Annotated in this window: 191 protein-coding genes and 1 tRNA gene (1 of these 192 only partly in view); 108 read left to right on the top strand and 84 right to left on the bottom strand. The window is 40.3% G+C overall.

The window, feature by feature from the left end:
- From carB to HZB59_07760, 6 genes are all read right to left on the bottom strand, one after another.
- On the bottom strand, nucleotides 1-696 hold the 5' portion of the coding sequence (gene carB / locus HZB59_07735) for a carbamoyl-phosphate synthase (glutamine-hydrolyzing) large subunit (GenBank protein MBI5021308.1). Its footprint begins 2499 nt before the window's first position; only the first 696 of its 3195 coding nucleotides appear in the window; the start codon lies at nucleotides 694-696; the stop codon falls past the left edge of the window.
- Nucleotides 693-1796 carry a glutamine-hydrolyzing carbamoyl-phosphate synthase small subunit gene (gene carA, locus HZB59_07740; protein MBI5021309.1) on the bottom strand — a complete coding sequence of 368 codons (1104 nt, stop codon included), beginning with the start codon at nucleotides 1794-1796 and terminating at the stop codon, nucleotides 693-695. The genes carB and carA overlap by 4 nt, the downstream gene beginning before the upstream one ends.
- Nucleotides 1790-2290, bottom strand: a complete 501-nt coding sequence (locus HZB59_07745) for a nitroreductase family protein (protein ID MBI5021310.1) — start codon at nucleotides 2288-2290, stop codon at nucleotides 1790-1792. Before HZB59_07745 ends, carA begins: the two co-directional genes overlap by 7 nt.
- 91 nt (nucleotides 2291-2381) lie before the next feature.
- Nucleotides 2382-2984: a class I SAM-dependent methyltransferase gene (locus HZB59_07750; protein MBI5021311.1), complete on the bottom strand. Its 603-nt coding sequence runs from the start codon at nucleotides 2982-2984 to the stop codon at nucleotides 2382-2384.
- A gap of 19 nt (nucleotides 2985-3003) precedes the next feature.
- Entirely contained in the window at nucleotides 3004-3594 is a 591-nt protein-coding gene (locus HZB59_07755; protein MBI5021312.1) for a polyisoprenoid-binding protein, read from the bottom strand.
- Nucleotides 3595-3687: 93 nt separating this feature from the next.
- Complete coding sequence (locus tag HZB59_07760) at nucleotides 3688-4176, bottom strand: MarR family transcriptional regulator (GenBank protein ID MBI5021313.1); 489 nt, start codon at nucleotides 4174-4176, stop codon at nucleotides 3688-3690.
- A 149-nt stretch (nucleotides 4177-4325) separates the two neighbouring features.
- Here HZB59_07760 and HZB59_07765 point away from each other — a divergent pair, with 149 nt between their 5' ends.
- The 4 genes from HZB59_07765 to HZB59_07780 are packed head-to-tail and all read left to right on the top strand — an operon-like array spanning nucleotide 4326 to nucleotide 6979.
- Nucleotides 4326-4901 carry a hypothetical protein gene (locus tag HZB59_07765; GenBank protein MBI5021314.1) on the top strand — a complete coding sequence of 192 codons (576 nt, stop codon included), beginning with the start codon at nucleotides 4326-4328 and terminating at the stop codon, nucleotides 4899-4901.
- A gap of 55 nt (nucleotides 4902-4956) precedes the next feature.
- Nucleotides 4957-5649: a DNA alkylation repair protein gene (locus tag HZB59_07770; protein MBI5021315.1), complete on the top strand. Its 693-nt coding sequence runs from the start codon at nucleotides 4957-4959 to the stop codon at nucleotides 5647-5649.
- Complete coding sequence (locus HZB59_07775) at nucleotides 5633-6409, top strand: class I SAM-dependent methyltransferase (protein MBI5021316.1); 777 nt, start codon at nucleotides 5633-5635, stop codon at nucleotides 6407-6409. The genes HZB59_07770 and HZB59_07775 overlap by 17 nt, the downstream gene beginning before the upstream one ends.
- Before the next feature lie 12 nt (nucleotides 6410-6421).
- Entirely contained in the window at nucleotides 6422-6979 is a 558-nt protein-coding gene (locus HZB59_07780) for a class I SAM-dependent methyltransferase (GenBank protein ID MBI5021317.1), read from the top strand.
- A 310-nt stretch (nucleotides 6980-7289) separates the two neighbouring features.
- On the opposite strand, the gene HZB59_07785 is transcribed toward HZB59_07780, so the two are convergent.
- From HZB59_07785 to HZB59_07800, 4 genes are all read right to left on the bottom strand, one after another.
- Nucleotides 7290-9665 carry a proprotein convertase P-domain-containing protein gene (locus HZB59_07785; GenBank protein MBI5021318.1) on the bottom strand — a complete coding sequence of 792 codons (2376 nt, stop codon included), beginning with the start codon at nucleotides 9663-9665 and terminating at the stop codon, nucleotides 7290-7292.
- An 11-nt stretch (nucleotides 9666-9676) separates the two neighbouring features.
- Entirely contained in the window at nucleotides 9677-10882 is a 1206-nt protein-coding gene (locus tag HZB59_07790) for a T9SS type A sorting domain-containing protein (protein MBI5021319.1), read from the bottom strand.
- Between the two features lie 11 nt (nucleotides 10883-10893).
- A complete protein-coding gene (locus HZB59_07795; protein MBI5021320.1) occupies nucleotides 10894-11613 on the bottom strand; it encodes a hypothetical protein in 720 nt (239 codons plus the stop codon).
- A gap of 382 nt (nucleotides 11614-11995) precedes the next feature.
- A complete protein-coding gene (locus HZB59_07800; GenBank protein ID MBI5021321.1) occupies nucleotides 11996-12514 on the bottom strand; it encodes a periplasmic heavy metal sensor in 519 nt (172 codons plus the stop codon).
- Between the two features lie 255 nt (nucleotides 12515-12769).
- On the opposite strand from HZB59_07800, the gene typA reads away from it, so the two are divergent.
- Both typA and HZB59_07810 read left to right on the top strand, forming a co-directional pair.
- A complete protein-coding gene (typA, locus tag HZB59_07805) occupies nucleotides 12770-14632 on the top strand; it encodes a translational GTPase TypA (protein ID MBI5021322.1) in 1863 nt (620 codons plus the stop codon).
- A 91-nt stretch (nucleotides 14633-14723) separates the two neighbouring features.
- Entirely contained in the window at nucleotides 14724-15914 is a 1191-nt protein-coding gene (locus HZB59_07810; protein MBI5021323.1) for a pyridoxal phosphate-dependent aminotransferase, read from the top strand.
- 23 nt (nucleotides 15915-15937) lie between these two features.
- Here the strand turns inward: HZB59_07810 and HZB59_07815 are convergent, their stop codons facing one another.
- Nucleotides 15938-18784 (bottom strand): PD-(D/E)XK nuclease family protein, encoded by a 2847-nt coding sequence (locus HZB59_07815; protein MBI5021324.1) that lies wholly within the window; start codon nucleotides 18782-18784, stop codon nucleotides 15938-15940.
- The gene (locus tag HZB59_07820; GenBank protein ID MBI5021325.1) at nucleotides 18781-21831 is read right to left on the bottom strand and encodes a UvrD-helicase domain-containing protein; all 3051 of its coding nucleotides are present in this window, start codon (nucleotides 21829-21831) and stop codon (nucleotides 18781-18783) included. The genes HZB59_07815 and HZB59_07820 overlap by 4 nt, the downstream gene beginning before the upstream one ends.
- 428 nt (nucleotides 21832-22259) lie before the next feature.
- On the opposite strand from HZB59_07820, the gene HZB59_07825 reads away from it, so the two are divergent.
- The 8 genes from HZB59_07825 (at nucleotide 22260) to HZB59_07860 (ending at nucleotide 31236) form a co-directional block, all read left to right on the top strand.
- On the top strand, nucleotides 22260-22451 hold the full coding sequence (locus HZB59_07825; GenBank protein MBI5021326.1) for a hypothetical protein: 192 nt from the start codon (nucleotides 22260-22262) through the stop codon (nucleotides 22449-22451).
- A 139-nt stretch (nucleotides 22452-22590) separates the two neighbouring features.
- Complete coding sequence (locus HZB59_07830; protein MBI5021327.1) at nucleotides 22591-23148, top strand: YdeI/OmpD-associated family protein; 558 nt, start codon at nucleotides 22591-22593, stop codon at nucleotides 23146-23148.
- Between the two features lie 489 nt (nucleotides 23149-23637).
- Nucleotides 23638-24609, top strand: coding sequence for a bifunctional helix-turn-helix transcriptional regulator/GNAT family N-acetyltransferase (locus tag HZB59_07835; protein MBI5021328.1), 972 nt, complete (start codon nucleotides 23638-23640; stop codon nucleotides 24607-24609).
- A gap of 40 nt (nucleotides 24610-24649) precedes the next feature.
- Nucleotides 24650-26005: a hypothetical protein gene (locus HZB59_07840; GenBank protein MBI5021329.1), complete on the top strand. Its 1356-nt coding sequence runs from the start codon at nucleotides 24650-24652 to the stop codon at nucleotides 26003-26005.
- A gap of 47 nt (nucleotides 26006-26052) precedes the next feature.
- Nucleotides 26053-28218 carry a hypothetical protein gene (locus tag HZB59_07845; protein MBI5021330.1) on the top strand — a complete coding sequence of 722 codons (2166 nt, stop codon included), beginning with the start codon at nucleotides 26053-26055 and terminating at the stop codon, nucleotides 28216-28218.
- Between the two features lie 807 nt (nucleotides 28219-29025).
- Nucleotides 29026-30015, top strand: a complete 990-nt coding sequence (locus tag HZB59_07850; GenBank protein ID MBI5021331.1) for a tetratricopeptide repeat protein — start codon at nucleotides 29026-29028, stop codon at nucleotides 30013-30015.
- A 54-nt stretch (nucleotides 30016-30069) separates the two neighbouring features.
- On the top strand, nucleotides 30070-30948 hold the full coding sequence (locus HZB59_07855) for a CPBP family intramembrane metalloprotease (protein MBI5021332.1): 879 nt from the start codon (nucleotides 30070-30072) through the stop codon (nucleotides 30946-30948).
- Nucleotides 30949-31071: 123 nt separating this feature from the next.
- On the top strand, nucleotides 31072-31236 hold the full coding sequence (locus HZB59_07860) for a PD40 domain-containing protein (protein MBI5021333.1): 165 nt from the start codon (nucleotides 31072-31074) through the stop codon (nucleotides 31234-31236).
- A 155-nt stretch (nucleotides 31237-31391) separates the two neighbouring features.
- On the opposite strand, the gene HZB59_07865 is transcribed toward HZB59_07860, so the two are convergent.
- From HZB59_07865 to rpmH, 9 genes are all read right to left on the bottom strand, one after another.
- The gene (locus tag HZB59_07865; protein MBI5021334.1) at nucleotides 31392-32102 is read right to left on the bottom strand and encodes a DUF2461 domain-containing protein; all 711 of its coding nucleotides are present in this window, start codon (nucleotides 32100-32102) and stop codon (nucleotides 31392-31394) included.
- A 2-nt stretch (nucleotides 32103-32104) separates the two neighbouring features.
- Entirely contained in the window at nucleotides 32105-33046 is a 942-nt protein-coding gene (gene murQ, locus HZB59_07870; protein MBI5021335.1) for an N-acetylmuramic acid 6-phosphate etherase, read from the bottom strand.
- An 8-nt stretch (nucleotides 33047-33054) separates the two neighbouring features.
- Nucleotides 33055-33735, bottom strand: coding sequence for a 16S rRNA (guanine(527)-N(7))-methyltransferase RsmG (gene rsmG, locus HZB59_07875; GenBank protein ID MBI5021336.1), 681 nt, complete (start codon nucleotides 33733-33735; stop codon nucleotides 33055-33057).
- 117 nt (nucleotides 33736-33852) lie between these two features.
- Complete coding sequence (gene mnmG / locus HZB59_07880; GenBank protein ID MBI5021337.1) at nucleotides 33853-35766, bottom strand: tRNA uridine-5-carboxymethylaminomethyl(34) synthesis enzyme MnmG; 1914 nt, start codon at nucleotides 35764-35766, stop codon at nucleotides 33853-33855.
- A 30-nt stretch (nucleotides 35767-35796) separates the two neighbouring features.
- Nucleotides 35797-37176, bottom strand: coding sequence for a tRNA uridine-5-carboxymethylaminomethyl(34) synthesis GTPase MnmE (gene mnmE, locus HZB59_07885; GenBank protein ID MBI5021338.1), 1380 nt, complete (start codon nucleotides 37174-37176; stop codon nucleotides 35797-35799).
- A 132-nt stretch (nucleotides 37177-37308) separates the two neighbouring features.
- A complete protein-coding gene (gene yidC, locus HZB59_07890) occupies nucleotides 37309-39111 on the bottom strand; it encodes a membrane protein insertase YidC (GenBank protein MBI5021339.1) in 1803 nt (600 codons plus the stop codon).
- 123 nt (nucleotides 39112-39234) lie between these two features.
- Complete coding sequence (gene yidD / locus HZB59_07895) at nucleotides 39235-39438, bottom strand: membrane protein insertion efficiency factor YidD (GenBank protein ID MBI5021340.1); 204 nt, start codon at nucleotides 39436-39438, stop codon at nucleotides 39235-39237.
- A gap of 4 nt (nucleotides 39439-39442) precedes the next feature.
- Entirely contained in the window at nucleotides 39443-39838 is a 396-nt protein-coding gene (gene rnpA, locus HZB59_07900; GenBank protein ID MBI5021341.1) for a ribonuclease P protein component, read from the bottom strand.
- A 14-nt stretch (nucleotides 39839-39852) separates the two neighbouring features.
- Complete coding sequence (gene rpmH / locus HZB59_07905) at nucleotides 39853-39999, bottom strand: 50S ribosomal protein L34 (GenBank protein ID MBI5021342.1); 147 nt, start codon at nucleotides 39997-39999, stop codon at nucleotides 39853-39855.
- Nucleotides 40000-40384: 385 nt separating this feature from the next.
- Between rpmH and dnaA the strand changes: the two genes are divergently transcribed.
- The 6 genes from dnaA (at nucleotide 40385) to gyrA (ending at nucleotide 49344) form a co-directional block, all read left to right on the top strand.
- A complete protein-coding gene (gene dnaA / locus HZB59_07910; GenBank protein ID MBI5021343.1) occupies nucleotides 40385-41800 on the top strand; it encodes a chromosomal replication initiator protein DnaA in 1416 nt (471 codons plus the stop codon).
- A gap of 342 nt (nucleotides 41801-42142) precedes the next feature.
- On the top strand, nucleotides 42143-43258 hold the full coding sequence (dnaN, locus tag HZB59_07915; GenBank protein MBI5021344.1) for a DNA polymerase III subunit beta: 1116 nt from the start codon (nucleotides 42143-42145) through the stop codon (nucleotides 43256-43258).
- A gap of 13 nt (nucleotides 43259-43271) precedes the next feature.
- On the top strand, nucleotides 43272-44417 hold the full coding sequence (gene recF / locus HZB59_07920; protein ID MBI5021345.1) for a DNA replication/repair protein RecF: 1146 nt from the start codon (nucleotides 43272-43274) through the stop codon (nucleotides 44415-44417).
- Nucleotides 44418-44423: 6 nt separating this feature from the next.
- On the top strand, nucleotides 44424-44702 hold the full coding sequence (locus HZB59_07925; GenBank protein ID MBI5021346.1) for a DUF721 domain-containing protein: 279 nt from the start codon (nucleotides 44424-44426) through the stop codon (nucleotides 44700-44702).
- A gap of 9 nt (nucleotides 44703-44711) precedes the next feature.
- Nucleotides 44712-46787: a DNA topoisomerase (ATP-hydrolyzing) subunit B gene (gyrB, locus tag HZB59_07930; GenBank protein MBI5021347.1), complete on the top strand. Its 2076-nt coding sequence runs from the start codon at nucleotides 44712-44714 to the stop codon at nucleotides 46785-46787.
- Nucleotides 46788-46824: 37 nt separating this feature from the next.
- Complete coding sequence (gene gyrA / locus HZB59_07935) at nucleotides 46825-49344, top strand: DNA gyrase subunit A (GenBank protein MBI5021348.1); 2520 nt, start codon at nucleotides 46825-46827, stop codon at nucleotides 49342-49344.
- Between the two features lie 264 nt (nucleotides 49345-49608).
- On the opposite strand, the gene HZB59_07940 is transcribed toward gyrA, so the two are convergent.
- Nucleotides 49609-50973 (bottom strand): hypothetical protein, encoded by a 1365-nt coding sequence (locus HZB59_07940; protein ID MBI5021349.1) that lies wholly within the window; start codon nucleotides 50971-50973, stop codon nucleotides 49609-49611.
- 312 nt (nucleotides 50974-51285) lie between these two features.
- Here HZB59_07940 and HZB59_07945 point away from each other — a divergent pair, with 312 nt between their 5' ends.
- The 5 genes from HZB59_07945 to HZB59_07965 are packed head-to-tail and all read left to right on the top strand — an operon-like array spanning nucleotide 51286 to nucleotide 56054.
- Nucleotides 51286-52122, top strand: coding sequence for an ABC transporter substrate-binding protein (locus HZB59_07945; GenBank protein MBI5021350.1), 837 nt, complete (start codon nucleotides 51286-51288; stop codon nucleotides 52120-52122).
- A 21-nt stretch (nucleotides 52123-52143) separates the two neighbouring features.
- Entirely contained in the window at nucleotides 52144-52935 is a 792-nt protein-coding gene (locus tag HZB59_07950; protein MBI5021351.1) for an SDR family NAD(P)-dependent oxidoreductase, read from the top strand.
- A 16-nt stretch (nucleotides 52936-52951) separates the two neighbouring features.
- Entirely contained in the window at nucleotides 52952-54856 is a 1905-nt protein-coding gene (locus HZB59_07955) for a hypothetical protein (GenBank protein ID MBI5021352.1), read from the top strand.
- On the top strand, nucleotides 54843-55280 hold the full coding sequence (locus tag HZB59_07960) for an ATP-binding protein (protein ID MBI5021353.1): 438 nt from the start codon (nucleotides 54843-54845) through the stop codon (nucleotides 55278-55280). The genes HZB59_07955 and HZB59_07960 overlap by 14 nt, the downstream gene beginning before the upstream one ends.
- Before the next feature lie 45 nt (nucleotides 55281-55325).
- Nucleotides 55326-56054 (top strand): outer membrane beta-barrel protein, encoded by a 729-nt coding sequence (locus tag HZB59_07965; protein ID MBI5021354.1) that lies wholly within the window; start codon nucleotides 55326-55328, stop codon nucleotides 56052-56054.
- Between the two features lie 103 nt (nucleotides 56055-56157).
- Here HZB59_07965 and HZB59_07970 read toward each other — a convergent pair whose 3' ends face one another.
- The 3 genes from HZB59_07970 to HZB59_07980 form a co-directional block, all read right to left on the bottom strand.
- On the bottom strand, nucleotides 56158-56703 hold the full coding sequence (locus HZB59_07970) for a bifunctional nuclease family protein (protein ID MBI5021355.1): 546 nt from the start codon (nucleotides 56701-56703) through the stop codon (nucleotides 56158-56160).
- 14 nt (nucleotides 56704-56717) lie between these two features.
- On the bottom strand, nucleotides 56718-57692 hold the full coding sequence (locus HZB59_07975) for an electron transfer flavoprotein subunit alpha/FixB family protein (protein ID MBI5021356.1): 975 nt from the start codon (nucleotides 57690-57692) through the stop codon (nucleotides 56718-56720).
- A gap of 68 nt (nucleotides 57693-57760) precedes the next feature.
- Nucleotides 57761-58507 (bottom strand): electron transfer flavoprotein subunit beta/FixA family protein, encoded by a 747-nt coding sequence (locus HZB59_07980; protein ID MBI5021357.1) that lies wholly within the window; start codon nucleotides 58505-58507, stop codon nucleotides 57761-57763.
- 178 nt (nucleotides 58508-58685) lie between these two features.
- Here HZB59_07980 and fbp point away from each other — a divergent pair, with 178 nt between their 5' ends.
- Nucleotides 58686-59696 (top strand): class 1 fructose-bisphosphatase, encoded by a 1011-nt coding sequence (fbp, locus tag HZB59_07985; GenBank protein ID MBI5021358.1) that lies wholly within the window; start codon nucleotides 58686-58688, stop codon nucleotides 59694-59696.
- 84 nt (nucleotides 59697-59780) lie between these two features.
- Here the strand turns inward: fbp and HZB59_07990 are convergent, their stop codons facing one another.
- Nucleotides 59781-61238: a DUF4139 domain-containing protein gene (locus HZB59_07990; GenBank protein ID MBI5021359.1), complete on the bottom strand. Its 1458-nt coding sequence runs from the start codon at nucleotides 61236-61238 to the stop codon at nucleotides 59781-59783.
- A gap of 492 nt (nucleotides 61239-61730) precedes the next feature.
- Between HZB59_07990 and HZB59_07995 the strand changes: the two genes are divergently transcribed.
- The gene (locus HZB59_07995) at nucleotides 61731-63008 is read left to right on the top strand and encodes a T9SS type A sorting domain-containing protein (GenBank protein ID MBI5021360.1); all 1278 of its coding nucleotides are present in this window, start codon (nucleotides 61731-61733) and stop codon (nucleotides 63006-63008) included.
- Between the two features lie 74 nt (nucleotides 63009-63082).
- Here the strand turns inward: HZB59_07995 and HZB59_08000 are convergent, their stop codons facing one another.
- The 7 genes from HZB59_08000 to HZB59_08030 form a co-directional block, all read right to left on the bottom strand.
- Nucleotides 63083-64861: an ABC transporter ATP-binding protein gene (locus tag HZB59_08000; GenBank protein MBI5021361.1), complete on the bottom strand. Its 1779-nt coding sequence runs from the start codon at nucleotides 64859-64861 to the stop codon at nucleotides 63083-63085.
- Between the two features lie 38 nt (nucleotides 64862-64899).
- A complete protein-coding gene (locus tag HZB59_08005; protein ID MBI5021362.1) occupies nucleotides 64900-65256 on the bottom strand; it encodes a four helix bundle protein in 357 nt (118 codons plus the stop codon).
- Between the two features lie 46 nt (nucleotides 65257-65302).
- The gene (locus tag HZB59_08010; protein MBI5021363.1) at nucleotides 65303-67096 is read right to left on the bottom strand and encodes an ABC transporter ATP-binding protein; all 1794 of its coding nucleotides are present in this window, start codon (nucleotides 67094-67096) and stop codon (nucleotides 65303-65305) included.
- A 140-nt stretch (nucleotides 67097-67236) separates the two neighbouring features.
- Nucleotides 67237-68187, bottom strand: a complete 951-nt coding sequence (locus tag HZB59_08015) for a threonine/serine dehydratase (protein MBI5021364.1) — start codon at nucleotides 68185-68187, stop codon at nucleotides 67237-67239.
- Between the two features lie 50 nt (nucleotides 68188-68237).
- A complete protein-coding gene (locus HZB59_08020) occupies nucleotides 68238-68588 on the bottom strand; it encodes a VOC family protein (protein ID MBI5021365.1) in 351 nt (116 codons plus the stop codon).
- Between the two features lie 10 nt (nucleotides 68589-68598).
- Entirely contained in the window at nucleotides 68599-69072 is a 474-nt protein-coding gene (bfr, locus tag HZB59_08025) for a bacterioferritin (protein ID MBI5021366.1), read from the bottom strand.
- Nucleotides 69073-69090: 18 nt separating this feature from the next.
- Entirely contained in the window at nucleotides 69091-70131 is a 1041-nt protein-coding gene (locus HZB59_08030; protein MBI5021367.1) for a zinc-binding dehydrogenase, read from the bottom strand.
- A gap of 213 nt (nucleotides 70132-70344) precedes the next feature.
- Between HZB59_08030 and HZB59_08035 the strand changes: the two genes are divergently transcribed.
- Both HZB59_08035 and HZB59_08040 read left to right on the top strand, forming a co-directional pair.
- Nucleotides 70345-71616: an MFS transporter gene (locus HZB59_08035; GenBank protein ID MBI5021368.1), complete on the top strand. Its 1272-nt coding sequence runs from the start codon at nucleotides 70345-70347 to the stop codon at nucleotides 71614-71616.
- Between the two features lie 42 nt (nucleotides 71617-71658).
- Entirely contained in the window at nucleotides 71659-73521 is a 1863-nt protein-coding gene (locus tag HZB59_08040) for an Nramp family divalent metal transporter (protein MBI5021369.1), read from the top strand.
- Between the two features lie 30 nt (nucleotides 73522-73551).
- On the opposite strand, the gene HZB59_08045 is transcribed toward HZB59_08040, so the two are convergent.
- From HZB59_08045 to mutT, 5 genes are all read right to left on the bottom strand, one after another.
- Complete coding sequence (locus HZB59_08045; protein MBI5021370.1) at nucleotides 73552-75111, bottom strand: N-acetylmuramoyl-L-alanine amidase; 1560 nt, start codon at nucleotides 75109-75111, stop codon at nucleotides 73552-73554.
- Nucleotides 75112-75118: 7 nt separating this feature from the next.
- Entirely contained in the window at nucleotides 75119-75616 is a 498-nt protein-coding gene (locus tag HZB59_08050; GenBank protein MBI5021371.1) for a YajQ family cyclic di-GMP-binding protein, read from the bottom strand.
- Nucleotides 75617-75831: 215 nt separating this feature from the next.
- The gene (locus tag HZB59_08055; GenBank protein MBI5021372.1) at nucleotides 75832-76974 is read right to left on the bottom strand and encodes a saccharopine dehydrogenase NADP-binding domain-containing protein; all 1143 of its coding nucleotides are present in this window, start codon (nucleotides 76972-76974) and stop codon (nucleotides 75832-75834) included.
- A 65-nt stretch (nucleotides 76975-77039) separates the two neighbouring features.
- Nucleotides 77040-77678 (bottom strand): N-glycosylase/DNA lyase, encoded by a 639-nt coding sequence (locus HZB59_08060; protein ID MBI5021373.1) that lies wholly within the window; start codon nucleotides 77676-77678, stop codon nucleotides 77040-77042.
- Nucleotides 77675-78073 carry an 8-oxo-dGTP diphosphatase MutT gene (gene mutT / locus HZB59_08065; protein ID MBI5021374.1) on the bottom strand — a complete coding sequence of 133 codons (399 nt, stop codon included), beginning with the start codon at nucleotides 78071-78073 and terminating at the stop codon, nucleotides 77675-77677. The genes HZB59_08060 and mutT overlap by 4 nt, the downstream gene beginning before the upstream one ends.
- 121 nt (nucleotides 78074-78194) lie before the next feature.
- On the opposite strand from mutT, the gene HZB59_08070 reads away from it, so the two are divergent.
- Together HZB59_08070 and HZB59_08075 are read left to right on the top strand one after the other, a co-directional pair.
- The gene (locus tag HZB59_08070; protein MBI5021375.1) at nucleotides 78195-78563 is read left to right on the top strand and encodes a GIY-YIG nuclease family protein; all 369 of its coding nucleotides are present in this window, start codon (nucleotides 78195-78197) and stop codon (nucleotides 78561-78563) included.
- A gap of 147 nt (nucleotides 78564-78710) precedes the next feature.
- On the top strand, nucleotides 78711-79568 hold the full coding sequence (locus tag HZB59_08075; GenBank protein ID MBI5021376.1) for an FAD-dependent thymidylate synthase: 858 nt from the start codon (nucleotides 78711-78713) through the stop codon (nucleotides 79566-79568).
- Between the two features lie 75 nt (nucleotides 79569-79643).
- Here the strand turns inward: HZB59_08075 and arfB are convergent, their stop codons facing one another.
- Nucleotides 79644-80072 (bottom strand): aminoacyl-tRNA hydrolase, encoded by a 429-nt coding sequence (gene arfB / locus HZB59_08080; protein MBI5021377.1) that lies wholly within the window; start codon nucleotides 80070-80072, stop codon nucleotides 79644-79646.
- A 226-nt stretch (nucleotides 80073-80298) separates the two neighbouring features.
- Between arfB and mfd the strand changes: the two genes are divergently transcribed.
- Together mfd and HZB59_08090 are read left to right on the top strand one after the other, a co-directional pair.
- Entirely contained in the window at nucleotides 80299-83760 is a 3462-nt protein-coding gene (mfd, locus tag HZB59_08085) for a transcription-repair coupling factor (GenBank protein ID MBI5021378.1), read from the top strand.
- A 69-nt stretch (nucleotides 83761-83829) separates the two neighbouring features.
- Nucleotides 83830-84375, top strand: a complete 546-nt coding sequence (locus tag HZB59_08090) for a thioredoxin family protein (protein MBI5021379.1) — start codon at nucleotides 83830-83832, stop codon at nucleotides 84373-84375.
- A gap of 8 nt (nucleotides 84376-84383) precedes the next feature.
- Here the strand turns inward: HZB59_08090 and HZB59_08095 are convergent, their stop codons facing one another.
- From HZB59_08095 to HZB59_08130, 8 genes are all read right to left on the bottom strand, one after another.
- On the bottom strand, nucleotides 84384-84758 hold the full coding sequence (locus HZB59_08095) for a M23 family metallopeptidase (protein MBI5021380.1): 375 nt from the start codon (nucleotides 84756-84758) through the stop codon (nucleotides 84384-84386).
- 313 nt (nucleotides 84759-85071) lie between these two features.
- Complete coding sequence (locus HZB59_08100) at nucleotides 85072-85497, bottom strand: VOC family protein (protein MBI5021381.1); 426 nt, start codon at nucleotides 85495-85497, stop codon at nucleotides 85072-85074.
- A gap of 108 nt (nucleotides 85498-85605) precedes the next feature.
- On the bottom strand, nucleotides 85606-85839 hold the full coding sequence (locus HZB59_08105; protein ID MBI5021382.1) for a hypothetical protein: 234 nt from the start codon (nucleotides 85837-85839) through the stop codon (nucleotides 85606-85608).
- 254 nt (nucleotides 85840-86093) lie between these two features.
- Nucleotides 86094-86828, bottom strand: coding sequence for an NAD-dependent deacylase (locus tag HZB59_08110; protein MBI5021383.1), 735 nt, complete (start codon nucleotides 86826-86828; stop codon nucleotides 86094-86096).
- A gap of 82 nt (nucleotides 86829-86910) precedes the next feature.
- Nucleotides 86911-89328 carry a penicillin acylase family protein gene (locus HZB59_08115; GenBank protein MBI5021384.1) on the bottom strand — a complete coding sequence of 806 codons (2418 nt, stop codon included), beginning with the start codon at nucleotides 89326-89328 and terminating at the stop codon, nucleotides 86911-86913.
- A 99-nt stretch (nucleotides 89329-89427) separates the two neighbouring features.
- Nucleotides 89428-90732 carry an outer membrane protein transport protein gene (locus HZB59_08120; protein MBI5021385.1) on the bottom strand — a complete coding sequence of 435 codons (1305 nt, stop codon included), beginning with the start codon at nucleotides 90730-90732 and terminating at the stop codon, nucleotides 89428-89430.
- Between the two features lie 57 nt (nucleotides 90733-90789).
- Nucleotides 90790-91749, bottom strand: a complete 960-nt coding sequence (locus HZB59_08125) for a hypothetical protein (protein MBI5021386.1) — start codon at nucleotides 91747-91749, stop codon at nucleotides 90790-90792.
- A 309-nt stretch (nucleotides 91750-92058) separates the two neighbouring features.
- Nucleotides 92059-92817 (bottom strand): YjbH domain-containing protein, encoded by a 759-nt coding sequence (locus tag HZB59_08130; GenBank protein MBI5021387.1) that lies wholly within the window; start codon nucleotides 92815-92817, stop codon nucleotides 92059-92061.
- A 104-nt stretch (nucleotides 92818-92921) separates the two neighbouring features.
- Here HZB59_08130 and HZB59_08135 point away from each other — a divergent pair, with 104 nt between their 5' ends.
- Nucleotides 92922-93233: a zf-TFIIB domain-containing protein gene (locus HZB59_08135; protein ID MBI5021388.1), complete on the top strand. Its 312-nt coding sequence runs from the start codon at nucleotides 92922-92924 to the stop codon at nucleotides 93231-93233.
- A 28-nt stretch (nucleotides 93234-93261) separates the two neighbouring features.
- Here HZB59_08135 and HZB59_08140 read toward each other — a convergent pair whose 3' ends face one another.
- The 6 genes from HZB59_08140 to HZB59_08165 are packed head-to-tail and all read right to left on the bottom strand — an operon-like array spanning nucleotide 93262 to nucleotide 98354.
- Complete coding sequence (locus HZB59_08140; GenBank protein ID MBI5021389.1) at nucleotides 93262-93768, bottom strand: hydrogenase maturation protease; 507 nt, start codon at nucleotides 93766-93768, stop codon at nucleotides 93262-93264.
- A gap of 42 nt (nucleotides 93769-93810) precedes the next feature.
- On the bottom strand, nucleotides 93811-95109 hold the full coding sequence (locus tag HZB59_08145) for a Ni/Fe hydrogenase subunit alpha (protein ID MBI5021390.1): 1299 nt from the start codon (nucleotides 95107-95109) through the stop codon (nucleotides 93811-93813).
- On the bottom strand, nucleotides 95102-95878 hold the full coding sequence (locus tag HZB59_08150; protein ID MBI5021391.1) for an oxidoreductase: 777 nt from the start codon (nucleotides 95876-95878) through the stop codon (nucleotides 95102-95104). Before HZB59_08150 ends, HZB59_08145 begins: the two co-directional genes overlap by 8 nt.
- Before the next feature lies 1 nt (nucleotide 95879).
- The gene (locus HZB59_08155; protein MBI5021392.1) at nucleotides 95880-96740 is read right to left on the bottom strand and encodes an FAD/NAD(P)-binding protein; all 861 of its coding nucleotides are present in this window, start codon (nucleotides 96738-96740) and stop codon (nucleotides 95880-95882) included.
- Nucleotides 96724-97185, bottom strand: a complete 462-nt coding sequence (locus tag HZB59_08160; GenBank protein ID MBI5021393.1) for a cyclic nucleotide-binding domain-containing protein — start codon at nucleotides 97183-97185, stop codon at nucleotides 96724-96726. Before HZB59_08160 ends, HZB59_08155 begins: the two co-directional genes overlap by 17 nt.
- Nucleotides 97185-98354 carry a 4Fe-4S dicluster domain-containing protein gene (locus HZB59_08165; GenBank protein ID MBI5021394.1) on the bottom strand — a complete coding sequence of 390 codons (1170 nt, stop codon included), beginning with the start codon at nucleotides 98352-98354 and terminating at the stop codon, nucleotides 97185-97187. The genes HZB59_08160 and HZB59_08165 overlap by 1 nt, the downstream gene beginning before the upstream one ends.
- A 459-nt stretch (nucleotides 98355-98813) precedes the next feature.
- On the opposite strand from HZB59_08165, the gene hemN reads away from it, so the two are divergent.
- The 15 genes from hemN (at nucleotide 98814) to ccsA (ending at nucleotide 117605) form a co-directional block, all read left to right on the top strand.
- The gene (gene hemN / locus HZB59_08170; GenBank protein MBI5021395.1) at nucleotides 98814-100214 is read left to right on the top strand and encodes an oxygen-independent coproporphyrinogen III oxidase; all 1401 of its coding nucleotides are present in this window, start codon (nucleotides 98814-98816) and stop codon (nucleotides 100212-100214) included.
- Nucleotides 100215-100220: 6 nt separating this feature from the next.
- Nucleotides 100221-101579: a sigma-54-dependent Fis family transcriptional regulator gene (locus tag HZB59_08175; protein ID MBI5021396.1), complete on the top strand. Its 1359-nt coding sequence runs from the start codon at nucleotides 100221-100223 to the stop codon at nucleotides 101577-101579.
- Nucleotides 101580-101740: 161 nt separating this feature from the next.
- Nucleotides 101741-102250 carry a universal stress protein gene (locus HZB59_08180; GenBank protein MBI5021397.1) on the top strand — a complete coding sequence of 170 codons (510 nt, stop codon included), beginning with the start codon at nucleotides 101741-101743 and terminating at the stop codon, nucleotides 102248-102250.
- 88 nt (nucleotides 102251-102338) lie between these two features.
- Nucleotides 102339-102860: a cytochrome c family protein gene (locus HZB59_08185; protein MBI5021398.1), complete on the top strand. Its 522-nt coding sequence runs from the start codon at nucleotides 102339-102341 to the stop codon at nucleotides 102858-102860.
- Nucleotides 102861-102918: 58 nt separating this feature from the next.
- Nucleotides 102919-105141 carry a cytochrome b/b6 domain-containing protein gene (locus tag HZB59_08190; protein ID MBI5021399.1) on the top strand — a complete coding sequence of 741 codons (2223 nt, stop codon included), beginning with the start codon at nucleotides 102919-102921 and terminating at the stop codon, nucleotides 105139-105141.
- A gap of 5 nt (nucleotides 105142-105146) precedes the next feature.
- Complete coding sequence (locus tag HZB59_08195) at nucleotides 105147-107162, top strand: hypothetical protein (protein MBI5021400.1); 2016 nt, start codon at nucleotides 105147-105149, stop codon at nucleotides 107160-107162.
- Complete coding sequence (locus tag HZB59_08200) at nucleotides 107086-107994, top strand: cytochrome b/b6 domain-containing protein (GenBank protein MBI5021401.1); 909 nt, start codon at nucleotides 107086-107088, stop codon at nucleotides 107992-107994. The genes HZB59_08195 and HZB59_08200 overlap by 77 nt, the downstream gene beginning before the upstream one ends.
- Nucleotides 107995-108101: 107 nt before the next feature.
- A complete protein-coding gene (locus HZB59_08205; GenBank protein ID MBI5021402.1) occupies nucleotides 108102-109595 on the top strand; it encodes a NapC/NirT family cytochrome c in 1494 nt (497 codons plus the stop codon).
- Between the two features lie 25 nt (nucleotides 109596-109620).
- The gene (locus HZB59_08210; GenBank protein MBI5021403.1) at nucleotides 109621-110361 is read left to right on the top strand and encodes a hypothetical protein; all 741 of its coding nucleotides are present in this window, start codon (nucleotides 109621-109623) and stop codon (nucleotides 110359-110361) included.
- Between the two features lies 1 nt (nucleotide 110362).
- Nucleotides 110363-111103, top strand: a complete 741-nt coding sequence (locus HZB59_08215; protein ID MBI5021404.1) for a 4Fe-4S dicluster domain-containing protein — start codon at nucleotides 110363-110365, stop codon at nucleotides 111101-111103.
- A complete protein-coding gene (gene nrfD, locus HZB59_08220) occupies nucleotides 111100-112317 on the top strand; it encodes a polysulfide reductase NrfD (protein MBI5021405.1) in 1218 nt (405 codons plus the stop codon). Before HZB59_08215 ends, nrfD begins: the two co-directional genes overlap by 4 nt.
- Nucleotides 112318-112329: 12 nt before the next feature.
- Nucleotides 112330-112785 carry a Rieske (2Fe-2S) protein gene (locus tag HZB59_08225; protein MBI5021406.1) on the top strand — a complete coding sequence of 152 codons (456 nt, stop codon included), beginning with the start codon at nucleotides 112330-112332 and terminating at the stop codon, nucleotides 112783-112785.
- Nucleotides 112782-113861 (top strand): cytochrome b N-terminal domain-containing protein, encoded by a 1080-nt coding sequence (locus tag HZB59_08230; GenBank protein ID MBI5021407.1) that lies wholly within the window; start codon nucleotides 112782-112784, stop codon nucleotides 113859-113861. Before HZB59_08225 ends, HZB59_08230 begins: the two co-directional genes overlap by 4 nt.
- Nucleotides 113858-115333 (top strand): ammonia-forming cytochrome c nitrite reductase subunit c552, encoded by a 1476-nt coding sequence (locus tag HZB59_08235; GenBank protein ID MBI5021408.1) that lies wholly within the window; start codon nucleotides 113858-113860, stop codon nucleotides 115331-115333. Before HZB59_08230 ends, HZB59_08235 begins: the two co-directional genes overlap by 4 nt.
- 19 nt (nucleotides 115334-115352) lie before the next feature.
- Nucleotides 115353-117605, top strand: a complete 2253-nt coding sequence (ccsA, locus tag HZB59_08240; GenBank protein MBI5021409.1) for a cytochrome c biogenesis protein CcsA — start codon at nucleotides 115353-115355, stop codon at nucleotides 117603-117605.
- Between the two features lie 55 nt (nucleotides 117606-117660).
- Here ccsA and HZB59_08245 read toward each other — a convergent pair whose 3' ends face one another.
- Genes HZB59_08245 through HZB59_08255 form a run of 3 tightly spaced genes read right to left on the bottom strand, consistent with a single transcriptional unit; the run spans nucleotide 117661 to nucleotide 119719 of the window.
- Nucleotides 117661-118233, bottom strand: coding sequence for an RNA methyltransferase (locus tag HZB59_08245; GenBank protein MBI5021410.1), 573 nt, complete (start codon nucleotides 118231-118233; stop codon nucleotides 117661-117663).
- Nucleotides 118230-119114 carry an EamA family transporter gene (locus HZB59_08250; protein ID MBI5021411.1) on the bottom strand — a complete coding sequence of 295 codons (885 nt, stop codon included), beginning with the start codon at nucleotides 119112-119114 and terminating at the stop codon, nucleotides 118230-118232. The genes HZB59_08245 and HZB59_08250 overlap by 4 nt, the downstream gene beginning before the upstream one ends.
- Entirely contained in the window at nucleotides 119111-119719 is a 609-nt protein-coding gene (locus tag HZB59_08255) for a hypothetical protein (GenBank protein ID MBI5021412.1), read from the bottom strand. Before HZB59_08255 ends, HZB59_08250 begins: the two co-directional genes overlap by 4 nt.
- Before the next feature lie 80 nt (nucleotides 119720-119799).
- Between HZB59_08255 and HZB59_08260 the strand changes: the two genes are divergently transcribed.
- The 4 genes from HZB59_08260 (at nucleotide 119800) to HZB59_08275 (ending at nucleotide 123324) form a co-directional block, all read left to right on the top strand.
- Complete coding sequence (locus HZB59_08260) at nucleotides 119800-120555, top strand: YIP1 family protein (GenBank protein ID MBI5021413.1); 756 nt, start codon at nucleotides 119800-119802, stop codon at nucleotides 120553-120555.
- Between the two features lie 64 nt (nucleotides 120556-120619).
- Nucleotides 120620-121681 carry a N(4)-(beta-N-acetylglucosaminyl)-L-asparaginase gene (locus tag HZB59_08265; protein MBI5021414.1) on the top strand — a complete coding sequence of 354 codons (1062 nt, stop codon included), beginning with the start codon at nucleotides 120620-120622 and terminating at the stop codon, nucleotides 121679-121681.
- Between the two features lie 364 nt (nucleotides 121682-122045).
- Entirely contained in the window at nucleotides 122046-122624 is a 579-nt protein-coding gene (locus HZB59_08270) for a sigma-70 family RNA polymerase sigma factor (protein ID MBI5021415.1), read from the top strand.
- A gap of 133 nt (nucleotides 122625-122757) precedes the next feature.
- Complete coding sequence (locus tag HZB59_08275; GenBank protein ID MBI5021416.1) at nucleotides 122758-123324, top strand: TlpA family protein disulfide reductase; 567 nt, start codon at nucleotides 122758-122760, stop codon at nucleotides 123322-123324.
- 80 nt (nucleotides 123325-123404) lie between these two features.
- On the opposite strand, the gene HZB59_08280 is transcribed toward HZB59_08275, so the two are convergent.
- The 7 genes from HZB59_08280 to HZB59_08310 all read right to left on the bottom strand — a co-directional run bounded on the left by HZB59_08280 (nucleotide 123405) and on the right by HZB59_08310 (nucleotide 132742).
- Nucleotides 123405-123587: a hypothetical protein gene (locus tag HZB59_08280; protein ID MBI5021417.1), complete on the bottom strand. Its 183-nt coding sequence runs from the start codon at nucleotides 123585-123587 to the stop codon at nucleotides 123405-123407.
- Nucleotides 123588-123702: 115 nt separating this feature from the next.
- Nucleotides 123703-124488: a hypothetical protein gene (locus HZB59_08285; GenBank protein ID MBI5021418.1), complete on the bottom strand. Its 786-nt coding sequence runs from the start codon at nucleotides 124486-124488 to the stop codon at nucleotides 123703-123705.
- A gap of 118 nt (nucleotides 124489-124606) precedes the next feature.
- Complete coding sequence (locus HZB59_08290; protein ID MBI5021419.1) at nucleotides 124607-124984, bottom strand: hypothetical protein; 378 nt, start codon at nucleotides 124982-124984, stop codon at nucleotides 124607-124609.
- 366 nt (nucleotides 124985-125350) lie between these two features.
- Nucleotides 125351-127591: a hypothetical protein gene (locus HZB59_08295; protein ID MBI5021420.1), complete on the bottom strand. Its 2241-nt coding sequence runs from the start codon at nucleotides 127589-127591 to the stop codon at nucleotides 125351-125353.
- Nucleotides 127588-127842 (bottom strand): hypothetical protein, encoded by a 255-nt coding sequence (locus HZB59_08300; GenBank protein ID MBI5021421.1) that lies wholly within the window; start codon nucleotides 127840-127842, stop codon nucleotides 127588-127590. The genes HZB59_08295 and HZB59_08300 overlap by 4 nt, the downstream gene beginning before the upstream one ends.
- A 1324-nt stretch (nucleotides 127843-129166) precedes the next feature.
- Complete coding sequence (locus tag HZB59_08305; GenBank protein ID MBI5021422.1) at nucleotides 129167-130300, bottom strand: T9SS type A sorting domain-containing protein; 1134 nt, start codon at nucleotides 130298-130300, stop codon at nucleotides 129167-129169.
- A gap of 12 nt (nucleotides 130301-130312) precedes the next feature.
- A complete protein-coding gene (locus HZB59_08310) occupies nucleotides 130313-132742 on the bottom strand; it encodes an AAA family ATPase (GenBank protein ID MBI5021423.1) in 2430 nt (809 codons plus the stop codon).
- Nucleotides 132743-133055: 313 nt separating this feature from the next.
- On the opposite strand from HZB59_08310, the gene HZB59_08315 reads away from it, so the two are divergent.
- Nucleotides 133056-137330, top strand: coding sequence for a T9SS type A sorting domain-containing protein (locus HZB59_08315; protein MBI5021424.1), 4275 nt, complete (start codon nucleotides 133056-133058; stop codon nucleotides 137328-137330).
- A 320-nt stretch (nucleotides 137331-137650) separates the two neighbouring features.
- On the top strand, nucleotides 137651-139036 hold the full coding sequence (locus tag HZB59_08320) for a hypothetical protein (protein ID MBI5021425.1): 1386 nt from the start codon (nucleotides 137651-137653) through the stop codon (nucleotides 139034-139036).
- Between the two features lie 98 nt (nucleotides 139037-139134).
- On the opposite strand, the gene HZB59_08325 is transcribed toward HZB59_08320, so the two are convergent.
- Nucleotides 139135-139821, bottom strand: coding sequence for a tetratricopeptide repeat protein (locus HZB59_08325; protein ID MBI5021426.1), 687 nt, complete (start codon nucleotides 139819-139821; stop codon nucleotides 139135-139137).
- Between the two features lie 145 nt (nucleotides 139822-139966).
- Between HZB59_08325 and HZB59_08330 the strand changes: the two genes are divergently transcribed.
- The 10 genes from HZB59_08330 (at nucleotide 139967) to HZB59_08375 (ending at nucleotide 156152) form a co-directional block, all read left to right on the top strand.
- Nucleotides 139967-141646 (top strand): tetratricopeptide repeat protein, encoded by a 1680-nt coding sequence (locus tag HZB59_08330; protein ID MBI5021427.1) that lies wholly within the window; start codon nucleotides 139967-139969, stop codon nucleotides 141644-141646.
- A 35-nt stretch (nucleotides 141647-141681) separates the two neighbouring features.
- On the top strand, nucleotides 141682-142407 hold the full coding sequence (locus tag HZB59_08335) for a DUF4292 domain-containing protein (protein ID MBI5021428.1): 726 nt from the start codon (nucleotides 141682-141684) through the stop codon (nucleotides 142405-142407).
- A complete protein-coding gene (locus HZB59_08340) occupies nucleotides 142404-143603 on the top strand; it encodes a peptidoglycan DD-metalloendopeptidase family protein (GenBank protein ID MBI5021429.1) in 1200 nt (399 codons plus the stop codon). Before HZB59_08335 ends, HZB59_08340 begins: the two co-directional genes overlap by 4 nt.
- Complete coding sequence (locus HZB59_08345) at nucleotides 143600-146248, top strand: sigma 54-interacting transcriptional regulator (protein ID MBI5021430.1); 2649 nt, start codon at nucleotides 143600-143602, stop codon at nucleotides 146246-146248. The genes HZB59_08340 and HZB59_08345 overlap by 4 nt, the downstream gene beginning before the upstream one ends.
- A 280-nt stretch (nucleotides 146249-146528) precedes the next feature.
- Nucleotides 146529-147446 carry a hypothetical protein gene (locus HZB59_08350; protein ID MBI5021431.1) on the top strand — a complete coding sequence of 306 codons (918 nt, stop codon included), beginning with the start codon at nucleotides 146529-146531 and terminating at the stop codon, nucleotides 147444-147446.
- A 98-nt stretch (nucleotides 147447-147544) separates the two neighbouring features.
- On the top strand, nucleotides 147545-148438 hold the full coding sequence (locus tag HZB59_08355; protein MBI5021432.1) for a hypothetical protein: 894 nt from the start codon (nucleotides 147545-147547) through the stop codon (nucleotides 148436-148438).
- 50 nt (nucleotides 148439-148488) lie between these two features.
- On the top strand, nucleotides 148489-150465 hold the full coding sequence (locus HZB59_08360) for a hypothetical protein (GenBank protein ID MBI5021433.1): 1977 nt from the start codon (nucleotides 148489-148491) through the stop codon (nucleotides 150463-150465).
- Between the two features lie 15 nt (nucleotides 150466-150480).
- Nucleotides 150481-151191, top strand: coding sequence for a hypothetical protein (locus HZB59_08365; protein ID MBI5021434.1), 711 nt, complete (start codon nucleotides 150481-150483; stop codon nucleotides 151189-151191).
- A 49-nt stretch (nucleotides 151192-151240) separates the two neighbouring features.
- A complete protein-coding gene (locus HZB59_08370) occupies nucleotides 151241-153175 on the top strand; it encodes a carboxypeptidase regulatory-like domain-containing protein (GenBank protein ID MBI5021435.1) in 1935 nt (644 codons plus the stop codon).
- A 112-nt stretch (nucleotides 153176-153287) separates the two neighbouring features.
- Nucleotides 153288-156152 (top strand): choice-of-anchor J domain-containing protein, encoded by a 2865-nt coding sequence (locus tag HZB59_08375; GenBank protein MBI5021436.1) that lies wholly within the window; start codon nucleotides 153288-153290, stop codon nucleotides 156150-156152.
- A 132-nt stretch (nucleotides 156153-156284) separates the two neighbouring features.
- Here HZB59_08375 and HZB59_08380 read toward each other — a convergent pair whose 3' ends face one another.
- From HZB59_08380 to HZB59_08390, 3 genes are all read right to left on the bottom strand, one after another.
- Nucleotides 156285-156488, bottom strand: a complete 204-nt coding sequence (locus HZB59_08380) for a cold shock domain-containing protein (protein MBI5021437.1) — start codon at nucleotides 156486-156488, stop codon at nucleotides 156285-156287.
- Nucleotides 156489-156560: 72 nt separating this feature from the next.
- Nucleotides 156561-156761 (bottom strand): cold-shock protein, encoded by a 201-nt coding sequence (locus HZB59_08385; GenBank protein MBI5021438.1) that lies wholly within the window; start codon nucleotides 156759-156761, stop codon nucleotides 156561-156563.
- Between the two features lie 126 nt (nucleotides 156762-156887).
- On the bottom strand, nucleotides 156888-157070 hold the full coding sequence (locus HZB59_08390) for a hypothetical protein (GenBank protein ID MBI5021439.1): 183 nt from the start codon (nucleotides 157068-157070) through the stop codon (nucleotides 156888-156890).
- 30 nt (nucleotides 157071-157100) lie between these two features.
- On the opposite strand from HZB59_08390, the gene HZB59_08395 reads away from it, so the two are divergent.
- The 14 genes from HZB59_08395 (at nucleotide 157101) to HZB59_08460 (ending at nucleotide 171201) form a co-directional block, all read left to right on the top strand.
- Nucleotides 157101-157892, top strand: coding sequence for an acyltransferase (locus tag HZB59_08395; protein MBI5021440.1), 792 nt, complete (start codon nucleotides 157101-157103; stop codon nucleotides 157890-157892).
- A 4-nt stretch (nucleotides 157893-157896) separates the two neighbouring features.
- Entirely contained in the window at nucleotides 157897-158778 is an 882-nt protein-coding gene (locus HZB59_08400; protein MBI5021441.1) for an oxidoreductase, read from the top strand.
- An 84-nt stretch (nucleotides 158779-158862) separates the two neighbouring features.
- The gene (locus tag HZB59_08405; GenBank protein MBI5021442.1) at nucleotides 158863-159282 is read left to right on the top strand and encodes a hypothetical protein; all 420 of its coding nucleotides are present in this window, start codon (nucleotides 158863-158865) and stop codon (nucleotides 159280-159282) included.
- A gap of 49 nt (nucleotides 159283-159331) precedes the next feature.
- Nucleotides 159332-160615 (top strand): SpoIIE family protein phosphatase, encoded by a 1284-nt coding sequence (locus HZB59_08410; GenBank protein ID MBI5021443.1) that lies wholly within the window; start codon nucleotides 159332-159334, stop codon nucleotides 160613-160615.
- A gap of 4 nt (nucleotides 160616-160619) precedes the next feature.
- On the top strand, nucleotides 160620-160775 hold the full coding sequence (locus HZB59_08415) for a hypothetical protein (GenBank protein MBI5021444.1): 156 nt from the start codon (nucleotides 160620-160622) through the stop codon (nucleotides 160773-160775).
- Nucleotides 160772-163108, top strand: coding sequence for a protein kinase (locus tag HZB59_08420; GenBank protein ID MBI5021445.1), 2337 nt, complete (start codon nucleotides 160772-160774; stop codon nucleotides 163106-163108). Before HZB59_08415 ends, HZB59_08420 begins: the two co-directional genes overlap by 4 nt.
- Before the next feature lie 32 nt (nucleotides 163109-163140).
- Complete coding sequence (locus HZB59_08425) at nucleotides 163141-163734, top strand: hypothetical protein (GenBank protein ID MBI5021446.1); 594 nt, start codon at nucleotides 163141-163143, stop codon at nucleotides 163732-163734.
- 98 nt (nucleotides 163735-163832) lie between these two features.
- Nucleotides 163833-164372, top strand: coding sequence for a serine/threonine protein kinase (locus HZB59_08430; GenBank protein ID MBI5021447.1), 540 nt, complete (start codon nucleotides 163833-163835; stop codon nucleotides 164370-164372).
- A 57-nt stretch (nucleotides 164373-164429) separates the two neighbouring features.
- Nucleotides 164430-164858, top strand: coding sequence for a hypothetical protein (locus HZB59_08435; GenBank protein MBI5021448.1), 429 nt, complete (start codon nucleotides 164430-164432; stop codon nucleotides 164856-164858).
- Complete coding sequence (locus tag HZB59_08440) at nucleotides 164825-165181, top strand: hypothetical protein (protein MBI5021449.1); 357 nt, start codon at nucleotides 164825-164827, stop codon at nucleotides 165179-165181. Before HZB59_08435 ends, HZB59_08440 begins: the two co-directional genes overlap by 34 nt.
- A 254-nt stretch (nucleotides 165182-165435) precedes the next feature.
- Nucleotides 165436-165819, top strand: a complete 384-nt coding sequence (locus HZB59_08445; GenBank protein ID MBI5021450.1) for a methionine-R-sulfoxide reductase — start codon at nucleotides 165436-165438, stop codon at nucleotides 165817-165819.
- A gap of 90 nt (nucleotides 165820-165909) precedes the next feature.
- Nucleotides 165910-166437, top strand: a complete 528-nt coding sequence (locus HZB59_08450; GenBank protein MBI5021451.1) for a thioredoxin family protein — start codon at nucleotides 165910-165912, stop codon at nucleotides 166435-166437.
- A gap of 216 nt (nucleotides 166438-166653) precedes the next feature.
- A complete protein-coding gene (locus HZB59_08455) occupies nucleotides 166654-169248 on the top strand; it encodes a T9SS type A sorting domain-containing protein (GenBank protein ID MBI5021452.1) in 2595 nt (864 codons plus the stop codon).
- Nucleotides 169249-169506: 258 nt separating this feature from the next.
- Nucleotides 169507-171201, top strand: coding sequence for a SpoIIE family protein phosphatase (locus HZB59_08460; protein MBI5021453.1), 1695 nt, complete (start codon nucleotides 169507-169509; stop codon nucleotides 171199-171201).
- Between the two features lie 21 nt (nucleotides 171202-171222).
- Here HZB59_08460 and HZB59_08465 read toward each other — a convergent pair whose 3' ends face one another.
- Nucleotides 171223-172194 carry a D-cysteine desulfhydrase family protein gene (locus tag HZB59_08465; GenBank protein ID MBI5021454.1) on the bottom strand — a complete coding sequence of 324 codons (972 nt, stop codon included), beginning with the start codon at nucleotides 172192-172194 and terminating at the stop codon, nucleotides 171223-171225.
- 52 nt (nucleotides 172195-172246) lie between these two features.
- Nucleotides 172247-172732: a DUF2721 domain-containing protein gene (locus HZB59_08470; GenBank protein MBI5021455.1), complete on the bottom strand. Its 486-nt coding sequence runs from the start codon at nucleotides 172730-172732 to the stop codon at nucleotides 172247-172249.
- Between the two features lie 187 nt (nucleotides 172733-172919).
- On the opposite strand from HZB59_08470, the gene HZB59_08475 reads away from it, so the two are divergent.
- The 3 genes from HZB59_08475 (at nucleotide 172920) to HZB59_08485 (ending at nucleotide 179738) form a co-directional block, all read left to right on the top strand.
- Nucleotides 172920-175715: a CotH kinase family protein gene (locus tag HZB59_08475; protein ID MBI5021456.1), complete on the top strand. Its 2796-nt coding sequence runs from the start codon at nucleotides 172920-172922 to the stop codon at nucleotides 175713-175715.
- Entirely contained in the window at nucleotides 175712-177604 is a 1893-nt protein-coding gene (locus tag HZB59_08480) for an alpha/beta fold hydrolase (protein MBI5021457.1), read from the top strand. The genes HZB59_08475 and HZB59_08480 overlap by 4 nt, the downstream gene beginning before the upstream one ends.
- Nucleotides 177605-177731: 127 nt before the next feature.
- Nucleotides 177732-179738, top strand: a complete 2007-nt coding sequence (locus HZB59_08485; protein ID MBI5021458.1) for an APC family permease — start codon at nucleotides 177732-177734, stop codon at nucleotides 179736-179738.
- Between the two features lie 158 nt (nucleotides 179739-179896).
- On the opposite strand, the gene HZB59_08490 is transcribed toward HZB59_08485, so the two are convergent.
- Both HZB59_08490 and HZB59_08495 read right to left on the bottom strand, forming a co-directional pair.
- Nucleotides 179897-181063, bottom strand: coding sequence for a hypothetical protein (locus tag HZB59_08490; protein MBI5021459.1), 1167 nt, complete (start codon nucleotides 181061-181063; stop codon nucleotides 179897-179899).
- 16 nt (nucleotides 181064-181079) lie between these two features.
- Nucleotides 181080-182453, bottom strand: coding sequence for a hypothetical protein (locus tag HZB59_08495; GenBank protein ID MBI5021460.1), 1374 nt, complete (start codon nucleotides 182451-182453; stop codon nucleotides 181080-181082).
- A 162-nt stretch (nucleotides 182454-182615) separates the two neighbouring features.
- Here HZB59_08495 and HZB59_08500 point away from each other — a divergent pair, with 162 nt between their 5' ends.
- From HZB59_08500 to HZB59_08545, 10 genes are all read left to right on the top strand, one after another.
- Entirely contained in the window at nucleotides 182616-183599 is a 984-nt protein-coding gene (locus HZB59_08500; protein MBI5021461.1) for an ABC transporter permease, read from the top strand.
- 111 nt (nucleotides 183600-183710) lie between these two features.
- Complete coding sequence (locus HZB59_08505) at nucleotides 183711-184664, top strand: sugar-binding protein (protein ID MBI5021462.1); 954 nt, start codon at nucleotides 183711-183713, stop codon at nucleotides 184662-184664.
- A gap of 25 nt (nucleotides 184665-184689) precedes the next feature.
- Nucleotides 184690-185610 carry a substrate-binding domain-containing protein gene (locus HZB59_08510; GenBank protein MBI5021463.1) on the top strand — a complete coding sequence of 307 codons (921 nt, stop codon included), beginning with the start codon at nucleotides 184690-184692 and terminating at the stop codon, nucleotides 185608-185610.
- Between the two features lie 85 nt (nucleotides 185611-185695).
- The gene (locus HZB59_08515; GenBank protein MBI5021464.1) at nucleotides 185696-187204 is read left to right on the top strand and encodes a sugar ABC transporter ATP-binding protein; all 1509 of its coding nucleotides are present in this window, start codon (nucleotides 185696-185698) and stop codon (nucleotides 187202-187204) included.
- On the top strand, nucleotides 187197-188159 hold the full coding sequence (locus HZB59_08520; protein ID MBI5021465.1) for a ribose ABC transporter permease: 963 nt from the start codon (nucleotides 187197-187199) through the stop codon (nucleotides 188157-188159). Before HZB59_08515 ends, HZB59_08520 begins: the two co-directional genes overlap by 8 nt.
- The gene (locus HZB59_08525) at nucleotides 188156-188749 is read left to right on the top strand and encodes a hypothetical protein (protein MBI5021466.1); all 594 of its coding nucleotides are present in this window, start codon (nucleotides 188156-188158) and stop codon (nucleotides 188747-188749) included. The genes HZB59_08520 and HZB59_08525 overlap by 4 nt, the downstream gene beginning before the upstream one ends.
- Nucleotides 188750-188762: 13 nt before the next feature.
- Entirely contained in the window at nucleotides 188763-190631 is a 1869-nt protein-coding gene (locus HZB59_08530; GenBank protein ID MBI5021467.1) for a hypothetical protein, read from the top strand.
- 43 nt (nucleotides 190632-190674) lie between these two features.
- The gene (locus HZB59_08535; GenBank protein ID MBI5021468.1) at nucleotides 190675-193896 is read left to right on the top strand and encodes a hypothetical protein; all 3222 of its coding nucleotides are present in this window, start codon (nucleotides 190675-190677) and stop codon (nucleotides 193894-193896) included.
- Nucleotides 193897-193919: 23 nt separating this feature from the next.
- Nucleotides 193920-194798, top strand: a complete 879-nt coding sequence (locus HZB59_08540; GenBank protein ID MBI5021469.1) for a hypothetical protein — start codon at nucleotides 193920-193922, stop codon at nucleotides 194796-194798.
- Nucleotides 194795-195679, top strand: a complete 885-nt coding sequence (locus HZB59_08545) for a DUF362 domain-containing protein (protein ID MBI5021470.1) — start codon at nucleotides 194795-194797, stop codon at nucleotides 195677-195679. The genes HZB59_08540 and HZB59_08545 overlap by 4 nt, the downstream gene beginning before the upstream one ends.
- Nucleotides 195680-195753: 74 nt before the next feature.
- Here the strand turns inward: HZB59_08545 and HZB59_08550 are convergent, their stop codons facing one another.
- Nucleotides 195754-196002 carry a hypothetical protein gene (locus tag HZB59_08550; GenBank protein ID MBI5021471.1) on the bottom strand — a complete coding sequence of 83 codons (249 nt, stop codon included), beginning with the start codon at nucleotides 196000-196002 and terminating at the stop codon, nucleotides 195754-195756.
- 153 nt (nucleotides 196003-196155) lie between these two features.
- On the opposite strand from HZB59_08550, the gene HZB59_08555 reads away from it, so the two are divergent.
- The 4 genes from HZB59_08555 (at nucleotide 196156) to HZB59_08570 (ending at nucleotide 199825) form a co-directional block, all read left to right on the top strand.
- On the top strand, nucleotides 196156-196590 hold the full coding sequence (locus HZB59_08555) for a hypothetical protein (protein MBI5021472.1): 435 nt from the start codon (nucleotides 196156-196158) through the stop codon (nucleotides 196588-196590).
- A 21-nt stretch (nucleotides 196591-196611) separates the two neighbouring features.
- Nucleotides 196612-197097, top strand: a complete 486-nt coding sequence (locus HZB59_08560; protein MBI5021473.1) for a DinB family protein — start codon at nucleotides 196612-196614, stop codon at nucleotides 197095-197097.
- Nucleotides 197098-197235: 138 nt separating this feature from the next.
- Nucleotides 197236-199134 (top strand): S9 family peptidase, encoded by a 1899-nt coding sequence (locus HZB59_08565; protein ID MBI5021474.1) that lies wholly within the window; start codon nucleotides 197236-197238, stop codon nucleotides 199132-199134.
- A gap of 139 nt (nucleotides 199135-199273) precedes the next feature.
- Complete coding sequence (locus HZB59_08570; GenBank protein ID MBI5021475.1) at nucleotides 199274-199825, top strand: lipocalin family protein; 552 nt, start codon at nucleotides 199274-199276, stop codon at nucleotides 199823-199825.
- Nucleotides 199826-199928: 103 nt separating this feature from the next.
- Here the strand turns inward: HZB59_08570 and HZB59_08575 are convergent, their stop codons facing one another.
- Nucleotides 199929-202184: a carbohydrate binding family 9 domain-containing protein gene (locus HZB59_08575; protein ID MBI5021476.1), complete on the bottom strand. Its 2256-nt coding sequence runs from the start codon at nucleotides 202182-202184 to the stop codon at nucleotides 199929-199931.
- Nucleotides 202185-202524: 340 nt separating this feature from the next.
- Here HZB59_08575 and HZB59_08580 point away from each other — a divergent pair, with 340 nt between their 5' ends.
- The 5 genes from HZB59_08580 (at nucleotide 202525) to HZB59_08600 (ending at nucleotide 207731) form a co-directional block, all read left to right on the top strand.
- Entirely contained in the window at nucleotides 202525-203460 is a 936-nt protein-coding gene (locus HZB59_08580) for an HNH endonuclease (protein MBI5021477.1), read from the top strand.
- 82 nt (nucleotides 203461-203542) lie between these two features.
- On the top strand, nucleotides 203543-203764 hold the full coding sequence (locus HZB59_08585; GenBank protein MBI5021478.1) for a hypothetical protein: 222 nt from the start codon (nucleotides 203543-203545) through the stop codon (nucleotides 203762-203764).
- 33 nt (nucleotides 203765-203797) lie between these two features.
- Complete coding sequence (locus HZB59_08590) at nucleotides 203798-204712, top strand: sulfurtransferase (GenBank protein MBI5021479.1); 915 nt, start codon at nucleotides 203798-203800, stop codon at nucleotides 204710-204712.
- 393 nt (nucleotides 204713-205105) lie between these two features.
- The gene (locus tag HZB59_08595; protein MBI5021480.1) at nucleotides 205106-206455 is read left to right on the top strand and encodes a TrpB-like pyridoxal phosphate-dependent enzyme; all 1350 of its coding nucleotides are present in this window, start codon (nucleotides 205106-205108) and stop codon (nucleotides 206453-206455) included.
- A 193-nt stretch (nucleotides 206456-206648) separates the two neighbouring features.
- Nucleotides 206649-207731 carry a LamG domain-containing protein gene (locus HZB59_08600; GenBank protein ID MBI5021481.1) on the top strand — a complete coding sequence of 361 codons (1083 nt, stop codon included), beginning with the start codon at nucleotides 206649-206651 and terminating at the stop codon, nucleotides 207729-207731.
- A 42-nt stretch (nucleotides 207732-207773) separates the two neighbouring features.
- Here HZB59_08600 and HZB59_08605 read toward each other — a convergent pair whose 3' ends face one another.
- The 5 genes from HZB59_08605 to HZB59_08625 all read right to left on the bottom strand — a co-directional run bounded on the left by HZB59_08605 (nucleotide 207774) and on the right by HZB59_08625 (nucleotide 215686).
- Nucleotides 207774-208331, bottom strand: coding sequence for a hypothetical protein (locus tag HZB59_08605; GenBank protein MBI5021482.1), 558 nt, complete (start codon nucleotides 208329-208331; stop codon nucleotides 207774-207776).
- Nucleotides 208321-209886 carry a hypothetical protein gene (locus HZB59_08610; protein ID MBI5021483.1) on the bottom strand — a complete coding sequence of 522 codons (1566 nt, stop codon included), beginning with the start codon at nucleotides 209884-209886 and terminating at the stop codon, nucleotides 208321-208323. Before HZB59_08610 ends, HZB59_08605 begins: the two co-directional genes overlap by 11 nt.
- 106 nt (nucleotides 209887-209992) lie before the next feature.
- Nucleotides 209993-211804, bottom strand: coding sequence for a 5'-nucleotidase C-terminal domain-containing protein (locus HZB59_08615; GenBank protein ID MBI5021484.1), 1812 nt, complete (start codon nucleotides 211802-211804; stop codon nucleotides 209993-209995).
- Between the two features lie 269 nt (nucleotides 211805-212073).
- Nucleotides 212074-213102, bottom strand: coding sequence for a hypothetical protein (locus HZB59_08620; protein ID MBI5021485.1), 1029 nt, complete (start codon nucleotides 213100-213102; stop codon nucleotides 212074-212076).
- Nucleotides 213103-213178: 76 nt separating this feature from the next.
- The gene (locus HZB59_08625; GenBank protein ID MBI5021486.1) at nucleotides 213179-215686 is read right to left on the bottom strand and encodes an ATP-dependent Clp protease ATP-binding subunit; all 2508 of its coding nucleotides are present in this window, start codon (nucleotides 215684-215686) and stop codon (nucleotides 213179-213181) included.
- Between the two features lie 187 nt (nucleotides 215687-215873).
- Between HZB59_08625 and HZB59_08630 the strand changes: the two genes are divergently transcribed.
- A tRNA-Asn gene (locus tag HZB59_08630) sits at nucleotides 215874-215945 on the top strand.
- Between the two features lie 161 nt (nucleotides 215946-216106).
- Complete coding sequence (locus HZB59_08635) at nucleotides 216107-216457, top strand: RNA-binding protein (protein MBI5021487.1); 351 nt, start codon at nucleotides 216107-216109, stop codon at nucleotides 216455-216457.
- Nucleotides 216458-216542: 85 nt separating this feature from the next.
- On the opposite strand, the gene rpmA is transcribed toward HZB59_08635, so the two are convergent.
- Together rpmA and rplU are read right to left on the bottom strand one after the other, a co-directional pair.
- The gene (gene rpmA, locus HZB59_08640) at nucleotides 216543-216797 is read right to left on the bottom strand and encodes a 50S ribosomal protein L27 (GenBank protein ID MBI5021488.1); all 255 of its coding nucleotides are present in this window, start codon (nucleotides 216795-216797) and stop codon (nucleotides 216543-216545) included.
- A gap of 14 nt (nucleotides 216798-216811) precedes the next feature.
- A complete protein-coding gene (gene rplU / locus HZB59_08645) occupies nucleotides 216812-217120 on the bottom strand; it encodes a 50S ribosomal protein L21 (GenBank protein MBI5021489.1) in 309 nt (102 codons plus the stop codon).
- Between the two features lie 234 nt (nucleotides 217121-217354).
- On the opposite strand from rplU, the gene HZB59_08650 reads away from it, so the two are divergent.
- Nucleotides 217355-217738 carry a response regulator gene (locus tag HZB59_08650; GenBank protein ID MBI5021490.1) on the top strand — a complete coding sequence of 128 codons (384 nt, stop codon included), beginning with the start codon at nucleotides 217355-217357 and terminating at the stop codon, nucleotides 217736-217738.
- A 278-nt stretch (nucleotides 217739-218016) separates the two neighbouring features.
- On the opposite strand, the gene HZB59_08655 is transcribed toward HZB59_08650, so the two are convergent.
- Together HZB59_08655 and HZB59_08660 are read right to left on the bottom strand one after the other, a co-directional pair.
- A complete protein-coding gene (locus HZB59_08655; GenBank protein MBI5021491.1) occupies nucleotides 218017-218613 on the bottom strand; it encodes a DUF3109 family protein in 597 nt (198 codons plus the stop codon).
- Nucleotides 218614-218787: 174 nt separating this feature from the next.
- Entirely contained in the window at nucleotides 218788-219948 is a 1161-nt protein-coding gene (locus HZB59_08660) for a peptidase M14 (protein MBI5021492.1), read from the bottom strand.
- A 173-nt stretch (nucleotides 219949-220121) separates the two neighbouring features.
- Between HZB59_08660 and lon the strand changes: the two genes are divergently transcribed.
- The 4 genes from lon to HZB59_08680 all read left to right on the top strand — a co-directional run bounded on the left by lon (nucleotide 220122) and on the right by HZB59_08680 (nucleotide 225965).
- On the top strand, nucleotides 220122-222503 hold the full coding sequence (gene lon, locus HZB59_08665; protein MBI5021493.1) for an endopeptidase La: 2382 nt from the start codon (nucleotides 220122-220124) through the stop codon (nucleotides 222501-222503).
- A gap of 74 nt (nucleotides 222504-222577) precedes the next feature.
- The gene (gene dnaX / locus HZB59_08670; GenBank protein MBI5021494.1) at nucleotides 222578-224275 is read left to right on the top strand and encodes a DNA polymerase III subunit gamma/tau; all 1698 of its coding nucleotides are present in this window, start codon (nucleotides 222578-222580) and stop codon (nucleotides 224273-224275) included.
- Nucleotides 224276-224357: 82 nt separating this feature from the next.
- On the top strand, nucleotides 224358-225416 hold the full coding sequence (locus HZB59_08675) for a PorV/PorQ family protein (protein MBI5021495.1): 1059 nt from the start codon (nucleotides 224358-224360) through the stop codon (nucleotides 225414-225416).
- Nucleotides 225417-225419: 3 nt separating this feature from the next.
- The gene (locus HZB59_08680) at nucleotides 225420-225965 is read left to right on the top strand and encodes a hypothetical protein (protein MBI5021496.1); all 546 of its coding nucleotides are present in this window, start codon (nucleotides 225420-225422) and stop codon (nucleotides 225963-225965) included.
- Nucleotides 225966-225967: 2 nt separating this feature from the next.
- Here HZB59_08680 and HZB59_08685 read toward each other — a convergent pair whose 3' ends face one another.
- Together HZB59_08685 and HZB59_08690 are read right to left on the bottom strand one after the other, a co-directional pair.
- Nucleotides 225968-228112 (bottom strand): adenylate/guanylate cyclase domain-containing protein, encoded by a 2145-nt coding sequence (locus tag HZB59_08685; GenBank protein MBI5021497.1) that lies wholly within the window; start codon nucleotides 228110-228112, stop codon nucleotides 225968-225970.
- Between the two features lie 46 nt (nucleotides 228113-228158).
- Nucleotides 228159-230615: a hypothetical protein gene (locus HZB59_08690; protein ID MBI5021498.1), complete on the bottom strand. Its 2457-nt coding sequence runs from the start codon at nucleotides 230613-230615 to the stop codon at nucleotides 228159-228161.
- Between the last annotated feature and the right edge of the window lie 71 nt (nucleotides 230616-230686).

A 230686-nucleotide genomic window follows, 5' to 3' on the forward strand; every position in this document is an offset into this window, starting at 1 on the left:
CATCGAGCAGACGGTGATGCAGTTATCGAACGAATCGCGGACAATTTCATACTCTACTTCTTTCCAGCCGCGCAATGATTCTTCTATTAGAATTTGATCGGTAAAAGAAAATGCTCGAGTTGTTTTTTCAACCAATTCCTCTTCATTGTTCACGATGCCCGATCCAAGTCCGCCAAGCGCATAAGCAATCCGACACATTACCGGATAACCAATTTCTGCCGCCACGTTTATCGCCATCTCAACCGATTCCACCGTTTTACTGTTAGGAACTTTCAAGCCGATTTCTTTCACACGCTGTGCGAAAAGAAGCCGGTCCTCCGTATCGATGATTGTTTCAACCGGTGTTCCAAGAACTTCGATGTTATACTTTTTTAAAATCCCTTTTTTGAAAAGTTGAACTCCAAGATTCAAAGCGGTTTGTCCGCCGAATCCCAGAAGTATTGCGGATGGTTTTTCTTTCTGAATTATTCTCTCCACAAATTCAACGTTCACCGGAAGAAAATAGACTCTATCGGCTAAATGTTCCGATGTTTGAATTGTCGCGATGTTCGGATTGATGAGCACGGTTTCTATTTTATCTTCTTTGAGTGCTTTGATCGCCTGACTGCCTGAGTAATCGAATTCACCCGCCTGACCGATTTGCAGAGCGCCTGAGCCGAGGATGAGAACTTTTTTAGGTCTTTTTCTTTTTATCATCTCAGGGCCCTTATAAACATATCGAAGATAAATTCTGTATCGTCGGGACCCGGAGATGCCTCAGGATGAAATTGCGCTCCAAAAAATGGTTTCGATATATGAACAATTCCTTCATTCGATCCATCGTTATCGTTGATAAACCATTCGCGCCAATCTTGCGGAAGGGTTTCCGCCTTTACAGCGTAACCATGATTTTGTGATGTTATGTAACACCGCTTGGTTCCCGATTCATTGCAAGGCTGGTTTTGTCCGCGGTGACCGTATTTCAATTTATATGTATCCGCGCCTGCGGCCAGCGCAAGAATCTGACAGCCAAGACAAATTCCAAGTATCGGAAGGTTAGATCGCAGCGCCCGCCGGGTGTGTTCAATTGTCGTCTTACACATCTTTGGGTCGCCCGGACCATTCGAGATTACAATTCCCTCAACATCCTCTAACAGAAAATCGTGGTCGTAAGGCACCCTGATAACTGTGATATTTCGTTTAAGGAATGCCTGAATTATACTGTTCTTCACGCCGCAATCAACAACTGCAATTCTTTTACCCGGTTTCTCATATCTTATTTTAGACTGAGTTGAAACTTCGGAAACTAAATCATCCTCATTCGGATTATTAAATGTAGGATCGTTATCTTTTTCGACGATAATTTTCCCGAGCATCACACCCTTTTCCCGAAGTTTCTTTGTAAGTTTCCGCGTATCGATTCCATAAATACCCGGTATGTCATGTTCGGTAAGCCATTCCGACAGTGATCTCGACGCGTTCCAATGAGAAAATTGTTCAGAATATTCCGAGACTACTAAACCACGAACATGAATCGATTCGGATTCAAAATATTTCAATAAAATATTTTCTTTTTCATCGGATGGGATACCGTAATTTCCGATCAACGGGTAAGTCATAACCAGAATCTGTCCGCGATACGATGGATCGGTTAGAGTCTCCGGATACCCAACCATACCGGTGTTAAAAACAACTTCACCGGATGTATTTCTTAATTTTCCAAAACTCCAGCCGGGAAATTCAGCACCGTCTTCAAGTACAAGTGTCGCTTGTTTCGGTTGCGGTTTATTCGAGAATATATTTTTGGCTTCTACCATTGCTCTATGTGAATTCTTGATTTGTCGAATCGTTCAGTTTGTTCAACCTGTTCTGCTGGATAACCTAACGAAATTATACATAAAGGAATTATATGTTTTGGAAGAGAGAAAAAATCGGTTATATATTTCACCCGGTCTTCACGCGGATAAACACCCACCCACACCGCGCCAAGTCCAAGGTCGGTTGCTTCGATTAAAATATTTTCGGTAGCGGCGGAACAATCCTGCACCCACATACCCTGTTTGATTTCAAGTTCAAGATCAGCGCAAACAACTATTGCCGCCTGTGCATCTGAGATCATCGATGCGTTACGATGTGTTTGCGATAATTTTACAAGCTGCTTTTTATCTCGCACAACGATAAAATGCCACGGCCGTTCATTTCCCGCAGAAGGCGCGCACATTGCGGCATTTAAAAGTTTATAAATAATTTCATCCGATATAGGCTGGTTGGTGTAACTTCGTATGCTTCGTCTTCGGATTATGGCGTCCATAGAATTAAGTGGAAAAGAGTTTTTAAACTTTATCAATATAAAAAGATTTTTTCAATAAAAACAGATGAATTAAAATCTTTTTAGCGATACTCTAAATCCTCTTCATCGACGCTAACCACGCTTTTACATTTCCTTCCTGACGATTTGTTTCAAAGCGTGCTTCCCTGATGTAATTTAATTTAAATCCTTCCCGAAACGAATTAATTATTTCCTCTTGTGTTACTCTACGCGGACCCCATCCCTCCGGTTCATGTTCGCTGAAACAGAGAAGAAGATATGTTCCCCCAATCCGCAATGACGATTCGATGCTCTTTACGAATTTTAATCGCGCATTGTCTGAAAATACATGAAAGAGACCGGAATCAATAATCGTATCGAATTTTATTCCCAGAGTGTCTAAGCTTAAAGCATCTTGAAGAAGGAATAATCCTCTGGCTTTGCGAACCGTTGCTTTCTTTCGTGCTCTGTCGATTGCGGCAGTTGCTACATCCACGCCAATTACATCGTATCCATTTTTTGATAAGTATAAAGCGTTTTCACCGCTGCCGCATCCGACATCGAGAACCATGCCGTGGATCTCACCAGACGCCTCTAACATAACTATCTCACGTTGCGGGCGACCAATTTCCCACGCCGGGGTATTTTTGTACGCCGATTGAAATGAACGGACAATATTTTCTTTTGTCGATTTCATATGCCGTTCAAAGACCAAATTACTTTTTTTCTTTCGTCAACTCAACGCTAATTGCAACTTCAACGTCTTCGCCAAGAAGCAATCCACCGGCTTCCATGGTTTTATTATAAACAATACCAAATTCTTTTCGGTTTACAGTTGCAGTTGCCTTGAATCCCGCCTTCGTATTACCCCACGAATCGTTCATGGTGCCGTTGAATTTTGTATCAAGCACAACCGGCTTTGTAACACCGTGCATAGTGAGATCGCCTGTGATTTTATATATATTCTTTGCGGTTATTTCAAACGATTTGCTTACGAATGTTATCTCGGGATATTTTTCTGCGTCAAAGAAATCTGCAGAACGGAGATGCTTATCGCGACCTTCGTTATCCGTGTTTATACTCTTCACTTTGATAGTTGCATTTAACTTGCCGTCAGTAAGATCATCTTTTACGTGAACAAGTACGACATCAAAATCTGTGAACCTGCCTGACACTTCCGATATCACCATATGGTTTATGTTAAACGAAACTTTTGAATGTGCCCGATCGAGCTTCCACGTTGTTTGTGCCTGTACACCAAGCACGCTTACCGCGAGAAGAATTATGAATATAATATTCCTTTTCATTTTTTTTCCTTTTTAATTGAATGATATGTTGGTTTATTTTCTGTTATTAATTTTAATAATTCGAATATTTCCGTTGTTATTTTTTATAACTGATTAACGTAATTCTTTCTGTTTATTTCTCCGCGGAAACTGCTCCGTCAAAGCTAAACCCAATCTTTTTAAAAGCGAGGCGAGTTGTTTTTGTTCCTGTTCGTTCAATACCGAGGCTAACTTAGAAATATATTCCGCGTGTTTTGTAAATATAGATTTAAAAAGTTTCTGACCTTTCGGTGTTAAACGAACCACGATTACCCGACGGTCTTTGTTATTTTTGATTCGTTCAACTAAGTGTTCTTTCTGAAGATTATCGATCACGCACGTAATGTTTCCGGCTGTGACAATCATCTTTTTAGATAACTCATTAAGTTTTAACGGACCCAGGTGCCCTAAGCATTCAATCACACCGAACTGCGGTTCCGTAAGTCCGAATGTTCTTATATTTTCAGAACTAAGTTTACCGAATGTGGCTGCCGCTCTGGCTAACTTAACCCAAAGCTGTAAGGCGGTATCTGCTTTTTTACCATACTTTTTAGTAAGTTTCATCAATCTTCCTTTAAATTTGAATCATGGCAATTTAATTAATATAACGTACTGCGATTATTATTAGTTTCCAACTTTATAATAATGGAACTTTCCATTATGAATAAACCTTCTTATATTATCGAAACCATAATCTAATAAGGAGAAATATTATGAAACAACTGCTAATTGCGGCTTTTATTGGCGGAGTAATTCTTTTCGTATGGGGATGGCTGTCGTGGAGTGTTATCCCGATTCACAACTCGAGCATGAAATCGATTGAGAATGAGGATGCGGTGATTTCAACAATGCATGTGAATATGACACAGGAAGGCGTTTACGTTTTTCCGGGTATGCCTGCGACGCAAGATCAAGCGGCAATGGATGAGTGGACGCAAAAATATAGACAGGGTCCGATAGGAATGGTTATATATAATCCGGAAGGAAGCGAGCCGATGATGATTAGTCAAATGATAGTTGGAATTATCATCAGCATAATTTCATCCTACCTCGCAGCATGGTTCCTTTCGCGAAGCACAGCTGCGTCATCAAATTATTTTGCGCGTGTTGCTTATTGCGGAATGTTGGGAATTTTTGTATCTCTGGTTTCTCATATAGTCAATTGGAATTGGATGGGATACCCCATGGATTATACCGTCTCATGGATAATGGATGCTGTGATTGGTTGGATGTTGGCTGGATTTGGAATCGGTGCTATTATTAAAACTCCAAAAACCTCAGAAGCATAATATTTTATTTTTGTAGGTCGATGAATCTCGTCGACCTACAAACCTATTAAAAATTATGACCGTAAAGCAAATTCTTTCCCGACTTAAATTCCTCGGCGATCCAAAAAATGTTGCCGGCATGGCGCGTTACGGCATTGTTGCAAAAGATGCTTTTGGTGTTTCTGCGCCAGATCTTCGCCTGATTGCAAAAGAAATTGGATACCATCATGAATTAGCACGGAAGTTATGGTCGACAGAAATTCTTGATGCCAGGATTCTGGCGGCATTCATTGATGATCCAAAGCTTGTTACCGAAAAACAGATGGAAGCATGGGTAAAAGATTTCGACAACTGGGCGATTTGCGATGGGATTTGTATTCATCTTTTTAGGAAAACTCCTTATGCATGGAAGAAAGCGAAAGAATGGAGCAAAAGGAAAGAAGAATTCGTAAAACGTGCCGGCTTCACACTCTTTGCAACCTTAGCGGTTCATGATAAACATGCCGATGATAAGAAGTTTATTCAACTACTTCCGATCATTAAACGTGAATCGACTGATGAACGAAACGGAGTTAAGAAGGCTGTCAACTGGGCGCTACGCCAAATTGGGAAACGAAATCTTGCCCTGAACAAAGCGGCAATTCAAACCGCGAAAGAGATTAAAAAAACCGATTCACCTGCGGCGCGATGGATTGCGAGCAATGCGTTGAGAGAATTAATGAGTGATGCTGTTAGAAAAAGATTACTAAACAATGTTAGCCAAAAGTGAGAAATCAATCGCCGACTCCCTGGAAGTAAACAAGAAGCTGCTTCCTCACATACCATTTCTTTTGCAGGATCTTTGGGTGTTGGGTTGTTCAGAAAATCAGATAATCGATGCTGTTGCTTCTCTTAATAGCTTATCTCCTTTAAAGAATATACTTGATATTGGTTGCGGTAAGGGAGCAGTTTTGATTAAGCTTGTTGCAAAACTTGGATTTCAAGCGGTCGGAATTGATGCTATGACTCCCTTCCTTAAAGATGCGAAGAAAAAAGCGAGCGAACACAACGTATCGCATTTATGTCAATTTATTAATCAGGATATATATGAATATGTATCGAATGATCACGATTACGATTTAGTTATACTTGCCGCATTGGGTGGGATATTTGGCTCGTTTAAGAATACTATCGCTAAGCTGCGAACTCAAATACACACAGGTGGTTTTATAATAATTGACGATGGTTATCTTAAGAAAGATAATCATCTCGACAGAAAAGGTTATGGACATTACAAAAATTATGATAATACAATTCAGGAGCTAACTTATTTCGGAGACCGGATAATAAATCAAATCGACACATCGGAAGTAAGTAAAAATATAAATCGAGAATATCTTGATTTAATTAAAAGACGGGGCGAAGAACTCACATCAAAACACGGTGAGTTAAAAAAAGATATCGACGGTTACATTCAACTTCAAGCCGAAGAGTGTGATGTTTTAGAAACTGATATCAAGGGTGAGTTGTGGGTGATTCAAAAAGGATGAGGATAAGCAACTATGGCTGAGCATGTATGCCCCTGGTGGGTTGGATATTTTCTGGCAAGTCCGCTAAGAAAATTATTTCATAAACCGGAACAAATCGTATCTCCATATCTGAAAAAAGGAATGACCGTTCTCGAAGTTGGACCCGGGATGGGATTCTTCACGCTTCCGATAGCGAAATTGGTTGGTCCGCAGGGTAAAATTGTTTGCGTCGATGTTCAAGAAAAAATGATCAAGAGTTTGATACGGCGTGGAACCCGTGCCGGACTCTCAGAAAGAATTATCACACGAATTACATCTGGTGATTCGCTACAAGTCAGTGATTTTTTTAACAGAGTTGACTTTGCACTTTTGTTCGCGGTTATTCATGAGGTTTCTGACCAAGAAAAACTTTTACGTGAAGTGCATGCCTCTCTGAAAGATAAATCACTTGTTCTTATCTCCGAACCTAAAGGTCATGTAACATCAGATGAATTCAATCAAACTCTGGTAGTCGCAAAATGTGTTGGCTTCGATATTGCTGCTATGCCAGAAATTAAAAGAGGTCGCAACGCATTACTTAGAAAAAAATAGGTTGTTCAGAAATGCCCAGCCCTTAAATTACTTGTTGGAGATTTTGGAAGAGGGATATACCGTAGATATTCTTTCGATTAATCGTCGGAGAGAAGTATACAAGTAATGTGAATATTAAATAATCTTCTTATCTACCACAGATTACACTGAAAAAGCACAGATCCGACACAGATTATTTTCGTGATCGGCATATTATCAAGCTCCTGTTTTGCGATAAGGCTTTGTTCCGATAACTTTTAGATAGTCGAAAAAATAAAAACGCCGCATCAAGTGAATGATGCGGCGCTGACTATTTACTTAAGAAATATTATTACCGTCCGTGACATGAAATACACGATTTCCCGCTCTTTGAAGTATGGGCAGTCGATACTGCATCAAGCTTCGATTGCTTTTTACTTGTTTTAGTGGGATGAGCCAGCGGTGTAACCTTGTATGATGGTTCTGGTGATACCGCCGCGAATGTTGTTTTCCCCAGTATAGTGCTAACAGTAAGCGATGCTGTTGCCTGTAAAGGAAGTGGATTTTCTGAAACACCAACGCTCAACCCACTTTGTTCGGGGATAATTTTCCCGGTGTGCAACCGCGAGTAGGCAGTTCCAGTTCCGGCATACATTGAAAGGAATTGTCCTGTTTGGCTGAATGACCCAATCACGTTACCATTTACTTTGAGTGACCACGAATTGACAATACAATAATCCGGACTGCCGGGTGTTGTTGAATTGTCGGATGGCCAGGTATCCCGAATCGTAAGGATCCATGTTCCGGCAATCGATTCACCATTAAATATTTGAAGCGACTGAGCTGTTGATCTCGGGCTGGCACTTCCGTGCTGGCTGTTCGGGGATTCGGAATTATACCAGAAGATTAAATTTGCCAACCAGTCATTCCAATCGAATACTTGAACGTGAACAGTTTTTCCTGTTTCCACGTGTGTCAAATCAAGTTCAATATCACCGCGATAATGATGTGTAATGTTGGCATACACATCGAGGTCCTCGATAGTTGTGTTATCTGCAACGGTCATAGTACTTGTTACCGTAATAAGCCCCCAACCACCGTTGCCGTTTGGATCGTAACCAATCGAACGATCGAGCGGTATGGGATCGGTTTTGTTATACTGCGATCCGGCACTACCGCCGCTTGTTGCGGCAAAATTCCATTCCGAGAGTTTGTTAACTACCGCTTGTGTGTACTGTGTATACGCCGGTGTGACAATCGCATTAAACTGTTGAGCTCCTCCAACTGTAATTGTAGAACTCGCCGGTGTGACTGAAAGCGTCTTTCCGGTCAGCGAGATCGATGCGAGCGATGGCAATGTTGAAGAATGTGGCAAATGACAATCTGTACAGAGCGCACTCAGAGTTACTCCTGTATGTGTTGGCGCTGCAACATTGGAACCATTATGACACCTTAGACAGAAATCGTTTCTTGTCCCCGTCCATGGTTGTGTGATATTTTGCGGATCAATCAACAGATTTGTTGTATGATTAAGCAGATGCGGATCGTGGCAATTGCGGCAGAAAACATGCCCATCGGTTGTGCTGAGACTGTCCGGATCGACGTGGCTCGACCGGCTGGTAATGCTTCCACCTAAATATGCAACACGAATATTCTCCATATATCTATTGCTGTAGCTGACATTCGCTCCTCCACCATGACATCCATAGCAGTTGTTTTCTTCATTTCCATCAAGATAGAAATTCGAGAAAAATTTAATCGGTTGTTGATGTCCGTTCGATTGATCGTGGCAGGAATGGCAGCCATCTCCGAGTCCATACCCAGTATGCGCGTTGGTACTTGTTAAGAATGGACGCTTGTCTGATGCAATTTGTCCGCCGAGGCGATACTGCGAATCGGGATTATTGCCATCGTGGCATTTCAAGCACCAGGTTGTTCGGTTATTCCCGATAGATGTGGAATCATTTCGTACACCCGCACTGTCCGGTACAGCTCTCAAGTTTACAACTCCATTAGCGTGTTGGTCGGGATAATCGTTATGACAAATCAAACAATTATTATCGGCGGGTGTAGATAAATTTCCGCTTGAATTGAACGTCAATGGATGATGCGGCTTGCTCGATGAGAAATCTGTTCCTATTGGTCTGCGAGAACCCATTGCAGATTGATGACATCCCAAACAATTTGGACCACCCCCCGCGCCGGAGAAGCCCACGTCGTGCGGATGGCATGTTGTGCAATTTGTGCCGTTGTTATGAGGTTGACCGGTTCCATCTTTTCGGTGATATGCTGTTGTGGTGTGACAAACCTCGCACACACCATCGCGTGTTGCGTCGCCATCGGCGAATGAATTTGCACCCGAAGTAGCCATTAGCTTTACCGAACGTCCGTTGATATTCGTTTTAACAAGTTTCGAATATGCGGAACCGTAGGATCTTTCTTGTTCCTGATGATGCGGATTATGACATGTGGTGCATGCTAATCCGCGATGAGATTCAGCCGCGGGTGCGGTTGAACCGTTGTGGCAACTTAAGCATTTATCGTTAAGCGTAGCCGGTTGATTGGGCGCATTGTATCCAAAATGGCAATCAGCACAGAGATTTGATAATTTTGTTGAATCTCCATGCGGCGCATCGACACTTAATATACTGGATGGTGTTTGTGCCAACGCAAATACCGACGCGATAAGGATGAGTGAGCTGATTAAAATTATTCTTCGTGATTGCATGGGTCCCGTCCTTATTTAAGAAATACCATTTTGTTTGTTTGGGAATATTTATCTCCCACCTGAAGGTGATAGAAATATATTCCCGAGGCAACCTGCGCACCGGCGCTGTTTCTGCCGTTCCACTCTATCGTGTACATTCCGCCTTTATAATCTTCGCTTGCCAGTACAATCACTTCGCGTCCAACGATATCATAAATTTTTAATGTTACCCATCCCGGCTCCGGCAGCGAAAATTTTATCTGCGTTGCAGGATTGAATGGATTTGGAAAATTTTGTTCAAGAGAATATTTTTGAGGTAATCCAGATGGGTCAATTTTAACATCCGTAGTTGTTTCAATCGAATATTCTTTTATGTCGGAACCTGCAGTTGAAGCAATGAATAAATTATTTTTTTCAGAAATTGTTACACCGGCAGGAACTCTGAATTGAACCGCGTGTTTACCGTCTCTCCCAAGAAATCCAATATGGTTGCCTTTATTGTCAAAAATCTGCAGGTGGTTCAAACCCGCGTCGGAGATATAAATTCTATCATCACTGTCTGTGGCAATTCCACTCATTCGCGCAAATGTTCCCACAAACTGCCAAACTCCATCGGTTTGTTTGATGTGTTCACCGAAACCCCTTAAGAATTGTCCGTTTTTCGAAAACACCTGAACCCTTGAATTACCGGCATCAGCAACAAAAATTTCATCTGCCGTTTTGCTTATAGATATTCCGATGGGAAAACGTAACTGTCCCGGATTGTTACCAATCATTCCGATATAAGATTGAACCTCTCCGGCTGCGTTCATAACGGTAACCCGGTGCATTTCACGTTCAACAATAAAAACCGATCCGTCGCCATCTACCGCCAAATCTACAACCGATTGAAATGAGATTCCATGTTGAGAGGAACGATCTATTATAGTTCCAGATTGATCCAGCGTGAGAACATCGTTGCTTGTTCCGACAAGAATATTACCGTCGCTTTTAAAGGCAACGCTCGTGGGAGGTACTTCAAGCGAGATTGCTCTTTGTAGCCGGTGCGCTTCATCGTACAATGAAATTTGTTTTCTGTGAATGTCCGCAACGGCAATTGTTCCGGTTTGGCTTACGGTTACATCAATAGGGCGGAAAAGCTGATGATTCCATGAGCTTTTCAGTGTTATTGGCACACCTGCCGATGTTAAAGATGCCGATAAAATTATTAGATAAAATATATTTTTCAATCGTTTCATAATATCACCCGTTATTTGTTATGGCAGGTTATACATAGAAGTCCCTGGTCTGTTGTTTTTCGTAAGAAAGGAAAAACAATTGGGTTGTGCGGATCATGACAGGACGGACACTCTAACCGACTATTGAATAAAAGTTTTTGTGAAACAGTTCCACCCAAACCACTCGGTTTAGAATCGGGATTAAATAAATCACCTCGTAAGACATCCGGGTGCGAACCATCATATACTATGCTCACAGGATGATCGTTGGTTAGATCTCGGCCGGATGCTCCACCGTATCCTTGACCAATATTCGCACCGGGAAATGATGCGAACGGACTTCCCGGATAATAAACATCTCCTAATTTTGTATATCCACCGGCCATTTGAGGTTGTCCAAGACTCGATGGGTTCAACAACATGTTCATCGGAGTAGAACCATCGTGGCAACTCAAGCACATCAATGAATAACTCCCGCTAAGATCGCTGTTAGAGGGAACACCCATCGTGGGAGATGAATACATTGAAAAAATTGCGTCGCTGGGATTCGATTTATTCCATAGTGGTTTAATAGCACCCTGTGGAGTGTGCGGTGTATGGCAAAAAATACAAACCTGTTTCTCGTTTGTGCTTTGCCATTTTGTTGCACCATCGTTTAAACTCGATAAATCGTGTTTTGACTTAATTACGCTTTGGCATAAAACGATCTGCGAAGCAACGAGAATTCCTATAACGATCTTCTGTAATCGCATAACAATTTTAATAAAATTTATAATAACTATGGTTGTTTTGGGGTGACTCTTATCCACGGTATACCCTCAATTATTATACCACAAGGAAAATCCGAAAAAACAACTGTTTATTGCGGTTCTCTCCTAAGTAATTGAGTTCTATACCCCACCGTGGGTTATATAACACAAACGATTTTATGAGATATGAGAAAAGATAATCGATTTACTCATTTTGGAGTGCGCAATCGGTTAGCTTCCGGGATTTGAATTGATCGTTTTAAAGACCGGAAATTAAATTGTAATCCTATTGAAACTTTGGTTTTTCTTTTTTATCTCTATCTTCTTAAAAACAAAAACGCCCCATTTAGGACGGGGCGTTGATTCTAATTGGAGGTATTGCTACTCATCTGCGGTTTCGCTCACAGCATCCTTTTCTATCGAAACCCTTACCGCGACCTTTCATGTGTCGACCCTCTCCTTTCATTCCGGATAATCCTCGTGGTCCTGCGCCACCGCCTAATTTCATCGAATGGTTCTTCCAGATTTTTTGTTGCTCAGGTGTAAGAATTTTGTTCACACCGAACCAAAAATTAAGATGATTCATTTTCATTTCGTTTTGCAATTTCGAAATTTCATTTATCTTTGATTCTATTTTGCTTTGACTTGGAGAATCTTCGTTCATAAAATCACGCATGTCGATTCTTAATGTTTGGATATTTGATCGTATATCGATTTGCTTTTTCTGCATCTCAGATCTCAGAGATTCGAATTGTTTTTCCTGGTCGGGTTTTAATTCTAATTTCTCAATTATCATTCCCCTGCCAAACGCAGGTCTGCCGAATGGTGCGTCATCATCGTTCCAGCTCGGTTGCGCTGTTGTCAGCGATGCTGCTATCAACATAAAAAAAAGTATTTGCTTCATTCCTTTTTTCCTTTAATGGTTAATTTATTTGCTCTGTTATCTTAGATTACTCAATCCACACAAAGTTTAATTATCGATTATTCAAATAATTTTTAATACTGACAGATTTTTCGTATCTTATTTCAGTCAAATAATCAATCGCCTCGGGTAATAGATACCTGAGGCGTTTTTATTCTCTTATCCCTCATACATTTCGGGCTTGATTATTGATTGATTTTTTAATGAATTATTGATATAAATAGGCATAAAGCACAAATGAATTTTAATAAAAACATTAGAAATATAGCAATTATAGCACACGTCGATCATGGAAAAACGACTCTCGTTGATCACATGCTCAGGCAAACCGGCACGTTCAGAGCAAATCAAGAAGTTGTTAAGCGGGTGATGGACTCTAACGAACTTGAGCGCGAAAAAGGGATCACTATTCTTGCAAAAAACACCGCTGTGTTTTATAAACATAAAGACTCAAACGCTGAAGACACTGTAACAAAGATAAATATTGTTGATACGCCGGGACATACAGATTTCGCCGGTGAAGTTGAACGAACATTAAAGATGGTAGAAGGGGTTCTTTTACTCGTTGATTCCGCCGAGGGTCCGCTTCCCGGTACAAAATTCGTCTTAAAAAAATCACTTGATTTACATTTACAACCGATCGTTGTCATAAATAAAATCGACAGAAAAGATGCGCGTCCACACGAAGTTTTGGATGAAGTGTTTGAATTATTTCTTTCACTCGGAGCCGATAATCAGCAGCTCGACTTTCCAATTATATATGCAATTTCAAAACAGGGGATAGCAAAGAATGAACTTGATGAAGAGAATGTCAATCTTGACCCGTTGTTCGATGCTATAATCAATAAGATACCGCCGCCGCCGAGCAATCTTGATAAATCTTTCAAGATGCTGGTTACCACGATTGATTATAATGATTATTTAGGGCGCCTCGGTATCGGAAGAATCGAGCAGGGTACTATCCGGCTCGGCGGTCCGATGAAGGTTGTGCGCCGTGACGGCACAATAGAAGATGCACGCGTTACAAAAATATATACTTTTGCGGGATTGAAACGAGTTGAAGTAGAAGAAGCAAGTGCGGGCGATATTATAGCACTCGCAGGCATGGAAGATGTTGATATTGGAGAAACTATTGCCGACGCCGCGGATCCGTCCCCTCTTCCTTTCGTTGCAATCGAAGAACCGACTCTGTCGATGAATTTTGTCGTGAATAATTCTCCGTTAGCCGGTCAGGAAGGTAAGTATGTTACAACCAGAAATTTAGGAGAGCGTTTAGCGCGCGAACTTCGTTCTAATGTAAGCTTGCGGGTCGAACTCACGGATAATCCCGACACATTTAAAATTAGTGGTCGGGGGGAATTACACCTCGCAATATTGATTGAAACAATGCGGCGCGAAGGTTTCGAATTTCAGGTTTCCGCACCGGAAGTAATCTACAAACGAATCGACGATGTGTTGTGCGAACCGATGGAACATGTTATTATAGATGTTCCCGATGAATTTGTCGGCATTATAATTGAAAACCTCGGTTCCCGAAAAGGTGTGATGAAAAATCTTCTGCAGATGCAGGGAAATTCACGTGTTGAATTTTTAGTACCTGCCCGTGGGTTGTTGGGATTCCGTTCCGAATTTATGACCGACACAAAAGGAACCGGAATACTTCACCACAACTTTCACGGTTACGAACCGTTCAAAGGTGAAATCTCCACCCGTCATAAAGGAGCGATAGTTCAGCTCGAAGACGGTATGGCAACAGGTTATGCCATGTGGAAGCTTCAGGAAAGAATCAGATTTTTTATTGAACCTGGAGTTCGTGTTTATAAAGGAATGATTGTGGGTGAAAATGCCCGTGAAGAAGATGTCATTGTTAATGTTTGCAAGACCAAACAACTTACAAATATGCGGGCAAGCGGCGCTGATGAGGCAATCCGACTCGAACCACCGCATATTCATACACTTGAACAAGCGATTGAATGGATTTCTAACGATGAATATATCGAAGTAACTCCGAAATCCCTTCGACTCAGAAAAAAATATCTCGATCATAACGAACGGCTGCGAATGTCGAAGAAAAAAGCCGAATCAATTTATGTCGAGTAAAATCGGTTAAAAATGAAAATGTCCCGAGGGGATACTTTTAGCACAAAATTAAAAATATTCCTTAATTCAACACTCCAATAATCTATTTTGCATGACCTTCTCTGAGCGAACCAACTGGCACCTGCAACAAAATAAATTAACAGAGTTATTTGATTCTATGCGTAAGAGTGGCCGACATATTTTAGATCTAACTGTTTCCAATCCAACAGAGTGTGGTTTTATCTATCCTGAAAAAGAGATTTTATCTTCTTTTGAAAACCACTTATCGATGGTGTACGATCCCAACCCCCGTGGACTTCTCAGCGCTCGCCAATCTGTTTCCGAATATTATCAGCAAAAAAATATTACTGTTGATCCTTCGAATATATTTCTAACAACAAGCACAAGCGAGGCGTATTCGATTGCATTTAAATTATTGTGTAATCCAGGCGATTCAGTTCTTGTTCCAAAACCGTCGTATCCCCTCTTCGAATATCTTGCACAAATAAACGATGTTAAACTTCAACATTACAATCTTCGGTATGACGATGAATGGTGTCTTGATATTGAATCATTAAATAATTTAATGATCGAAAATATTGGAAAGATTAAAGCAATCGTCATTGTCAATCCTCATAATCCGACAGGAATGTTTCTGAAGAAAGATGAGTACGATGCGATAAAAGAATTTGCCCGCCAGCATAGCTTGGCATTAATTGTTGATGAAGTTTTCATCGATTATGCTTTTGAAGATGATGAGCGTAGAATCTCATCAACAGCAAATGAAACCGAAGTATTGACATTCACTCTAAACGGTATTTCTAAGATGATCGGATTGCCGCAGATGAAGTTGGGCTGGTTAGTTGTGAGCGGTAAGTCGTCGGTGGTGAGTGAGGCGGCCGCACGATTGGAAATAATTTGTGATACATTTCTATCTGTGAATACTCCTGTTCAGGTTGCACTACCTAAATTGTTGACCGAAGAAAAAAATATTCAGAACCAAATCCTTAATCGTGTTAAATCAAACTACAACACACTACTCACAACTCACAACTCACAACCCACATCTCAATCCTCCCCACTTTTATCCGAAGGCGGTTGGTATGGCATCATCCGCGTTCCTCGTACAAAATCGGACGAAGAGTGGGCTTTGCAACTGCTTGAAAAGAAAGGCGTTTACGTTTACCCAGGGTATTTCTTCGACTTCCAGAATGAGGGGTATCTTGTTATAAGTTTATTGGTGGAAAATTCTATTTTCCAGAAGGCGGTAAGTGGGATTGTGGATCATGTCTCCACCGCCTAATCAACCAACACTCCATTAATCCATTACTCCAGTTTCACATCACTTATCCAAGTTGTTCCACATATTGCACTGTACGGACATTTCGAGCATTCATCTTCTAAAAATTCTGTCGGCACAAACGGCTGATTGATATTCAATATTTCATCCACAAGTTTGAAAATAACTTGTTTGATCGAATCAAATATTTTCACAGGTGAAATGTCATCGTCGCCAATCGGAACCTCAATTTCTTCATTAAGCCGATTCCGTCCAAGAAAAAGATAAGCAGGTATGATATTCTCAAGCGGTGTGCCTGTTTGCTGATTATATAAAAGCATATAGATCGGCAGTTGAAACGAGCCGATAGCATCGCGATATGTTTCTCTATTATTGATATCCAATTTATCGAATCGGATTCTAACACTTTCATCATCTTTGCTCGTTTTATAATCAATAATATAAACCATGTTGCTGCGAAGTTCGATTCTATCAACCTTACCTACAAATGTAATTCCTTTCGTTTCAACTGTGAATTTCTTCTCCAGATCTTTTATAATTATTTCTGATTTTTGTAACATGGGAATCTGATATTCTTCGACAAACTGCCACAGGTGATTTACAATTTGTGTGTGCATCATGAAAGTCGGTCCCAGCCAATCTTTCCCATAAACTTCTTCCATCTTCCGGGCGATGATTTCTTCTAATCGATCTCGTGTAAGTTTTTCTATTTTCTTTCCCAAAAAGGGTTTGAAATATTCCTCCAACACCGTGTGAATAAGAATGCCGACGTCCAACGCGTCTATCTCATCGCTGACTTCTGTTTTCTCGCGCAGCCGAAGAACATTCTGATAATAAAATTTCAACTGACACGCAAGATACGTATCAAGCAGAGAGGCGCTGTATTTGATTGTTCGAAGATGTTGTACAATTTCTTTTGTTTTAGCGATCGCTTTGGGCTTGGGATTTTCTAATTTTACTCCAAATCGTATAGTTTTTTCAAATGGAGTCAGCTTATCGGTTTTTGTTTCCTGCTGTTTTTGCCATAACAGTTTCTGGACAAATCTGCTTTTTTCTTTTTTACCGTCTTTCTGATTCTCGGTATAATATAGATGAACTTCCTTGGCGCTCTTCACGACTAAATCAAAATAATATTCAACCAATTTTTCGCGGTCATGGTATGTTTCAAGTCCCAACATTTTTCTAATGTGCTGCGGAAGAAGCATATCTTCGCCCGGTTTGCCCGGAACAATATCATCGTTCGCGTTTATAAAATACAGGGTGTCGAATGCCAGATTGCGTGTTTCTAAAAGTCCAAGTACCTGCAATCCGCGAAGCGGTGTCCCATGGAACGGGACAGTTTCACTTTCAAGAAAATGCTGCAGAAATATTATATATCCTGAGGGTTCATTGAATTTTTCATTCTTCACCAAGGAATGAGCAACCTGGTCGAGCACTTCCATTAACTTCTGAACATACGGTTTGAAATATGGGTGTAGGTTCGCCGTGCTTTCGGTGAATATATAATTGAGAACCTCAATCGCTCTTTGAGCAAAATCGCCTATTGATTTTATATCAACAAATTTTCGGATTGTATTATCGTGAATCGATTTTATTTGAGATTTTAACTTCTCAATATTAACACCTTCAACGATTCCCGCCAATGCTTTCGTGCAACCATCAAAAAATTCATCGTCACCTTCAATTGACTCAAGCGACAATAATACTTTTGATTTTTCTTCGGCAAGATATTTTTCAAGCTGATGAAACATAATCCGCGTAACATCTGAACGCTGCTCATATCGGATGTTCTTCACGTACGGATGAAGAATCACACGAAGATATGATGATGCCGAAAATTTATTGTTGAATGCAGTTGCAATCAACTCCAACAAATTACTCAGAAAACCGTAAGCCGGCGTGCGTTTAATCGGGTAACCGAGCGCGATGTTATATGTTTCCTCTTTTAATAACGACAATGGAAAATGTATTGCGGGAAATAAAGCTTCGAATGACGGCAACACAACCGCGGTGTGGTGATCGATCTCGTTTCCATTCTCTGTTCGTTTCTGGATTTCTGCTGCTAGCGCGTAAATTTGTCCGTGCGTATCGGAAGCTTTGTAAAAATGGAAATCCGGCTCGTTGTTTTTTACCGAATAATTTTCTTCCGGCTTCACATCAAAGCCGAGCATCTTCAACCGCTCATTCAATCCAATCCCGTATTGAAAAATAAATTTTACATTGCTCTTCTTTTGCAATCCTTCAATTATTTTCTTTTCAACATTCGTAAAGGCATAAAAGCCGGCGAGGATAATTTTATCATGAGACGAGAAATCAATCTTTTCAATTTCATTAGCGACGGTGCGATATATCATTGAGCGTATTACAAAACCACGTCGTTCTATTTCTTCATAAAAATTTTTGAAGTACTCGGCAAGCGAATGAAACTTGGCAAATTCAATATTCTGTAAAACTTCTTTAACCCTTCTCGCTGTTTGATTCGCCATCATAACTTCTTCTAATTCACCCAAAAGCTTCAAAGCAACCGGGAAGAAATTATCGAACGAATCGTAATGTGAACGACCAAGTCGCTGTTCTGTTTTTTTGTGAACATCGAACAAAATTGCAACCGCATCTATTGACTCCAATGTTTGCTGACGATAGCCGAGAACATCTCTAAATAGGTACTCGTTAAACTCGTCCATTGAAAATATTTTTGGCGGGAAAAAGCTTGTATTTTCGCGCTCTGCAAGCGTTTTTCTTAGAAAGTGCGACGGTCGTTTTCCGGGGAAAACTATCACCTGACGTGAATAATCTTTATCGTTGGCGGCCAATTCCGCCGCTAAAACATCGATAAGGTTTTCCTGAGCTGATATAATTTTTATACTGCTCATTTTACCTCCCGCACTTTCTTCAGATCGACGTATGCGATTGCTCCACGAATTTTCTTACCGTAATATTTCTCTGCAAGAATTTTCATGTACTCTTTCACCTGATTCGAGTGCTCGCCATTCTCCGAACCTGTTTTAAAATCAATCACGGTTACAATATCTGAATCAACATTTATTCTGTCGATACGAAACAATGCACCTGTTGGACTTACAATCTCTTGTTCTGTCAGAACAATTCTGTTTGGACGAGCGGTAAAATATTCTTTTACATCATCAGCATTTATAAATTTATGAATGAGATTATAAGTATCATCCACATTAAATTCCTGATGATGCATGAACTTAATATTTTCTATTGCGGCTTTTATTTGTTCTTCAAGAGATTTACCGATGAAATTAATTTGCGCCAGTATGGCATGTATAAAATCGCCGCGCTTTGTTTCTTCCAAACCGATCTTTGAAAAACTTTTCGTCTGCGAAATACCCCGTGTTCTCGGGAAAATAATTGCCGCTTCTTTTTCTTCTTCTTCCTTAACCTTATCGGCGTTTGTGCGTTTACCGATTACGAATCCGTCTGCTGGTAAAAATTTTGACGGCTCTTCTGATTTTTTTTGGATTGATACAACATACATTTCTTTTTCTGCCCGTGTCATAGCCACATATAATTTATTCAGATCATCAAGCTTGCGAAGAGTTTCTTTCTCCTTATACCTATCCGAAAGCACATTGTTAAACTCCGACTCTTTCTTTGTAACATGCATTAGTTGAATTCCATCTTCACCCTCTTTGATAACCATAGAATCTGTGTGCGGCTTCGTGTCATAAAACAAACTTATCACAATCGGAAAGCCGAGCCCTTTTGCTTTATGAATCGTCATAACAGTTACGGCGTTTTCACTTGGCGGAACCGCGATGTTCCACATCTCTTCTTCTGAATCGTCATCTGAAAAAGAGAGAAAATCTTTCAAGCTCAAACTGCCGCGTCCCTCATAAGCATTTATTATCTCCAACAATTTTACAAGCGTTGCAGCTTCATCCGGGAAATTTTCAAACAAATTAAATTTTTTATAAACTTCCGCTATCAAATCATAAAGCGGAAGATAGCCGACCATGTTGAAAAGATGCTCGAAGTTTTTCTCCCACAATTGCGGATATTGCTCACGGAAATATGTATAAAGCGCCTGATGCGATTTGCCGTTTCTACTGCATTCAAAAAGAAATGTGCGGAAATCGGACGAATCTTCGGTTTTTTTCAATTCTTCCGATAAGACGTCGCTCAATAAAAACGAAGCGAATGAAAGATCGTCGATCGGTGAATCGAGAAATTTTAAGAGCGATAAAATCTCTCCGACAATCTTTCGTTTGCGTATATCGAGACTGCTGTGCGAAAGGAATTTTATTTCTTCGGCGTTAAGCCAGCCGCTCACGGCAATCACATATTTATTCTGCGGAGTGAGGATTGCTATATCTCCAAGTTTGTAACCGCGACTTTCGCAATCTTGGATTATTTCAATAATCGCTTGCCGCTCCGGTGGAGAATCGGTTTCTTCTTCCGGCTCATCAAACTTCTTTACTTCAACATAACCTTTGCCGCGTGCATTCTGCATAACTTCTTGTTTGTACGAAACAAGTCCGCTGAGGTCCGCAATTTCTTTTTGAATTTGCTGCGGACCGATTTCATGAAATACCTTTTTCGCAAACTCCACCACCGCTTCCGAGCTGCGATAGTTTGTATCCAATTCCTTTCTGTTGCATAGAGCCGACGGGAATTCTTCTTTTTCCCTCATTCGCGCCATTATTTGCCAGTCGCCGCCGCGAAATGAAAATATCGCTTGCTTCGTGTCTCCAACAAGAAACAGCGTTCCTCCCTTTCCTAAAGATTCTTCAACAAGCGGTCTGAGCGCTGTCCATTGAATCGGCGATGTATCTTGAAATTCGTCGATCAGAAAATGGTAAATCTGTTCACCCAAAGAAAAATAAATTTCTGGAAGATTCATTTCAGATATTTTCGATGCAAGCATTTTTGTAGCTTCGCTCAACGCTACCTCGCCGCGTTCTCTCCGCACTTTCTCTATTATTCCGAGAAGATATTGATTCACCTCAACGAACGGCTGATAATATTGAAGCGACGCCATAAGATAATATTCTCCAACTATCTTCAACAATTCCCTTTGCATCTCCTCAATTTTTTCCTTAAACGCGGGGAAATTATTTTCCTTGGAAGTTAGCAAAGCTTTCTGATCCAACGTTCTTCCTATGAGCAAATTAAAATCACCGCTATGTGCAAAATCGATAATGCTTTGAAAATTTTTTGTCGGATTAAAATTACTCTTCGCTATAGCATCGCCGATTGAGATCAGCTCATTTAATATTTTATCACGGAGTTCTTCAATAAGACCATCTTGCGTTTTAGAGACTGATTGGCCCGCATGAGAACTGAGACGCTTATAAATGTTTTTCACTTCTCTTGAAAGTTTCTCATTCGGATTCCAGAGAAACTTTTTATCAAAGCTTTGATTGCGGTTGATAATTTCTATTATCTGCTGAAAGATTTTTCTCTTATCAGAATCGTATCCTAATTCTTGAGCAAGATGTTCAAACGCTTCATCAAGAATTATATCTGAGTTAAGTATGACATCGAATGAAGGCGGCAGACCGAACTCTAACGCCGAGACTTTCATAATCCGCGACAAAAAGCTATCGATTGTTTGCACCTGAAAATCTGAATAGTTATCGAGTATCCGGTCAACCTCCGCCCGCGAACGTTCTATGAGGTTCTCAGCATCGAGCCCGACTTTTTTCATTTCCTGCAATGTTTTCGCATCGCCAAATGAAGCTTTCTTTAAAGATTCCACAACCTTTTGTTTCATCTGGAGTGCGGCATTGTTTGTAAAAGTAATAGCGAGAATATTTTTGAGGCGGTTGTTTGGAATATTATCCGAGAGAAGCAATCGAATAAACCGCATGGTAAGCTGGGTTGTTTTGCCTGAACCTGCAGACGCGGAAACGAGTGTGAAGTTTGAATCTATGTTTTGTGATTTCTTACTCATGCAATGTGAAATGTAAGAAAATTTTGAGTGATATAGAATTCTAAACAATGCCGGCACGCTGCTGTGAGGGTCTGAGGTTAACTTATAAGTTCTTTATTGTCACTCCCGCGTGTTTTAAGCGGGAGTCCAGCGCTCAGATTTTACCAGATTTCTGGATTCCCGATAGAAGCATTCGGGAATGACATTACTTTTTTATCAGCTTCAAGACTAACAAGAATTTCGCACGCCTCGCAATTTTGACATGTTCTAAGATTTTCAGTATACTAGGCGAAGTTACTGAGAGAATGAACTTTGTTTGATATATAGTATCTGTAAAAGGAAAAACGAATATAAAATTGCCGCTGCAAAATGGAAACACTTGGCAAAAAATATGACCTCAAAGATTATCTAATCTGAAATGGCAAATAGATGGAAAATACCGAAATCTATTGAGCAAAAAATTAGAAAACGGGATACACGGTGTGTTTATTGCGGAACAAACTTTGCTTCTAACGCTAAGGAAAGAGCAACGTGGGAACACATTGATAACGATGCAGGCAATATTTCAGAAGAGAATATTTGTTTATGCTGTAATTCATGTAACGCCAGTAAAAGAACGATACATCTACAAGTCTGGCTGAAATCTCACTATTGTCTGAACAATAATATTAACGAACGGACCGTTGCAAAAATTGTCCGACTCAATCTTGGTATCAGATAGACGATTACCGTGGGCTCGTAACTGGTTGTGCCAGCTTCACCAAAAAAGAAAATCCTTAAATGAAACCAATATTTTTTCCATCCCAATCAGAATTTAGAAAGTGGTTAGAAAAAAACTACAAGAAGAAAACCGAGTTATTGGTTGGTTATTACAAAGTGGACAGCGGCAAACCGAGCATGACATGGTCCCAATCTGTTGATGAAGCGCTTTGTTTTGGCTGGATAGATGGAATCCGCAGATCAATCGACAAAGAGAGTTACTGCATTCGCTTCACGCCAAGAAAATTGTCAAGCAACTGGAGTGCAATAAATATTCAAAAAGTTAAAACACTAATCAAACAAGGGCTAATGCGGCAAGCAGGGCTTGAGGCATTTAGTCATCGTAAGAAAGATAAATCAAAAACCTACAGTTTCGAAAACGCCGCCCAAAAATTTACCGAAAGTTTTGAAACCAAATTTAAGTCGAACAAAAAGGGGTGGGATTTCTTTAAAGCACAGCCGCCGTCATACCAAAAAATGGTTATCCATTGGATTATGTCTGCCAAGCAGGAATCAACTCAGTTTACCCGTCTCGAAAAAACTATCACCGAAAGTAAAAAACAAAAACGGCTTTATTAAAAACTAATGCTATGCAGTTCGATAGTATATTTTTTATTTAGCCATTTGTTATAATCTTGTGGAACTCAACCCCCTTTAAGTTCCCCCTTCTCTAAAATTAGAGAAGGGGGATGGGGGATGAGTTCAATAAAACATAGTAATGGCATTGTCGATTGTCAATATTGCGGAACGTCAGTGAATAAATAAAAACAGAGTAATATAAAACATCGGTTGTTGAAGCGCCGCGGAAATTCTCAGAATTATTGAGCCAGCCGAAATCCGCCGGTATTACTTTGCATCTTAATTACATACCTGATAACAAAAACTTTGTTCCCCTGTGGGCTCAAAGGAAGGGCTGCAGAAGTTCCTTGAAAATTGCACTCCAGAAAACAACTCATCATTGAATTCGCTAAAATCTGAAAATTCTTACACTTTTTGGTTTTATTTATGCAAATATTTATGAAACCTCCTTCATAATATTTCGTAAGTTGTGAAAGAAAGGATAATTTCATGGATATCATATCAGACCTCGGAGAAATGGCATTTGCAAGCCGCCTAAGGAGACTTGGAGAGCGACTTGCCAAAGATGTAACTCTCCTCTATCACAAACTTGACATAGATTTTGAAGCACGCTGGTTCTCGGTTTTTTACAGCTTGCATTGTTACTCTCCGATTACAGTTACAGGATTAGCCGACTCGCTTGGTATCAGCCATACCGGTGTCAAACAACTCGCGAGAGAAATGGCAGAGAAAAAACTTGTCACATGGTCAAAAGGGAAAGACGACAAACGGCAGCAATTGATTTCACTGACTGCAAAAGGGAAAGAAATAGCTCAACAGTTGTTGCCCGTATGGGAAGAAGTACGCAAAGCAACTAAAGAACTTCTTGATACCACGGATTGCAACATGCTGGGTGGATTGAAAAATATTGAGCAACAGTTAGATCAGCGAAACATGTACGAAAGAGTTTGGTTTCAGTTAAAAGGTTCATTACCCGGTGAAATTGAGATACACGAGTACAGCCCCGCTATGAAAAAATATTTCAAGTCGTTGAATTACGAATGGCTCGAAGAAAATTTTACGATTGAGAAAGCCGACAATAGGTTGCTTTCAGATCCCAATACAAGAATTGTCAAAAGGGGCGGTGCAGTTCTCTTCGCTTCGCTTGAAGGCGACGTTGTAGGAACATGCGCTTTAATTAAACACCGCAATGGGGTCTTCGAATTAGCTAAAATGGCAGTTACAAAAAAATATCAGGGGCGCGGTATCGGGAAAAAACTGATTATTGCAATCATTGATAAAGCAAAGACGTTAGGCGCTTCAGAACTTTACCTGCAAACGAATGCAAAACTCAAATCAGCTAATTATCTCTATAACAAGTTAGGGTTTATAAAGACAACCGCGGCTTCATTTATCAGAAAAAAATACCGCCGATCTACATTCGTAATGAAATTAGACTTAACTAATCTGAAAACAATTTAAACACCAACAGCATTAAAGAATATTTTTGAAGGGAATTTATATGCGAACAAACAGCATCAACAAAAACAGCAATATGTGGAGTACTTTGATTCTTATTGTAGTACTTCTACTTGTTGTTCCGATATATTCACCAGCACAGCAACCCACTATCGATAGTAAAACACAAGGAACTGTAATCGATTCGATATGTTTGACACTCAATGATGTTTATGTCTTTCCGGATGTGGCAAAGAAAATGGAACAACTACTTCGGAAAAATTTTAAGGACGGTAAATATAAAAATACTGCTAACCTTATGGAGTTTACCGATCAATTAACAACCGATTTACAATCGATAAGCCATGATAAGCACTTACGTGTTAGGCCTCTACCACCGCGTGATCCCGGCAGTTCAACTCAGCCGTCAGCCGAAGAGGAACGAAAAGGACAATTAGAGCGACTCCACAAGGATAACTTCGGATTTAAGAAGATCGAAATTTTGCCAGGTAACATTGGTTATATTGATTTTCGTTTCTTCGCTGAAACGAGTGTCGGAGACGCTAGTGCGACTGCAATCGCAGCAATGAATTTCTTAGCTCATGTCGATGCGATTATTTTCGATCTAAGACATAATGGCGGTGGCAGTCCCTCGATGATTCAGCTCATCAGTAGTTATCTATTCGATGAACCGGTTCACCTTAACAGTTTCTATATTCGCAAAACAAACGAAACTCAACAGTTTTGGACACAGGGGCATGTCCAGGGTAAAAAATTAATCAATGTGCCGGTCTACGTGCTAACAAGCAGTTTTACGTTTTCCGGTGCTGAGGAGTTCACTTACAATATCAAGAATCTAAAACGCGGAACAATTATTGGAGAAACAACGGGTGGCGGTGCTCATCCTGTTGAGGGACATACTTTCGAAAACTTGCCTGTACTCGTAACCGTTTCTTTTGGCCGCGCGGTAAATCCAATAACAAACACTAATTGGGAAGGAACCGGTGTAGAGCCAGACATAAAAGTTACGTCAGATCAAGCATTAATTGTTGCACGAACCGAAGCTTTAAAAAAACTAATGGAGAACGAGAAAGACGATGGAAAGAAAAAACAGTTTGCATGGGGAATAGCAGGGCTTGAAGCAGAAAGGAATCCCATTACGGTTGATGAGAAGACATTACAAACTTACGTCGGTGAATACGGACCGAGAAAAGTGATGTTTGAAAATGGTAATCTTTTTTATCAGCGGGAAGGGAGACCGAAATACAAATTAATCCCAATGGGAGATGATACTTTCGCACTTGATGGAATGGATACTTTTAGAGTAAAATTTAAACGTGACAGCTCGGGGAAAGTTATTGAATTTGTCGGGATGTACAGTGATGGCATGACAGATTCAAATCAAAAAAGCGACAAATAAGTTATTGAAGAAATGCCAAACGCAACAAACCTCAGAAGGAGTAAGTCATGATTACGAAGGTTTATAAAACAAATCTAATAACTATAACTGTGGTGTTATTCCTTTTATTGCAATGCCTTTTAAAAACAGCATTGATCGCTGAAGTAAGTTTTAAACCTTTTAAAACGACAACACCCCCTATCATAGACGGTAGTTTGGATGATGCAGTATGGCAATCGACTCAGAAGGTTACAGGATTTAAAACTTTCCAACCTGATTTTGGGAAAGATATGTCGGTAAATACAGATGCATATTTAGCGTACGATGAAGAGAATCTTTATTTTGCATTTAAGTGTTACGAATCGGAACCGGATAAGATAAAAGCAAATGTATCCGGTAGAGATAGAATGACCGGAGATGATCATGTTTGTTTGAATCTCGATACCTTTGGAGATCAACAAACGTTAACATGCTTTTATGTCAATCCACTCGGTATACAGGGAGATAGTAAAGCTACATCTAATAGCGAAGATTTTAGTTTCGATGCGGTTTGGGAGAGTGCGGGAAAGATTGATGTTGATGGATACAGTATCGAAATTTGCATTCCCTTGAAAAGTATTCGCTATTCGGATCAAGATCCAACTACAATGAGATTGACGATACAACGAAAGGTAACTCTAAGACAGGAAAACGGAACATTGCCTCCGCTTGATCCGAAGATTGGTGGAAATTTTGTTGTTCAGGGTGCAACTGTGAATTACGAAGGATTGAAACATTATACATTGTTTGAATTGCTTCCGGCGTACACTTATACTCATAGGGAGACTATGGAGCAGGGTTCTCTTGTTCCTGAAGAACGTAAAGGCAATATCAGCTTAAATGCAAAGTATGGATTAACACAGAATCTAATACTCGATGGAACATATAATCCGGATTTCAGTCAGATTGAAGCAGATGCCGGACAGGTAGATGTTAATCTTAGATATGAAATTTATTATCCTGAGACGAGACCGTTTTTTCTTGAAGGAAATGAAAATTTTCAAATGTCGAATGGACCGACGATTATTCATACAAGAAAAATTGTTGATCCATTAGCCGGTGCAAAAGTTACAGGTAAGATAGCAGACGGACAAACAATTGCTGCAATGTACGCAATTGACGAATTGAATCCTTTGGAATATCCTGACCAGCAATATGCACATTTCGGGATTTTCAGATATAAGGGAGATATCGGCAATGGGAATTATTTAGGAGGGCTTGTTGCAGATAAAGAGATGAAGGGACATTATAATAGAGCAGTGGCAGTAGACGGGCAATACAGATTAACACCCGGTTCCACTTTATCAATTCTTGGTTCTTATACGAAAACTTACGATGAAGCAACTGTAACCGATAATAACGGACATGCATTATGTATGAATTTTAATAATTTTGACCGTAACTTAAATTACGGTGTAAATTATGAAAAAATATCTGAAAACTATTCGGCAGAAATGGGGCAGATGTACCGTACAGGATATTCTGGAATCGGCGGTTACTTTGGTCCACGTTTGTATTTTGACTCAAGTGTAGTTCTGAATATTATGCCCCAGATTTCAACTTATCATTTACGAGATGATCTGAGCCAGATGTGGGAAAATAGTTACAGTGCTCATATAAATGGTACGTTCGTTAATAGAATAAATGCGTGTGCAGGATATGAGTGGAGTACAGAAGTTTATCAGTTACAGAAATTCAATACAGACAATATGCATTCTTCATTCAGTATGCAAGCGACAAGAGAATTGAATATAAATCTGATTGGGAATTACAGAAATGCTATTCGTTATGTAAATGATCCTTATCCGGGTTATGGCTGGGGTGCGAGCGCTGGAGTAAGTTATCAACCGATATCTAATATCGCTATTTCTTTATCTTACAATTATTCTGATTTCTATCGTAAATCTGATGATAAGAAGATATTTAACTATTCAATTTATAGAGTAAGGTCAACATATCAAGTAAACAAATACTTATTCTTCAGATGTGTTGTTGAGTATAACGATTATCGCAAGAGGTTGTTTACAGATTTTCTTGCATCATTTACATACATACCGGGTACGGTATTTTATCTTGGCTATGGATCAATATTCCAGAAAACTCAATGGGAAACCGACCGATATGTACCCAGCAATAGATTTCTAGAAACAAAAAGAGGATTGTTCCTTAAAGTATCCTACTTGTGGAGAATGTGAGAATCGAATCGTGTCTGAAACGTGCAAACCTTGAATGGAAGGATTGAATACTTCTTAATTAAAGTTTTGCCCCGATGGCTCGGGGAAAGCGATAGAATTTGTCGGGATGTATGGGGGTGCGTGACAGATTTAAATCAAAGAACAGAAAAGTAATACTATGTATGAGTTTCGGTTTAAGAACAATGATGGTTTTAAAATAACAAACAAGTAGTATCTTGTAAAGTTGCAGTATTTATTTAGGTATTATATTTTAGTTCGAATCACAGTTCTTTAACAATTCTGATGAGGATAATTATGAGAAGATTAGTTTTTCTGCTACTTACTTTTATTACAGCTAGCTATTTACATTCACAGCAAGATGGTGAAGATATTTCTTTGGGAAAATATCGTGTGTTGCACTCAAAGATTCTCAATGAAGATAGAACACTTCTTGTAGCTTTACCGGACGAGCATGAAAATTCCAGCATTTCCTTCCCTGTATTATATCTACTCTACGGTGATCAGGTGAAGGGATATTTTGCGGAGGTTGTTAATGTTATAGATCGTCTCAGCGGAGCCGGTGAAATACCACCGTTGATTATTGTGGGTGTAGCGAATAAAGACAGGTACCGTGACTGTCTTCCCCTACAGCAAAACGGTACTCCGGGCGGTGCAGAAAAATTTCTTAGATTTTTTAAGGAAGAACTGAATCCATTCATCAACTCAAATTATCGGACTAAGAACTTTAATATCCTCGCGGGACCGCAAGCCGGAGCTGCGTTCGGTCTATATTCACTACTCGAAAAATCTGACCTTTTTGGAGCACTCATGGTAACAAATCCGTTTTGGATTGAGTATACACGCTCATATTTTCTTGAGCGAACGGAAAAATATACTCGTTCAGACTCTATTCAAAAGAAGTTCATGTTTATCACATACTGGGATAAAGAAGGATGGCAAGATCATCGTGGGGCGGTTAAAGCATTAAACAGTTTTTCAGAATTATTCAGCAAACAAAAATCCACAGATTTTGTCATGCATCTCAATTACATCCCGGACAATAAAGATTTTGTGCCTCCAATCGGTTTGAAGGAAGGGCTGCGGAAGTATTTTCAAAATTATAATCCCTCAAACTATTCAGAATTGAATACACTTTCGGATATTCAAAAATATTACCTTGCTCTTTCGAAAGAGTACGGTTTCGAGGTTGATATCCCGGAGATGATATTGGTTCGCAAAAGCGATGACCTACAGAATAGTGGAAATTTGAGCGAGGTCAAGAACATCCTCAATCATATTCTTAGCACTAATCCCGTATCGTTAAATGCCTTATCGAGAATGGCTAATTTACATCGGACGCTTGGAGAATACGATATTTCTATCAGTTACTTTAAGAAGTTATGTCAGATTAAACAAGAACCTTTCTTTGAGCGGCAGCTCCAATTATTGTTAAAGTTCAAAGATGAATCGGCGGTTTACATCTTAGAACCGATTCTAAATTCTTCAGGGACTGAAGCTATGTTTTTCAAGTATCGCGATCTTAAAAACTATCAGCAGAATAAAAGAAAGTTTGACGAAAGAGAATTTAATTCCTGGGGATATCGGTTATTGCAAAGAAGTGAAAATGAAAAAGCAATAGAAGTATTTAAATTGAATGCAGAGCTCTACTCGGAATCTGCAAATGTGTACGACAGTTTAGGCGAGGCATACATAAAAGCCGGCAACAAAGAACTTGCTATCAAGAATTATAAGAAATCGTTGATGTTGAATCCCGACAATGACAATACCAAAAAGATGTTGGAACGGCTGCAGAAGTAAAAAGTATTACATCATCGAAGAGTTGAGACTGAAATATCAAAAAAAAGAATTATAATGAAAAGAACAGTACTGATCTATTGCCTGCTTGCGTTCCTCATCTCTTGGTCGGCAAAATTCATCTTTTGTGCAGAGGATCTGGGATGGATAGTCACTGTAGTACCAAAAGGTGTCCTGCAACTAATCGCTTCCTACGGTCCTTCCCTTGCAGGTCTTATCGTATACTATCTCGAATTTCACGGGAAAGAGTGGATAGCTGTGATGCATAGCCTGACACGGGTGAATGTTCGGATGAGATGGTACCTTTTTGCCCTGTTCTTTGAGCTGGCATCATTTATTCTCATCGTCCTGTTTGCAAATCTTACCGGATATCGGGACATCTCTTTCATATCTGATGAGATATCAAACAGCATCCTCATGTTCTTTGTCAATACGTTTACACTTACCCTCCTGACAGGATTAGGAGAAGAGATCGGATGGAGGGGTTTTCTTTTACCAAAGCTACAATCACGATTCCCGGTAATCACGGCTGCCCTTATCCTTGCATTCATCAATAGCTTGTGGCATCTCAGGACCGATTTACTTTCCCTATTAATGAGGGGAGATATCCACGGATTTATCATCGGGTACTTCCCTGACATGGGACTAAGGATCCTTATATCCGTTCCGATCGTATTCATCATGGTGTACCTGTTTAATAAAACTGGAGGAAGTCTTTTTATCATGATCCTCTACCATGGTTCAGCTAATGCTTCCTGGGAGTGGGTGAAACAGGTGACAAGAATCCCTGATCCTTCGTACTTACTACCGTTATGGACCGTATTCCTATGGCTGACAGCCATCCTTTTTGTTCCTGCCCTGCTACAGCAGGCAAGAAATAAGGAGCTTGTTACCTGCATCTTTCAGCCAAAACAGTCATCGACTCCTGATCAATGAGAATGATTATATTCCTGCTGGTAATATGGAGCTTCATCCTGACGGTACGGAAATCACCTTTATATCCTTGCGGGACGGCCATTATGAGATTTATACCAATGGATGGCCGATGGAGGTAAATCATTGCCGTTAGCTCTAACAGAAAATGGCCACAATGAAGGTGCAGCATGGTCTCCTGACGGAAAAAGAATAGCATTCACCAGCACACGCTCCGGGAGTTTTGATATATGGATAATGGATGTGGATATTGAACGAGTAAAGAAGGAACTCCGGGGGTTAAACAAATGAAACCAAAACTCTCTTGAAAGTCATTATTACTACTGCTCATTATGAATATTCTATTGTAGATTATTTATTAAAACCATTTTCATTTGAGGGGTTTCTGAAATCAGTAAATAAACTAATTCAAAAAGAGGAGAAACTTGCTCAGATTTAATCTGACCTCAACTCCTACCAAGCGCTCCGTTTATAAATCTGACGAAAGGATACAAATCTTTGTAAATATCTACAACTTTCTTAAGAAATATTTCATCCAAACATTCATCAACCTTCCACTCAACGCCTGTATAAAACTGTTTATACTTCAACCACTCCCCCATCAAATGATCGCGCGAATACCCAAGTGGAATACGCTGTAACTTTTCACCCTGCATCGCACCAAACCGTTTCACAAACTTTGTGTTTTGTATGATACCAAGAAATTGTTTGGATTGCTCGGCTATCGCTTCACGGATCTTCTTTAACTGATCTTTATCGGGCATGTAAAATCCACCGCCAACATAAATACCATCGGGAGAAATTTCCAAATAAAACCCAGCGCTCTCTTGCCAATGTCCTTTTATGTGAAACACCGCGGCAACATGTGTCTTGTACGGAGTTTTATCTTTGCTGAAGCGTGTGTCTTTATATATGCGAAACATGCCGCGCTTTGGATTAACATCGATCTCCGGCGCCAGCTTAGACATCGGCAGCTTCAGCGAGGCAATCAAACATTGCATCGGGAATTTTGCAAAGTTTTCATATTCAGATTTATGTTCCGCAAACCAAGCGCGGTTGTTGTTCTTCTTCAATTGCTTGAAAAATTTTATTCCTTCGGCAGGAAATCCCTCGAATGGCGGATAAATTTCATCGTCTAATATTAATTCTTTAATCATTATTATTCCTCAGTAGCTATTCTAACAAAACCGTTTGCTTTTTTCAAAAGATTCTGGGCTTGTTTGGCTGTAACGCTTCGTTTTATCATAACGATTGCTGTTTTCACGTGTCCGCTCGCTTTTGCTAAATATCTTGCGGCTGTTTCATAATCCACTTTTGTAACCGTCATAATTACACGCTTGGCTCGTTCCTCGAGTTTTTTGCTGTTCATTTTTAAGTCAACCATCATGTTCTCATAGACCTTACCTAATCTAATCATCGCTGTGGTTGTAATCATATTCAGCACCATTTTTTGCGCTGTGCCTGATTTCATTCTGGTCGAACCGGCAAGAACTTCTGGACCAACATCTACACAAATTGAAATATCTAAATTATTTTTTAGATTCCGCATTTCCGGCCTACTTAGCAAGCGGCGTGGATTAGTTGTGATAAGAATAGTTTTCGTATGCAATTTTTTTGCTTCAGCCATTGCTGCCACCACGTATGGAGTTCGCATGCTGGCAGCTATACCACAAATTACATCGTTGCTTGTTGGGTGAACCTTTTTTAAATCTCTGATTGCCGCTTTAATATCATCCTCTGCACCCTCTTGCGATCTAAACACCGCAGATTTGCCGCCGGCAATAATACCTTGGACTGCTCGGGGATCGGCACCGAAAGTCGGCAGACATTCGGTTGCGTCAAGAATTCCAAGTCGTCCGCTTGTCCCGGCGCCAACGTATATCAATCTTCCGTTATTTTTAAAAGATTCGACAACCAATTTTACCGCCTCTTCAATGTGGAATAGTTCTTTGCCAACAGCGATGGCAACTTTTTTGTCTTCATTGTTGATCGTTGACAAAATATCTTTTACTGAAGATATATCTATTTTCATCGATTTCTTGTTGCGCTTCTCAGTTGAGAGTGTATTTAATTGTTTATATAATTTTTTTGAGTTGCTCATCGTTATATTCAAATATTTATTATGATTAACTTTTTATCTGCATCCTGTTCATTGTTTAAGTCACCGAAAGAGATCGGATGAATTGAAATCTTTTTAGTGTGAAATTTATTTTGTGCAACTTGTAATTCTTTTTCAAGATTACCCCCCTTCCAAAGCACAAAAGATCTCGTCTCAATCATTTTCTTCTCCGCTGAATCAGACTCTTTATCGACGTTATTACAATCATTAAATTTTAAAAGAGGCAAAGACCATTCAATCAGATTCTCGGTTGGGGCTACTGCCCGCGCTAAAATATAATCAAATGAGCGTTGATATATATTTTTCTTGGATAATTCTTCAACTCTCTCTGTTACCACTATGACATTTTTTAATTTCAATCTATCAACCATATCGGTTACCGCCATACATTTTTTTCGTATCGAATCCACCAAAACAAATTTTATAGACGGCTCCACAATCGCCAGCGGTATGCCGGGCAGACCACCTCCCGTGCCAATATCAATAGCGTGAGAATTTGATTTAAGTTTAAAGAAAAATAATAATGAAAGCGAATGTAGAATATGCCGAGGCCACACATTCACTTCATCTTTCCTTGAAATTAAATTAATCTTTTGATTCCACTCTATTAATAATTCAACATACTCTTGAAGTTGTATCACCTGATTATCGGAACAACCTTCAATTTTCATTTTGATTAAATCAATAGAGTTTAATAATGAGTTTAAATAATCTGATTTATTTATCATCGTGGAAGTTGTTGTTATTTAATGACATAGCGTGACCGGGTTTCACATGAAACGAATTGGTTATCTTTTTAAGTGCACCAGCAGAACTGCGATATCTGCCGCTGTCACTCCGCTGATCCTTGCTGCTTGACCAATTGATCTGGGCCGCACCTTGCTTAGTTTTTCACATCCTTCTATTGAAAGAGATTTTATTTTATTGTAATTAAAGTCAGAAGGAATTTTCAGTGATTCTTGTTGTTCAAACTTTTCAATCTCATTCAATTGCCTTTTATGGTACCCTTCGTATTTAACTTCAATTTCTACTTGATTAAAAACATCATTCAATATTTTTTCTGAATGAGATTTTGATAGATTTAATATTGTTTCGGATTTATTCAGAGAGTCTAATTTAATGATGTCGATTATTTTAATTTCCGGTCGTTGCAAAATTTGATACAACCTTGTAGGTTGGAAAATTTGTGAAGTTTCTTTTGATTCTAATAATGGATTAATTTCCTTCGGTGTAATATTGGTTTCTCGAATCATTTCTATCAAATTAATAATAGCATTTTCCTTTTTTAAATATTTTTCAAATTGCAGGTGATCAATTAATCCAAATTTAGCACCATATTTCATCAGTCGTGCGTCTGCATTGTCTTGTCGTAGAACCAATCTATATTCTGCTCGAGATGTAAACATGCGATACGGTTCTTCAGCGCCTTTATTTATAAGATCATCGATCAGAACGCCAATATATGCTTCTGACCTTTTTAATATGAATGGATCCTTCCCTTGAATTTGAAGAGCGGCATTAATACCCGCAATGATCCCTTGAGCGGCGGCTTCTTCGTAGCCGGAGGTTCCATTTATTTGCCCCGCGAAATATAGTCCTCCAATTAATTTAGTTTCTAATGTTAACGACAGTTGATGTGGGAGAAAATAATCGTATTCAACAGCATATCCAGGTCTTATCATTTCAACGTTATTAAGTCCAGGGATTGTTCGTAAACCTTTAAGTTGAATTTCTTTTGACAGGCTTGTAGAAAATCCATTTACATAAACTATTTCACTATTATAACCTTCTTGTTCAAAAAATATCTGATGCCTTTCTTTTTCTTTAAACCTTACAATTTTATCTTCGATTGATGGACAATACCTCGGTCCGACGCCTTTGATCCTACCTGTAAAAAGTGGAGATGAATCGAATCCCTTCTCAAGTTCCTCATGCGTTTTTGAATTTGTATATGATACATACATTGGAATTTGTTTATTGACAATTTTATCAATCGAAAAAGAAAATGGTTGGGGATTCTCCTCCGAGTGTTGAATTATTGTCTCATCCAGGTCTATGCTTGAGAACCTAATTCTGGGTGGGGTTCCCGTTTTAAATCTTCCGCTAATAAAACCTGTTTTTTCAAGTGATTCTGTCAATCCTAACACTGGTTGCTCATTAAATCGTCCTCCGCTGCTTGTTTCTTTTCCTGTGTATAGAATTCCCCTCAGAAAGGTACCAGTTGATAGTATTAAAGCCTGACAATAAAATTCTGAATTAGTTAATGTAATGATTTTTGATACAAATTGTTTTCTAAATTGAGTATTTTCTCTGATTATCACATCGATTACGGTATCAGAAATTATAGTTAGGTTATTGAGCGATTTTAATCTATTAATCGCACATTCAGAATACCACAATCTATCATTTTGCGATCGTGGAGACCATACTGCGGGACCTTTCGATTTATTTAGCATGCGAAAATGAATTCCGGTATCATCTGCTAATTTTCCAATTTCGCCACCCAACGCATCAACCTCTCGAACTAATTGCCCTTTTGAAATACCACCGATCGCTGGATTACAGGACATTCTTCCAATAGAATTAATGTCTGTGGTTAATAATAAAGTTTTACATCCCATTCTAGAAGACGCTGATGCGGCCTCTATTCCAGCGTGGCCACCTCCAACCACAATTACATCAAATTTTCTATCTTTATTAATTCGGTTTTTACGTTCCACGTGAAACCTTCGTCATTTACCTATGCAAAAATTTGAGAATATATTACTGATGATCTCATCTGATGTTATTTCTCCAGTAATTTCAGATAATATGTTTATTCCTCTTCGTAATTCTGCGGTTAAATATTCATTACTGATTTTTTGGTTTAATTGATCTGAAACAGATTTTATAATCAGGCAGGCATCACTCAGACACCTGTGTTGGCGTCTATTTGTTATTATTACTGTGTCATTTACGTCAATTTTCTTTCCCGAAAACAATTTTTCAATAATAGCTCTTTTTAATAATTGGATATTTTCACCTGTTAAAGCAGAAATGTTGATGTATGATTTATCTTTATTTTCAGGGCAATCTTCAAGTCTATTATTTACAAGATCAATCTTATTTCTCACCTTGATAATTTTTTTCTTACTTATTAGGTAGTCAATAATATCTTTTTCCTGTTCATCTATTCTTTTTAAATCATCAGTCACAGAAATAATAATATCGGCGGTTTGGATTTCCTCTTTTGTTTTTTTAAAGCTTTCTAACTCAATAAAATCGTCGGAATCACGCAACCCGGCAGTATCAACAATTTTAAAAAGTATACCATCAATTACAATACTTTCTTCTATTTTATCTCTCGTGGTTCCTGGAATATTTGTAACAATTGCTCTATTTTCCCCTAATAAAGTATTGAAAATACTTGATTTACCAACATTTGGCGATCCCACCAATACAATCTTTGCGCCTTCTTTGTAAATTCTTCCAGTTTCATATGATCCTATTAGTTCGACCAGCGTGGTTATAATTATTTGAAGTTTTAGAGTCAATTCATCGCGAGAGACAAACTCAATATCTTCATCAGAAAAATCGAGCTCAAGTTCTAGTAGCCCACAAAAATGAATTAATTGTTCTCTTAGATAGGAAATTTTTGAAGATAACTTTCCTTGTAATTGACTTAAGGAGATATTTCGCGATAATTCAGATTGAGAATGAATAATATCTGCAACTGCTTCTGCCTGTGCGAGGTCAATTTTTCCATTCGCGAATGCGCGGAAAGTGAATTCACCGGGCTCGGCGGCACGAACGCCGGACTGAATTAATTCTTCTAAAATCTTTTGAGAAATGTACATTCCTCCGTGACAACTGATTTCCACAACATTTTCACCAGTATACGAATTAGGCTGTAGAAAAATTGTTGTTATTACTTGATCAATTGGCTCCGAACGTTGTGATTCAAAAATTCCAAAATGGGCTGTATGAGATGTTGCATCGCAAAGGTTTTGTTTTCCACGAAAGCATTTATCGGCAATACTAATTGCATCTTTACCGCTAATTCGAATAACCGAAATTCCTCCTTCGCCAATTGGGGTTGCTATTGCTGCTATGGTATCATTTCTAAGGTACATACTTTTCTTTTTTAATTTAGAAAACTTCAACCTTAAAAACAATAACTAAACAAATGCCTCATGCCATTAATTCCATAAAATAAAAAACCCCGCTTGTTATGAGCGGGGTTTAATTATTATTATTTGAGTCTATTATTTTTTTTGCTTCATTGGCAAATCTTTCGCTAATCGACTTATCCAACCTGTAGATTTTTTGGGCTCGACTTTTCTCAGTGGTTCATTTTTATGTTTTTTATTAACCCACGCCTGCTGTCCGATTGATAATAAATTAAAAACAAAATAATACAAATTTAATCCGGCTGGGAAGCTGTTGAACATTAACGTCAATAAGATCGGCATCATCCATACCATCATTTTTTGTCTAGGATCTTTTACAGACATTTTTTGCTGCACGAACATTGTAATTCCCATTAGAAGAGCGAGTCCGCTTATTTCATTTATATTAAAAATTGGAATTCTAAATGGTAGTCTCATAATCATATCGGGTATCGACAAATCAGAAATCCACAAAACAAAAGATGCTTGCCGCAATTCAATAGCAGAGCTAAACACCGCCCATAGAGCATATAAAATTGGCAACTGTAATAGCATTGGCAAACATCCACCAGCAGGATTAACACCATACTCTTTATATAATCTCATCACTTGCTGATTCATTTTTTGCGGATCGTCTTTATATTTTTCACGGATTTCTTCCATCATCGGTTGTAACGATTGCATTTTCTGCATCGATTTCATGCTGGTTTTTGTAAGAGGGTGGAGCACAACTTTGACAATCAATGAAAATATTATAAGAATTATTCCGAAGTTCGGTATAAACATTTTTAAAAACTTAAACAGAGGAATTATTGCATATTCCGAAATTGGCCGTATCAACCATACTGCTCCCAAACTCATAATTCGATCTAATTCTATATTGTATTTTTTAACTACCTCGAAGTTTAGCGGACCGGCAAATATTGTGTATCGATCCTCCTCGAATGCATTTCCACCAAAAGGCATTTCCATTGCCATGAAATATTTTTCTGCTGCTCCTTCGTCTGGAAGATGTGTTCTTGTTCCCTCTAGATATGCACGTTTACTTTCTTTCATTCTTGGAATTACTGCCACTGCAAAATATTTGTTACGCATTGCTATCCAGTTGACTCTTCCGGAAATATTACTGTCTTTAACTGTCTCGTTAAAATTGGTTGCGTCTATCTCAGAAAGTTCACCCCCAGCAAGAGCATAGGCCTGTGCAAAATTCGATTCATCAACACTATTATGCTCGGCATTTCTAATGCCTGTTTCCCATACAACCTGATATGCATAATTGGCGATTATCGATTCCATTCCCTGGAATTTGTATGAAATATCTACCGAATATCGGTTCCCGTAAAATATTAATGTTTTAATGATCTTGCTGCTCGGCGTTACATTAAGCTGCATTTCAAGTTTAAGAGAGTCTTCGTCTGTTATTTTAAAATTATTTGTGTTGTTTTTTGGTTCAAACTGAAGATATTTTGTGCTGATTATTTTACCGTCACTCGTTGAAAATAGCAAGTGAAAATCACCCGTATTGTTCTGAGTCAGTAAATCTATGGGATGCCGGTCCCACGTTAAATAATCTTTTAATGTCCACGAAGTAACCGTTCCGCCAACAGAGGAAAGCTCTAATTTGTAACAATCTGTTTCAACAATGATTTTCTTTTTTTCTTTTTTTATAAGGTGTGAAAAATATTTTCCAAGAGTGTCTTCAACAGAAATTGAAGTTTGAACGGTTCCGGGCTTGCTTGTTGTATTTGGCTCTAAGGGTTCTTTTGTCTTTTGATGGTTTAAATTTCCGGTAGTATCTTTATCTTGAACTTGTGTCTGCGGCGGCGGTGCCGTCATCCACAACCACACCATCAACACAATGCCTATTAAGACAAAACCTATGACTGTATTTTTATCCATGTTGAAACTCCGTTACACTTAAATTTTATTCAGACCCCTTTGTGGGGAGAATTTAATATTTTGACTTGGGATAAATCCAATTTGTTTTAATCAATTTCACCTTGCGCTTATTTACATTTTTGATCATGGTACCGGATCGTACCCGCCTGGATGGAAAGGGTGACAGCGAAAAATTCTCTTTATCGCCATCCACATTCCTTTTAATGAACCATACTTTGTTACAGCGTCATGTGCATATGAAGAACAAGTTGGATAAAACCGGCATGTGTTGGGTGGAATAATGGGAGATACCAACACCCTGTAAATGCTTATAAAAAATAGTACCATTTAATTATTGGAAATGAGATTGACCTATTTTATTTAGTATAAATATAACATCATCCCGCAGATGACAATATGAAGGTTTTGACGAAACCTGTGATTCGCCCGGATAAAAAAACAAAATAGCCGCTATCTGGTTTTGCTCTTTCGACACATTATCTATAAGTGCTCTGTTTAATCTTAATGTTTCACGAACGATGCGCTTGATTCTGTTTCGATCTATGGCTCTTTTTATATTTCGAGAAACTTTAATGCCAAATGATGAATTTATTTTTTGATTATTTTCATTCAGTAAGAGAACAAAAGATCGAATAATATTTCCATTTATCTTTTTACCGTTCCTGAAAATTAAATCAAAATTCTTTTTACCCCGAATGATTTTATCTCGTGGAAGTTTGTATCCCACAAATATCACTTTAATTAAGCTTCATCGCTAACGGTAAGTTTTTTTCTGCCAACCGATCTCCTGCGCTTCAATACTTTTTGACCATTCTTGGATTTCATTCTTTCGCGGAAACCATGTTTATTTTTTCGTTTCCTGTTGCTTGGTTGAAATGTTCTTTTCATGTTATCCTCATTAAATAAACGATTTGCCAATGAAAAAAAGAGGATTGTTGTAACAATCCTCTAAATTTCAAAGATAAAGTTATAAAATTTTCTATTAAATATATCAAAATTGTGTGATTATTACAAACTTATATTACGATTAAAAATATAGACTTGACTCGCTAATCTATTATATGTATTTTCTTAAGGGGATTAAAAACAAATTAATTGTTAATAAAATGTTGATAAATTTCATTGTTATTGAAAAGCTCGATAATTTATCTCATATTTGAATATTTATTGAATCTTTTTTGAACTTTTGTCAATATTTATGTTAATATCATGTTGATAAGACATCCATGACAATCAAATTATAAAACGATTTTATTCATTAACGAGGCAATTAATGCAAAATGCGAATCCAGCTATAAACATATGGGTTCAGGCGCTCTCACTTATTAAAAGTAGGGTGAACACCCAAACTTATAAGTCTTGGTTTGAACCGATAGTACCGGTTGATTTAGACACAAATAAAATTACTCTTCAGGTACCAAGCCAGTTTTTCGTTGATTGGTTAGAAGAGCATTATTATTCTCTGATAAATGAGGTTTTGACACAGATTTCCAACCGGGAATTATTTGTTATCTATGCGATTGTACCAGAAGATCCGGATCTGAATAGACCTCAAGCCGAGGTTATCAATGATACAACTCATGTAAACAATTTATTACATAATCTTAGTAAAAGTCCATCAACATCAGCGCAATCATCTGTCAAACAATTTGTCAATCCATCCTTAAATACGCGATATACTTTCGACAAATATATTAAAGGTGAGAGTAATCAATTTGCACGTGCGGCTGCGTTAGCCGTTGCGAATAATCCGGGCGGCACATCTTTTAACCCGTTAGTAATTTATGGTGGTGTCGGGCTCGGAAAAACACATCTTGTGCAAGCAATTGGAAATCATGTTTTGCTTTCTGGGAAAAGCTCAAAGGTTTTATACGTTTCTAGCGAAAAATTTACCGTTGATTTTGTTGAAGCTATTCAAAAAGATAATATATCATCATTTTCAAATTATTATCGGAATATTGATTTGCTTATCGTCGATGATATTCAATTCTTTGCAGGAAAAGAAAAAACTCAGGACATTTTTTTTCACACATTTAACGCTCTTCATCAACTTGGAAAACAGATTGTATTATCATCGGACAGACCTCCAAAAGATCTTCAGGGTCTTAATGATCGGCTTACTTCCAGGTTTCAATGGGGTTTAACCGCTGATATTCAATCGCCTGATTTAGAAACGCGTATTGCCATTTTGCAAAAGAAAAGTTCCGATACTGGTGTAGAGTTATCGCAAGATGTTGTGGAATTTATTGCAAACAATATTACTTCAAATATCCGTGAGCTTGAAGGTTGTCTTATAAGTTTGCTTGCCCGTGCGTCTTTAGAAAATTGTGCTATAAACCTCGATTTAGCGTACAATGTTGTCCGTACTTTGGTTGGAGAAGTTCGATCTCACATCACGATAGAAGAAATTCAACGTGTGGTTGCAAATCATTTCGGCATTCCCGATGATTTGCTTCGCGCTAAAACACGGAAACAAGAAGTTGTTAATGCGCGACAGATAGCAATGTATTTAGCGAAAGAATTAACAAATTCCTCTTTAAAAACTATAGGTTTGCATTTTGGCGGAAGAGATCACAGCACTGTTATTCATGCATATCAAACTGTTGAAGACAGTACTCATTTGGACAATAAACAAAAATCGGTAGTTCAGCATTTACGAAATACAATTGAACATGGGATTCGTAGATAAGTATGTTAATAAGATATTCTTTTTTATTGAATTATCTTTTTTCTATGTTAATAACTATAAATGTTTTTTTACTTTTCTAATTTTATTTATAAGAATTATCTTTTCATCAATCAGAACACAAATTACCAACAATCATCTTTAATTCTAATCAATTTATTTTTCATATTTTTCTGGTTATAAACATATCCACAGTATTATTATTATATATCTTTTTATTTTTCCTTATAACTTATTATAATAAAATAGAGTTATGGAGAAATTAATCTTTGATATTCGCTATAATTTTTGTACATTTAAACATGTTATTTTCGATTCACTTCATAATCCTTTAAGGAATTTATTATGAAATTTTCTTGCTCAAGCACAGATCTTCAACGTGTTCTCGGTAATATTGGTGGTGTTATTCCATCTAAATCAACTCTCCCAATCCTTGAAAATTTTTTATTTCAACTTTCAAAAAACCGACTGAGTATAACCGCTACAGATCTTGATATATCTATGACGGTTACATTAAATGTTGATGCTAAAGAGGATGGTGAAATTGCAATTCCAGCGAAACGTCTTTTTGAGACAGTGCGTGCACTTCCGAATATTGAAATAAATTTTCAAGTAAATACAGACACAAATAAAATTATAATGAAAACTCCGAGCGGTGAATATAAACTAACCGGCGAATCAAGTGAAAATTTTCCAAGCATACCTGCATTTCGTGGAAAAGAAGAAATTGAAGTTGAAAGTGATTCTTTCAGACGAATAATTACGAAGACAGTTTTTGCCGTAAGTTCAGACGAACTAAGACCCGCAATGACCGGTATTTTATTGCAGATTAGAAAAAGTGAAATCAGAGTGGCTGCAACGGACGGGCACAGATTAGTTCGTTTAATAAACTCGAATTTTTCGAACGCAGATTTTGAAAGAGAAATAATTGTACCGGTGAAAGCCTTAAACCTTGCATCGAAATCAGCGAATAGTCAGAAGAGTACAATTTCATTAAACGAAAATCATATAATGTTTTCATTCGGAGATACAGTGTTGGTATCAAGATTAATCGAAGAAAAATATCCGAGCTACGAAAGCGTTATTCCACTTGAAAACGACAAGCTTCTTGTTGTAGATAAAAATCAACTTTTGTCATCAATCAGGAGAATTTCTCTCTACGCAAGTTCCACAACGCATCAAATTCGTCTTTCTTTAAAACGTAATAACGTTTCAATATCGGCTGAAGATATTGATGTTGGAAGTGAGGCTATCGAATCATTAACATGTGATTATGGCTCCGACTCAATGGAAATTGGATTTAATTCAGGTTATTTAATCGATATTTTATCACACATTGACACTGACGAAGCGATATTTAAAATGAGTTCACCAACCAGGGCTAGCATTATTCAACCGTTTACGCAAAAAGATGGAGAAAATCTTCTCATGCTTGTCATGCCAGTTCGGCTGAATGCATGAAGTCAATATCTGAATGTATTTAAAAAACATACGAGTCCATAACTTCCGGAACCATACCGAATCAATTTTTGATTTCGGGCAACGGGCTAATATACTTGTCGGTGAAAACGGCCAGGGAAAAACAAATATCCTCGAAGCTATTTCATACCTTTGCCTTACAAAAAGTTTTTATTCGCACGGCGATAGTCATGTGGTAAAAATTGGAAACGGCATTTTCGAAGTTGAAGGTGTTTTCAATACCGAACGCACTGGTGACCAGCGAATTAGAGTTGCTTATTCGGATGAGCAGAAAGAAAAAATATTTACCATCAACAAAAATCATGTTGAACCGCTTTCTTCCGTTATTGGAAAATTCCCGGTTGTTATTTGTTCACCAGAGCACGCACCAATTACCAGCCAGGGTCCAGTTGAGAGAAGAAGGTTTATTGATCTGGTGATATCGCAATCGAGCAATATCTATTTTCAACACCTGATGGAATACAGAAAAATTTTGAGGAATAGGAATAAAGTTTTAGCCGACGCAAGATCTCAGAGAACAGACCCCACTGAAATTTTAGAACCCTGGAATGAGCAACTGATAAATGCCGGTGCATATATTGTGATGCGCAGGCAAAAATTTGTCGATGAATTTGAACGCTATCTGAGTTCCTCATATCAGCAGCTTGTAAACAACGGTGAGTTGCCTTTCATTGCATACGAACCATCATTGCCGATTGACAAATCTGTTAATCAGGAAGAAGTGAAAAATGTTTTTTCTTTAGAACTCTCAAGAAAGAAAGAGAGAGAAATTCAAATCGGAACAACCGTGGTCGGGCCACATAGAGACGAACTTCTTTTTAATATTAACGGACTTGATTTGCGCCGGTATGCTTCGCAGGGACAACACAAAACATTTTTAGTTGCATTGAAAATTGCCGAGTTTTTTTATTTACGGGAACAATGTAATGAAACCCCGATTCTCTTATTGGATGATATTTTCAGTGAGCTTGATAACATGAGGGCCGCCAAACTATTGGATTTTGTAGGAACCATTAGTCAAACGTTTATTACATCGACGAATAAAGATTTATTTGAAAAAAATGCAACGGATGCCGAAAACAGGAAGATGTTTACAATAAATAACGGAGCGGTAATGGAAGAACAAAAATATGTCGCGTAGTTGAAAATGGCTCGGCACATTGGAACAGCGATTGAATCGGTATTAAAACAACTCGGTATCGGAGAACGTCTTAGGCAATACGAAATTTTGGAAGCATGGTCTTCAATAGTTGGAGAACAAATTTCGAAAGTTGCTAAAGCAGAGCATATACGTGAGGGAAAATTATTTGTACATGTTACACACGCTACATGGCGAAATGAATTGGTTTATCTGAAAAAAGATATCATAGATAAAATAAACAAAGCGATGAATCAAAAAATTGTTAAAGATATTATTTTTCATTAACGAGAGATTATGGCAAAAGGCAACGATAAAAAAGAGAAACAATTGGCAATTCCGCTCGACGGACCGGACGATTCTAAGAAGAAAAAACAGAAATCAAGCGGAGAATACACTGCGAACGATATAACCGTTCTAAAAGGTCTCGATCCGGTAAGGCAACGACCCGCGATGTATATCGGAGATGTTTCCGCGCGAGGATTACATCATCTTGTTTACGAGGTAGTTGATAACTCGATAGACGAAGCATTGGCGGGTTTTGCGCATTACATCTCGGTTAGCATAAATAAAAACGGATCAGTAACAATAACCGATGATGGTCGCGGAATACCTACGGGAATTCATCCTGAAGAAAAACGATCTGCGTTGGAGGTTGTAATGACTGTTCTGCATGCAGGCGGTAAGTTCGATAAAAACACATACAAAGTTTCGGGCGGGTTACATGGTGTTGGCGTTTCGGTTGTTAACGCGCTTTCGGAATATTTAGAGGTCGAAGTCTCGCGCGATGGAAAATTATGGTATCAGAAATATGTAAGGGGGAAACCGCAGGCAGATGTTAAAACAGTCGGGAAATCGGATCCGAAAAAAACCGGAACAAAAGTTACATTTTTACCAGATAATCAGATTTTTAAAAACAGGATTTATAAATTTGAAACTCTTGCCGAAAGATTGCGTGAGCTTGCTTTCCTTAATCCCGATGTTGAGCTTCGCATAGTTGATTTGCGTGACGGACAAGAACAAGAGGAAAAATTTCACTTCAAGGGCGGTCTGATTGAGTTTGTGAAATATATCGATGCAACAAGACCGTCAATTATGAGAAAACCCGTATACGCAAAGGGAGAAGCCAAAGACGAAAATAATCGGCTTGTAGAAGCCGAAGTTGCATTTCAATATAATGATCAGTTCAACGAGAATGTTTTCACATACGTGAACAACATTAACACGCTTGAAGGGGGCACACATCTTGTCGGATTTAGAAGCGCTCTCACGCGATCTCTTAACTCTTACGCATCAAAAAATAATCTTGTAAAAGAGAACAGCGTACAACTTACTGGAGATGATTTCAAAGAAGGGCTCACCGCTGTTTTGAGTGTTAAAGTTCAGGAGCCGCAATTCGAAGGACAGACTAAAACAAAACTCGGCAACAGCGAAATAAAAGGAATCGTCGAAGGTATTGTTGGAGATCAAGTCGCCATCTGGCTGGATGAAAATCCGGGCGACGCGAAAAGAATTATAGATAAATGTTTGCGCGCGGCAGAAGCGCGGGAAGCGGCTCGAAAAGCTCGAGAACTTGCGCGCCGCAAAAGCGCCCTTGAAAGTTCGAGTCTTCCCGGAAAATTAGCCGATTGTTCGATCAACGATCCCGAGCATTGTGAACTTTACATCGTAGAGGGCGACTCGGCGGGTGGTAGCGCAAAACAGGGGAGAGACCGTCGTTTCCAGGCAATTCTTCCAATAAAAGGAAAAATTTTAAACGTTGAAAAAGCACGTCTCCATAAAATTTTGGAGAACGAAGAAATCAGAAATATATTCACAGCTATCGGAACGGGCGTTGGAGAAGATTTCGATCCGGCAAAAATACGTTACGGAAAAATTATCATCATGTGCGATGCAGACATTGACGGTTCACACATTCGCACATTATTGTTGACTCTGTTTTTCAGATATATGAAAGAAATAATAGAACTCGGTCATATTTACATCGCGCAACCACCGCTGTTCAAACTGAAAAAAGGTAAACAAGAATTTTACGCTTATGATGAGGAAGAACGGATAGAAGTTATCAAGCGATTAAAAACCGAGAAACGTACTGTGAAAGAAAGTACGAATGAAGTAACAACAGATAATGAAGGTGTAACAATTACCGCCGATGGTGTAACGATATCTCGCTTTAAAGGATTGGGAGAAATGAATCCCGAACAACTCTGGGGAACAACCATGAATCCGGAAACACGAACCGTATTGCAGGTTAGCATTGAAAATGCAGCTGACGCAGACAGAACATTTTCCATTTTAATGGGGGATGAGGTTGAACCGCGCAGGGCGTTCATAGAAAAGAACGCGAAATACGTACGGAATCTGGATGTATAAAAAATTTATCAGTAACATGAAATATAATGGAGCTTAAATGGCTGGCATAAACGAAAAAATAATTCCGGTTGATATTGAAGAAGAAATGAAAGGTTCGTATATCGATTACGCCATGAGCGTAATCGTTTCTCGCGCACTCCCCGATGTTCGCGATGGCTTGAAGCCGGTACATCGCCGGGTGCTTTTCGGCATGCACGAACTTGGACTTGCCAGCAACCGTGCCTATAAAAAAAGCGCCCGCGTAGTTGGAGAAGTTTTAGGAAAATACCATCCTCATGGCGACAGCGCCGTGTACGATACGATGGTTCGCATGGCACAAGATTTTTCACTCCGATACCCGCTTGTGGATGGTCAGGGAAATTTTGGTTCGGTAGACGGCGATTCACCCGCGGCGATGCGTTACACAGAAGTGCGGCTCGCGCGTGCGGCAGAAGAAATGCTGCGTGATCTGGAAAAAAATACGGTTGATTTGAGTCCAAACTTCGACGACACCTTAAAAGAACCGACAGTTCTTCCGGCGCAAATCCCCAATCTCTTGGTAAACGGAACATCGGGTATAGCAGTTGGGATGACTACAAATATTCCTCCGCATAATCTTACAGAAATCATAGATGGATGTGTTTCAATTATCGACACACCAACACTTCCGGAAGAAAAATTATTGAAGATAATTAAAGCGCCCGACTTCCCAACCGGCGGTATCATATACGGTTACGACGGTGTTAAGGAAGCATACCGCACAGGAAGAGGAAAAATACTTGTAAGGGCTAAGGCGACCATAGAAACAGGACGTGCAGACAGACAAGCAATTGTAGTTACTGAAATTCCTTATCAGGTAAACAAAGCATCGCTTATCGAGAAAATAGCAGATCTGGTTCGCGATAAAAAGATAGAAGATATTGCCGATATCAGAGACGAATCTGATCGCGACGGACTTCGTATTGTAATCGAATTAAAGCGAGACGCGAACGCGCCTGTTGTGCTCAACAATTTGTACAAGCATACACAAATGCAAACGACATTCGGCGTGATCATGCTCGCGCTGGTAGAGGGCAAACCACAGATACTTACGCTGAGACAAACCATCGATCATTTTATTAAGCATAGAAACGATGTTATTGTACGTCGCGCTAAGTTCGAACTCGACGAAGCCGAGCGCCGCGCTCATATTCTTGAAGGATATATAATCGCTCTCGATAATATCGATGAAATAATCAAACTGATAAAGAAATCAAAAGATATACCTTCCGCGCAGGAAGGATTAATGAAACGTTTCAAGCTTTCCGAGATTCAGGCAAAAGCGATTCTTGATATGCGCCTGCAAAGATTAACCGGTTTAGAGCGGAAAAAAGTTGAAGACGAATACAAAGAAACAATAAAATTGATCGAAAAATTAAGATCAATTTTATCGAGCAAGAAACTGCAACTGCAAATCATCAAAGAAGAGTTGCTTGAAATAAAGAAAAAATTCGGAGACGAAAGACGGACAGAAGTAATTTATAAAGCCGAAGAATTCAGCATCGAAGATATGATTGCCGAAGAAGATGTGGTAATCACAATTAGTCATGCCGGCTTCATAAAACGACTTCCGGTTTCGGGTTACAGGCGTCAGGCACGCGGAGGGAAAGGGGTTACCGGCGCGACAACGAAGGAAGATGATTTCATTGAACATATGTTTATTGCTTCAACGCACGACTATATCATGTTCTTTACGGACCGAGGAAGATGCTACTGGCTCAAAGTGCACGAAATTCCCGAAGCCGGAAGAATGGCACGCGGGAAATCGATCGTCAACCTGATTGAAAAGCAAAACGATGAAAACGTCGCATCGTATGTGCCGGTAAAAGGATTCGACGAAGATCATTTCATAGCGATGATAACAGAAAAGGGTTTGGTAAAGAAAACTTCGCTGTTTGAATTCAGCAACGTTCGACGAAACGGCATCGCCGCGATAACGCTTCAAAAAGGGGATAGCGTTATTGATGTGAAACTGACCGACGGCAAGCAAGATATTGTAATCGGAACTTATAACGGTATGGCGATAAGGTTCAACGAACAGGAAGCGCGTGCCGTTGGAAGAATCTCGATGGGTGTTCGTGGTATCAAGTTGAACAAAAACGATAAAGTGATTGGCAGTGTTGTTGTAAAACGGCAAAGTACATCGATACTTGTTGTTGCAGAAAACGGATACGGAAAACGGAGCGAGCTCGACGAGTACCGGGTGAGCCACCGCGGCGGTAAAGGTGTTATTACAATCCGCGTGACAGAAAAAACAGGTCGCATGGTTGCGATCAAAGAAGTATTAGAGAACGACGACATAGTTGTTGTAACATCGCAGGGTGTTGTAATTCGCCAGCCCGCAGAAACAATTCGTGTTGCCGGTAGAAACACACAGGGCGTTCGGCTAATACGGCTCGACGAAGGAGATAAAATAGCCGACACCGCCGTTGTGCCTGCGGAGGAGGAAAAGGTAGAAGACGTTTCGGAAGAAAAACCGGAAGAAACAAAGACAAAATCTGAAAAGCAAACAAAAAAAGAAAAAAGCAAAAAGAAATAAAAACCTCCGGTACCTTCTTAAGTAATTCAAAGTGAGATTCCAGGGGTTTTATAAGTAGACATCAATCTCCCCATCAATTGAGGGGGAGATCATAGAGGGGGTCAAATATTATGGCTAAAAAAATGTCTGACATTTTCATCAGACCTGCTAAATAAAATGTCGGATATTTGCAACTGCTCGTTCCCGAAGTCTGCTTTGGAAATGTGATAGACGCAATGAATCAACATGGATCTTATTTTGCAACATAGTTTGCTTCTTATTATTTTATCTTTTTCCTATATAAACAACCCCTTTACTATGAATCGGTTCGAATGAGTAACCGGTAGCCACCACCAATCTATTTTTTTGGTCTAGAGATATCAATCTTCCATATCCGCTGAGTTCTTCGTAGTGTTTATACGTTATTCCATTATGATGGGCAATCATAAAATATTCACCAACAATAAATAAATCGTTCAAATTATTACCTCGTACCCGCCAAGGGAATCCACGCCAGGTTTGTGGAAATGGCATTTGCTTCGCTTCACCTTTAGTAGAAGATTGACATTTGAATATTCCATAATCAGATAAAACAAATAACTTTTTATCGTTTTGCAACCACACGCTGGTTAATAAACCTGACAGTGAGTCTGTATTGAGTGTGAATGGATTTATTTTCTCCCACACTTTTCTTACGATATTATTCTCTATCCGTAATAATACCGTCGGTTTAAAATCTTCCCAGCCGCATGCCCATACTACTTTTCCATCCGGGCTTCCCCATACATCTGTTAAATTTACATCTGTTCCGCTCTCTATCTTTTGCCACTGGCTTCCGTCATAATGTGCCAAAGATCCATTAGTACCGCACATGTACATATTGGATGAACTTGTTCCCCAGAATTTATTGACGTATCCATTGAAGGCTCCATCCAATTTAAACGTTCTCCAAACTACACCGTTCCAATGATATGGACCAGAAGTTCCAGCCCAAATATTAGTGTCCGAAAATACAAATATTGACCTCACAGGTACAGAAGTAATGCTTTTCATCTCCCAGTTCTTTCCACCCCATTTTAAAAAGTTATAGGGGATATTATTCCAATTACCAAGAGAATCTTTTTTATAAATTTCTCCCACCGCATATACGCAAGTATCATTTATTATTGCTACATCGTTTATAATACTACCATTACCATCACCCAGCGTATCAACCTGCCACGTAAAGTTATGGCTTGTCGTATCCATTGTCGTTACATCAGCATAACTGCGTTCTTTTATTTGGAAGAAATTTTCTACGGTGAGCGTGTATCTATAACTCTGTTTTGGTAGAAGTCTCTCGTCTATAATTAAAGTGTCGATTAGTGAGCGGTGAGTTGCTTGCCCGCCTGCGGCGGGTGAAAGTGGTGAGTGGTATACTGTTGCTGTATCGTTTTGCTGTTTAATGTTTTGGCGTTTCAATGTAACGGTGCGGTTCATTAATCCTCCAGGCAAACGTAATCGCAAAACAGCGTCAGTCACTCCTACATCTTCAACAGTTAACATACCATTGGAAACGGTACCGTTTCCCGGCTCGGGTGGTGTTTCTTTGCAGGAGAAAGAAAACAGCAAAAATAAAATTGTCATCGTAATAAACGTTTTAATTTTCATAACCTATTTTTCATTGATAAATGAGTTAGAAAACATGTCATATCATTATTACGTCTCAGGAAGGCGGGCACCCACCCAAGCCGCTTTTAAATCTCGCATAAGTTAAAGATATTTTCTTATAATGTCAAAAAGAAACCTTCCGAAGATTACTATCGCATAATTAAATCAATCTTCGTAAGGTTCCTAAGTTGCCTATTGTCGTGAAGATATAATTGATTTTACGATCAATCAGATCCAATATTACCCAAAAGTTTCAACTCCAAAATTATTTTACTATCTTTTCATAACAGCAATTTAAGAATATTGAAAAACATGCAAAATAAAGTTATACGCGTAGGGCACAGCCCCGATCCGGACGATGCTTTTATGTTTTACGGACTCGCTTCGTGTAAAGTAAAATTGGACGGAATCATAATCGAGCACATGCTCGAAGATATCCAATCGTTGAACGAACGTGCGTTGAAAGCTGAACTCGAAGTTACGGCAATCTCGGCGCACGCATTTCCTTACGTGGCCGATAATTATTGGATTATGCGCACAGGAGCAAGTATGGGCGAAGGATATGGCCCTGTTATTATTTCTAAAAAATATAAATCACTTGGTGAATTATCGGGTAAAACCGTCGCTACTCCGGGTCCGCTTACAACCGCAACACTTCTCTTCAAAATCTTCACGAATGGAATAAAGAATATCGATATGCCTTTCGATAAAATCATGGATGCGGTGGATAACGGAACTGTCGATGCCGGACTGTTGATTCACGAAGGTCAAATTACCTACCAATCTTTAGGGTATAATAAAATTTTAGATTTCGGAGAATTTTGGGAAAAAGAAACCGGAGGACTTCCGCTTCCTTTAGGTCTTGATGTTGTGAAAAAAGATTTGGGCGAACCACTCGCCCGTAAATTATCTCTTGGTTTAAAAGAAAGCATAGCTTACGGTTATGATCATCAAGCAGAATCGATACCTTATGCCATGCGATGGGGAAGAGGGATAGATTACAATTTGGGTGAAAAATTTGTAAAGATGTATGTCAGTCAGTTAACTATTGACATGGGTGAAAACGGAAAAAAAGCACTCGAGTTATTGTTCCAAAAAGGATATGAGAAAAAATTATTACCGCGCGTTCCCGAAATCATTCTTATTTAAAATAATTTATAAATAGAAAACATGAATTTAGGTCTTCAAGGAAAAGTTATCGTTGTAACCGGCGCGAGCAAAGGAATAGGTAAAGCAACAGCGCTTGCCTTTGCCGAAGAAGGATGCCGGCTGGCTCTGTGCGCCCGCGATGAACATGAATTGAAGCTGACCGCAGATTATATCCAGATGCATTTGAAGACCGATGTGATTGCGGTAAAAACAAATTTAACCCGTCTTAACGATATCCGCCGTTTTGTAACTGCCATTATCAAAAAGTTCAATCGGATCGATGTACTTATCAATAACGCGGGCGGTGCGCATGTCGGTGGAATAGTTCAAACGACTGACGACGATTGGGAACAACATATTCAACTAAAACTTCTTGGTTATATAAAAATGGCGCGTGAAGTTATACCTCACATGAGAAAAAACGGAGGTGGAAAAATTATCAACATCATCGGAACTGCCGGAAAAGAACCGACTCCCCATTTTATGGTTCCGGGGGTTACAAATGCCGGCTTGATGAATTTTACTAAATCTCTTGCGAAAGAACTCGAACCCGACAATATAACCGTTAACGCTTTGAACCCCGGCACAACCGATACGCCGCTTACGCATGAGACATTCAAATCGTTGGGTTTGCTTTGGCAAAAAACACCCGAAGAGGTTAGAAAGATTATTGAATCTCAATTGCCGCAAAACCGGCTTGCCACGGCTGAAGAAATTGCACGGGTTGCCGTATTGTTCGGGTCGGATTCGTTCGGGTTCATAAACGGAGTATCGCTAAACATTGATGCCGGAAAAACACCGGGTCTTTTTTAAATTCCATCGGATTCGAATGAATCGTTATCTAAAAGATGTTCACCGACAACGTTGTCTTTTGCTGATTCTTTCAATCGTTATTTTTCATCAATCATCGGCGGCACAACAAGAAAATATAGGGGGAAAAATCGTTGCACTCAATCCCGATTCTCTTCGGGGGAACCTTGCTTCTATTGTATTCGATAAATCTTTTAACACTTATCATTGGAACGGAGCGGCGTTTTTAAACCGCAAGTTCGGACCGGTATCGGTTCGATTTAATGAACAGTTCCGTTCAACATTGATCCGCACCGAACCAAAGTTGATCACCGATAATCAGAATCTCGATTTGAGGTTGATGTATAATATTTCTGAGAATGTTGATTTCGGCATCGAGTGCAATTCCTTTATTTTGTCGGATAATAAAAGTATCGGTGGTAGTATCAGTAAGGCGTCATCGCACGCTATTTACGCGTCGGCAACATATAGGCCTTTTGATAATATGACCGTTGAACCATCGCTGGGGACGCGGTTCGACATACAGTTCGACCAGCAAGATCACGGACTATCGTACCTGTTGGGTTTCTCGTTATACCCTTCAATCTATTCAGGATATTTGATAAACACACGTGGAAAATTTCAATACGATAAGATCGATCCGCGTGTAATGGAATCGTATAATGCGACTGTTCGCATAGAGAAATCATACTTCGAACAAACGAGAAATTATCTTTCACTGTCGTATTATCGAGTGAGACGTGATTTTTATTTTCATGCCGATTCCACATCGGGCAATAATTTACCGAACTTTTTTAATGTTGAAACTCGTTCCGATAATTTATTCGAAATCAACGATTCATTGCGATATACAGTGAGCAATAAGTTCTCTTGGTCTCTATACGGGGGAATAGCATCACGAGAAATCACGCGATTATCAAGTGGAACAACTATTCCCGGTACAACAATAAGCAATCTGCGGATTGAAGGGGGAGTTCGAGCAATGTTTGAAATACATCGACGAATAAACTCATCAATTTCGTTTTCGTATCACGAGAAAGATGAAAAACATGAAACTGATTCGGAAAGTAATATCAAACGTCAGGAAGAACGAAGAAACAATCAGGCAAGGCGAAGCGGTATTGCAGGTGCTATATCATGGGTAATTTCCGATTCAGATACGTTAAATATTTCAGGTTCTACTCATTTACTTCGTTACGACACCCCAAGCCGTGAGAACGATGATGATCGCGACGAGCAACTTTATCTTTTCAATTTATCTACCCGACATCGGTTCGGCACAGTTTTATTTATGAAGGTTGATGCCGATTTGAACATAGGGCATCTTGTTTATCTCTTTGCCTCGCGCAGCGCGGATAATTCCTGGAACAGAATAATTCGCTTATCTCCGTCGGTTGAATATCAACCATTGAATATTTTTCGCACCGTAAACACTTTTGAAGTAGTTGCAAATTACACGGTTTATGATTTTGAGAGATTCACTTCTCAAGTGCATAGCTATGTTTTTCGTCAGTTTGCGTTTGTTGACTCTTCATCAATATCATTGACAAACAAGCTGCGAATGGATTGGTTGAGCCATATCCGTCTTTATGAGCGCGGCGAATTAAAATGGAATGCGTTTTCTGAGAGACCGATAAATTACTTCGAAGAAAAAACATATTTAGGATCGTTGTCATATATTCCTTCGCAAGGTTTGCTTTTTTCTGTAGGTATTCGTTATTTTAATCAATTACAGTTCGGTTTTTCCGGAAAGTCGCGCTTTGTCGAAAATGATCTCCGGAGCGTAGGACCGACAACAAAAATTGAAATATCTACCGGCAACGCTGATTTTTCGGTTTACGGCTGGTATGAACGTCAATCGCAAACAAATCAATCGAATCGCGGGTATGCAACTTTGGTAATGGCGTTAAATGTTAAAATCTAAAAAGAAAACTACAGTTAAATTGTTCAAACAAGCATTGGTTCTAAAAAGCGAGCCGAAAGAAATAATAAAAGTTGAACATTTCCTTGAGAAAATAAATAATAAATTGAATCTAGATGAAATGCGTTTCAACAAACTCCTTGTTGCTGCCACCGAAGCTGTGAATAACGGTATTATTCACGGCAACAAGCGCGACCCACGGAAAAAAGTTAAGCTTACATGTACATTGAAAAATTCTATATTGACAATAACTGTGAAGGACCAGGGAAAGGGAATAAATCCCGACACGATACCGGACCCGCTATCGCAAGAAAATATACTGCGCGAAAACGGGCGGGGAATATTTTTAATGAAATCGCTGATGGAAAAAATTGTTTTTAAGAAATCAAAAACAGGATCATCGGTGATTATGACAATGAAAATCTAAACAAAACATTTATAAATCTGATGTTAAATATTAAACGGATGTTTTATGAAATACTTTGCTATTATAGGAGTTATGATCCTTCTTATTCCGGTTTTCGTTTCCGCCCAGGTATACGTTCGAGGTGGAATAGGATATGGATTAAGTCTAGGATCGGGACAACTCGGTACATCAACAAACTCAATAACTGCCGTTCATCAATATGAAGGAGTTTATGGATCGTTCGGGAAAGGATTTAATTTTGTAGCCGCTTTAGGGGCAACGATCAATCAAAATTTTAAAGGAGAGCTTGGCATCTCTTATACAACAGGCGGCTCTATTGAAGAGAAGGATGTTAATTCGTCGGGATCATTAACCACCACTTATAGCGGATCAATGTTTTCTTTCATGCCGGGAATTATTGTTTCATCTTCTATCTCCGGTGTCGAACCGTATGCCCGTATCAACGCCATCATCGCATTTCCATCATTGAAAGTTGAAGAATCCGGGTACGATAATGATAAATCTGAATTTACCGGCAATATCGCAGTCGGATTTGGCGGTGGAATCGGAATACAGTTACCGTTACAGAATCGGTTTAGTGTTTACGGAGAACTTGCATTTTCAAACATTTCGTGGGGTCCGTCGGAAGAAAAGTATACAAACATGCCGAGCGGAAATACAGTAACCATACAATTTAAAGACAGTTGGAACGAAAATGAACAGAACACATCAACAACTCCGCGCATTCCTTTCGGACATGTTGGAATAAATATTGGCCTGCTTATTAATCTTTAAAAAATTTAAGTAAAATTTATTTTTATTAAGAATAAAAAAGCCATCCCGATAAATCGAGATGGCTTTTGTTTATAAAAATTAAATGAAGAGTTGTGCAGTAAAACTACAGATCTAATTTTTTTATCTGGTCGCGGAGTTGGGCGGCGCGCTCGTAATCTTCGCGTTCAACAGCTTCATTAAGTTGTGCTTTAAGTGCTTCAAGCCGGGTTAACCGGTTTTCGGGTGGGGTTTTTTCGGGTTCATGCTCTTCGCTTTCAGGCAGGAACGAAGCTTCTTCCATCACTTTATCCGAAACAAAAATTGGAACGCCAAAACGAACCGCAAGAGCTATTGCATCGCTGGGGCGCGCATCTATATCTTGTCCGTCGAAACTTAGAGTGGCGTAAAATGTTCCTTCACGCAATTCACCGATAGTAATTTCTATCAACTCAGAACCGAGAGTTTCAATAATATTTTTCATCAAATCGTGAGTGAGTGGACGCGGAGGTTTTATACCTTCGATTTCAAGAGCAATTGACTGCGCTTCAAATGCGCCAATGATGATTGGAAGTCGGCGATTACCGCTGACTTCTTTCAAAATGAGGGCGTATGCCCCGCCGCTTGCCGGACTCGTTGATAATCCCATTATATCGACTTGAATTCTTTCCACTATTAATTACCTTATTATTTTCCGAGGAGTTTTTTAAATTCTTCCGTCAAAGGGGGAAGAATCTCAAATAAATCCCCGGCTATTCCATAATCTGCTAATTGAAATATCGGCGCATCCTTATCTTTATTGATGGCGACAATAAATTTCGATGAAGACATTCCTGCTATGTGCTGAATTGCCCCTGATATTCCACATGCAATATATAATGTGGGTGAAACTGTTTTACCGGTCTGCCCTACCTGTTCATCATGCGTACGCCAGCCGGCATCTACAACGGCTCTCGATGCGCCAACTGCTCCGCCGAGAATATCTGCAAGTTTTTCGATCAATTGAAAATGTTCCGGACCTTTCATGCCGCGGCCGCCCGATACGACAATATTCGCCTCGGTAACATCGGGTCTGCCCTCTGCTACTTTTACATCAATTACTTTGGATGCAAAATCAGCATCTGTCAGTTCCGGTTTTACGTTCTCCACTATAACCTGCGCACCATCTTTTGGTGTTGCGGTAAAAACGTTTGACCGAAGAGCAAAAATCTTGACGGGTGAATTTATTTTTACCTCGATGAGCGTTTTACCCGCATAAACCGGTCTTGTAGCGATTACCTCAGATCCTTCAATTCTAATCGCAATACAATCGGATGCGAGACCGGCATTTAATTTTGCCGCGACGCGTGGCGCAACATCTTTCCCCATCTGAGTGGCAGAGAAAAATATAATTGCCGCACCTTCTTTTTGCGCAATTTCACCAATAACTTTAGCGTATGCCGTTGTTGAATAACGATCGAGGCGTGCATCCTGAATCGCAATAATTTTATTCGCCCCGTATTTTCCAAGGTCTGACAATATTCCATCAAGAGAATTTCCAACAACCACAGTTATTAATTCGGCATTCAATTTTGTGGCTACGCCTGCCGCTGCTTGAGTTACTTCGAATGCAGATTTTTTAAATTTTCCGTCGCGTTGTTCCGCAAATGCAAGTATTTTCATAATCAAGTAAAAATTAAAATATAAAATTTAAAAAAAATTGTTTGTATACATCTCATGTTTCTTGTTTATTATATGACTTTCGCTTCCTCGTGAAGTAATCGCACAAGTTCCGGTACCGCTGTCGCGTCGGCACCGACAATCTTACCTGATTGTTTTGATTGAGGTTTAATCATAGTAATTGTTTCAACTGCGGGCGCTACGGCTATCGGCTGAACTTCTGTAATCGGTTTTGTTTTTGATGCCATGATCCCCTTTAACGACGGATAACGCGGTTCGTTCAAACCTTTCTGCGCAGAAATGACAACCGGATAAGTTGTTTCAACAACTTCTTGCCCGCCCTCAATTTCGCGGTGACATGTAACTTTTTTATCTTCAACCGTCAATTTTACGACGGAAGTCACGGACGGAACACCGAGGAACGCGGCTACCATTCCGGGAATTTGCTCGTTATAATAATCTATTGATTGTTTTCCGAAAAGTATAAAATCGGGAGAATGTTTTTTCAATTCTTCCGCAAGAGCTTTTGCCACAGATAAAGAATCTCTGACTGAATCATCTTTTAAAAGCACGGCTTTATCAACACCCATCGCGAGAGCTTTGCGAAGAGTTTCTTTGTGCGAATCTCCGCCAAGCGTAATCGCTATCGTCTCTCCGCCGTTTTTTTCTTTGAGTTGAAGAATTGCTTCTGTCGCAAACTCGTCGTACGGATTAAGAATATGGTTTATGCCTGTTTTATCAATATACTTTCCATCAGCGCCAACTTTAATCTTGGCTTCTGTATCAGGAACATGATTTACGCAAACTATGCACTTCATAAATTTTCTTCGCTGTTTAAATATAGTGTTAAGAGGGCTCGCCTCAAAATAAACTTAACTTGGATTCAATATAAATAGTATCCTATAAAAAGGCAAAAATGCGAATTGCATGTAAGATTGCTTTTTGGTAAATTCATGATACTGCATAATCCACAATATCACTTCACGGGGAATAAAGATGAGTAGTACAAAAAAATTAATGACATTGGAACGCTTCATTCACGAGCAGGAACACCTGTACCCGTCGGCAACGGGTGAATTTTCTGAACTTCTTCATGATCTTTCGGTTGCCGCCAAACTTGTATGGCGCGAAGTAAGCAAGGCGGGGCTCGTGAATATTCTTGGATCAACCGGCCGCACAAACGCAAGCGGTGACAGTGTGAAAAAACTTGATGAGTTTGCCGATGAAACAATTTACCGCGCGATGGATTTCAGCGGTCATCTTTGCGTTATGGCATCTGAAGAGAATGAAGACATTCTGCAAATCCCTGAAGAATATAAATCGGGTGGTTATGTTTTACTTTACGACCCGCTCGATGGATCATCAAACATCGATGCTAATATTACAATAGGTTCGATCTTCAGCATTTACAAAAGAGTTTCTCCTGGCGGCAAGGGTAAGTTGGAAGATTGTCTGCAGCAGGGATTGAAACAAGTTGCCGCCGGATATATTATTTATGGATCGAGCACCGTATTTGTTTATTCTACCGGACGCGGTGTGCACGGTTTCACTCTCGATCCCAGCGTTGGTGAGTTTATTCTTTCGAATGAAAAAATTGTCATTCCTCAAAAAGGAAAAATCTACAGCATGAACGAAGGCAACTACCGCAACTGGGACAAAGGTTTACAAAATTATATTCAGTATATAACCGAAGATGATAAAACTACCGGCAGACCATACTCATTGCGATACATCGGAACAATGGTTGGCGACGCTCACCGAACCCTTATGTATGGCGGTATCTTTGCCTATCCGGGTGATAAAAAAAATCCGGATGGTAAATTACGTTTATGTTACGAGTGTAATCCAATGGCGTATATAATAGAACAGGCAGGCGGCAGAGCTATAGACGGGAAGAAGCGCATACTTGAAGTTCAGCCGACAGCGCTCCACCAGCATACACCTGTGTTTTTGGGAAGCGTTGAAGATGTTAATTTATGTGAAGAGTTTTTGCAGGGGAAAAGGTAGATTTGATATTAGATGTCCGATGTCGGATATTCATAGGTTATTCAAACGAACATCTGACATCGGAAAACTGATATCGGGAGATTATTACCACGAATACCTTATCGTGTAAGTTATAACTTTCTCTTCATCCTTACCAATCTTAACGGGAAATTTGATTGTTGACTGATCCATCTTTTCAAAATTCGAAGAGTTTTTAGTGATTTCCCACTGACTCCACCGCCACGGGTGTTCGTATACCATAACTTCAACGGGTTCTGTTTTGTGGTTGCGGACTTTTATCTCGATAGTTTCTTCTACAACTCTTTTACTGATGGTTCTAAAATCTTTCTGTGCCCGCTCGCCAACTATATCGAAAGCATTTCCGAGGTATAGGCGAAGCTCTTCATCTTTCGGCGTATGATCGATCATATCCTCGCCGATAAATTGTTCTTTGCCGTCATCATCTTTTTTATAAACACGGATTTTCCCTTTTGGCAATGCGATGCCGAGACCCGATTTCTCTTCGTTCTTGAAAGTAACAAAAACTCCGACCTTCTGATTCGATTGCTGTCCAAAACTTCCCTGGTCTCTGTATGAATAATTGTTGTACCAATAGCGCCACTGATCTGAAAGCCCATCATATATAAAAACCTTTTTAGCGGGAACATTTTTCCCTGAAATCAATTCAATTTGTTTGGTTTCGTTGTCATTGACATCAGTGCGGCGCTGTAATGAGTAAAGTTTGAACTCGAATAAATCGGTTTGTTTGAATTGTGGTTCTGCCGCTTTTGCCGCGAAATCCATCATGGGTCGCACTCTATCAAATTCCTGACGCACAATATTTACATCACCGGCAACAAGTTTAAGTCCGGCATTTTTAAAAGATGTCCCTGAATTATTCGTAAGCGTTACCCAGCCGGTCAGATCCAATTTATTGTCATCTTTATTTAAGATCGCGACATAATTTGCATTCCAGGATAGTTGTCCTGCAAGATAACTTATTTCGGTTTTATGTTCACCTGCTTTTTCATTCTCAACAAGCCATTCGAGCTGTGGTTTCAGAATTAATCCTTCGGGTAACGATGGCAAAACCAGCCGGCCCGCAGGATTGATTTCAATCTTGCCGTTTATTTCCGCAACTAAGCCGCCGCTGAAACTCGATGAAATTAATTTAGCTTTCACCGTGTATTCTTTTTTTGTTTCTTCGTTCAAGCGGACGAACTCTACATCTTTGCCGATATATTTTTCCATCAGCTTCGCCTGATTGACAAGATCGTACTGATAGTTTTGCTCAAGAACTCTTACAGCCGTTGGATTTGTAAGACTTGAAAAGTGAAGCGATGTTCCATCAATTGTTGCAGGAATGTCGGGAATGATTACACGGCTAATATCTGCGGGGATAGTTATTTTTCTTTCTTCTCGGATAAGCGAAAGATTTTGATTGTAAATAGTGAGATCAACAGATGTGCGTTCAGTTGCGGTTGATTGCTTCAACTGGGCATGCACGTACACGTTGCTCAACGCAACGCAGATTAGCAGAGATAAGAATAATATTTTTTTCATAATAATTCCCTTTCTTATAATAAGACGATTCAAACTACTGTTTCGTTTATTTGCATTATAAAACTCAATCCTCTTAATCCCCCTTCTCTTTTAAAAGAGAATGGGGCTGGGGGTTGAGTATGATAAGTTAAGAATGTTTCGGCTAATTATCCACTTGTTAAAATTATCGCCTCGGTTGTATGGTATGAGAAGTAACGAAATGAGACTTCTGAAAAATCTCTCCAACTGTCACCCTGAACAAAGTGAAGGGTCCCAAGCCTTTAGAATCGAGATGTTTCGCTACGCTCAACATGACAAAAAAGAATAATTCAGAAGTCTCAAAATAATAGTTTGTCATTCAGATCAGGATATTAGCCCTGCAAACCCGATTTGACAATGAATATATTTTTGCTACATTAACAAGAAATTTATGTGTTCTTTCATTAGCCGAACGATAGTTTAATTAATAGTTAGGCATCAATGCACATGTATAAATTTTGAGGTTTAATTTCTATGCTAAATAAATCAATATCATTTATTTTCTTTTTAGTTTTTTCAATTCTTTCTCCCCAGATAATGATAGCCCAATGGATTAATACAAATTTCCCTACAAATATTTATATTCGTTGTTTTACGTCCATCGGATCGAATCTCTTCGCTGGGGGTTCTGGCGGTGTTTATCTTTCAAATGACGAGGGCACAAATTGGTTCGAAGTGAATAACGGTTTGACAAATAAAGATGTATTTTCACTCTGCGTAAGTGGCGATAACCTTTTCGCGGGGACTGGATCTGGAGTTTTTATATCAACTAACAATGGCGAAAATTGGAACCCCGCAAATTCAGGCTTGCCTTATATTGTTTCTTCTCTTGCCACTATGGGCTCATGCCTTTTTGCTGGAAGTTATAATGGTGTTTATATTTCTACTAATAATGGAGTAAGCTGGCAAAATGTTGGTTTGGGTTCTTGGTCCGTAAAATCACTCTTCTCAATAGATTCAATAATTTTTGCACCAGTTTATTTCGGTGGTGATTCCGGAGGAGTTTTTCTATCATCTGATTATGGTTTAAATTGGACCAGAGCCGATTCCGGACTAAACTCTTATTATATTTATAATTTTGCAGCGAAAGACACAATTATCTTTACTGCAACTAATAATGGTGTTTACAAATCTACAAACTATGGTAAAAACTGGATTTCTGTTAGCCTAGGCTTACCAATTACTTATGACAGTTATCCGTGTACTCTTGCCAATGGCGATACTAATCTTTTTGTAGGGCTTTATGGCGGTGGTGTATTTCTTTCTACTAATAACGGAACAAGCTGGAATTCCATCAATTCCGGATTAGGGAATCCGTATGTGCAGACAATTTTTATAAATGGTAAGCACCTCTTTTCTAGCAATTATGATCCTTATGTTCCTGTTGGGAATGGAGGTAGCGTCTGGAAACTTTCAATTGCCGAAATGGTTGTTTCTGTAGAGACCATTTCAATCAATCAGCCGAAATACTATTATTTAGAACAAAATTATCCGAATCCATTTAATCCATCAACAACCATTCGATACCAATTACCCAACGATTGTTTGGTAACAATAAAAGTATTTAATATTCTTGGTGAAGAGATAAAAACACTTGTAGACAAATATGAAACTGCCGGACATAAATCAGTTGAATTGGATGCAAGCAATCTTCCGAACGGGGTCTATTATTATCGATTCCAATCCGGTTCCCCTTCGTCAAACTCAGGAAAAGGTTTCTCCGATGTCAAGAAAATGTTATTAGTTAAATAGTTTTGAACAATATCAGTAATTATATTTTTTATCAAAAATGAAGGGCGGGATGATTGTTGAAAATGTCCCGCTTTTTATTTTATAGTTTTGCCTTCCTGCTCTTTATACTGCAGCTTGTACAGTTTATAATAAATTCCCTCCATCGCTAAAAGCTCCTGATGTGTTCCCATCTCGCGGATTTCACCTTTATGCATCACTATTATTTTATTCGCCCGCTGTATGGTCGATAACCTGTGCGCTATTACAATCGACGTTCTCCCCTGCAATAATTTTTTAATCGCCTGCTGAATAAGTATTTCGGTTTCAGTGTCGATGCTCGATGTTGCCTCATCGAGTATTAAAATTTTAGGATGAACAGCAAGCGCGCGGGCAAATGAAATCAATTGTTTTTGTCCGACCGATAATGTTGCGCCGCGTTCTTTTACTTCTTCATCATACTGGTTCGGCATTTTTTCTATGAATCTGTTCGCACCAACAACCCTCGCCGCAGCTTTTATCCGATCCATGGAAATATCATCGTTGCCTAAATTGATGTTTGATTTGATGTCTCCCGAAAAAAGAAAAACATCCTGCAAAACAATAGCCATTTGTTTTCTGAGATCCTCTTTATTTATAGCGCGTATATCCGTGCCGTCAATAAGAATTTCTCCCCGCTGGAATTCATAAAACCTGCAAATCAGATTAATAATGCTGGTTTTACCAGCGCCAGTATGACCAACGAAAGCGGCAGTTTCACCCGGATTGATTTTAAAAGAAACATTTTTTAAAACCCAGTCCTCGCCAATATAAGCAAACCAGACGTTCCGGAATTCAATTTCACCACGCACTTTTTCAAGCGATACCGGCGATACGGGATTCGGAATTACCGACCGATCATCGAGAAGTTTGAATATCCGCTCCGATGATGCCATGGCGGTTTGCATGATGTTATATTTTTCAGATAGATCGCGTATGGGTCGCCAGAACATTTCATTGAACTGGAAAAACGCAATCACGGTTCCAATCGTAAGGGATCCTTTCAACGCATCTATTCCAGCGTACCAGATGATAAGTCCGATGGCAATTGCGCCGATAAGATCGACGCCCGGATAGAACAGCGCATAATAGAAGATAGATTTAATATTTGCATCGCGATGAGAGGCGTTTATACCCGAAAACTTTTCGTGTGATTTTTTTTCACGGTTGAATATCTGATCGACTATCATGCCTGTTATATGTTCCTGCATAAAAGTATTGATGCGTGCGATTTGTAAACGCACTTCGCGATATGCCTCACGCGCTTTTTTCCTGAAAAGAAACGTGCCGTAAAACAACAGCGGCAAAACACTGAGAGATAATAATGCAAGCTCCCAGCTCATCGAAAACATAAACCAGAGAATTCCGATAATCGTAAAGACATCGCTGAATACCATAACAATGCCGGACGAAAACATTTCATTCAACACTTCAACGTCGTTTGTTACGCGTGTTATCAGCCGTCCAATAGGATTGCTGTCGAAATATTTAATACTGAGATTCTGGAGGTGCGTAAATATCTGCATCCTTAGATCATAAATTGTTTTTTGTCCGATCCATTGTGTAAGATATGCGCTTGCATATTGCACCATCCCCCTGAAAATCAGCAACCCGAGAAACGCGACAGCCGTAATGAGCAAACCCTGTTTATCATTGTTGGCAATATTTGTATCTACGGCATATTTGGTGAACCACGGGCGCACCGCTTCCATTCCCGAAACGATTACGCTCAAGAAAATTCCAAGCACAACATGCCATTTATACGGCTTCAAATACTTTATCAGCCGCTTCATCAAGCGGGTATCGTATGCCTTACCGAGGATTTCTTCGTCAACCATAGATCAATTCAAAATGAAAAAAGCAAAATGCAAAAAGGTTACCTTTTAGATTTATTACGAGCTTTGCTAACAATAGCGCCGAGAATTCTTTTAATCTCATCAGCTTCAGAGATCATTTCATTTAGAGAAAATTGTTCGATAAATTTTATTGCATCAATCATCCTCAACCAATAATGAGTTTCTCTGGCTTCGCTAAGTGCAATATTCATTTTATAAGTAAAAACATCTTTAGTATATCCAGATTCGGCTTCTTCAACGTTGGCGCCGATAGAAGTTCCAGATCGAAGCAATTGTTTGCCAAGTACGTATCCTTCTCTTGATTGTGGAAGTTTCGAAGTTAGGTTTACTATTTTAACTCCAAAATTAAAAGTTCTTTCAACAATATCCTGATACATAATCCCTCCAATATTTTTTAATTTCGCATTTTAAATTTTGCATTGATTAAAGTTTATCAAGTTCTTCTTCCAACAACTGCTTTTCATACAGATCGGCATATATTCCTCCGACTGCAACAAGTTCTTCGTGATTTCCGCGTTCTACGATTTCTCCGTTGTTCAGCACAATAATCAAATCCGCATCCTTCACTGTTGATATACGGTGGCTGATAATAATACTTGTGCGGTCCTTCATGACAGTGCGAAGACGCTTGAGAATTTCCTCTTCAGTATAAGTATCTACCGCGGATAGTGCGTCATCAAGAATTAATATTTTCGGATTACGCATAACTGCGCGGGCAATGCTGGCGCGCTGTTTTTGTCCGCCTGAGAGAGTGATTCCGCGTTCACCAAGCATTGTTTCAAATCCGTTTGGAAAATCTTTTACATCCTTAGCTATTTGAGATACCTCTGCTGCATTAAAAATATTCTCCATTAATCCATTACTCCATTTTCCATCCTTATCTACTTCATCTTCTAAAATCCCATACGATATATTTTCTTTCAATGTATCAGAGAAAAGAAACGTTTCCTGCTGAACATAACCTATATTTGACCTGAGAACTTCAAGCGGGATTTTTTTAATGCTGATTCCGTCGATTAGAAGATCACCTGCTGTCACATCATATAACCGCGGGATAAGATTTATGAGTGTCGATTTACCGGAGCCGGTATGTCCGACTATTGCCACTGTAGAACCGCCGGGGATTTTAAGGTTGATGTTTTTTAGAACGGGTGTTTCGGAGTTTTTATGCGTAAAAAAGATGTTCTTGAATTCAATGTTCCCTTGAATTTCTTTCACTGAATAATCTGTGCGGTTTGAATCCTGAATCTCTGGTTCCGCATCCATAATCTTAATCAATCTTCCCATCGAAGCGGCACCCTGCTGGAGAAGATTTGTAACCCAGCCGAATGCAATCATGGGCCAAATCAGAAGCGTAAGGTATCCGAAAAATGCGGTGAGAGTGCCAATTGACATTTCACCGTTGATGACTTTCAAACCGCCGACATAAACAATAATAACCAACGAAGAGCCGACGAGTAAAAACATGAGGGGCCAGAGTATCGATTGAATTTTTGCCAGCACAAGATTCTTCTTGAGATATTCGAAGCTCAGTTTTTTGAACCGGTCAATTTCATACGCTTCCCGATCATATGCTTTCACTATGCGTATGCCGGATAAATTTTCCTGCGCACGGGTTGTGAGGAGCGAGAATTGTTCCTGACGTTCTTCAAATTTTTTATGGATTTGTTTCCCCAATTTGTAAACCGCAAACGAAACAAGCGGCATCGGAATTAGAGCGTATAAAGTTAGCTGCCAGTTGGTTAGGAACATCATGATAAGAACCATTGAGAGCGTCATAAACGTGTCACTCGGATACATGATGCCGGGACCGACAACATTACGCACCGAGCCGATATCGTTTGTGGCATGCGCCATTAAGTCGCCCGTTGGTGTATTCTGATAATATGACAGCGAAAGTTTCTGGATATGTTTTAGGAAATCGTTCCGCAGATCGAACTCGATATGGCGTGAGACTACGATTATTGTTTGACGAGTAAGGTATGTGAAAATTCCGGCAATAAGATTTAGAGCTACCAATGCAACGGCGTATAAAAGAATTCCCATTCCATCGATGTTCTTGGTTTCAATACCGATCTTCAATTTATCGATCGCGTTCCCTACGATCTGTGGCTGAAAAACGGTAAAGACGTTGCTCATCACTACCGTGAGGAGTCCCCACAGTAAAGTGCGTTTGTATTTTTTAAGATATGGAAGTAATCGGAGTAATGATTTCATATAGTTCTGATGTGCGACTCACGTTCAAACAGAGGCAGTAGTTAGACGTGAGTCGCACTTTACAAGATACGAAACTATAACATTAAATTCTTGAAACGGGTTTCAACCGGCTCATCTTAGAAACCGAATGCGATAACAATTTACAATAACACTTGTTTGATAAATTCAGCGTCAACGTTACCACCGCTGATCACCGCAGCGATCTTCTTTTTATGCAACCCGGATAGATTCTTCATAACAGCCGCCGGAGCTACGGCTCCTGTTGGCTCGACGAGAATTTTCATCCGTTCAAGATAGAATTTCATCATCGGGTAAATGTCTTCGTCTTTGATCGTGATAACATCATCAACATACTTCATTATGATTTCGAAGTTGTGTTTACCGACTGAAAGCGTTCTCATTCCATCCGCAATAGTATTAACAGATGGAAGTTTGATTAGTTTCTTAGCACGGAAAGATTGGTAACAATCGTTGGCTCCTTCGGTTTCAACGCCGATTACTTTAATTCCCGGACAGAAATGTTTTGCTGCAATCGAGCAGCCGGATATCAATCCTCCACCTCCTATAGGAACAAAAAGATAATCAAGCTCTTTCACGTCCTGAAAGATTTCTAATCCAACCGTCCCCTGTCCGGCAATCAACCTCTCATCATCATAAGGATGGATGAGCGTGTAACCGAACTTGTCGATGTACTCCTGTGTCATTTTTTCACGGTCATCAGTGGATAATCCACAAAACACTATCTCAGCACCATAATTTTTTGTGGCCTCAACTTTACTTTTCACCGAGTTGTGGGGCATAACAATTACGGCTTTGATGCCGAATAATTTAGAAGCCAGCGCGACTCCCTGCCCATGATTTCCGGATGAATGAGCTATTACACCTCTTCTTTGCTCCGCATCGGTTAGTAAGGCAATTTTATTGTATGCACCACGAAACTTAAACGCACCGATACGCTGAAAATTTTCCGCTTTGAAATAAACCTCGTTGCCGACCATCTCGTTGAACTTACGCGAAGAGAGAAGTGGGGTTTTGTGAACCACCGGTTTAAGAATCCTGTAAGCTGATTCAATGTCGGAGAAATTTATCATTTATCCATTTAACAATATATTTGATAGAAAACACGGGCTTTCAAAAAGAGTCAGACCTTTCGTTGCCACAAACAAAGATGGCATCCGTCCGGCGTGGTAAACATTGCGAACCAGCCCATGTTTTGAACTTTTGATTTCTTAATTATTACGGTTCCACCGGCTTTTTCAACTCTTTTCAGAATTGCGTTAATCTCTTTAACCTCGACATAAACATTAACCTGATTTGTTTTTGGCATTTTCTTAACTTTAAAAAACCCGCCGTTCGGTTTCATGCCTGCTTTGAAAAGAACATATTCAATTTTTGGTACGTCTTGAAATGTCCAACCGAATACGTAACCAAAAAATGTCTTAGCGATTTCAAAGTTCGTTGTGGGTATTTCTATATGTCCGATATGATTCATGATATTTCCTTTATGCTTTCTCAATTTGTTGTGATAAGTAATTCTGAATTCCTATCTGCTTAATTTGATCGAGTTGTGCTTCTAACCAGTCGATGTGATTTTCTTCGTCAACCAAGATGGCTTCCAGCATTTCGCGTGTGCCATTATCGCCCAAAGAAACCGCGAGCTTGATATCGTTGTTGTAATCTTTGATAGCGCCACTTTCGGCATTCCAATCGCTTTTAAATTGTTGTCCAACATCCGCGCCTATTGACATTTTATTAGGCTTACTTACAACAGGTGTGCCTTCTAAGAATAAAATTCGGGCAATAAGTTTTTCGGCGTGCTTCATTTCTTCGATAGCGCGCTTCTCGATTGTGTGATGCAATTTTTCGTAACCCCAGTTTGCACACATTTCTGAATGTACTATGTATTGATTGATAGCTGTTAACTCATCGGCAAGTCTGTCGTTGAGCATGTTTATTATTTTTGTGTTTCCCTTCATGATGATTCTCCTTTATTATTAAATTGATAAAACTATTTTCCCAAAAATATTTCGATCTTCCATTCTTTTGTGTGCCTCGGACGCTTTCTCTAGTGGAAAATCAGAGTCAATAACAGGTTTAAGCCGATTATTTCCATTGTTATTTCTGAAGAATTTCAAAACCTCTATCATTTCGCGTTTCGTTCCCATAAATGAGCCAAAGATCGATAAATGTTTTGCAAAAACGTAACGGATATCAACTTTTGCAAGATAATTATCGGTCGAGCCGCAGGTAACAAGTTTACCTCCTTTGGCGAGAACCGGAATACTCTTTTCGAAAATTTCTCCGCCCGTATGTTCGAATACGATATCAACACCTCGCTTACCCGTTAGCTTCTTAATTTCTTCTGCAAAATCTTTTTCTTTATAATTGATTATTTCATCGGCGCCAAGTTCTTTGGCTTTGATCAATTTATCTTCTGTGCCGGCAGTTGTTATTACATGCGCACCAAAAAGTTTCGCAATTTGAATCCCCGCCGAACCAACGCCGCTTCCTGCCGCATGAATAAGTACCGTATCTCCCGGTTTAATTTTTGTCAAACCAACGAGCATATGCCACGCAGTCAAAAATACTAACGGTATCGCTGCGGCTTGGTTGAAATCTAAATCGTCCGGAATCGGAAGAACATTTGTCGCGGGAAGTTTTATAAACTCGGAATATGTTCCATCTTCTTTTGTGCCGAGCACATGATATGTTCTGCATAAATTATCCGATCCACCTAAACACATATCGCAATGGCCGCATGAAATTCCGGGAGAAATTAATACTTTGTCTCCAACCTTCAGAAAGTCAACCGAGCTTCCAACTTCCGCAATGATCCCGGCGCCGTCTGACCCGGGGATGTGAGGAAGAGGTATACTTTTTTCTCTGTCACCGCTTCGCACAAAGAGATCAAGGTGATTTAACGCGGCTGCTTTCATTTGAAGAAGGACATCGTTAGATCCAATTAATGGTTTTGGTGCTTCTTCCAATTTCAAAACATCTGCATCGCCAAACTTGTGGAAACGTATCGCTTTCATAATCTTTCTTTCGATTGAAACTTTCACTTTGAAAGATAACGAAAAGGAATCTCATCTTCAATCTTATCGGGTTTGCTGCTCATACCTACCACTTAGTGCTCTCTACCCTCTGCTCTAAGCTCTTATCTGATAGTTTGCATCTAACTTCTCATTTCGCTAATTTCATAAATAATATAGTATTATCAACATTCTCAAGAATCAACAGGAGAGTTCATGGATTTAAAAAAGAGTTTGACTCAACTCCGAGAAGGTTTTCACCCGACATTTTGGGTAGCGAATGGAATGGAGTTGTTCGAGCGGCTTGCTTATTACGGTCAGCAAATCGTTTTTATGATTTACATGCGAAACCAGCTCGGCTTCACGGAAGCACAAGCCGGACAGCTTTCGGGACTTTTCGGCGGATTGATTTATCTGCTGCCGATTTTAGGCGGAACGTTGGCAGATAAGTGGGGATTTCGTAGGGCTTTTAATGTTGCCTTTTCGATTTTAGCACTCGGATATTTTTTAATCGGCTCTGTTGGCATGAGCGCTTTCGCCGGTGTATACAGCGGATTCGATCATTATTGGTTGGTAACTATATTTATTGTCTTTACTGCGTTCGGCGGTTCATTTATAAAACCTTCGGTTCTTGGAACTGTTGCGGTAACTTCAACAGAAGAAACCAAGTCTTTAGGGTATGCGGTTTATTATTGGCTCGTGAATGCCGGCGCCATGATTGGACCTACAATTGCTTATTTCGTCAGAGATAGTTTTGGAAATGAATTTGTTTATATGGTTTCCGCGGTAAGTTGTTTGGCGATGATGTTTGTCAATATGATCTTGTACAAAGAGGTCAAGAGTAAAAAAACAGAAGTGGTAGAATCGCTTGGTAAAAAATTTGCCAATCTCTTTGTGGTGCTCGCCAATTTTAAATTTATGATTTTACTTTTAATATACTCTCTTTATTGGATTATCTTCTGGCAGGAATTTATCATCATCCCGTACTACATAACCGATTTCATCAGCGCGACCGCTCCATACGAAATTATACAATCGTGGGCCGGCGCGGGTGCAATTATATTGTTGCAGATTCCGGTCAACCGATTCACAAAAAATCTTCCCACAAGAAAAGCGCTGCTCGTTGGATTTGCCATGTCGAGTTTGATGTGGATTATAATAGGTATTTTTCCGAGTATTCCGACAATTGCGGCAGGGATTGTTGCTTTCTCGATCGGAGAGATGATACAGGCGCCGCGATATTACGAATATATTTCCGAAATCGCTCCTCCGGGACAACAAGGATTGTTTCAGGGTTATGCATTTCTGCCGATCGCAATTGCCCGCTTCGTTGGCGACCCCATCGGCGGTTGGTTATATCAAAACTCAAAAGCATCCGGCAACATGAACCTTGTATGGGTTGGACTCATCGGAATCGGCGTGCTCGCAACTGTCTTGATGGCAATATATAATAAAGTTGTAACCGTGCAGGAAGCAAAACAAGCGTAAACAATTCACGAACTCATTGAACGTTTCAGATGTTATTATTGTATGAATAATAAAAACCAGAAGTCTGAATCACTCTCTGAGGTTCATCGCTCGGTTTCAATCCCGAAAAATGCAGGAACACTTAAACGTTTCTTAGCATTCATCGGTCCCGCATATCTGGTAAGCGTGGGATACATGGATCCGGGTAATTGGGCAACCGATCTTGAAGGCGGCGCACGGTTTGGTTACTCTTTGATATGGGTTTTGCTGATGTCGAATCTGATTGCCGTTTTATTGCAAACACTTTCGGCCAGATTAGGAATTGTTACAGGAAGAGATCTTGCGCAGGCGTGCCGCGAGAATTATCCGAAACCGGTCGCTTTCATCTTATGGGTGTTGTGCGAGATCGCGATTGCCGCCTGCGATCTTGCCGAAGTTCTTGGCACGGCTATCGGTTTGAATCTCTTATTGAATGTTCCGCTCCTGTATGGTGTTATCATCACCGGATTTGACACTATTTTATTTCTTGTCATTCAAAATTTCGGAATCAGAAAAGTTGAAGCGTTTATTGTTATGCTGATTTCAACTATCGGATTGTGTTTCGGTATTGAAATATTTTTAGCAGAGCCGGTGTGGGGAGAAGTTGCTAAAGGGTTTGTTCCCCACTTGACTTCAGAGAGTTTATATGTCGCAATCGGAATACTGGGTGCAACAGTGATGCCGCATAATTTATATCTTCATTCTGCGCTCGTTCAAACGCGCGCCGTATGCGAAACCGATGAATGTAAAAAGCAGGCATGCCGGTGGAATCTACTCGATACATCAATCGCGCTCAATGCCGCGTTCTTTGTGAATGCTGCAATTCTTATTGTTGCCGCTTCGGTTTTCTACAAAAACGGAATTGTTGTAACAGAAATCCAGCAAGCCCATCATTTGCTTACACCGTTGCTCGGAACAACAATTGCCAGTACCCTTTTTGCGCTTGCTCTTCTTTCTGCCGGACAAAGCTCAACACTTACCGGTACACTCGCGGGACAAATTGTAATGGAAGGATTTTTGCAATTCAAAATGCGTCCTGTAATCCGCCGGCTTATTACACGGATACTTGCAATTGTTCCGGCTGTAATTGTGCTAACAGTTAAAGGTGATGAGGGATCGTACGGACTTCTTATTCTCAGTCAGGTTATTCTGAGTTTACAACTTCCGTTCGCCGTTGTTCCGCTGATTCATTTTACAAGCGATAAAGTAAAGATGAAACAATTCGCAAACAAGAAATGGGTTTTAATTCTTGCCTGGACCGCGGCGGTAGTCATTATAGCACTTAATGCGCGGTTGGTCTATGGTGTTTTATCGGGATGGATTGAAACGGCGGGAAGTAATGCGATTTGGATTTGGATTACGGTCATACCCATTATTATCGGCTGTGCCGGTTTACTTTTGTATATAACGTTTCCGAAATTATGGAGAAAAAGGAGAGAGGTTGCCATGCCAATTCCATCGCTTTCACTTTCACATCAAACATACAATAAAATTGGCGTTGCTTTAGATTTCGGAGGAATGGAAGAAACGGTGCTCTCTCACGCGCAATCTATTGCGCAGCATCATAACGCCGCTATTTATCTTTTCCATGTTGTTGAAGGAGTAAGTGGACAACTTTTTGGGAAAGAAGCATTTGACGATGAAGCGCGAAGCGACAAAGAACATATTGAAAATATTTCAGAACAACTGAGAACATTCGGTTTTGAAGTTCACACTCATCTTGGATTCGGTAACGTTCCTAAACAACTCGTCAAGCTTGCGAACGAAACACAAATCGATTTACTCATTATGGGCGGTCACCGCCACAGCGGTTTGAAAGATTTAATCTTCGGAACAACCGTTCCCAAAGTCAGACACGAATTGAAGATACCGGTTTTGGTAGTTTAGAGCTCACGCTTATCGCTGGCAACTACGCTGCTACTCGCTTGCTCTTCCTTCGCTTAATGTTTTCTCGTAATTATCCTTGAAACGTTTCACTCCGTTGAATATTGCCTCGCCTAAGCGCTGCTGTCCTTTTGCGCTCTTCAATATTTTTTCATCATGCTTATTGGAAAGATATCCAGTTTCTACAAGAACATTCGGCATCGATGCGCCAACCAAAACGTAAAACCCAGCTTGCTTCACTCCGTTGTTCGGCAAATCGAGGTGTTTCCCCATTTCCTCTGTAAGAATTTCGGCAAATTGCTCACTGTATTTTACGTATGCACTTTGCGCCATCGTCAGAAGGATATAATTTTCCTCCGTTAATCGCTGGTACCGTTTTTCATATCCTTGCTCTAATTTCACAACCTCATTTTCTTTTTCTGCAATACGGAGAGCATTTTCCGTTTTGCCCGGTCTGAGAAGATAAATCTCAAATCCCGTTTCCGTACTTTTCTTTCGGGGCATCGAATTGCAGTGAATGCTAATAAACAACTTTCCGCCGGTTTGATTCGCAATCTGTCCGCGACGGTACAATTCCACGAATGTATCCGTTTTTCTGGTATAAACAACATCAACACCGGGAAGATTTTTTTCAATCAAAGCGCCCAGCTTTAAAGCAATTGGAAGCGTGATATCTTTTTCCCGCGTTCCGCCTCTGCTTATGGCTCCGGGATCGTCTCCGCCGTGCCCCGCATCTATCACAACAACGTCTAATTTCCATTTCTCGCGCTCGCGTTGAAGTTCACGTTCATAATTCCTCGCCAAACGCGCATCTGCCTGTTCGGTTGAGAGAGTTTGAATCGCAATCAGTATGTCTGTTCCGTTTTCAGCTACCATCGGCTCGGCACTATTTATCTGTCCCTTTAATCTGATCGTTATTTGAACGGATGTCGGATACTGAAACGCCAAAATTTGTTTTACGATTCCGGATGTTACGATATTCTTGATTTTATTTATATCGGCTTTTACATTCGCAATGGTGATGTAAAGCCATGTATCGTTACCAATTTGTTTGGGCCAGCATTCATAGTCGCTTGGTTTGATTTTATTCTCGATTCTAATGAGCAGCCCGTTAGATTTTTCCTCAAATTGAATTCCCGTAATATCGAAATATGATTTTTGTACCTGCTCGCCGATTATGATTTTATTTTTTTGAAACGCAATTTCTTCAGAGATGGCAATTTTTAAAAGAGGAATAAAATATTCTAAAGGTGCAAAAAAAGATCCAGCGGCAAAAATAATATTCACCGGAAGCTGGTGAAGATTGGCGTTTTCTTTATTGTCTACAATCACCACGAATGAATTTCCGGCGGTTACACGTATTGTTATTTCATTGTTTCTTAGTTCTAACTTTTTTGAATTCTGATTTGTGTAAATCCGCAGATTTAACACATAACCTAGATCGTTCAGCGACCCGTATGTGATATCATTTTTGATGAATGAGCCGATTTGAGTATTACGAGATTTGTTTTGGATGTATTCTATCGGAACAGAATTCTGTGCCGATGCTATGGCTATAAAAACAAAAATCGATAATATAATTTTATTCAACATTTTATCGTTATCTGTAATTTACAAACTGAATTGCAAATTTTAAATCTGCCTGCCAAAGCATGCTCATTATCGACTGCAAATCATCTTTACTCTTTCCGCTTACACGCACCTGATCGTCCATTATCTGCGACTGTACCTTAAGTTTTGTTTCCTTGATCATCTTGACGATCAACCGGGCGTTATCTTTATCGATGCCGTTTTGCAGTTTAATCGTTTGTTTAACCAAACCGCCTGCCGTCGGCTCAACCTGACTGTAAGTCAACGCCTTCAAAGGAATGCTTCGCTTCACAAATTTTGACTGGAGAATATCAACCACCGCCTTCATTCTAAAGTCGTCGTCGGAAATAAGAGTAATATCGTGCTCTTTTTGATTCAGCTCAATAGATGATTTTGATCCTTTGAAATCGTAACGCTGGATGATCTCTTTCTTTGCCTGATTGATTGCGTTATCCACTTCCTGCATATCTACTTTTGAAACAATATCGAACGATCTTGTGTCGGCCATGGTTAAGTCTTTCAAAAAATAAGAATAATATCAGATTGAAAAAAACGATTTTAATAAAATCGAAATCAATTTCAATCTCGGAAAACTTGTCAAAGCATCGAACCGGTTGTGAATTTCCTGCCCGGTATTTTTATTTTTTGTTATGATGATAACGGATAATGGATGTTTCATTTTGGTTGTTAGTTATTAGTTTTTGGTCATTGGTTAAATGCCGTCTATTTTAGACTCTCTTTAATTATTATATTTCGTTTCTTTAATTCTTCTATTAAAGGTTGAACGGGCACACATTGTTCCGGTGGCAAAACACCACGATCTTTGATTGTTCCATTGACGATCATCTGAGCAATAATTGATGTCGGGAACGAAGTTGTGCGCATCATCGAGGAAATTTTCGTTTTCTCATCGAAGTAATCGATCATTTCATATGTTAATGTTCTTTGTTCTTTGTTCTTTGTTCCTTGTATCCAGACACGCATCAAAATTAAATCATGTCCGCTTGATGGAAGTTTCTTCTTCAATAATTCCTGAAATAATTCCCGCGCAGTTTTTACCGAGTTACCAACCATCAGCGGCTCGGAACTTGCGAAGCCAAGATCAAGCAAGGTTTTAAACTTTTCGCAATGTCCTTTATACCTGATTGTTTTATAATCGAGCGTTTTAACTTTACCGTTGAACATGTTTGTTAAAGTAGAAATACCGCCCGAAGTGTTAAATGCCTGGACTTTGCCAAATGGCTGCGGAAATTCAATCTCCTCCAGATCATCCATTGAAGAAACTTTTTGTGGTTTACCATTCCGAATCACTTCCGCCGGTTCAAGGTATTCGTTGATTAATCCTTCAACAGAAAAAACAATCTGGTAGTTTAACGGAGGAACGGGATGTTGCGGCAAACCGCCGACACGAAGATGAATTTCGTCGACCGCATCAAAATATTTCGCACCGCCTGCGCCAAGTATGGCGGCAAGTCCGGGAGCGAGACCACAATTTGGAATTATCAAAACCCCCGCTGCTTTTGCTTTCTCGTGCAAGTCCATTTGTCTGTAAACAACATCCATGTTGCCGCCGAGATCGCAGAAATGTTTTCCGGTTTCAATAGCTGCTTTCGTTAACAACAGGTTATGGTTGTAAGATGTCGCCCCGCAAACAACATCGACTTGCTCCATTACATAAACAACATCGTCGTGGGAATTTACATCGAGCTTAACCGGCGTTACATTTGCTCCAATTGTTTTTGCCGCGCTCTCGGCTCTGTCGAAATCGATATCGGCAAGATATACTTTCTCGACTCCGCTTGAATGAGCGAGGTCATAAGCCAACGCGCTTCCCATCATTCCCGCGCCAATCACCAATGCTTTCATATAAATCTATTGGTTGTGAGTGGTGAGTTTCTATATTTCATCCTTCGTCCTTCATCATTCATCCTTTATTTAAGTATTTGTCCCGTTTCCATGCACCAAAACAGTAAATCCAATTCATCCATTGGAATATGGATCCGTTTAGAAAACTTCCGAAATTTTTCCTCGATTTGCAAATAATTCTTCGGCGTCAAAGTTTTGGGCAATTCATGAATAACCCCAAGTTTGAGAAGATTTCTGAGAATATGACGGTCAAGTATCGCCAAATTACGATGACCGATATTTCGCAGAAAATGCGACGCTTCTTTCCATCCCAAACCTTTCACATTCTTTACTAACCACAATCGTAACTCTTCACTCGAATTGTTTTCCGAAATTTGTGTAGAGATTGCCGGGAATTGTTCTTTAACCGCAATTAAGTATCTAGATTTATTTTTATGAAAACGGATGTAGCAATCTGTTCTCCGCAGGATCGGCTCGGGATAGATATCTTTCGATTTGAATTTGTTTGACTTCAAAAGTGAAATTACCTTGTCGGCGTTTACCGCGCTAGACTGTGGAGTAAGCAAACAATAGGCAAACTCATAGAAATATTCCGACTTCGGCACAACAGAAAAATCATTTAATCGTTTTCGGATATCAGATTTCAGATTTCGATAATTCGATTTGAGTTCCGATAGTTTAAGAGGGGGAATATTTTTTTTCATGATGGATGCTTAATATGACTTAACTTTTCAATCACGTTTTTGTTTCCCTCCAGTATATCATAATCTGATAGTTCGGAAATTGGAACCCACCCGTAAGATTCAAAAACATTATTAATGATCTCACCTGAATATGATGTTACTATGTAATAAAAGAGATTGAACGTTCCACTATCGCTGTAAGCATATTCTTGGCGGTGATACAATTGCCCGACAACCGCGTCAATTCCTAATTCTTCTTTTAGTTCTCGGTATAAACATTCTTCCATAGTTTCGCCTGCGATGACTTTTCCGCCGGGGAATTCCCACTTAAGCGAATAAGGCATATGCGGTTTGCGCTGACAAAGAAGTATCTCTGAGTTATTTCTGATAATAATACCAACTGCCACTTTAATCATAAAAAAAGATACACAAACATGCAGGGAAATACAAAGATTGATTAAATAAAAAATTATTGTTAAGTTTCTTCACGCTCAATCAATATATTTATACAATGCCCATAAAAATGAAAACGACACAATGAAAACAAGACAAGATATTATAAGAGAATATAAAGACCGTAAAAAACCGGCAGGAATATTTCAGGTAAAGAATACCGCTAACGGTAAATTTCTTTTAGGAAGCAGTTTAAATCTTGAAGGTCCGTTAAACAGTCACAAGTTCATGCTTACCATTGGGAGTCATCGTAATGAAGCGTTACAGAAAGATTGGAATGAATTTGGCGGAGATAAATTTGTTTTTGAAATACTTGAGGTAGTTAAAGTAAAAGACGATCCGGATTTCAGTATTGCAGATGAACTTACATTGCTCGAGCAAATCTGGATCGAGAAGCTTCAACCATTCGGAGAACGCGGATATAATAACGAACCAAAAATCCGCCAGGCTTGACTTAACAATGTATTATCAAGCCTGAAGCCTCTTTGTTTTCCCACCCACATCCAACATCAAAGATCTCATATCGTAATTAAATTTTTCTGTTGGATTTATTTTCCAGAATCGTTACATTTAATTCCACAAAAGTTTTGAAAGAAATTCATGGCTCACGTAACAAATCCTCAAGCTGAAGAAATATTAGACAAAGAATTCAAATGCCTTAACGCCGGCTTTGTGCGGCTGGTAGATTATATGGGGGGCGACGAATCGATTGTTCAAGCCGCCCGTGTATCGTACGGCAAAGGAACAAAGAGTGTTAACGAGGATAGAATTCTTCTTCGGTATCTGATGCGCCATATGCATACAACGCCGTTTGAAATGGTAGAATTAAAATTTCACGTAAAGCTGCCGATTTTTGTCGCGCGGCAATGGATCCGCCACCGCACGGCAAATGTGAATGAACTTTCAGGACGTTATTCTATCATGAAAGATGAGTTCTACATTCCTTCTGCCGATACCGTAAAGAAACAAAGTGTAAACAACAAACAGGGGCGGTCCGACGAAGAAATCTCACCCGAGCTGCAACAAAAGATTTTGAATATTCTCCTCCAAGATCAACAAACTTCATATAATCATTATGAAGAATTATTAAGCGATAACATTGCTCGCGAGCTGGCACGCGTTAATCTGCCTCTTTCGCTATATACAGAATGGTACTGGAAAATTGATCTGCACAACCTTTTGCATTTTCTTCATTTGCGTATGGATAAACATGCTCAATTTGAAATCCGTATATACGCCGAAACGATAGGTGAGATTGTGAGGTATGTCGCTCCAATGGCATGGGAAGCATTTGAAGATTATGTTTTCTACGGCGAACGATTTTCAAGAGCAGAACTAAAAGCTATTGCTGAAAATCTTGATATTCAGAAGATCACGAAAGAATATTTAGAAAAGTATAATCTAAAAGGTTTAGAGGCAGATGAGTTTTTAGAGAAGCTCAAGAAATTGAAGATGTAGAATCCCTGCCTGCTGCAGGCAGGCGTTCCTCATTTATCCATCTTGCGTAGAATGGACAATTCTGGAATGTCCGATTTAAGAATCGGACTCTACGCGCCTCATTTTTTTTATTTCCCCGCGACGTTTTTTTGAAATCAATCGCTTTTCTTTTCCTGCGAAAGAAATTTTTGTCTTAATCCTTTTCTTCTTTGGTTTCAACGCTTTCTGAAGTAGCTCGATAAATTTTCGAACAGTATCTTCTTTGTTTTTCCACTGACTGCGAGATTCTTGAGAAACAATGTGCAAGATTCCATCCAAATCAATTTGGTTTTTTAAATTATGCAGGATTACAGTTCGCTGATGATCGGATAACGACGTAGAGCTTGCGACATTGAAGAGTAATTCTACTTTTGTCTCTACTTTGTTTACATTCTGTCCGCCCTTACCGCCGCTTCGGGCAAACTTGAAACGTAACTCGGTGAGTGGAATTTCCAAATGTGCGTTGATATAAATCTTATCCACCATCTCTAAAATAATATGCTGTTTGAATTCTCAAATACTAACACACTAAAATACTCAAATACTTAAACAGTTCAAACCTTGCATTTTCTATCAATCTTTGGTAAGTTGAATTACCCTGCTGTGCCGTTAGTTTTATTGTTCCGACGGGATTGCGGGGTGAGGTGTTTTCTGACCTCCGGAACGATCCATTAATTGATGTTAGATGTTCGATATTTGATAATTGAATTTTATGGAAGAAGTTAAAAAAGAAATATTTCAATCAGATAAATTTAAAAGCTTCAGAGAAAATATTGAGAAGCTTAAACCGGGAGAAATATTGAAAGTAGAAGGAGTTGGCGGATCGCTTCTTGCATTTCAAGCATCTTTTGTGTTCGAAGATTCTCGGAAACAGATTTTGTTGATCGCATCCGATGAAGATCGGTCTGAAAAATTACGCGACGACTGCGCACTTCTATTGGGCGAGCATTACGTTCGGTATTTCGGTGCTCGTCCGATGCATCAGGCGCAGATGCTCGATGTCTCTTCTTCAATCTCACAGATAGAAACATTGAAAGCGCTGACAACGGGAGAACGATTTCTTGTAATTGCATCGCCCAATTCGATAGTTGAAAAATTACCACCCCGTGAAAGATTCACCGATACAATTTTCGAAATAGAAGCAAATCGTACTTACAATTTCCAGAAATTTATTGACCGGCTGGATCAAACCGGATTTGAACGCAAAAACTTTGTTGAAAGTTACGGCGATTATGCCGTGCGGGGGGGCATTATTGATGTCTTTCCATACGTCGGTGAAAATCCAGTCCGCTTCGAGTTTTGGGGAGACGCGGTAGAATCGATTCGGGAGTTCGATGTTTTATCGCAGCGTTCTATCCGTGAATTGAAATCGGCGAGCATCGTTCCGAAGCTAACCGCGGATAACACGGATAATGCACAGATAAACACAGATTCATTATTCGATTACCTTGCCAAAGACGTTATTGTGATTCTTGATGAACCTGAAATCATCAAAAGAGAAATAGAAGAGTTGATCCGCGAAAATGTGGAAAACATTTTTACATATGAAGAGATCATAAAGAAAGCCACTGCATTTCCCATCATCATCAATTCTTTCTTCAATGAAATAACTCATAACTTTCAACCGACACGGGCGGTCAAGCAACTCACAACTCTTAACACTCTCGACTTTAACTCTGTCTCCCAGCCATCGTTCAACGGTAGCGTTAATCTGCTGATCGATCATATCGCGAAACTTGAGAACGAACGATATAAAATATTTCTTTCAAGCGATACTAAAGAAGAAGCTGAAAGATTGAAGGAGCTTATTGATGAGGCGGTAACAAATCCTGAAAAGATAGAAGATCGGAAGTTACGAAATTGGGAAGCGACTCGTTCCGCACATCTCACATCTCAAATTTGTCCAGTGTTTCTTACTGAAACTATTCACTCCGGATTTATATCTCATGATTCAAAAATTGCGGTTTTCACCGAACATGAGATTTTCGGACGTTTAAAAAAACGCGGGCTTACAAAACGGCGTCGCTTTAAGGGTTTTTCACACAAAGAATTGAAACAACTTAAAAACGGCGATTATGTTGTTCACGTAGATCATGGAATCGGAGAGTTTGCGGGGCTGACTAAAATAAAAGTCGGAGGCATTGAGCAGGAAGTAATGAAAGTTTTATTTCTTGAACAAGACACACTGTATGTGAACTTAAATTTTGTAAACCGCGTACAAAAATATTCTTCTCAGGAAGGTCATATTCCCAAACTTACAAAGTTGGGCGCGCCCGACTGGGAGCGGATGAAGGCAAAGGCAAAAAAACGGATCAAAGATATTGCACGCGAGTTGATTTCGCTTTACGCGAAACGGAAAAAAGAAAACGGAACCGCGTTCTCGCCCGATTCACACTGGCAAAAAGAGCTTGAAGCATCGTTTATGTACGAAGACACTGTTGATCAGGCAACGGCGACTCTTGATGTTAAACGAGATATGGAAAGTCCGTCACCTATGGATCGCCTCATCTGCGGTGATGTCGGTTTCGGTAAAACAGAAGTTGCGTTGCGTGCAACTTTCAAAGCGGTTATGGACGGCAAGCAGGTTGCGATTTTGGTTCCGACAACTATACTTGCCTTGCAACATTACAATACATTTGTCGATCGCTTGCAGCGTTACACAACAAGGGTTGAAAATCTGACACGATTCAAATCGAAAAAAGATCAGAACCGGATTATAGAAGAAATGAAAAAGGGTTCGGTCGATATCGTTATTGGAACTCATAGATTGCTTTCAAAGGATATTGGATTTAAAGATTTAGGATTGTTGATTATCGATGAAGAGCACAGGTTTGGTGTATCTGCAAAAGAAAAATTACGACAACTGAAAGCAAGCGTTGATACATTGGCGTTAACAGCGACTCCGATTCCTAGAACTCTTCATTTTTCTCTCATAGGCGCGCGTGATCTTTCGCTGATAAATACTCCACCGCGAAACCGCATACCAATCATTACAGAAATTATTCCCGCTTCCGATGGCAGAAGAACTCAGTGGCATATTATACGTGAAGCGATTTTAAAAGAACTTCATCGCGGCGGTCAAATTTATTTTGTGCACGACCGCGTGCAGAACATTGACGCAATTGCCGAGCAAGTGAAAACGCACATACCTGAAGCCCGCGTTCATGTTGCGCACGGACAAATGACGGGGCATCAGCTTGAAAAAACCATGCTAGATTTTCTTGAGAAAAAATATGATGTTCTTGTGGCAACCAAGATAATCGAGTCGGGACTCGATATTCCAAACGTCAACACGATCATCATCAACCGCGCAGACAGGTTTGGACTTGCCGAATTGTACCAGTTGCGTGGGCGGGTTGGGAGATCAAACGTTCAGGCATACGCGTATCTTCTGGTTCCCCCGATAAGCATTTTGCCGAAACATACGCTTCGCCGATTATCTGCAATCGAAGAATTTACCGAGCTTGGTTCTGGCTTTAATCTTGCAATGCGCGATTTGGAAATTCGGGGCGCGGGCAATCTCCTCGGCGCAGAGCAATCGGGGTTTATTATTGAGATGGGATTCGAAATGTATGAGAGAATTGTGCGCGAAACAGTTGATGAGCTGAAGCAAGAAGAATTCAGCGATGTTTTTAAAGCGGAAGAACCCACATCCCACATTCCGCATCCCCAATCGGTTGAATCAATCGTTGATGCTGATATTGATGCGCTGATCCCGGATTTTTATATCGAGAATGATGCCGAGCGGCTTGATATTTACCGCCGGCTTTATCAGGCAACATCCGATGAAGAATTAAAATCGATGCGCGAAGAACTGAAAGATCGGTTTGGAGAATCTCCCGAAGAAGTTGAAAACCTTATTCAACTTGTTGAAGTGCGATTATTGGCTTCGCGTGCAGGTTTCCCGAAAATTATGATCAAAGAGCAAACGCTTGCAATAACACTTCCCAATGAAACGAATAAACAATTTTACGGAGAGATCGGAGATGCTAATTCTCCGTTCCAGCGGTTGATAAAGAAAATCGCAAATGAAAAAAGAAAAGATATTAGGTTAAAACAAAACGAGAAAGAACTTACACTTCAATTTAATCTGGAAGCAATTAAAGAACCTGGCAAACGTATTAATGAAATTAAAATCAGAATAGGAGAAATTGCTAAGTTATCCGAATCGTGATATGGTTTGTTCCATGTTTCGGCGGGATATACATTGACATAACAAGAAAAAAATACCATAGGAGATAAAATGAAAGGAAATAAACTTAACATAAACGACCCGATACCGGAGTTCGAAAATCTTCCATGCGTCGATGGAAAAAAATATTCTTCTTCCGATTTCAACGATGCTAAGATTTTAATTATCGTTTTCTCATGCAACCATTGCCCGTATGTAAAAGCATACGAGGATAGAATGATTGCAGTGCAAAAAGATTACTCTGAACTTGGTGTTCGGTTTATTGCAATAAATTCGAACGATGAAAGAAACTATCCCGACGATAATTTTGATGAAATGGTTAAGCGGGCGAAGGCAAAGAGTTTCAATTTTAAATATCTTCGGGATGCAGACCAGCAAACCGCCGAAGCATTCGGTGCGACACACACACCGCAATTCTTTGTGTTCGACCAGAACAGAAAACTCCGATATTCAGGCAAGATGGACGATAACTGGGAAAATCCGAAAGCGGTAAAAGAAAATTATCTCCGCGACGCGTTGGAGGCGATACTTGTAAATAAAGATGTAAAAACTCCTGAAACGTTTTCCATCGGTTGTACAATTAAGTGGAAGACGTAATTAGTCTCTCAATATGGAAGCGCTTTATATATAACACCAATTTCTAATCCCAGCGGATGCGGTATCGTGTTTTTGAAATCGAACGGAATCGTTTGATCATTGCGACCGGTGTGGGAGTTTGTAACATCAAAATGTAAGTGTGGCGCGCCGCTGCTGCCCGAGTTACCGCTCAAACCGATTGTATCACCCGGTGCAACATTCTGACCTGGAGTAACCAGAGCTCCATTCGTTGTCAGATGAACATAGCGCGCGTAGGTGGGGTCTTCATGTCTGACGATCGCTACGTTTTCATGACCCGGCGTCTGATCATTATCTAAGTAACTCTCAAGGATGTAAACAACACGTCGGCTTCGGGTTGCGGTGATAAGTGTTCCTACCGGTATAGCAAAATCTACCGCATACCTGAATGTGCCATTGTGCGAATTGGGATTATTAAATCCGAGAGAACATCTTTACTCCCAACCAACCGGATAAGGCAAAACATATTTTGCCTCAACCGATGGAATGTTATCGTTCACAAGATTCTTTTCCTTGCATGATAGAAAAAAATACAAAGCAGATAGAATACAACAGTAGACTTCATACTAATTTCTCCTTGTTTTTTTATGTTATACCATCTATATTTCTCCGAACGGTGGCTCGAGGAAACCGACAGCAAGTTCTGCCCAAATAAGTAAAAGCACAACAGGAATAGAATTATTTGGTCGTCTTGCTTCCCATCTGGATGCCAAGTTTTTCATATTCAATATCGTTCGGTTCCCACAATTCTATTTTGTTTCCTTCTATATCCATGATATGAACAAACTTTCCGTAATCGAATGTTTGAACGGTATCGGTTACAGTCACTCCTTCTTTTTTCAGTTCTTCAACGAGTGCCTCTAAATTATCAACCCGGTAGTTTATCATAAACTCCTTTGTTGATGGTTCAAAGTAAGTCGTCTTTTCTTTAAACGGACTCCATTGCGAAAAACCCTTTTTAGTAGAGTCGGTAGCTTGCCGCCATTCGAACACTGCACCATACTGGTTAGTATTTAGTCCAAGGTGAATTTGATACCATTCTCTCATTTTCTTAGGATCTTTGCATTTGAAAAAAATGCCGCCAATACCGGTTACTCTTTTCATTTTTGTATTGTCGCTTGAATTGTTTGTGATAATTGATTTAAAAGCAAAACCAAAATAAAATGATGTTGCTAATGTCAAAGTTAGTAAAATTATCTTTTTCATAGTCTCTCAATTTATTTTTGTGTCGAACACGATATACCATTTGTTACCAACTCGAGCAGGACAGGTAATATGCCTACCGTCCGGACTTATCTTCATTGAATCTGCAAGCCACGAATTATCACCCTGAGCGATCAGTCGATTTGTAATTATTTTAGTGGAAACTTTTTCCCTATCGCAACCGGATATGCCGATAGTCAGAAAAACAATAATAAAAAACAATGGCGTGCATTTAATAGTCATAATCTGTTTCTCCTCTTAAACTTAGTGCGTGATACAGCGTGAGTGTTTCGTGCTCGCATTGGCATATAACAATTTATATACGCGTTGCTTAATTACAGCATACATAGCTGTAAAAACGAATAACAGCAATGTCCGTTTTGTATTAACCATATTTAGTCAGTCATTGCATGTACGTAGGGAATTTATGGATTATCAAATCAAAAGTCAAAGTTTTTGAAATCACCCCAACCATCATTCTATCATCATGCCCAAGTTTATTTGTTTTTATAGCAAGCATCAATAAGCTTGGGCAAAATCTCACCCGATTTTCCAATCAGCACTTCATCAGCGTGATAGCTTAACTCAGTTCTTTCTAAATTAATTTCCACAACATAAGCTCCCACTCGTTTTGCAATCATCGGAAGCGATGCCGCGGGATAAACAACTGCCGAGGTACCGATCGAAAAAAATATTTCCGCTCTCTCTGCCACTTTCTCTCCGGCATCCCATTGATCTTGAGGAAGAAATTCACCGAACCACACAACATCGGGCCGTATTAATCCTCCGCAGGAACAGCGCGGCGCTTTTTCTTCTGTGATTATATCTTCGTTTGAGTAGCTCTTCCTGCAATCGATGCAATAATTCCGCTCTATATTTCCATGAAGTTCATAAACGGTTTTGCTTCCGGCTCTGCGGTGAAGGTTATCGATGTTCTGAGTGATTATGGCAAAATGTTCGTGATACTTTTCCATTTCTGCCAGCGCGTAATGTCCGGGATTTGGTTTGATGTCGGCAATGATTTTCTTTCGATACCGGTACCACTCCCAAACAAGATCCGGATTGCGTATAAACGCATCAAAATTGGCAAGCTCTTCGGGTCGGAATTTTTTCCACAATCCATCCGCGCCGCGGAATGTTGGAACGCCGCTTTCAGCAGAAATGCCAGCACCGGTGAAGACGGTAACCGTTTGAGCTTGATTCAGTTTTTTAATAAGTTGTTGGGAGAACATAAGAACTCAAAGATTTGAGATATGCGTTATGCGATATGAGTATATCATCATACATCTAATATCTCATATCACACATCATATTTCAGTTCGGTTTCAATACAAGCTTATTCCATCCTTTTTGCTCGATTAAATTCCAGTCGATTGTCGTTTGACGATAACCGCCGTTTAGCCAGAGCGATACCTGATCATCGTAATGATTTTGAAGCGGCTGTCCCGATTGACCAAGAGTTAAAACGCGGTAAGCGGAATTTGGTTGGGCAAGATCTACGATTTGCCTCATCGAGGGACATCCGAAAATCTGATATGAGCCGTTCAATCTAAAAGCCCCTTTGTTGATAGTCTGTTCACTACCACCTGCCGGAAACGGACCAACGTTAAAAACTTTATCTAACGGTTTTCGTTTGCCGAATGGATGTTCGAACATAGCAGTGTGAACTTTTCCCCATTGCCACATCTTCATCTCTGAACCGAGAGAAAGCATTAATTCATCGATCGCATTTTGAAAACTTTTTGTGATTATCATATCTCTCGATTCAACGGTGTCGGTCTTTACATCGTCGAACCATTGCGAGTTTCCATCCGAAAGCAATTTCTCTGTAACGCGGTAAGCAGGCGTGAGAGAATATTCAAAATCATACAAAACATCGGCACCGAGCTCATCTTCAAATGTATTTCGAAGAAAATTCACAAAAAAAACATTAACAATAGTTGTGGCAATGTCGCTCGTAGTTGCGCGGTTATTCCAATTTCGAAGATAAATAATTGCTTGTTTGATATAATCGTTATTTGAAGAATCGTTTGAGAATACACGAATTATATGACCCGCGAGCATTTTACCGTAACCCGTTTCAACATCTTGTTGGAATTGCTGAAAATCCTGGGCCGAAATTTTTTCGAGTTTGAGAAGTTCTTTAATTCGTTCGTACCTGTGCCACGGTTCCCAGAGTGTTGATAGATAGTAAGGATAAGATTTTCCGGCGAGCGGCTGGTTGGCTGAAACAATATACCCATCAGGTGGATTCCATATCTTCGGTAATTTTTCAAATGGAATATAATCAACCCACTCATCCTCGCCGGTCGCACCGTCGAGCGGTAAAGCGGCGGAATGTTTTCCTCTTATCGGAACCCGTCCGGCAGTCCACATTCCAATATTACCCCGCGTATCTGCATAAATGGCACACTGACCCGGAACAGTAAGTTGTTTGAGACCTTCTTTAAACTGTACTGAGTTAGTGGATTTATTCATTCTATAAAAACCAAGTATTTCATCGCTCATCTCAAAACCTGTCCATCGAAGCGATACATTTTTTATCGCAACGGAAGAATCTTTATTAATATGAATTGTGCTTGGATGTATGTTTGATATAATTGGTCCGTGATGTGTTGACAGAACATTAATGGCAACACTATCGTTTTTACCGATGTAAATTACCTCTTCACACATTTTAACCGGTAATGAATTTCCCTTGAATCGATACGATGGATGTTTAGATGAATCAATTTGCTCGACATAAAAATCACAATCATCAATCATTGCGTTTGTGAAACCCCACGCGAGTGAATCGTTCTGTCCGATAACAACCAGAGGAATTCCCGGAATTGAAACGCCGGCAACATTCCATCCGGGTGCTGTGAGGTGTATCTCGTACCATTTCGCAGGGAGGGATATTAGCAGATGCGGATCGTTTGCAAGAATCGGTTTTCCGCTTAACGATTTCGAGGAATCTATCACCCATGCATTGCTTCCAGCCGAGAATGATCCCATTTGAAAATAATCTCGGTAAGAACGGATGAGCGAGAGAAAATCGTGCATGGTTTTTTGCTCTAATTTAGTTTCGGTAATTGGCGCTCCGTATTGTTCATCGGCTGAAAGGAGTTCTTTTAATTTTTCCGGCGGAACCAATGAGGCAATTTCCCCGTAAGTGAGATCTGTCCACCACGCAAAATTTAATTCCCAGGCTAATATTCGTGAGATAATCAATGAATGCTGCGGTTTCCATTCCCTGGGTTCATAATCGAGCATGTCGAACTCGATCGGATATTTTCCTTTATGAGTAACTATGAATTGATTAACACCTTCGGCATAATCGTCAAGAAGTCGTCTTGATGTCGGGTGTAAATGAGCATAGAGTGATTCTGCGGTGTTCGCGATACCGAGAGTTCTGAAAAGTTTATCGAACTTCACTGTTGCCGTATCAAGGATTTCTGATAACCGCCCTTGCCCTACACGCCGAAACATATCCATCTGCCATAACCTATCTTGAGCGTGAACATATCCGGTTGCGAACATCAAATCATGCTCATCGCCGGCCGAAATATGAGGTACACCATATTCATCCCGGTAAATATTTACATCCCCTTTAAGACCCTGAACAATAATTGATCCGGATGTTTCGGGAAATGATTTCGTAACAAGGTGGTAAAGGAAAATTGAAATTGCCAGGAGAATTACGATTAGAGAAAAGCCAAGCCCGATGAATATTTTTGTAATTTTCGACACGCGCGCAGATCAATTAATTTATCATATTAAAATAAAAATCCCGTCCAGTCAACGACGGGACGGGATAATATACCGTTTTAGTTTTTATTCTGCAATCGGCTAAAATCTATAAACCATTGTGGCTATAAGAGTGTGGGTTTTTACTTTCTCATTTGTATCTGTATAAAATGGCGGATCGAAATTAACCTGCTGGCTTGCATTCCAGAATCCGTAAGCGTAACCGAAATCGAGACGAACTGCATTTTCAATCGTCCACCCTAAACCGCCCGTGATAAATTTTTGGGCGTTTTCAGAAGTGTGAAATGTATAAGGCGATGGTATGTACGCAAATCCGGCGCGTACACTAACATCGGAAAGTGGAATTTCATATTCAGCACCCGCACGGAAGTTGATGGTTGGCTCCATCTTTTCTTTTATAACTGTATTTTCTTGAAGTAGATCTGCATAAGTGTTTTTAAATTCCATTTGAGTCCAATCAGTATAATCAACATCTCCGGAGAGAAGCAGATCGCCGAACGCCCAGGAACCACCCGCGCTGAAAACAAACGGTGTTGTTACGTCGAACTCGGAATAACCGGCATCTTTTGCAACATAGTCGCTGTCGGGAATGTCGTCATAATAATTTTCCGTATCAGCCCAATCATCACGCATCGAGAGAGTCGAAGGTAATTTTACGTTAATGCCAAAACGCCCCTTTTTGTTTTTTGTTTCATACAGCAATCCAAGTCTTCCGGTAAATCCGCTGATATCTTCTTCGATAGTGTAAAGGCGATTGATTTCATAAAAATAATAATTGTTATTTATATCGCTTCCGGTATAATCTCTATTATAGGAGTATGATCCGGAAATAACGTTGAGAGAGACACCAAGAAATAAACCACGCGCAGCTTCTATTGCTCCGGCAACCATCCAGTTGTTCAGTCCGCCGTTTTCTAAAACGTTTGTCCGAATATCGACATTATCCGGATAGCTAGCTGTGGTAGACTTTTCGTTGAAGGCATTTAAAGCAAGCGCTGTAGTAAAATCAACCTGTCTGCCGTACCCGATGGCAAAGACCATACTTCCTTTTTGTACCGGGAAAGGATAAACAAGTCCCAGACTGTTCAAATTCGTTTTGGAATTTGAGAAAGTTGATTTTTTCCCAAGAAAAGTATTTTCGTCTTTATATAAATAATGAGATAGCCCGAGTGAAACTTCGTTCCGCTTCACTTGTCCCAGCCCGGCAGGATTCCAATAAGCAGCCGAGAAGTCGTTTGCAATAGCCGTATAAGCGGTTCCCATCGCGAGGGATCGTGCGCCAAAGCCAACGCCGAGATATGAGAGTCGGTATGCGTCTTCTTTGTACTGCCCAAACACCATCGAACTAAAAACGAACACCATTGATAATAAAATTAAACGTTTCATAAATTTTCCGTGTTTTGCGTAATAAAAATTTTTAAACTGCGTCGAATTAGAAGAACTTTACGGACGTCTGTCGCGTGAACCGCTTCCGCCGCCTGAACTGCGACTACCGCCACCGCCGTCACTTCTCTTGCCGCCATCGTTTGATGGTGGAGGGGGATTGTTTCTCGGAGCCGGTGGAGGCGTATAACTTGGAGTTCTGTTCTCGCGCGGAGGTGGATTATTTGTCGGGGATTGCGGTTTATATGTTTCAACAGGTTTGCGCTGCGACCGTGTGTCTCGGCGGCGATTATCGGTTCTCACTTGCCGCTCTTGTCGAGGCGCGCGAGCCGGCTGATCGAACGATCGTTCTGTTGATCTGCTTTCACGTCGTGTATCAACCCTCGCAGCTCCTTCACGTCTTGTGACGGGACCTGAATTGTTCGTATTTCTGTTTGCTCCGGAAACACCAGTTGTAGTTCTATTCATCCCGGCACCTGTTGGCAAATCGAAATTTGTTCTTGCCGCTCCGCCAACCTCGTACTGGTTATCACGGGTGCGTCGGGCATTATCGTTGCCCAACATCGTTCCATCGTTCCGCTTGCTTCCGTAAATTGACGATCCACCGTTGTAGTAATAATATCCGTAATAATACGGCGGATAATAATAAGAAGGATACCAAGAAGAATAATACCAAGAATAAGGATAGCTATAATACCATCGGTCATAAGCCATCCAATTATAATCATAAAACCACGGATCAGAATATGCAATCGTGAACGCGGTAGAGGGCCAATACGTTGACGGATAATAATAGTTAAAACCTACTCGAGGTCGATAATTATCATCACAACAATTACTCTCTGTATATTCTTCGTTCTCATCTTCTTGAGATTGTTCCTCGCTTTGAACAACCTCATCATAATCTTCTTCTTCACCGTAACGGGTAGTACCTATTTGAGTGTAACAACCCGGGAGCGATAGAAGAATAAACATGCTGACAAGACTCAGCAAACCAAAAAACGATAACTTTATTTTCATAATTCTTACCCTTACTTTCAATAAATCTACTAAAACTGTGGCAATTGAAATGCCAAAAAATACATTCTCGTTATTTTTAATTTACTCATAACTTGATAAGAAAACAAGCTTTTCGCTTGCAGATTGAATTAATTGCCTGATTGGGTGTGGGATAGATGAGACAAGAAACCATGTAATCGTATTATTTTCAATACATTGAACTAAATTACCGTAAGGTAAGAATTCTCTATATTGATAAATTTTACTCCAAGGATGCGAATGGTCATAATTTGTGGGGATACTTATTCGTCTACTTAGTCGGAAAGAAAATTAAAGTTTCTGAATATATTCGAGCAATATTGTTCGATTGCCGATGGTAACTTTTTCTTGGTTTTTTAATATATCTTTTAGGTTGAATCCAATCGAAAATCCATCACCGATAGAAAGTCGTATGCTGCTATTAAGGTATCCTCGTCCTCTTCCGAACGCTTTTGCATGGCTATCGTTCCAGCCAAGATTATATTCCGCTAAGATAGAAACAATCGATCCAACCGATTTTTCGGCTCCGATAAAAATATTAGGGTCGCGATCCCCATCGGCACGCTCAAGACTGTAATTGATTCCACCATGAAAACTAAGGTTGCCAAGGAGTATATAATTTTTACTTCCAACGATATAAAATCCGGGCGATTTAACAGTAAATCTTTGCGTCGTCCGATTATATAATTCTTTTCCTTGAGAATCAAAACCAAAAGCGATTGCGGGGAAAACAATTGATTCATTTAGAAGGCGAAGACGAAAATTGATGCCTGGAAGTTCGTTCCTCTCGGGTGAACCATCTCCGACGATATTGACTCCGCCATAGGAGATGCCGAGATTCAGTATATCAAACAAACCAAGAGACGCAGAAACAAGAACACCGCCTTGTTGAAAAAATTCAATGTCTGTTGCAAGCGTACCGTGCGGAATTATTCCACCTGTCGGTGCATCAATAAGAAAGCGGGGCTCATATTTGGCGCTCGATCCAGCGCTGCCCTGCGACAGCGATGCAGTTGTGCAAATAACTATTAGAAACAGAAATTTTTTCATATCATCAAAATATAACGATCACTGCAGTAAATGGCAACCGTTGCGCTTGCAAATTGTTTAAAAAAGATTATAATTTATATATTATCAAAAAAAGGAATTAATAGATGCCGATCAAACCAAGCGAAAAAGAAGAAGAATATTTTCTTAAATTAGAAACCGCTAAATTAAAAAAACTCGCGGAAGAGCGCGATAAAGAAATGAAGAAAAAAGAGCGCGATGAACTAAAAAAACTTCATTGGATGCACTGCCCCAAATGCGGTCAAAAATTAGAAACTATCAATATCACTAATGTTGAAGTTGACCGATGTTTCCACTGCAACGGTGTTTGGCTCGACGAGGGAGAGCTTGAAAAAATATCTTCGGCAGAGAAAAATAGGAAAAATATTATTTCTTCTATGGTGAAGATATTTAAATGACGGTTTGAAACACCGAGGGTAACACTTATTAATGTGAATGATGTACGGAGGAATGTTTTGTACGGAATTCTTCGACAATTAAATCTATCACATATTCCGCCGCTTTTTTAACCGGAGAAGTCACGCTGTTTCCTTGAGCGAAATCTTTTCCTTCTATTCCATAAACGACAAGACGTTTTGGGAGTTGATTTAACGTTCGCGACATTTCCACCGCTTCCGCAACTGAAAAGTTATGTGATGAGTAATTGAAAAAATTCGTCGGCATTTTTTGTTTTACTGCATCGAAACGATAAATCATTCCCGGTTCAGAACCGCTGGATGCCGCGTCAACAACAACAACAACATCTTGATCTTTCCACTTTTCGATAAGTTTCGCACCGTCTCCGGTATCTTCGATGATTTGAATGGCTGAAATATTCAGTTTCCGCAATCGGCGCGCGATGTTAATTCCAACCGAGTCGTCGTTCCTAAACTCATTGCCGACGCCTATTACAAGCAATTTGGGAGGGTTTGATTTTGTTTGTGTCGACGACATACTTATCAGTTAACCGCTCTTGGGAATGGAAGATTATCGCCTTTATTCATGTTCAATTTCGAGTTTTAAAAAATGCGTGGCGCACGAAATACATGGATCATAATTGCGCACTGCCTGCTCGCACTGCCATGTTAACTTATCTTCAGGCAGCGATATGTTTTTTTTTACAAAATGATACAAATCTGTTTCAATCGTTTTTTGATTTTGCGAAGTTGGAGGAACGATTTTAGCTTCAAGGATTGTGCCGTCGTTTGCGAGACGATATCGATGATAAAGAATTCCTCGCGGGGCTTCCGTGCATCCATACCCCGTGCCTTGTTTCGGTTTGATTTCGATAAACGATTTCTCGGGTCGTTTATATTGTTCGATGATACGAATCGATTCTTCGCAAGCGTATGCAAGTTCCACACTGCGGACAATGATGCTTTTAAAAGGGTTGAAACATTGTTTACCCAAACCTGCTTCGCGGGCGGCTTTTTGTGTTTTGCTTGACAATTTATCGAAGTTCAAACTGTATCGCGCCAGGGGACCAACATGATAAGGACCAACGCCAATATGCTCAGAATGCAATGCGTTTGCGTGTTCAAAGTGAATTTCCTGGAAATGTTTTTCATAATCCTGAACAGAAATATCGAGACCTTTGTTAGAGACAAGCCGACCGCCGGTTATCGGATATTCTTCAGGGTGGCGAAGCGAAACAAATTCGTAATCGTATTCAAAATCGGGGAAGTTAAATGTTGAAGTCCACTTGACAGTTTCCAACGAAGCATTTAATGCCCATTTTAATTTTTCGATCATCGGTTTTAATTCACGCTCAAGCGGTGTGCGATGGAATCCGCCGACTCGCGGATTTATCGGGTGGATTTCGCGACCGCCAACGATTGTCATAAGTTCGTTACCGATTTTTTTTATTTCAAGTCCGCGCTTAACAATTTCGGGATACTTCGAAGCAATCTGTATCGCATCTTCGTATCCTAAAAAATCAGGGGCGTGTAGCATATATACATGAAGCGCATGCGATTCTATCCACTCACCGCAATACAACAATCTTCGCAATGTGCGTAATTGTCCATCCACCTGAACACCGAACGCATCTTCCATCGCCTGCGATGAACTCATTTGATATGCAACCGGACATATACCGCAGATACGTGCGGTAATATCGGGTGCTTCGCTGTAATCTCTTCCCCGCATAAATGCTTCGAAGAAACGCGGCGGTTCAAATATTCTGAACTTCACATCTTTCACTTCATTATCTTTTACACGGATGAATAATCCGCCCTCACCCTCAACGCGTGCCAAGTAATCGACTTTCACAATTTTCGCCGGTAATTTACTCATGACTCTCACTTTCTAATCGAAACTCTTTTGCATATGCGTTAATACCTCTGAATGTTCTGATCAAATCGCGGTTGCTGATACCTTTCTTACTCCAGTATTCTGCTATAGAAGAAGTGTTTGGGGTTTCCTTCGGACCAAAACAACCGAAACAACCCCGGTCATAAGATGGACACAACGCGTTGCATCCGGCTTGAGTTACAGGACCAAGGCAAATCTGGTCGTGTGCCACCATTCGGCAAACGACACCTCGCCGTTTACATTCGATGCACACACTGTAATGCGGTGTGTTCGGTTTTCGACCATTTAAAAAAGCATTTAACACTTCGACAAGCTGGTATTTATCGACTGGACAACCGCGCAGTTCGAAATCAACTTTCACATGATCTGAAATCGGAGTCGATTTGCTCAAAGTGTGTATATATTCGGGAGACGCGTAGACAGCGGAAATAAATTCTTTTACATCACAGAAATTCTTGAGCGCCTGTATTCCGCCGGCGGTTGCGCAAGCACCTATGGATATTAACAATTTCGATTGGCGTCTGATACCGTGGATTCGTTCTGCGTCGTGCGGTGTTGTTATTGAACCTTCGACGAGAGATATATCGTAAGGACCTTTCACTACTGCACGCGAGGCCTCGGGGAAATTTGCAATATGGACTGCGTCTGCAACAGCCAACAATTCATCTTCACAATCGAGAATGCTCAACTGACATCCATCGCACGATGAAAATTTCCAAACAGCAAGTTTTGGTTTTGCTTTCTTTTTCATTTCAAATTTCTCTTTTGATAAAGATATCTTTAACATTGTTGTACGGATAAACAGGACCATCCTTACAAATAAAAGTTGAACCGCACTGGCAGTGCCCGCAGAATCCGATACCGCATTTCATATTCCGTTCCATCGATACATAAATATTATTGACCGCAACACCGCACTTCAATAAATCTTGAACGGAAAACCGCATCATGATTTCCGGTCCGCATACCATCGCCACCGTGTTAAAAGGATCGAAGTGCGACCGCGGAATTAACGTTGTTACAACGCCAACGTTCCCCTTCCAATCTGAAGCCGCTCTGTCAACGGTTATAAGAACCTCCAGATCAAAACGTGCGCGCCATTGTTCTAATTCTTTCCTGTATAAAATATCGTTGGGTGTTCGGGTTCCATAGAGCAGAACAACTTTGCCGTATTTTTCGCGATTCGATAAAATATGATAGATCGAAGGTCTAAGCGGAGCTAATCCAATACCGCCGGCAACAATTACAATATCGTTTCCGATAGATTCTTCAGCGGGCCAATGTGTTCCGAAAGGACCTCTAATCCCAACGAAATCTCCTTTTTTCAATTTCTGCATCGTGCGGGTTACACTGCCGACAGCACGAATTGTGTGCGTAAGCTTATTCCGGTCGGAAGGATCGCCGCTAATCGAAATCGGCACTTCACCAACACCGAACATGTATAACATATTAAACTGTCCGGGTGTAAAATTAAATCCGTTTTTCGGCGGTTCAAGTTCAATTGTAAATGTATCGTGTGTATCCTTCTGAGTTTTTGTGATACGGAAATATTCCGGTATCATTTCTTGAGAAGGGATTATTTCTTTCGTTGATTTTTCAAGGATTGCTGTCATACATATCCAATAATCGTAATCTGGTAGATTCGAGTCTTGAATCTACAATTGAGGCGAAACGCTTCAATAGTTCATATCCAAGATCATGATCTGATTCACATTTGTTACGCAGGCATTTTCCGTCCAAAGCGATTGCGCGGGTCAATTCACCGGCTACGGCATCGAAGCGCCATTGATATGGTGGTATTAACCACGACCAGCCGAGGATATCGCCCTCGGTTAGCGTATCGATGATGATAGAGCCGCGTCCCGGTGTGTAAATTTGCAATGCTACTTTACCGTTCCTGATGATATAAAATTGATCTGCCTCTTCGCCCTCGCGGAATATGATCTGTCCCGCATCAAATCTGACGTTGGAAGCACACCCGGTAATGAGCTGGAGGTGTTTTGGATCGAGTCCTTTTAAAAAAGGATGTTCACTTAGTAATGGCTCCAGAGTTTCCATTATCTGTTCTCCTTTAATGGTGTGGTTGTTGAATTATTTTTATCAGACATTCGAATAGCTGTAATTTCTTCTGTAACATCTATACCTACCGGGCACCACGTGATGCATCTTCCGCACCCCACACATCCACTCGTACCAAATTGATCATGCCATGATGCGAACTTATGCGTAAGCCAATGGCGGTAGCGCGAATAAACAGATGGACGTATACTTCCTCCGTGGATATATGAAAAATCCATTGTAAAACATGAGTCCCATTTTCGTGTTCGGTTCGCTTCTTTGCCTGTTAGATCGGTTGCATCTTCAATCGTCGTACAAAAACATGTGGGGCATACCATGGTACAATTTGCGCATGTAAGACAACGTTGTGCGGTTTGCTGCCATCGATGATTTTCGTTGTTACGAAGCAGTAGTTCTTTTATGTTTGTTGTGTCGACAGTTCTTCCCATAGCGGAAGCGGCTTTGTTAATAAGTTCTTCCGCTCCTTCAATTTCATAAACATTTGCCTCTGCTTTTGGGAGTTCTTTTATAATTTCTTCACCAACTTTTGAACCCTTCTCAACGACAAAGTAATGGCGGTTTTTTTCAATAACCTCAGTCATTACGATATCATATCCCGATTTGATCGCCGGTCCCGTTGTCATAGAAGCACAAAAACAAGTTCCGCCTGCCTGCGTACAGTTTACACCAATTACCAATATATCGGATCGGCGATTTTGGAAACCGGTATCAGTAAACGGGCTATCGATAAAAACTTTATCGAGAATTCCAATTGCGGTCAGGTCGCAAGCGCGAACTCCTAAAAAAGCAAGTTTTTGTTTTTTAAATTCTTCGGGAATAACGGTTGGCTTTCCGCCGCTAAGTTTCGTTTGCCATAATCGCGCAGTGGGCGGGTGAATATATTTTTTCCACGATTGAACCGTACTGTTAAATCCAAAAAGAGCTTTATCGCTACGCTTTTTCAAACGCATACTTCCTGCATTTTGTTCTTCAGTCCAACCCTCAGGCAAATCATTGCTGCTCTCAAGCAGATCATACACGATTGATCCATCGCGTTTTGTAGGACCAATAATTTGATACCCCGATTTAATAAGCGACGCAAAAAGAGCGTCAATATTTTTTCTCTCTATCGTTACAGCATTAGAAAGAGATTGCTCAGATGTTTTCACTTATCTCCTTTTCGATACTACTGAACAAAATTCTATCGTATTTACTAATCACACAAGACACAGACAAATATCATTCCATTATATTGGATGTTTATCATGCTTATAGGGGAATATTTTTTTAAGACAGACATTAACTTCTCATTCTTGAGGATTCAAATAATCCGATAAATCATGTTTTATCGCATTTCCATGCTCAATGAAGATGCATATAATTTTATTGTGCATCGGCTGAAATAAAAAATCCTCTATATTAGAATTAAGTGTTTGTTCATTAAGATATTTTATACTATTTTATTATCATGAATGACAAGAAAAGTCGTTAATTTATCAAGCTTAAGAAGAAAATTTCCAGTGTCCAACTTTTTATTACAATTAATTCTTCCTTTTATGGCATAACGATTGCGTTAAAATTTATTATCAATAAATGCATGTTCTAATTAAATATTCAGGCAAAACAAAATGAATTCTGGTTCCGCGTTGTTGGGAGAAAATATCTTTTCATTGATGAAAAAATACGATAAAGCCGGTCCTCGCTACACAAGCTACCCAACTGCCCCGATGTTCGCCGCTGATTTTGGTCCGGAAAATTATCGGGAAGAAATAGTCCGGTCTAACGGCAAGAATAATTCAACCGATCTTTCTCTTTATTTTCATATACCTTTTTGCGATACGCTTTGTTACTTCTGCGGGTGTACAACGGTAATTTCAAAAAACAGAGATCGGATTAAGGAATATATCGGATATTTAAAACGCGAGATTGAGATGCTCGCGTCGGAAATCTCGAATACCAGAAAAGTTGTCCAAATGCACTGGGGTGGCGGAACACCAACGTATCTTACCCCATCCGAAATCTCCGATCTTACAAAACACATAAAGAATCGATTCAACTTCTCCGAAAACGCTGAGGTCAGTGTTGAAATGGATCCACGCGATTTATCGTTCGAACATATTCAAGCTTTGAGCGCTAACGGTTTTAACAGGGTTAGCATGGGTGTTCAGGATTTTAATCCGGATGTTCTTGCAGCAATCAACCGCGATCAGGGCGAAGAGCTTACACGCAAGGTAATTGAGTGGACACGCACTTTAGGATTTAAAAGTTTAAACCTGGATCTTGTTTATGGACTTCCGCTTCAAACCGTTGAATCGTTTGAAAGTACGCTCGATAAAATTATTGCAGTTTCACCCGAGCGAATCGCGGTATATAATTTCGCGTATGTTCCATGGATGAAACCGCATCAGAAACTTATCAACCCCGATGACCTTCCTTCACCCGAGATAAAACTTGAACTTCTAACAATGACTATTAAAAAATTTACAAGCAATGGATATGTATACATCGGAATGGATCACTTCGCGAAAGAAAACGACGAGTTGACTATCGCTCAAAAATCGAAAACACTTCAGCGTAATTTCCAGGGATATTCCACAAATGCAGGATGCGATCTTTTCGGCATGGGAATGTCGTCTATTAGTCACTTTACAACAAATTATGCACAAAACGCAAAAACCCTGACAGAATATTATCATGCAATCGACCACAATCGTTTTGCCACAGAAGTCGGTTATCGGATGTCGTTCGACGATCAACTCCGGAAATATGTGATTCTCAGGTTGATGTGCGATTTAACGTTAAACTTCCATGACGTTGAAAATAAATTTAATATCAAGTTCGACGAATATTTTTCTGAGTCGCTTCCGAAACTCAACCCGTTCATCGAGGATAACCTCCTTGAGCGAAAAGCGGGTGAGTTGCTGGTTACGATGCAGGGAAGATTGTTTTTACGCAACATCGCAATGTGCTTCGATGCATATTTAAATAATGTTTCGAAAGATAAACCCGTTTTTTCAAGAACAATTTAATAATTTATGTCAGAAAAGATTTTAGTAGTAGATGATGAACAAATAATCAGAGAGTCGATATCATTCATTTTAAAGAAAGAAGGGTATCATGTAAGCGAGGCGGAAAACGGCCGAATTGCGCATGAGAAACTGCTGGCAGAGCCATTCGATCTGGTCATAACAGATCTTGAAATGCCCGAGATGAAGGGGATTGAACTGCTACACAGCATATCAAAAATGAGCCCCGATATTTCAGTAATAATCATCACCGCATACGGATCTCTTGAAACTGCAATCGCGTCACTTAGATCCGGCGCAAGCGATTACATTTTAAAACCGTTGGAGTTCGATGAATTACTCGTGAAGATCCGCCGTTTGTTCGATCATAAAAAACTTGCGATGGAAAATCAATATCTCCGCAAAGAATTACATCGCGAGATAACCATGTCGACAATCGTCGGTACAAGTCAACCGATGCAGCGGGTGTTTGATTTGATTCACCGTGTATCCGCAACAGACAGCACCGTTTTAATAACCGGTAAGAGCGGTACCGGAAAAGAATTGGTGGCAAAAGCAATTCACTTTCACAGTCTTCGAAAAGATCAACCGTTCATCACCGTAAACTGCGGTGCGATTCCGGAAACACTTATTGAAAGCGAATTGTTCGGGCACAAGAAAGGATCATTCACGGGCGCCGTTGCCGATAAGATGGGATATTTTAAAGCAGCAGACAGAGGAACGCTATTCCTTGACGAGATCAGCGAAATGCCGATGCAGCTTCAGGTAAAACTTCTCCGTGCAATAGAGCAGAAAGAAATTACTCCAGTTGGCATGTCCAATTCATTTTTGATCGATGTTCGATTCATCGCAGCAACAAACCGTGATCTTCAAAAAGAAGTTGCAGCCGGAAGATTCAGGGAAGATCTGTTTTACCGTCTGAATGTGGTCGACATAAAACTACCATCGCTCGCCGAGAGGAAAGAAGATATTCCGCTGCTTGTAGATCACTTCATAAGTAAATTCCGGCAAGAAATGAGAAAAGATATTCAAGGCGCTGATAATACAGCTATGCAATTTCTGATACAACACGAATGGCGCGGAGAAATTCGCGAGCTGGAAAATGTGATTGAACGAGCTGTTATTTTTTGCAACGGCAAGCATATAACGGTGAATGAACTTCCGGAATTTTTCGGCGCCGGAAAAAATCTGGATATGTTAGAAAATTATACCTCGCTCGAATCTGCTATGAATAATTTGGAGCGTCAGTATATTTTATCTGAACTAAGGAAACACCATTTTAATAAAGAAAACACCGCGCGTGCCCTCAAGATAAGTTTGCCAACACTATACCGGCGCATAAAAGATTTATCCATCCCGCAAGAATAGGTAAATCACACAGTATGATTATCAATAATGAAATATTTTTCCGGAAATAACGTGGTTTTCGAATGATTTTAAGAATAAAAGATCGGCATATCTTTTGTGAGAATATTTTCGTATATTTCGTCATTAATTCTATGAAGAGAGCTGAATAAATGAAGCAACTCGTGATAAAAAAGATATTAGTGGCGACAGATTTCTCGAAGCTTTCTTTCGAAGCTATGGGATACGCCGAAATGATATTTGGTTTGCAAGAACCCCAAATATACTTGATTCACGTAATTGAAAAAAGCTCAGAGCATTCGGAAACAAAGAAGAAGAAAAAGGGCGGAAAGACAAAAGCCGAGATTGAAAAAGATGCGATGAAACAACTTGGCACGGTTGCAAGTCAATATCTCTCCGAATGCGGCGCGATCTCACTTATAGTCAAACACGGAGATTCGTACCGAGAGATAGTGAAGTTTGCCCAGGAAGAGAAAATCGACCTTATAATAATATCGACTCACGGGCGAACAGGAATCGCGCACGTACTAATGGGCAGTGTAGCTGAAAAAGTTGTCCGATATTCTCCGATTCCGGTTTTATCGGTCAAGCCGGCGAAAGTTCAGATGAAGCTCATGGAAGAAGATGATGTTGAAGAGCAATTGCACATAAAATCTATAAACAATAAAAAATGAAAAAGAAATATCACTTAAAACAATCAACAAAATCTAAATGTACCAAAATAAAAAAGGGTCTACTATGAAGTATACAATTTCTTTTCTCATGCTGATTGCAGTCACGCTATTTTTTGTCGGTTCCGGAATTGCAGCCGACAACAAGTATGTCGGAGTAAAAACATGCTCGATGTGTCATAAGTCGGATGCGAAGGGTAATCAGTTCAAAGTATGGAGCGAATCGAAACATGCAAAAGCATTTGCTACACTAACATCCGATGCAGCGGCAAAGATCGCAAAAGAAAAAGGATTAAAAAAACCTGCCTCTGAATCCCAAGAATGTTTGGGATGCCATACCGTTACAGCAGATGCGAAATTACTTGAAAAAACTCTCGACGTCAAAGATGGTGTGCAATGCGAATCATGCCATGGCGCTGGTTCAAATTACAAGGCGATGGGACTGATGAAAGATAAAGCAAAAGCAATCGCAGCAGGATTAACAGAGTACAAAGACGAAGCAGCAATTGAAAAGTTTTGCAAAACTTGCCACAACGAGAAGAGTCCCTCTTTTAAAGAGTTCAAGTTCAAAGCAATGTGGGATAAGATAAAACACCCGGCGAAGAAATCGTAATATTCGTCAGGTTTAATAAATCATACACTATATAATCCCTGCTGGTGCTCTCCCGCACATGGAGAACGTGCCGGCAGGGAATCATTATCTCTCAACCTTTGATCCGATCTTTTTAAAACCCATGATATTAATATTTATTTTATTGCTCATAGTCCAATCGACCGGTGTAGCACAATCGAACTCTGATTGTATTATGTGCCACAGCGATAACTCGCTTACAATGTCCCGCAGCGGAAAATCAGTTTCACTTTTTGTGAATGAAAAGACATTCGGCAAATCTGTTCACGGCGGTTTAACCTGTGTTACTTGCCACGAGGGGTTTAAGGCTGAAGACTTACCGCATAAATCGAAAATATCAAAAGTTGAATGTTTTGGATGTCATAATGATATTGGTAATAAACATTCTTTTCATCCTCAGTTGGGAAAATCATTAGCGGAAGGTAAGCGTCCCAATGTAAACTGCGTTGATTGTCATGGAAAACACGATATATTATCATCAAAATCTTCTAACTCGAAGTTTAATGAAAACAACAGTGCAGAATCTTGTACCGAGTGTCATTCAGATGTAAAAGATATATTTCTTACCTCTTCACACGGTAAAGCTCTCGAGGCGCAACAAAAAGGAGCGCCGAATTGTTTAACTTGTCACCGGCATGAAGTATCAAATCTCTCCGGCATACGAGATTCACTGCAATTCAAAAAAGAACAAGAAAAAATGTGCCTCTCATGTCATCTTGATAATCCGGATGTACAGGAAAAGGCATCTCCATCTGCCGGGTTTATAGCTGCATATGAAAAAAGCGTACATGGCAAAGCTTTGTTGAGGGGCAATTCAAAAGCGGCAAATTGTGTCGATTGCCACGGCAGTCATGAGATGAAAAAAAGTTTAGATCCATCGGCAAAAATCAGCAAGCTGCATATATCGGAAACTTGTTCGCAGTGTCACGGAAAAATTACAGAGGAATACAGCCAAAGTATTCATGGAACGGCGTTGCGAGACGGAATATTGGAATCACCTACATGCACAGATTGCCATGGCGAACACAATATTTTAGACCACAACGATCCAAACTCGCGTGTCGCAAACACGAATGTTTCTGAAAAAGTTTGCTCTCCGTGTCATAGCTCTCTCAAGCTTTCTGAAAAATACGGATTAATGGGGAATAGAACCGAAACCTATCGCGACAGTTATCATGGACTTGCCGTAAAAGCCGGTTCTATTGAAGTTGCAAATTGCGCAAGCTGCCACGGTATTCACAACATAAAACCATCCACAGATTCAACATCGATGATCAGTAAAGCAAATATGGTGAAAACGTGCGGCAAGTGTCACCCGGGGGCGAACGAACGATTCACTATAGGATCTGTTCATAGCACCACAGCCGATATCCAGGAGCCGCTTCTATACTGGATAGCCAATACTTATATTCTTATGATTATTCTTACAATCGGCGGAATGCTGATCCACAACATACTTGATTTTATCAGGAAATCGAAGCGTAAACTTATGATACGCCGTGGACTTATTCCCGAACCGCATCACGGAACAACAATGTATTTACGCATGAGCGCAAATGAACGCGTTCAACATGCTACATTGGTAGTCAGTTTTATAACGCTTGTGCTCACAGGATTTGCGTTAAAATTCCCCGATGCGTGGTGGGTGGCACCCTTAAGAAACATTAGTCCGGTTATGTTTGATATTCGCGGCATTGTGCATAGAATTGCCGGCGTAATAATGATTGTTGCAAGCTTTTATCATATCTATTATATTCTTTTCGTTGAGCGTGGAAAAAAATTGGTACGCGATTTATTACCCAGACAACGCGATCTAACTGATGTGATGGGTTTGATAAGATATAATGTTGGAATATCGGATATTAAGCCGAGATTTGAGCGGTTTAGTTACATAGAAAAAGCGGAATACTGGGCACTCGTCTGGGGAACAATAGTTATGGGTGTAACCGGATTTGTCCTCTGGTTCGATAATACATTTATGGGACTTCTCACAAAATTAGGATGGGACGCAGCCCGCACCGTGCACTATTATGAAGCATGGCTTGCCACACTTGCAATAATCGTTTGGCACTTTTATTTTGTGATCTTTAATCCCGATGTTTATCCTCTGAATCTTGCATTCTGGAAGGGAACATTAACCGAAGAAGAAATGGAAGACGAGCATCCTGTTGAACTTGAGGAACTTAAGAAAGCAGAATTGCTGGAAGAAATAAAATCAGATCAACAAAAAATTCAATCACAGGAAGAAACTATTAAATTTTAATTACGATGAGATACTATCATTCATTTCATCGATGGATTTTGTTCTTAACCTTATTAATTGTCCCGACCGGTTATTCCGTTGTTGCTCAAGAAAACAACGATTGCCTTGGATGTCATAACGACCAATCGTTAACCGGTACAAAGAAGGGGAAAACAATTTCTGTCTTCGTTAACGAAAAACGATTTGGTTTGTCCATTCATAATTCGTTAACATGCGTTTCATGTCATACCGATCTTGAAGGAAAAGAACTTCCTCACGCAGACGATCTTCAACCGGTTAACTGCGGTAACTGCCACGCAGACGAACAAGCGCTTCACTCTAAGTCTCTTCACGGCAAGGCCATCACGCGAGGAGACGCATTAGCACCGCACTGTTCCGATTGCCACGGTAAACACGATATCCTATCCGCAAAAAATCAAAATTCTCTTACTTCACCGTTAAAAATTCCATATCTCTGCGGCAAATGCCATCAGGAAGGGGCGCCAGTTCAAAAGCAACGGACAATTCATCAAGATCATATTCTTGAAAATTTTTCCGAGAGCATCCACGGCATCGGTCTCCTGAAGAAGGGACTGATCGTTGCGCCGAACTGTGCAACCTGCCATACTGCTCACTCAATTCTACCGCATACCGACGCGGCTTCATCGATTTCAAGAAAAAATATTGTTTCAACCTGCACAAAATGTCATGCGGAAATTGAAATCGTTCATCGCAAAGTGATCAAGGGCGAACTTTGGGAAAAACAAGAACACGTTTTGCCTGCGTGTGTAGATTGTCATCAGCCTCATAAGGTTAGAAAATTATTTTATGATCAGGGGATGGCGGATAAAGATTGCATGCGTTGTCACGATAAACCAGAAATTAAATCTTCAAAAGACAACCGCCCGCTGTATGTGAAATATACCGATGTGAAATTATCGAAGCACATGAATATAGCATGCAGCCAGTGCCATTCCGAAGTTAATGCCTCGAATGTACGTCCTTGCGAAACAATCACAAAAAAAGTTGATTGCGCGTCGTGTCACGCAGAGGTAGGGACTCAATATCAAAAAAGTATGCACGGCAAACTAATAGCCAAAAACGATCCGAACGCTCCAAACTGCAAAGAATGTCATGGTACACATGGCATCTTAGGAAAATCTCAACCCGCTTCTCCTACTTTCGCCACAAATGTACCGTTACTTTGCGCACGATGTCACCGCGAAGGACAAAAAGCCGCTGTTCGTTATACCGGCGAGCAGCATCAAATAATTGAGCGATACACAGAAAGCATTCACGGAAAAGGATTGATGAAGAGCGGTCTCACGGTGACGGCGATGTGCACAAATTGTCATACCGCACATAGCGTAATGCCGCACGCCGATTCTTCGTCGAGCATAAATCCGAAAAATATTACTGCCACATGTGGTAAGTGTCATCACGGTATCGAAGATCAATTCGAAAAAAGTATACACGCGAAGCTTGTAGGCAAGACAGATAAACAGCTTCCGGTTTGCAACGACTGCCATAGCGCGCATACAATCCGCCGCGCCGATGAGTCCGGATTCAAACTCGATATAATGCAGAAATGCGGACGTTGCCATGAAGATATCGCGAAAACATATTTTGATACTTATCACGGCAAAGTATCGCAGCTTGGTTACACTAAAACTGCTAAGTGTTACGATTGTCATGGTTCTCATGATATATTGGCTGTCTCCGATCCCAAATCGCATCTCAGTCACGACAATGTTGTCAAAACTTGTCAAAGCTGTCATCCCGGTGCAACGCGAAGGTTTGCCGGTTACTTAACTCACGCAACCCACCACGATCCAAAAAAATATCCGTTTTTATTCTGGACCTTTTGGGGGATGACAACACTGCTTGTTGGCACATTTATTCTTGGTGGAATTCATACACTTCTGTGGCTTCCGCGGGCATTAAAAATCCGCCGGATTATGAAAGCTGCTGAACAAAAGAAGCTCCAACAAACCGAAGAAAAATCAAACGCGAAAAAGGAGAATAATGGAAACAATAAATAATACTGAAGCAAAAGAGTATCTCCGCTTTTCACGGCTGAACAGAATCTTACACATACTGATGATTGTGAGTTTCATATCGCTCGCACTTACCGGCATGACATTGAAATTTTCTTACACCGGTTGGGCGGTAGTTTTGTCTCACGTTTTGGGTGGATTTGAAACAGCCGGTAACATTCATCGTGCAGCCGCTGTAATTATGTTCGGCGTATTCTTCACTCATATTTACGACCTAATACGGAGAAAAAGAAAAGAATTCGGCACATGGAAAAAACTCTTATTCGGTCCCGACACAATGCTTTTCACGAAAAAAGATTTACAAGATTTCATCGGAAATCTGAAATGGTTTCTTGGCATAGGACCCAGACCGAATTATGGTCGGTGGACTTATTGGGAAAAGTTCGATTATTTTGCCGTGTTCTGGGGGGTTTTCGTCATCGGTTCTACAGGATTAACCCTTTGGTTTCCGGAAATTTTCACATTGATATTCCCTGGGGAGTTGATAAATGTGGCAACGATCATTCACAGCGATGAAGCATTGTTAGCAACAGGATTTATTTTCACGGTTCATTTCTTTAACACACATCTTCGGCCCGAAAAATTTCCAATGGATATCGTGGTTTTCACCGGCAGAATGACGCTTGAAGAATTCAAACACGATAAACCTGCGGAATACGATGAACTGGTTAAAAATGGTGAGCTCGAAAAATATCTTGTTGAACCTTACCCTCCAATAGTTCTTAAAGCAGTCAGAGTGTTCGGATGGATCGCGCTATCGCTTGGTTTTAGTATTACGGTGTGGATCGTTTACGCGATGATTTTTGCATACAGATAAATTAATTTTTTCGTATATTTAATACCATAAAGTCTTAATACCGATTTATTATTCGTTATTCTGTTGATATTATTCAATCATAATTGTAGCCTAAAGATTTAATCTATATGAAGCGAATTTTTCCCCAATCCTTTTATAACATGATAACGCTGATAGGTTCTGCTATTGCGGCGGTAAGCTTAGCGTTGATTATATTCCTAATCATTTTGGAAACATTTGCAACTCAATCTAAACCTTATATGGGAATAATCACTTTTGTGATTCTTCCTATGATTCTTTTCGTCGGAATATTTTTTATCTTTTTCGGAATAATCCGAGAACATCGCAGAGAACGACATGGGAAACCTCATGGGCTTCATCTTCCCCAAATAGATTTGAATAATCCGCATCACCGCACTGCATTTATTTTCTTTTCTATTGGAACAATTGTTCTGCTTGCATTCTCTGCATTTGGTAGCTTTAAAGCTTACGAGTATACTGATTCGGATCAATTCTGCGGAGAGACGTGTCATAATGTAATGGAACCCGAATATACCGCATATCAACACTCACCTCATGCGAGAGTGGGTTGCGCACAATGCCACATCGGGTCTGGCGCAGATTGGTTCGTTCGTGCAAAAATTTCAGGAAGTTATCAGGTATATGCTACCTTATTTAATAAATATCCAAAACCGATTCCTACCCCCATCGAAAATTTGCGCCCCGCTCAACAAACATGCGAGCAGTGCCACTGGCCCAAACACTTCTTCAGCGAGAAACAACATATTAATAATTACTATATCTCAGACGAAAAAAACACCAAGTGGACACTTAACCTCCTTATGAAAATTGGCGGTGGTAACCCCGAGACTGGTCCCACGTCCGGCATTCATTGGCACATGAACATAGACAACGAAGTAACATATGCTGCAGTAGACACACAGCGGCAAATTATTCCCTGGGTGCGTTCAAAAAAACCGGATGGTACAGAAACTATATATCGCAGCACAGAAATCCCCGCATCTGAAGATACTCTGAAAAAAGCTTTCATACGACGAATGGATTGTATCGATTGTCATAATCGACCGACTCATATTTATCATCCACCGGCGAGGTCGGTTAACCATATAATGTCGCTTGGCTGGATTGATCCGATGCTACCCAATATAAAAAATATTTCGGTACAGGCGCTGGAAAACCCATACACAAGCAAGCAGAGCGCGATGGACTCAATAAAGCTTATCATACCGGAATATTATAAACTTAACTACCCTCAAATTTCATCGTCGGAAACCACAAAGATAAATCGCGCTGTGGTTGAGTTGCAAAAAATTTACAGCTTAAATTATTTTCCGGAAATGAAAGTGAACTGGAAAAATTTTAACAATAATATCGGTCATTTGTATTACCAGGGATGCTTCCGGTGCCATGATGGAAAACATGTCAGCGAAACCGGAAAAGTTCTTTCGAAAGATTGTAATGTATGTCATACCATACTAGCGCAGCAATTCGAACAAGATACAGTTCAATTATCGCTGGGTGGCATTGAGTATAAACACCCTGTAGATATCGGTGACGCGTGGAAAGAAACAAATTGTAGCGATTGCCATAATCCAAAATAATTGTAATCATTTAATTAGGTGTTGAATGAGAAAATTGCTTCACAAATTCAATGAACAAACTACGCGGTTGATCATAGTTTTTGTTGTTTTGATTGGCCTGGTTTTGCTTTTAAGGTCTTTGCTTTCGCCTTCTTTGAAAGATCATCGGATACATGTACAAAAAGCAACCGAAAGAGAAATGGGGCGGCAGGTACAATTTTCAGGATCGGACGTTTGTGCAACGTGCCATGAGGAATATAACTTGAAGAAAAGTGGTTATCACAAAAATTTATCCTGCGAAACATGCCACGGAACAGCAAAAGCACATACCGATAATCCAACCGAAGCAAAACCCTATGTTCCGAGAAATCGCGATTATTGTACGCGCTGCCATGCATTTGATCCTTCGCGTCCTACGGGATTTCCTCAAATTAATTCAACAATACACAATCCAATGAAACCCTGCTTCATGTGTCATAATCCGCATGATCCAAAACCGCCAAATGTTCCTCAGGATTGCCAGGCATGTCACGCAGAGATTGCACGTACAAAAGCTATCTCCTCACATGTGATGCTTGAATGTACAATATGCCACGAAGTTCCAACAGAACATAAAGTCGCACCGAGAAATATTAAAGCATCCATTCCGGTTGAAAGAGAGTTTTGTGGAAAATGTCATGGAAAGCAATCGAATGTAAAAGAAGCTACAAAAATAGATCTCGCCACGCACGGAGAAAAATATCTTTGCTGGCAATGTCATTATCCACATATGCCCGAGGTAGAATAAAATGGATAGAAGAAAATTCGGAACAAAATTTTTTACGCTTGTTGCATCAAGTACATTTATTGGTGCTTGGCTAAAGAAAGCCACGGCACAATCAAGCGGATATGATCCTTCAAAACATTATTACGGAATGGGAATTCAAATCAACAAATGTATCGGATGCGGTCGTTGCGCAGATGCGTGCAAAGATGAAAACAACGTTCCGAAAGAACCTTTCTTTTTCCGAACATGGGTTGAACGATATTTAATTAAAAAAGATGGTGACGTAACGGTGCAAAACATTGATAAACGTATTAACAATACTTCTGAAAATGTCACTGAAAAAGATATTCTCAGAAGCTTCTTTGTCCCAAAACTTTGTAATCAGTGCGATAATCCCCCATGCGTACAAGTATGTCCTGTTGGGGCAACATTCAAGACAGAAGATGGTGTGATAATCGTTGATGAGGATCGCTGCATCGGATGTCGTTACTGCATTCAAGCATGCCCGTACGGTGCGCGTTATTTACATCCCGAAAATCAAACAGCCGACAAATGTACTTTCTGCTATCATCGCATTACCAAAGATTTACTCCCCGCGTGTGTGGAAGTATGTCCAACTCAGGCAAGAATATTTGGCGATTTGAGAAGTAGCACAAGCCCACTGGGCAGATTCAAACGTTTGAATAAATTACATGTTTTAAAACCATTTCTAAATACGGAACCAAAAGTTTCTTATTCCGATCTTGATGGAGAAGTAAGATGACACAGCCAGTACATCAGATGCTATATGAGTTATTAAAACAAGCTACGGGGTTTATTTACCCGAACGAAATTGAAGTCCACTGGGGTATTCTCGTTGTTGTGTATCCATACCTCACAGGACTTGTCGCCGGCGCGTTTATACTTGCCTCGCTTGTAAAAGTGTTCAACGTTAAAGAAGTGCAATCTGTATACCGGCTCGCTCTTCTAACTGCGCTTTCATTTTTACTCATCGCACCTCTTCCGCTATTACTGCATCTTGGCCACCCCGAAAGATCTTTCGAGATTTTCCTTACCCCAAATTTTACATCGGCAATGGCAATGTTCGGTTTTGTGTATGCGTGGTATTTAATGGTGGTACTGTTGCTAGAAATTTGGTTCACTTACAGAAAAGATATTATTCTCTGGTCGAAGAACGAAAGTTTTACTATGCGATGGATCCACAAAATTTTATCGTTATTCTCTACAGATATCAGTGAGAAGGCAACTTTATTCGATAAAAAGATGGTGAAAGCAATTACTATTATCGGTATACCATCCGCATTTCTATTGCACGGTTACGTTGGTTTTATTTTCGGTTCCATCAAAGCTAATCCATGGTGGAGCAGTGTTCTTATGCCCATTGTATTCCTCTTTTCTGCAATTGTATCGGGTATTGCACTGGTGATATTAATTTATATGGTTGTTACTCCGTCGAGAAAACAAAAAATTGATATGGCTTGTCTTGATAAAATGGCATCTTATCTCTTTTATGCGGTCATTATTGATTTCTCTCTTGAGTTTCTCGATTTCATACATCGCCTGTACGAAAGCGAAGAGTCAATCAAAATACTTTCGGATTTGGTGGTTAACAAACTTTTTATCAGTCTTGGAATTATTCAGATACTTCTTGGCATGCTGCTTCCACTGGGAATAATGGTTGTTATAAAACTCTTCCGTGTCGATGCTGAACTGCGAAAATTGCTATACTTTGTTTCGGCGATTCTTATTCAACTCGGGATATTCGCGACGAGATGGAATGTTGTGGTCGGCGGTCAAATGTTCTCAAAAAGTTTCAGAGGATTGACAGCTTACAAAATGGAGTTGACCGGTATCGAAGGATTATTGATGACGCTCGTTCTTCTTGTTTTACCATTTATTGTATTAACGATACTAATAAAAATATTGCCTCCGTGGGAACATGCCCCCGTTAGCGATCTTGAAGCTGTATCAGATTAGGAATGGATCATTATGAATAATAATGCTTTAAGTCAACCGGAACGGAGTAAAAGAGATTTTTTAAAAATCCTATTTTCGGGAGGATTGATCGCTCTTGTCGGATCGGTTTTATATCCAATATTCGCGTACCTCAAACCACCCAAGCAAAGCGAAGTGGAAGTATCAAGCGTTAAGGTCGGAAAATTAAAAGATATTGAAAATGAGAGCGGACAAATTATAAAATTCGGAAGTAAACCTGTAATTCTAATTCGAACAACACAGGGTGATCTTCGGGCATTTTCGGCAACATGCACACACCTCGATTGCACCGTCCAATATCGAAAAGATATGGGAATGATTTGGTGCGCATGTCATAACGGAAAATACGATCTCACCGGACGAAACGTGTCTGGCCCGCCTCCGCGGCCATTAACCGAATTCCGAGTGGTTGTTCAAGGAGAAGATGTATTTGTTTCGAAAACGTCATGAAAACTTTCCTGCAAAAATCTTATCGCTGGGTTGACGATCGGGTACAATTAGATAACCTTGTTCATTTCATGGGAAAAAAATATGTTCCCGTGCATCGGCATTCAATCTGGTATTATTTCGGCGGTGTGTCGTTGTTTCTTTTCATCATTCAGGTAGTTACGGGTATCATGTTGCTGCTTTATTATAAGAGCGGCGAAGATGCTGCGTTCGAAAGTATCCAATATCTGATGTCGAAAGTTGAATTTGGCTGGCTCATTCGGTCGGTTCATAGTTGGGCTGCGAATCTTTTTATTCTGGCTGCGATGATCCATATGTTCAGCGTTTTTTTCGAAAAAGCGTACCGTAGACCGAGAGAAATTACTTGGGTAACGGGTATGTTGATGTTTTTCTTGGCCCTTGGTTTCGGTTTCAGCGGTTATTTACTTCCCTGGAACGAACTTGCATTCTTTGCCACTAAAGTAGGAACTGATATTGCCGGTGTTGTTCCGGTGGTTGGCAAACCATTGTTGGTTTTCCTCCGTGGCGGTGAGGAGGTTACAGGTGCAACACTTTCGCGATTCTTCGGATTCCATGTTGCTGTATTCCCAGGAATTTTTACTGTTCTTCTTGGCATTCATCTCGTTTTAGTTCAGCGGCAGGGAATAAGCGAACCTCTTGGTATTTCCCATGAACACGGCAAAGAATTAAAAACGATGCCCTTTTTCCCCAATTTCTTACTAAGAGATTTACTTCTCTGGCTTCTAGTCCTTAATATAATTGCGATTCTCGCTGTCTTCTTTCCTTGGGAACTGGGAAAAAAAGCCGACGCGTTCGCCTCGGCACCGGCGGGTATTAAGCCGGAATGGTATTTTATGTTCATGTTCCAAACATTAAAATACATTCCGGCAAAAGTAATTTTTATCGATGGTGAAATTTTAGGAATAATGTTCTTCGGTGTTGCAGGACTCTTGTGGCTTATTGTTCCTTTTTGGGATAAAGCAAGCGCGCGCGGAAAACAAAATCGTCTTTTAAACTACATCGGTTTATTCGTTGTTTTCTACATCATTCTCTTTACAATTATAGGATGGCTCGCATGAAGAGATTTGATTTCTTATCGGTGATAACCCTTTTCATTACTGTAATTCTGATGCAGTATATGGCTTTTGCGGGAGATCAGTGCTATCGATGTCATCGCGCAAACGGTGATAAACCTTCGGCATTATTTAAAAATGATGTGCATTCGGCAAAAGGTATTTCATGCGCCGGGTGTCATGGTGGAAATTCTAAAACCGATGATATGGAAAAAGCCATGGATACCAACGTCGGATTCATCGGGGTTCCAAAGGGTGATGAAATCTCAAAAACGTGCGCCGGCTGCCATTCGAATCAGGATAAAATGAGAGGATTTAGTTCGTCGCTGCCGACCAATCAACTGGATAAACTTCAAACGAGTGTGCATGGACAATCTTCGGTAGCAGGCGGCGAGCATATTGCACAATGTATTACATGCCATGGCGCTCATGGTATTGTTTCAGTCAAAAATCCGGTTTCGCCCGTTTATCCTCTTAATGTTATTAAAACCTGTTCGCAATGTCATTCCAATCCTAATTTCATGAAAACATATAATCCGTCGTTACCTATCGACCAACTCGAAAAGTATATGACCAGCGTGCATGGAATGAAGAACGCAAAAGGCGATTCGAAAGTTGCAGAATGTGCAAGTTGCCATGGTAGTCATGATATTCGTGATGCTAAGGATGTAAAATCGAAAATATATCCGGTGAATCTCCCGGGAACATGTTCAAAGTGTCATAGTGATGCGAACTACATGAAAGAGTACGGAATTCCAACCGATCAATTTGATAAATTTGCGAAAAGTGTTCACGGCAATGCCCTTTTAAAGAAGCACGATGTTGCGGCGCCGGCTTGTAATGATTGCCACGGAAATCACGGTGCAACACCGCCCGGCGTTGAATCGATATCGAATGTTTGCGGAACATGTCATGCTTTGAATGCGGAACTGTTTTCATCAAGCCCGCACAAAAAAGTTTTTGATGAAAATAAATTGCCCGAGTGCGAAACATGTCACAGCAACCATGAAATCATTACAGCAAGCGAACAACTCCTTGGCACCACTTCAACGGCGGTTTGCAGCCGATGTCATAGCGAGAACAAAAACCAAAAAGGTTTTGTTGTTGCAAATACGATGCGACGATTGATGGATAGTCTTGCTTCCTCGGAAAAAAACGCTTCTATGCTTGTGAATAATGCTGAACAAAAAGGAATGGAAATATCTGAAGCGAAATTCAAGCTCCGCGATGTTCATCAGGCATGGATGCAATCGCGCACTATGGTTCATTCATTCAATACCGATAAATTCGGAGAATCGGCTTCCAAAGGATTATTGGAAGCATCTAATATCAGTTCGGAAGCACAGCATGCAATCGATGAATATTATTTTAGACGGTGGGGCTTGGGGATTGCAACGTTGATTTTCTCAATAGTTAGTATAACTTTGTACCTGATAATTAAACGAATTGAACGTAAACAAGAGAACAAAGAAAAATAATCTAAACGGAAAGTAAACAATGAATATCGGACATATCACAATAATAATCGCATTTCTCGCTTCGATGGCTGCAATGATCTTCTATTTTATTGAAGCAAGAAAAAATAATCAACCAAGCGCCGGCAAAACTCAATCCTCATTAAAACGCGAAATAGCAAAACGTATATATTATCTCAGCGTTGGTTTCGGTTTAATTGCCGGGATTGTTTTATACTATGCGCTGTTCACTCATCAGTTTCAATATTCGTATGTAGCTCACTATAGCTCCAGCGATCTATCTACGTTTTATATTATATCTTCATTTTGGGCGGGACAAGAAGGGACATTTCTTCTTTGGGCGTTGCTCGTTGGCGTTATGGGGATTGTTTTTATCAGATCGACAAAAAGTGATGATCCATACACAATGTCGGTCGTAAGCTTATTCAATGCGTCATTATATTTATTATTAATTTCGAAAAGCCCTTTCGAGCTTACAATCCCCGCTCCACTGGAAGGAAACGGACTAAACCCGCTTCTTCAAGATCCATGGATGGTGATTCATCCTCCAATATTATTTGTAGGATATGCCGCTACGATTTTTCCATTCGGACTCGTTGTTTCCGGTTTGATTCGCCGGAATTACACGAATTGGAATAAACTTGGATTATCATGGTCGCTTTTTGCGGCTGTTATGCTCGGCGCTGGTATCATCATCGGTGGCTTCTGGGCTTATGAAGTTCTTGGCTGGGGTGGTTATTGGGGATGGGATCCGGTTGAAAACTCATCGTTGGTTCCATGGCTTGTGCTTCTTGCGTTGATTCATGGTATACTCATTCACCGCGCAAAAGGATCGCTTCAACGAACAAATATGTTCCTCGCGTTGTTGTCTTTCATCCTGGTTGTTTATGCAACCTTTCTAACGCGTAGTGGAATACTCGCAAACTTTTCTGTTCATTCGTTTGCTGATCTCGGATTGAACAACTATCTCATAGGGATGATGCTTGCAAGCATCGTGATCGGATTAGGATTTTTCGCTGTCAGATTCTCGGAAATTAAATCGAACAAAATCGATGCATCCGGTCTTAACCGAGAAGTAACTTTACTGATCAGTATGTATGTTATCCTGGCGGCGGCGGCTTTTACTTTTGTCGGAATGTCATCTCCAATTATCACCGGTCTTCTTGGCAATGCTTCACAGGTTGATATTTCATTCTACAATAAAGTTAATTTCCCTGTGGCTATCGCGATGGCGATATTGCTTGGCATAGTTCCTTTTCTCAGCTGGATGGAAGACAAAAAAGGGAATTTATTGAAACGTTTCTCTATGCCTCTTGCCCTAACAGTTCTAGGTTGCGCGATTGCATACGTTGCAGGCGTAACATCTTGGACGCTTTTGTTATTTGTCGGAAGCGCCGTGTTCGGTTTGGTTGTTAACGTAATTGTAACATTCAGACAATATCGCACCGGTTGGCTCCACATCGGCGGACCGATTTCGCACATCGGTGTATCTCTCATGCTTATCGGAATCATCGGCTCCGGAAAATTTGATGAATCAAAACAGATCATTTTAAAACAGAACGAACCTCAGACTCTGTACGGATATCAATTTACATTCAAAGGTGTAAGCGATCCGCAAGCCCTTAAACCATTAATGAATATAGAAGTTTCAGATGGCAAGACCTCGTTCATGGCCACACCCAAATTATATTTCAGCAATTACAATCAGGCAGTAATGCGCGAGCCCGATATTAAAGTTCTTCCTTTGAAGGATCTTTATATTTCACCACTCGAACTTCAGGCCGACGAACATCAACACGGTCATGATCCGATGATGGTGATCGCCAAAGGTGAAACTCAGGAATTTATGGGATATAAAATTACATTCACAAAGTTTGACGTGGGACAGCATGGAATGAATGCCATGATGAGCGTTGGAGCCGTGTTAAACATTGAAGCAAACGGGAAAACTGAAGAAATAATTCCGGTATTATCGTTTAACGAAAAAAATGAACGGGTTCCCGTTCCTGTGGATTTGCCGGTGTTAAGTGGATATAATAATATGAGCGGACAAAAACCGCAGATTGCTTTAACAGCTTTAAGCGTAGAAGAAAAGAAAGTTGAGTTGGCGTTCCTCGGTTTTACCGCGCATGAAAATCACGCAACAACACAAGCGCTTGTTGTGGACATAAGTTTGAAGCCGTTAATGATGGTTGTTTGGACGGGTGTTGTGTTGGTAATATTAGGGACCGTGATTGCTTTCCGGCGCCGAACCTTGCAGAAAGATCTTGTTTAAAAGATTTTAACGCAATTATAAACCCCGCCGGTTATATTTATCGCGCGGGGGTTTTTTATTTTTTCAACCATTCTAAAAATAATTTTTCTTTTTCATCTGGCGTGAGTGAATGATCTCCGCCTTTTAATGCTCGCTGGCGAAACGCTTCGTACAATGTCACCGCGCAAGCGACCGACACGTTCAAGCTTTGAATCATCCCGGCCATCGGAATTAAAAAATTTTGATCTGCCAGTTTAGCGGCTTCATTCGATACGCCGCGATGCTCATTTCCAAAAACGATAGCCACTTTCTTCGTCAAATCGAGCTCGTATAATGATTTTGATTTCTTTCCCATATGGGTTGCAAATATAACATATCCCTCAGCATGAAGTGTATCGTAACATTCTTTGATTGTTGAATGTTTTCTTCGTTTCACCCATTTGCTCGCAGTGGCGGAACTTTTTTTTCCCAGTTTGGGGAATTCTTCATCGATGTATAAAAGATGTACTTCGTTAACACCAATCGCGTCGGCAGAACGAAGCATGGCGCTAACGTTGTGCGGATCGTGGATATCTTCCATTACAACTGTCAGATCGGATTGGCGATTCGCAATTACACGAAGAAATTTTTCGCGGCGGCGCTCTGTCATATTTTTTCTTCCTGCTTTAACTGTAAAATACCGATCGCGAGTAAAACAAGAACAGCGCCGGCAATTTGAACAGCAGACAGCACTTCATGCACAATAAAGTATGCTGAGATTATCGCGACAATCGGTTCAAATGTGGCGGTAATGATCGCGCGCGATGCTGTTAGATATCTCATACCGGAAAAATATAAAGAGTGGGGAATCAGTATAGATATCATCGCAAAACCGAAAAATATTCCCCATGTTTCCAAAGAATATCCCGCACTAAGAATAATCCACGGCGGATTAATAATTGCCCAGAATATCGAAGCGAATAAAAAAGCATAAACGAGGCAAGTCCAAACATTATATCGCTTCAATAAACGTTTCAGCCAGATGTTTGTAAAACCCCAGCAAAAAGCCGATGCGATTCCCATTAACAAACCAAGTTGATTAATTGATATGATTGAAAAATCTTTACCGACAACCGCGAAATAACATCCTACCAGAGATACAACGCTCGCAGTGATTTTTATTAAAGTGATTTTTTCTTCACGTGTTATCACCGCGTATAACAAAACAAGAAGTGGCGCTAAATATTGTAAGAGGATCGCCGTGGAGACGTTGGTTGAGGCAATTGTAAAATAATAAGTAAAATTGGATCCTGCTGCACCAAGAATGCCGAGCATTGCGAATTTGTAGAAATCTTTGAATTGGACTTTTAAAAAATGTCTTTTGAAAATCGCAAAATATGATAAAAGCGCGATGCAGGAAAATGTCATTCTGAGTTGCACGAGTGTTAGCGTATCCACATCGTGAGTGAACAGAAATTTTGCTATCGTTGCCGCGATACCCCAAAAAGTTGTGGCAGCGAGTATTAAAAGATACCCCTTAAGTGATTTCATTCTTCCGGCGGTTGGTTCGACTTCTGGTTGGTGCCTTCGTCAAATTTACGTTTATAAAACATGCTCATCTCGTCGTTCCCGGATTGTTCGTAGAGATGCGCAAGCTTTTCATAAATTGGTAAAGGTTCCGGAACAGAGTTTACCCCTTGTTTTAGAAAATCGATAAGAAGATGAATCGGTGGTATTTTCAAATCGTGTTCATAACAATCTGCGGCATCTAGATATGGAGCCATAGCTTCCGGTTTAGCGGCAGAAGCTTTTTTATAATATTGGAGCGCAAGCTCGTAATTATCGTATACAGAGTGCATTACTTCAAACACACTTGCCAGCCACATGTACACATCGTAAGAAATATGAGAAAATTCTTTTGCTAATTTTTCACCGAAGAGCGAAAGCTCTTCTGCTTTCAGTGCTGAATTCCAAAACAACAATCTGTATAATTCTATGTCGTCAATTCGTTGTTCTATCGCTTGTTCGAAAGCATCGAATATCTCATTGAATTCCTTCGAAGATTCGAATCGTTCCCTTATTTCATCTTGAGTTAGCTTAGCCATTCCGTTAATATAATAAATTATCGACTTTGCCAAAATAACAAAGCGTTTCATGAAAATCAAGCCCCATCACTCGATTTGATAGTGTGGAAATAATTCCGTAATTTTTGCAAACTTTAATAAAGGAGATTAAAATGCAAGAAATACGCTCAAATCAGCAAGAACAGCCGATTTCATCGTTTATGGAGCGCGCTGTCGATATATTCGCCGCACCATCAAAAGTTTTTGAGGAAGTTGCTAGAGTCCCCGTCCAAAAATCATCATGGGTTCTGCCATACTTATTGATGCTCGTACTTGCTTTGCTTACCACGTTTGTCATTCTATCCGACCAAACGCTCAGAGATCAAGCCCTGGAACCGCAAAGACAGGCAATGCAAGAGCGCGTGGATAAAGGTGAGATGACTCAGGAACAAATGGATCAAGCCACAGAGATGATGGAATCTTCAACCATGATTATCATATCCGGTTCGGTGATGTCTGTAATATATGTAACCATCAGTATTTTCGGTGCGCCACTTATTTTTTGGTTAGCTATTAAAATGTTCTTCAAATCGAACGCACCTTATAAAAAATTACTCGAAGCATACGGACTATCAACAATCATTGGTCTTCTGAATGTAATAGTTACATTATTGATGATGCAAGTTTTTGCTTCGATACTCGCGACACCGGGCGCTTCACTTTTAATAATGGGAAATTTCGACAGGAACAGTCTCGCGCACTCTATAATTGCTGCAATCAATTTTATCTCTATATGGCAAATGGTTGTTTTCGGAATCGGTCTTTCCAGATTATCTAATAAATCTACCGGAGCCGGCATTGGAGTTTCTCTTGGTTTCTGGTTTTTGTGGATCATTGTTATTTCTCTCGTCGGATCGATGATGAGATAAAATAATCTCAACACGGTAGCCGCAGTCACGATAAAAGTACACAATTTATTCTTCAGGAAATTTTATGGAAAATATTAACCGCAGAAAATTTATTAAAACCACAGCGCTATCCAGCGTGGCGGTCGCAACATCGTCCATTTTAAATCTTGAATCGTTGGCATCTGCGAAAGGTGGGACTGCGGCTAAACCAATAGCCATATCAAGCGGCAACGGAACGAAGGCTCTGGAAAAAGCGATGGAGATGATTAAAGAAGGAAAAGACGCGCTGGATGCCGTAATTGCCGGCGTAAATATCGTCGAAGACGATCCGAACGATATGAGCGTTGGATACGGAGGATTGCCGAACGAGGAAGGTGTTGTGGAACTCGATGCGGCTGTAATGCACGGACCAAGTTACAGAGCCGGTTCCGTGGCGGGTATCAGAAATATAAAAAACCCTTCGAAGGTTGCACGAATAGTAATGGAACGTACCGATCATGTCCTTTTGGTCGGAGAAGGAGCGTTGAAGTTCGCACGCGCGCACGGCTTCACCGAAGAAAACTTACTCACCGATCAAGCGCGGGAAGCGTGGTTAAAATGGAAAGAAAATTTAAGCAAAGAAGACGATTGGCTTCCTCCGCACAAGATTGAAGATAAAGATATCGGACAGATTTTTGAAAAATATCTCCGGAATTACGGAACAATCCACATGAGCGCGCTCGACATGAACGGAGATCTATCGTGCGTTACCACAACAAGTGGACTTTCATTTAAAATTCCGGGACGCATCGGAGATTCACCGATAATAGGCGCCGGCTTGTATTGCGATAACGAAGTCGGCTCTGCCGGTTCAACCGGACGGGGCGAAGCGAATCTTTTAAACTGCAGTTCGGTCATGATTGTAGAATGGATGCGTCAGGGAAAATCGCCCGAGGAAGCATGTTTGCTTGCCTGCAAACGCGTGAACGAACGATGCCGCGAAAAACGTTTGCAGGATGATCAGGGAAAATTCAAATATGGCGTATCATTTTACGCGATCAATAAGAAGGGCGAGCACGGCGGCGCTAATATGCGCAGTGGCGGCTCATATCTTATTCACGACGGCACCGCGGTTAAGCGTATCGAATCTGCTTATCTCTTTAAATAATAAAAAAATATTTTATGGTAAAGGTAGGGTCTTCTCGAAGTGAGGCATTCGGCACAGGTTGCAGCCACCAACCTAGACCTACTTTCTAATCAACCCCAATCGAAAACCAGCTACAGAGGAAGGTTCTCGAGTTAATAGTTTTATCATAGAGTATCGTGAGCCGAAGGCTCATCAGCCTCTGGCTGAAGAGAACCTTAAATACAACCCTGCCTGTAACTTCACACATCTTTCTTTCATCTTGCTACTCATCCCATATTTTTGTATTTTTTTGATGATCGTTATTATTAATATCCACCGTATTCGATTTTATTGAAGAAAATCACCTTTTGAGTTCTGTCTTGAGGGGGGATTTCAACATATTTTCATGAGCAAACCATATCCAAACAAAACATATCGCGAGTTTGAAACAGAAGCCGTTCCGCATATGGACATTCTTTTCAACTATGCTCTCAGGTTGACGGGTAATCCTGATGATGCCAACGATCTTGTTCAGGAAACATTCATGAAGGCTTTCAGGTTCTGGGATAAGTACGAGAAGGGAACAAACATTCGCGCGTGGTTGTTTAGGATAATGAAAAATTCATACATCAACCGTTACCGCAAAGAAACAAAAGAACCGAACACTGTTGATTATGAGGAGATAGCCAACTTTTATAATACGATCAGGCATCAATATACCGACCAGAACGATTTGCAGGAAAAAATATTCGGCGGACTGCTCGAAGATAATGTCGCACGCGCCATGGAATCGTTGCCCGAAGATTTTCGCACTGTCGTTATTCTATCGGATATAGAGGGATTAAGTTACGAGGAAATAGCCGAGTTTGTAGATTGTCCCATAGGTACGGTCAGATCGCGTTTGCACCGGGGAAGAAAAATGCTGCAAGTAACTCTCTTCGATTACGCGAAAAAACATGGTTATATAACATCAAAAACAGCCTGAATCGTGAATCCAAATACAGCATCCAATCGTACAATAGATATAAAACGGCGGTATGATTTTAAAATTTTATGTTGACGCCCCACAGTCAACCGTTTTGATAATTCAGTATTAATATTATTTGAAAGAATTTTTTATGAAATCGAAATATTTATTTTTTTCATTATTAGTTGCCATCGTTTTGATTACGGGTTGCGCGAAGAAAAAAGAACAATCGGGTGAAGTTGAATCTGCCGGTTCCAAGGCAGCGAATGTCTCAGAAATCTCGAACTTCGAAAAACGCGCAGACCTTGCACCCAATTTTTCATGGAAAGATAAAGATGGCAAAACGATATCGTTCGATACATTCCGCGGAAAAGTCACGCTCGTAAATTTCTGGGCAACATGGTGCGGACCATGCAAGCGCGAGCTTCCCGATCTGATTGCTCTAAGCAAAGAAATGGAGACCAAGGGAGTGAAGGTGATCGGAATTTCAACAGACCGCGGCTCAAACGTTATCGACGATGTAAAATCTTTCGTTTCCCAATCGGGCATAACATACCAGATTGTTATTTCTACCGAAGATCTTGAAGAAGCATACGGCAACATTCGGGTTATACCGACAACATTTTTAATCGATGCCGACGGAAAGATCGCCGAGACAATTGTAGGCGGGAGATCGAAAGAGCAATTCGCCGAAGCGATTAACGCCCTGCTGAAATAATTTTTTTCTTTTGAAGACCTCCGGTTTTTCCTTATTGATCTCAGTGAAAAAACCGGAGGTCTTACAAGTTAATGACCGATTTACGTTTTCGGAGTTTGCTCGGTTGCCTTTTTGGCGTTCTTCTTTCTCACCGCAAGCCCGAGAATGAAGAACACAACTCCTACGCTAAGATACGCAGCTCCTTTTTCGCTAAGCAAGGTTAACATGAGGAACATAAATGCAACTAAAAAGAAAGCATATCCTGATTCGAAGAACTTTTTCATCCGATCCGCGTTTCTATTGTTAATGTAACTTCAAATGGTGCGCCACAAATGATTGCTACTGTTGTTGGGCGTTCGTTGTCAATTATCTGCTTATTTGAATACTTGGAAAAAAATATCAATTGTTCTCTCTAATAGACTTTCGCCAATCCATCATTCCCTTATAGGTTGTTTCATAGGTAACACTATCAGCCATCACTTGCTCAAAATTCAGCCTCTTAACATTAATTAGATATTCCATCATCAGACCCCATACATAGTGAGGGCGATGTACCTCTGCGGTTGGATTCCACCGGGAGTCGTCAAGATATATATCAATTCGTTCGGATATCGAGTAACCACTCTCTTTGGGTGCAACAAACTGGTTAACGCCATACTCACAGTATCCTTCGGTTTTCCATTCCGGCAAAACCTTATCGGCAAAACTTCCGTAGGCGTCGGTTATATATCCATGCATGAGTTCATGGGTTGCCACATGCACAACGCTTCCCTCACGTGTCAAATACTTAGGTTGTCCTCCGGTTTTAATTCTCAGTTCGTCAATGAAATCTTCATTTATATACGCACTGCCCATAAAATGGAAGCCCATTATCCGGTTAGCTCGCACTGTCAGGCTGGAGAAAAAGGTAAACTTTTTCTGGCTTGAGCAAAGACAGAGATTGTATTTTCTAACAGGATCATAGATTGGGACCTCCTGAAGGTGTAGGAATACTTCAGACATAATGGAATCGGTTTTTTGTCCGATACGATTTTCACTGTATACGGTAATGGATCCGTACTGCTTTTCTTCCGAGAATAAAAGTCCGGGTGTCGACAGAATTAGTATGTCCAACAGGATCAATGCGATGATTCCCCCGACTATTGCTCCTGTCCATTTGAATAATTTCTTGATAATCGTAGTCATCTTTTCATTAGGAAGAGAAGTCGATAATTATGATTTAATTATTCTGTCCATAAGATTACTTCTGTCTTCGCTCGCGGTATTCCGCTCGAAGAGTGGGACGAGCGAATGGTTGCGGCTGTTATGTGCCGTGTCGTAAACTGCCCTCAATTTCACACTCGACTTGTTTCTCCAATCGATCTAGAAGCTGCGAACTGACAGTTGAATCCGCAGATAGACTATAGATTAGCCAATCGTTTGTCGCCATCCTGCGCTTTGTGGGAGAGACAGTTTTCGCATCTGTCGGGATGGGGTAACGCCCTGCCCACAACACAAACTGCTCGAGTCTTTCAAGCAGTTCCTTCTCGTCCGAAGACAACGAGAAATTGATTTCCGATATTAGGCCCAGCAAGTCATGCCTCTTGAGCCGTTTCAGCTTACCGTTCTCAGTAACACGTGGATGGTGAATGACTGAAATCGCCTTAGCATAGTTCTCGATTGCATATCCAACCAAGAGCAAATAGATTGGGCCGATCTTTGGTTTCAGACAATCATCCTTTTCTGGGCGACCACTCGGTGGTTCGCCGTCAAAATGAGGTCTGAGAATTGATGCTCCCTGCCTAAGCGATCTTGCATAGCCCAACCAATGCCTTGGATCGGAGGCGGCCGATTCATATATCCGTCGGAAGAGATTTGCGGTGATCTCTTCACCTTCCTTTTCGGTTTCTGCTTGCGTCTTGATCATAAAGTCACACCGGCATGGCACATAACGTGTGCAACAAAAATGCTGTTGCGAAGCGAACTCTTATTGACGAATTTCTTGTGAGTGTAGCAATAGTTCATTTTACATTTTTGTTGCTTTTAGTTGCAGTTGCCCATTTTCAATTTATAACTTGTTAGATATACCGAGGGCGTCTAGTATCTCTTTCGCTTTTTCAATATGTTCTTCGGAAATCGCAGAACCATGATCGAACTCTCTAAAGGTTCGTTGATCAATACCGCGCCTTCTAAGATGGGATTGGATGGCTGATCGGTTGTAGCCGTCTGTTATTGCCCAAACGCCGGCTTGAATTGTCATTGTATCTTCACCTTGAGACTGAATAAGGAACGAAAGCAAAGAGTCTGACACTCGTGAAACACCTCCAAAGCCATCATTTAAATTCGGTATTGGAAGATTTGCATTTATACAAGACGCAGGTATATCAAGTTGTGTATGCGACCGGGCAGAAATTGTGAAGCTGTGATCATAACGGGTGACCATATTCTGATGATTGCCATTTGCGACAAAATATGTACCATGAGGTATGTACACACTTATACTCGAGTTCGTGCGATTCTCAATTTCCACTTTGATATTTGTTATGGTTTGGCCCCACCCTCGAATTCGAATATCCCCACTCCTATGAAGACCAAAAATGTCAACAAATCCTTCTGGAGCGAATAGTGTATCCACCTCAACATAGTAGGAAATATGTTTGCTTTTTATTCCATCTGTTATTGTTTGAAATATTTTTGCGAGACCTGTTGTTGTTCTATTGGCAACCCCCTTAACAACGATTTGCCGAATTCTATCATGGATCGAGTTTTCTCCAACTGCTGCACGTGTACCTTCATCTGTTAACCTTCGGGTCGCGCAATATGCGATGAAGAGATTGGGATCATTAGTGGCAATATCCGCAATCATAGATTGATTTGGGAGTCTCATCGCTAACGTTATTCTCATGTTCTTGTTTTCAAAATTTCTCTTGCGATCATAGGATATGAGTTTACCCATGGCACAAATTCTAGTCTGATAATCTGGTGCTGTATGGGCAATGTCCTCCAATGTCGAATTGTCTGTGACCTTACCCAGAGATAGATATCGAATTTCAGCATCCGAGGCATTTTTCACAATATCTGATAAAATTGATTGGTTTGTAATTCTCTCAAGTGCACTCTTTCTAGATTTTGACTTACGGGCATTTTTAGCAAAGTCTGCCAAGAACGTTTGATCTTTCAGTTTTTCGAAGGCAGCCATTCTAATCTCTTCTGTGGGCTCATTCTTGGCAATATCGAATAGTATTTTTTGGTCATCTATTCTGCCCACGGCAATTTGCATAATTTGCAGACGACGATCACCAGTCATGATAGAGTGCAGCAACGATTGGTTAGTGAGCTTCGCTACAGCAATTCCTTTGACTTCTGAGTCGTAAACATTGGCTGCGATTTCTTCGAGATAAGGCTGATCGGAGATTCGCCCAACAGCGGCTTCTTTAACTTCTTTGCAAGGATCCCTTCGTGCAATCTCTGCCAAAGTGGATTGATCTTGGATATTTGAAATTGCTGCTTTCCTCACGCTTTCAGTGGGATCATTGTATGCAATATGGCTTAGAAGCTTTTGATCAGTAATCATAGTAACAGCAGCCTCCCGTACATCGACTCGAGAATCATTCTTAGCAAATTCTGCCAAGATTGTTTGATCCGTCATTCTGAACACGGCAGACTTACGAACCAAGAGATTTGAATTTTGTTCTACAATAGTCCTTAGGACGGTTTGATCGTTAATTTTAGATGTCGCTATCTGGCTGATTTGAGGGTCCTTACTGTATTCTACCATTTCTGCTAATAGTGTTTGATCGGTGATTAGCTCGGCGGCAATTCTTCGTATAATGGGTTGATAAGCAATATCAGCAACTTCAGCTAGTCGTCGTTGGTCGGTTAGGGATTGCAGGCGATCCGCTATTTCTCTGAGGAGCAGTTTGTCATTAATATGAGCAACGGCTAACTTGAGAATCGTAGATTCATCGTTTGCGGGGTATTGCTCGACTACTTTTTGGAAGGTACCCAAGTCACCAATTCTCTTTAGTGCAGCTTCCTTGATTGAATAGTCTATGTCATCATAGGGAAGGTCATGAACACGCCAAAGTAGATCACGGTCTCGCAGATTGTTGAAAGCTATCTCTCCAAGCCCACGCCCCTTGTGTTCAATGACGACCTCCACAATCAAAGCCGGATCTGTGAGTCGGCGTGCTGCATCTTCCTTGATGTTGTAGGTGCCGCCATTCTTTACTAGATCTCTTAGCAACTTCTGGTCGGTGATTCCGTCAACATGTTCCGTTTTCTCCGGTGAATTTTCCAACGGTTTCATACTATTCCTCTTGTTCTAAGGGCAATTGCAACTAACGTTGCGCGGGAAAAACGAAGTGGGCGGACGAGTCGAAGACTCGGACGAACATTGGAGTTTTTCCCGATGATGGGCGACGTTCGCGGAGCGAACGGCTCTTCGCCCATCGAGGGCGTAGCCCGCGCAACGATGCGCAAACGTTCGCGGAGCGAACGGCTCTTCGCCCATCGAGGGCGTAGCCCGCGCAACGATGCGCAACGCTTTGAGCGAAGCACGAAGTGCGGAGCGAATGTTGCGCATCATCTGTAATTACGCAATATTGCGTTGTTCTCGTTTTTAGTTTTTGCTTGTTTAAGCAGTTTTTGTGTTTCATTTGATATTTTATATTCGTCTTTCATGCAAGCTCATCATCATACTCACGCACTCTAAATATCCCTATATCAACTTCCACTGCGCGCGAGTTCTCTCAATATCTACCCATCTCTTCGTGATGTTTAAATTAGGGAACATTCTTCAAAGAGTCAAGCAAATTATCTTCTCTCAACACTAGACTTTCATCTTTTTTATTACCATATCTGCATAACCGTCTCCCATTAAAAGGTACCGCGTGTACATAAGCGGTGCTTAAGTTTATTTATTGGCAATAATGCTTAAAATGTACATTTTAAGGGGAAATACGGTTTACATATTCAATCGGAGAGTTCTAACTTCCAACCGGTGCTCTTTCAGAAGCTGTGCGGGACTCCCCATTTTGAATATGTAAGTTAGCACTTACTGTCTGCAACTTCCCAGATTCAATTCGGGACTTTCCACTTTCAATATGCACGGGTTATCGCGCCGCCGTACACTTTCCAGATACAATTTGTAACATCGCACTTTAGATCTGCAACTCCCCAAATTCAATCCGCAACTCCGCACCGAGAATACGGGACTATACGGCGGAATCTGCAGGTTCGCACTTTCAATTCGGGGAGTTGCACTTTCAATCTGCAAACTCGCACCTGGCAAGTGCCCACTTGCACTTTCTGTTCGGGGAGTGTATGGTGACAGCGATAATTACCCCGATACCTTCTGCGTTTACCCGCACGGGAGGTGCGCACTGTATCCTGCTTGATGGGAAACCCACGCCGTTAATTGGAGACACCGCTACTGCGAATACATGCTGGGAGTGGCTGACCAATAAGTAAGATTTAGGTGGTAGTCGCAACCTTTTGGTTGAGTTTCTGCTATGCTTTCGCAGACATTCCGCCAAAGGCGGATGAGCCTATGGCTCAAAAGTCTGCGGCTACCAGAAATATTTTCTTTTTAGCAACATCGTGTAGCCGCAATCTCCTCCCGGCTTTAACCCGAGATGATTGCGTATCATGCCAAACAGCGCGGACATTTACCTTTAGACACCCGATAAATGTCCGCGGCTAAGTCGGGTTTGGCTTCATAAAACAAAAAACGGCTCATTTTTTTGCGCGAGCCGTTTTGTTTAGGGGTTGACCAAAAAGTACTTTACTGTCACTCCCGCATGTTTTAAGCGGGAGTCCAGTCCCCAGATTTATTCAGATTCCTGGATTCCCTGCCTGCCGCAGGCAGGGACTCTACACTATGTTACTTCATCAAAATTAATTTCTTTGTCTCACTGTATTTACCCGCGTGAATTCTATAGTAATAAACTCCGCTTGGTAAATTGCTTGCATCCCATTTCACATTATAAGTGCCCGGATTCAACATCTCGTTCACTAAGGTTTCAACTTCCCTTCCCAATGCATCGTAAATCTTTAGAATTGTCAATTGACAATTGCCGATTGTAAATTGACAATTTGTAACGGGGTTGAACGGGTTCGGGTAATTCTGTTCCAGCGAAAATTGTTTCGGCTGAGATTTATATTCGGTTGCAACATTTGTTACCGCTTGCGCGTCGAGCCATGCGCTGTACCACAAAAATGCAATTGCGACTGTGGCTGTTTGAATCCGTTCACGCGTAAAGCGTTGGGTTTTATCCCAAAGCGCGGCGTAATATTCTGCCGGCGGTGTTCCGCTGCCGCTCCAGCCCGAAATATTTTTCGCGTAAGTGTCGGCTATTAAAACAGAATCTACCAATGCCTGCGATTGCAGTATCAACTCGAATGAATAATCGAGAGGAAAATAAATATACCGCGCGCTGTCCTGAGAAATTGTCAGCAATGACTGATACGCTGTAATCATCCCCGTTTCATATCGGTTGTGGATGCCGTTGTTGCCTGTTAAAAATCCGTCGTAGTTTTCGGTGCAATGCAGCGGTTGTGTTGCATCGGCAATATAATGACCTAAATCGCTCATCGTCGATTCTGCTTTAATGTAATCTTTACGAATGAATTGTGATCTGAGAGAATCGAGAGTAAGAACGATTGCCCACGGCAGCGTTCCTGTTTCACGAACGTATGATCGCCCATAAAGCGCGATCATTGAATCGAGGTTGTGCGGAATTGTTTTAAAATTCGGATAGACATCGATATCTATATAGTGCCGTTTATCTTCGGCAAAGAATGATGTGTCTGTGTAATCTTTTCTGTAGTCGGGCGCGGAAGCATACGAACGGTAAAACAAACTGTCTTTCTTCAGATCAGCCATTGTTTCAGGCAAATGTATCGGCGTTTTCAGGTTTATTAACCTATGTCCGGTTGAACCCCAGCTTAATGCAAAGTTATGAATTAAGAATAAGATCGGGATGCATCGCAGCGCGACGCGGAAAAATTTTAACATGATTTCTTTCGGTTACGCTAAAAGTTCTTTGAAGTGATGCGCATAAGCGATAAGCGTTTGATCGACCATATAATGAACCGTATCCTTTTCGAACGATCCGTCTTTCAAACGTTTACCTGCCCGAGTGCCTGTGAGAAGTTCTATACCTTCATCAATTGTTTTGATAGCGTAGATATGGAACAAATTTTTCTCAACCGCCTCGATAACATCGCGACGAAGCATCAGATCTTTTTTATTCTGATACGGAATCATCACGCCCTGTGTTCCGGTTAAGCCGCGTTTGTGACAGATATCGAAAAATCCTTCTATCTTCTGATTCACACCGCCTATAGGTTGTATCTCGCCGTTCTGATTGACCGAACCTGTAACGCTGATTTCTTGCCTTAACGGAATATTGGCAAGACTTGAGAGTATGGCGTAGATCTCAGTCGATGATGCGCTGTCGCCGTCGATGCCTCCGTAATTTTGTTCGAACGTAATGCTTGCATTCATTGTGAGCGGTTTATTGTGAGCGTACCTGCCGTGCAAATAACCGCTGATGATCAGCACGCCTTTATTATGAATAGGTCCGCTCATCGCAGCTTCGCGTTCGATATTTATAATTCCGCGCCTCCCGATAGAAGTTTTTGCGGTGATCCTGCTCGGCATACCGAACATATACTCGTGCATATCGAGCACCGAAAGGCCGTTGACCTGTCCGACAACAGAGCCGGTTGTATCAATCAAAATTGTTCCTTCATGAATCAATTCTTTTGATTTTTCTTCGATCAGCTTGATCCGTTCTATATGTTCATCTATCGCTTTTTGAACATGAATTGCCGTAACTATGGAGCTTTCAACTTTTCCCGCCCAATAATTTGCTTCTCTAACAACATCCGCGATCACGTTGAAACGCGTTGAAAGTTTATTCTGCCTGCCGGAGAGCCGGACACCATGTTCTATCACCGCGGCAATACCCTTATTATCGAACGGAAGAAGTTTTTCATCTTCACATATCATTGTGATGAAATGAAGATACTTGTTGATCGTGAAATTTACCTTCGGCATCTCTGTATCAAAGTCGGCGCGGACTTTAAATATTTTTTTGAAATCATCATCCTGCTCGTAAAGAAGAAAATAGATATATGCGTCTCCAAGCATCACGACTTTCACATCGATTTCAACCGGTTCGGGTTTGAAGGCGGAGCTCGTACCGAAAATTCCGCTTTCAGCAGGTTGGATATCGAGTAATCCGTTTCGTAAAGTACGCTTCAGAGTTTGCCACACACCCGGTTCAACAAGCGCGTCTAGCGCGTTGATCACCAGAAATCCGCCGTCGGCTTTAAGAAGAGATCCTGCTTTGATTAAAGTAAAATCTGTGCGCCAAATACCGTTGCGATCAACTTCCCGTTCGATTGTTCCGAAAATATTTTTGAATTTAGGATTTGTTTCGATAATGATTGGAACACCTTTGGTGCGCGAGTTATCGACCACGACGTTTACCTGATATTCAACAAATAAATCTTCTTCTTTTTCCTGAGGTTGCATGCCGGGAATTTGAGGAGTCTGCTCGTCGGTAACACGAAATCGGTTGAGGTCTAACATCACGCTTTCCTGAACCTGATCCAGGTACTCATGTAATTTTTTTTCACTGTATTTTCTTCTAAGATCGTCTACGCTCTCTTTGACTAACGGAAGAATAAAACGCTCAGAGAGATTTTCCACAGATTCTTTTGCTTTCTTTTCTATGTTCCGCAGCTCCCGAAGCATTAATTCCATCTGTCCTTCTAATTGAGTGCGGTCTTGCATCATTTGTTCGACCTGTTGTTTAGAAATTTTTCCTTCTTTCACTAATGCATCTAATTGGTCGAATGTAATAGGTTGACTTTCGTGCAGCGGAGCAATATCGGGGCGCATCATAGGACCGACCTGAACCTGAATAACCTCGAATCCACGCTCACGGACTTTCTGTTCAAAATCTTTGAGAACGCTGCGTTGACGTTCCTGGAAAAATTCCATCGATCGTTTTCGTTCTTCTTTAAAACGTTTACTCTCGAACACTGCAGGAATATTTTTTATGAACTCCTGAACAAGGTTTTCCATATCTCCCTGAAGTTTCGATCCCTGGCCCGCAGGTAAAGTAACAAGAATCGGTTGATCGCTGTTCAAAAAGTTGTGCAGGTAACAATGATCGCGTAATGTAGTTTTGCCATGCTGAAATTCGGATAAGAGCCGCTTAATCGTGGTCATACGTCCGGTGCCGGAGAATCCTGTTACGAAAACATTGTATCCGGCATGCTTCATCTCCAAACCCATCCTCAAGGCTCTGAGGGCGCGGTCTTGTCCGATTATCTCTTTCGTTGCCTTAACATCTTTTGTGGTTTTCACTTTGAGTGTCTTCGGATCACAAATCCAGCGTAATTGAGACGGCGGAATTTCTTTTAAAGATATGGTTTTCGGCATAATAATTTTTCAGTTATTCAAAGATTTCTCCTCAAAATAAGAACGTTTTGAGTAAATGGCAAATCTAAGGACCTTACACCGAGAGCTAAAAAAATTCTCTTGACATTTTCGGATATAAAGAGTAATTTGATTTAGACTTTATTTCCACGAATATCTATATTCCATAAACCTACGAGGTACTTTTATGCGCCGCATGTTCACTGCTTTACTGAGTTGCGTGTTTTTTGCGACATCGTTATTAACGATTATACATTTTTCCAAAGATAATAACCCAATATTTAAAGAAGAGAGAAAATCGGAGCGATCCGGAGCAATGGAAGCATTAGACTTCTGGACACAAGCTCGTTCTTATCCGGACACAGATATTCCAACGAGTAAATTTTATACCGCTTTCAAATCTTCTAAAACCAAACTGCGCGAAGTATCGAACGTTCTCAGCGCCGGTAGTATCTGGGACCCGATTGGTCCGCTTAATTTGCAAGGACGCACAAAATGTGTTGCTATCAATCCCAAAAATCCAAGCGTGATTTATGTCGGCACGGCGAGCGGTGGATTGTGGAAATCAAAAACCTCCGGGCTTGGCGCAGATTGGGAACAAGTAAGACTTGGTTATCCCGTGCTTGGTGTAAGTTCTATTGTCATTGATCCTGCGGACACCAATATCATGTACATCGGTACCGGAGAAGTTTATCGCAGGAATAACTCCGTTGGCGGTTTAGTGCAGAGAACAACTCGCGGTAGTTACGGAATCGGTATTTTGAAAACAACTGACGGTGGATTAACTTGGGCAAAAAGTCTCGACTGGTCTTACAACCAACGGCGGGGAGTTCAAATGCTTAAAATGAACCCGATGAATCCGAAAACAATTTGGGCGGCTACAACCGAAGGCGCATTTAAAACTGTAGATGGTGGTGAATCTTGGAGTCTTGTTTTAGGTGCTCAAATGGTAACAGACATTGTGATTCATTATTCCGATAGCAATAAAGTTATGGCAGCGTTCGGAAATTTTACAAACAGCACAGTAGTATTTACAACCAATGGCGGGGACAATTGGTTAAATTCGCCGCTTCAAAGTTATACGGGAAAAACTCTTCTCGCGGTTTATCCGAAAAATTCCGACATAGCGTATGCGAGTGCGGCAGACAGCACAAGCGGAGTTGCCGGATTATATCAATCGACAAATTTCGGACAAAATTGGAATTTAATGAGATCATTTCCAGCAGGATCAATGTATGGTGTTCAGGGGTGGTACTCACATTACGTTGCCGTTCATCCGGAAGATTCAAGCATTATTGTTCTCAACGCCGTTGGAAGAGCTAAGTCTACAAACAGTGGGATCGCTATTACGAGTGTTTCAAGCGGGTATTCAGACAATCATGGATATGCTATCGATCCGACTAACCCGAACATTTTTTACGCGGCGAACGATGACGGTATATATCGTTCAACCAACTTCGGAAGTTCTTACACCAACATCGGTTTTGGGATACAGTCGGGTCAAATCTATAACGGATTTTCATGCTCAACAACCGATTCACTTATCGCCCTCTCGCAATCTCAAGATCATATTCCGGGTTATCGTTATCTCGGCTCTACAACATGGGATCATGCAAGCGCAAGAGATGAATCGGGCTGGACTGCAATTACTCCGGGCAATGATAATATTATGTATGCGGTTACGAGATATGGTGGTTCTATATACAAATCAAACGATCGGGGTGCAACATTTTCATATGCCGGTGGTTTCAGTGCGGGTAGCGAAGGAACCGCGGCTTGGAATTCTCCTGTTGTTGTATGCCCCGCTCAAGCATCTGTTTTATATATGGGAACTAAAAAGATTTTTAAATCAACAACCGCTGCCGGTTCCTGGTCTGCTACGAATGGCGGCAGTAATCTCGATGGCAATCCGGTTTTATCGTTGGCGGTTTCAGCAACAAATCCGGATACGGTGTATGCAGGCACGGCGCCAATTTCTGTCACCGCACATATTTTCAGGACCACTAACGGTGGTTCAACATGGACGAACGTAACCGATATAATTCCCGATAGATACCCGATTGATATTGCTGTTGATCCGCAGAACAGCAGTGTAGCATATGTAACGATGGGTGGTTTCGGATCGGGGCATGTATATAAAACTACAAACACCGGAACAAGTTGGACAGATGTTACGGGAACACTTCCAGATGTACCTACAACAGCAGTTGTTGTTGATCCGTTTCGCTCGAATGTTGTTTATGTTGGAAATGATCTTGGAGTATATGTTTCTACAGATGCCGGAACAACATGGTCAACATTCAACGCCGGTTTGCCCGATGCAGTTATAGTTGCCGATCTGACAATTTCTCCTTCAAATCGTACACTTCGCGTTGCTACTCACGGTAATGGTGTATGGGAACGAAAAATGTTATTCGATATTCCGGTTGATTTTTTCGATTATAAAATAGCATCCATAAATTATCCTTCGGATGGCGGACAATATTTTCTTGGAACTTCGCTTACATCTTTCCGAGTATCGGTGAAAAATTTAAGTACGCTGGCGCAAGTTGATTCGTTCGACGTTAAATACAGAATTCTTTTCGGAGCTACAGAAGTATATTCATCAACAAAACGTATTCCCGGACTGGGTCTCGCAGAACAACGCTCGATTACGTTCGATGGAAGTTATGAACCCGCGGTTCTGGGTACTTATACGAGCGAGGCAATTGTGTTATCAAGCGACAATAATTCGTCTAACGATACTTTACACAGTTCGTTTGAGATCGTTGCTGCCCCAACAATTCCATATTGGACGATCACTAAAGTATACTCACCATATCAGGAAATTATTCCGGACAACACCGGACCAACCGGAGATGATGCGCAGGCAAGTTTTGCACTACCATTCCAATTCAAATTCGATCAATTTCTTTACGATTCGATTCAATTAAGCACAAACGGTTGGGCAGAACTTGGAACAGGCAGTAGTGGAAGCGTGCGTGGACTTTCATCTGTTTCTCAGCTTGGTGGTTATTTTACACCGACACTCGGCACAGCTCAACGACCAACAAAAGCGTTGGGTCCTTGGTGGGCAGATATGATTGTGAACACTCCCGATCAAATCGGTATGAAAACAATCGGTTCAGCCCCTAACAGAACTTTCGTTATTCAATGGAAAAACATTGAAGCGTATTACGCCAACACATCGCTTCTACTTAATTATCAAATTAGGTTACACGAAACAACAAACATAATCGAGTTTTGTTATGGACCCAAAATTGACGGTTCAACTGATCCGGGAATCACCGGCGCCTATATGGGTTTAAAAGATCACATAGGAGGTGATTATAGATATTTTGATTTGGCAAAAATGGGATGGGGGCTTTCCGGTGATATCACGTCATCACTATTGCCAACCACCGATTGGCCCGGCGAAGATAGCAGCTTCCAAATAATCACGGATGTTCTTGAAAAAACAGTATCGTTGCTTGATGGTTGGAATCTTGTTTCTCTGCCGGTTACACGATTAGATCGTTCTGTACAATCAATCTATCCCACAGTCATACACGGAACTTTGTTTTTATATTCATCAACATATCAGCTTGCCGGAGATACTTTACTTCACGGAAAAGGTTATTGGATAAAATCTTCCGCTGCAAAAGATCAGATTGTTAGAGGAGTAGGTTTTCCAACCGTTGAAGTTGAATTGAATTCCGGATGGAATTTGATCGGATCGGTCGATCACGAAACTCCCGCGCCCAGCGGTGGTATTATTACAAGCGGTGTTTTTACATATAATGGAAGCAACTATGATCAGGCAGCAACACTTCTGCCCGGTAAGGGTTATTGGGTAAAGGCGAGTAGTACGGGGACTATTACACTTGGTTCAACAAATATTCCGCGTCGCGCAATTCAATCAATCGATCCTTCGTGTGTAATAACAATTACCAATGGCTTGGGGAAACAACAATCTCTGGAATTAATGGAACAACCGGAAGGAGGCATAGACGTATCGCGTTATGAACTCCCTCCGCTTCCACCGGGTGAAATGTTTGACGTTAGATTTTCAAGTCAGAGATACCGTGAAATTTATCCAAAGAATTTCAAAGAAGAAATTTCATTTCCGGTTCAAATGCAATCCCCCGTTTATCCATTGTCGGTAAGTATTAAGTCAAGTTCTTCAACAAACACCGGATTTGCGATAGAACAAACCGAAAATGGAAAAGTTGTAAAACGTTATCCTTTAACAGGTGGAAGAGTTATTATCCATGATGGCGATGGTAAATCTCTGCGCATCGTTGTAACAACAGCGAGAGAAATTCCAATGATATTCGCACTTCAACAAAATTATCCGAATCCTTTTAACCCCACAACAATTATCAATTATCAATTACCAATTGACAATTGGGTAACAATTAAAGTATACAATATTATTGGCGAAGAGATTGCCACGCTGGTTGATGAGATGCAGGATGCGGGGTATAAGTCGGTAACATTTGATGGATCGAATCTGTCGAGCGGAATTTATTTTGTACGGATGAATTCAAGTCCTTCGTCAAGCTCAGGACAAGCCTTCGCAGATGTGAAGAAGATTGTGCTGACAAAGTAAATTTTCAAGAAACCTTCCGAAGGTTTCGATTTAATTATCAGATCAACCTTCGGAAGGATCATGAGTTTTTATTCCTCAAGGTTTTCTTTCCCCCTCCTTCGCTCCGTTCAGGACATGCCATTTCCAGAGGGGAGATTGATAGCGTAAGGTTTCTTTGTTTCCACCAGGAAAAACAATCACATAAGAATTCCGCTTGACATTATGAGAAAATATCTCTAACTTATGCGAGATTTAAAAGCGGCTTGGGTGGGCGCCTTCCTTCCTGAGACGTAATAACGAGGTACTAAATTTCCTAACTCATTTAAAGAACAAAAGATGTTATGAAAATTAAGCCGTTTATAATGCTAACTATTATATTTTTGTTGGCAGCTTTCTCCTGCAAAGAAACACCGCCGGAGCCGGGAAACGGCACCGTTACCAACGGCATGTTAACTGTTGAAGATGTAGGAGTGACTGACGCTGTTTTGCGATTACGTTTGCCTGGAGGATTAATGAACCGCACCATTACATTGAAACGCCAAAACACAAAACAGCAAAATGATACAGCAACAATATACAACTCACGACCAACCACTAACCACTCACCAATCGACACTTTAATTATAGACGAGAGACTTCTACCAAAACAGAGCTACAGATATACACTCACCGTAGAAAATTTCTTCCACATAAAAGAGCGCAGTTACGCAGATATTATAACGATGGATACGACAAACCATAACTTTACGTGGCAAATTGATACGCTGGGTGATGGTAACTCGAGTGTGTTGTATGATGTTGCGATTGTGAATGATACTTGTATTATAGCTGTTGGTGAGATTAATATTCAAGATTCTCTTGGGAATTGGATACGCCCACCCTACAATCTTGCAAGATGGAATGGCAAAAAATGGAACTTAAAACGAGTAATGTATAATTATCAAGGCACAGATTATTACTCTCAATTATATTCAATATTCGTGTTTGACGAAAATAATTATTGGGTCGGAAGTAATCAACCAATGCATTGGATCGGAAATAAGTGGGAGACGTTCGATTTAGGAAGTAAAATATGGAACGGTTTGATAAATAAAATTTGGGGTTCATCTAGTTCAAATATTTACATTGTTGGCAACCAAGGAGCTTTGGCACATTTTGACGGCACGAGCTGGCAGAAGATAGAGAGCGGAACAGAAGTAAATTTAACAGATGTATGGGGAAGCCCGGATGGAAAAGCGGTTTGGGCATGCGGCTATTTTAATAATAAGCGGGGTACTTACCTTCTTCGCAAAAATACCAGTAACTGGGAAGTAGCATATGATGGTACTCCAACCGAATTCAGCTTACTCTCAGATACTTTATCTGGTGCTTTAACAAGTGTATATACTCCATCAAGTCGTTATATCTATGTTTGTTCACATTTCGGATTGTATAGAGCTAGTGCAAATACCCGCGGAGAAGCAAAACGATATTCATTTACATCGTCAACCTTCCCAGGATTTCCAAGAGGAATGCGCGGGAATGGAATAAACGATATTACAATAGCCGGAGATTACACCATGATAGCACGATGGAATGGATATACATGGCGATATTATGATGATCTTAGAAACTTAAAAATTCATTTTAATGCTGTTGCACAGAAAGGGAATCTGATCGTCGCAGTGGGTGTTCTAACCGATCCTATCCACGGAAAAGGAATCGCATATATTGGAAGAAGAAGATGAAAAGAAAGGAGGTTGGATAATGACCAATCAAAAATAAAACCCGCTGAAATGGGATCAGCATTACAGCGGGTGAAGTTGCAAATCACAAGTTGGATTTATTATTTTAACTTCTCCAATTTTTCTTTCGTTCTTTTTACGAACGGGCTTGCCGGAAATTTTTTTAGAAGTGTTTCGTATGCCTCTGCCGCTTTCGCGCCGTTGCCCATCGCCTTGTAACTGTTCCCGATCATGATTTGAGCATCATCTTTCTTTTCTGAAATCTGGAATGTGAATACTTTTTGAAAATGCTCAATAGCATCGGCGTATCGGCGCGAGCCGTACGCGCATTCTCCTAACCAGTATTCGCAATTATCCAAAAGCGTCGGGTGAATGTCGCTCTTCTGCACTTTCACAATCAGTTGTTCCGCTTCATCATATTTTCTTTCGTTGAATAATCGGAGAGCGTTGGCATAACTTTCTTTTGGATTTAGCAATGTCGGTGTTGCAGTAATCGGAGTTGGTTCAACTTTTTTTTCTTTCCATTCGGCAAGCTCGGTTTCAAGTTCGGCAACGCGCGCCACTATAGTTCTTTTTTCCACTTCGCATTTGGCTACTTGCTGTTGCAACGATTCGTTCTGAGTGCGAAGGTTCGTGACTTCTTTCTGCATCACTTCAGTCGGACTTGGCATCGCCGGGGTTTCGGGCTCTTTAACTGCTTGATCAGAACCGCCGCAACCGATCTGTGATACAATTAAAAAAAATATACTTATACCGGAAAAAAAACTTGATCGAGCATTGAACTGCATCTTTAATCCTTATGGTGGTGTTTTTTAAAAGAGAGGAACTGCGCTTAATTTATTGAAAATGTTTAAGAAAAGCAAGAAAAGTTTGAGAATAGCGATCTAAATTACTATATTTTTTCATCGTAAAACATTTGAATTACTTTTTATAATGAAAACAAATATTGTATTTGCCCTTATTTTGTTCGTTTGCGGGTGTTCCGGATCGAAGAACACTCCGCCTCAGGTTACCGACGCACAAAGGAATTTAGCTCTGGAACATTTTATTGCCGGTAGCGCACTCGACCAAAAGGGTGAATTCGCAAAAGCGATATTAGAGTATCAGGATGCGGTGCAGTTAATGCAAGACCCGGCTATCTATAATGCAATGGCAAAAGATTATTCGCTTCTGGGTAAACATGAACTCGCAATGAATTCAGGTCGGGAAGCCGTGAAGCTTGACGCTGACAACCGTGTTTACCGGCAGACACTCGCCGAAATTTATTTGAACGCATTCGCATTCGATGATGCGTTAAAAGAATATGAAGAATTGGTCAGAATAGATCCCGCATATCAGGACGCATGGTTAACACTCGCGCGACTCCGTCAAATCCGTGGTCCGCAAAAATCTCTCGATACCTATAAAGAAATTCTGGATCGTTTTGGTCCCATAGGCGATGTTTACTTGCAAATGGCACAGCTTTACGCCGCCACCGGAAAATTAAATGACGCCGCCTCGGCATTGCGCGGCATGCTTGGTCTGGACCCTGGGAATTATGAGATTACAAAATCTCTCGGAGATATTTATTTGCGGCAAGATAGCGTAGATGCAGCGTTGCGTATCTACAACGATCTTGCAAACCGGCGTCCCGATGATGTTGAACTGCGAGCCGCGATGGCTCATGCTTATTTGCTGCAGCAAGATTACGATCACGCCGCGATTCAATTTAATCAGGTTATGGAAAAAGATACAATATCTGCCGATGAACAAATTCGATTCGGACAGGTGTTCGTATCTTTTATAGAAAAAGATTCGGCGGTTGCACCGTATGCGCTCCGACTTTTCGATCGTATCAAACAAAATCATCCTGAAGATTGGAGAGCTTATTGGTTTCTCGGAGCCATCAATAATATTCTACACAACGATAGTATCGCTCTGGAATATTTTCACCAAGTAATCCAGAAAGCGAAAGGTGTTCCCGACGGTTGGATAGGTGCCGCATCTATCTATTACGACAACAACCGGTTTGAAGACGCGATAGCGCTCCTGACCGAAGCGAGGAAATTCGTTTCGGAAGAGTTTCGTATTTATTTCCTTCTCGGAATATCAAATCAGCGGATTCATCGTGCGGTTGAAGCCGCTTCGGCTTTGGAACGAGCTGTTCAACTTAACGAAAAAAATGTCGACGCGTTAAGCGCTCTCGGATTGGTTTATGACGAGTTAAAACGTTTTGACGATTCCGACAGTATGTACGAACGCGCACTACGCCTTGATCCTAAAAACCACCTTCTCTTGAATAATTTCGGATACAGTTTGGCAGAGCGCGGCATTGAACTTGAGCGCGCACTAAAAATGTCGAAGGAGGCGGTCAATCAGCAACCCGAGAACCAATCGTATCTCGACACTTACGGATGGATTTTTTATCGGCTCGGGAATTATAATGAAGCGGAATTGTGGATCAAGCGCGCGATTGAACTTGGATCCAAGAGCAGCGTGATACACAATCATTTGGGGGATATCTATTTTAAGCTGTCCGAAAAAGAAAAAGCAATGGAATATTGGCAGAAAGCATCCGAGCTCGATCCAGCAAATGAATCGATAAAAAATAAAATTCAACGGGGAAATTTGTGAGGTATATCGTTCATTTTGTTATAATTGCCTCCGTTATGATTTCATTATACGGTTGCAGCAGCTCAAAAAGAGTATTGGATGAAAAAGCCCTTACGTCCGTCGAATTATTCGAATTGTTAAACCGGCGCTCCGATTCGATAAAATCTTTTTATGCGGAAGGAACAATTTCGTTTGAGTCACCTGACATTTCTAACTCAGGTTCATTCCGTTTATATATTCAAGGAACAGATTCGCTTCGTATCGATCTGCGTGGACCACTCGGTATTCGTGTTGCAACTTTTCTCTTGACAGAAAAAAAGGGGATCTACTACGATTGGTTCGAAAACCGCGCTGTATTTGACTCCGATTATTCGAGATCGTCAATTATTCCCATTCCGCTAGAGCTTCATCAACTCATTTCAATATTAACCTGGGGAATCCCTAAAATTGATATGAGTGATCCATTGGATTACTTTTCAACATCTCCCGAAGAATATTTATTGAAGTATATTTCCATTGATGGAGATAAAAATATCTCAATCGATCGTCTTAATTATACCGGAAGATATTATCGATATTCAAAAAAAGATTCAACAACGCAATTGCTAGTACAATCGTCCGAGAGTGTTGATGCGAGTGAATTGAGTTTCCCCGAAACAATCCGTATTTCAGACCGTAACGAAACAAACAACATAACGGTTGTGTACGATGAAATACAATTGAACGAACCTGTGACATGTGCTTTCACGATTCCCAAATCGGCTAAGATAATTTATCGATGAACCGTATAGCGGTAAATATTATACTCTGCTTCCTTCTTCTTTCCGCGGTAAATATTGGTTTAGCTTCGACCGATCAGGATATTCAAAAAAAGCAAACGCAGATTGAAAAGTTGAGAAAAGAGATCGATAAATTTGAAGATAAAATAAAAGAGAGCTCTAAAAAAGAAAAAGCCACTCTTGAACTTTTATCAACATACGACCGGCAGAGCATGCTGTTGAGAAAGTTGGTTGCAAAACTTCGTGAACGTGAGATCGCCCTTGAAGCAGAAATCAAGCAGACAAAAGTCACCGTAGGTGAATTAGGAGGACAGCTCTCATCTTTGAAAAAACATTATGCCGGATATGTTTCCACGGTATATAAATACGGTAGGGTATATGATCTCGAATTGCTTCTTTCTTCAAAATCGTTCAATCAGCTTCTGGTCCGGTCTGAATATCTAAGAAGATTTTCCAATCAGAGGCAGCAGGATATGATTCGCATCGATACCAAGAAAAGCTCGGTGGAAAAACAACACGACCTTCTCAATCAGCAATTAGCGGAGCAGCAAGACCTGATTCGGCAAAAGAAGAAAGAAGAAAACAGGTTGGCAGCGAAAGCGAAGAAACGGAAAAGTTTGTTGACAGAAATAAGGCGGGATAAGAAAAATTTTAAGAAAGAGATAGAACGGCGAAAGCAGGACGTTCGTGAATTGGAAAAAATTATCGCGCGGCTCATTGAGGAAGAAGTGGAAGCCCGCAATAAAAAAGATAAAACGGTTGAATCTCCAATTGGCGGCGGTTTCCTTTCAAAACGCGGACAATTACGCTGGCCCGTTGAACGCGGTAAAGTCACAACCCGCTTCGGATCAGAACAACATCCCACGCTGCACACTATAACGCAAAACACGGGAATTGATATAACCGTTTCTGCCGGCAGCGATGTTGTGGCTGTTGCCGATGGTGAGGTGTCTAAAATACACTGGCTGCCATCATACGGAAATTTGTTGATACTCAACCATCGCAACGGATTCAGAACTGTTTACGCGCACCTTTCTGATATTTCTGTCACCGAAGGTCAATCCGTAAAAGAGGGGTCGCGGATTGGAAAAAGCGGTGAATCGATAGTCGGTTCAATTTTACATTTCGAAATATACAAAGAGAGAGAAAAATTAGACCCCGAGCAGTGGCTTAAACAAAAAGGACCCAATCAACGATGAAGAAAGATAATTTGAGCATAAAACCTTACCTTCTGATCGGGATTACTTCTGCGATTTTCGTAATTATCATATCACTTCTTTCTCCGGGATTAGTTCAAACCGTTGATGATGGATGGTTGAATGTTTCCTACCGGATAAGAGGTGAACAAAACATCGATTCTTCAATCGCCGTTTTCTACATCGATGCCGATGATATAAACGCTCTCGGCGGCTTACCGTTAAAACGGAGTTACTATGCATTGCTCGCAAATGCTTTACACAACAAAGGAGCAAAGGCAATTGGATTTGATATTATTTTCAGTGAATCGGAAGCAGAATATGCAGAACACGATCGTTTATTTGCTTCAACAATTCAGCATATTAAAGGAGTTGTTCTCTCCGGTTATTTTCACACAATATCCGATACGGAGAAAGCAATTGAAGAAAATATCTCCACGCGATTTTTAATACCTTTTAACGATAATGCAAACTGGAAATACGGCTCCCGATTTGATTTACCTTACAGGGCGTTGAGTGATGCTGCGGAAGGAGTTGGCCATTCTCATTTCGATAATTCAAACAGCATTCCAATTTTTGTGGCAACACAGGGGATGTTGCTTCCTTCTTTTGTTTTCGAATTGATGCGTGTTTGGCTCGGCAAACACAATTCCGATGTAAAGTTTAATCAAAGCAATGTTTTAATCGAAGCAAACGAAAACAGCATTAATTTTCCTTTCGATAAAAACGGAAATTTGAATATAAATTATTCCGGAGGAATTCAATCTCTTAACTTAATATCTGCTGTTGAATTTCTTAAATCATATGATGCCGATATTACGGGCAATAAACAGGATGATTTTCAATATTCTATCGAGGGAAAAATTGTTTTGATAGGAATCATCGCAGAAGGCAGAAGCAAGTTTATCCCAAATCCCTTTTCAGAGGAATTTCCAAGCATCGGTATTCATGCCATGGTATTAGACAATGCCCTGAACGACAATTTTCTTGAATACAGCAGTAAAACAATAAACACCATTACCATTATTGTTCTCGGTTTATTAGCCGGGGCTTTGTTGGCAATTCGAAAAGAAATATATGGATTGCTAAGCGTGCTTGGATTAGTACCATTATTTTTAGCAATCTCTTTGTGGCTGTTTGTCTCGTGTAATTTTGTCGTTCCAGTGGCGGCGCCGGTTTTCACAATTGTGCTTTTATTTACGATCGGTATGTATTACAAACATCGATCCATGAAAATATTTATGCGCACTCTTTCGGATGAAAGAATACATTTTATTGATGAGATAGAAAAAAAACAATCGGCTCTTGAAAAATTACAAACAGAACTTGCCGGCAGTTCAGTCATTAACCGAACTTCAGATCGGGAAGATATGCTGGCGCAGATAAAAAAATACGAGGTAGAAATAAACCAGCTGCGTACCGCAGCTATTGATTACCTTCCTGATATAACATCGGCAGACGCTAATTTACATGAGAGAGAAATATTTGAAGGAATAATTTATGCGAATAACGGTCCTATGCGGGAAGTTATTTCGTTCATCAAAAAAATTGCAAATACGTGCTCAACGGTTTTGATTCTGGGAGAAAGCGGGACAGGGAAAGAACTCGTTGCTCACGCTCTTCACGCACACTCTGATAGAAACTCGAAAGCATTTATTCCGGTAAACTGTGGCGCGCTTTCGGAATCGCTCCTAGAGAGCGAATTGTTCGGTCATGAGAAAGGTGCGTTTACCGGCGCGCTAAAAGAACGCCCCGGAAGATTCGAACTTGCCGACGGCGGTACGATTTTTCTTGATGAAATTGGAGATACAAGCGAATCTTTTCAGGTAAAATTATTAAGAGTTCTGCAGGATGGAACATTCGAACGTGTTGGAGGTACATCGATAAAAAAAGTGGATGTCAGGATTATTGCCGCCACAAACAAAAACCTCAAACAAAATGTAATAGATAAGACATTCCGGGAAGATCTCTATTACCGGCTGAATGTTTTAACGATACATCTACCACCACTCAGAGAAAGACAAGGCGACATTCCCATGCTTGTTAAGCAATTCCTTTTTGAAGAAGATGAAAATATGCAATGCAGTCTTGGCGTGATGAATGTTCTGCGGCAGAACCAATGGAAGGGAAATATACGCGAACTCCAAAGTATTGTTAAACGCGCGATTCTCATAGCTAAGACAGAAAACCGCAACCTTATACAACTCCGCGACTTACCCGATGAAATTGCAAAAACTTCTAACACCTCTTTAGATTTCGAGGAACATATTCCTATCCTGTTGCGCGTAAAAAACTTTTCGAGAAATTCGATTTCTGAAACCGCCAAAGAACTGGGCGGAATAAGCCGCGGAACAGTTGCAGAATATTTTCGCGGTTACTGCTTCAAGATCTTCTGTGAGTCAAATTGGGATATAGAGAAAACCGTAAAAATCATATCGGAGAGTGATGATCAAAAATATAACGATAAAGTTAGAAATAAAATATCAGACTATTTCAACAATGCCATAGATCTCGTTGATCCCATTGTCGGCATCGAAGAAAATATTAAAAAATCAAAACCAAAATATAAAAACCTACCACAAAAATATCATACTTATCTAGATAGATTAATTGAAGCATACAATTTGAAACTTTGGTCGAAATTTTAGTATCTTTCAGAAGCAAGAAAATATTCAACCGCCTGAATTTGAGCATTCCCGCAGTTCTTAGTTGTTTTCCCGCATATGATGAAAAGAAAAACCTTCTAATATCACATAATTTGTTTGATAAAATGGTTGGCACGCCGTTTGTAAATATATGACTTGTCGTTCCGTTGCACAACAACCTAAATCACATGCGGGCATTGAGGGAAAAGCGACGGGACGACATTTTATTAAAACAAAAACAGGAGCATTTATGATACATCATAGATTAAAAGTAATAATTAGTATGATAATCATCATTTTATTTTTTGGATGCTCGGAAGACACCTCAACTAATCCCACGGTAATTACAGATCAAGAAGCGATCATTCAACAAACTACAGACTTAGATTCAATCGCCGATTTTTCCGCATCTGATGATGCAACAATTGATGATGGAACTGCCCAAAGCTGGAGTAATAACCTTGAAAAAATTACGACTCCCATTACCCCTTTATTGTGGGGCCGAAAAGTGGATAATATTCAAAAAACCGTTACGGTTAATATTGATGGTGATACCGTTGCCACAGCAACAATCAGAAAAATGGTTACGGGCCGTTTGATTATTTTAGCAAGAGCGGATTCAACTGCACGGCTTGATACTGTTCAAAAACAATTTACAAAAGAATTAAAAAGACAAATACGGTTTGTTAGAATTGCGCGGAATGATGATCGGACAAAGAATTGGAAACCAACCGCAATCACATCTATACTCGGCAAAACACAGTTGAGAGATTTTAACATTGCAAGCATAGAACTGATAACACCGAATGACACAATAATAATGACAGATACATTACCGCGATGGTTCCGCTTGGGTACAGGTATTGGAACAATTCCCGTGGTAAACGAAGGAGATTCTATAAAAATTAGGTTACGGTTATTAAGCAATAATCCGAATACCGAATATGCCGTTGTTCGTCATTGTGTACACCATCGTTTCAGTTACAGGTATCGTGTCAGGATGGGAGTGGTTGATAGTCTTTTCAACGGTGAGAAATACGAACGGCAGTATGAGAAGCATTTTGCGGTTCGGCTACCTCCCACGGTAGATATTGCGCGATATAATGCAGTAGTCGATATTATGTCTTATCAATCTATTAACGACGACACCGAACTATACATGAATATGGTGCTTGGTATACCATATATTGTTAAAAAATAAATTGTACGTCCCAACGCCCGACAGAACGCTTTTATTCTGTCAGGCATTTCAATTTTGTATATGTATTAAGTGAGATAAATTTATTAAATTAGAGTGTTATGAAAACCTTAAATTTTACAAAAATCCCTGTTTTCCTTTTCCTTATCATGCTTTGGAATGGTTGTCAGGAACCCCAACCCGTTTCAATAATAGATGAGAATAGTGACGCGCAACTGATCGAGATGAATGCCATTGTTGGTGCAGTAGATTCGTTGTTTGCAACCTCCGGTGTAGACAGCTCGGGGCTTGGTGGAAACAGTGGAAAATATTTTGCGAGAATGGTAGTCACCGGCATTCTATATGATTTACCGCTGCGTAGCGACAGCGTATCCCAGGCAGAGGCAATTTTCTTTGATCGATTAAATCCTCTGATAACCAATGGCAGAACGTCTGCCTATCCATCGTTTGATGTCGGTTCAGTTTTATTAAATGGTGACACTCTTATAAAGCAAAAACGGCACACACGATTATCCGGGAGAGATTCATCGTTAGGATACAGATATCAGATGCGGGAAAACTACAGTTATGATGCCGGCAAAAATTATCGGTGGCAAATTACGGGGAACGGAAATATTGATTCAGCAGAAGTTTCAATAATTGCTCCATCCGAAATACGTGTGCAAAAAATTGATCCTCAAGCTATTTTACCAGGCGTTCCTTTATACATCAAGTGGCAATGTGCAAATAAATTCGTGAATATTGTTGTAAGCAGAGAGGGTGGACAACAGCAAAAAACATGGATTCCTACCCTTCATCTTAAAATCCGGAATTCTAAAGGCGAAATTACAATTCCGGAAAAAATCATGGATCTACTTCCAACAAACAAATATCGGAGGTTTTTATTCACGTTTTCGTCTGAATCAAAATTTTCAACAAACTTCAATGGCTATCAAGATTCAGTGCTTATCGAGTCTGCTTCTTTGCACAATATTTTATTGAATGTTGGTCCATAAACCGGATGAAAATTTTTATAAGACACATCATCTTGTTGGTTTTCGTTTTTATGAACTTATATAATACATATTCGCAACACCTCAGTTCAGCCCGGGGAATTTCGCTTGGAGCGTTTTCTTCATTTGCGGGGAGCATCGGTTCGTTGGACTGGAATCCTGCCGGCTTAAACAGTTTAGGAAACTGGGAAATAACATTATCGAATTTTACGACTACGAAAAACCAGTCAAACGGCATAGGTGTGTTTAATTCCGTCGGAATTGGAAAAAGATTTTTAGAAAATCAGGCGGTTGCAGTTCAATATTCACCGGGTAAAAAGCTTGATTTTATTCTTTCTTCATCGTTCTCTATTTATGATACTGCAGGGATTGAAGTTGCGGCAAAATTTGATCGAAAAATATCTTACAACCAAAATTATTCATTCGGCTATTCATATTTATTTTCTAACGGATTATCGGTTGGAGTAGGTGCGCATTATTTCGAAACAAAGGTTTCGGATATGAGGTACCGATTCGATGAAAATAATTCAATCAAATCGTACACCGAAGATTATACCGCTCAACTGTGGTCCGTAGACTTAGGTTTAATGACGCCGATTTCACAGCATTGGTCGTGCGGAATAACATTGAAAAATATATTTCAATTCTCAGAACATGAACTAAATCAGAAATTCGAATATTACCGCCTTAATTTATCAAAAATAATGCGTTTTGGATTCGGCTATACCGGAGTCGATGATTTTATAATCGGGGTTGATGGCGATTCAAAATATCATTTTCAGGTCGGTACAGAATGGTCTCCATACTCCTGGTTTCAGTTGCGATCAAGCATTTATAATTCAAAATGGAAAGTGATAGATGCGATCGGTCTCGGTTTCGGCATTATTTATAATCCAATTCGAATCGATGTTGCATATCTAAAGTTTCCGCATTCAGAAAATCGAAATAATTCCGTGAGCGATAATGTTTTTAGATCTGATTCTTTTGTTGATATAGACTATACAGCTTTCACCGCCGATCGATTATCGCTTACCGCAACAATTAATCTTTGGCAAACGAGAGAAACTCTTGCGCGGATTGAATATGTTGAAATACTCGGCGAAGTTTTTACAGCTTCGCATCAAGTTTACGCATTCAGACCAATAGGTAAAGCACGAGTGAAGAATATTTCTTCAAAACCGATTCAGGCAAAAGTGAGCTTCTTCGTCGACGAGATAATGACAGCACCAACAGATACAAAGTCTTACACGATTTCTCCGGACGAAGTCATTGAAATACCATTCTTTGCAGTGTTCAACGAATTGATTTCTGCTGTGAAGAAATTTTCTATATTCGATGGAACTGTATTTGTAAACGCTGAAACAGCAGTCGAATACGATGACAGATACCAAACCAGGGTACTTGTTAGGAGCAAAAACGATTGGGATGGCGATCCGTTGTCGTTGAGATACTTTGTAACGCCAAATGATCCGGAGATTATCAAATTTTCACGCGACGCTCTAAGCACCAACAAGAAAATATTCGACAGTCTGGATGTTGTTATTCATAACTTTGCAAAGAGCAAAATTATCTTTAACACATTCGCCGAAAAAATGCTATACGTACACGATCCTATGACCAGCAAAGATTATGTTCAATATCCATCTGAAACTTTACTGCTACATGGTGGTGATTGCGATGATCTGACTGTTTCGTACGCGTCTCTGCTGAAGAGCATCGGAATATCAGTAGCACTCGTTGATGTTGTGCCTCCGAATCAACCGGACAAAGCTCATATATATTTAATGTTCGATTCAGGTGTACGGCCGGAAAACGGTGAAATGATTTCTACCAATCCAAAAAAATATATCGTAAGAAAAAATATAGATGGTAAAGAAACCATCTGGATTCCGGTTGAGACTACGCTAATCTCCAAAGGGTTCGATGAAGCATGGACTGAAAGCGCGCAACAATATTATGAAAACACAGAACTTCATTCAGCTATCGAAAAGGGGTGGCTGAGGATAATTGATTTACCAGACGGAATATGAGAAGGGAAAATAATCATGAGAACAGTTATAATAGTTTGTATTGCTTTTATGCTCTCGAGCGTTTATACCAGCGCTGCCGATTTCAAAGTTTTAGCTACACAAGGTGGTGTAACGGTTCGCCACGGTGTTAACGAAAACTGGAATCCGGTTGCGGTCGGAGATATATTAAATTCCGATGATTCGATAGAATTAGACAAGCAATCATCGGCAACTCTCCTATCTAACGGAACTGCGAAGATTACTCTGCCTGAAATGGTGATAATCGATCTTTCCGATCTCCGCATGTTATCTCAAGAAGATCTGCTCTTGAAGTTAGCGATGGAAAATATAAGATCAATACCGCCTCGCGATGATATAAAAGAGTTAAATATACCACGTGTTACGATTGTGCATGGTGAAAAGAAAGACCAATCACCGAAAATAAATCAACAAGATATTCAAAATGGTGTAAAACAATTAAACGGCTGCAAAGTTCTGCATCGAGGCGGGTATTATGCAACATGTGCGTTGAAGGTGAAGCAGGTATTACGTTTGTACCCGGCTTTAAAGGAGGATATCGATACGAGAATGCTCGTTGCATCTTCTTTCGAAAAAATGAATTTGAATCAAGAAGCGCTTGAAGAGTATTATGCCATCCTAGAAAAACCGCTTTCAAAAGAACAACAAACTATGCTTAATAAAAAAATTGAATTGTTAACCAGCATATTAAAATCTTCACAAAACTAAAATTTTCCGGAGAATGCCTGCTATAAACCTAAATAATATGGAGGTTAGTATGAAAAAACTAACTACATACTTTGTACTGATTATGTCTCTGATCGTGATATCATATTCGGTGAATGCTCAATCTGTCCTTCCTCCGCCCGCAAATTTGACCGTTGAACAACAGGGAGCAATTGCTAAGCTGACATGGAACTCAGCGCAAGGTGCTTCGTGGTACAAAATTTATAAATCGGTCGATTCATTGCCTTATGTTTTATTGGCTACAATTCACCAGACGAATTATTCTGATCCGTCTGTGAGTTATGAAAAAATATATAAATACTATGTTACCGCATCCAATTACATCGGCGAAAGTTTACCAAGTAACGATGTAATTTTTAAACTTGATGCGCAACCGCCATCGCCGATTAGGGGATTCATTAAAGGAAAAATTGTCGATGATAGTTCCGGTTTTTCGATATGTGGTGTTCGACTTCGTTTTTACAAACCTGATGGTTTTCTCTATTTTCGAGAAGCAAGAACAGATTCGCTTGGCGACTATTCCATTCACATTGATACCGGCTCATACTATATATATGCTTCGAAATGGACATACCAATCTGAATGGTTCGACAATGTCGCAGATCGAGAAAATGCTACGTTAGTTCATGTTGCACACAAAGATACCAGCATCGCCGATTTCGGATTAAAAAAGATTGTTCCAGCATTACCACCCCGGTTAGTATCAATTAGTGGCACAGTTACCGATAGCATAACAGGTAATCCTATTAAAGATGCTTTCGTGGTTATCATGCGTTCGACAAGGCAAATTAACTTAATCCAGAATCAGGAAGGTCATCTTTTTGGAAATCGGAACGAAACGTTCATGATTCCGGGTTTTGGGACGCTTATCGGCGTTATGCGGGTGGTGAGAACTACAGACGAAGGTTCATATACCGCGTGGGTGCCCGACAGCTTAAATTATATCATGCTCTCTTTTAAACTTGGATATGTTCCGGAATTCTATAACAACAAACTCACACCATACGATGCCGACCGGATTTTTGCGGCATCCAACATGACCGGTTTGAATTTCGATTTAGTTAGTAATCCGGATGCTCAGAATTCGGTCTCAGGTCAGGTGAAAAGTCTTGCTGGTGAGGGAGTTTTCTCTAAGGTTGTACTTTTTGAAAAAACACCGATCGGAATTTTTCCATTGCGTTGTGGCATAACCGACACAAATGGAAACTATTCTTTCGGTTATTTATATAGTGGCTATTATTACACTAAAGCATATCCATACTCTGCATTCGCACCGGCGTGGTATTCTGCAGACAGTTGCGGAATCGGGTGCTGGGTCAATGCCGATAGTTTCTTGGTGGATGGTAACACGACCGGCGCCGATATATGCGTTCAACCTATAACCATCACCGGTTTTGCATGTATCAGTGGAAGTGTTAACGAATCCGGCAGTGGAACGGAAATTCAAGGCGCAACGGTTTATGCCGTCTCGCCTCTCTCAAATACCATTATTGGTTATGATATAACAGAACAGGATGGTAGTTTTGAAATACAAAATCTACCGCCGGGACTATATCAGATGGTGGTTGATAAAGAAGGATATACCGCCAATGAATTCACTGTCTATTCGGTTGATGCAGTTAATAATTTCAGAGTCACCGAAGCAGATATAAGCATATCGAATTTTACACTCGAAGTGCCGGGAACAGATAACAATATGCCGGTTAATTATCGACTAAGTCAGAATTATCCAAATCCGTTTAATCCTGTAACTAATATAGAGTTTTCGATTGCTAACTCTCAATTGACAATTCTGAAAGTGTTTGATATGCTGGGCAGAGAAGTAGTGACGCTGGTAAATGAAGTGAAGCAGTCCGGTGTTTACACACTAAACTGGGATGCAAGTGTTTATCCAAGTGGCGTTTATTATTATCGATTGCAATCCGGCGGTTTTATGGAAACGAAGAAATTAATTTTAATGAAATAATTTAGACGCATTTAATCGATTTACCGCCTCCTCGTTAAAAACTCTGGGGGCGGTAATTTAAAAATCCCTCATGGATTTTTCTATACTAAGAAATATTTAGTCATTGTAAAGTATGCAGTATGCCCGTTTAATAATATTTGTACAATGTATTTTGTTTTCTTCCGTGATTCAGAGCGCGGAAGTTAAACGAGGTAATCATTTACCTCTTCCGATTACCGGTTCGGCGTTAAGCAGAGGTCAAATATTTAATTTAAATTCTACTTTCTCGGTCAATCGATCAACACCTGCCAACATCAAAACCACCACATCAACCGTAATATTTCAGGAAGAATTCGATGGGGGTGCAGGGTTTCCCCCGCCGGGATGGAAAACTGTCAATGCCGATGGCGGCGGAACAACGGGACCATGGTTTCAGGGTAATAATTCAATTTTTTATTCTTACAGCGGTGAAGGATACGCAGCCGCCAATTATCAGGGTGCAAATGATTTCTATATTGACGAGTGGCTGATATCTCCGCAGATTAGTTCAGTATCTGAATTCGACACACTTCAATTCTGGCATCGGTCTCCCGATTTTTCCGCGTGGGATGATTCACTTGAAGTAAGAATTTCCACGACCGATACAGCTGTTGCTTCGTTTACAATACGTCTCGGATTTTTTAAGAGTTCTACAAACGGTTGGTTATCGATGAAGTATCCGTTGAAAAATATTGTTCCGAACGGAAGCAATATATTCATCGCTTTCAGATATCTTCTTTATAACGGAGGTATTTCGGGATTAAGTTCGGATTACATTGGACTCGATCTTGTCCAGATAATCAGACCTCAAGTTGATAAAGATATACAGGCTCTCTCAATAGATTACCCTTTCGCAAAAAGTAAAATTATTGAAGGATTGGCATTCACGCCGCTCGTCAGTTTTCGGAATGCGGGATTGATAGACCAAGAAAATATTCCGATACGATTGAAAATTATTGATCCATCAGGTTCAGTTTACGAAGATGCAGATTCTATAACTTCGTTAACAACCGGTGAAACCGTTCAATTTGAATTTAAGAATTACACCCCGTCCGTATCCGGTATCTACAAAGTTTCGGCATATTCGAATATATCCGGCGACCTAAACAGAAGCAATGACTCGACAACATCGTTATTCCGCGGATCAGTTTTGATATCCGGAACTTTTACCGTAGGAATTTCCGGGGATATCACCACGCTCGAGAAAGCATTCGATACATTGAACAATAATATTCTCTCCGGAGACGTTACATTATCTCTTATTTCATCTCTGTATACCGAACCTCCACTCACACTGGGTCCGATCGATTACGCTTCTACCCCGACGCGGATTGATCTGAATGTCAGAGAAGAACAAATTTCAACCATCAACATCAATTCTACATCATCGCAGCCATACGGAATTGCGATTCGTGGTACATCGTATGTAACCATAAACGGTTCCGACATTTCAACAAACAGTCGCAATATATCGTTGAACGCGGTTGGTAAATACGGAATGGTTGGCGTTCTTGTTGGTGGTGTGGATGGAGCATATGCCGATAGTAATCTCATTAAAAATTTGAATATTCGCACAGGAGCCGATTCTCTTTCTAATTCCGACGGGTATTATGGAGTATTACTTTGTGGAAATAATAATTATTACCCGGATGGAGGAAATAAAATTATCAATTGCGATATATCTAAGCATGGTGCAGTTGGAGTCGGCATTCAGTGGCAATTGGGCGGATTTATTAAGGACAACATTATTCATGACTGGGTACAAATTTCAGGAGAGAATGATGTTCATGGTATCTGGCTTGGAGAAGGGGCAACCAGCTCAACTATTGAAGGCAATATTATCGGTAATATTCAAACTAACGTAAATTATTTTTGGGCGTATGGAATTGAGAACGGTGTTGGTGAAGGATCAAACGTTAAAATATTCAATAATATGATTTATAACATTCTTGCTAAGGGTGCGGGCACGAATGTGAATTTCTCCCGTGGTATATACAGCAGCAACACCCTTAACTCAAATGATAAATATTATTTCAATTCAATTTATATGTCGGGATATGATTCTTCCGCGAGTTTAGAGAGTCGTTCGGCAGGTTTTGAAATTTTTGGCGGAACAGATCATTTACTTCTCAACAATATAATTTTTAACAATATATCTTTCAACCAAACTTCTGCAGACAATAAAGCTTACGGTATATATCTATCTGCTTTACCGGATAATTTATTTTCGGATTATAATGATATTTACTCACCTGGAACTCAAGGGGTAATTGGCTACAATAACGGAAATAAAGTAACCCTTCCCGATTGGATAAATTCTTTTGTGTATCCGGTCGATACGGCAAGTATTTCTGCCAACCCTTTATTTGATTCGGCGGCAGCAGGGAATCTGCACATCAATACAAACTCTATTTCTCCGGTAGACGGTAAAGGAATCCCGATTTCTGGTATTTCGACAGACATTGATGGGAATACGCGTAGTGAAACAGTTCCAGATATAGGTGCCGATGAATTTTTGCCGGGCGGAGTTACAATACAATCAACATATCAACCGGGTTGGAATTTACTTTCCGTTCCGGTTGTTGTCGAAGATTTCCGTAAGAATTCTATCTTCCCGAATGCTTCATCATCCGCTTTTGCGTTTGTTTCCGGTTATGTTCTGGCAGACACTTTAGAAAACAGGAAAGGTTACTGGTTAAAATTCAGTACATCACAAGAGGTCGGATTTGCCGGTGCCAAGGTTGATTCCGATACAATCGATGTAAATCCGGGCTGGAATATGATCGGCTCAATTTCCGACACTGTGGATGTAACAGAGATTATTCAGATCCCAACTGACAATGTCATTTCTAAATTTTATAAATACAATTCAACGTATTTTGAATCTTCTGTTCTTGTGCCGGGACGGGCTTATTGGGTGAAAGTTAGTAATGCGGGAAAAATCATATTAACAAAATAAGATATGCTAAATTATTGCATTTCATCAATACGTATTATTTATTAACTACTGATAATTCCAGAAACTTTTTCATAAAAAAATCCCTTTCTCTCTCGAGATCGGGATTTGAATTTTTTAAACCGGTTAATGAAGTCAAATCCGGTTGATGTTGTAAGCGCGCTTTCCTTTTTGCTCTTCTTTTACATCAAACTGAACTTTATCTCCTTGGTTAAGCACATCGCGGAATCCGGTGCTCTTCACGTTGCTTTTATGAAAGAAGATATCTTCTCCACTTTCGCTTGTGATGAAACCGAATCCTTTTGTTGCATTAAAAAATTTTATCGTTCCTTCTGCCATGTTTATCCTTCCGACACGTTATATATTCGTTCGAACCCCCGTAGGAATTTATGCCGGCGGGGTATTTGTTAATTAGACTTTCTGAACGTTGGTTGCTTGCAAGCCCTTTGGACCTTGCTCGGTTTCGAATTCAACTTTATCGCCTTCATTCAGCGTCTTATAGCCATCGCCGACAATTGCTTTGAAGTGCACGAATACATCTTCGCCGCCTTGTCGTGAAATGAAGCCGTAACCTTTTGCTCCGTTGAACCATTTAACCGTTCCTTTTTCCATGGAACTTTTCCTTTCTTATTCGCCTGTTGCGAATTTTTATGGGTTTTATCTCGATACTCTGAGACGGGAGGTACGCCTGACCTGTATGCTCTTAAAATGAAAAATCGCATTCGATAGCATTCACAATCACCATCCAATGCGACTCAAACAACCGGCGACCTCTTTACTGATGGTTCTAACGGTGTACAGATTCATCTTATCGCGAAGCGATCCCCAAAGGGAAAAGCAACACAACGGTGTACTGTTGATTGCGACTTTAATATATAGATTATTCCATCTAAATCCAAATAAATTATCTTGTTTATCCATTTCAAAATCGCTATTTTGATTAAAAAACCTATGAATTTATCGATTATCCAAACAAAACCAATTTTCGGGGAAGTTAAAATTAATATTCGCGATTCGCTTGCAATGATGGAATCGGTCGAGGCCGACCTGTATGTGTTACCCGAACTGTTCAATACCGGTTATAATTTTATTGATCTCTCCGAAGTGCAATCGCTTGCCGAAAGATCGGATGGATATACGTTTCAAGCGATTGCTGAATTTGCGAAAAAAAGGAAATGTTACATTGTGTATGGATTTACAGAGAAGGCAGAATCGTTCTTTAACTCATGTGCGCTCGTAGGACCTGAAGGTTTAATCGGTGTCTATAGGAAAATCCACCTCTTTTATAGAGAAAAACTTTTTTTTGCAACAGGTAATCTCGGTTTTCCTGTCTTTGATTTGCCGTTCGGGAAGATTGGATTGATGATTTGTTTCGATTGGATTTACCCGGAAGCCGCGCGGACCCTCGCTCTGAAAGGAGCGAATTTAATCGCCCATCCATCGAATCTTGTCATGCCGTATTGTCCCGATGCTATGATAACAAGATGTTTGGAAAATAAAATATTCAGCGCAACAGCCGATAGAGTGGGAAAAGAAAATAGAGGTGATCAGAAATTGAGTTTCATTGGTCAGAGCGAAGTGGTTTCACCAAAAGGAGAAATCCTCCTTCGTTTAAGCCACGATAAGCCCGAAGCCGGAGTTGTTCAAGTTGATTTGCATCTCTCGGAAAATAAAAAGAGTACCGACTATAACGATCTGTTTGAGGATAGAAAACCGGAATATTATCTGCAGAAAGGTAATTGAAATTATGAACGCACAATTGGACAATCGAAGAAAGATAAAAGAAATGGAAGTAATGGTGGCTGATGTAATTAATGAAACACCTGATGCCACAACTCTTGTACTTTTCACTGGAAATGATCGGCTTGATTATAAAGCCGGACATTTTCTCACAATCGATCCACATCAATTCGAAGCGCTCGAAAGATTCACCGCATTTCTGGAAGATCTCAAAGGGAAAAAGGAACCTCCTCGCGCATATTCGTTAACATCCACACCACACGAAAAATATTTAGCGATCACAATCAAAGAAGAACGATATATAACCGGTGTTACAAAATATCCACCGCTACTTTCACCGCTTTTGGTCAAAAGAACCGCGAGCGGAATGAAGATGGTAGTTACCGGTTTTACCGGTCCTTACACGCTTCCCGATAATATTGGTTCAGACACTAAACATATTGTTCATATTTGCGCGGGCTCCGGTATTGTTCCTAATTATTCAATTATAAAATTTGCTTTGATGAATCATCCGGAAATTAAACATACACTTTTATATTCCAGCAAATCTTATCACGATATAATATTTAGAGATACATTGTTAGATTTATCGTTAAAATCTAACGGAAAGCTAAATGTGATATTCACACTAACCCGAGAAGAAAATTCTGCTATTTATGGAAAAAATTTTCGGAAGGGAAGAATTACCACAGATTTGTTGAAAGAGATAATTCCCGATCCATCTTGTTGTAATCTATTTGTTTGCGGTCCGGCAATCAGTATTCATGAAAAGCGGGAAGCAAAAATTGCAGGGATAGAATTAAAAAACCGGTTTTTTGAAGCAGTTTTGGAAGGATTGCTTGATCTTGGCGTACCCAAAGATCGAATTCAGCATGAGACTTATGGTTAATTTGACTTAAAGTCAAATCTTTCGTACCATCTTGCATGGAACTTTTTAGTTCCGATCATTTCATATTCATTAACGGAGATTATTATGAATAAAAAGTTTTGGATAGCTTTTCCGGTGATATTCATATTATGGAATGTCATTAATTTCATAGTTCACACGCTCCTTCTCGGAGGCGATTATCAATCTGAAGAAATGCTCAAGCTATGGCGCCCCGATATGATGCAGAAAATGTGGATCTTTTATCTGAATACTTTCATACAGTCGTTTTTCTTCGTGCTTATATTTTCAAAATGGTATAAAGGGAAAGGAATAGTTGAGGGAATTCAATATGGAGTTTATGTCGGGTTCTTGATGACAATCGGAATGGCATACAGTACTTATGCTATGTTTCCAATTCCGTACTTAATCGCGGAAAAATGGTTTATATTCGGGATGCTACATTTTATTATTCTCGGTATTGTTTCGGCGCTTCTATTCGGCAAGAAGCAAATTACAAGTAGCTGACAGGTACTTTGGAGTAAACATATTTATTCCTATTAAGATAGAGAATTAAATGTCTCAAAATTCTAATCTTCAGGAAGAGAATCAACAACTAAGAAAAGCAATTGAAGAACTTTCCTTATTGAACGAATTGTCGAGAGTTATTAACTCGACGATAAGTCTGGATGTTGTAATTGAAAATATAATAAAGAAATCTGTAAAAGCTATTCATGCAAATCAGGGAATGATTACGCTTATAGATGAAATTAATCCGAATTCAATGTTTACATTCATCCGGTCGGTTGATTCGGGATTGAATCACAAACAATTTCATTTGAATCAGAATATTCTTGGGTGGATGATGATTCACAAAACACCCTTAGTTGCAAATAAATTTCAATCCGATCCGCGTTTTATAGGAATAAAGACGGAAGAAAAAATTGAATCTCTTCTTTGTTCTCCATTACTGGTTAAAAATCGGTTGATCGGGATTTTAGCTGTATTTGATAAAAACGGAAACGGTGAATTCACAAGCGATGACACGCGGCTTTTGACAATAATTGCATCGCAGTCGGCGCAGGTGCTCGAGAATGCCCGCCTTTATGAACAGGAGAAAAATAAACAGGCCCTTGAAAAAGAATTTGTTGCCGCGCGTGAAGTGCAGATGAGTTTGCTGCCGAAACAATTACCGGAAATAAAAAATTTTGAATTGGCAGCCGCAACTATTCCGGCAAAAGAAGTGGGGGGAGATTTCTATGACATAATAAAGATCAACGATTCATTGTTTGAAATAATTCTTGCCGATGTTTCCGGAAAAGGATTGTCGGCAGCTTTGCTTGCCACATTAGGAAAGGGAATTTTGTGTTCACAGGTTATGCAGCATCGCTCGGCATTAACACAACTTGAACAAAGCAACACTATACTGCGTGGCAGCATACAGAGGAAATCTTTTATCACACTGTTGCTGGCAGTTGTAAGGCCGGACGATGGTTCCGTTTCGATTTTTAATGTTGGGCATTGTTATCCAATTCTGTACACCGCAGAGAATGATACGATTGAGATGTTAAGCGTGAAAGGGACCGCCTTAAATTTAACCGATAAAATAAAATGTGAAGAACGACTAATCATGATGAAAAAAAATGATTGTTTGTTGATCTACAGTGATGGTGTAAGTGAAGCGCAGAATTTAACCATGGAGTTTTTTGGCGAAGAGCGAATATTAAATTTACTGAAAAATAATGCCAACCAGAAAGCGGAAACGATAGTTCAAAAAATAAATGATGAAGTGAAATTATTTTGTAAGGGAGTTTCACAAACTGATGATATTACAATGGTAGTTTTGAAAGCTGTTGCGTAGAAATATGATTGATATGATCGGACAAACTATATTGTATTATAAAATTCTTGAAAAACTCGGCGAAGGTGGAATGTCTCAAAACTTCCTACGAGTGCAACGAGTAGTTGAAGTTTTGAGGATCCAGCTGGAGCGGAGTGGAAGCGGGAGGCGTGGTACATGATTGGCCAGATCATCTCTCACTATAAGATTATCGAAAAATTAGGCGAAGGCGGGATGGGCGTTGTGTACCGTGCCCACGACACGAAGCTTAATCGAGATGTGGCACTGAAGTTTTTACCAGCCAATCTTACTGCATCTTTTGAAGATATACAACGATTCGAGTTGGAAGCCAAAGCAATATCTGCTTTGAATCATCCCAACATTGCTACAATCTATGATGTCGATGAATTCAGCGGACAGAAGTATCTTGTGCTCGAATACATCTCTGGTGGTACGCTTAAATCCAAATTAAAGCAACTGAAATCGGAAGACAAAGAGTTTCCAATTAGTGAAGTCGTTAATTACGGTATACAAATGGCTGAAGCATTGGCACATGCTCACCGGCATCAGATTATCCATCGGGACGTAAAGACAGACAACATGATGCTCACTGAGGACGGAAAAGTAAAACTTACAGACTTCGGATTGGCAAAGCTTCGTGGTAGTGTACAGATTACCAAAACAGGAAGCACGCTTGGCACTGCAGCATACATGTCACCAGAGCAAATCCGTGGCGAGGAAGTCGATCAGAGGTCAGATATCTTCTCCTTTGGTATTGTACTATACGAACTCGTTACATCGCATCTGCCATTCCGTGGTCAGTTTGAAGCTGCTCTAAGCTATTCCATCCTGAATGAGAATCCGCCATCGGTTAAATTGTTAAGACAGAATGTACCACAAGCGCTTGAACAAATTATCAATCGATGTTTAGAGAAGGACAAAACAAAAAGATATCAGAGTGTGGATGAGGTTGTAAAAGAGTTGAAGAATATAGAGCGAGATTTTTCTCGCTCACCTGAGCGATCTAAAGATCGCTCTACAAAATCAGTGTGGATAGTTGCTGCTGTTGTTGTCGTCCTCGCCGTTCTCGGCATTTATCTCTTCTATCCCAAACCAGTTCTAACTTCAGCAAACAGCAAAACCATTGCTGTGCTTCCATTCAACAACATGAGTGGTAATCAGGAGGATGAATATTTCAGCGATGGTGTTACTGAAGATATCCTGACCCAATTATCGAAGATCGCCGACCTCAACGTCATATCCAGGACGACGATAATGCAGTACAAGAGCACGAAGAAGCCGTTAAAAGAAATTGGTAAAGAGTTAAATGCCGGTGTCGTCCTTGAAGGAAGTGTCCGGCATGCGGGCAATCGCATCAGAATTTCAAGCCAGTTGATTGATGCAGCAACGGATCGACACCTTTGGGCTGAGACGTACGATCGTGACATGAAGGACGTATTTGCCATCCAGAGCGATGTTGCCCAGCAGATTGCCTTTGCTCTGAGGGCTAAACTATCTGCCGATGAGAAATTGAACATCGAGAAAGCACCGACCGAGAACACCGAGGCGTACCACCTATACCTTAAAGGGAGATTCTACTGGAACAAGCGACGGGCTGAGGATGTAGAAAAAGCAATGACTTATTTCCAGCAAGCCATCGACAAAGATTCAAACTACGCTCTCGCTTACGCTGGACTGGCGGCAGCGTACCTCATTTATCCTGACTTAGCTGGACGTCCACGGAAGGAGTATGTGCCGACGGCAAGAATCCTGGCAATCAAGGCGATAAAGCTTGATGGAACACTTGCCGAGCCGCATGCGGTCTTAGGGACCATTAAGAGGGATTTCGAGTGGGACTGGGAAGGTGCGAAGAAAGAATACGAGCGCGCCATTGAACTTGATCCCAACTACCCCACCGCTCATCAATGGTATGGTCTCTGGTTCTTGGCCCAGGGACGTTTTGACGAAGCTTTGACGGAAATGCAACGGGCGTTGTCACTCGACCCGCTTTCGCTCATCATAAATTCAAATTTGGGGTATATTTATGAATGCTCAGGGCGGTACGAGAGTGCGATCGATCAGTTTAAGAAAACGATCGATCTTGACCCCAACTTTGCAAATGTGCACACCTCGCTTGGAATGAACTACATTATTCTCAGGAGGTTCAATGAGGGCATTGCCGAGCTGCAGAAAAGACGTAGTCTTGATGCTGGATACGTCTCGGGAATCGCAGATCTTGGTTGGGCGTACGCACGGGCGGGAAGGAGGAGTGAGGCACTCCGTTCGCTCAACGAAATCCTGGCCTTATCGAAAAAAGGCAATTCATTATCCCTAGAGATTGCATATGTGTACGTTGCACTCGGTGATATGGAGAAAGCATTCGAATGGCTCAACCGTGCGGCTGAAGAGCGGAATAGTTACCTGCGATGGCTCAAGGTTGACCCAAGCTGGGATAATCTCAGGGGTGATCTACGATATCATGAGTTGTTGAAGAAGATAGGATTGGAGAAATGATCTATCAATCGAAATTTAAATGGCGGAGCGTTATGAAGAAGAACTTAATTCTGAAACTCGTTAGTCCCCTGCTTGTCATCCTCATTGGGTGTGGGTCCTCGAAGTACATTCCGCCAACGATTATTGCGGTGCCACCCAATACGTTTGCGCAGACATTTGATAGATCATTCGATTCCACTTGGTCTACCGTCATCCAATATGTCGGCACATCATCCTTTCATATCGACAATTTCGAGAAAGCTTCGGGTTTGATTACGCTATCTTTCACCTCGACAAATCCTTCCGAGCTTATTTCGGGTGGATATTGGGAAACAAAAGGGAAAACAGAATTCTCAGGTGACTACGTCGATTACCTTGTGCAGCACGCAGACGCCTACTTGCAGGGGACAATGAACATTATCGTAGTCCCTGTGGCAAACGATAAAACCAGGATATCGGTCAAAACCAGCTATACGTTCACAGCCACTATTCCCGATGAGGGTACGTATATTTGGTCATTCGATACCGGTTCCTCGGATACCCGGCTCGTTTCAAATGGGATATCCTCAACGCGGGATACGATCACAATTGTGCCTACATACAAGGCAGAAAAAGTTATACTCAATGCGATTACCAGGATGCAATGATTTAGTATGATGTTTGATACATGGCGAATTACCAATTTCAAATCGCCCGCGGTGCACAATGCAAGCACACGGTCTGATATGAAGAGAGCGTAGATAAAATGATCGGACAAACAATATCACATTATAAAATTCTTGAGAAGCTCGGTGAGGGCGGAATGGGTATCGTCTACAAAGCCCACGACACTAAACTTGATCGCATTATTGCACTCAAATTTTTACCTGCTCACATCTCAACTGACGATGAAGTAAAACAGAGATTCATCCATGAAGCTCAGGCGGCATCTGCATTAAACCATACGAATATTTGTAGTATCCACACCATCGAAGAATATGACGGGCAGCAATTTATAGATATGGAGTTTGTTGAAGGTAAAACCCGCGGTGTGTTACTGAAAGAGAAAGAATTATCACTGAAGGAGGTTGTGGATATTGCTCTTCAAATTGCAGAAGGTTTGAACGCGGCACACAAGAAAGGTATTGTACACCGAGACATCAAACCAGATAATATTATGGTAACCGATGAACATCTTGTAAAAATAATGGACTTTGGTTTGGCAAAGTTGAAGGGATCGCTCAAACTCACCAAGACTTCAAGCACTGTAGGCACGCTTGCTTACATGGCGCCAGAGCAGATTTAAGGTAGTGAAGTCGATACACGGTCGGATATATTCTCGTTTGGGACTGTGCTGTTCAAGATGCTCACGGGTCATCTGCCGTTCCGTGGTGAACACGAGGAGGCAATGATGTATTCACTATTGAATGAGACCCCAGAACCGCTGATCAGGTACAAAGCATCCGTTACCGACTGTCTGCAAAGGATAATAGATAAGGCATCGGCAAAAGATCGTAGCTTACGTTATCAACATATTGATGAATTATTAGCGGACTTACGATCAGCGCAACGAGATACTAATGATAGTAAAAAATATAATTTTATCGGTAAATCTAGAAGAAAATATTTTTTGTATACCATTGCTTCCGTTTTATTTATTATAATCTTAGTCATTATTATTAAATCCAATTTGTTTTCTCCAAGCAGACAAGATGCTGAAAATATCAACACCTTGGTTCAAAAACCAGAAGAATCGGAATGGACAAATTCTGTTGCCGTGCTGCCCTTCTGAGATTTCAGCACCAAAAAAGATCAGGAATAATTTTCCGATGGAATGACAGACGCGATTATTTTGCGTTAGCCTTGAAAATGTTCCAGAAAGCAATGAGGCTTGCTCTTACGCCGAGCGATCAACTGTATGCAATTCTTGGGATAAAGGATAGTGCCGTCGCAATCTTGCAGCAAAACATCAAAAAAGGAAGGTATAGTCAATATCTTTTTCTTTTGAACAACCCCTTTTTTGATAATCTGCGTTCCGATGTACGATTTCAGGATATTATTAATAAACAGAGAGTTATCTACGAAGAGGGATTGAAAACATTCAGCGGTTTGTAAACGAAGAAAGTGAAATGTATCGGGATTGAATAACGAAAATTATGAAAAATCAAACCCACGTTTTATTTAAAGTAAGAAGCAAACGATAAATTTTTCAATAGCCAATAATTTCTTCAGGAACCTCAAATATCCGTTGACTGTTATTAATAATAACGATTTGATGGAATCCCCCTTTTATGAAGCTATCTATATATTCGACAATAATTCTTTTCTTTTTATTTTACACATTAGATATTAGCACCTCACAGAATAAAATGAATTACAATAAGCTCACCCCAGAAGAAGAAAAAATAATAATCCACAAAGGAACCGAATACCCGTTCACAGGCAAATACACTAACCACAAAGAAAAAGGTACTTACATCTGTAAACGATGTGATGCGCTATTGTATAAATCTACTGACAAATTTGAATCGGAATGTGGTTGGCCCAGTTTCGATGATGAAATTACCGGCGCGGTGAAACGAATCCCTGATAAAGACGGAATGAGAACTGAAATTGTTTGTGCTAAATGCGGTGCTCACCTTGGCCACGTTTTTATAGGAGAAAAAATGACAAGGAAAAATACCCGTCACTGTGTGAACTCAGTATCTCTAAATTTTATTCCTGAAAAAGAATCCGCAAAAATAAAAAAGTGAAACGCATTTTTATTTGGATTTGAACGGCAAAATTAAGAAATTAAATGAACTAAATCGACTCATTTACACTATTAGTAGGAATATGTTTCTATGAGTACTGTGTCAATTCGATCAGCATTTCTTTTTTTTATTTTAAACATATCTTCATTTTTAATTGGCTGCGGTTCATCAAATAAAGTATCGGTGAAACCTAACGAGCATATGGAAGTCGGCTGGACTCCGCGTTCCGTATTCCAATCTCCGGTATATGCAGCATGGTTCGATACGGGATACGCAAACTATATTCCGTCGGTAGATAAAATTAATCAACTTAAGAGAATGAAAGATAGTGTAGAGTTTTTTGTAGTGTACGGAACATGGTGTGGTGATAGCAAGCGTGAAATGCCCAGGTTTTTCAAAATTATGGATGATGTTCAATTTCCATCGGATAAGATAACGCTGATAGCAATTGACAGAACAAAACAGATACCTGCCGGAATTGCTGTAGAAAATAATATCACTAATGTGCCGACGTTTCTAATTAAATATCGTGGAATGGAGCTTGGGCGGATAATAGAATCTCCTAAAACCTCATTAGAAAACGATATTTTTGAATATTTATCCCCCGCATTCCCGTAATACTTTTACTAAATGTGGGGGATTATTGTAGGCTATTTTTAAACCTTTCAAAGAATAGCCGAATCTTATTCATTATTATCGCATCCTATAAAAAAAGTGTGTTCATTTTAGAATCTTCAAAAAAGATAAAATCGAAGTCCTAATCTATTCTAAAATCAACCCAATAATTAATTGATGTATAAGCTCTAAGCGATATGATTAATACAAGGAGAGATTATGAAAAATGCCCGCACGATTGCTTCGCTTGGTTTCTGGATTATTTTATTTTTTCTGTTCACTTTTTCAATTAGCGCCCAGGAATACGTTCTGCTAGGTTGGAATGATCTTGGTATGCATTGTTCGAATAAAGATTTTGCCAAAGTTGTTGTCCTGCCCCCATATAATAATGTCAGCGCTCAGCTAATATATAAAGCTAACGGACAACCACCACAAATCGTTAATTCCGGTTATGCGATAGAATATTCAATTCCCAACAACACATATTCTGTTGGGAAAACAAATTTCTGGAGTTATGCCCAGCAATTATTTGGTCTTGCCTCACCGTTGCCGGATAATATCGGATTAACGGGAAAAGATTTAACAGGTACACTTGATAGCAGCGGTAATTATTTCGCTGTGCATGGTATTCCGATAACTCCATTTGCAGATTCAGACCATGTTAATGAAGCACCTTTTCAACTAATTCATCTTGTCGCGAAAAATAAATCTAACGGTGCTGTATTAGCAACTACAGATGTTGTAATTCCCGTCAGTAATGAAGTTGGCTGTGTCCAGTCTGGATGTCATTCATCAGAAACATCAATCTTAAACTCGCACCCCGGTGTGACAGGTTTCAATCGTTCGGGTCCGGTTCTTTGCGCGTCGTGTCACGCTTCGAATGCTCTTGGCACAACCGGAACATCATCCGCGAAACCCTTCTCCTTACGAATTCATGAAAAGCATAGCGGTATTGCGGGACCATCGAACGCAATCGAAACTTGTTATAAATGCCATCCCGGACCGAAGACTCAATGCCTTCGTGATATTATGGGTAAAAATCCTGCAAACCCGATGGTATGCCAGGATTGTCACGGCACTATGGCACAGGTTGCGGCAACGATTGATGCCGGTAGAAGACCATGGCTTGATGAGCCGAAATGCGGCGATTGTCATGGCAGTGCTCATGCAGAACAGCCGGGTAAACTTTTCCGCGAATCACAAGGGCACGGTGGACTATTCTGCTCTGCCTGTCACGGCAGTCCGCATGCGATTCAACCGACCATTCAACCGAACGATAATCTTCAGAATATCAGATTGCAAGGATACGCTGGTACGCTCGGCAAATGTTCTGTTTGCCACGCAACTCCGCCGGCTGGCACAGGTCCACATGGGCTAACGGATACTACTTCATATCAACCATCCATTCCACTTCTATCCTCTCCGCCAAACGGAACTTTTGGTATTGGCGTAGCCCCGTTATTACAATGGAGTGCTGCGTTACATTCGATTAGCTATAATGTTCAAATCGCAGCCGATTCTTTTTTTACTACGATTGTAAAAAATGAATCGTTATTGACGATAACATCTTTTCAATCAACACTTTTAAATATGAGCCAAAAATATTTCTGGCGTGTTAGAAGTAAGAACAGTGCCGGCAACAGCGATTGGTCTGCAATCTGGTCGTTCACAACCGGAAGTGGAACATCGTCAATGTTTTCATTCAACGGTAATTGGAATCTGATTTCACTTCCGATGTCAATTGATAATCCGGCTGTAAATCTGCAATTTCCTTTTGCAGTTTCTAATGCTTATGAATACGTACCATCCGGCGGATATTATTCCCGCGACTCTTTGACTCTTGGTAAAGGATACTGGCTAAAATTTTCATCTTCCAACAACACAAGTATTACCGGTCAGCCGATTACATCTAATACGATTGGTGTCTCGGAGGGATGGAACTTGATAGGTGCGTTATCCGATACGGTGCCGGTAAGTTCGGTCGCATCATCTCCAGCAGGAATTATATCATCGATGTTTTTCGGATATAATAACGGTTATTTGAATTCCGATTTTTTGATTCCCGCTCACGGTTATTGGGTGAAATCGTCATCGGCAGGTTCGGTGATATTCTCCGTACCCGGAGGGCAGAGCGAGAAGAAAATTAATTCGTTAACTCAAATGTTGCAGAATTCTAACAGACTGATTCTGCGCGACGCTGAAGGCCGGGAACAAAAATTATATCTTGCTCGAAATCTGCCCGCAGGATTATCATATTCGTTTTTTGAATCACCACCGTTACCACCGGAAGGAATTTTTGATGCACGATTCAGTTCTAACAGGTTTGTTGAGATTACAAACGGTACGGCAGAATATCCTGTTTCAATAAAGTCGGCGGTTTATCCGTTATCTGTGAAGTTGGAAAGCAATTCTCCAGAAGGCACTGTGCTCTTGAATATCGACGGCAAAAATATCGAACAGTCAAATAATTCTTCAATAATTCTCGATAAGGAACCTTCATTTTTTTCGCTCGTTGTTAAATCAAGCGCATCGTTGCCGGCACAATTTACGCTTGAACAAAATTATCCGAATCCGTTCAATCCATCAACAATGGTCAATTATCAATTACCAATTGCCAGCCGTGTAACAATTAAGGTATACAATATACTCGGCGTGGAAATAACAACGCTTGTTGATGGATATAAAGAAGCCGGAACTTACACGGCTAACTTCGATGTCGGTTCAATCGCCAGTGGATTACCGAGTGGAATATATTTATACAAAATGAATGTAAACAATTCTACTTACGTTAAGAAAATGGTTTATATGAGGTGATGTTTGTAAGACCTCCGGTTTTTACAAGTTGATTTCAGCGAAAAAACCGGAGGTCTTCGATGTAACCATCAGGAGGTTTGTTTTTCTATCCACGATTTTTTTTACCGATAAAATTTCTTACTTTAACTCACGCATCATTTAAAAGAATAAAAAAGGCAGCATATCAAACAAATGAAACCGAACCAATGGAATGATTTCGACCCGATAAACGTTTTATAGTCATATCGGATTAAATACCGAAAATTTCAGGAATAAAAAATGACCCGCTATCACGAAAGATTACGACACAATATACTTTTCGAAACAATTTCAGATGCGGCATTCAAAACCGTTGCCGGCAACATGGAGGAAAAACATTTTCAAGCCGGTGATATTATACTCGAAGACAACGCGAACGGGAATGAATTGTTTCTGCTGGTAGAAGGACGGGTATCAATTATCAAGCAAACAAAAACCGGTGAATTGAAAATGCTCGCGCTTCTGCATGCCGGTGATTTCTTCGGTGAATTGGAATTGATCGATGGTCGTGCGCGTTCAGCACGAGTTACAGCGTTCGATAATTGCACGGTTTATACTCTTAACAAATTTGTCTTTGATGATCTTCTTACCAAGAACCATCCCTTCGCTTTGCGGGTAATGCAGGTTTTAAGTTTGAGGTTGCGCGCAACGAACAACCATTTTATCAGCGAACTTGAAAAACATACACAGCAGTGGAAACAGGAAGTAGAAAAATTAGAAAAACTGATTGAAGCCACAAAAAATGTAAACTCAACGCTTGATCTTGATAAACTTCTGAAAATCATTCTTGATACAGCATTAAACATTGTTGACGGCGACAGGGGAACACTTTATCTTGTTGAAGAGGATCGAAATGAATTGTGGTCGAAACTTTTTGTCGGAAAAGAAAGAGTGACTATAAAACTTCCGATAGGCAAAGGAATTGCAGGGTATGTTGCGGCAACAGGTGATACGCTGAATATTGAAGATGCTTATGTGGATCCGCGGTTTAACCCGGATGTTGACAAAAAAACCGGATACCGAACAAAAACAATTTTATGTATGCCTTTAAAAAATAAAGCAGGAAAAATTGTCGGTGTTCTGCAATTGTTGAATAAGCGAAAGGGAGGGTTCACGCAGGAAGATGAGCAATTTTTACGCGCGTTATCAATCCATGCCGCAATTGCGATTGAGAATGCACGTCTTTATGAATCTGAAAAAGCGTATCAACAAATGCGAGAAGAGGTGCGGCTTGCCGCAAAGATACAGCTTGACCTTCTCCCTAAATCAAATCCAAAAATTTTTGGATATGACATTGCGGCCATATCAATCCCCGCAAAAGAAGTTGGAGGGGATTATTACGATTTCATAAATCTTGATAATACACATATCGGTATTTGTCTCGGCGATGTGTCGGGCAAGGGACTTCCGGCATCGCTTTTGATGGCGAATCTTCAGGCAACATTACGCGGACAGTCGTTCGGAGAGTGTTCACCAAAAAAATGTTTAAATCGCTCCAACAGTTTGCTTTATAGAAGTACAAGCTCCGATAAATTTGTAACATTATTTTACAGCATGCTGGATACGGATCAGAATCGACTTGTCTATTCAAATGCCGGCCACGAAAACCCGATTCTGTTAAGATCGAAAGATAAAACAATAAGGCTTAACAAGGGGGGAGTTGTCCTCGGGATTATGGATAATTTTCCCTATGAGGAAGAAGAAGTTGAAATCCAACACGGTGATTTTCTTACAATCTATTCGGACGGAATCTCGGAGGCGATGAACAGTAAAGATGAAATGTTCGGCGAAGAGAGACTTGAAAAGATTTTATCGGCATATAAAAATGAACCTGCTGAAAAAATAATCGAATCGGTTGTGGACGCAGTGAAAAAATTTGCAGGTGGTAGAGCTCAGTCGGATGATATCACGATCCTGATTATCAAACGGAATTAAACGCAGAATAACCGAAAAACATCAACTGAATAACTCGATATTTCCTCCTGTATGTAAGAATAATATATTTTCTCCCGGTTCGAATATACCTTTCCGGGCATATTCAATTACCGCGGCTGCTGCTTTTCCGGAGTAAACATTATCAAGCATTATTCCCTCCAATTGCGCAAAATAATTTATTGCTTCTGTAGATTCTGCTGTTTTAACACCGTAAGCATCACCCATAAATGATGAATCAATCAGTACATTCTTTTTTTCGATTTTCAGATCCAGAAGCTTTCCTGTTCTACCGGCGAGGGAAAAAACTTCATCTGTCAGAATCGAATCAGTTTTAGCTACACCTATTCCGATAATTTTTCCGCTCCAATTCATCAATTCTTTTCCGGTGATCAGACCGGCTTGAGTTCCGCCTGATGATGTAGCATGGATTATTTTCCGGATCGATATTCCCATCCGCCTACAATCATCCATAATTTCTTTGAAAGCATCCACATAACCTAAAGCTCCCACAGGCGTAGAACCGCCTATCGGCAATCGGTAAACCATTTTGCCGGAATGTTCCAACTCTTTTTGTAAATTATCTGCAAACAACTCCCACTCATTCCAGTCGGGGGATTTGATAAAGAGAATTTCCGGATCGAACAAATTTCCGATCAGCAAATTACCTTTCGATTCGTTGCTTTCATCCCCTCCCAATACAAGATGAACTTTCATGTTGACAGATTTTCCTGCCGCGGCGGCAAGCCGACAAAAATTCGATTGTACCGCACCCGATGCGATTAAAGTGTCGCACCCTTTGTTTTTAGCATCGGCAATAAGATAATCTAATTTGCGTGTTTTATTTCCACCGAATGCAAAACTGGTCAGATCGTCCCGCTTACAATAAAGGTTAATTCCCAATTCCCTTGAAATATTCTCAAGCTTCTGAAGAGGAGTTGGCAGAAGTGAAAAAGTAAATTTTGGAAAGTGCTTAAACTCTTTTTCATCAATCATAACAATTTGCCAATTATTCAATACTCCAATAATCAATCATTATAATCAATTCTTATTCTTCCCCCCGAACTTCCAATAAAATAATCTTGTAAGAGCGGTAAACATCCATACCATAAAACAAAACCGCAACCAAAACACAACACATTCCAATAATGAAGACAATAAGCGGGGCGATTTTTAAAAATTCTGCCGATGTGAATAAATTCAAAGCGATAATAACCGATGAAAGCACGAATAATCCTATCGCTAATTGAAGTGAGAGTATCGCGTTTCTTACGAACTTGCTTCGATACAAAAGTTCTTCGGTTTGTTTTGAGATGCTCATGAATCGGATGTTATCCGGATATGTTAAATCTCCCTTCTCACCTATTTGACGGGAATATCTTCGTTTCTCATCGTTCAGCAAACGGATGCGATTGATAATGGTTGAATAGCGATTACTTAAACTTAATAAGAGTAAACCGACCGCAGAAATTCCCAGGGCAGGCGCTAAAATCGCTTGAATTGCTTGAATTGCAGTTACCGGAGTGTCAGGCATAATTTTTAACAGATTATGTTCATGAATAATCTAATATAAAAAAATACTTTTCATTAAGTAAAAACAACAAATCCTTATGAAAATGTGACGAGGCAATTTGAATGTTTGAATCTGGAATTGTCAATCTGTATATTGTTCGTGAGAAGATATTGATAATATTGAATTGAGATTTTAAATAGGATTGAGTATGAGATACATATTTTTGTGTTTGATCGGAATATCTGTCAATCTGTTTGCTCAGGTTGAGCAATACAGTGCTACCATGCTTAATGACGATTATCGACTTTTATTCACCCGCGATATTTTCAGCGATTCCCTCCTACCGGCTTCATTTGAAAATCAGGGAAACTATTGGAACGATGCACAAATACGATTCAAGGGTCATTCAACCCGTTACTACCCTAAAAAATCATATCGAATAAAATTTAACAAGAATAATCTTTTTCAAAATATGCAGAGCATCAATTTCAATGCGATGTATACAGATAAATCATACCTAAGAGAAAAGCTTGCGTGGGAATTATACGCTGAATTGAATCAGCTTGCACCGCATGCGGAGCACGCACGTTTTTCGATGAATGGAAACGAAGGACTTTATCTTTTTATCGAGAAAGTTGATAAATATTTTTTGCAGAACCGCGGCAGAAAAATTGCCCCGATGTATGAAGCAAACGATACATATATAAGTGCCGATTTAACGATTCAACCGGATAATGTTTTAAAAATGTATTATGATAAAGAAATTGGCAATGCTGCCGATTATTCGGATCTTGCTCAATTAATATCGGCAATTAATTCTGCGTCCGATGCAACCTTCAGAGACACGGTTTATAAATATTTCGATGTCAGCAGTATTCTTAATTGGTTTACGGGCAACATACTTACGATGATGGGAGATAGTTATAATAAAAATTATCTGCTCTACCGTGATACATCTAAAGTAACTCAACAATGGACGATCATTCCGTGGGATTACGATTTATCTTTTGGCAGAAGCGGTGATCTTGCTATTCCATATCCGGGTTCACTGCTTAACGATGGATTCGCCTATACTTTTGAGCCGCTTGCCGGACCTTCAAACGTGCTCAAAGACAGATTTATTACAACACCGTCTTTATGGGAAGAATTACGTTTGCATGTAGATTCTTCACTCAATACAATTTTTACTGAAGAACATCTCTCTCCTCGTATCGACAGCTTAGCTACGCTTGTTGAAAATTATGTCTCACTTGATAATCAAAAATGGGGAACAATTCAGGATTTCTACGACCATGTAGAGGCATTGAAATATTACGTAACTGCCCGGCGAAATTATTTAAAGAAAACATTCATCAACCCACCGAGCGGAGAGTATAATAGAGTAACAGTTCCAATTTCTCAGATCGGGATACCTTATCATTTTATTGCCTACGATGGCAGACAGATTGCCACACTGTGGTTTACAGAATTTCAGGGATTGGATAGTATTCTTGTGCAGGCACACCCGGAATCAGTTCCGCCGGGAATTGTAAATCCCAGTGATGAAAAATTCGTTAAACGATGGATCGAGATTATTCCATACCCATCAACTGCGCAATTCACAGCAAAACTTCAATGGATGTACAGCGATGTTTCGTCACTCGATCGTGAAGTTGGTACTGGAGTTCAGGATGAACGACTTCTCCGTTGTTATTCTTATGATGGAAGGAACTGGAATAGTTTATCGTCGAAGGTAAATTATTTTGGTAACTTTGTAACGGTAGATTCAATCACTCAAAATGAATGCGGCGCTGGAAAACATTTCGCGTTGATGATGCCTGAAACATATACGCAAAAGTGGTTCCGTCAGCCGTTGAATTTTTGGCAGAAGTGGTATGATATTCAATTTGCCGATAGTTTAATCGGATTCATTGTCGGTGAGCATGGTACTATATTAAAAACAACTGATCGCGGATCAACATGGGTGGAAAGCAATGTCGGATTGGCATTACCTTTAACTTCTATTGGAATTGCCTCTTTCGATAATATTTTTGTCGTGGCAGAAAATGGTTTTATGTTTCGAAGCAACGATACAGGTAAAAGTTGGTCGAGAATTATACTGACACAAAATAAAAATATTAGAGGATTTCTCTTCGAATCACCACAAAACGGCTGGGTGTATGGTGATAGTGCACAGCTAATGAAAACAACCGATGGCGGCTTAAACTGGTTGTTGTTAACGCTAAACAGTACAAAGAATATTGCCGGAATCGCAAGAAAAGGAGCTAATCTTTTAATTATTTATTTTGAAGATGGGTACTTTGCTACTTCTACGGATGAAGGACAAACGTGGATTCCGGATTCAAACGGAACAGGAAAGAAAATTACTTGTGTTAAATCTGATGGAATTTCTCACTGGATATTAGGTGAGAATGGAACAGTTATTTGCATATCTATGTATGGAGAAAGTTTTGATCGCAGTGTGGGGACATTGGCGACATTACGCGACATGGAGTTTTTCAATAGTGGTGAAATGTACGTTGCCGGTGGTGGTGGCAAAATCTTCTACACAACAAATGGCGGAATCGATTGGTACTCTCAGTACACCGCCGATTCGCACGATCTCTACGGTATGACGTTCACAAACAGTACCCACGGTTTCGCAATCGGAAACGGCGGAACTATACTTACAACTTCATCCGAAGGAACGGTCACGGATGTAAAAAACATTGCATCAAGTGCTCCTTCCGAAATCCGTTTATATCAAAATTATCCAAACCCGTTCAATCCCGTTACCGATATCCGATATCAAATATCCACAGTTAGCCACGTAATGCTGAAGGTTTATGATGTTTTAGGTCGAGAAGTTGCTACGCTTGTCAATGAGATTCAGGATGCAGGGTTCAAGTCTGTAAAGTGGAATGCCGCTGATTTCTCAAGCGGAATTTATTTTTACTCTCTTACAATAACCGGAGACAATGGTTCGATGTTTCATGATGTGAAAAAATTGGTTCTCTTAAAATGACGTTCTACAATAAACGAAAATTATCAATCTTAGTATTGTTGCTTATCTTTGCGAATTGTTTGCTTTCCCAAACACGCACAGATTTATATATTGAGACGGTACACAAAGATACTCTTGATGCAACTTACTATGTTCCGACCACACCAAAACCTGCAAACGGTTATCCGGCAATTCTTTTCGTGCATGGATTCAGCTTATCAAAGGATTGGGATACTTCGAACTGTTCGTTTTATTCGAAGAGCGGCTATTTCACAATGTGTTACAGCGTACGCGGTCACGGAAAATCCACAGGTGGTTCAACCATCATGTCTACTAAAGAACGATCGGATCTTGCAGATGTTGTAAATTTTCTCAAGTCATTGCCGGAAGTTGATACAAATAAAATCGGACTTTCCGGCGGTTCGCAAGGCGGACTGCATGGCTTATGGGCTATCGCCGACGATCTTCCCGTGCGGGCTGTTTCATCCGATGTAATTGTGCCCCACTGGGCTTCGGACATGCTTATGAACGGTTCAATACGGCGAACAGTTCTTTTACTTCATCAATCTAATATCGGCGTTCGATTTGATCCCATAAGAGATACACTCTGGAACTATATTAGAACAGACGATTACGATGCTTTTGCATCAAAATTTATTCCCGGAAGAGATATCGACACTTCTCAGTTGAACAATAAATCGATTCCATCTCTCCGCTTATTGAAATGGCAGGATCACTACTTTTCTGCTGATGATGGAATAAAGTCTTTTGCGGATTATGGAGGGATGAAAAAACTTTATTTGGGAACTCACGGACATTTTTCCGATGTGAACAGTATGGAAAGTTCATACCAGCATTCTATTGTAAGCAGGTGGTTAGATTATTTTCTTAAGGATGTCCAAAACGGAATTCTTGATGAACCAACCTACACTTATGCGTACAGTCATCTACCGATGGATTCACTCGGATATTTTTCATGGACGAGGAATCAGGAAGTTGCTTATCCTCCCGCGGGAATAACTGAGAATAAATTTTATCTTGCCCCCGACTCCATGCTTTTATTTTCAACCCCAACCCATTCAGATACATTTACACTTTTGAACAACTATTTGAATCCTGCCTACACATTTGATACGGCGTATATAGAAGGATTCAGAGGTTCCAGATTTAATGTACTGCTTCCTAAAAAAACCATTTCGTTCACTTCACCGGTATTATGGGAAGATATAATATGGATCGGAACACCGAGAGTGAAATTTTTCGTGCAATCTGATTATGAAAAGTTTCCTCTTCATATTCAGATATATGAAGTTGACAGCGAAGGGAACAAATACTTTATAAACCGGATCAATTATACCGCAAGGCATTGGATTCCGGGAGAAAGCAAGTGGATTGAGATTGATGGTATTGCACATGCGCATAAATTCTTGAAGGGAAGCCGGATAAGAATAGAGATTACAAACATTGATAAAACAAACCGGAAATATTTAGGAGATTATCCGTTTGTTGTGCCTATGTTAAGTCAGACCGGAGCAAATATTATGGTAGATGAAGTACATCCGGCATACATTGCAATTCCGATGATCGGCGACCCGACCTCGGTAGTTTTAGCGAGTGACTTTATACCTGACCGATTCGAGCTTTCGCAAAACTATCCTAATCCATTCAATCCATCGACAAAAATCAATTATCAATTGCCAATTGATGGTTGGGTAACGATAGATGTATATAATGTGCTCGGGCAAGAAGTAATGACATTGATTAATGAATATAAGAGGATAGGAAAATATGAAGTTGGATTTAACGGCGAGAAGTTATCGAGTGGTGTGTATTTTTATCGTTTAATAATTCAACCGTTTGATGGCTCGCGGGCATTCACAAAAATTCGAAAGATGATGCTGGTAAAATAAACTCAGATCCTTCCATAATCCAACTTGTTTAACAGATATTATTGAGTGGTTTGATAAAAGACCGAATTGCATTTATTATTATTATTTTGGATATTTGCATCGGTTTTTATAGAATTTATTGATTATTATGGAAGAAAAAGAAGAACTAAGTGCCGGGAAGAGATTCAGAAGATTTTTAATTGGCTCTTCCCGCGATCCCGAGGATAAAACACTCTTTCACAAACTTTCCTTAATCGCTTTTTTCGCATGGGTTGCGCTTGGCGCCGACGGTATGTCGTCGTCAAGTTACGGTCCCGAGGAAGCATTTCGTGCGCTGTCCGGTCATCATGCATTAAGTTTGTTCGTGGCTTTAGGAACAGCGATTACAATTTTTGTCATTAGCACAAGTTATAATCAAATCATACAACTTTTTCCCTCTGGTGGAGGGGGGTATTTAGTTGCAAGCAAATTACTTTCGCCAAAAGCAGGAATGGTTGCGGGTTGTGCCCTGCTGATCGACTATGTTCTTACAATAACACTTTCTATAGCAAGCGGTGCAGATGCATTGTTCAGCTTTCTTCCATCGAACTGGTATCATCTCCGCCTCGAATTTGCTTTGGTTATTTTATTAATTCTAATTATTCTTAATTTACGTGGTGTTAAAGAATCTGTAATACCGCTGATACCTATTTTTATACTATTTGTTTTAACTCACATAATACTTATCGGTTATGCGTGGGGCGCGAATTTGTTCAATCTTCCCGCGATAGTTTCAGAGACAAGGGTTGACTTTAATAACTCAGTTTCAGAGCTTGGAATGTTCGGTGTTGTGTTTCTTATCTTGCGTGCTTACAGCATGGGTGCGGGTACATTCACCGGTATTGAAGCAGTAAGCAACGGTCTTCCGATATTGCGAGAACCCAAAGTCGAAACAGCTAAACGAACAATGCGTTATATGACAATATCGCTGGCGTTGCTTGTGCTGGGTTTGATGTTCTCTTATCTATTGTATGGAGTTCAACCTCAACAAGGAAAAACATTGAATGCAATATTGTTCGAAAGTATTACGGCAACTTGGGGAAGTAGTTGGGGATATTATTTGGTTCTGATTGCTCTTTTATCTGAAGCGGCACTGCTTACCGTTGCCGCGCAAACTGGATTTATAGATGGTCCCCGCGTTCTTTCAAATATGGCGCTTGACAGGTGGATGCCAACGAGGTTTGCAACGCTAAGCGATCGACTTGTAACTCAAAACGGTATAGTAATTATGGGTGTGGGGGCTCTTATTTTAATGGTCGCTACACGAGGATCGGTACAATTTCTTGTTGTTCTCTACAGTATCAATGTGTTTATTACTTTCGTTCTATCTCAATCGGGAATGGTGCGGCACTGGTGGCTCGAGCGAAAACAGGAAAAGTATTGGAAACGAAAATTAGTAATAAATGGAGTGGGATTGATACTTACTTCTTTTATACTTGTATCTGTTATAATATTGAAATTTTTTGAAGGCGGGTGGATAACCTTATTAGTAACCGGCGGGCTTGTTGTGATTGTGCTTTATGTAAAGCGGCACTATCTAACAACACAAAAACTACTTAAACGTTTAGACACTCTTGTTAACGTGGTTGAAACCTCCGACAGCGTAATATCTCCGGAGGATATTAAAAATCCGAAGCCTAAAATCTCATTCAACAATAAAGCTAAGACGGCAGTGATTCTTGTGAATGGTTTCAACGGACTCGGATTGCATACACTTTTCAGCGTGATAAGATATTTTGGTGATGCATACAAAAATTATCTTTTTGTTGAGGTTGGTATTTTTGACGCGGGTAATTTCAAAGGGGCAACAGAAATCGATCGATTGCAAGCGGCGATCAAACTGGACGTCGATCGATACATCAATTACATGAAACAAAATGGATATTACGCTGAGGGATTCACAGGTGTTGGCATTGATGTAGTGGAGGAGATTTCTAATTTATCGAAAGATATTTTGGCAAAATATCCGAGTGCGGTTTTCTTCGGGGGTCAACTTGTGTTCGGTAAGGAATCTATTTTATCTCGCTGGTTGCATAACTATACGGTCTTCTCGCTTCAGAGAAAATTTTATCATGAGGGAGTGCCGGTTGTAATTCTCCCGATCCGCGTGTACTAAGCCGATAAGAAGTCTGCTGAGAATAAAGAATCTATTATCTGATTCTCCAGCATTTTTTATTATATAATAATTATCAACCATAGACTCCGACATCTGCTTGAATCATCCAAGCTCAGATGTCGGAGTTTTTTCAGTAAAGACTCGTAGAGAACCGGGAATTAAAACGCGGTCATAAACCCGAATGTCAGCTTAGGTTGCTTGCGTTCTAGATCATACCCAAACTCACCTAATAGTTTCAGGTTACGCGCCAACATGTATGTAAAATTTCCGGCAACGGCGTGGTATTTTAAATCTTCCTGTCCCGAATCAATCCGGTTATACATAAGGAAAACATACCAATCGCTTTTATCGAGTTCCGGCGCGAACATCAATTGAGCAAAACCTCCGCGTGTGACTATTTTCTGATTTTCCTCTTTGAAGTACGGATTAGAATCTTCGCGGTACATGAACTGTCCGCACAATTCAAGTTGATCGTACGATAATGTGGCGTCGACTCCCGCCATTCCAATACCGTTTTTTAACAGGTCGATTTTTTCTTTCCCGATGTAACCGAGAGTTCCGATTGAGAAATTTGAATCAATCGGTTGCGCAACACGGAAAAATAAATTTTTGTAAGGATCGGTATCGAACATGAAATCTTCGCCGGCTTCAATACCGTTTCCGTTTGATACAGATGCGATGATATCCGTTTCTGTTGGCAGGGTGTAGCTGAGCATTAATCCGCGGTCGTATGTCAAATCTACCATCGACATTCCCGGCTTCGCTTTATAGATTTCGTAATCTTCATACATCGGTCGAAGCTCTCGTTTGAATACCGGATCGCAAACCTGATACTGACCCGCCATTATATCGAAATCGATATTGCCGACATTGTTGAAATAGAGAAACGCGTCTTCAACGCCGACCAGCGATCCTTTTTCGTTCATCAGGAAATAAAAAAAGTACGATACATCCTTAGCAATCTGACCGCTTGATAAAATTTTCATAACAAAGGGCCATTCGATGTCGGTTTTTGCGTTGACAGAATCTTTACCTGGACGCATCCTAAAAGCTCCATCGAACCTAATAGCGATAGGCAATTCACGCATCAATAAAAGCTTATCGTCTCCCGTTTCCCGCGCAAAACGCGGCGGTTCTTTATCTTTTAACTGATAACCGTTCGCGGCAAATTCATCTCCATATGGTTTTAATTTTGGTATCGGCGAGTGACAAACATTGCACGACATATCGTACTTCCGTGCGTATGCCGGTATTGCCGATGCTTGATCGGAAACAATACTAATAAAAACTATAATGATGCTAATAATAAAAATGATTTTTTTCATGATATATTCCTCCTTATTATTGAGCGATATTAATATTTGTTTCATGAAAATTGACTTCGATAATCTCAGCTTCATCTTTAGGCACGCCAAGGAATTCAACAATCGGAGTCGGTAGCTTCTGATAGTTCAGAACCGCTTTTACTTTCATCGGTCCGGGCGCCGCGTTTGCAGGAACCGTCCAAGTAAAAGTTTCGAGTTTTGTTTCTCTCGGACCGATACGATAATCTGTCGATTGAGATGCTGTGTTCCATTGCTGTATCGTCATTCTTCCCTGCGGATCTAGGTATGGCAATCTAAAAATTCTATCTCCTTCAGGCACGCCATCACGTTGAACACCTTTGAAATCTGGTTGGTTCAAAGCAATTCCCATATCTTGATATGCTAACGTATTGGCAGCAATCGTATATTCTTCGCCGGGGAATCCCTTTTTATCAACAGACAGATGATAAACAGTACCCTTCGCATCAGTTGCTTCTACGTGAAGCCAAAGCATTCGTTCTTCGGCAGAACCGGTTGGAAATTTATGTCCCGTCTTTTGATTGAATAGCGCGACCGTGAATTTTACCGGCTCACCAGGTTCAACATCTCGTATGTCGGGATGAATGCGTAGCTCAACGACTCCTCGTACTTTTCCCGGATCGTGCGCGCCATGAAAAAGATGCTGAGCAACATCAGGCAATTCAGGTCCCATCGAGGCATTATGCCCTTTAGCGAATGTCATATGACACGATTGACAAGGCACGCCTTCTTTTGCGTATGGACCCTCTTTCCATTCGAGATGAGTTGATTTAACCCAGATGCCGTATGGATCTTTTTCGTTATGACAAACTCCGCAGAAGTCCGCACTCTTATGAAACTCGGAATATTTCGTTTCGTGAGCAGGTGAACTTGCCGCTTGACGCGGTCCGTATTTTATTTTACCCGGTTCGGAAATAAAATTAAAGTTGAACGGTGTGTCTCCCGAAAAACCGGTGATTGTATGGCACACATCGCACGAGACAGATTCATTCGCGCGGCTGTTTGCTTCCGGCTTCGGTGGCGGAACATCACCTGCGAGAAATGCTATTGGCGCGTGGCATCCGTTGCAGCCAGCTTTTACGCCCGCGACCTTCGGATCCTTTTCGGCATGTGGAACCGCTAACTTGAAATACTCGATCTCGTCCCAATGATGGGTGTATGCCTGCGACATCATCGCTTGCTTCCACTGCTGATAGAAGTCCACGTGGCACGATGCACCACAAACTTCCGGTTTTTCAAAATCGTCATACTTTTTCGTACCTAGTGCATCATCACCTGTTTTTGGTGGCTGCGCAACAACGGTAACCACGGTTATCAGTATAAAAAGTAAAAGTATTAACAATGTTTTAGTGTGAATTATAGAAAGCTTCATAGAATCATCCTCCATGAAAATATTGTTAAATGTATGTTAACAGCGGGCTGATTAAGAAAAATATCTTTTTCATGAACCATGTGTAAATTTAGCATAAAACAAAAACAAAAGCAAATAATTTACTATATAGCAATTGATTTTTCCACCTTTTATTTGTAACATATTACAACTCAAAAGTTATCGACTAACATAATTATACTCTTGAAATCCCAACGTCTCGGCATCTGGCTCGCTCTGGTCGTGGAAGTGCTTCTTTTAACGATTCTCACCTCTTCTATCGGAAGCGATGGTTCATTCCAGTCGACTTTTCTAAACTGGTCTAATATTTCTCAGGTCATTCGCGCTTTGTCATTCATAGCGATAATGGCAATCGGTGTGGCTCCTGTGATTATCTCGGGTGGCATCGATTTATCGATGGGTTCTATTCTCGGTTTTTCAGGCGTTGTTACCGCAGTTCTTTTAAATAATGGAATTGATATTTTCTCAGCATCGATCGCGGGTCTTGCCGTCGGACTACTGAGCGGATTTGTTAATGGAATATTAGTCACTGAAGCAAAACTACCTCCGTTCATTGCAACATTAGGAATGATGAGCATAGCGCGCGGACTTGCATTCGCGCTAACAGGCGGAGAAACAATAAGAAATCTTCCGCCGGAATTTATTGCTACCGGACAAGGAGCTATACTAAATATTCCAATTCCAATTTTAATCTTGATAATATTCGCTATCGCTATCGGGTACTTCCTCAAATCGACAAAATGGGGAAGATATGTTTATGCAATCGGCGGAAACGAAGAAGCGTCGTTCTTCAGCGGGGTTAATGTTGGGAAAATGAAAATTTTTGTTTACACTTTATGCGGACTTGCGGCCGGCATTGCCGGGGTTTTATTCACTGCGCGCTTCGGTGTCGGTCAGTCAACATCCGGTCTCGGTTATGAACTCGATGTTATCGCGGCGGCTGTGATTGGCGGAGTAAGTTTGAGCGGAGGACGGGGAACAATCGTTGGTGTTATTATCGGCTCTTTATTGATGGGGATTTTACGAAACGGTTTGGTTCTTCTGAATGTCTCAGCTTACTGGCAGCAAGTTGCAATCGGACTTGTAATTTTGTTAGCTGTGATATTAGATAGGAAGACGAAACGGTGAACCCGAGTTACCCTCTTCCTATAATCCCTCTCCCAAAATGGGAGAGGGATGTCACGAAGTGACAAGGAGAGGGTCAAGCAAGAAACTTCAAATAATTATCGAAGGAATAAAATGAAAAAATATTTAGTTGCAATTATCGCAATCATACTGTTTCTCTCCGGTTGCGGCAAAAAGCAAGAAGAGAAAAAATTAGTATTCGCGTTCGTACCGAAATTATTAGACAACCCTGTTTTTCAGGTTGCATGGCAGGGTGCGCAAGGTGCGGCAAAAGATTTAGGTAACGGGAAAATAGAAGTTCAACGTTTCGCACCTGTAAAATCTGATGCGGTTGAACAGGCACAAATTATCGAGAGTTTAATCGAAAAGAAAGTCGACGGCATTGCAGTATCCGTCAACGACGCAGACGCCCTTACTGAATCTATCAACAAAGCTGTTGATGCGGGAATACCTGTTGTCTGTTTCGATTCGGACGCACCGAAGAGCAAACGGTTCGCTTATTACGGAACAGCCAACTTCCCAAGCGGAAAACAAATGGCAGAGCATCTTGTAAAGCTTATGGGAACAAAAGGAAACGTTGCAATGCTGATGGGCACGCCGGGTGCGCCGAATCTTGAAGAACGCCGGCAGGGAATTCTTGAGTACTTCAAAACTTATCCCGATATTAAAGTTGTTGCAACCGAATATTGTTATGACGATGTGAACAAAGGTGTGAGCGGAATGGAAGCGGCAATACAGGCACATCCCGATCTTAATGGCTGGGTTTTGCCGGGCGCATGGGCATTGTTCACTCCGCCTCCCGGACCATTCGCTGCAAAAAAGCCGGGTGATCTGTTTGTTGTTTCCATTGATGCACTTCCAGAACAACTTGATTATGTTCGTCAAGGATATGTGCAAGTTTTAATGGGACAAAAGCTCTGGGGCTGGGGTTATGAAAGCGTTCGGATGCTGAAGGAATACAAAGAAGGTAAAACACCGGCACAACCGGTAATTGATTCCGGGCTCGATATTATTACAAAAGAAAATGTTGAAGAGTATACAATGAAGTGGAAAACCGGAAAATTCTGAATCAATTAAAAAGGAAAAATTAAAAATGAAAAAAAATATCTGCATTATATTAGTGTTGAGTCTATTGATCTTTTCATGTGGAAAGAAAGATGATGTCAAATCCACAAAAACCATCGGCGTAACTCTTCTAACTCGCGCGCATGTCTTCTATAAAGATTTGGAAGAAGGTTTGAAGAACGAAGCCGCGAAAAACGGTTACGAGTTGATAGTCACTGCCGGTGATTTCGATCTTGGGAAGCAAAGCAATCAGATCGAGGATTTCATCACGCGGAAAGTTGATGCCATCATAGTCTGTCCGGTAGATTCGCGAGGTGTTGGTCCTGCAATCAGGAAAGCAAATGATGCGAAGATTCCCGTCTTCACCGCCGATATTGCATCGCAAGAAGGTGAAATCGTCAGCCACATTGCTTCGGATAATGTTGCCGGCGGAAGATTGGCAGGAGAATATCTTGCAAAAGTTTTGAATGGCAAAGGAAAAGTTGCGATAATCGGTCAGCCGACTGTAACCTCAGTACTGGATAGAACTCAGGGATTCAAAGACGCCATTGCAAAATATCCCGACATTAAAATTGTTGCCGATTTGAATGCGGAGGGTGTCCGCGATAAAGCAATGCAGATTACATCCGATGTTTTGCAGGCACATCCAGATCTTGATGGAATCTTCGGCATCAACGACGATTCCGCCCTCGGCGCGTTAGATGCAGTGATGCAATACAAACGTCTCAATGTTAAAATTGTCGGATACGATGCAACCCCACCCGCACGTGATGCGATAATGAAAGACACTCCTTTGAAAGCAGATGTTATTCAGAACCCGAAGAAAATCGGAGAAACAACCATCCAGAAAATAAAAGAGTTTTTCTCCGGCGCATCGGTACCGAAAGTCGTGCCTGTTGAGGTTGGCATTGTAGATAAAGAAGAATTACAAAAAGTTACAGGAAGATGAAACCACAGATAACACGAAAAACACACAGATTCACACTGATAATCAGCGCAAATCAGTGTTGTATCTGTGTCATCAGTGGTAAATAATTATGACACCTCTCCTCCAAATGCAAAATATCCGCAAGCAGTACCCGGGCGTGTTGGCGTTATCGGATGTGAATTTTGATCTTCGTGCCGGCGAAGTGCATTGTCTTCTCGGTGAAAATGGTGCCGGCAAATCTACGCTGATGAAAGTTCTTTCAGGTGCGATCAAAAAAGATAGCGGTGTAATTTTAATAGATGATAAAGAAGTCGATTTCCACTCTCCGGCAGATTCTCAAAAAGCCGGAATTGGAATGATTTATCAGGATTTTAAATTAGTGCCTGAACTTACTGTAGCTGAAAATATTCTACTCGGTAATGAACCGACCAAAGGAAAATCTCCGTTTGTCGACTACAAGAAGATGAATAAGGTTGCACGTGCATCGCTTGCACAACTTGGAGAGGAGATATCACCAACAGCGATCGTCAGTTCGCTGAGTGTCGCAAAACGACAGATAGTTGAAATCGCAAAAGCGTTATCGAAAAAAGTAAGAATACTTGCAATGGATGAGCCGTCTGCGGCGCTTACTGATAACGAGTTGAGAAATCTGTTTGCTGTCATAAAAAAATTAAAACAGGAAGGTGTTGGAATAATTTATATCTCGCACCGGCTTGAAGAAATTTTCGAAATCGGTGATCGATTGACTGTGTTGCGCGACGGAAAATTCGTTCATAGCTGCAATGTGGCAGAATCGGATCGTAGAAGTTTGGTTAGATGGATGGTGGGACGAGAGCTTGAGCAGGAATATCCAAAGATCGAATTGAAACGTGGAGAGGAAATTCTTCGTATCGAAAATCTCAATACCGGTATTTTAAAAAATATCAATCTGAATGTATACCGCGGAGAAATTTTAGGATTATCCGGACTTGTTGGAGCGGGACGGAGCGAACTTGCCCGGATAATTTTTGGTGCTGATCCAAAAGAAAACGGTTCGTTATATCTGGAAGGAAAAGAAGTTTATCCTAAGTCTCCCCGCGAAGCTATCGATCTTGGGATTGGACTTCTTACAGAAGATCGAAACAAGTATGGCCTTATTATGCAGATGAATTTGAGAGAAAATATTTCTCTTTCAAATCTTCATGATGTTGTGAAAGGATATTTCATAAATCGCTCAAAAGAAAATTCGGTAGCGGATAAATTTACAAATGACCTGAGGATAAAAACCCCGTCAATCGAGCAGGAGGTTGAAAACTTAAGCGGCGGTAACAGGCAAAAAGTTGTCCTCGCCCGATGGCTTTTCACGAAATCGAAATTGCTCATCTTCGATGAGCCGACAGTCGGAATTGATGTCGGTGTGAAATACGAAATCTATAACCTCATCAACCAATTAGCTAAAGATGGAATCGGAGTGATCGTGATTTCTTCCGATTTACCCGAGTTGCTCGGCATAAGTGACCGGGTTGCCGTGATGTGTGAGGGAAAATTAACCGGAGTTTTATCCCGCTCAGAAGCGACACAAGAAAAAATAATGACGCTTGCAACTGGGGGAACTTTGGAGTTAGCAAATGACTGAGCAATTACAACATTCAAAAAAAATCAAGACCATAATCGGTGAATTCGGAATTACCATTGCACTTCCTGCCGAAATCGCTTTATTCTCTTCACTTTCGCCGTATTTCTTTACCGCTGATAATATTTTAAATGTAACATTACAAACTTCCATCACAGCAATTATCGCGGCGGGAATGACATTTGTTATTCTCACAGCAGGTATTGACTTATCTGTCGGTGCGATGGTTGCTTTCAGCGGTGTGATTGCAACGAGTTTCTTGAAGCTTGATTTACCGTTCGCAATTTCATTTCCTTTAGCAGTACTTATTGCGCTTTCTATTGGAATATTCTCCGGTTCAATAGCAGGATTGTTTGTTACGCGCTTTAATATTACTCCGTTTATTGTCACGCTTTCACTTATGACGATCTGGCGCGGCGCATCTTACATGTATACCGATGGCAGACCTATTTGGGGATTCCCGGATGAATTTAGTTTTCTTGGAAGCGGAAGAGTTTTCGGTATTCCGATTCCCACGATTATAATGATATCCGTTTACGTTATTGCTTACACAGTTTTGAAGCATACGAAGTTCGGAAGATATGTTTACGCAGTCGGCGGCAACAAAGAGGCAGCCCGATTGGCTGGCATAAACGTAAACCGCACGTTGTTATCTGTTTATGTTATCAGTGGAGTTCTCTCAGCGATCAGCGGCATTCTGCTGGCATCACGAATGAATTCCGGCCAGCCGAACGCAGGATTAATGTATGAAATGGATGTTATCGCAGCGGTTGTTGTTGGAGGAACAAGTTTATTCGGAGGTCGTGGTACAATCGTCGGAACATTTTTAGGCGCGATGCTCATCGGCATTCTTAGAAATGGTCTAAATCTTCTCAACGTCGGTTCGTATGTTCAGATGGTGATACTTGGCGTGGTAATTTTACTGGCAGTTCTATTAGATCAAATGAGGACAAAATGAAAATCTTCCGCTCATTAACATTCATATTATTATTTATTCCAAGTTCATTCATAGTTGCACAGAGTCAGGCGTTCGTCTTCACGCTGTATGGCGGATTATTCCTTCCGTCGAACATAGATTTTCGTTCGAATTATAAATCAAACTCCGATTTGATTTGGGGTGGTGGAATCGGATTGCCCATGTCATCCACGCTGTTTGCCACGGGCGATCTTTCATATTTTAACGTAAAAGGAATTGCCGATCCCGTAATCGACAGCACATTAAAACTGGAAGAAAGATTTATTCATATCGGTGTTTTGAATAAACAACCACTTACAGGAAATTTTTTTGTACGGCTATCCGGTGGAATAAGCTATACTACGATTAAACAAAAATACTCAAGCTCCGGAAGTTCGGAAATTACAGTGGATGCTGATAAAAAATTAGGATATTATGGGGGTATCGGAATTGAACAACCGCTCGATCCGCAGGGACATCTTTCGATTTTTGCAGATGCGGTTTACGATTACCGTCGCTCCGGAAGGAAGGAGCTTTTCGGCGATTTCGGTGGAATAAGAGTGATATTAGGCGTTCATATGATAATGTTTTAATATTTTTTCGCCAATGGATTCTCCTCTAACATCTGAATCAAAGAACCTTTCAATTGATTTTTCATTTATCGGAGGAACGATATTAATATTTCATTTCATGGGTGCTGGCGCTCCATCATCCTGGAATTGGGGCTTTCATCATTTCGGTTTTCTAAATATTATGTTTGTTGTTGTCGGATGGTTGATGATGACGGTTTCTTTGCTTCCATCGATTCAGCAAAAAATAATTTATCGATTGGATAATACAATAAAACAGTTCAGTTCTCTTTCAAGGTTTTATCGTAGATTGATATTAACCACGATATTTTTTTTATTCGCATTGATTTGCTGGATGGTAAAAGAAAAAATATTTCTCCTTGGAGATGGCTATCTGATGCTTAGGATATTGCCGACGCTTCAAAATGTGAGCGATCATTATTTCACCAGAAACGAACCTCTTCCATTTATTTTGGTCGGAAAGTTGTGGCAATTTCTGCGCGCATTCAGCCCGTCAATTATTCCGGAAATCCCATTCATAATAATCAGTATATTAAGCGGGTTGATATCATTATTCTTTATTTGGTCTATTGCCAAAATCATTACATCAGATTTTGTTACCCGTTTATTATTAGCTTTATTCTTCTTCGCATCGGGTGGGACACAATTGTTTTTCGGTTATGTGGAAAACTATTCTCTCCTATATTTGTTTATGCTATTGTTCCTCTGGAGCTCGCTTAAATATTTGGAAAATGAAATTGATTTGCTTTATCCGTCGGTCGTTTACGGTTTTCTTTTTGTCTCTCATTTCGGTGTATTTATTATTGCTCCGGCATTAATCGTTCTTTATTATCATTCTTATAGAGCGAATAAAATAAAAGAAATTGTCACCTCAATTGGCGCTACAATAATCACCATCGCTGCTCTCCTTTGGTTGTTTGGTTATTCGTCCAAAATATTTACCGATCAACTTTTTCAGAGTTCAAACCGGTTTATTCAATTCACATCTGGTCAGGATTATCAATTTATCAGTTGGGGGCATTTAATCAATAATATCAATATTCAGATATTGATTTCTCCTTTTGCTCTTATTACCGTTATCATATTATTACCTTCTCTTTTAAAACAGATATTCAAAGGTGATAGAATAATTTTGTTTTTATCGGTGATAGCGGCAGGCGGAATTGTTTTTACTGCTGTTCTTAATTTTAGAATCGGGATGAGTCGCGATTGGGATTTGATCGCTCCTTTCTTGCTCGGAATAATTGTTTTAGCGGGATACGCATGGAACAAAATTGAATTTGATCATACCGAAAAAAATAAATTGCTAACAATGATTGTTATAATTTCAATAATTCATACTGCTGCCTGGATTTCGGTTAATGCTAACGAAAGCGCATCGTTGAAAAGATTCGAAACTCTATCGGATTCACGATTCTGGAGTAAAGAAGCGATGCTTGCAGGATATGAAGAACTAGCGATTTATCATCGCGGTAGAATGGACGGGGAAAATTCGCTCAAATATTATAAAAAATATATACAAATTGATTCGTCAAACACAAGGATTCTGCAGGGGATAGCACACGTTTACTTCTTGATGAATAATACAGAAGAAGAGATGAAGTTCCTAGAAAAAGCTGTTATGGCGGGGGCAAAAAATTGGGATTTATTCCAAAGACTTGGTGAAGCGAATTTTGAGACCAAACAATATTCGAAAGCCGTTTCATATTTTCTGTGTGCCATCTCGATCGACAATAACAATCCCGCTTCTTATTTAAGTGCGGGGCTCGCGTTCAGAGCGATGAACGACAGCGTGAATATGAAAATATACATTAAATCATATTTAAACATGAATCCGAATACACCTGATAGATCAGCAGTGCAAAAATTAATTCAGGAAAAATAAAGATAATCATTGTGTAGTTGTTTTTATTCAGAAAGGATTTATCATGAAAACATTTTTCTTTCTTTTAATGATTTGTTTTGTCCCACACGCGATAATTGCGCAGACCGATGTTGATATACTAGCAACTTCACTCGATTCGCTTGGAATATTATCTTACAACAATTGGAAAGTCAGTGCCGATTTGAAAATTCCTGTAGTCGGAGATCCGACCAAACAAGAATTTAACGATTCACAATGGGGAAACTATAAACTGAATGATCGACTCACTTTCGATTCATGTTGGTTTCGAAAAGAAATTGTGATACCGGAAAATATTCTCGGTCAAACGGTTTCGGGATCGATTAAAATTATCGTTTCGGTGGATGATTACGGATATCTCTGGGTGAACGGTGAAGGTAAAGGATATTTTCCGTGGGATGGTGATTTTGAGTTGACCAATGATGCAAAGCCGGGACAGAAGTTTTTAATTGCGATAAAAGCAATCAATACAGGCGGACCACTTCGTCTCATAAGAGCATATGCAGAATCGAAACAGTCTGAAGAAATCAGTAAAACAATAAAAGATTTTATGCTGAGTATGAAAGTTGGACAAAAACTTCTGAGTTTCGATACCTATCAAACAAACGCGAGGAGAAAACAAGATCCGGGCACCGATAAGTCAGTGATGGTTCGTGAAGAAAAAATCAAACTGAACACTCTTTTGCAAAAACTTGCCGCTGATGTCGATGTTCAATCGCTTGCCGCAGGTTCTCTGCAAAAATTCATTCAATCACTCGATAAAGTAAAATCGCAATTAAAACCTATAGGTGAATTCGCAAAACGATACACGTTGTTCTTCGATGCGAATGCGCATATTGATGCCGCTTGGTTGTGGCGTGAGAGAGAAACAATAGAAGTCTGTAAAAATACTTTTACATCTGTGTTAAATATGATGGATGCACGACCCGATTTTACATTCACACAAAGTTCAGCCTCATACTATGACTGGATGGAGAAACTTTATCCTGAAGTTTACAAAAGAATAGTTCCGCGTGTTAAAGATGGTCGGTGGGAAATTATAGGCGGTATGTGGATTGAACCCGATTGCAACCTGCCAAGCGGGGAATCGTGGGCGCGGCAATTACTTTATGCAAAAAAATATTTTAAAGAGAAATTTGGAGTTGATGTTAAAATCGGTTGGAATCCCGATTCGTTCGGCTACAATTGGAATATGCCGATGTTTTATATAAATGCCGGTATTGACGCGTTCGTGACGCAAAAGATCGGCTGGAACGAGACAAATGTTTTCCCATACCGTGCGTTTTGGTGGGAAAGTCCCGATGGCTCTCGAGTGCTGAGTTATTTTCCGTTCGATTATGTGAACACTGTCGACGATCCTCATCGCTTGGTAGATTGGGTGCGGCAGTTCGACGCGAATACAGGATTCACGAAGATGATGATTCTCTTCGGCGTCGGCGATCATGGCGGTGGACCAACTGACGATATGATTGATCGCATTGAAAGATTGAAGAAGCTCGATATTTATCCGACGATAGAATACGGAACAACGACTCAATATCTTGATTGGCTGAAAAGACAAAATTTATCTACTCTTCCTGTTTGGAAAGATGAATTGTACCTCGAATATCACCAGGGAACATTTACTACTCAGGCGAATAGCAAAGAGTGGAACCGCAAAAGCGAAGTGCTGTTGACCAATGCGGAAAAGTTTTCTTCTCTTGCTTCTTTGTACGGACGAAATTATAATTCCGTTGATATTGAAGATGCATGGAAGAATGTTCTCTTCAACCAATTCCACGACATTCTTCCCGGATCGAGCATACGCGAAGTTTATATTGATTCACCTGAAAGATACAAATTGGCAGATGCAACAGGATCGTACGAATTAGAAAAATCTCTCGGTTATATTTCAAAACAAATCAATACAGCCAAAGTGAAAGGCAAACCGGTTGTTGTTTTTAATCCACTTTCGTGGACGCGGTCGGATGTTGTTTCGCTTGATCTGCCTGAAGGCGATGATAATAATTACGCTGTTACTGAGATACCAGGAAAAGAAATAGAATCTCAGATTATCCAAAAAGAAAAATATCATCGAACTATACTTTTTAAAGCCACAGATGTTCCATCTTTGGGATATAAAACTTTTTCACTGGTAAAAAATAAAATCATTAAAGAAAATAAAATTGCAAATTCTAATTATATAATTGAAAATGAATTCTTCATCGTTAAGATTGATGATGCAACGGGATGGTTGAAGAGTATTATAGACAAGCGGAACGGAAGAGAGTTAATGTCAGGATCCGGGAATGAACTGCAAATGTTGGAAGATAAACCTGCGGCTTGGGATGCGTGGAATGTTGGTTTAACGGGGGTTCAATATCCTACAAAATTGAGAAAAATAGAATGGATTGAAAATGGTCCGGTGCAGAAAACCATCAGAGTTACACGCGATTATCTGAAGCCGGGAGTTAAAAAAGAATATCCGGCAGCGGAATATCCGAATTCATTTTTTACACAGGATATATCGCTGCACAATGGCATTGATCGAATTGATTTTACAACAAACGTAGATTGGTGGGAAGAAAAAACCATGCTCAAGGTTGCTTTCCCGGTCAACGTTCAAAGTAAAATTGCGACTTATGAAATTCCATATGGAACGGTACGACGTTCAACCGAGTGGCGGAACAGTTTAGACAGCGCGAAAGTGGAAGTTCCCGCATCCCGCTGGGCAGATTTATCTCAGTCCGATTACGGTATTAGCTTGCTTAACAATTCAAAATATGGATACGATATTAAAGGAAACGTAATTCGGCTTTCACTTCTTCGCTCACCAGTCTGGCCCGATCCGACTGCGGACAGAGGAAAACATTCCATCCAATACTCGCTTTATCCTCACGCAGGAAAATGGGAAGATGCAAAAACAGTACAGCGCGGGTATGAATATAACACTCCGATGATTGCAGTGATAACTGAAAAACAAAATGGAAAACTATCAACTGAACAAGCACTTGTTAAAATATCACCGGACAATCTTATTCTTACAAGCATAAAAAAAGCGGAAGGTGCGGAGGCTTGGATTTATCAGTGGTACGATGCAATAGGCGCAGAATCGGAAGCAACATTGACATTACAGAAGAGTCCTAAAAAAGCTGTTGTCTCTAATTTCATGGAAGAAAATGGTGACGTCATACCGGTTAGCGGAAACAGCATAAAAGTGCCGACAAAAAAACATGGTGTTGTAACAATCAAAGTATATTACCGTTGAATAAAAAGAATTAAAGGATCATCATGTTTAAAATAATTGTATTTATCGTTCTCATAATTTTACCGAATTATATGTTTTCACAAATTAAAACACGCGAATTGCTGCCGGGAAAAATAAACGGATGGGAAATGTCGGACACGGCAAGATACTATTCCGGCGAAGAAATATTTGATTATATGGATGGAGCGGGTGAAATATACCGCTCCTACAATTTTCAAAATCTAACTGTCCAGCGGTATGCTTGTCAGGGCAATGAAGAAATTCTGGTTGAAATATTCGATATGGGTTCGGCACGGAATGCGTACGGAGTATTTACTTATATGCAGGGTCGCGGAACAGGTGTTTCAATCGGGCAGAGCGGAGAATACAAACTCGGTTTATTAACTTTCTGGAAAAATAAATATTTCGTCTGTGTCCAAATCGAAAAAGAAAACAACAAAGTATCGCAAATGGTATTTGATATCGGTAAATCAATTTCAAATGCGATACCGGGCAATGGAACAATGCCCGAAATCATCGGTTACCTACCGATAAATAAAATTGAAGAAAAAAGCATCCGGTATTTCTTCCGATATGAAATTCTGAACATACATTTTTTTGTTGCCGATAAGAATATATTGAATCTGAACGACAGCACCGATGGCGTTCTTGTAAAATTGAAGAACGATAAAAGCACTTTTTTGCTGATAAGTTATCCGGATAATGCACAGGCCGATTTAGCTTACAATAGTTTTCTCACACATTATATGCCTGATGCAAAAGAGAAGGGAGTAATTGAAACGGAAAACAAAAAGTGGACAGCCTGTTCGAAGCAGAAAAACTATTTACTCATAAATTTCGATTCACCGACAAAAGAACAAGCAGCGATTATAATTGATACATTCAAAAGGAGATTATCATGACACATATAATAACCCGGCGGGATTTTCTCCGCAAAACAGGTGCCGCGGCAATAATAGCAACAACCGGAGCGCCATTATTCGCAAATCAAACAGTTGAAAAGAAATCAAAGGTTATACTTATCCGTAACCAAAGTATTGTCGATAAAAACGGGAATGTTAACCAAAATATTTTCGGGCAGATGCTTGATGAGGCGACGGTAAAATTGTTTGATACTAAAACTTCCGATGCGGCATGGAAACAGATTTTCAAACCGGCCGATATTGTTGGTATAAAATCTAACACATGGAAGTATTTGCCCACTCCGCCTGAAGTTGAGAACACGCTAAAAGCACGACTGAAGAGTGTTGGTGTTAAAGAAGAAAATATAAGCATAGACGATCAGGGAGTGTTGAGCAATCCGGTTTTCCAAAAAGCTACCGCGCTTATCAATGCACGTGCGATGCGGGCACATCATTGGGCGGGTGTGAGCGGATGTCTGAAAAATTATATCATGTTCACTCCGGAACCGTCGGATCTTCACCCTGATTCGTGTGTTGATCTTGGAAGTTTGTTTAAACTTCCGATAGTGAAAGGTAAAACACGGCTACATGTTCTCTTAATGATGACGCCGCAATTCAATTGTTTGGGACCACATCACTTCGATAAAGAATTTATCTGGCAGTACAAGGGGATACTTGTCGGCACAGATCCGGTGGCGCTCGATGCTGTCGGTTTAAAAATAATCGAAGCGAAACGTAGACTGTATTTCAAAGAAGATTTACCGATACGTCCGGCACCGAAACATATAGCAGCGGCGGAACAGAAGCACGGTGTTGGTGTAGCAGATATGAAGAAAATCGACCTACTCAAACTCGGGTGGAATGATGGAGTGTTGATATAGATAATTTTATACGTTTAAAAAATTACTCGATGAATTAAAGTTTTTCTTTTGTTTACAGGAAGTCAAAAGCAAAATTAGTTACTCGTCGTGGCGAGTTGCCTTTTGAAATCCTCTTCATTTTCGGTTTTGTTTTCTTGAATATCGGTACTGATCTGATTCTCTTCAATAGAAACAGCGGGTGGGCGGTTCCTTTTCCACGGTTTCTTCATAAGCCATTCAATTAAATCATTAATTGCCATCAGAATTAGAAGAAGGGCTATTAAAAATATTATCGTGATGCCTACGTCGGGAATGGATTTACTTAATATCAATAACATAATCATATTTGCTCCTGACATGTTGATATCGTCTTATGGAATGTAAATAATTTCATCAATGTTAACAAATCTATTTTATTGATAAAATGAATAAATATCGTTACAATATCACGGATAAAGTATAATCATTAATCTTTCATTAAAACAAGGGAATTTATAATGGAAAAACAGAGTTACAAGAATCATAGACGCTGGGTGTTTGGATTTCACGGCATCCTATTTTTGCTCGTTATTCTTCTTCTTGGCGGATCGGCAGTAAACCTGTGGAAATCATTCGGTGATCATACGCGTGTTTACAGCGCTTCGTTGCTTTTTGTGGTGAGCATCTGCTTGCTGATGTTATTTTTCTATTCACGCTCATTCGCTCTTAAAGCGCAAGATCGTGCCATTCGAGCTGAAGAGAATCTCCGCCACTTTATTTTAACCGGTAAACCGCTTGATCCGAAACTAACGGTCAGGCAAATTATCGGTTTGCGCTTCGCGCCGGATGATGAGTTTGTTGTATTGGCAAAAAGAGCGGTTGAAGAAAAATTGTCTGAAGATGATATCAAGCGAGCGGTGAAGAATTGGAAAGAAGATTACTACAGAGTTTAAAAGTATTAGAAGGAATTATTGATGATCAACCAACTGAATGAGTTATACGGTCACCAAGCCTGGGCAGACGCTGAACACTGGAAAGCACTGGAGGCACACCCCGCAGCATCTGAAGATGAAACAATTCGCAAACGTTTGTACCACGTTCATCTGGTACAGCGTGCCTTCTTGAGAATTGTCGGCAAAGAAAAATATGATCTGAGAAAGTTTGAAGATTTTCCCGACATGGCGGCACTTAAAGAGTGGGCAATTAGTTGTCATAAAATATCGAAGAATTTTATATGTAATTTAACTGAAGAGAAATTTGCCGAGAATGTTACAATACCATGGTTCAAAGATCCGCCTCTGAGCATAACGATCGAACAAGCGCTCACTCAAGCCGCGATGCACAGTCATTATCACCGCGGGCAGAATGCAGCGCGTTTGCGAGAGTTAGGCGGAGATCCCCCGCTGACGGATTTTATCGCATGGCTCTGGAAAGGTAAGCCGGAAGCGATATGGAAATAGAAAAAAACGGTAAAGAGTGAATCAGCAACACTTTGCCGATTTTAACGTAGACATGAAGGAATGTAAAAATCGCTTCTCCACAACAATGTAACTCAATTTATAAATTCACCATCAATTCATAATGTAAAGGTAACTTTTATGAGATTAATAAACAATTTCACTGTCATCGTTTTAATGATGTGCATATTAGCTTTCACTGCTTCATCATTAGCTCAAACTCCAAAAAAAATTCCGATGCGGGATTTCTTCAAGAATCCTGAAAAATCAGGATTTACGATTTCACCGAATGGTAAATATGTCGCTCATGTTGAACCTTATGAGAGACGCATGAACATTTTCGTACAATCAATATCGGGTGGTAAGGCAAAACGAATCACTTCAGTCACCGACCGTGATCTTTCCGGATATTTCTGGAAAGGGAGCGATCGTTTATTGTTTGTAAAAGATTTCGGCGGAGATGAAAACTTCCATCTTTTCGCGGTCGACCGTGAAGGTAAAGAGATGAAAGATCTTACACCATTTGACAGTGTGCGCGTTGACGTTGTTGATGATTTAAAAGATCATCCAACAGATGTGCTGATAGGTATGAATAAGCGTAACCGTGAAATATTCGACGTGTACCGGCTCAATACGGTTACTGGCGAATTAAAAATGGTAGCCGAAAATCCGGGAAACATTACAGGATGGGTTACCGATCATGACGGGAACATCAGGATTGCCACAACAACAGACGGTGTCAACACAAGCATACTCTACCGCGATACCGAGAAGGATCAATTCCAAAATGTTATGACTACAAATTTTAAGGAGTCATTTGGACCGTTATTCTTTACTTTTGATAACAAAAATATTTATGCCGTATCAAATCTCGGCAGAGATAAAACTGCAATCGTCGAGTATGACATCGCCAATAAAAAAGAAGTGAAAGTATTATACGAACGCGATGATGTTGATGTTAACGGTATGGATTATTCACGATTGAGGAAAGTTTTGACCGAAATAGGTTACGTAACATGGAAGATTGAACATAAATTTCTTGATAAAGAAACCGAAGACTTATACTCAAAGCTTGAAAAGAAACTTCCCGGATATGAAGTAACGGTTGTTTCCAGCGACAAGAATGAGGAAGTATTTACAGTTTCAACATCGAGCGACAGAACACGCGGCTCGTTCTATCTTTACGAGAAAAAGTCGGATAAACTTACGAAACTCGCAGACCGTTCTCCGTGGCTCGAAGAAAAAGATATGGCTGAGATGAAACCTATCGAATATAAATCCCGCGACGGATTGACTATTTATGGTTATCTTACATTGCCCAAAGGCAAGGATGCAAAAAACCTTCCTGTAATTGTCAATCCGCATGGCGGACCGTGGGCGCGCGACATGTGGAGGTTTAATTCAGAAGTACAATTTTTAGCAAACCGCGGTTATGCGGTACTGCAAATGAACTTCCGCGGTTCTACCGGTTATGGAAAAAAATTCTGGGAAATATCTTTCAAGGAATGGGGAAAAACTATGCAGGACGATATTTCCGACGGCGTGAAATGGCTCATCAGTCAGGGTATCGCCGATCCGAAACGTGTTGCGATTTACGGCGGGAGTTACGGCGGTTATGCCACGCTTGCAGGACTTGCATTCACGCCCGAGCTGTATGCCTGCGGTGTTGATTACGTCGGTGTATCTAATTTGTTCACGTTCATGAAAACCATTCCACCGTACTGGAAACCTTATCTCGATATGTTTTACGAGATGGTTGGAGATATGCAGAAAGACAGTGTAATGCTGGCTTCATCATCGCCGGTATTTCATGTGGATAAAATTAAAGCGCCGCTTCTGGTAGCGCAGGGCGCAAAGGATCCGCGCGTTAATATCAACGAGTCGAATCAAATAGTGGATGCGTTGAAGAAGAAGGGGATCGATGTTCCATACCTCGTAAAGGAAAACGAAGGGCATGGATTCCGTAACGAAGAAAATCGTTTCGATTTCTACGAAGCTATGGAAAAGTTTTTAGCAAAACATTTGCTCGACCAGAGGTAATAAAGTTATATACGATGCCCCGTTCGATATTGAGCGGGGCATTTTTGTTTTATACCCAATTATTATCATCTCTTTAATCGGTTAAAAGTTTGCTGGCTTGTATTTATTTTGGTAACTTCAATAGAAAGGAACCCATATCATGAAATTCATTATTTGTTTACTATCAATGGTTATTATTTCAGCTTTGTTAAAAGCGCAGGATAAATCCAAACAGCCGCTTGAGGTTGTTCCTTCTGTTGATCTTGCGCGATACTGCGGGGTATGGTGTGAGATTGCGCGGTTACCAAACAGTTTTCAAACCAAATGTGCAAGCGATGTAGTTGCCACTTACACGTTGCTCGATGACGGGCAGATAAAAGTAGTGAACCGATGCCGCAAGGAAAATGGAGAGATATCTGAGGCGGAAGGAAAGGCAAAAAGAGCAAGCGACGATGAACCGAATTCCAAACTGAAAGTGCGTTTTGCGCCAGCAATACTTTCGTTCCTGCCGTTTGTTTGGGGCAACTACTGGATATTGGAGATTGATACTTCTTACACTTATGCTGTGATCGGTGAACCCGACAGAGAATATCTGTGGATTCTTTCCCGCACTCCGAAAATGGATGAAAATATTTTACAAGGAATTCTCGGCAGGATGAAGGAAAAAGGTTTTGATGTTGAGAAGATAATGTGGACGAAGCAAACACAGTGAGAGCGAAACGTTCCGACTTATAGAAGCAGTGAAAAAGAAGGTTGGGGGTGGCCGTGGACCGACACACCCCTTAATCCCTTTTCAATGGAGTAATATTTATTCTTTATATCTGGAATAAGTATTGCAATTTCATAAAGTATTGTCTTGAAGATATCTTCCAAGTTGATTCGTGCATATCATTCGCATCATAGTGCTGGTAATCATATGTAGAACCAACATATAACACTGAAAACGGACTTAGTCTGTACGTTACTAACGGATCAATGTCCCATTTCTTATTAAAGTCGTTGAACTGTCCAACTAACCTTAAAGAAAATTCCTTGTTGAATTGAAATTGAAATCTCGTTCTCGTAATATATCCCTTAAAAAATTCCTCTCCAGTTTCGATATCAGTACTTTTCGAATAATTTACCGATTGATCTATTGTGAGTCTATCTATCGGTTTGATGTTGAGAGTAGCACTCAGTCCGGTTTGGTTTCCTTTCGACATTGCCCAGTAGGCAATCCCCTTTCCATAGTTTGCTCCGATATTTAAACCGATCATACTGCTAAACCGACTGCCGATGTTGGCAGATACTCGCCAGAGGTTTTTAAACATCACTTCATTAAATAATTCGGACCCTTGCCCGAAATTAAAATTAATATTTGTTTGGGCGAACTTCAAACCTATGTATCCACCCAAATTGATACGCTCAATTTTTTTGATTCCATCAAAACTCCATCTGCTTAAAACATTACCCTGCGGAGTTATTTGTGTGAAGATGCTATTTTCAGGATAAAAGGTATAACCTGTGTATATGCTGCCGGTTCTGTGGTTCACCACCGGGTCGTAACCGATCTCGGTTCTGTATAACGGATGTATCTGATTGTAGTCAATAACGAAATTCCAATTTCTAGCATTTCGTCTTAGTTCGGTAATAAGAGCCGTGCCGTTAAATGATTCACCGTCAAAAATGGCGGTATGTTTTCCACGACCGAATGTAATACCATCGAAATCATTCGTGAGAGATGGGTCGATTGGTTCTTTGGAATATGTTTGTATGATTTGTCCTAACCAGCTGTAATTATTGGAGAGACGGATATCGCCATCAAAAGATAAAACAGTGCCGAAGCCGTTCTTCGTAAACCGGCGGTCGCCAACCATAACTCCGACTCTGGAATCTTCTCCGACTGTATGAATTGCTCGGATAACGTTAACTAAACTTTTGCCTGAGTTAACCATCAGATTCATTTCGTCCAGCGGAATAATGTAGGGCGTGTTTTCATCCTGTGCCATCAAATACGCAACACTCGTGTTTCCAACTCTGCCCGTAAGTTTTGCAGTTACACGCGGGTCGTTCACGGTTCTTGTGTAAAAAGAATTAAACATGGTTCTGAAGATGTCGCTTCCTTCCTGAAAGAAGGGCCGCCGTTCGGGATACATCAAGGATATGGTAGAGTTCACATCTATTTGTGCGGCATCTGCTTCAATTTGACTGAAATCAGGATTGTACGCGGCTTCTGCCGTTACGTCGGAGGTAATAGAATATTTTGCTCCGATAGAAACTTCTCCCTTGATTTTTTTCTCGCTAAAACTTGAAGTAGGATCACGCATATTTGATAAGCTTCCTGACTGGTGAGCGACCATTGCCGGAAGAATTTCAATCCCTTTACCAGGCTGGACACCGCTTATACCTGTCAATGTTCCCCACTGACATGGTTCGCACTTCTCGTTTCTGTCGTTAGCAGCCCAGGAATAATTCTTTGAACTTTCGCGCGGATGAATGCGCCCGAAATTTATTTTCCATGTCTGAATATCGTTATTGGGAAAGCGGAGACTCTTGAAAGGTATAGCTATTTCCACCTGATAACCAGATTCAGTTTGATGAGCCGCAGATTCCCAGATTACGTCAAATCCTGGATCAGAACCGGCGATACTTGACCAGAGATAGTCCTTTTGAACACCGTAAGGATTCACAAAAAATTCATAGGCCCATGATGCATTCCCGTAAGTATCGATTGAAATAGCCACGGCATCGTCGTTGTTGAATTGATCCCGTTGAGACATAGTAGCGCGAATCGCACCCGGGTCATCTTTGCAATTAAACGCGATATAAAGATTATTTTCATCGTAAATCAATGCAGCTTCTGTCTGTACATCGGGCGTTGTGTTGTCACCCGGGTACGTCTCTACAAAATGAGTAATCCAGTTGGCAATTTTCCAGACAGGGTCGTTTAAATTTCCGTCAACTTTAATTTCGTCATTCGCTTTTGCAATATTAATCACCGGGCGGTATTTAGGCGGTACAATATCCGTGCAAAAAGCTGTAGAAGAAATAAATACAGTTATAATCAAGAAAAGGAATAAAAAAGTTTTCATATTACACCCCGTAAAGCGTTTGTTGGATTTAGTAAATTTATCCGCAAAGGCATCTATATTTCATTTACGATTTTACTATAAAAAAAGTTTCACGATGTTTTTTATTCATAGGATGAGAGAAGGGATATGTTGATGTTCTTCAAACAATATATGAGAAGATTGAAGAACTACAGAATGTCTAACCCCCTTTGGTTTTCCCCCTTTGTAAGGGGGAAATAAAAAAGGGGTCGAGAATAAAACAAATGAAAAGGGGACTATGACCGGTTGGGTTGAAGGTGATAATAATTTTGTGTATTTTGCTTGTTGAATTATTACATTAAATTCTAGTAAAAATATTTATATGAACTTTTACGTTGCAGTTACTGATAATGAATGGTTTACCTTCCTGAAACAACGGAAACCAGATGAGGTAAATTTTTGGCGTCCTGGAGGTCAGACCTTTTCCGCATTATCAATGGGAGAACCTCTTCTTTTTAAACTTCATACACCTAATAGTTATATTGTTGGTGGAGGATTTTTTGTTCGTTATACAAAACTTCCATTATCAATGGTTTGGAAAGTTTTTGGTGAGAAAAACGGCACAGATCAACATGATGTATTCATCAGGAAAATATTCTCTTATTTAAATGTAGATAGGCAAAAAATATCTGATCCAGAAATTGGATGTGTTGTTCTTGGGATGCCATTTTTTTTTGAGCGTCAGGACTGGATTCTCGTACCTTCTAATTGGTCATCGAACATAGTCCGTGGAAAACGATATGATACCTCAGATCAAGTAGGAAAAGAATTATGGGGTCGAGTCGAACCGATTTTGTTTAGACAGGAAATCGGAAAACAACCTAAAAAGTATGATCGGGTTGCTGAACAAGAACCCCGATATGGGACAAAACACTTTGTTGAAACACGTTTTGGTCAGAGCGCTTTTCGGACAATGGTGATAGATGCTTATGGAAGAAGGTGTGCCGTATCGGGAGAGAAAACAGTACCCGTTCTTGAAGCATCTCATATAAAGCCTTACGCTGATTCTGGACCTAACATACCTCATAATGGAATATTGCTTAGGGCTGATTTGCACATCCTTTTCGATCAGGGTTACATGACAATAACCAATAAATATCAGATTGAAATTAGTCGTCGCATAAAAGAAGAATATGAAAACGGAAGAGACTATTATAAGTACAATGGAAATCAATTAATTTCTTTGCCCTCGAGAGTTGACGAGCAACCCGCAAGTGAATTTCTTCAATGGCATCAGGAAAACGTGTTTAAAGGTTAGTGATTAATAATGGGGAAAAAGATGTATTTGCGATGGTATAAAAATTAATGTTAATACATGTTGATAAATTTGGAGAATATTTATGATGAAAAATGAAGAGATCCTATTTTACGTTGATGTAGGATGGGTTCAGGAAGAGGCAAGGAGATTAATCAAGCGCAGGTTAACTGATTCTGAACTTCTTTCCGTAAAAAAAGGTTTGGAGTGGGGGCTCACAACTGATATTGATACAGTTTTTGAGGCTGCAATAGAAAAAGCTGTCGAATTACATAGTGTTAAAAATAAACAACATTATAAAAATTGAAATTTTAGGATTTATAAATCTCAGGGAATTCTTATGAACAAAATACTTTTCTTTTTCATTCTGCTTGTGTCTGTCGCCTTTCTCCCACAACAAAGCACTTCACAAAACAATAACCCCACCCTCTTTGTCACAACATCCTGGCTCTCGGAACATCTCAACGATCCATCGCTTGTGATGCTTCACGTTGCGCAGATTCGGCGGGATTACGAGAAAGGTCATATTGTGGGTGCACGATTTCTATGGCCCGGATGGATGGCTATGTCGAATCCAGATCTGAGTTACGAGATGTTGCCTGTTGAACAGCTCGATACACTGCTGGAAGGACTCGGCGTCTCAAACGATTCACGAATTATACTTTGCGGTACCGGAGCAAATATTGGTGCCGTTGCGCGTGTTTTTGCCACGCTCGGTTATCTAGGTATGGAAGATAAAACTTCAATCCTCGACGGCGGTATCGATGCATGGAAATCGGAGGGGCGGCAAATTTCAAGAGAAATTTTTCCGGTAAAACGCGGTACGTTCACTCCGCATCTCAAACAAAATGTATTTGTCGATGCTGAGTTTGTTAAATCGAATTTAAACAAATCAAATTTTTCCATTGTCGATGTACGTCCGCCAAATCTTTACAGCGGTTCGGGCAGTGCTGCAGGTTCCCGCAACGGACATATTCCGGGGGCGGTAAATATCAATTCTTCCACTTTCGTGGATAGCACAAACAAGTTGCTTCCATTACCAAAGTTAGAAGAAATATTCAATACCGCAGGTGTTAAAAAGGGGAGCGATGTTATTACATATTGCAGTGTTGGCGCATCGGCAAGCGTTGGTTACCTTGTTGCCAGATATCTTGGCTTTAATGCTCATCTGTATGACGGCTCGTTTGAAGATTGGAGCAGCAGGGATGAGTTACCGGTTGAGATTACGGTAAAGCAGGATTCGGTTAAGGAATAACAATTTTGCGAATCGATAAGTAGTGATCCGGTCGAGAAGATCGAACCTACACTTATAACATTTCAAAATACACTTGACACTTGACAAAATTTATTCTATATTAAATTTAGTAATAATCACAAACAAAATGTTATACAATAAATCCATACTCACACAAAAAACGACAAGCATAAGCAATTTGTGCTGGTGGTGGCGCGTTTTATCAAGTGGGTTGGATTTTCTTATAGATGAAAAATAGATAATTCTATATAATCGAATTTTAATTAAAACCCACTATGACAGTCATAGTGGGTTTTTTGTTTTTATACACAGTCCGAGAAACGAAATTCATCGACCGTGTCTGGATATCGAAAATGACAAATCAATTTATCAATCAATAATAAGGAACGTTTTATGAGAACCACAAAAATAATACTTGATGAAGAAAAAATACCGCGTCACTGGTATAACATTGCGGCAGATTTACCGAAGCCGCCGCTGCCTCCTCTACATCCGGCAACACATGAGCCGGTTGGACCGGCAGACCTTGAGCGACTGTTCCCGATGGAGTTGATCAAACAGGAAGCGAGCAAAGAAAGATGGATAGATATTCCCGAAGAGGTGCTCGACATATATAAATTATGGAGACCCTCTCCGCTATATCGCGCATATAGACTGGAAAAAGCTTTACAAACTGCTTCAAAAATATTTTATAAATACGAAGGAGCAAGTCCGGCAGGTAGCCACAAGTTAAATACTGCCGTCGCTCAGGCGTATTATAATAAAAATGCCGGAGTGAAACGGATAGCAACAGAGACAGGGGCGGGTCAATGGGGAAGCGCCCTTAGTTTAGCGTGCAAATATTTCGGGATTGAATGTAAAGTTTATATGGTGAAAATAAGTTATCAGCAAAAACCGTACAGGCGCGCGATGATGACAACGTGGGGCGCGTCGGTTACCGCGAGTCCTAGCATGGAGACGAAATTCGGGCGTGATCTGCTTCAGAAAAATCCCGATTCGTCAGGAAGTTTAGGCATAGCAATAAGTGAAGCGATTGAAGAAACTGTATCTCGCGACGACACAAGATACTCTTTGGGCAGTGTGTTAAATCATGTGCTGATGCACCAGACTATTATCGGTTTGGAAGCAAAACAGCAGATGGAAATTGCGGGATATTATCCAGACGTTATTATCGGATGCGTTGGTGGAGGAAGTAATTTTGCGGGGCTTGTATTTCCATTTATGCAAGATAAATTTCATGGTAAAAAGTTTACCGCGATTGCGGTTGAACCGGCATCGTGCCCCACACTTACAAGGGGTGAGTTTGGATACGATTTCGGAGACACAGCTAAGATGACTCCTCTGTTGCCGATGTATACGTTAGGATCGGGTTTCATGCCGCCGCCTATTCACGCGGGTGGTTTGCGTTATCACGGAATGGCGCCGCTAGTCAGTCAGTTGGTAAAAGAAAAATTCGTTAATGCTGTTGCATATAAACAAACCGATGTATTCAACGCGGCACGGATTTTTGCCAATACAGAAGGAATAATCCCCGCGCCTGAATCGTCACACGCTATTTGCAGCGCGATCCGTGAAGCGGAGAAAGCCAAAGAAGAAGGAGTTTCCAAAACAATACTCTTCAACTTGAGCGGGCACGGGTACTTCGATATGGGTGCTTATGACGCTTTCAACGAAGGGAATTTGAGAGATGAAGAGTTTCCAAAAGATTTCAGCACAGGTGTATCAAAAAGTGTGTTGTGTTGAGGATTTAAGGTCTCCACCCTGCTTCGCGAGTAAAATTCAGAATGATATCGGCATCCGGATCTTATTCAGAAAAAGATATGTATATTGGTTAACCCTTTGACTTTATTAAGAAAATCGATTACTTTAGTTAGAAAAGTGTAAGAATCGTCGCTCAACAAACTATTATTGAAATAATAATAAGAAAGAGACAATCATGAAAAATATCATTTTATTTTTACTGATTATTGTGTCATTATTGACATTAAGTTGCCAAGACGACATAATGCTTACTAATTCAAAGAGTCAAAAAGGTTTCGGAAATATTTCTATTTCCCTTAAGGATACTCCTGCCGAGATAGTTGAAGTGGTCGCAACTCTTTCTCGGCCGGAATATCGATCCAAATCAATTACACTCACAATCGACAGCTTGAATCAAACCGCGTCCGGAACATTTAACAACATAACGATTGGAACATGGCATCTCAAGGTTGATGCTTTTGACGGAAATGGAATAATTAAATACTCTGGTGAGACCGATGTTGAAATTGTTGCCGATGAGATTAGTGTAGTCGAATTGGTTTTAGAGCCATCAACATCGGGAGTTGAAATAATTGTTTCATGGGGTGGTAATACTTTGTCTAGAGGCCTTGTTTTGTTTTTACCTTTCGATGGTGATATACAAGATAAAAGTAATTACAGAAATCAAGCACACTCCAATAATGCAGCGTACACAGCCGATGCTCATGGTACACCGGAAAGTGCGTATCTTTTTAATGGCAGCAATAATTACATAACTGTTTCTAACAGTTCATCGCTTAATCCCACAAAACAGATTACACTTTCTTTTTGGCTTCGACTGGATTCGATCCAGAGTAATTATACCGATATATTTGCCAAAGGTGGACCGGTCTACGGTTATTTCCAAAACCGACAATACAATCTTGCCGGGAAACAAAACATCAATTTATGGTATCCTCAATTCAAATCAGCCGGCGATGGAAAGGGCCAACAGGAATTAGATTCCAACGAAAAATCATTCAACGTAGGTGAGTGGACCTATTTTACTTTCATTGTAGACAGAATAAATCATAAAATGAAGATGTATGTTGATGGTGTTTTATTAAAAGAGATTTTCGACTCTTACTCTACTTTTAACATCAATTCTTATCCACTGCTCATCGGGTCAAGTCTTGAGCAACTATATGAACATACACCGCTTAAAGGGGCGATAGACGAATTTCGAATTTATAACAGAGTATTATCTAACAAGGAAATACATGCTCTATTTAATATGTGAATAATGAAATAAATATTTGTTATTTTTATTTTAAAATTCAAATTATTTTTTCAGCTTTAGGTTTATTAAATTTATTCCATCAGGCAATCCCTGAGGAAACCTCGCATATTGCGTCAAAGATTCCCACCATACCATATCAGGATATTTTTGTGTGTAGATACCTTCATCAGAGGCGTTTGCGGTTACAATGGTGCCAATAATTATCCAAATCGGTGCGGAAATTGTGGCAGCCCAACCGTGGCTCGCCGTGGAGAGCGCTCCAATCAATGTCCAAAGCGACAATGACCGGTAATTATTATCAAAAGTTTCAAGCGTAGCACGCATGATTGAATTTGCGGGAATAAAGAGGATACCGTCGTTTTGCGTTTGCACACATATGGCGGTATCGTTCAGCGCGATAAATTCCCCGGTTATCTTTGCGGGTGATGTTTGAGCCGGTTCAATATATTCAATATAAATCCATCCACCGTATGATTCTTCCTGCATTTTTGGTGCCGGAGATAACCAGTTGGTTGGTGCTTTACTCGCAGTACATCCGCAAATCAAAAGTCCGATTAAAAAGATTGTTATTGAAATTGCGATCTTAGATTTACTTAACATATTTACTCCCCCAGAATGAGGTTTCCATTGTTGGTTCAATTTTTTTAAAGCGTAAAGCTTCCGTTTTCATAGATTTTTCCGGTTGCGCGAACATCTCTATTCCTTTCTCGATATTCTCCTCAGCCAACCATTCTTCACGCAGCCATTCGAGGTAATATCCGCGGCTCTCGAGAAAAATTTCATAACGATCAAAATCCCGAGGTAATTCAAAAACGATTTGGTATTCGTCGCCGGGAAAAGTAACAAGAGGTTTTGTTACTTCTATAAGTCCTTTCAGCGTTCCGAGTTCAGAATTATTCGCACGTTGGACATCTGAAGGCATCACACGCAACGGTTCAGCAGTAGTGTCGATTGATGCTAACGCGAGATGGTTTATTCGCCACATTCCTTTAGTCATTCGAATATATAAAGTATGAGGAGGTGGCAATTCATTTGGAAGCGGAAACATTTGAATGTTGGTTGCGATTGGTCCCGTTTCACCGAATTCACCGATCTTCGTAAGTTTACCACTTTCATCGGGCAGTAGGATCTCGATTCCCCCTAGAGTATGTCCAGTGTTACCAAGATAATCTTTCAGGTCAGAGCTTTCGCACTTTGCCAACATTGCTGCGGCAGAGTTTCCAAAATACGCAAGTGCTTGATAAAAAAGATATGTTGTAAGAAGTGTTTGACGAAAACTCATGATAATTCCGAGATTGCCAGATGGAACCGTATCGAATGAAACCCTCAACGTTTCACGCTCGGCAAGATCAAATGAGTCGGTTAAACTGAATCGCTCAAGTTTATCGAAGCTTTGAATTAAATCAACACGTTCACCCTCCGATCCTATACAAGATTTGGGAGCTGTAATATTTTCGGCTGAATAGAATTTATTATCTGGTGAAATGAATATACGATTGCTCTCTGGACGAGGAAATGCGAGCAGCGATACGGAACGTATAACGTGAGTTTCCAACGCTTCGTTTGTAACTTTTATTTCGAAATGTTGACCGTATGGTTTTGCGGTGTAGAGGTGATCGATATCCGTTGCTTCGAGCGATGGAAGAATGCTTGCGGAAAATCCTTCTGCCATAAGTGATAATCCCTCGCCATCCTGCGCGTAAAACGTTGGGCACGAACCGAAACATGCTTTAGGATTTGTAAGGCATATGATTGATGCGATTGCAGATCCAGCGGTAACAACGCTCATTGTACCCGCCGCGCCAGAAGGATTAATTACGTTTGTCTCAAAAAGGGCAACTCGTTCAAAAGCGATTGAGTCCTGACCTTCTTTTTCAATCTCACGATCGATATTAAAAAACACACTATGTCCGATAACTTGTTTGTGTGGTTCATCGAAAGTCCATTTAGTGAAAAGCGCAACCGATCCGTCTTTGAGATGTGCCTTCAGAAACGGTATGTTGGGGTCAATTTTTTGGACACTGTCGGGAGTTGTTGTGAGGCGCTTCAAAGAATAAACATTACAACCGAACTGAAAATAAAAACATAGAAATAGAAAGAACAAAAGAATGAATTTTATTGAAATGTTCATTTTGACAATTGTTTTATAGTTCATTGTCTTTGATCTCCTTTCAAAACAATTTCAAAATATTTATTAATTGCCTTATATAGGGGTCGATAATAAATTACTGCATATATCACAATTCATATCAGATTATTCACTACTTAAGTAACAATAACTTCTTCGTATAGGTGAACGATCCGGATTGAAGTTTATAATAATATACTCCGCTCGAGTATTTTGATGCATCCCACTTCACCGTGTAGGTCCCAGGGTTTAAAACTTTATCCACAAGTGTTTCTACTTCTCTGCCTAACATATCGTATATCTTCAACGACACAAATCCAGAATTCGAAATCCGAAATCCGAAATTTGTTATCGGATTAAATGGATTAGGATAATTTTGCATCAAGTTGAAATCTCTTGTTGGGCTTAGCGGATTTTCAACCACACCGGTGATGAGATGATTCAATACTATTTGATATACGGAAACCGGATAGATATTGAGATTCGTTGGCGTTATGGCAAAAAGAGTTTGCAGATACCCAACCATCTGATCGCTGCTGACGATAGTGTATAACGATTCGGGTTGTAGCGGTAATCCGTTAATTAAGGCATAACCGAGGTGCATTTCTCCGCCAACCGTATCGATACTGTATTCTAATCCGGTTGATTGTACAAGATATTGATAGTCGTTAATTTCGGGATGAATAAATCCCAGCAAAGCATCCAGTACACCATAAAGTTGTGCACCGCTAAGATCAAACAATGCCAGCCGGAAACCTAAACCATCAGTCGTATCGTAACCGTAAGGGTAAGCCCGGAAAAGATCTGCAGGTGATACGGGACCCGGATACAATTTATCTGCCATATGCCCAGTTGCTTCAAGAGATAAATCTGCGTTAACAGCATAAGCACTGTGAAGCATCGCGCTTGTCACAAGGTTACCCATAGGAGTTTTAATCGAATCGATTGATGTGGGAACATAATAGTACAAGTGGTCTGCAGTAAAAAGTGTTCGATACGGATCACCGATCAACGGAAAATATGTAACTGTTACTCCTGCTTTAAGATTCTCCACCAAAATTGAGAGCGTTGAGTCTGCGGGAATTGCATTGGTTATTTCTTGCAAGGAATAGCTTAATACGCTGGTTCCTGTTCCATTAAAGATAAGTTGAAGTTTTCCAACGTAGTGATAAAATTCACCAGCTTGAACAATAGGAATGTTATTGACATATACGATTGTATCTAAAACCGAGTGTGAGTGTCCACCGATAATTGCATCGACACCCGAAAGATATTGGGCAATGGTCATGTCGAGCGTTAATCCTAAATGAGAGAGAAGCACAACAACCTGACAGCTTTCGGCTTTTAATTCTGAAACTTTGAAGAGAATATCTTGCACAATATTTGTATCGATAAATACCGGCGCCGGATTGCTGATGAGATTAGCTTCGGGAGTGGTAACGCCTATTAATCCGACTTTAATGTTCCCGCGTCGTTCAATTGAATGAGATTGAATGAACGGTTTCAGCGTGGGAACTGAATCGAGATTCAAAGCGTTCGTAGAAATTACTTCGAAGGAAGAATCGAGATTCGCCTGATATAGAATTTGAGAAAGCATTTCAGGTCCGGGATCAAACTCGTGATTCCCCAGACAGAGAGCATCGAAACCAAGAGAGTTTAGAATCTGAAGTTCAGGAACACCGAAATAAGTATTGAACATCAAGTTGCCGACCATAAAATCACCGGTATGAATCAGGATTGGATTCGGTTCTGTTTGCTTTAGTAAACCAATCATTGTTGCGGCACGGGAAATCCCGCCGAAATTTCCGGCGGCATAAGGTAATAGATCGGAATGTGTGTCGTTGACGTGGATAAATGTCAAAGTATCAACCTGAGCTATCGAGCTGTTGGTAGATAGGTTAAAGCAAAAAAATACAACTGTCCAGAAAAGTTTAAATAACTTCATAAAAAATCTCCTATTTATTGGTTGTCTTTTATCAAATTTATTACATTTCAAGAAAAATTTGTCATAAAATTGTCATATTCAGGTAAATGTTTTCCAGCCCATTTTGATAATTATACCGTGGAGATGGTTAGATTTCCAATAAAATAGATTATATTTTTAATAAAGGCAAGTTCCTAATCAAAAATAATTTCAATGATGTTGGAAGAATTTCAATCGGGAATCGGCAGGAGGCAATTATTCGGTGAGGGAGAAAGAATAAATCGTTTGGATTATCTTATCACCTTCAAACGTTTCAACAAGTGATATGTAGAGACTATTACCAATTCAACAAGTTTTTCGGTTGTTTGATCCGGATGAAGTTGAAGATTATTAAGAGCGCAAATGGTTTGTAACTCGCGAAGGTATATTCGTATTCCCTGTCTGTCCGCTTTGGCAATCCATTCAACAAGTTCTTCTTCTAAATATCTGCTAAAATGTTGAATGAATAAATCGGCGCGGATAAGTTTTCGTTTACCGTCTATTTGAACAGGAAAAATATCTTGCAGGTCTTCAGTGTATTCTTTCAACCGTGGATCGACTTTCTTTTCAATATTAAAATATCCGGCAACTGTACCGGTAATATTTTTATAACTGCTCGCCTCCGTATAGCGAACTCGTAGCGGTCGGCGCTGAGCAAGTTTTTCTTTCCCGAAAAGAAAATCGACAAATATTAATTTTTCAATTGCAGGTTTCCATGTTTTGTAGTTATGTTTCCACTTTGAAGCAGGGTCGAGCCATACAGCGAAAGTTTCGGCAAAATCTTCGTCAGGATGCTTTTGCGCGTAATGCGGATGACCGACATAATGAAGATACTTGACAAAATCTTTACTCGCTGGGTTGAAATGATAAAGATTCGGGTATCGTTTATTTATTTTACCGAAAAGTTTTTTCGAATCTTCTCGAATCCACAGTTTATAAGCGTAGTTGATTGCATGACCGGTTTCATGCCGGAGTACCATCATGATTTCCTCCTTAGTGTAAGAGAGGAAATACTTTTCACCTATTCTTCGAAGCGTATTATTTGCAAGATAAAATGGAATTTCCACCGAGCCGGTTTTGTCTATGCATCCCCAAGGTTCGTCACCGAAATAAAAATGCGGAAAGAACTCAATATTTTTTTCACTTAACTCATGTCTCAGTTGAATAAGGCATTCACGAAGTGTGTCTTCAGGCCGTAATTCAAGATCGCACACTCTTTTATTAAGAAGAGTTTGAAAAGATAATTCTCTTACCCGCGGATTTTTTTTCGATAATACCATAATACTCGCCTAAAAAATCGAAAACCCCTGTAACATAAATCTGCATACAGGGGTTGAATTTAAAATATTGGCAAACTCACGTAACGCTGGCTTCGCTCTGTTTTTCTTCGGGTTCCTTCTTAATTTTCCTAGATCGGTTACCCTCGGTAAATTTCAGAGTTTCGGTCTTTGGGTTTAATTTTACTTTAATAATACTTCCCTGTCCGAATTTATTGCGTAAAACTTCTTCCGCAATCGAATCTTCAATGTATTTCTGCAGAGCTCTTTTTAATGGTCGTGCACCAAATGCCGGATCGTATCCTTTATCTACAAGAAACTCCCTTGCTTGTTTAGTGAGTTGAATTGAGATATCGAGATTCGCCATTCTTTTTACAAGTTCATGCATCTGAATGTCGATAATCTTGTCAATATGTTCACGGCTCAAACTGTGGAATACTATCGTATCGTCGATACGATTCAGGAATTCAGGATTGAAAACGCGTTTGACAGCATCTTCAATAGTGTTTTTCATTGTTTTGTAAATATCTTTCGGAGTCTCAACGCCAAAACCGAAACCGCCCGAGGTTTTTATATCGCGTGCACCGATGTTTGATGTCATTATTAGAATCGTGTTTTTAAAATCGACTCGCCGTCCAAGACTATCGGTAAGTATACCGTCATCCAAAACTTGCAGGAGTATATTGAAAACATCTGGATGGGCTTTTTCTATTTCATCTAAAAGCACAACCGAATAAGGTTTCCTGCGAACCTTTTCAGTCAGTTGTCCGCCTTCTTCGTAACCAACGTATCCGGGAGGTGCGCCAACAAGCCGTGATACGCTGAACTTTTCCATGTACTCGCTCATGTCGATGCGGATGAGAGATTCTTCGGAATCAAAAAGATACTTCGCGAGCGCTTTTGCCATTTCAGTTTTGCCAACGCCAGTTGGACCGAGGAAAATGAACGAACCGATAGGACGTTTCGGATCTTTCAATCCCGCTCGTGTGCGTCGTATAGCTTTACTAAGCTTTTGTATTGCTTCATCCTGCCCGACGATTACATTCTTCAGCGCCGTTTCCATCTTCAGAAGTTTTTCCGATTCAGATTGAGCGATACGATTCACCGGTATACCTGTCATCATCGAGACAACATCTGCCATGGTCTCTTCGTCAACATCGTGAACCACATGGTGGGCTTTTTGTTCCCAATCTTTTTTAGCTGTTTCAAGATCGTGTAATAATTTCTTTTCCAGATCTCGAAGCCGCGCGGCTTCTTCAAAATTTTGATTTTTCACCACGCTGTTTTTAGATTGACGGATTTTTTCAACCTCTCCTTCAAGGTCTAATATTTCTTTGGGAACATGAATATTTGAAAGGTGAACGCGTGAACCGGCTTCATCCAGTACGTCAATAGCTTTATCGGGCAGATAACGATCCGTGATATAGCGGTCGCTTAAACGCACGGCGGCATCGAGCGATTTTTCGCTATACCTGACAGTATGATGTTCTTCGTACTTATATTTGATATTTTTTAATATTTGAATTGTTTCATCGACAGTTGTAGGATCGACCATGATTTTCTGGAAACGCCTGTCAAGCGCGCCATCTTTCTCTATATATTGTCTATATTCATCAAGCGTAGTGGCGCCAATGCACTGCAAGTCACCTCGCGATAACGCGGGCTTGAACATATTCGATGCATCGAGCGAACCCGATGCGCCACCCGCGCCTACAATCGTGTGAAGCTCATCTATAAAAAGAATAACATCCTTCGATTTTTCAAGCTCATTCATGACAGCTTTCATTCGCTCTTCGAACTGTCCGCGGTATTTTGTGCCGGCGACAAGAGCGGCAAGATCAAGTGTTACCACACGCTTATCGTGAAGAACGCGCGAAACTTTCTTTTGAACTATGCGAATTGCAAGTCCTTCGGCAATTGCGGTCTTGCCGACTCCCGGTTCGCCAATCAAAACCGGATTATTTTTCTTTCGTCTACTAAGTACCTGAGCTACACGTTCAATTTCTTTTTCCCGCCCGACAATCGGATCAAGCTTATCTTCAACAGCTAATTTTGTAAGATCGCGGCCGAAGTTATCGAGCACGGGAGTTTTTGATTTTTCGGTTTTAGCTCTCTCGGTTGCAGGAGTTGAAACGGGAATCGTGGAAGGCTTTCCACTTATGATATTATCAAGTTCATTACGGACCGCATCGTAGTGAACGTTAAACTGATGAAGAATTTGAGCGGCAATATTATCATCATCCCGAAGAAGAGATAAAAGCAAATGTTCTGTTCCTATGACATCTGACCTATAAAGTTTTGCTTCCAGATAAGTTATCTTTAAAACTTTTTCAGCTTGCTTGGTTAGCGGGATATTGCCGATGGTGAGAGTACCGCCTGATGTTCTTACGGTATCTTCGATGGCTTTCTTTAATTTGAAAAGATCTATGCCGATATTGCGGAGAATTTTAACTGCGATACCTTCACCTTCCCGAATCACTCCAAGGAGAAGGTGTTCGGTCCCGATGTAATCATGACCGAGTCGCAGAGCTTCTTCGCGGCTTAATCGAATTACATCCTGTACGCGATTTGAAAAGTTACCTTCCATTGATATTATCCAATCTGCTTGTCTATTTTCTATAACAATTATTTTAAACTAAGTATTCCTTACTTTTCTAATATACTTAAATGGGTATGATTACGCAAGGAGAGAAATGATTGACTTTCCGCTTGAATTTTCATATATTTATACAACTTCCAATGAAAAATCCTTTAATTTTTACGGAAGTAATGATTCCGCAGTAGCTCAATGGTGGAGCATCCGGCTGTTAACCGGAGGGTTACAAGTTCGAGTCTTGTCTGCGGAGCAAAATTAATCCCGATCTAACTATCGGGATTTTTTTTGCATATTCTGGAATATTCAAACTCTAAAATTTGATAACTATTCAATTAGTTGAATCTAATATCGAATTTTCCTACCTTTCAGCTAATAGAAGTTAGAACAAATTATTTTAACCAGGAGATTATTATGCAAATCTATATTGGAAATTTACCGAAGGAATACACTGATGCCGAATTGAAATCGATGTTTGAAGAATTCGGTACGGTTAAAGAAGCGAATATTGGGCGTAACAAAAAAACGAATGAATCGGAAGGTTACGGAATTGTTGTTATGTCGGTTAAATCTGAAGCGCGCGATGCGGTTGAGGGTTTGCGCGGAAAAGAAATTCAAGGTAAACCACTGAGAGTGAGAATTCTAAAACCCGGTGACGATTTTCATACTCAAGAAATGGGAAGATCTGGAATACCTTTGGTAAAAAGCAGCGGATCATTTCGTGGAACAAGCGCGATCAGACGCGGTGGACAGCGAGGAAGCTGATAACTCATATTAAGGTTATAGCATAAATAAAAAGCCATCCCGATAAATCGAGATGGCTTTTTATTTTTAAAAATTCAGTTGAATTTTACGCGGTTAGAATTTCAACAATTTTTTTTGATTTTCCATAATCGTTGAACTTCACTACTCCATCGGTAAGAGCAAAGAGGGTATCGTCACTTCCGATTCCAACATTTGTGCCTGGTGCAAATTTGGTACCCCTTTGTCGGACGATAATACTACCTGCGGTAACTTTTTCGCCACCAAATCTTTTCACACCTAATCTCTGCGCGTTGCTATCGCGTCCGTTTCTTGAACTTCCGCCGCCTTTTTTATGAGCCATACTATTCTCTCTTTCTACCCAATATTTGTTATTTCTACTTCTGTGTACTGCTGACGATGTCCGCGGCGCAAACGGTATCCTTTTCTTTTCTTCTTCTTAAAAACTATCACCTTATCATCTTTAATATTTCCAAGAATCTTTGCTTCAACGGTACTATTTTTAATAAATGGATTTCCAATTTGAACGCTTTTTTCATCGGCTTTAAGAAGTACACGCTCGAATTTTACTGTGCTTCCAACTTCAGCACTAAGCCGGGGAACAAAAATCCTCTCGCCCTGACTGACTTTTAACTGCTGACCTGAGATGTCGACAACGACAAACATGTTGATTTTACCTTATTTTAAGTGATTTTTCTATCGAATGCATAACAATGTACGAATTTTTTTTGGAATGTCAAAACCCCATTTATGATACTTAATCAGCAATTATTTAAAATTTTGTTTGACTTTTATTGCAAATCTCAATATGTTATGTTACTCATCGATCGTAATTAAACACTCGATTATATGCTGATGGTTAATTACTTCATTTTTGTGTTTGAATATTATTAATAAATCATGAAGAAAAAAACAGTTCTTATTGTAGAAGACAGCCCGGGGTTTTCCGAGTTAATGAAGTATGTGGTTGAAGATGAAGGATTCAAAGGTGTTATTTTTCCGCTTGAAGAAAATTTTCTTAAATGGGTGGAAAAAGAAAAACCATCTGCCATTATCATGGATTTGGCGCTTAACCGGATGAGCGGATTCGATTTGATTAGAGAATTAAAAGGGAGCACAAAATATAAACAGATTCCCGTTGTCGTAATTACCGGACGGGATCTCGAGATCAAGGATATTACTGAATTGAAAGTGCATGGAATTCCTTATATGCGAAAAGGGCGTGTGGATATGCACGAAATCCATCAGGCAATTCGCACGCTTGTCGAAAAATCAGAGAAGTGAATATTTTTCATTTTACCTAATTAACATCCTATCTGCACGCCCAATATATCTGTTCTCTTTTATCTATCCTTGCAATTAATAAATGGCAATTGTATATTAGATCGTGAAATAATTTAATTCAGGTGTTGTTGAAATGGTAATAACAGTAGAAGAAAAAGTGTCGATAACGTTTTGGTGGATTGTAGCAGTTGCGATTACCGCGTATTTGTTCTGGGGCGTTATTAATACAATTCGAATTATACTGCAGTAATTAAAGATTTACTTATAAAGTAGAATCATCAACAATTTTGTTGATTGAATATTTTTTGAAATTCTTCAAAACCTTCCCTACCTAACATAAACTTTAGTTCTGTCGCGCATATATCCAATATGTTTTTTGTCCCGCTTTCAAATTGTGAACAGCACTTTGGTTGATTCTCTACTTCCAGGTCATCAATCATCAATGTATGTTGACTTATTACTAACGGAAAGGCGATACAATAAAAGGGCTTTAAAGCAAAAGGGTGAAGTCCTTCTGCGAGAGCTGTTTTCTGAAGGGCGCATAATCCGCTCGAATCAAGGAAAACGCATCCCTGCTCAGTCGCCTGCGTACCGATAGCTAATCCGGAAGGAAAATCGATATCTTGACATGGTTCCGATTCGAACCATTTCTCGGGATTCTTTTCTTGTGTTGGTTCAAGATGCCTCTGAATTATCTGTGCATGATTGAGAATATTATCTCGCTCGCTAATATCTGCAAAAACCCCCCACTTGCAGCATTCACCGGTGCAATTCTTCATAGAGCATGACGATGGATACTTAGTTGTGAAAATCGAAGTATCAATTCGCAGTTCAGAAATATGTTTTAATCTGTGTTTGTGTAATATTATATTCATAGTGGTAAACAAAATACCTTTTTTCGGATGCATTTCCAAGGAAAATATTATCTAGAATTTGAGAGTGAATATTCTAAAAATATAGTAAGGGAATTATTTTAATAATTTTAATAAAAGTTCCATGCAAAACCTGAACAGTTATTTGAATTGAGTTCGCGGAGGACATTCTTTTATCTATTTATTTATTTGAAATAATTTCTCCCATTTAAAAATTTGATTGATATTCAATAGCTCCGCGGGGATGGATTTTCCGGAACCGTCAATCTCGCGCAGACCGACGAAAGGACGAAGATCGCCAAGATCAACAAGTTTGGGTGGCATTTCAGAATGAGTGTCTACTTGATATGATATGCCGAGATCGGCATTTGATTGTTTTCTGTTCTCATAACGGATTATCACATTGCGTATTATAAGATCATAAGCACGTTTACCGTTAAATGGTAATTTGTTGTATTCATCAATCTCGAATTGCTTAAGACAATCTAATGCAATGGCGTAAATGGAAGTCAGCATTCCGACGAAATTCAACTTACGTATAAAATCTTTTTCAGGGTCGTTAATCGTATGACCCGACTCAACGAGGAGCGTACTCGTTCCCCATTTTTGCATATTATCTCCGAATGCCCGCGGCTCAAAACTGTCGTCGTATTTTGTAACGTAACCGCTTATATGTTCATTCATTGAAGTTGCAAATACTGCGGCAAGATGTTTAGCTCGTTCTCTTGATTCATTATCGGTTTTTGCAGAATTAAATGCCGGCGCCAGCAAGCCGATTGCAGAAAGTTTATTCGATGATCCGACAGAACTCAGTTCTTGATCGTGAAGATTAAATCCAAATTGCGGCTTAAGATTATGCTGCAGTGATTTTAATAATTGTGCTTCTGGTGTTTCAAGAGCAAGGGCATCGCGGTTCATATCAATTCCTTGAGCCGTTCGTCTTTGGAACCGGGCTGCACCATCGGGATTCAACATTGGAAGAAAATTTAAACGTATAGCCGAAAATATTTTTTGAACAATCGGTGTTTCCTTGTTTCGCGTGAGATAATTAATGATATCACAAAGTGCCATGGTGGCAGTTGACTCATCGCCGTGCATCTGAGACCAAAATAAAATATTTATTGTCCCGTTACCACCCGAAATTAGTTGTATGGGTTTATCCTCGAAAGAGCGGCCGATCTCTTCGCGCTGAAATATTCCGGATAAATTTACTAATAATTTTGAAATGACATTTGATAAAATTTCAGGTACAAAATCTCTTTGCGGGAAATCGGGTACACGGAAAATTTGGTAATTATCGAACAAATAACGGGAAAATTCCAGAACTTCTTTCTTCATCAAACAGAATCCTTACTGTGTCGATCGATAATATAAGAAAAACTTTTGACCTATCAAGAAATTATAAAACAGTCTTTTGTTTATCTATTTCAATCTTTGTATATTTTCACTCATTAAGCAACGATATTGAAAAATTACCGCCCATCCGGGCGTTTTTTATCCCTCAAAAGAATATGAATAACATCGATTTTAATATTTCCGACGACCAACTCCCATCTCCAGAAAAACTCCCAACATCGCTGCCGGTTGTGGCCCTGCGCGACATTGTTGTTTATCCGTATATGATATATCCGGTGCTGCTGGGCCGCGAATCATCACTTCGGGCTGCGGCCTATGCCAATGAACACGATCGTTTTGTGTTTCTCGTTTCTCAGCGTGATCCAACGCTTGAAGAACCGGGGCAAAACGATGTCTACAGAGACGGAACGGTAGCAAAAATTATCCAGACCATGAAGATGCCGAACGGTCTTATGAAAATACTGGTTGACGGCATAATGCACGCCACAATAAAGTATTTTCGGCAAGCGGAACCGTTCATGGATGTTGAAGTTGAGTATCATCCGCCGGAGGAGGTTCCATCGAATGAGATTTCTGCGTTAGTGCGACAGTCATCAGCGCTTTTTACTGAATATATTCAACTCAGTCGAAATATTCCGCAAGAAATATTATCGGCATTTGAGACATTAAAAAATCCGCATCGAAAATTATTTTATATCGCATCGAATATCTCAAAAGAAGTGACGGCAAAACAACTCATCTTGCAGCATTATTCTCTGAAGGAACAATATTTTGAACTCGCGCGATTACTTACATCGGAAGTTGATATTTTAAGAATTGAACGCGATCTCGATTCAAAACTTCACGAAAGCATACAAAAATCGCAGAAAAAATTTCTTCTTCAAGAGCAGATGCGAATTTTGCAGGATGAATTAGGATCGGAAGAAGTTCTTTCGGCAGAACTTATAAAACTGAAGGAACAGATCGATCACGCGAAAATGCCGAAAGAAGTTTACGAGAAAGCGGTTGAGGAATTTAACAAGCTGAAAAAAACACCACCGCAATCACCGGAGTTTGGTGTCAGCCGTAATTTTCTCGATTGGTTAATCATTGTTCCATGGTCGAAAAGCACTAAAGATAATCTTGATGTAGAGCATGTACAAAAAATATTGGACGAAGATCATTTCGGATTGGAGAAACCTAAGGAACGAATTCTTGAGCACATTGCCGTGCTGAATTTGGTAAAAGAGATGAAGGGGCAGATACTTTGTTTCGTCGGGCCACCGGGCGTGGGCAAAACATCGCTCGGGAAATCAATCGCACGCGCGCTTGGAAGAAAATTCGTTCGCATATCTCTCGGCGGTGTAAGAGACGAAGCCGAAATTCGCGGTCATCGCCGCACTTATATCGGCTCGATGCCGGGTAAAATTATACAATCAATGAAGCGTGCCGGTGTAATTAATCCCGTTATTCTTATGGACGAAGTAGATAAAATGAGTATGGATTTCAGGGGTGACCCGTCTGCCGCATTACTCGAAGTTTTAGATCCCGAGCAAAATACAACATTCAACGACCATTATCTTGATATCGATTACGATCTTTCACATGTTATGTTCATAACAACCGCGAATGTTCGTTACAACATTCCCCTTCCACTGCAAGACAGGATGGAAATAATTGAACTGCCGGGTTACCTCGAATATGATAAACGTGAAATTGCCAAAAGGCATATTATTCCGAAACAACTTGAAGAACACGGATTGAAATCGAAAGATGTTTCATTTAAAGACGAAGCAATCACAAAAGTGATACAAGAATACACGCGCGAGGCAGGAGTTCGGAATCTGGAACGAGAGATTGCATCGCTTTGCCGCAAAGCTGCTAAAGAAATTGTCTTGAACAGAAAATCGAAGAGCAAAAAATCCAAACAGGCGCCAATAATAATCGATGAGAAAAAAGTTGAACAATTGATAGGTGTCCCAAAGTTCAGACAAAAAACAACGAACGGTGAAAAGCGAATCGGTTCAGTTATAGGTTTGGCTTGGACGAGTGTTGGAGGGGACATATTAAATGTTGACGTAACCATAATGAACGGACTTGAAAAACTCACGCTTACAGGACAACTTGGGGATGTAATGAAAGAGTCTGCTCAAGCGGCGCTTAGCTACATACGTTCGAATGCGAAGAAACTTGGCGTGCCTGCCGAGTTTTACAGGAAGAGAGAAATTCATATTCATCTTCCTGAAGGTGCTATTCCCAAAGACGGTCCATCAGCTGGTATCACCATGGCGATGGCAATTATTTCAGCCGCCGCGCACAAACCTGCCCGGAATGATGTGGCTATGACCGGCGAGATCACATTACGTGGAAATATTTTAGCAATCGGCGGATTAAACGAAAAACTCTTAGCCGCTCAGCGAAGCGGCATCAAAACAGTCCTTATTCCGAAAGAAAACAAAAAAGACCTTATTGAGATACCGGCAAAAGTAAAAGAAGGGGTAAAGATAATACCGATTGATACGATAGCCGACGCGATTAAATATGTCTTTGAAAAATAATTTTAATAACTCTTGAATCTCTGCGATAAGAAATTTATATTACTATTCAAATATTCTAAATCAATAAGCAACCTATGGCATATCTTGTAACCGCGCGTAAGTGGAGACCGATGGTGTTCGATGACATTATTGGACAAGCGCATATTGCCACAACTCTACGAAATGCCATCGCCGCTAATAGATTATCTCATGCCTATGTTTTCAGCGGACCACGCGGTGTGGGGAAAACCACAACTGCCCGGATACTCGCCAAAGCCGTCAACTGTACTTCTCCGGACAAACATAATCCCGATAACAAGTGCGATCTATGCACCGAGATTACAGAAGGAAGAAGCGTAAATGTTTTTGAAATCGATGGTGCTTCTAACAGGGGAGTTGAAGAGATCAGAAATCTGCGCGATGCGGTGAGATACGGACCCGCCAAGGGGAAATACAAAATATACATTATCGATGAAGTGCACATGCTCACAAAAGAGGCGTTCAATGCCCTTCTAAAAACGCTTGAAGAGCCCCCTTCGTATGTTATGTTTATTTTTGCTACGACTGAAATTCATAAAGTGCCTCTCACAATACTTTCACGCTGTCAGCGGTTCGAGTTCAGAAGAATTTCCATCGAAGAAATAATATCCCGTTTGCATTTCATCGCGAAAGAAGAAAAAATATTGATCGACCACGACTCGTTATTGCTGATTGCCAAACGCGCCGATGGTTCCATGAGAGATGCACAGAGTATTTTCGATCAGGTTATTTCTTTTTGCGGAAATAAAATTTCATCTCAACAAATCATCGAAATGCTTAATCTCGTTGATGAAGAATATTTTTTCCGCCTTGTTGATATTATCAGATCGAAAGAAATAAAAGAAGGGCTATTACTCGCGGATGAGATAATAAAAATGGGGCATGATCTGAGAGAATTTCTAAACGGATTCATCGAACATCTTAGAAATATCCTGATCTTAAAAACAACTAAATCAGACAAATTAATAGAAGCATCCGAAGCGGTTAAAAAACGTTTTGAAACGGTTGCGGATAAATTTTCGGAAATCGATTTGTTGCGCCTCATAAAAATTGCCTCCGAAACTGAAAGTGCGCTCAAATGGAATCGACAACCACGATTGAATTTCGAAATTGCGATTGTCCAGATGATAAAGCTTGATAACTCAGTTGAAATCGGTTCTTTAATTGAGCGGATCGAAAATTTATCAAACTCTTCCGGTGATGACTCATCGAATAACAAATCGTTACATGATGAAACATCAAATCTAAAATTAAAAGATGCGCCTATTAGAGGAAGCGTGAAAGCAACTCAACCAACGTTGCGTCCGGATCAAGTGATTAAACCTACGATACCGCTTTCTCAAATTCCAGTTGTTGCAGAACCAATCCGGTTACCTACAAAAAATGATATCTTAGAAAAATGGTCTGTGTTTGTATCCGAAGCAAGAAAAGAACGTATCGCAATAGGCACGATGTTAAGTGAGACATCTTTTATCGATATTAACAACGATCGTCTTTGTATCGGTTGTCCCGACGATTTTCACGCCGACACACTTAACGTAACAAAAAATCGTCAATATCTTCAAGACATTGCAGAGCGAGTTTATGGCGCGAAAGTGCAACTCGAAACAATTCTCTCTTCGAAAACAAAATCATTCTCAATTCCAAAAACAACAGAACCACCGCAAGAGACTCAATCCCAATCATCAGTTCAACAACATCCCGTTATTCAAGCGCTCGTCAAAGAATTCGGAGTAAAACCTATCAACCGTTGATACTTTTTATCATTCAATATTGAGCATCTGTATCATTTGCTTTTATTATTGATTTTCTCAATATTTCAAAAGGTATCATGTCATGAAAACATTTAGAAATATAGAATGGCTTACTTGCATCTTATTGGCGATCTCAATAATATTTTTCTGCCCAAAAAAAGGCATTGCAGCTTCGAAAGGTAAATATGCGGGCGAATTCCTGTCTATTGGGATTGGCGGGCGAGCACTCGGTTTAGGTGGCGCTTATACAGCTCTGGCGGGTGATGTTACCGCAGGATATTGGAACCCCGCAGGACTTTCATCATTAACATATCCACAGATTTCACTTATGCACGACGAACGATTTGCAGGAATAGTAAATTATGATTATGTGGCGGCGGCGTACCCATTTGATGCGGTGGCAACTTTCGCGATCAGCGTAATTCGGTTAGGTGTCGATAATATACCAAATACGGAAAACGCCGGTATAGATGCGAATGGTAATCCGTTACCGCTTGATCAATGGCAGAATCTCGCCGGTCTCGATCAAAATAAAATCACCTATTTTAATGCCGCTGATTGGGGATTTATATTTTCATATGCCAACAAACATTCCAATCGCTTTTCTTATGGCGCAAATATCAAGCTGATTTACCGGTCACTTGATAAAGTATCAGCAACCGGGGTGGGATTCGATATCGGGGGAAGGTATGAAGCGGCTGATAATTTTTATCTCGGTGCGGTTCTTCAAGACGCAACAACAACACTGGTTGCATGGAGCAACGGAACAAACGAATTAATAATTCCCACGCTCAAAATCGGAACCGCATATTTCATTGAAGCATTTGATGGCAAATTCGCGCCGGTGTTTGACGTCGATATGCGATTTGAAAACCGACGCTCCGCATCCATGTTGCATCTGGGTGGTATGAGTTTGGATTTCCTTGAGGGACTTGAGTTTGAATACAAAAAACTTGCTTCGTTACGACTTGGTTATAGTGACGTTGGCACTTTTAATGTTGGCGCGGGTATCCGGCTTCCGAAACTCGGATTAGATTATTCATTCGCTCGATTCAGTTCGGATGAACAGTTAGGAGATACTCACCGTATTTCGCTGACATTCACTTTCGAAGCAGACCGATATAAACGCCTTAGCGAATAACCGATGCGGCTTATCATACCTCTATTTATTATTACGTTTCTCTCCGGTTGTGCTGTAAAACTACCTTATCTTTCAACTTATCCGTTGAGTGAACAATATTTTCATTCGCGCGACGGTACTTTCTATGGAAATGTTCCAGTCGGATGGTTTTCGGCGAGCGATGATACTCTCGGTCCCGCTGTTGTAGTCTGGCTTCTTAAAGAAGATTTTACATGTACAATCACTGTCAATGAATTAAAGCTTGATCATTTTTCGCGCAACTTGATTGCGAAAGATGGTTTGGATATTCTTGCCAAACTCAGCGCCGCAGCTTACGGTAAAGACATTCCGGATTCGGATTTTGAGCCGATGCTTTTCAGACTTCGAGCAAAAGATTTTTGCAGTTACGAATTACCGAAGAATGACGAAACCAGAAGGATTGTATTGTTTGAGGCAAAAGGTCGTTATTACGAATGTACTGCTTATAAATTGAAAGGTGAATGGTCGGAGGAAGATTTTAAAAACCTCTTTACCGTACAACAATCGGTTCTCGGTTCAATCGGGTATTAAAATTATTTTGTTTGAAGTATAAAAAGTCCGTTCCAATTTTCAGGAGGAGGTGATTTTTTATAAAGATAGGATCGCTCGATGTATAACTGAGATGGAAAATCATCAGCGACTATTTGTAACACGTTTTCAAATCCTTTAATCGCATCATCAAATTCTCTCCGACGATAATGTGTCAATGCCTCGGTATACTGTTTAACCAACTGCAATTTTTCTTCAGGTAATGATTCCCCCACCAATCCAATAAGCTCATAAACTCTTATCGGTTCACTTTTACCCATCACAACTAGAAGATCTAATTCGCGGACGATAATTTTATCTTTTACATACTGATAAGTATTTTCGCTTATCATGATATTGGATTTATATTGTTTGTTAGCGCCTTCAAGGCGAGCACCAAGATTAACACTATCTCCGATAATCGTGTAATCAAACCGCTCGGCACCCCCCATGTTACCAACCACAACCTCACCCGTGTTAATACCAATCCTTACACGAAGATCCGACTTCCCTTCGCGCAGCCATACTGGTCTGAGTTCTTCAAGCCGGCGTTGCATTTGTACGGCGGTTCTGCATGCGCGATACGCATGATCGCTCTGAGGGATTGGCGCTCCCCAAAACGCCACAATCGCATCTCCTTCATATTTATCCAGCGTGCCGTTATTCTCAAGCAGTATCTTTGTCATCTCGCTAAGATAATCATTCAATATCGTTACAAGGTCTTCCGGACGCATTTGCTCCGACATTTTCGTGAAGTTTTCTATATCGCTGAAGAATATTGTCAACTCTTTTCGCTCACCGCCAAGCCGCAACTTTTCAGGGTCTGCTATCAATTCGTCTACAACAGTCGGATTTACATACTGACTGAACATCCCTTTTATCATTACCTTCTGCCGCCGTTCAACAGCATAATAATACACTATACTTCCGATATAACTTAATATCACAGCCGACAAAGCGCTTGTCATTTGCACAAGATAGTTTTTTTCAATGAATAACCATGTTGAAATAACAATAATTATATACAGCAAAGAAAGAATAAGGGCTACTCCCAGAATATCGATAAGAACGCTAAATTTTATTTTAATTGTTTTCAACCCGGCGATAAAAACAAACGTGAACAAACTTAATCCAATTACCAGAGTAATTGTGATCAGTAATGGCTGTGGAATAATAAAATTATTATCAATAATACTTTGAATGACATTCGCATGAATTTCGGCACCGCTCATTTTCTCGAACGGTGTGGGGAAAATATCTTTCTCTTCGGCAAGGGAAGGACCTGCGCCGACTATGACAATTTTATCTTTAAATGTGCCGTTCGTTAAATAACCGTCCGGTTCATCGAATGTGTTTGTTTCCAAGCCGGGAAATTCTACTTCTTCTCTCGTCTTAAAATCTTTATCGTCGATAACCTGTTCAAACGGTACACGCGGAAATGTACCTGATCCGCCATAATAGTTTATTAGGAATGTTGAGTTTTTGTATTTTGGAATTTCCTTATCGAAATATTTAAAAGCGGGTATATTCCCGCCACCGGTTAATGTCGGTGCGATGTACATCGCGGGCAATTGAAAATATTTGTTCAGCACCGCCATCGAAAAACTTGGTAGACTTGTTCCCTGATTTTCATCGTAAACGCCCGGGAAATATTCTCTAACTGTTCCTTCGAGGTCGGTTATGACATTTACAATTCCGAAGTTAGAAAATCTGCCGATGAACCGGTTGCCGTACTGTGGCTCGGCAACTCGTATTGTATATTGCGTGAGGTCGGACTTTACTTTTCCCGCCAGTACAACATTTCCTTCTTGATTGATGATATTCTGAAATTCGTTTTCTTCTTGAACATGCAAACGGCTGCGCGATGAGAACAGGATGTCAATCGCAACAACTTTCGCTCCCGCACGGTTAAGATTCCGGACAAGCCGGTTATAATATGAAATTGGGAACGGATAATCGTCGGGCAAAGATTTAAATGTGCTTTCCTCTATTTCAACTAGAATAACATCGTTATTTTTTTGAATATCTTTGTTGACCGGTTTTTGGCGGAAGCGGTATGTGATTAAATTTTCTTCGAGTGTTTTTACCGGATCAAGCTTGGTCAAGAATAAAACAACAATAGCAACAACCATGCTTATACTAAGTTGCAAAATAAATAAACGAAAAGGTTTTGAGGTTCGAAATGCCATAGGAGGTTTAAATATCGGCACGGAGTGTGAATGTCCAGATAATATCTGTCTGATTTGCCGGCATTCCGGTTATTTTATTATTGAAATAGAAATTCAGCGAAGTTTGGGCGCTTAGATATTCGAGAAAATAATACTGGCCGCTTGTTGCCAGTAAGATTCTCTGTAAGCTGCCAAAGGTTGGACTAAACGATCCGCTCAAATTGAGTTTATTCGCTAACATTTTGTATTGACCGTTGACGTAAAGCGTTGTATATGTTACATTGTTTTCTGTTCCGCGGGAAGAATAATATTTGCTCGAGTTGACATTGATATTAAATATGGTTTGTAGAGGAATATCAAACGTGGAGACCACGCTCAAGCCGAGCGATAAATTTTTCGTGTCGAAATTTCGGGGAGTGTTATCATCATGCACAGAAGTACTGAGATTTAGTTGTGCATTATGTTCGATTATATAAGAAAATCCTTTTTGAAGTTGAATAATAAATCTGTTTGTACCTTCACCAACAACCGCAGTTGTGTCGGTATTCGGTAAATCATTTAAATTCGTTGATCGGAGAAACGCAATCGATATGTTCGGGATAGATATTGAAGCAGGATAATAACTGACACCTGCGTTTATTGTTGAAAAAGTTGTCGTTGCTGGTTTAGAAAATGATGTGTTGTCCTGAAGTCGTTCATAACCACCAGAAATAAATAACCTGTTATCCAGCAATCTCAACCGATCCGATAATGAATATCCCTGAACATCCGTTCGCAGGAAAGATTGACCGAACGATTCATACCCGTCTCCGTGACGAAGATAAGTTAACCGAAAGTTGTTATTAAAATAATTCAACTTCAAACCTGTTTCATAAGAGAGGGTTGGAAAATGTTTTATGTTCAGCGGAATTAAATTTTCGTTCACAGTAATGATGTTTTTAACCAGATCGCGGATTTTCCGCATGTCGTCTCGTTCTTTTTCGTCGCTGTCTGCAAAAAGACTATCGATATCCGAATCGTTGAACGAACCGTTAGTTATATCATTGTTTGTTGCACTGAAGGCAACCTGCCCGGTTAATTCAAAATTATCCCGGTCAATTGACACATTGAGATCTGAACCGAAGACAACATTTTCCTGAGGTCTGGCGCCGAACAAAATTGAAGTTGGATCGTCTTTCGATTTCAGATAGCTGATTCCCCAATGAGAGCCGTATCTGTTTCCGAAACTTGGGCGAACCGCCATAATATCCCGCGAAAAAATACCCGGTTTAACTTTAACCCAACGCGCAAAACCGTTAAGTGAATCGTAAAAACGAAATACGGCTGTCGGGTCTGATTGCTGTGATTGATTCAATAAACTATCTAAGATTGGCTCACCTATGCTGCCTTCAACCCTTCGTGTGATGGCTCCCTTCACAAAGTCGAGATTGAATTTATTGAGCGTGAGATTTGTGAAGAATCCGCGAACTCGCTTACCGTTCATTACCAAATCGGGAAAAACCGGAAATACATCTCCGTAACCGATTTTCAACCAAGGTGATTCTCCGATAATATGATATCGATTTTGCGGTTGGCGAATGGCACGTTCTTCGTTCGTGTTGTACAGAAAACCTCTTACTTCAAATTCTTTATATGAACCGTTTGCCGATAATGTGGCTCGATTGTACGGAGTAGTTCTATCAGAAATATGTTCCTGTCTGGTTTCAAGTTGAAGGAAAGCGCCATACCGCCAGGGAGAAATAACAAATGTATCTTTCATCCCTGGACTCACAGGACCTTCCAGTGTGAATTCCCAAGAATAAGATAATTGAGTAACACCCATGCTGTCAATAATTTCAACTCTTACTTTGTGCCTACCGGGTTGTATACCAATAAGGGCGTTTTGGGGACGAAGAACAACCAAATCACCGTAGCGTATAATCAACGCAGATAGATCGGTTTCATCGAATATTATTTTTAAAGGTAACTCTGATACAGTAGTATCAAGGTTAGCGAGTGAGAATGATATTAATAATTCATCAGACCGTAAAACCTCATCACGATCAGGGCTAAGCACAATCAATTTATAATCAATCGATTCAACAGATTCGAAACTAATTTTTAACGGTTGAGATTTTGGATTTTCGACGGGGTAGGTTTCCGGTTCCGGACGTCCATCAATTGTAATGATAAAATAATATTCAACAAACGGCGGTTCAATTACCTCTCCCGGGAGTAAGATGGTCGCAGTTGTACCGACCAGTGACATTTCGTTCTGTTTGAATTCCTGTTCACCAAATCTTCTGAATGCGATTTCGATTTTTTCCACTTTACTCGACTGAAAAAAATCAACCTGAACCGATAAAGGCATTCCTGTTTGTGGAGTTCCGATGACGACCTTTGAAACAGTACCGCTAATTTGTGGAACTACCGGATTGGATATTACTATAGTCAGAATTCCTAACAGCCAGAACCTTGTCCAGCGCAAGCCAAATATTCTTTTCATAACGGGCAAACCGATACTTATTCCTGATTATTTTACCGGAAGCAAGATACAAAATTTAAGAATAATCTGCT

The organism is Ignavibacteriales bacterium (assembly GCA_016214905.1).
In the GTDB taxonomy this organism is placed as follows: domain Bacteria; phylum Bacteroidota; class Ignavibacteria; order UBA10030; family SZUA-254; genus PNNN01.

What these genes read in the sequence shown, in the direction of transcription:
- carA (MBI5021309.1), bottom strand. Translation starts at nt 1,796, where the DNA reads ATGGTAGAAGCCAAAAATATATTCTCGAATAAACCGCAACCGAAACAA.
- HZB59_07745 (MBI5021310.1), bottom strand. Translation starts at nt 2,290, where the DNA reads ATGGACGCCATAATCCGAAGACGAAGCATACGAAGTTACACCAACCAG.
- HZB59_07750 (MBI5021311.1), bottom strand. Translation starts at nt 2,984, where the DNA reads ATGAAATCGACAAAAGAAAATATTGTCCGTTCATTTCAATCGGCGTAC.
- HZB59_07755 (MBI5021312.1), bottom strand. Translation starts at nt 3,594, where the DNA reads ATGAAAAGGAATATTATATTCATAATTCTTCTCGCGGTAAGCGTGCTT.
- HZB59_07760 (MBI5021313.1), bottom strand. Translation starts at nt 4,176, where the DNA reads ATGAAACTTACTAAAAAGTATGGTAAAAAAGCAGATACCGCCTTACAG.
- HZB59_07765 (MBI5021314.1), top strand. Translation starts at nt 4,326, where the DNA reads ATGAAACAACTGCTAATTGCGGCTTTTATTGGCGGAGTAATTCTTTTC.
- HZB59_07770 (MBI5021315.1), top strand. Translation starts at nt 4,957, where the DNA reads ATGACCGTAAAGCAAATTCTTTCCCGACTTAAATTCCTCGGCGATCCA.
- HZB59_07775 (MBI5021316.1), top strand. Translation starts at nt 5,633, where the DNA reads ATGTTAGCCAAAAGTGAGAAATCAATCGCCGACTCCCTGGAAGTAAAC.
- HZB59_07780 (MBI5021317.1), top strand. Translation starts at nt 6,422, where the DNA reads ATGGCTGAGCATGTATGCCCCTGGTGGGTTGGATATTTTCTGGCAAGT.
- HZB59_07785 (MBI5021318.1), bottom strand. Translation starts at nt 9,665, where the DNA reads ATGCAATCACGAAGAATAATTTTAATCAGCTCACTCATCCTTATCGCG.
- HZB59_07790 (MBI5021319.1), bottom strand. Translation starts at nt 10,882, where the DNA reads ATGAAACGATTGAAAAATATATTTTATCTAATAATTTTATCGGCATCT.
- HZB59_07795 (MBI5021320.1), bottom strand. Translation starts at nt 11,613, where the DNA reads ATGCGATTACAGAAGATCGTTATAGGAATTCTCGTTGCTTCGCAGATC.
- HZB59_07800 (MBI5021321.1), bottom strand. Translation starts at nt 12,514, where the DNA reads ATGAAGCAAATACTTTTTTTTATGTTGATAGCAGCATCGCTGACAACA.
- typA (MBI5021322.1), top strand. Translation starts at nt 12,770, where the DNA reads ATGAATTTTAATAAAAACATTAGAAATATAGCAATTATAGCACACGTC.
- HZB59_07810 (MBI5021323.1), top strand. Translation starts at nt 14,724, where the DNA reads ATGACCTTCTCTGAGCGAACCAACTGGCACCTGCAACAAAATAAATTA.
- HZB59_07815 (MBI5021324.1), bottom strand. Translation starts at nt 18,784, where the DNA reads ATGAGCAGTATAAAAATTATATCAGCTCAGGAAAACCTTATCGATGTT.
- HZB59_07820 (MBI5021325.1), bottom strand. Translation starts at nt 21,831, where the DNA reads ATGAGTAAGAAATCACAAAACATAGATTCAAACTTCACACTCGTTTCC.
- HZB59_07830 (MBI5021327.1), top strand. Translation starts at nt 22,591, where the DNA reads ATGAAACCAATATTTTTTCCATCCCAATCAGAATTTAGAAAGTGGTTA.
- HZB59_07835 (MBI5021328.1), top strand. Translation starts at nt 23,638, where the DNA reads ATGGATATCATATCAGACCTCGGAGAAATGGCATTTGCAAGCCGCCTA.
- HZB59_07840 (MBI5021329.1), top strand. Translation starts at nt 24,650, where the DNA reads ATGCGAACAAACAGCATCAACAAAAACAGCAATATGTGGAGTACTTTG.
- HZB59_07845 (MBI5021330.1), top strand. Translation starts at nt 26,053, where the DNA reads ATGATTACGAAGGTTTATAAAACAAATCTAATAACTATAACTGTGGTG.
- HZB59_07850 (MBI5021331.1), top strand. Translation starts at nt 29,026, where the DNA reads ATGGTAACAAATCCGTTTTGGATTGAGTATACACGCTCATATTTTCTT.
- HZB59_07855 (MBI5021332.1), top strand. Translation starts at nt 30,070, where the DNA reads ATGAAAAGAACAGTACTGATCTATTGCCTGCTTGCGTTCCTCATCTCT.
- HZB59_07865 (MBI5021334.1), bottom strand. Translation starts at nt 32,102, where the DNA reads ATGATTAAAGAATTAATATTAGACGATGAAATTTATCCGCCATTCGAG.
- murQ (MBI5021335.1), bottom strand. Translation starts at nt 33,046, where the DNA reads ATGAGCAACTCAAAAAAATTATATAAACAATTAAATACACTCTCAACT.
- rsmG (MBI5021336.1), bottom strand. Translation starts at nt 33,735, where the DNA reads ATGAAAATTGAAGGTTGTTCCGATAATCAGGTGATACAACTTCAAGAG.
- mnmE (MBI5021338.1), bottom strand. Translation starts at nt 37,176, where the DNA reads ATGTACCTTAGAAATGATACCATAGCAGCAATAGCAACCCCAATTGGC.
- yidC (MBI5021339.1), bottom strand. Translation starts at nt 39,111, where the DNA reads ATGGATAAAAATACAGTCATAGGTTTTGTCTTAATAGGCATTGTGTTG.
- yidD (MBI5021340.1), bottom strand. Translation starts at nt 39,438, where the DNA reads ATGGTACTATTTTTTATAAGCATTTACAGGGTGTTGGTATCTCCCATT.
- rpmH (MBI5021342.1), bottom strand. Translation starts at nt 39,999, where the DNA reads ATGAAAAGAACATTTCAACCAAGCAACAGGAAACGAAAAAATAAACAT.
- dnaA (MBI5021343.1), top strand. Translation starts at nt 40,385, where the DNA reads ATGCAAAATGCGAATCCAGCTATAAACATATGGGTTCAGGCGCTCTCA.
- dnaN (MBI5021344.1), top strand. Translation starts at nt 42,143, where the DNA reads ATGAAATTTTCTTGCTCAAGCACAGATCTTCAACGTGTTCTCGGTAAT.
- recF (MBI5021345.1), top strand. Translation starts at nt 43,272, where the DNA reads ATGTATTTAAAAAACATACGAGTCCATAACTTCCGGAACCATACCGAA.
- HZB59_07925 (MBI5021346.1), top strand. Translation starts at nt 44,424, where the DNA reads ATGGCTCGGCACATTGGAACAGCGATTGAATCGGTATTAAAACAACTC.
- gyrB (MBI5021347.1), top strand. Translation starts at nt 44,712, where the DNA reads ATGGCAAAAGGCAACGATAAAAAAGAGAAACAATTGGCAATTCCGCTC.
- gyrA (MBI5021348.1), top strand. Translation starts at nt 46,825, where the DNA reads ATGGCTGGCATAAACGAAAAAATAATTCCGGTTGATATTGAAGAAGAA.
- HZB59_07940 (MBI5021349.1), bottom strand. Translation starts at nt 50,973, where the DNA reads ATGAAAATTAAAACGTTTATTACGATGACAATTTTATTTTTGCTGTTT.
- HZB59_07945 (MBI5021350.1), top strand. Translation starts at nt 51,286, where the DNA reads ATGCAAAATAAAGTTATACGCGTAGGGCACAGCCCCGATCCGGACGAT.
- HZB59_07950 (MBI5021351.1), top strand. Translation starts at nt 52,144, where the DNA reads ATGAATTTAGGTCTTCAAGGAAAAGTTATCGTTGTAACCGGCGCGAGC.
- HZB59_07955 (MBI5021352.1), top strand. Translation starts at nt 52,952, where the DNA reads ATGAATCGTTATCTAAAAGATGTTCACCGACAACGTTGTCTTTTGCTG.
- HZB59_07960 (MBI5021353.1), top strand. Translation starts at nt 54,843, where the DNA reads ATGTTAAAATCTAAAAAGAAAACTACAGTTAAATTGTTCAAACAAGCA.
- HZB59_07965 (MBI5021354.1), top strand. Translation starts at nt 55,326, where the DNA reads ATGAAATACTTTGCTATTATAGGAGTTATGATCCTTCTTATTCCGGTT.
- HZB59_07975 (MBI5021356.1), bottom strand. Translation starts at nt 57,692, where the DNA reads ATGAAAATACTTGCATTTGCGGAACAACGCGACGGAAAATTTAAAAAA.
- HZB59_07980 (MBI5021357.1), bottom strand. Translation starts at nt 58,507, where the DNA reads ATGAAGTGCATAGTTTGCGTAAATCATGTTCCTGATACAGAAGCCAAG.
- fbp (MBI5021358.1), top strand. Translation starts at nt 58,686, where the DNA reads ATGAGTAGTACAAAAAAATTAATGACATTGGAACGCTTCATTCACGAG.
- HZB59_07990 (MBI5021359.1), bottom strand. Translation starts at nt 61,238, where the DNA reads ATGAAAAAAATATTATTCTTATCTCTGCTAATCTGCGTTGCGTTGAGC.
- HZB59_07995 (MBI5021360.1), top strand. Translation starts at nt 61,731, where the DNA reads ATGCTAAATAAATCAATATCATTTATTTTCTTTTTAGTTTTTTCAATT.
- HZB59_08000 (MBI5021361.1), bottom strand. Translation starts at nt 64,861, where the DNA reads ATGGTTGACGAAGAAATCCTCGGTAAGGCATACGATACCCGCTTGATG.
- HZB59_08005 (MBI5021362.1), bottom strand. Translation starts at nt 65,256, where the DNA reads ATGTATCAGGATATTGTTGAAAGAACTTTTAATTTTGGAGTTAAAATA.
- HZB59_08010 (MBI5021363.1), bottom strand. Translation starts at nt 67,096, where the DNA reads ATGAAATCATTACTCCGATTACTTCCATATCTTAAAAAATACAAACGC.
- HZB59_08015 (MBI5021364.1), bottom strand. Translation starts at nt 68,187, where the DNA reads ATGATAAATTTCTCCGACATTGAATCAGCTTACAGGATTCTTAAACCG.
- HZB59_08020 (MBI5021365.1), bottom strand. Translation starts at nt 68,588, where the DNA reads ATGAATCATATCGGACATATAGAAATACCCACAACGAACTTTGAAATC.
- bfr (MBI5021366.1), bottom strand. Translation starts at nt 69,072, where the DNA reads ATGAAGGGAAACACAAAAATAATAAACATGCTCAACGACAGACTTGCC.
- HZB59_08030 (MBI5021367.1), bottom strand. Translation starts at nt 70,131, where the DNA reads ATGAAAGCGATACGTTTCCACAAGTTTGGCGATGCAGATGTTTTGAAA.
- HZB59_08035 (MBI5021368.1), top strand. Translation starts at nt 70,345, where the DNA reads ATGGATTTAAAAAAGAGTTTGACTCAACTCCGAGAAGGTTTTCACCCG.
- HZB59_08040 (MBI5021369.1), top strand. Translation starts at nt 71,659, where the DNA reads ATGAATAATAAAAACCAGAAGTCTGAATCACTCTCTGAGGTTCATCGC.
- HZB59_08045 (MBI5021370.1), bottom strand. Translation starts at nt 75,111, where the DNA reads ATGTTGAATAAAATTATATTATCGATTTTTGTTTTTATAGCCATAGCA.
- HZB59_08050 (MBI5021371.1), bottom strand. Translation starts at nt 75,616, where the DNA reads ATGGCCGACACAAGATCGTTCGATATTGTTTCAAAAGTAGATATGCAG.
- HZB59_08055 (MBI5021372.1), bottom strand. Translation starts at nt 76,974, where the DNA reads ATGAAAGCATTGGTGATTGGCGCGGGAATGATGGGAAGCGCGTTGGCT.
- HZB59_08060 (MBI5021373.1), bottom strand. Translation starts at nt 77,678, where the DNA reads ATGAAAAAAAATATTCCCCCTCTTAAACTATCGGAACTCAAATCGAAT.
- mutT (MBI5021374.1), bottom strand. Translation starts at nt 78,073, where the DNA reads ATGATTAAAGTGGCAGTTGGTATTATTATCAGAAATAACTCAGAGATA.
- HZB59_08070 (MBI5021375.1), top strand. Translation starts at nt 78,195, where the DNA reads ATGAAAACAAGACAAGATATTATAAGAGAATATAAAGACCGTAAAAAA.
- HZB59_08075 (MBI5021376.1), top strand. Translation starts at nt 78,711, where the DNA reads ATGGCTCACGTAACAAATCCTCAAGCTGAAGAAATATTAGACAAAGAA.
- arfB (MBI5021377.1), bottom strand. Translation starts at nt 80,072, where the DNA reads ATGGTGGATAAGATTTATATCAACGCACATTTGGAAATTCCACTCACC.
- mfd (MBI5021378.1), top strand. Translation starts at nt 80,299, where the DNA reads ATGGAAGAAGTTAAAAAAGAAATATTTCAATCAGATAAATTTAAAAGC.
- HZB59_08090 (MBI5021379.1), top strand. Translation starts at nt 83,830, where the DNA reads ATGAAAGGAAATAAACTTAACATAAACGACCCGATACCGGAGTTCGAA.
- HZB59_08100 (MBI5021381.1), bottom strand. Translation starts at nt 85,497, where the DNA reads ATGAAAAGAGTAACCGGTATTGGCGGCATTTTTTTCAAATGCAAAGAT.
- HZB59_08105 (MBI5021382.1), bottom strand. Translation starts at nt 85,839, where the DNA reads ATGACTATTAAATGCACGCCATTGTTTTTTATTATTGTTTTTCTGACT.
- HZB59_08110 (MBI5021383.1), bottom strand. Translation starts at nt 86,828, where the DNA reads ATGTTCTCCCAACAACTTATTAAAAAACTGAATCAAGCTCAAACGGTT.
- HZB59_08120 (MBI5021385.1), bottom strand. Translation starts at nt 90,732, where the DNA reads ATGAAACGTTTAATTTTATTATCAATGGTGTTCGTTTTTAGTTCGATG.
- HZB59_08125 (MBI5021386.1), bottom strand. Translation starts at nt 91,749, where the DNA reads ATGAAAATAAAGTTATCGTTTTTTGGTTTGCTGAGTCTTGTCAGCATG.
- HZB59_08130 (MBI5021387.1), bottom strand. Translation starts at nt 92,817, where the DNA reads ATGAAAAAATTTCTGTTTCTAATAGTTATTTGCACAACTGCATCGCTG.
- HZB59_08135 (MBI5021388.1), top strand. Translation starts at nt 92,922, where the DNA reads ATGCCGATCAAACCAAGCGAAAAAGAAGAAGAATATTTTCTTAAATTA.
- HZB59_08140 (MBI5021389.1), bottom strand. Translation starts at nt 93,768, where the DNA reads ATGTCGTCGACACAAACAAAATCAAACCCTCCCAAATTGCTTGTAATA.
- HZB59_08145 (MBI5021390.1), bottom strand. Translation starts at nt 95,109, where the DNA reads ATGAGTAAATTACCGGCGAAAATTGTGAAAGTCGATTACTTGGCACGC.
- HZB59_08150 (MBI5021391.1), bottom strand. Translation starts at nt 95,878, where the DNA reads ATGAAAAAGAAAGCAAAACCAAAACTTGCTGTTTGGAAATTTTCATCG.
- HZB59_08155 (MBI5021392.1), bottom strand. Translation starts at nt 96,740, where the DNA reads ATGACAGCAATCCTTGAAAAATCAACGAAAGAAATAATCCCTTCTCAA.
- HZB59_08160 (MBI5021393.1), bottom strand. Translation starts at nt 97,185, where the DNA reads ATGGAAACTCTGGAGCCATTACTAAGTGAACATCCTTTTTTAAAAGGA.
- hemN (MBI5021395.1), top strand. Translation starts at nt 98,814, where the DNA reads ATGAATTCTGGTTCCGCGTTGTTGGGAGAAAATATCTTTTCATTGATG.
- HZB59_08175 (MBI5021396.1), top strand. Translation starts at nt 100,221, where the DNA reads ATGTCAGAAAAGATTTTAGTAGTAGATGATGAACAAATAATCAGAGAG.
- HZB59_08185 (MBI5021398.1), top strand. Translation starts at nt 102,339, where the DNA reads ATGCTGATTGCAGTCACGCTATTTTTTGTCGGTTCCGGAATTGCAGCC.
- HZB59_08190 (MBI5021399.1), top strand. Translation starts at nt 102,919, where the DNA reads ATGGAGAACGTGCCGGCAGGGAATCATTATCTCTCAACCTTTGATCCG.
- HZB59_08195 (MBI5021400.1), top strand. Translation starts at nt 105,147, where the DNA reads ATGAGATACTATCATTCATTTCATCGATGGATTTTGTTCTTAACCTTA.
- HZB59_08205 (MBI5021402.1), top strand. Translation starts at nt 108,102, where the DNA reads ATGAAGCGAATTTTTCCCCAATCCTTTTATAACATGATAACGCTGATA.
- HZB59_08210 (MBI5021403.1), top strand. Translation starts at nt 109,621, where the DNA reads ATGAGAAAATTGCTTCACAAATTCAATGAACAAACTACGCGGTTGATC.
- HZB59_08215 (MBI5021404.1), top strand. Translation starts at nt 110,363, where the DNA reads ATGGATAGAAGAAAATTCGGAACAAAATTTTTTACGCTTGTTGCATCA.
- nrfD (MBI5021405.1), top strand. Translation starts at nt 111,100, where the DNA reads ATGACACAGCCAGTACATCAGATGCTATATGAGTTATTAAAACAAGCT.
- HZB59_08225 (MBI5021406.1), top strand. Translation starts at nt 112,330, where the DNA reads ATGAATAATAATGCTTTAAGTCAACCGGAACGGAGTAAAAGAGATTTT.
- HZB59_08230 (MBI5021407.1), top strand. Translation starts at nt 112,782, where the DNA reads ATGAAAACTTTCCTGCAAAAATCTTATCGCTGGGTTGACGATCGGGTA.
- HZB59_08235 (MBI5021408.1), top strand. Translation starts at nt 113,858, where the DNA reads ATGAAGAGATTTGATTTCTTATCGGTGATAACCCTTTTCATTACTGTA.
- ccsA (MBI5021409.1), top strand. Translation starts at nt 115,353, where the DNA reads ATGAATATCGGACATATCACAATAATAATCGCATTTCTCGCTTCGATG.
- HZB59_08245 (MBI5021410.1), bottom strand. Translation starts at nt 118,233, where the DNA reads ATGACAGAGCGCCGCCGCGAAAAATTTCTTCGTGTAATTGCGAATCGC.
- HZB59_08250 (MBI5021411.1), bottom strand. Translation starts at nt 119,114, where the DNA reads ATGAAATCACTTAAGGGGTATCTTTTAATACTCGCTGCCACAACTTTT.
- HZB59_08255 (MBI5021412.1), bottom strand. Translation starts at nt 119,719, where the DNA reads ATGAAACGCTTTGTTATTTTGGCAAAGTCGATAATTTATTATATTAAC.
- HZB59_08260 (MBI5021413.1), top strand. Translation starts at nt 119,800, where the DNA reads ATGCAAGAAATACGCTCAAATCAGCAAGAACAGCCGATTTCATCGTTT.
- HZB59_08265 (MBI5021414.1), top strand. Translation starts at nt 120,620, where the DNA reads ATGGAAAATATTAACCGCAGAAAATTTATTAAAACCACAGCGCTATCC.
- HZB59_08270 (MBI5021415.1), top strand. Translation starts at nt 122,046, where the DNA reads ATGAGCAAACCATATCCAAACAAAACATATCGCGAGTTTGAAACAGAA.
- HZB59_08275 (MBI5021416.1), top strand. Translation starts at nt 122,758, where the DNA reads ATGAAATCGAAATATTTATTTTTTTCATTATTAGTTGCCATCGTTTTG.
- HZB59_08280 (MBI5021417.1), bottom strand. Translation starts at nt 123,587, where the DNA reads ATGAAAAAGTTCTTCGAATCAGGATATGCTTTCTTTTTAGTTGCATTT.
- HZB59_08285 (MBI5021418.1), bottom strand. Translation starts at nt 124,488, where the DNA reads ATGACTACGATTATCAAGAAATTATTCAAATGGACAGGAGCAATAGTC.
- HZB59_08295 (MBI5021420.1), bottom strand. Translation starts at nt 127,591, where the DNA reads ATGAAACCGTTGGAAAATTCACCGGAGAAAACGGAACATGTTGACGGA.
- HZB59_08305 (MBI5021422.1), bottom strand. Translation starts at nt 130,300, where the DNA reads ATGTTAAAATTTTTCCGCGTCGCGCTGCGATGCATCCCGATCTTATTC.
- HZB59_08310 (MBI5021423.1), bottom strand. Translation starts at nt 132,742, where the DNA reads ATGCCGAAAACCATATCTTTAAAAGAAATTCCGCCGTCTCAATTACGC.
- HZB59_08315 (MBI5021424.1), top strand. Translation starts at nt 133,056, where the DNA reads ATGGAAGCATTAGACTTCTGGACACAAGCTCGTTCTTATCCGGACACA.
- HZB59_08320 (MBI5021425.1), top strand. Translation starts at nt 137,651, where the DNA reads ATGAAAATTAAGCCGTTTATAATGCTAACTATTATATTTTTGTTGGCA.
- HZB59_08325 (MBI5021426.1), bottom strand. Translation starts at nt 139,821, where the DNA reads ATGCAGTTCAATGCTCGATCAAGTTTTTTTTCCGGTATAAGTATATTT.
- HZB59_08330 (MBI5021427.1), top strand. Translation starts at nt 139,967, where the DNA reads ATGAAAACAAATATTGTATTTGCCCTTATTTTGTTCGTTTGCGGGTGT.
- HZB59_08335 (MBI5021428.1), top strand. Translation starts at nt 141,682, where the DNA reads ATGATTTCATTATACGGTTGCAGCAGCTCAAAAAGAGTATTGGATGAA.
- HZB59_08340 (MBI5021429.1), top strand. Translation starts at nt 142,404, where the DNA reads ATGAACCGTATAGCGGTAAATATTATACTCTGCTTCCTTCTTCTTTCC.
- HZB59_08345 (MBI5021430.1), top strand. Translation starts at nt 143,600, where the DNA reads ATGAAGAAAGATAATTTGAGCATAAAACCTTACCTTCTGATCGGGATT.
- HZB59_08350 (MBI5021431.1), top strand. Translation starts at nt 146,529, where the DNA reads ATGATAATCATCATTTTATTTTTTGGATGCTCGGAAGACACCTCAACT.
- HZB59_08355 (MBI5021432.1), top strand. Translation starts at nt 147,545, where the DNA reads ATGAAAACCTTAAATTTTACAAAAATCCCTGTTTTCCTTTTCCTTATC.
- HZB59_08360 (MBI5021433.1), top strand. Translation starts at nt 148,489, where the DNA reads ATGAACTTATATAATACATATTCGCAACACCTCAGTTCAGCCCGGGGA.
- HZB59_08365 (MBI5021434.1), top strand. Translation starts at nt 150,481, where the DNA reads ATGAGAACAGTTATAATAGTTTGTATTGCTTTTATGCTCTCGAGCGTT.
- HZB59_08370 (MBI5021435.1), top strand. Translation starts at nt 151,241, where the DNA reads ATGAAAAAACTAACTACATACTTTGTACTGATTATGTCTCTGATCGTG.
- HZB59_08375 (MBI5021436.1), top strand. Translation starts at nt 153,288, where the DNA reads ATGCAGTATGCCCGTTTAATAATATTTGTACAATGTATTTTGTTTTCT.
- HZB59_08380 (MBI5021437.1), bottom strand. Translation starts at nt 156,488, where the DNA reads ATGGCAGAAGGAACGATAAAATTTTTTAATGCAACAAAAGGATTCGGT.
- HZB59_08385 (MBI5021438.1), bottom strand. Translation starts at nt 156,761, where the DNA reads ATGGAAAAAGGAACGGTTAAATGGTTCAACGGAGCAAAAGGTTACGGC.
- HZB59_08390 (MBI5021439.1), bottom strand. Translation starts at nt 157,070, where the DNA reads ATGGATAAACAAGATAATTTATTTGGATTTAGATGGAATAATCTATAT.
- HZB59_08395 (MBI5021440.1), top strand. Translation starts at nt 157,101, where the DNA reads ATGAATTTATCGATTATCCAAACAAAACCAATTTTCGGGGAAGTTAAA.
- HZB59_08400 (MBI5021441.1), top strand. Translation starts at nt 157,897, where the DNA reads ATGAACGCACAATTGGACAATCGAAGAAAGATAAAAGAAATGGAAGTA.
- HZB59_08405 (MBI5021442.1), top strand. Translation starts at nt 158,863, where the DNA reads ATGAATAAAAAGTTTTGGATAGCTTTTCCGGTGATATTCATATTATGG.
- HZB59_08410 (MBI5021443.1), top strand. Translation starts at nt 159,332, where the DNA reads ATGTCTCAAAATTCTAATCTTCAGGAAGAGAATCAACAACTAAGAAAA.
- HZB59_08415 (MBI5021444.1), top strand. Translation starts at nt 160,620, where the DNA reads ATGATTGATATGATCGGACAAACTATATTGTATTATAAAATTCTTGAA.
- HZB59_08420 (MBI5021445.1), top strand. Translation starts at nt 160,772, where the DNA reads ATGATTGGCCAGATCATCTCTCACTATAAGATTATCGAAAAATTAGGC.
- HZB59_08425 (MBI5021446.1), top strand. Translation starts at nt 163,141, where the DNA reads ATGAAGAAGAACTTAATTCTGAAACTCGTTAGTCCCCTGCTTGTCATC.
- HZB59_08430 (MBI5021447.1), top strand. Translation starts at nt 163,833, where the DNA reads ATGATCGGACAAACAATATCACATTATAAAATTCTTGAGAAGCTCGGT.
- HZB59_08435 (MBI5021448.1), top strand. Translation starts at nt 164,430, where the DNA reads ATGCTCACGGGTCATCTGCCGTTCCGTGGTGAACACGAGGAGGCAATG.
- HZB59_08440 (MBI5021449.1), top strand. Translation starts at nt 164,825, where the DNA reads ATGGACAAATTCTGTTGCCGTGCTGCCCTTCTGAGATTTCAGCACCAA.
- HZB59_08445 (MBI5021450.1), top strand. Translation starts at nt 165,436, where the DNA reads ATGAATTACAATAAGCTCACCCCAGAAGAAGAAAAAATAATAATCCAC.
- HZB59_08450 (MBI5021451.1), top strand. Translation starts at nt 165,910, where the DNA reads ATGAGTACTGTGTCAATTCGATCAGCATTTCTTTTTTTTATTTTAAAC.
- HZB59_08455 (MBI5021452.1), top strand. Translation starts at nt 166,654, where the DNA reads ATGAAAAATGCCCGCACGATTGCTTCGCTTGGTTTCTGGATTATTTTA.
- HZB59_08460 (MBI5021453.1), top strand. Translation starts at nt 169,507, where the DNA reads ATGACCCGCTATCACGAAAGATTACGACACAATATACTTTTCGAAACA.
- HZB59_08465 (MBI5021454.1), bottom strand. Translation starts at nt 172,194, where the DNA reads ATGATTGATGAAAAAGAGTTTAAGCACTTTCCAAAATTTACTTTTTCA.
- HZB59_08470 (MBI5021455.1), bottom strand. Translation starts at nt 172,732, where the DNA reads ATGCCTGACACTCCGGTAACTGCAATTCAAGCAATTCAAGCGATTTTA.
- HZB59_08475 (MBI5021456.1), top strand. Translation starts at nt 172,920, where the DNA reads ATGAGATACATATTTTTGTGTTTGATCGGAATATCTGTCAATCTGTTT.
- HZB59_08480 (MBI5021457.1), top strand. Translation starts at nt 175,712, where the DNA reads ATGACGTTCTACAATAAACGAAAATTATCAATCTTAGTATTGTTGCTT.
- HZB59_08485 (MBI5021458.1), top strand. Translation starts at nt 177,732, where the DNA reads ATGGAAGAAAAAGAAGAACTAAGTGCCGGGAAGAGATTCAGAAGATTT.
- HZB59_08490 (MBI5021459.1), bottom strand. Translation starts at nt 181,063, where the DNA reads ATGAAAAAAATCATTTTTATTATTAGCATCATTATAGTTTTTATTAGT.
- HZB59_08495 (MBI5021460.1), bottom strand. Translation starts at nt 182,453, where the DNA reads ATGAAGCTTTCTATAATTCACACTAAAACATTGTTAATACTTTTACTT.
- HZB59_08505 (MBI5021462.1), top strand. Translation starts at nt 183,711, where the DNA reads ATGAAAAAATATTTAGTTGCAATTATCGCAATCATACTGTTTCTCTCC.
- HZB59_08510 (MBI5021463.1), top strand. Translation starts at nt 184,690, where the DNA reads ATGAAAAAAAATATCTGCATTATATTAGTGTTGAGTCTATTGATCTTT.
- HZB59_08520 (MBI5021465.1), top strand. Translation starts at nt 187,197, where the DNA reads ATGACTGAGCAATTACAACATTCAAAAAAAATCAAGACCATAATCGGT.
- HZB59_08525 (MBI5021466.1), top strand. Translation starts at nt 188,156, where the DNA reads ATGAAAATCTTCCGCTCATTAACATTCATATTATTATTTATTCCAAGT.
- HZB59_08530 (MBI5021467.1), top strand. Translation starts at nt 188,763, where the DNA reads ATGGATTCTCCTCTAACATCTGAATCAAAGAACCTTTCAATTGATTTT.
- HZB59_08535 (MBI5021468.1), top strand. Translation starts at nt 190,675, where the DNA reads ATGAAAACATTTTTCTTTCTTTTAATGATTTGTTTTGTCCCACACGCG.
- HZB59_08540 (MBI5021469.1), top strand. Translation starts at nt 193,920, where the DNA reads ATGTTTAAAATAATTGTATTTATCGTTCTCATAATTTTACCGAATTAT.
- HZB59_08545 (MBI5021470.1), top strand. Translation starts at nt 194,795, where the DNA reads ATGACACATATAATAACCCGGCGGGATTTTCTCCGCAAAACAGGTGCC.
- HZB59_08550 (MBI5021471.1), bottom strand. Translation starts at nt 196,002, where the DNA reads ATGATTATGTTATTGATATTAAGTAAATCCATTCCCGACGTAGGCATC.
- HZB59_08555 (MBI5021472.1), top strand. Translation starts at nt 196,156, where the DNA reads ATGGAAAAACAGAGTTACAAGAATCATAGACGCTGGGTGTTTGGATTT.
- HZB59_08560 (MBI5021473.1), top strand. Translation starts at nt 196,612, where the DNA reads ATGATCAACCAACTGAATGAGTTATACGGTCACCAAGCCTGGGCAGAC.
- HZB59_08565 (MBI5021474.1), top strand. Translation starts at nt 197,236, where the DNA reads ATGAGATTAATAAACAATTTCACTGTCATCGTTTTAATGATGTGCATA.
- HZB59_08570 (MBI5021475.1), top strand. Translation starts at nt 199,274, where the DNA reads ATGAAATTCATTATTTGTTTACTATCAATGGTTATTATTTCAGCTTTG.
- HZB59_08575 (MBI5021476.1), bottom strand. Translation starts at nt 202,184, where the DNA reads ATGAAAACTTTTTTATTCCTTTTCTTGATTATAACTGTATTTATTTCT.
- HZB59_08580 (MBI5021477.1), top strand. Translation starts at nt 202,525, where the DNA reads ATGAACTTTTACGTTGCAGTTACTGATAATGAATGGTTTACCTTCCTG.
- HZB59_08585 (MBI5021478.1), top strand. Translation starts at nt 203,543, where the DNA reads ATGATGAAAAATGAAGAGATCCTATTTTACGTTGATGTAGGATGGGTT.
- HZB59_08590 (MBI5021479.1), top strand. Translation starts at nt 203,798, where the DNA reads ATGAACAAAATACTTTTCTTTTTCATTCTGCTTGTGTCTGTCGCCTTT.
- HZB59_08595 (MBI5021480.1), top strand. Translation starts at nt 205,106, where the DNA reads ATGAGAACCACAAAAATAATACTTGATGAAGAAAAAATACCGCGTCAC.
- HZB59_08600 (MBI5021481.1), top strand. Translation starts at nt 206,649, where the DNA reads ATGAAAAATATCATTTTATTTTTACTGATTATTGTGTCATTATTGACA.
- HZB59_08605 (MBI5021482.1), bottom strand. Translation starts at nt 208,331, where the DNA reads ATGTTAAGTAAATCTAAGATCGCAATTTCAATAACAATCTTTTTAATC.
- HZB59_08610 (MBI5021483.1), bottom strand. Translation starts at nt 209,886, where the DNA reads ATGAACTATAAAACAATTGTCAAAATGAACATTTCAATAAAATTCATT.
- HZB59_08615 (MBI5021484.1), bottom strand. Translation starts at nt 211,804, where the DNA reads ATGAAGTTATTTAAACTTTTCTGGACAGTTGTATTTTTTTGCTTTAAC.
- HZB59_08620 (MBI5021485.1), bottom strand. Translation starts at nt 213,102, where the DNA reads ATGGTATTATCGAAAAAAAATCCGCGGGTAAGAGAATTATCTTTTCAA.
- HZB59_08625 (MBI5021486.1), bottom strand. Translation starts at nt 215,686, where the DNA reads ATGGAAGGTAACTTTTCAAATCGCGTACAGGATGTAATTCGATTAAGC.
- HZB59_08635 (MBI5021487.1), top strand. Translation starts at nt 216,107, where the DNA reads ATGCAAATCTATATTGGAAATTTACCGAAGGAATACACTGATGCCGAA.
- rpmA (MBI5021488.1), bottom strand. Translation starts at nt 216,797, where the DNA reads ATGGCTCATAAAAAAGGCGGCGGAAGTTCAAGAAACGGACGCGATAGC.
- rplU (MBI5021489.1), bottom strand. Translation starts at nt 217,120, where the DNA reads ATGTTTGTCGTTGTCGACATCTCAGGTCAGCAGTTAAAAGTCAGTCAG.
- HZB59_08650 (MBI5021490.1), top strand. Translation starts at nt 217,355, where the DNA reads ATGAAGAAAAAAACAGTTCTTATTGTAGAAGACAGCCCGGGGTTTTCC.
- HZB59_08655 (MBI5021491.1), bottom strand. Translation starts at nt 218,613, where the DNA reads ATGAATATAATATTACACAAACACAGATTAAAACATATTTCTGAACTG.
- HZB59_08660 (MBI5021492.1), bottom strand. Translation starts at nt 219,948, where the DNA reads ATGAAGAAAGAAGTTCTGGAATTTTCCCGTTATTTGTTCGATAATTAC.
- lon (MBI5021493.1), top strand. Translation starts at nt 220,122, where the DNA reads ATGAATAACATCGATTTTAATATTTCCGACGACCAACTCCCATCTCCA.
- dnaX (MBI5021494.1), top strand. Translation starts at nt 222,578, where the DNA reads ATGGCATATCTTGTAACCGCGCGTAAGTGGAGACCGATGGTGTTCGAT.
- HZB59_08675 (MBI5021495.1), top strand. Translation starts at nt 224,358, where the DNA reads ATGAAAACATTTAGAAATATAGAATGGCTTACTTGCATCTTATTGGCG.
- HZB59_08680 (MBI5021496.1), top strand. Translation starts at nt 225,420, where the DNA reads ATGCGGCTTATCATACCTCTATTTATTATTACGTTTCTCTCCGGTTGT.
- HZB59_08690 (MBI5021498.1), bottom strand. Translation starts at nt 230,615, where the DNA reads ATGAAAAGAATATTTGGCTTGCGCTGGACAAGGTTCTGGCTGTTAGGA.